The following is a 230,686-nucleotide window of genomic DNA, read 5'->3' on the forward strand; positions in this document are numbered from 1 at the left end:
GAAAAAAGCGGACATTCCGGTGATTCGCTTCATCTGGCTGACCCGCACGCTGTATCGCTCTACGCCGGAAGGCCATTACATTCCGCGCGAAACGCTTCAGGCGGTAGCACAGGTGTATCGCGTTCTGCGTCAGCTCGAAGACGAGCAAAAGCACGACATTATTGAGATGGAATAAAGGCGGATATTTAGCTTTCCGCAATCTGACTCAGGTAATACGCTTCTCCCTGACGCAGCTCCGCCATCATGAAATCAAGGAAAGCCTGTTGCTGCGGCGCGTGCGCTTTGCCTGCCAGCGTTTGGATTTGAAGCGAGCGCTGGTCAAGCTGCTTAATATTCAGCGGTTTCAGGCGCATCGGTTGCTGTAAGCACTTGTACATCACGGAATAGAAACTACAGGCGGTGACCGCCCCCGGCGTGCTCATCGCATAGTAATAAAGCGTGGTGAAGTTGTTGCAGCACAGCGTCGGTTCCAGAAAGGTGCCGTTCATGCGGCATGAGAGGTCAAACAGCTGCCGTAGCGTGGTCGAGGACTCCGGCAAGGCCAGCGGGAAAGGATGCAAATCCGCCAGTTGAATAGACTGCTGCGCCAGCGGGTGATCGTCAGACATCAGCAGCATCAGCGGCGCGGGCAGCGACAGTTCCACATTCACACCCTGCTCGGGCGCTAGCGCAAACTGGAGTGCGATATCCACTTCACCATTGCGGATCATCTGGGACACCTGCATCGCCGAGTCCACTTTCAGCGCAAAAGTGGTATCCGGGTCATGCTGGCGGAAACGTGCAAATAGCGTCGGCAGCAGATCAAACGCCATCCCTTCCGTGCAACCGATACGCAGCAGCGCCCGCCGACTGGCTTTCAGCCCCTGAATCTCCGCTACGGCAGCATCCATGTCCATCATGCTCTTACGCACATGGTTTTCCAGAATGCGTCCGGCATCGTTTAACACCATGCCGCGCGCGTGGCGTTCGAACAGCGGCACGCCGATGCGCTCTTCCAGCCGCTGGATTTGGCGACTGATCGCAGAAACGGCAACAAACAGGTGCTGACTGGCGGCGCTGAGCGAACCGGTGGTGGCAACCACCAGAAAATAACGAATCTCGGAGCTGTGCATGGCGGCGTTCCTTTCAGACATCGCGGGGGGATTCGCAGGTTTATATTAAAAGCAAAGCTTAATTGCAATTTTTATTATTGTTGCAAAGCTCGTTTTTTCTTTAAATATCGGTAACTTCGGCACATTATCCAGCAAGGAAAGGCATGACCAGCGCAGACCTTATTCGTATCGCCTGTGAACGTTTCGATCGCGGAGAATTTAAACAGACGCTGGCCCGGCGTATTGCCCACGCCAGCGAGAGCCAGAAAGCCGGTAACCATCCCGCGCTGAACCGCTATCTGACCGACGAAATCCAGCCCGCCTTGCAGGCGATGGGGTTCAGCGTAAGGCTGATTACCTCGCCAGATGAACGTCATCCCCCTTTTCTACTGGCCGAACGCATTGAAGATCCCAGCCTGCCGACCGTGCTGTCTTATGGCCACGGCGACGTGGTTTTTGGTGATGAAGAAAACTGGCGCGACGGACTCAAACCGTGGGAATTGGTGGAAGAAGACGACCACTGGTACGGACGCGGCAGTGCCGATAACAAAGGCCAGCACAGCATCAACCTGATGGCGCTGGAGCAGGTGTTTCAGGCTCGCGGACAGCGTTTAGGCTTCAACTGCAAACTGCTGTTCGAGATGGGGGAAGAAATTGGCTCACCGGGGCTGGCCGAGCTGTGCCAACAGCACAAGCAGGCGCTGGCGGCCGATATCTTTATCGCCTCCGACGGGCCCCGCCTCAGCGCAGAGCGCCCGACGCTGTTCCTCGGCTCTCGCGGCTGCATCAATTTCCGTTTGCGCATCCAGGCACGCGCTCAGGCCTATCACTCTGGCAACTGGGGCGGCCTGCTGAGCAATCCGGGCACCCAACTGGCAAACGCCGTAGCGAGTCTAGTTGATGGACAAGGACGGATGAAGATCGACGCTCTGCTGCCACCTCAGCTAACGCCGGCGCTGCGCGAAATCCTCAGCACGATTGACCCCGCTGGTGGCGAGGACGATCCGGCGATTGATGAAAACTGGGGCGAAGACGGTCTCACACCTGCCGAACGACTATTTGGCTGGAACACGCTGGAAGTGCTGTCGTTCATTACTGGCAACCCGAGCAAACCGGTGAACGCGATTCCCGCCGACGCCACGGCGATTTGCCAACTGCGCTTTGTGGTCGGCACCGACTGGCAGCATCTGGCGCAACATGTGCGTCAACACCTCGACCAACACAGCTTTACGCAGGTGGACGTTGAGGTGCTTAACACGTCTCCGGCGACGCGCTTTAACCCGGAAGATCCGCTGGTAAACTGGACGCTGGCACTGATGCAGCACATCAGTGGTAAACAGCCCGCGTTGTTACCGAATTTGGGCGGATCGCTGCCTAATGACGTTTTCGCCGATATCCTCGGTCTGCCGACGCTGTGGATCCCCCACTCCTATCCGGCATGTGGCCAGCACGCGGTCAACGAACACCTGCTGAAATCCGTCGCCCGCGAAGGGTTAGCGATCATGACCGGCCTGTTCTGGGAACTGGGGGAGCAAGGCAACCCTCTGTTGGTACGGCAACAGTAACACTCCCTGTCGTGACAAAATGACATGAAAAAGCCATCTCGATAGGAGATGGCTTTATCGTAAGACAGCCTTATATTCTATTAAATACAGACTTTAGCTTAGAGCGAGCAATAAACGCGGGCTTCTCTAGGTGTATAAATACCGAACGTTACCACCCCAAGCAGGCCATTAACAAAGGTCTGCTGTGTTTCGGTGCGAACAACTTTATCAGAACCGCCACATACCGCCGCAGCATCAATGGTTTTCTTCTGACCAATACCAGAAACGAAGAAGTGATGCGTGGTCACCTGTTTAGGTGTGGCAACAGACTCATTCTTTACTGTAAAGGTTTGTTGAGCACATCCCGTCAGTACCAGCGCCAATACGGCAGTAGAAAGTATTTTTTTCATCGAACCCTCGTTGTGTTATGTCAATAAATCTTACAAAGAATGGCATTTATACAAAAAATTACAATGTTTTAAATTCTCTTATCTTTGAATTAACACGGTATGTTGCCTGAGAGGGGATTTGCGGGTTAATACACGTTTGCAGCGGGGAAGCCAGTGACCTATTGCGCATAGGTCACTGGCAGCTTGAAAGGGGAATTACTTCTTCATCCACTCCGGCTTTTGGAACGCGTGGAACATGGAGTTTTTATCCTCAAAGAACGCGGCGAATTCCGGGGATTGAACGGCGGCTTTCAGATCCTGAGCGAACGGTTTGTCGGCATCTTCCGCACGCACAACGATCATGTTTTTCAGGTCTTCCGGCAGCACATCCAGTTGAATCGCGTCAGACAGATTCAGACCAGCAGAAATCGCGAAGTTGGCGTTAATCAGCGAGCCCGTTACGCCACCCAGTGCGCGTGGCAGTTGTGCAGCTTCCAGCGGTTTAAAGACCAGCCCTTTCGGGTTTTCAGTGATATCACGCAGTGAGGCTTTGGTCGGCGTAATGTCTGGATTGATCTTGATTAGGCCGTATTTTTGCAGGAAATCCAGCGAACGAGCCAAGTTTGATGGATCGTTTGGCAGCGTCACGATATCGCCCGCTTTCAGCTCATCCAACGAGCGCACTTTATTGGAGTAAAAGCCCATGCTGGCCGTCGGCACGGTGATCACTTCCGCCAGTTTCAACCCTTTATCCGCGCTGAAACGGTCAAGATAGCGGCGGTTTTGGAACAGGTTGGCGTCGATACTGTTGTTCGACAGCGCCAGATTCGGCTGGATGTAGTCGCTGAATTCACGCACTTTTACCTCGTAGCCTTTTTTCACCATTTCTGGCTTGATCGCTTTCGTGACCATGTCGCCATACGGCCCCGGCGAGACGCCGATGGTGATTTCTTTGCCTGAATCTGCTGCGTAAGCCTGAGAGATGCCCAATGCCAGCATGAGTGGAATGAGTTTTTTCAATCGCATCGTCGCGTTCCTGTCTGTCCGATTTAGTCAGTCTTCGCCGTTTTGCTAACGGCATTCTCGTTATGTTGGGCGTCTGTCGCCACGGTTAAGATCGAGATACCGGGAGCGACCACGGTGCGATGCATCCCTGCGGGAACCTCATCACCGTGTTTCTCCCTAAATCCATCCCCTTACGCGTGATGCAACATCGCTCATTATTTTTCTCTATTTTTATAACGTTATTCCCTGGTGTTGGATAACGCTTTACTGCTCACATGTTTTACTAAAAAAAGGTTACTAAAAAAGGCTTATTCAATAATCAGTTAAAACAAAAAGGTTTCCTGTCCGTAGCAATATTTCTCGTACAGTTCAGGGTTAATATCAAAGCCGATTCCCGGTTTATTTGGCACTGCGACGCAGCTGTCTTTGTCCAGTTCGACAAACGGCAGCATGAAGTCTTCATGCCAGTAACGGGAAGACGGTGGGATATCGTGCGCGTAGATAAAGTTCGGCAGTGTAGATACCGCGATGTTGTGTGCTTTACCGACCGCCGTATCCAGCATACCGCCACACCACACCGGAATATTGTGGGCCTGACAATAGTCATGAATCAGCTTGGTTTCGGTGATGCCGCCGACACGTGCGACTTTAATATTGATGATTTTGGCGCTGCCCAGCTCGATCGCCTTACGCGCATCCTCTACCGACGCAATGCTTTCATCCAGACAGATAGGCGTATTCACCGCCGCCTGAAGTTTGCGGTGGTCGATAATGTCGTCGTGCGCCAGCGGCTGTTCGATCATCAACAAATTGAATTGATCGATGCGCTTAAAGAAATCGATATCGTCCAGCGTGTAGGCAGAATTGGCATCCACCATCAGCGTGATATCACCAAATGCCTGACGCAGCGCCAGAATATAGTCGTAATCTTTTCCCGGCTTGATCTTTATTTTGATGCGCTTATAGCCTTCATTCAGGAAATTATCGACCACGCTGACTAATTTATCGGGCGTTTCCTGAATACCAATACTCACACCCGCTTCGACGTTATTCCGCACGCCGCCCAGTAATTGATGCAGCGGTACGCCTTTTATCTTCGCGTAAGCATCCCAAATAGCGCCTTCGATTGCCGCTTTAGCACAGTTATTACGCTTTACCGGGGCGAAAATATCGCGCACCTGCGAAGGATGCTCAATATCCCCAGCCTGCTTAATCATCGGGATCAGGAAGTCACGCATAATATGCCAGGCGGTAACGTTGGTTTCTTCGTTATAAAACGGCAGCGAAATTGCCGAGCAATCGCCATAACCAATGTGTCCGCCAGCGTGGACTTCCGCGATGGAGAAGTGTTTCTCCGTCTGCGTCGCAAAGCTGGTCGTAAATGGCGTTTTCAGCGCCATTTTCATTTTTCTTAATACAATTTTGTCTATTTTCATGACATCTCTCTGCTGCCCTGAATACCCTATTCTGTCGTGGTTTAGCGGCGTTCGCGCTTATTTGCCCGACGCGATAACATATCGCCCAGCGTTTGCACGACCTGCACCAACACCACCAGCGCAATCACGGTCACCACCATCACTTCGGTTTCATAACGGTAATAGCCGAAGCGGATCGCCAGATCGCCCACACCACCGCCGCCAACAATCCCGGCCATCGCCGAGTAGCCAATCAGACTGACCAGCGTGATCGTCAGGCCGCGTAATAATCCAGCCAGCGCTTCCGGCAACAGCACCGTCCCGATGATACGTGTCGGGCTGGCACCAAAGGCCTCTGCCGCTTCCACAATGCCCGGATCGACTTCACGCAGCGCGGAATCCACCAGACGCGCATAAAAGGCAATCGCCGCCACGGACATCGGCACCGCCGCCGCAACCGGCCCAATGGTGTTACCCAGCAGCAGCTGCGTTAATGGCAACAGCAGCACCAGCAGGATCACAAACGGGATCGAGCGGATGATATTCACCAGAATGGTCGAAACCAGATAGATAAAACGGTTCTGCCAGAATAAATGACGATCGGTCACATAAATCGCGATACCTAACGGCAGGCCGAATATCACTGCACAGAGCGTTGAAATACACACCATCGTGAAGGTTTCACCGAAGGCGAAGATTAATTCACCGAATAACTCAGTCATTGATGACCTCCACCCCAAAGGTATTCTGTCGAATATAAGCAATAGCAGCGGTTAAATTATCCGCTGTCGGATCGTCACGGTATGAAATCTGAGCGATAATATGCCCCAGCGCGCGATCGTTAATGTATTCAATATTGCCGTGCAGAATATTGACCGATACCTGAAACTGCTGCGCCACGTCGGATAATATCGGTTGTTCTACCGAATCATCGGCGAAGAGTATTTTCAGCAAGACGCCTTTATTATTCTGCTTAAAGCGTTCAGGTAATTCGACCGGGCTGGTATGGCTGACCAGCTGTTTGGTGTAGGCGTGCTGCGGCGCAGAGAAGATCGTAAAGACATCACCTTCTTCCACAATATTTCCGCCCGTCATCACCGCCATGCGCTGACAAATACTTTTAATCACGCTCATTTCGTGGGAAATCAGCACGATCGTGATACCCAACCGGACATTGATACTTTTCAATAGCGCCAGAATAGACGCCGACGTTTCTAGATCCAGCGCCGAGGTCGGTTCATCACACAACAGCACTTCGGGATGGTTGGCGATGGCGCGGGCAATGCCCACACGCTGTTTCTGCCCGCCGCTCAGCTGTGCCGGATAGGCTGTACCTTTGTCCTGCAACCCGACCAGCGCCAGAATTTCCGGCACGCGCGAGGCGATTTCTTCTTTACTCTTCCCCGCAGCACGCAGGCTGAACGCCACATTGTCATACACATTGCGGGTATGCATCAGGTTAAAATGCTGGAATATCATCCCGATACGCTGCCGATGCTGGCGCAGCTCGCGGCCAGACGCATCGCTAATCAGCGTATCGCCCAGAAACACGCGCCCTTCAGTTGGACGCTGCAATAAATTGATCGTCCGCAGCAGCGTACTTTTTCCTGCGCCGCTGGTGCCGACAATCCCAAAAACTTCACCCTGTTGAATGGTCAGGTTGACGTTGTTTACCGCCCTGGACTGTGCTGCTTTACCGGCGGGGAAATCAACGCTCACGTTTTCTAACCGAATCATTACCTGACTCACTCCTGCTGTTACAGACTATTTATCGACATACGCAAACGTATGCCTGTTTGATGTAGGGAAACCACTGTTCTTGGGAAAACCATTGTTCGTAGGTAAACATTGCTTGTAGGTAAACATTGGCTCGTGGGTAAAATCATTTCGCATTAGTTGACGTTGAACCTATCCCATAGGACTGTTTCACTTGCCATTTTTAACAGGGAGAGGCTCGCCATCGCCTTTTCGCGTTGAGGAATAACCGGGCTATTTATGTCTGCCATTTTTGTTATAATTAGATTAATTACTTATAAATCAATGGAATATTAAAAAATAATCGTCTGTTTAAAGTAGAGAGAAATGAGCTTTGCGTCAATGATAAAAAAAGCAAATCACCTTTCTGTTTTTTAGAACCTTTTTTATGTCTTTTTCTTCTATATAAGCAACCAGACAAGAAACTGTGCCCCCGGTTACCACGTGAGGTTCACGACGTCACCAAACATAACAAATCATGATAATGCGTTGATAAGCATCTCAAAATATATCCTGAAACATTACCATCACAATCAGCGCCTAGCCTGATCCCCGCACCGACAAACGTTTATCCTCCCAATTAAGGATGCCACTATGCGCTATCGCCCTATGCTGCGACCCGCGGCCACAGTTTTATCGGAAACCAATGTGTTATCGAAAGCTCATGTGTTATCGAAAACTCATGTGTTACCCGCGCTCAAGCTGCTACCTGTAGTCAGTCTTTTCCTGTTACCGTTTTCTGGGTTTGCAGCAGCGCCTGAGCCGGATAGCGCCAGTCTCCGCGCCATTGTGGACTCCACCACGCAGGCCAGTAGCAGCCCTCGCGTTGTTGAACTGGAACAATCCATTCAGGCTGCGCTGCGCAAGGCAATCCAGGGCGATGCACCGAAGCTGACCCGCGCGCAGCTAGAACAGGCGAAACAGACGTCACTGATGGCAGATACTGAATGGTTAAACGCCAGCGGTTATGACTTCGCCGTGAAGGCCAACCAGCAGGCCGGCATTGCTTTGCTGGATTCCTTCTCACACCTTTCTACCGCTGTGTTGCAGCAAAACATGGCTATCGTGACGCGCATTAATCGCGAAGCGGCCAAGGGGCAACGCGAACAGGCACTGGTGGATGCCGAAGGCCAGGGATATCTCTACTATCTGGCTGATGCATTGGGCCCAAAGCTCGGTCATGCATTTATCAGCGCTTATAATCGCGGTGAACTGCGCAAAGCCGCAGCCTTAATCAAGACTTCTGAAGTCAGTACGTCCGCCGCTAAACAGCATTTCGACTACCCTCGCCCTTTCCTACAGCCGAATAACACCATTCATCTGGTGCCGGATACCGCCGTGATTGGCGATAACAAACCCTACACCGCCTCCGGCGGCGCATTTCCAAGTGGGCATACCAACGCGGGTTACACTGATGCGCTGCTGTTAGCAGAAATGATCCCCGAGCGCTTCGTGCCGTTGATTGATCGCGGCGCACGCTATGGCTATTCGCGCATCGTGCTGGGCGTGCATTATCCCTTAGATGTGATCGGTTCGCGGATGATCGCCGAGCGCAATGTGGCGCACTACCTCAACGATCCACAGTATCGTCGGCTGTTTGAACAGGCGAAGACGGAGTTGCGCAGCGCGTTAGAGAAAGCCTGTGGCACAACGCTGAGCGCCTGTGCTCAGAATGCGCCACAGGACGATCCCTATGCCGCGCCGGAAATGAAGACGTTTTATCGCTACACGATGACGTACGGTCTGCCTGCGCAACCTGGCGCGGCGTCTCCGGTTAGCATTCCCGAAGGTGCAGAAGTCCTGCTCGACCCCGTGCTTCCGCATCTCTCCGTTACCGAGCGCAGAAGCCTGATGGTGAAAACCGCGCTGGCTGACGGATACCCGCTCTCCGGCGCACCGGGCGATAAAGGCCCGCAGAATTTCTGGCAGCGCCTCAATCTACATGACGCCGTGCAGTTAGCTCAGCATCGGTAACGGCTCTCCTCTTCCCCGTCTTTTCCTGCGCGGGGAAGAAGGACGTCACACGGGGATACTATTTAATAACGGGAAAGTTAATAACGGAAAGTTAATAACGGAAAATTAGTAACTGAAATTTACTATCCGAATGATTGCCCTCACCGTGGTTTTGTTTCATTTTTTTTAAAAATTAACGCCTCTGGTTTTTTAAAAATCGATAATTAGGGCGCTGCCTTAAATATTATCTTCGTCAGTTAGCTGTAACGGTAAGTTTCCGGGCAGGATAATATTTTAATGACTATTTCCCACGCAGCATAGAATGCCAATTGGTTTGTAAATCAATGTAAATCGGCGCTATCGCAAGTCCCCTGATACCATTTTTTAATTTTAGTTAGGTCCAACATAAATATTCTCTTTCTTCCGTCGATATAGGAATACCGCTCCTTATCTGGGAGTAATTTAGAGGTACTTATGAGCATTAAACTTAAATTAATTTCGGTTATGGTGTTAATGGCATTATTGCTTTTGGTGGTCTCTCTTATCGGGCTGTTTGGCATCAACAACACCAACCAATCGATGAAAACGCTGTACCAAGATCGGCTGATAGCACTGGGTTATCTGGACAACATCACCAGACAGGTGAACACCGTGATGTTTGAAGTCGCCAGCGTTGATCTCTCTCAGCCAAGCGATGTTAAGACCGGGCTGGAGCATATTGCAGAAGCACAAAAAATTTATGATGCACAGTGGGATTTATACAGCAAGACGTATTTAACGGGCGATGAGAAATTATTAGAAGAACAGTTTGCAATGTTATACAAGCAGTACAACGATAAAGTCGTTACCCCCGCCATTAATGCAATTAAGAAGAATGATAAAGACGCATTAGAATATATTATTAATCACACCTTAAAAAGCGAATACGCACCGCTGCAAAAGACTGCCGATCAGTTGATTAAATTACAATCTGATGTAGGCCAGGAACTCTATTCTGAATCACAAAGTAGTTTCAGTAATATATTATTTTCCGTAGTGATTACCCTTCTGGTCGGGATAGTTATCGTTGCCTTATCCGGCTGGCGCTTGATTATATCGATTGCCGTACCGATAAAAAACGCTGTGGATTTAGCCAGAAAAGTGGCAGATGGCGATCTGACGCATCGCATCGACATTACGTCGAACGATGAAATGGGACAGCTGCAAACCGCACTGCGGGAAATGGTGCTGAATCTGACCGATATCGTAGAGCGTGTACACGGTAACGCCGATATTATTGCGACCGCATCCAGCCAAATCAGCAGCGGCAATATCGATCTCTCCTCTCGTACCGAGCAGCAGGCCAGTTCACTGGAAGAAACGGCGGCATCAATGGAACAGATGACGTCCTCGGTCAAACAGAATGCCACCCATGCCGCTCACGCCAGCCAGTTGGCAACCACTGCCTCACAGCGCGCGGTTGACGGCGGCAAGATGATGGGCGATGTGACATCCGTGATGCAGCAGATGGTGTCATCCGCAGAGAAAATCACCAATATTATCAGCGTGATCGATGGGATCGCGTTCCAGACCAACATCCTCGCGCTGAACGCCGCCGTGGAAGCCGCCCGAGCGGGCGAACAGGGCCGAGGCTTTGCGGTAGTCGCGGGCGAAGTGCGCACGCTGGCACAGCGCAGTGCCAACGCGGCGAAAGAGATCAAAGAACTGATCGGGACGTCCGTCGAACAGGCAAACCATGGACACCATGCCGTCATCGACGCGGGCACCACGATACAAAGCGTGGTGGAAGACATCAAACGCGTGGCCTCGATCGTGACCGAAATCTCCACCGCCAGCAATGAACAAAGTCTGGGCATCGGGCAGATTAATACCGCGATTTCACAAATGGAAACGGTCACGCAGCAAAACGCCGCGCTGGTGAACGAAGCCGCCGCGGCCGCCAGTTCGCTGTCCGAACGTGCGGGTGAACTCAGCCATGCCGTTGCGGCGTTCCGCATTTAATCACCGGTTTCACGTCACCCGCACGATGGATTATTCCCACGTGCGGGTGTCGATGAGCGTTAACACGTCGCTCAACGTGGTTAAAAACACATCGGCGTGTTCTTCCTGAAACACCAGCGGCGGACGAATTTTCAGCACGTTTGCCGCTGGCCCCGTCGCGCTGATCAGCACACCGCGCTGACGCATGGCATTCACCACCTGCGATGCGGATTCAGTTGCCGGCGCTTTGCTTTCGCGATCGCTAACCAGATCTACGCCGATAAACAGACCGTAAGCCCGAATATCGCCAATCAGCGGAAAATCCTGCGCTAACTGCTGCAATCCTTGCCGCAGATAATCACCAACCCGCTGGGCATTCTGCTGCAACCGCTCTTTCCGAATCACTCGCAGCACCGCGTGCGCCGCCTGACAGGACACCGGATTGCCGCCGAACGTATTGAAATAGCGCACATCTCGCCCAAATGCATCGAACAGCGCGGAACGCCCAACCAATCCAGCAATCGGATGCCCGTTACCCATCGGTTTCCCTAAACTCACCAGATCCGGGACAACACCGTGACGCGCAAAGCCCCACATTGATTCCCCCGTGCGCCCAAAGCCCGGCTGCACTTCATCCGCAATAAACAGTCCACCCGCCTGACGAATCAGCGCCGCCGCCTGTGCCATCTCGCCTTCCGGTGCGCAGAACACGCCATCGCTGGAAAAAATCGTATCGATCAATAGCGCGGCAGGACGAATGCCTTCCTGCTGCATCTGCGCAAGCGCATCACGAATACTGCGAAGAAATGTGCCGGGCTGGCGATAGGTATCCGGCGGCTCGATCAGCTTCACGTGACTGCCGCGCGCCATGCCATCCCCCAGCGACGGCGACAGTTCTGCCAGCGCGCTGGTCACGCCGTGATACGCCCAGCGCGTCACCAACACACCCGTTCCCCCCGTCGTATGTCGGGCAATGCGCAATGCCAGATCGTTGGCTTCACTGCCGGTACAGGTCAGCATCACGTTGTTCAACTCGGCAGGAAATTCGCTCAGTAGATCCTCTGCAAAATCCACAATCGCAGGGTGCAGGTATCGCGTGTGGGTATTGAGCTGTGCGCTTTGTCGCGCCATTGCTTCTACCACCGCCGGATGACAGTGCCCGACCGAGGCCACATTGTTATAAACATCCAGATAGCGTTTCCCCTGATGATCGACCAGCCACACGCCCTCGCCGCGCACGACGTGCAGGGGTTCCTCATAAAACAGGCGGTAGCCGCTGCCTAGTACTTTCTGACGACGCGCCAGCAACGCCTCTGTCGTGGTCATTTCAGGCGTGATTTCTCTCTGATTCATCGCGAGTTCTCCGGGCAAACTTGCTGTAGGCGAGTCACAAACTGCGTATGGGAATAGGTCGCGATGCGCTGCAAACTGTGCCAGCAGCGCGGCACATTGCGCAGCAGATACGCCCGATTGTCGGGGTAACGTGATGCCCGCCACTGCGCGATGGTCAAAGTCAGCGCCATGCGGGTCGCAATCAAATCCGGTAACAGCGCGATCTCTGCCGGTGTCAGTGGTCTGTGCTGGTGATATGCGGCAATAAACGGCACCACCTGTTCCAGCAGATCCGCGCCATCGCCAATCTGATACGCCAGCGCCGTCGCCACTTCGCAGATTAACGGGGCAAATACGGCATCACCAAAATCGATAATGCCAGTGACCCGCGTAGGCGACGAACCGTCTACCAGCACGTTATGCGGGTTCAGATCGTTATGAATGACCTGACGGCGTAGCGTCGTCAATTCAGGCGCGACATGGCTGTCATAACGATCAAAAGTGCGCTGAAGATGTTGGTGCTGCTGTCGTTCAGGAACGAAATCGAGATAGGGACGCACCTGTTCTGCGCGGCTGATATCCCACAGCAGTGAACGGTTCGCTGCCGGATGCGTAAAGCCGTGAAGCGCATTGTCCAACTGCGCCAGCGTGCCTCCCAGTTGCGGCATCAGTGCCGTTGAAGGCGAAGCCAGATAGTGCGGCATCCCTGCAAGATAGCTCACCAGCCGCACGCGCAGCAGTACGCCATCAATTTCAACGCACGTTTCTGGCAGACCCGCATTTGTCGGTTTGATGCGCGGTACTGGCAGTTCGGGCGCTTGCTGAGCAAGATGCAACAACAACGCGGTCTGAAAGTCACTAACGTCGGCGGGCTCCGCCGCATTGATGACTTTCAGCATGTAGCGTTCATCGGGCGTGACCGTCAGGCAGAAATTCATATCGCGCTCGCCCTGAAGCAGCGCCATCTGCCCAGACAAGCCATATTCCTGCTGCGCGATAGCCAATGCCTGCTGACAGGAAACCTGCGGAGCGGCCTGCGTCATCAGCTCGTCGCCGTGCGCTGCAACGTCGGCAAAAACCGGCTGATTGGACGCCTCGGAGGGAAACGTGGGAAAACGTGCCGTGTGTTGTCCGTCAGACATGCTGCCCTCCGTTAACGTGGATTTCTGCGCCGTTGACATAAGAAGCCCCGGAGGTGCAGAGAAAATAGATCAGGCTTGCCACCTCTTCGGGCTTGCCTAAACGCTGCATTGGCACCTGCCTTTCAATGATGTCGTCCGTCCCAGGTGACAGAATCGAGGTTTCAATTTCCCCCGGCGCAATCGCATTCACACGAACGCCGTGTGGGCCAAAATCAAACGCCATTTCCCGCGTCAGCGCGGACAGCGCCGCTTTTGACGTGGCGTAAGCCACACCGGCAAAGGGATGAACGCGCGATCCGGCAATCGAGGTCACATTAATCACGCAGCCCTGTGACGCTTTTAGTTCGTCGAACAGGCCGTTTGCCAGCAGCGCGCAGGAAAACAGATTGACGTTGAAGACCCGCAGCCAGGTTGCATAGTCCGTGTCGCGCACGCCCAGCCGCTGCCCGTCGGCACCCTTTGGTGAAATTCCTGCGTTATCGACCAGCGCATCCAGCCGCCCGCCCAGCTTTTCCTTAATCAGCGGCAGCGTCTGTTGCAGGCTGTCGATATCTTCCAAATCGAGATGAATATGGTTAAGCAGCTTTTCCGCCCACGGGCACTCTTCCGCCCAGTCCTGGCGCGACGCGGTAAAGATCCGCCACCCCGCCGCGTGGAAATGCTTAACGGTGGCATGCCCGATTCCCCGGCTAGCGCCGGTCAATAAGAGTGTTTTTTGCACTGCCATACCGAATCTCCTGAGCCTTTGTACACAATCGTTTTACACAGCACACATCAAAATGGTGTTTGATGCATCATAAATTGAGTTTTAAAAAAAGCTGAAGAAATTTTCAGCAAAATCTAATCTTTTCTCTTGGCGAAATGCGCTCTTAAACACATTTTTATGCCAAATCAGATAGCGTTTCGTGCGCTACAATTCTGTTATTTCATGCTACCTCGTAGCACGCGCCCGACGCAGGGCGGCTCAATCGCCGTCGCCCTGCGAACCCTGGCTTTTCGGCGCTAATTATGTCGCTGCGCGATGCCTTCGTCGGTATCAGGCTTAACGGACCGCTTGCGACACGTTTACTCGCCCCATAAATGGGACTCGCCCTTCGGGCCAGCACAAGTGCTGTTCAAAAACGTCTCGACGTTTTTGTCCGACGTGGCGCAAGCTTTCGCGGCGTCCATGCCGCTCATCCTAAGCCTGCTATCTCCTCAGCATAATTTCTTACGCCGGATAGCAACTGCCCCCACTTGCGCATTACATTAATGGCGATAAAAAACGGCATGCAAATATCAACGCGCACGAAATATTCTCACTCTGGACACTTCTCGGTTCCCCACCTAACCCCCACTCCGTAGCCGCTCCGAGCGGCGGCGCAGAATCTCCATCACGATTAGCAGGACGAGTGCGGCACCGACCATCATGGTGGCGGCGGCGGCTATCGTCGGGTCGAGGTTTTCGCGGATGCCGGCAAACATCTGTAGCGGCAGTGTACGCTGGCGCGGGCTGGCGAGGAACAGCGTGACGATCACCTCATCAAACGAGGTCGCGAAAGCAAAGAGCGCCCCCGAGAACACACCGGGTGCAATCAGCGGGAACGTGACCTTGCGAAAAGCCAGCAGCGGCGAGGCACCCAGGCTGGCGGCGGCACGCGTCAGATTGTGATCGTAGTTCTTCAATACCGCGGTGACCGTGATCACCACGAACGGCACGCCCAGCATCGCATGTGCCAATACCAGTCCCAGATAGCTGTTCAACAGCGACAGTTTGGCGAAGAAGAAAAACATCCCTACCGCAACAATCACCACTGGCGCAATCATCGGCGAAATCAGCACGGCCATCACCAGCGACTTACCGCGAAATTCACCGCGTACTAGCCCAACCGATGCCAACACGCCAAGCACCGTCGCCAGCAGCGTGGCGAGCGGCGCAATCAGCAGGCTGTTGCCCAGCGCACCCAGCCACTCGCTGGAGTTGAAAAACTCGCGATACCAGCGCAGGGAAAATCCCGTCAGTGGATAGCTCAGAAACGAACCGGCATTAAATGAGAGCGGAACAATCACCAGCACGGGCACGATTAAAAACAACAGCATCGCCGCCCCGTAGAAATTAAAGAATGTGTTCCACAGACGGATCACCACTTCACCCTGCTGTCTCATGTGTTATCTCCCCAATTAAGGTGTGCTTAGTGCGCCGCGGCTTCCGCATTGGTACGCGTGACACGGATGTACACGACGTACAGCAGCGTCACGATAATCAGCAACTGCGTCCCCAGCGCGGCCGCCATTCCCCAGTTCATCGTGCTATTGGTGAAAAACGCGACAAAATAACTCAGCATCTGATCGCTCGGCCCGCCCAGCAGCGCTGGCGTAATGTAGTAGCCAATCGCCATCATAAAGACCAGCAACGCTCCTGCCGTCACGCCCGCGTAGGTTTGCGGTACGTAAACCCGCCAGAAGGCGATAAACGGATGCGCCCCCAGCGAAATCGCCGCACGGACATAGTTCGGGGAAATGCCTTTCATCACCGCGTACAGCGGCAAAATAAAGAACGGCAGCAGGATGTGGGTCATTGAGATGTAGACACCGATGCGGTTGAACACCAGTACCAGCGGCTCGTCGATAATGCCGATGTGCATCAGCGAACGGTTGATCAAGCCGCCGGACTGCAACAGTACAATCCAGCTCGCCGTCCGCACGATCAGCGATGTCCAGAACGGCAGCAGCACCAGAATCAGCAACAGATTGGCGCGGTTAGACGGTTGTTTCGCCAGCCAATAGGCCAGTGGATATCCCAGCCCTACGCACAGTAGCGTCACCACGCCCGCCATTAGCAGCGTACGCAACAGCACGTCGACATACAGCGCCTGATCGGCAGGCTGTGGGACAATCTGCTGCGTGGTGGCATCGACTTTGTGGTCAAACACCGCCAGCAGGTAATAGCTGGTGAAAGGCCGCGCTGCGCGATCGAACGTTTGCCAGGTCGCTAACTCGCCCCACATCGGCTGTTCGCGTATCAATTGAGCACGTATGTCGCTGCTGCCCTCGGCGGGCAGCTTACGCAGTGTGCGGGTAATCAGCGTACGGTATTCCGATCCTTCATACCCTAACCGTTTGGTAATCGTGCTCAGCTTACCGCTGCTGCGGGCATCGCGCAGATCGCCAACCAGCGCCCGAAAGACGGCTTCATCTGGTACATCGTTGCCAGACCAAAGCCGCATCGCGGCAATGGTCTGTGGCATATTGTCACGCAATTCCGGGTTGGAGACGCTTTTCCCCAAAATCGAGGTGATCGGGAAGAGAAAACTCACCACGATAAACAGAAACAGCGGCGCAATCAGCAGCAGAGAGCGTTTCTTATAGGCTTTCTGCGCGAGCCACAGTTGCTGTTTCAAGGTTGAATTTTCTTCGTTTCCGCCAGACGCTACAGCGGCGACGACATCGCTCTGGGACATAGGCTCTTTCTCCATCATCACGTACGGTCACTCACTGCGGCTTTACTGCGCGGCCCAGGCGTTAAAACGTTGCTCCAGCTCTTCGCCGTGATCGATCCAAAACTCTGTATCGACTTGCAAGGCCTGTGCCAGATTATCCGGTGCGGTCGGCAGATTAGCCGCGACGGCCGGTGCCAGTAGGCTGGTGGTTTTTACGTGCGTCGGGCCATACGGGATGTTTTCGGCGAATACCTTCTGGTTTTCCGGCTGGTTAGCAAACGCAATAAACTGCTCCGCCAATGCCTTGTGCTTGGAGCCTTTGACTATCGCCCAGCTATCCAGATCGTAAATGCTGTCGGCCCAGACAATCTTGAAGTCATGCCCTTCTTTCTGCGCCGCCGCGACACGGCCGTTATACGCAGAGGTCATCACCACATCGCCCGATACCAGCCATTGCAGCGGCTGTGCGCCGGATTCCCACCACTGGATATTCGATTTGATCTGATTCAGTTTCTTGAAGGCACGCTCGACACCTTCTGGCGTCGCCAACACCGTGTAGAGATCTTCACGCTTCACGCCATCGGCCAGCAGCGCGATTTCCAGCGTAAACTTGGCGCTTTTACGCAGCGCACGCTTGCCGGGATAATCCTTCACATTCCAGAAATCAGCCCAGCTTTTCGGTGCCTGTTTCAGCTTCTGCGCGTTATAGGTCAGTACGGTAGACCACAGGAAGATCCCCGCTCCGCACTCGCTGACGGCGCCTTTAACAAACTGGGATTGATCGCCCAATTTTGACCAGTCCAGCGGTTCAAACAGCCCTTCGTTACAGCCGCGCATCAGCTCTGGACCTTCGACTTCCACGACGTCCCAGCCTACCTGTCCGGTTTCCACCATCGCGCGGATACGCGCCATTTCACCGTTATACTCACCGGCTTCCACCGTGCCTTTGCCCGCTGCGGCGAACGGTTTGTAAAAGGCCTTATCCTGCGCATCCTTATTCAAACCGCCGAATGAGATCACTGTGACGGATTCTGCCTGCGCCTGACAGGCCATCGTCACCAGAAAAGCCGTGGCCGCTATTTTCTTCAGTACCGGACGGTTGAAGAGGCCTTTCGCTTTGGATGTGTTATTGAGTTTGGACATCTTTTCGCTCCTGGAGTGTTAGCCAACGTAATAAGGTCAAATACGAACCACAATTTTGTGTGCTGCATTTTTGATGCATCATGTATCATGATAATCACGCAAAAAAATATGAGCATAAATTGTGCCAATTCAAAAATTTTATTGATGTTTTACTACCGCGGCGGCGGGAACGGTGAGGAGAAGCATCAGGGATACACAACCACCCTTTACACCTGATGCCATTTCGCCATTTTTGCCATGTTGTGGTGCAAGCCAGCATTGCCTTGCACCACCCAGACACATTGCGCGTCTGGTGCGCGCATGCCGATAGAGGCTATCGACACGCGTTTCTGACCGACGATCTACCGTGAAAGATCGACGCAGAGATATTTCATTTCCAGATAGTCCTCGATACCGAAACGTGACCCTTCACGCCCCAGCCCAGACTGCTTCACGCCGCCAAACGGTGCGACTTCATTCGAGATCAACCCGGTATTGATGCCGACCATGCCGTAGTCCAACGCTTCCGGCACCGTCCACTGGCGCACGGCGTCACGCGTGTAGACATAGGCTGCCAGCCCAAACTCGGTATCATTCGCCATCTCAATCGCTTCGGCTTCATCACTGAAGCCGAACAGCGGTGCCACGGGCCCGAACGTCTCTTCGCGGGCAAAGCGCATCTCGCGCGTTACCCCGCCGACGATGGTTGGCGTGAAGAACGTGCCGCCCAGTTCGTGGCGTTTACCGCCCAGCAGCAATGTTGCCCCGTGCGATAGCGCATCAGCAATGTGCTGTTCAACCTTGCTAACCGCATCGGCATCAATCAGTGGTCCTTGCGTCACGCCCGGCTGCGTACCGTCGCCGACGTTCAACTTACGCACTTCCTCAACCAGCCGTTCGACCAGCGTCGGATAAATACCGTTCTGCACGTAGATCCGGTTGGCACAGACGCAGGTCTGCCCGCTGTTGCGGAACTTGGAGGCCAGAATGCCTTTTACCGCCTGATCCACATCAGCATCATCGAATACGATAAACGGCGCGTTGCCGCCCAGCTCCAGCGACAGCTTTTTCACCGTTGGCGCACTTTGCGCCATCAGAATACGACCCACTTCCGTCGAACCCGTGAAGCTCAGCTTACGCACCACCGGGCTATCGCACAGCACTTTACCAACCGACTGCGCATCGCCGAGGATGACCTGCAATACGCCGCGCGGAATACCGGCCTGCTGCGCCAGTTCCGCCAGCGCCAGTGCGGTAAACGGCGTCTGCTCGGCGGGTTTAACAATCATCGTGCAGCCGGCCGCCAGCGCGGGCCCGACCTTACGTGTGATCATTGCCGCGGGGAAATTCCACGGCGTAATCGCTGCACACACGCCAGTCGGCTGCTTGATGACCAGCAGACGCTGCTGTCCCTGCGGGGATTGCAGCACGCTGCCTTCAATGCGCTTGGCTTCTTCCGCAAACCAGTCGATAAAGCTGGTCGCGTAGGCGATTTCGCCCCGCGCTTCCGCAAGCGGTTTTCCCTGTTCCGCCGTCAGCAGCGCAGCCAGATCTTCCTGATTGTCCATAATCAGGCGTGCCCACGCCTGCAATAGCGCGGCACGTTCTTTTCCTGTCTTCTTGCGCCACTCAACCAGCGCCTGTTCAGCGGCGGTAATCGCTTGCTCAGTTTGTGACACCGTCACTAACGGTACACTCCCCAGTACCTCGCCCGTCGCCGGATTGGTGACGTTCAGACGCTCACCGTTTTGGCTGTCTTGCCACTCGCCGTCAATCAGGCACTGTTGACGGAATAAGGCTTGTTGTTTCAGTAACTGTTCCAGTTGCATAGCTTCTCTTCTATCGTGTTAATACGCGCGTCAGGATGCTCATCGCCTTGCTGAACTGATCGTCAGGCACCGTTAACGGATACAGGAAACGAATTACGTTGCCATGCACGCCGCAGGTCAGGAGCAGCAGACCGGCTTCCAACGCGCTTTTCTGAAATTGACGGGTAATCTCTGCCGAAGGTTTACCGGTCTGTGGATCGTTAAATTCGACCGCCACCATCGACCCTTGTGCACGGATCGCCACCAGTGCCGGACACTGCGCCTTGATCTTCTCCAGCGTTTCCACCAGTACGGCACCCAGACGCTGTGCTCGTTGGCACAATTTCTCTTCTTCAATCACATCCAATACCGCCAGCGCAGAGGCGACCGACAGCGGGTTACCCGCATAGGTGCCGCCCAGTCCGCCCGGCGAAGGGGCATCCATGACGTCAGCGCGACCAACGACGCCAGAGATCGGGAAGCCGCCGCCCAGGCTTTTCGCCATGGTGATCAGATCTGCTTTCTCCGCATAATACTCCATCGCAAACAGCTTACCGGTACGGGCAAAACCGGTCTGCACTTCGTCAGCAATCAGCAGGATGCCATGCTCATCGCACAGCTTACGCAGCCCGCTGATAAAGGCCGGCGGCGCAACGTGGAAACCGCCTTCGCCCTGTACCGGTTCCAGCAGAATGGCGGCAACCTGATCGGCGGCGATATCGGTATGCATCAGGCGTTCAACGCTTTCCAGCGCCTGCTCAACGGTGATACCTTGCTTCTCATTCGGATAAAGCGCGTGAAAAATGGAGCCGGGGAACGGCCCGAATCCTGTGGAGTACGGTGCCACTTTTCCCGTCAGCGTCATGGTCAGCAGCGTACGGCCGTGGAACGCCGCGTTGAAGGCGATCACGCCGGGGCGTTTGGTGTACGCACGGGCAATTTTCACTGCGTTTTCTACCGCTTCTGCGCCGGTGGTAAAGAACGTGGTTTTTGCCGCGCCCTCAATCGGCGCCAGTGCATTGATACGTTCGGCCAACGTGACATAGCTGCCGTAAGGCACAATCTGGTAAGCCGTATGGGTAAAGCGATCCAACTGCTCGCGCACCGCCGCGACAATCTTCGGATGGCGGTGACCCGTGTTCAGTACCGCAATCCCGGCGGCGAAATCGATAAATTCCCGCCCTTCCACATCCCACAGCGTGCTGTTTTCCGCACGCTCGGCATAGAAATCACACATGACGCCCACACCACGCGGCGTGGCAGCCAGACGGCGTTGATTCAGTTCGCTATTCTTCATGGTTTGCTCCGGTATCCCAAACACATCGGTTAGTCGTTGAACGATGGTGAGTCGAACGGTAACTGTTAGTGTAGTTGCAAGATGATGATGTCATTTAGACGCGAGATGGTTCTATAATCCAGTGCCAGTTTTGAATATTTGAAGGATCCACTTTTGCGCTCACTTCTGACCGACTTATTGCTTCAGCGTTTAGCCAACCAGCAAGACGGCGCACTGAACAAGCGTTTGTACGACAGCATTCGGCTGGCGATTCTTGATGGCGCGATTGCCGCTGGCGAGCGTCTGCCGTCGTCGCGCGATCTGGCGCAGCAGTTGTCGCTGTCGCGCAATACCGTGTTGACGGCTTACGAACAGCTACTGGCGGAAGGCTATATTGACGCGCGCAAAGGAAGCGGAACCTTCGTCACGGAACAGCTCCCCGATGGCAATATGCAGCCGGTAAGTAGCGACAATGCCGGGGAGATACGTGAGTCTAAGCATGAGCTGTCGCGGCGCGGTATGCATCTGCTGGGTTATGCCGGTGCCTCCGCCCGACAATGGGGCGCATTTATGCCGGGCATCCCGGATATCGCCAGCTTCCCTCACGATTTATGGCGACGGATTCAGACCCGCCTGACGCGGCGCGTTCGCCCTGAGCAGCTTTCCTATTCGCCGATTGGCGGCTGCCCCGAACTGCAATTGGCGCTGGTGGATTACCTGCGCGTCGCCCGTTCTGTAGAGTGTACGCCAGAGCAGATTCTGATTACCGAAGGCACCCATCAGGCGATGGATCTGCTGGCTAAAATGCTGTGCAACCCCGGCGATCTGGCCTGGATTGAAGATCCTTGCTATTGGGGAATTCGTAATGTCCTGACGATTAACGGCCTGCGCGTTGCCCCCGTCGATGTTGATGAACAGGGGCTGGTACCACCGGAAACGCTCTCGCCCGACGCCGCCCCACGTCTGATTTGCGTGACACCGTCACATCAATATCCGCTGGGCGCGGTGATGAGTCTGGCGCGGCGTCAACGCCTGCTGGCACTGGCGCAGGAGCACGGATGCTGGGTCGTTGAGGATGATTACGACAGCGAGTTTCGCTTTTCCGGCAGCCCGATCCCTGCGTTGCAAGGGCTACAGACGCAATCGCCAGTGATCTACATCGGCACATTCAGCAAAACGCTCTACCCCGGCCTGCGCGTTAGCTACATGGTGCTGCCCCCGCTTCTGGCGCAGTCGTTGAAGACGGCGCATTCCGAACTCTATCGCGGCGGGCACTGGCTCACGCAAGCGACGCTCGCGCAGTTTATCCGCGAAGGCCACTACGCCGCGCATATCCGCCGCATGCGTCTGCTGTATGCCAAGCGCCGCGCGCTATTGACGTCGTTAATTGAACAACATCTGGGTGCGGATTACGTCGGGGACAACAGCAACGCCGGGCTGCATATGCTGCTCAGTCTGCCTTCCCACATCGATGATGTTGTGCTGAGCGCCGCGATTTTGCGCCGCGGCGTGATGGTCAAACCGCTTTCCAGCTATTACCTGCAACCGACACCGCAGCGCGGTTTATTACTGGGCTATGCCAGCGTGGAAGAGAGCCACATGACGCAGGCGTTCTCCGTAATTGTGGCCTGTATTCAGGCGCTGAATCCCCCTCATTCTGACGCCTGACAGCTACCATTTTTATACGCGAACTTTCGCACCGTTAAGGTGCCATCCTCCAGCGGTGCGCCCTATTACGGCGCATTCGTTATGATGAACGGCGGCGTTATGACGCATGCAGCACGGTATTTTCTGCTCACTAAGCATCCGGCATGGTTTATGCATTCTTATGAATAACAGTGACTGCCGGAGAGTGAAAAATGAGAAATTATGTCAGTTTCAGGAATGTTCAGAAGACCTATGACGGCGATCGCCTGATCGTCAAAAACCTCAATCTGGATATCCGTGAAGGTGAATTTCTGACCCTGCTTGGGCCATCCGGCTCGGGAAAAACCACCAGTTTGATGATGCTCGCCGGGTTTGAAACCCCGACGCAGGGGGAAATTATGCTGCGCGACGCCCCGCTGCACCATCTCCCGCCGCACCAGCGCGACATCGGTATGGTGTTTCAGAATTACGCCCTGTTTCCCCACATGACCGTGGCGGAGAATCTGGCGTTTCCGCTCTCCATCCGCCGTCTGAACCGTGCCGATATCAAAGAGAAAGTGGATCGGGTATTGGATCGCGTGAAGCTCACCAGCCTAGCAGATCGCTACCCTGCCCAGATGTCCGGCGGCCAGCAGCAGCGTGTGGCGCTGGCTCGCGCGCTGGTTTTCGAGCCAAAGCTGGTGCTGATGGATGAACCGCTGGGCGCACTGGACAAGCAACTACGCGAGCATATGCAGCTAGAAATCAAAGAGCTACATCAGTCGCTGGAATTAACCGTGGTGTACGTGACTCACGACCAGAGTGAAGCGATGACCATGTCCAACCGCGTCGCCGTGTTTAACGATGGCGTGATTCAGCAGATGGACAGCCCCAGCGACATCTATGAAAAACCGGAAAACGCTTTTGTGGCGCAGTTTATCGGCGAAAACAATACGCTGCTCGCCACGCGTGCTGAGGCCGAAGGCGCATTCTATCGCGCAACGCTGGACGACGGCACTTCGCTACGCGCGCTGAAAGTCCGCCCCAGTTCACCGGGCCGAAAAATCACCCTCTGCATCCGTCCGGAACGTATTCACGTCAACGCAGCTCACGTCGATGACGGCATGCAGCACGTCAAAGCCCGCATTCAGCAGTTCATCTATCTGGGCGATCACGTCAGGATGATGACGGAAGTGGCAGGCCAGCCGCAGTTTATGGTGAAACTCCCCGCCAGCGAGATTCAGCCACACTGGAAAGCCGGCACCGAAGTTAATCTGTCCTGGCAGCCGGAACACCTACGCGCGCTGGATAGCATCATCACGCATTAAGCGTGGCGCGCTAACAGAGCTAAAAGACACAGAAAAACGAATGACAGAAAAATAGCATGTTGCCCCTGAAACAGGGGCGACAAATAAACCATTAACGCGACGGGAACAGATAAAGAAAAGGGAAAAATAATTAGCGTTATAGTGCATATAGCCTAAATAATTCGAGTTTCAGGAAGGCGGCAAGCGAGGGAATCCCGATGAGCTTACTTGAGTAAGTGATTCGGGTGAGTGAACGCAGCCAACGCACATGCAACTTGAAGTATAACGGGTATAAATTTTATTTAGGTAATTAATGCGTGATTAATCACAACTCAAAAATATCCTGTTTATTGGCAACAGAATATTGCTGGAATTTTTTCCTGATATCTATTTAAACTCAATTGCCGTTGCTCGCGTAATCCCTTTCTATTTCAAGTTTAAGAAACGTTATCGTTTATTCTGCAACTTGAATTATTGAGGGCACATTCTAATGGATAGAGATTTCAATATAAGGGAATCGGTATGGATACGCCGCACTTCTTTGATCTGTCTGGAAAAACCGCGCTCATCACCGGAGGATCGCGTGGATTAGGGCTACAAATTGCTGAAGCACTCGGGGCACAAGGGGCTCACATCATCCTCTCGGCGCGTCACGCCGATGAATTGCAGACAGCACAGTTACATCTCTCCTCACTGGGTATTCGTGCCGAATGGATTGCCGCCGACAATGCGCAGGATCGCGATATTGAGCGCCTCACCGAGGAAGCCATCGCCAAAACGGGCCAGATAGATATTCTCGTCAATAATGCCGGTACGGCATTCGGTTCCCCAGCGGAAGACCATGCGATTGCTGACTGGGATCGTGTCATGAACCTGAATATCCGCAGCCTGTTTTTATTAACGCAGAAAATCGGCAAATGCAGCATGATTCCCCGCCGCTATGGAAAAGTTATCAACGTGGCGTCGCTGGCTGGCTTACAGGGCAATCTACCCGGCTGGCTGGAAGGCATCGCTTACAGTACCAGCAAAGGTGCCGTAGTGAACTTTACCCGTGCACTGGCGGGCGAATGGGGAGAATTTAATATCACCGTCAATGCGCTCGCCCCCGGTTTTTTCCCTTCCGCCATGACACAGAACTTGTTAAATCGGCTTGGCGTTGATGCACTGGCGCAAAAATCCCCGCTGCGGCGTATTGGGGATGATCAAGACTTAAAAGGCGCGGCGATCCTATTTGCCTCCGACGCCAGTAAATATATTACGGGTCAAATACTTTCCATCGACGGAGGCATGAGCGCCATATAAATACCGCCCATATCATTATTAGCTATTTAATCATTCCAAATTAACGAGGCTCATGGAGGAGGCACGTAATATAGCCAATAGACATGCAACTTGAAGTATGACGGATATAAATTCATGTACGTTTTCAGTCGAGCTAATTACAGGAGTAATAGCGATGAAAAGTTGCTTTGATGGATGGTCACCACAAGTCATTGATAGTGAAGACAAGGCAGCAGTTATTGCGCATATCGAAAAATATCGGTTTGCTATCGTTACCAGCGAATGGAAATACGATGATTCTGACTTCCAAAAAATGTCGGCGCTTTATTCACTGGGCGACATTTATCAGTCCGCCTTTAATCGTCAGGAACACAAAGAGGGCGTATCCACATCTGGAGTGAATCAGATTGGCGGACTCTCACACGGCACGCATGTGGTTTTCAATAGTACCTCACACCTTTCTCTTCATACCGATGGTTCTTATATCCCGATCGGGAGCATAAAAACATCGATTCTGCTTTGTAAGCAGCATGCGAGCCAGGGCGGCGAAACCGTTCTGTTCGATAGCGTCTCCGCCTTTCAGCAACTTCAGGCCGAACACCCTGATTTAGCGGATATTCTGCTCGAAGAACAGATTTTCAGACGCCGCTCAACCGGTACCCAGTCCGGGAAACAGTACGCTCATATCGGCCCGGTGTTTCGTCCCGATCGAGACGGCGGCTTTATTGGCGGGTTTACGCTGGATGTGACCGCCGACTGGGACTATTCACGCAGTATCAATCCGCGCGTTGTCGAAGCCGTCGAGTACATGTCACAACTGGCCGCGGAAGGTAGCCGCTATCACCTGACATTCCCTCTGTATCGCGGGCAAGCCCTGCTCATGCGTAACGATAAAATCTCTCACGGACGCCACGCCTATACGGACGATCCCGCCAGCCCAAGAACGCTGCTGCGAGGCATGTTCACCAGCGCCCCCACCCTGATCGCATAATCAAGGAGAGATCATGACCGATCGTTCAATGACGGAATCCGCGTTAGCGGCACGTTGGGATGGCTGGCTGACGTGCCCGCAAGAGCACCTTCAGGCTCGAATGCGGAATGAGTTAATCGGGATGCCGATAAGCGAGGAAACGCTGGCGGCAATGTTAGCCTTCGTTCATGAGTACCGGCTCAACGGCGTCAACTGGCGTGCTCAGGGCATACGCGGAGACGAAGTTCAGGCGTCGCTACAGGATCTTCAACACGACGCGCCGCCCTACTTTGCGCTATTTTGCGAGAAAATCGCTCTTGCTGAAAAATACAAATGGGTCGGCGGCAGCGTGGATGCGGACGTTCTGGCCGCACAAACCCGCTATCAGAAGTTTGCCATCGTCTCCACGCCCAGAGCGGGCACCCACCTGCTCCGCACGCTGTTAGGTTCCCACCCGAATATTGAAATGCACGGTGAAGCCTTCAACCGCTTTGGTCAACATTTGCTGCCCTATTCCGTTAAAGACACCACGATAGAGACGATCCTGCATCGCCACCTGTTCAGACCCTATTTTGAATACGTCGAAGCGGTCGGTTTTGTGCTGTTTCGGGATCTTGATAGCCAGTGGGGGGATGCCTCCATCTGGCCCGCCTTACAGGCGATCCCCGACCTGAAACTGATCCTGTTGGAAAGACGAAGCCGGCTACAGCAATTTGTGTCGTTGAAGAAAAGCCTGCGCGATCGCATCTGGTACGTCGGCAAGCATGATAGCCGCCCAATTTCGCACGAAAAAATGGCGGTGCCGGTCGATGAACTAACGGCATTCATCGATAGCAATCTGGAAAATCAGGCCGCGTTTTATCAGGCTTTTCAGCACCATGACATCCTCACCCTTGATTACGAAGAGGTGATGTCCGCACCCGATATCGTTGCCAGCACGGTGCTGTCCTTTCTGGGAATTTCCGATTTCAGGCTCTGTGCCGGCACAGGAAAAAAAGAGACCCGAACGATTGATTCGATCGTGAGTAACGTTGACGACATCAGAACCACGCTGACAGGGACACAATATGAATCCTACCTCTAACCCATACTGGCCGCCTTACACCGCTCTCGCGGAGAAAGACGAACGTCCGCTGATTCAGCGTGGCGAAGGGGTTTATCTTTATGATGAACGTGGCCAACGCTACTTTGACGGCATGTCCGGCTGTTATAACCACTGTCTGGGGCACTCTCACCCTGAATTCATTTCCGCCCTGCAACAGCAATTATCCACGCTGATTCATGCCTGCAATATCTATTCAAACACCCAACTCCCCGGCGAGCTGGCCGAAAAACTCGCCGCTAAGCTACTCGGTACAGGCTTGAGCAAGACGTTCATCGTTGGGAGCGGCAGCGAAGGCGTTGAAAGCGCACTAAAAATGGCCTGGCAATATCAGGTCAACCGTTCTCGTCCAGCGCGAACGAAAATCGTGGCGATTAGCGGCGCCTACCACGGCTGTACGCTCGGTGCGATGATGGCAACAAGACGCCCCTTTATCAACGAGGGCATTTTACCGTCTCTGCTCGCCAGCAATACGATCACAATGCCCTCACCTGAACACCTCAGCGATATCAGTGCCTGGGAAACGCTGCTGGCAGAACAGGAATCGACTATCGCCGCAGTCATTATTGAACCGATTATGGCAATGGAAGGCACACGACTGCTGCCTGATGGCTTCCTGCAACAGCTCTCGCTGCTGACCAAAAAGCACGACATTCCGCTGATCTGTGACGAAGTTTACTGCGGCGTTGGCCGCGCAGGGACGTTCTGTGAATCGGTCTCACAAGGCGCACAGCCTGATATTGTCATTTTCAGCAAGTGTCTAGGGGGTGGCGTTCCCATTACCGCCGTGCTTGCCACTGAAGCCATTACCGACAGCTTCACAGGGCAAACGCCGCCGTTTTTCCGCCACGGCCACACGCAATCCGGCAACCTGCTGGGCTGCCGCGCGGCGCTGTTTGTCATGGATTATCTGGATGCACATCACCTCTACGATGCGGTCACGGCAAAAGGCAGGACGATCCTCCAGCTAACCAAACAACATCTTCCGCCAACCGAGGGGCTGATCAGCGTGCAAGGCAAAGGGCTGATGCTATCAATGACGTTTTCGTCCCTCGAACAGTGTGGCCGTGCGCAGGCGGCGATACGGCAGCATGGCGTCATCGTTGGTGCAGCAGGCCCGTACTTAAAACTGGCCCCGGCCTTCACGATTTCAGCCAATGAGACAGAGGAACTGATTCAACGCATGACTACGGCACTGGGAAGCCTCTGATGGGCGTTAACCGCCACTATCCGTCAGGTGTGATTAACCCCCCATCAGATGTCATTAACAACAGGGAGTGAAAATATGTCCGACTATTTTGATCTTGAACGCATCATCCACGGCAAGCGACATGAAACCCCTTTCCAGTGGGGAGAATTAACTCAGATATGGCGTAACCGTGATATCGCGTCAACGCTTGCGCACGAGTTCCCGACCGACGGGTTTAACTATCGTGAACGTAATGGCGGTTACTTTTATCGTCGCACCCTTATTCCTTTAGCCTCCGGCAAAGTAAGCGACACCACGACGCTGTCCGACGCCTGGCAGGGAATGTGCAACGAGTTGGTTTCTGACGACTTTACTGCCGCCCTGTCCGCCTTCTGCGGGGCCGATCTTTCCGAATTCAAAATGGAAGCGGTAGCCTTTCGCGGCGGCCGGGACACACACTACCTCCCCCATGTCGACGCGTCGCTGACACGCGGATTTCGCATGATTATCTATTTCAACGACGAATGGGAAGAAAGCTGGGGCGGTGCCTTTCAGATTCTCAACCCTGAGAATCATGCTGACGTCTGCCATTCCGTCCTCCCGCTCATGGGCAACGCCAGCGTTATCATCCGCAACGGGTATTATGAAACCTGGCATGCGGTCGTGCCGTTAACTGGCGTTTCCGTCAAAACACGCAATGCGCTGAATATCACCTATTACGAACCCAGCACGACGAGTACGGCGCAGTGAAGAAGCTTATTTTTCTCTACGGGCCGCCTGCGGTGGGGAAACTCACGATCGGTCGCCTGCTGGCGGAGAAAATGGGGGCAACGCTATTTCATAATCATCTGACGTATGATTTAGCGATGGCGGTGCTCCCGCCTGACAGTGCATTTAGCACACTCAGGCGCTTCGCCTGTGAGCTAAGACTCTATGCCATTTCGCTGCTTTTTGCAGAAGATGAGCGCGATCTGATCACGACCTTCTGCTATGAGGGAAGTAAAGACGACGGGTACATTGAGGCGATAAAGACACAATGCGCGGAACATGGCGTTACGCCATTTTTCGTTCAGCTCTGTAGCGACGAAGCACACCTGTTAAATCGGGTGGAAAACGCTGACCGACACCAGTTCGGTAAGGTAAATTCGCAGGATAAGCTCAAAGCCATTCTGAAGAATTACGACTACGCCGACACGATTGATGCAGCCCATCATCGTTCGCTACACACCTCTGCGCTGGCACCTTATGAAGCCGCAGAACAGCTCATCGACTGGTTTTATTCATAGTGAAGCAACAAAAAGCCCGTTGCCCCTGCTCAGGGGCAACGGATCTAGCACTAGTCTCGAATCTTGCGGTACACCCACAGCACGACAATCGCGCCGACAATCGCCACCACAAAGCTGCCGAAGTTAAAGCCATCGACCCGGCCGAATCCAAAGAAAACGCTGATATAACCACCCACGACCGCACCGACAATCCCGAGCAACACCGTCAGGATAAAACCGCCGCCGTCTTTACCGGGCATAATCCACTTAGCCAGAATCCCCGCAATCAAGCCAAAAATAATCCAGGACAGAATACCCATAACCACCTCACCTTTATTTCATCATACCCATATAAACGCCAATCCTTGACAGATAAGACGCGAATCCAAGTATAGACAAGGATTCTATCAACGTGCGCCAGACGGTGAATAAAAATGCTGGCACCTCATACCTATCTCATTCATCCAGCAAAATAATATCCACACCGTTACTGACAATGGGCTTGCATAAAATTTTGTAGCCATCGCTATCAAAATTTGCCGCAACGCGTTTTAGCGCTGCGACCTCTGATAATCGTGCAACCGTTCCCAAATAAAACCAGTTATGAATAATGTGATAATCCGTCTTTCCCTGACGACTTTCTTTGATAGCGATACGGCCTGGGTAAGGCCAGCAGCTCAACTTCATCGCTTCAAGCCGGATTGACAGCCGGCGTTGATGTTCCGAAATGGACTCTGTGCCACAGCAGGCACCGATGCATTTTTTCAATGCATGGCGAAAACAGGCTCTGCCCGCGGGCAGATGCTCAAAACCCAGAACCCCCAGGCACAGTTTTTCTTCATCAGCGATCGTTTTCAATGCATTCACCGCCGCAAGGCGGTGGCTGAACAACCCATAAAGGCAGGATGTCGTGGAGAAATCGACATTTTTGGCGTAGACCACCTCAATAAACCTTCCATCAAAATGGAACGAGCACAATTGACGTGAACGCCGTAGCCGCTTGTTAAAAAGCGGCACCTGCTGCTTAATCATCTGCGCTTCCAATAACAGCGCACCGATTTCCCCCGCCGTTTCAATAAATGTAATGCGGCGGGTCTGCCTCAGCAGCTTTGCTTCTTTACGTGTACGCATATGCGACAACACCCGAGCACGGATGTTGATACTTTTGCCGATATACAGCGGCAGCGTTTCGCTGTCACCGTGAAAAACATACACTCCCGGAGCCGTAGGCAGCCCATCCAATTCAGTACGCAGATGTTCTGGATATTGATAAATATCAGGTATTTTCTCAGGCAATATCATGATTTAACGACCTTCAAATCTTCCGCTCGCGTAGTATAAGCGGGCGAAAGCCGCTCTCGTTTCATTGACCAGTTGGGGTTAATTCCCTGACCCGCAAACCAAATTTTCCCCTTGCCAGACTGATTAATGCGATCGATAGCCGCCATTAAACTGGCGCTATTTGCATGGGGTTTACGCGCGTCAAACATATCCAGTTGTGCCACACCGTGCTGATAGAAATCGGACAACACTACTCCGGCTTTACAGTAACGGTATCCCTGTTTCCAGATGCAGTTCAGTGCTTCAATCGCTAGCGCAATAATGTCTCGCGTATCGTGAGTCGGGACGTGTGTCACGCGGGTAGCCTGCTCGCCATAATAGTCCCCCCGTGGGACATGGGGGCTGGTACGGATAAACACCGAAACCTGACAGCAATACTGCTTCTCATGGCGTAATTTCTCTGCCGCGCGCTCGGCATAACGGCACACAGCCTGATGCAGGTGAGCATACTCGGTAATCCGCGAGCTGAATGAACGGGAACACAGTATTTGCTGCTTGGCCGTCGAGGGTTCTTCCACTTCCAGACAGGATTGTCCGCGCAATTCGCGTACCGTTCTTTCTACAACAACGCTAAAATTTCGCCGAATATAGGCGAGATCGCTGCGAGCCAGCGCCAAGGCACTCTCGATGCCCATTGATTCCAGTCTGCGCGCCAGTCGCCGCCCGATCCCCCAAACATCACCAACGGGCGTAATTGCCAGCAGTTTCTCCTGACGGATCGGGCTGGACAAATCTACCACGCCCTGTGTTTTATGCCAGATTTTGGCCGCATGGTTAGCCAACTTGGCCAGCGTTTTGGTCGGCGCAATACCGACACCGACAGTCAAATGCGCTTCGCGCTTTATTCTTTCTTTGACCTGATGGCCAAAACACGCCAGCGACGTGCAGCGATCCACGCCGGACAAATTCAAAAATGCTTCATCAATACTGTAGATTTCCACCGCAGGTGCCATCTCTTCTAAAATACTCATGACCCGAGCCGACATGTCAGCGTACAGCGCGTAATTGGAGGAGAAAACGGCGATGTCGTGTTTTTGAATGAGCTCACCGAGCTGAAATAACGGAGCGGCCATCTTTACTCCCAGCCGTTTTGCTTCATGAGAGCGAGCAATGACACAGCCGTCATTGTTGCTAAGCACAATAACTGGCTTGTCTGCTAAATCAGGGCGAAAAATTTTTTCACAGCTAGCATAAAACGTGTTCACATCCACCAAGGCGTACATCAGCGTGTCGCATGTATGACATAAGTCACGACACCAAAAATATCAAGACTGTCGCACTCATTAATCGGAATCGGGGCATAGACAACATTCATAGGAACCAATGCGCGGGTCGGTGTCAGTTGCAATTGCTTGATAGTGAACTCGCCGTCGAGCGCAGCAATAATGATATCGCCATGACGCGCCTGTAATGCGCTATCAACCACCACCAGATCGCCATCATGAATCCCCCCATCCACCATGGACTGACCGGACACGCGAACGAAGTAGGTTGCTGAGGGATGGCGAACGCACAGCGTATTGAGGTCGATGCGCTGTTCAACATAATCATTCGCCGGACTGGGAAACCCGGCGGGCACCGTATCGGCATAAAGATTTAATTCCTGCTTATCGGGACAGGATTCGGGAAGATATCGTTTCATCGCTCAGCAAGGTAACTGTATTTTTATACAGTATAGAAAGCGACGTTTGACAATGCAATGCGCAACATTCCCTGACCGACCTGGATCGCCAGCCTTTCATCTTGGGTAAAAAAGCCGCCCCATATCACATCAGTGACTTACGCATTACACAAGGTGGCATAAAAATATTCCGTTACTCCTTGGCATACAAATACACCGACGCCCTTGATACGCCGAGGTGCTGGGCGATGGTTTCCATCGATTTTTTGACTTCCAGCAGGCCGTTGTCTTTCAGTTCCTGAAGCAGGATTTTTCTGTCCTGCGCTTTTAGCGCTCGTGGCGTAGTGGCAAGCCGGGCGGCGAAGTGATCGATGTGCTGTCTGATCGCCGCTGCGCCGTTTGGCTCCAGATGCTCCGTTACGGAGTCCGAAGCGAGTTGAGTGAACTGCGCCAGCGCATTTTGCATGCCGCGAAATAGCGTCATGTCAACGTTCAGGCACAGTGCGGCGACGTATTCGCCTTGCGCATTTTTGATGCCAACCGAGGTGCTTTTTACCGGGCGTCCGTCAGCAAACTGGTTGGCGTAGTTCGCTAAAATGTTAGGAAATTCGGGCGAGGCGATGCGGGCAAGGCCCAGTTCCGTCGCGGGTGCGCCCACCTCTCTGCCAGAGAGGTTATTGTGAATGGAAAGTATAGCGTGGTCCGGGTTTTTAAGATCGTGCACAACCACCTCACAGAATGGCGCGAACGTTTCGCTTAACCCTTTGGCTATCGCATCTAACTGCGTCAGCAGCAGACCTTCTCCAGATGCAGACATATTCCTCTCCCATTCCTCTACCCATGCTTGCGCAAGCGCGTTTTCTGGCGCTGAGTGTACTGTAAGTACACCTGATTTAGTATCACACGCGGTGTCGTCAGCGGTCGCTCCTGATTCCGTGATACGTACTCGTTCCGATGTTTTTCAGCGGCACGCGATGCACCTCACGTCGACCGAGAAGTTAAAGATAAATCACATTAGACAATTTATCTAATTTTATATATTTTGTTTATAAGGTATTCGACAGCATCGGACCAACGGTTCCGGTGTTCATAATCACTAACATCGGATTATCCAGCTATGAGCGACTTACGCTTCCCCACTTTCGACGATGTGGTAGCCGCAGCAGAACGTATTGATGGCTATGCCAATAAAACGCCGGTGATGACGTCGCGCACGGTCAATGACACGTTCGGCGCAGAGGTTTTCTTCAAGTGTGAAAACTTCCAGCGCATGGGCGCATTTAAGTTTCGCGGTGCCATGAATGCGCTGTTGCAGTTCTCTGACGAGCAGAAAGCCGCTGGCGTCGTCACCTTTTCTTCTGGCAACCATGCGCAGGCGATTGCCCTGTCTGCCAAATTACTCGGCATTCCGGCAACGATTATCATGCCGCACGATGCCCCGGCAGCAAAGGTCGCCGCAACGCGAGGCTACGGCGGGAACGTGGTGGAATACAACCGATATACCGAAGATCGTGAGCAAATCGGTAGAGATCTGGCGCAAAAGCATGGTCTGACGCTTATTCCCCCTTACGACCATCCGCACGTTATTGCCGGGCAAGGCACCGCCGCAAAAGAGTTGCTGGAAGAAACCGGTGAGTTGGATGCCCTGTTCGTCAGTCTGGGCGGCGGCGGGCTGCTAGCAGGGTCCGCACTTTCTGCCCGCCAGCTGTCCCCACACTGCAAAATTTATGGCGTCGAGCCTCTCGCGGGCAACGACGGGCAGCAATCCTTTCGCAGCGGCAACATTGTGCATATCGATACGCCCAAAACCATCGCCGATGGCGCACAGACCCAGCATCTGGGCAACTACACCTTCCCTCTGATTCGCCAGAACGTCGACGATATTCTGACCGTGACGGATGACGACCTGATTGAGGCAATGCGGTTTTACGCCGAACGCATGAAGATCGTCGTTGAGCCGACAGGGTGCCTCGGCTTTGCGGCGGCGCGTAATCTCAGGGAATCGCTACGCGGTAAACGCATCGGCATTATTATCAGCGGCGGGAACGTCGATATCAGCCGCTACGGCGCATTTCTGACCGGCAATGCCTAAGGAAAAACCATGATCTTTATTTCTGAAGCAGAATCCACGGCGCTCATCAGCCATGAGCTGGCTTATGATGCCATTCGTGAAGCCCTGCTCGCCGCCAGCGAACCGGAAGCACGTAGTTTCCCGGTGGTGCATGGGCAAGGTTCCGATCCGGTCAACACCTTCAGCATCAAGGCCTCGGCAACCCATGAACTCGCGGGACTAAAAGTCGGTTCGTTCTGGCCGGGAAACCCCGCTAACGGGCTGCCCCGCCATAATTCCCTCATTCTGCTGTTCGATCAGCAAATCGGGAAAATAGCGGTCGCGATTGAGGCCGGAAAGGTGAACGCCTTCCGTACCGCCGCCGCCAACGCCGTTGCAGCCGATTTACTGGCAAGACCCGATTCCTCGGTTCTCGCCGTGTTCGGAACCGGTCATCAGGCTCGCTATGAGTGCACCGCGCTGGCAAGAATACGGCCAATTCGTACTGTGCTGATTGTCGGACGCGATAGCAGCAAATCCGCGGAGATGGCGCAAGAATTCAAGGCAGCCGGACTGGATGCGCAAGTCAGCGATGCCGAAAGTGCGTGTCGCGCGGCGGATATCATCGTAACCGCAACGCCATCACGCGCGCCGCTTTTTAAGGCCGAGTGGGTTAACGCGGGAACACACGTTGTCAGCATGGGATCGGACGCCGTCGGCAAGCAGGAACTGCCGCCAGAGCTGTTTACCGCAGGCCGCCTGTTTTGCGATCTGCCTTCCCAGTCCCGAATGATCGGTGACTTCCAGCACGCGCCCGCCCATGTGACGCTGACCGCCATCGGCGATGTCATTAGCGCAAAAGCAGCAGGACGACAGACTCTGGATGATATCACCGTGTTTGACAGTTCCGGTTTATCCATTCAGGACTTATATATCGGCCAGCGCATTCTTGCCGCCTGGCAGCAGGCTAAACAAAGTGAAGGTGCACAATGAACAATATTGAATGGCTTAACGCGCTGGAAACGCCCTTTTTGCTGATTGATGAGTTCCGCTTTCAGCGCAATATCGACAGGCTTTATCAGCGTACGGAAAAACTGGGCAGCCGGGTTCGGCCGCATCTCAAAACGCTACGCTCGATTGAAGCCGGTCGCTATCTTCTCAAAGATGCTGCGTCACCCGCGACGGTTTCGACGCTGGCAGAAGCGGAAGCCTTTGCCGCCGCAGGTTATACCAACCTGCTCTACGCCGTGGGGATCGCCCCGCACAAGCTGCCGCGTATCGCCAACTTAATCCGTAAAGGCGTGAATATTCATATCCTGCTGGATAGTGCAGAACAGGCACGCGCGGTGACTGACTATGCACGCGCCAATGGCGTGACGTTTTCGGTCTTTATTGAGATCGACTGTGACGGGCATCGCGGCGGGATCCCACCGGAAAGCGACGCATTGCTTGAACTGGCGAAGCAGATCGACGGCAACGGCGCGACGCTCACTGGCCTGCTGGCGCACGCGGGAGAATCTTACGCCTGCCGCACGGACGAGGCGATCAGAGCGGCCGCACGCGCCGAGTGCAAAGCCATCAATACCGCCGGACAACGTGTACGAGCGCGGGGAATTGCCTGCCCTGTGCTCAGCGTCGGAGCTACGCCGACGGCGCACTTTGCCGAGGATTTAACCGGCATTACCGAAGTCAGAGCAGGCGTTTTCACCACGTTCGATCTGGTGATGAAAAACGTCGGGGTCTGTTCGCTGGATGATATCGCGCTGTCAGTCGTCAGCACTGTGATTGGGCACAACCGCGAGAAAGGCTGGGTGTTTATCGATGCGGGTTGGATGGCGCTCTCCCGCGATCGCGGCACCGCATCTCAGGCAAAAGATTACGGTTACGGGCTGGTGTGTGATCTCTATGGCAGCCCTTACAACGACCTCTGCGTGACGATCACCAATCAGGAACACGGCATTATCGCACTACCCGCCGACAGTGGACTTTCAGTCGACAATTTCCCCGTCGGCACACGGCTGCGGATACTACCTAACCACGCCTGCGCCACGGCTGCGATGCATCAACACTATCAGGTACTGAAATCGCACAGGAATGAGCAGGAAACCTGGCAACGTATTACCGGCTGGTGATGCTCGGCTGGCCGTAATCGGTCACACCGCCCGATCTGAACGCGTCGGGCGGTACTTTTCGCGTGACTCGCGATGATATCGGCGCGTCGTCACCCTATTCAGTTTAGCCTTTCGTTCCCAACGTCGGCTCGCAGTTCACCGGGAAATTCACCGAATGGGCGATATAGCAGGCATCATGCGCCAATTCGTGCAACGTGGCATATTCCTCGGAAGTAGGCTGTTTTTCGCCGCTGAATGTCACCTGTGGGCGCAACGTGACGTCCAGCATCGCCATTTTTCCTGCTGCATTCACGCCCATCGTTCCCACCGCCTGATCCTGATAGTCATCGACACAGAAGCGCTTTTTGGCCGCAATGGAAAGAAACCACAGCATATGACAGCTGGACAGCGAGGCCACCAGCGCCTCTTCAGGATCGACCGCATCTTCCAGCGAAAAAGGCAGCGGCACGACATGAGGTGATGACGAGGCACGCAGCGTAATACCACCGTCAAACTGCCACTGATGCAGTCGACTGTAGCGGTTATCAATAAAATCTTGCCCATTGCGCTGCCAGCAGATTGACGCACGGTATTCAGACATGCCCAGTTCCTTTTGTAATAACGTATTGAGGTTTCGTCCGGCGAATTACTTTGTCTCTAACGACTTCGTCTCTTTAGGCGCAGCGCGCCCGGCGTGATTCTCCAGCCCCCGCAATAGCGCTGCAAGGTTAGCATCAAGAGAAGCCAGCACCTCGGCAGGCAACACCGATAACACCTGACGTTCATTCTCGATGTGTGCCTCAACCGCGCGGTTAATCAGCTCAAGTCCCGTGCTGGTGAGTTGCACAAGCATGCTGCGCGCATCCTGTTCGTTCTGCACACGTTCGATAAATCCTCGGGTTTCAAGGCGCTTGAGTCGGTGAGTCATGGTGCCAGAGGTCACCATCAGCGCGGAAAACAGTTCCGTCGGGCTAAGGCAATGTGGCGCACCTGCACGCCGCAGCGTAGCCAGCATATCAAACTCCCAACTGCTCAGTTCAAATCGAGAGAAACAGGCTTCCAGACGCAGTTCGATGAACGCGGCACATCGTCTGAGGCGTCCAATCGGTCCCATGGGGCTGGCATCCAGATCGGGCCGCTCGCGCCGCCACTGTTCAAGGATGGCATCTACCGCATCATATTCGCGTTCGCTGGTTTGATTTTTCATTTATCTTGACTTCAAGGTAATTAATCAACACTATCATGATATCTTGAATTGAAGGTAAAGTCATGAACACTACATCCTCACCACACTATTGGCGTGACGTCATACTCACGGCGCTGGCTCCCGCGATTTGGGGGTCGACCTACATCGTGACATCAGAAATCCTGCCACCGGATCGCCCCTTCACGGCAGCGCTTATCCGCGTGCTGCCTGCAGGTCTGCTGCTGCTCTTATTCACGCGCCGCTTCCCCGCCCGGCGAGACTGGTGGCGCGTGCTCGTGCTCAGCGCCCTGAATATCGGGGTCTTTCAAGCGCTGCTGTTCGTCGCGGCTTATCGCTTGCCTGGCGGACTCGCAGCAGTCCTTGGCGCGATCCAACCGCTGCTGGTGATGGTGTTGGTTTGGGCAGTGGATCATCGCGCACCCAGACTGGCGACGCTGTGGTCGGCGATCATCGGTGTGGCGGGCATGGCTATTCTGCTGCTGTCGCCGCAGACGACATTTGAACCCGTGGGGATTGCCGCCGCGCTGCTGGGGGCGGTCTGTATGGCGACTGGCGTCTGGTTAACGCGTCGCTGGCAACTTGATTTGCCCGTGCTGCCGCTAACCGGCTGGCAGCTCTTCCTCGGCGGATTGATGTTGGCACCCGTTGCATGGATCGCTGATGCGCCGCTGCCTACTTTAACTCTGCCGCAGTGGGCCGCCTATTCCTATCTCTGTCTTGCGGGTGCCGTACTCGCTTATGGGCTTTGGTTTCGTGGCGTATCTCGCCTGCCGACGGTTGCCGTTGCCTCATTGGGGCTGTTGAGCCCGCTGACCGCCGTGGTGCTAGGCTGGGCGTTGCTTTCACAGTCTATGAGCGGTACAGCGTTTCTGGGTTTGGCCATCGTATTAGCCAGCGTCTTCGCCGTGCAATGGACGACGGCGCGAGGTAAGTAATCAACGAAGAACTGCTGATGACGAGCGTTGTTGGCGGGGAAAGATGAAAAGGAAGGCGTTAAAACGGCAGCGTTATGACAACGCTGCCGTTTTTATCATACTTAGCGACGGTTACGCACTAACTGGTAGCGACGCGTCAGGTACTCGACCGGTGCGCTCCAGATGTGAACCAGACGGCAGAACGGGAACAGAACAAACAGCGTCAGCCCCAACACAATATGCAGTTTGAAGATCAGCGCGACACCCGCCAAATGCTCAGACGCTCCGCCCTGGAAGAACGCCACGCTCTGCGCCCAACCGACCAGCTTCAGCATTTCACTACCGTCCATATGCTGTGCAGAGAATGGGATGGTCAGCAGCCCCAAACCAGCCTGAATCACCAGCAGAGACAGAATGAGAATGTCGCCAACGCTGGACGTAGCGCGAATACGCGGGTTTGTCAGACGGCGCTTTAACAGCAGCACGCCACCGACAAACGTCAGCAGACCTGCCGCACCACCGCCGAACATCGCCATTTTCTGTTTTACATCCATTGGCAGGAAGGCTTCGTACATCCAGTGCGGCGTCAGCATACCGAGGAAGTGCCCGGCAAAGACGCCCAGAATCCCCAGATGGAACAGGTTAGACGCCAGACGCATCCCTTTCTTATCCAGCATTTGGCTCGAACCGGCACGCCAGCTGTACTGGCCGTAGTCATAGCGCAACCAGCTGCCAATCAGGAAAATGGCCATCGCCAGATAGGGATAGATGTCAAAAAAGAACACATTAAAATAGTTCGTGATTGCACTCATTAGCGTTGCCCTCCCGCCGATGTCGCGTCAAGATTCAGATATTGCGGCACCACCGCGCCAGCGAAGCGGCGTTGGTGTTGCGTTTGTTGGGCCGATGCGCAGCCTTCTTCGCCGAGGAACTTAACCTGTTCCTCTTCCCATACAGCATCCAGCGCCTGCGGCGTGTCGTCGCGCGCTTCGTCAGCGACCTGATGTGTGACATCGTCACTTTTCAGGTCACTACCGGACAGCGCCAACAGCAGATCGAACAGCACGGCATAGCTGCTGTCACGCTGCTGCAAACGCGCGCCAATCAACGCCAGAATCGGCGCGATGTCGAGTAAACCCGCGCGACTCTGCGCGGGCTCCAGACGAGAAAGGTACTCAAGATACAGCGGCAGGTAGTCCGGCAGCTCACGGCAATCCAGCGCCAGACCGGCATCCTGATATTGCTGCATGAGATCGACCATCGCCTGACCACGGTCGCGAGACTCACCGTGAACGTGTTCGAACAGCAGCAGCGAGGTCGCCCGACCGCGGTCAAACAGGCCGCTATACTCCGCCTGTTTGTCCAACAGATCCTGCGCGCACAGCGTGTTGATGAACTGCATGAGCTGATGGCTCTCACGCAGCGGTAAAGCATCAGCCTGCTCTACCGCTTCGATCAGCTCAGCCCGGTTTTCCCACAGCTCGCTATCGGGATAGTCCAGCAGGCGGGCAATAATCCGCAGGCTAATCATGGTTCGTCTCCCGCATGACTTTGCTGTTCATATCACGCGTTTTGCTGCTGACATCAATCGCATCAATACGCTTGCTGTTGAACAGGTTGAATTTGGTATCGCTGCCGTGGCAACCATCGCCAAAGCTGAAACCGCAGCCTTTGCTTTCTGGGAAGGCTTCACGCGCCAGTTCACGATGGCTTGATGGAATCACGAAGCGATCTTCGTAGTTCGCAATCGCCAGATAGCGGTACATTTCCTGCGCCTGCGCTTCCGTCAGCCCAACCTGCTCCAGCGCGCTGGTATCGATTTTGCCTTCCACGGTTTCTGCACGTTTGTAGTGACGCATCGCCAGCATACGTTTCAGCGCCAGCAAGACCGGCTCGGTATCGCCTGCGGTCAGCAGGTTCGCCAGATATTGCACTGGAATACGCAGACTTTCGACGTCCGGCAGTACGCCGGTGTGCGCCAATTGGCCTGCATCCGCGGCAGACTGAATCGGTGACAATGGCGGCACGTACCATACCATCGGCAGCGTGCGGTATTCTGGATGCAACGGCAGCGCCAGCTTCCAATCCATCGCCATTTTGTATACCGGCGACTGCTGTGCCGCTTCAATGACGCTGTTTGGAATGCCGTCTTTCAGCGCTTGTTCAATGACTTTCGGATCGTGCGGGTCAAGGAACACATCCAGTTGGCTCTGGTACAGATCTTTCTCGTTTTCCACAGAAGCCGCTTGTTCGATGCGGTCAGCATCATAGAGCAGCACGCCCAGGTAGCGGATACGCCCGACGCAGGTTTCTGAGCAGAGCGTCGGTTGACCACTTTCGATACGCGGGTAGCAGAAAATACATTTTTCTGATTTGCCGCTCTTCCAGTTGAAGTAGATTTTCTTGTACGGGCAACCGGTCAAGCACATACGCCAGCCGCGGCATTTGTCCTGATCGATCAGGACGATACCGTCTTCGCCACGTTTGTAGATCGCGCCGCTCGGACAGGTCGCCACACACGCTGGGTTCAGGCAGTGTTCGCACAGACGCGGCAAATACATCATGAACGTGTTTTCGAACTGGCCGTACATCTCTTTCTGCATATGCTCAAAGTTTTTATCCTTAGAGCGCACGCTGAATTCACCACCCAGATCGTCTTCCCAGTTCGGGCCACTCTCGATTTTCTTCATCCGCTGACCGGTAATCAGCGAGCGCGGACGCGCGACAGGCTGATGCTTACCTTCCGGCGCTTTACGCAGGTTCTGATAGTCGTAGTCAAACGGCTCATAGTAGTCGTCGATTTCCGGCACATCCGGGTTAGCGAAGATCTTGGATAACACGCTGATGCGGTTACCCATACGCGGCTCGAGCTTGCCGCTGATTTTACGGATCCAGCCGCCCTTCCATTTTTCCTGATCCTCCCAGGCATGGGGATAGCCCACGCCCGGTTTGGTTTCGACGTTGTTGAACCAGGCGTATTCCATCCCTTCACGACTGGTCCAAACGTTTTTACAGCTGACGGAGCAGGTGTGACAGCCGATGCATTTGTCCAGATTCAGCACCATGCCCACTTGTGAACGAATTTTCATCAGGCTTTCTCCTGCTGTACCGCTTTTTGTACATAGTCCTGGCCTTCATCATCCAGCCAGTCGATGCGTTTCATTTTACGAACTACGACGAACTCATCGCGGTTTGACCCAACGGTGCCGTAGTAGTTAAAGCCATAAGCCAGTTGGGCATAGCCGCCGATCATATGGGTCGGTTTCGGCGTGATACGGGTTACCGAGTTGTGAATACCGCCGCGCTGCTGGGTAATTTCCGATCCCGGCAGGTTAATAATGCGTTCCTGCGCGTGGTACATCATGGTCATACCCGCTGGCACACGCTGGCTGACCACCGCACGCGCCGTCAGTGCACCGTTGGCGTTAAACGCTTCTACCCAGTCGTTATCCGCAATACCCAGATCGCGAGCATCGTCTTCGCTCAGCCAGATAATCGGGCCACCGCGACCCAGCGTCAGCATCAACAGGTTGTCGCTGTACGTGGAGTGAATGCCCCATTTTTGGTGCGGCGTCAGGAAGTTCAGCGGTTTTTCCGGGTTGCCGTTAGGCTTCTTATTCAGCACCGGCTCAGCCGCACGGGTGTCGACTGGCGGACGGTATACCAGCAGGCTTTCACCGAAGGCACGCATCCACTCATGGTCTTGATACAGCTGTTGGCGGCCGGACAGCGTACGCCACGGAATCAGCTCATGAACGTTGGTATAACAGGCGTTATAGGAAACGTGCTCGTCTTCCAAACCAGACCAGGTCGGGCTGGAGATAATCTTGCGCGGCTGCGCCTGAATATCGCGGAAGCGAATTTTCTCGTCTTCTTTATTCAGTGCCAGATGCGTGTGATCACGACCGGTGAATTTGCTCAGCGCTTCCCACGCCTTCACCGCCACCTGACCGTTGGTTTCCGGAGCCAGAGACAGAATCACTTCTGCCGCATCGATCGCCGTTTCAATCTTCGGACGACCCACCGCCGCACCGTCAGCTTTGGTGTAGTTCAGCTTTTTCAGGAAATCGACTTCGGTCTGCGTGTTCCAGCCGATGCCTTTACCACCGTTGCCCAGCTTGTCCATCAACGGACCGAGCGAGGTGAAACGTTCGTACAGGTTCGGGTAGTCGCGCTCCACCATCATCAGGTGCGGTGCAGTTTTGCCCGGAATCAGGTCGCATTCGCCTTTTTTCCAGTCATCCACGCCGAAAGGCTGCGCCATTTCTGCCGGGGAATCGTGTTGAATTGGCAAGGTAACCAGATCGGTTTCCTGACCCAGGTGTCCCTGACAGACGCGAGAGAAGGCTTTCGCGATGCCTTTGTAGATTTCCCAGTCGCTTTTGGAATCCCACGCCGGATCGACAGCCGCAGACAGCGGGTGAATAAACGGATGCATATCCGAGGTATTCATGTCGTCTTTTTCGTACCAGGTTGCCGTTGGCAGGACAATGTCGGAGTACAGGCAGGTGCTGGACATACGGAAATCAAGCGTCACCACCAGATCCAGTTTGCCTTCAACGCCTTGGTCGCGCCATTCCACTTCTTCTGGCTTCACGCTGCCCGCGGTACCCAGATCTTGCCCTTGAATACCGTGCTCCGTACCCAGCAGGTACTTCAGCATGTATTCGTGGCCTTTACCGGAAGAACCCAGCAGGTTAGAACGCCAGATGAACAGGTTGCGCGGGTAGTTTTGCGGACTATCCGGCTGTTCAGCAGCAAATTTGATGTCACCTGATTTCAACGCAGCAACGGTATATTCCTGCGGCGTGATACCAGCGGCACGCGCTTTTTCTGCGATATCCAGCGGGTTAACGTTCAGCTGTGGTGCAGACGGCAGCCAGCCCATACGCTCGGCGCGCACGTTGAAGTCAATCATGCTGCCGGTAAAGCGGGATTTATCTGCCAGTGGTGACAGCAGTTCCTGCGGCGCGACGGTTTCATAACGCCACTGGCTAGAGTGGTTATAGAAGAACGACGTACTGTTCATGTGACGAGGCGGACGCTGCCAGTCCAGACCAAACGCCAGCGGCGTCCAACCGGTTTGCGGACGCAGTTTTTCTTGTCCGACGTAGTGCGCCCAACCGCCACCGCTCTGACCGACACAGCCGCAGAAAATCAGCATGTTGATGATGCCGCGGTAGTTCATGTCCATGTGGTACCAGTGGTTGATACCAGCACCAACGATGATCATGGAACGACCGTGCGTTTTATCGGCGTTATCCGCGAATTCACGCGCAATGCGGATGATGTTCTGACGAGAAACGCCAGTAATCTCTTCGGCCCAGGCTGGGCTGTACGCTTTCACATCGTCGTAATCACGCGCGCAGTTGTCGTCGCCCAGACCGCGATCCAGGCCGTAGTTCGCCATCGTCAGGTCATACACGCAGGCAACCAGCGCTTCGCTACCATCAGCCAGCGTCAGACGCTTAACTGGCAGTTTGTGCAGCAGGATTTCTTCTAGCGCAACGTTGTTGAAATGTTCGCTGACCGCGCCGCCAAAATACGGGAAGCCGACATCAACCACATCGTCGTGCGACCCCAGCAGGCTCAAGCGCAGTTTCACTTCTTCGCCGCTCACGCCGTCGCGCTGTTCCAGGTTCCATTTGCCCTGATCGCCCCAACGGTAGCCGATCGACCCTTGTGGAGCCGTCAGATTGCCGCTTTCATCGTCAATCGCGATGGTTTTCCACTGCGGGTTGTTGTCCTGGCCGAGGTTGTCCACCAGATCGGAAGCACGCAGCATACGACCGGCCGCATAGTAACCGTCTTCACGTGGTTCCAGCAGCACCAGCATTGGTAAGTCCGTGTATTGACGAACGTACTCGCTGAAATACTGGCTCGGTTTGTCGAGGTGGAACTCTTTCAGAATAACGTGGCCCATTGCCAGCGCCATCGCGCTGTCGGTACCTTGTTTCGGGTTCAACCAGTGGTCGCACAGCTTGGCGATTTCAGCGTAGTCCGGTGTGACCGCAACGGTTTTAGTGCCTTTGTAGCGAACTTCCGTAAAGAAGTGGGCATCCGGCGTACGGGTTTGCGGAACGTTAGAGCCCCAGGCAATGATGTAAGAGGAGTTGTACCAGTCGGCAGACTCCGGTACGTCAGTCTGCTCACCCCAGGTCATAGGTGACGCTGGAGGTAAGTCACAGTACCAGTCGTAGAAACTCAGGCACACGCCGCCGAGCAGAGAAAGGTAACGGGCACCCGCAGCGTAGGACACCATCGACATCGCAGGAATCGGTGAGAAACCGATCACGCGGTCTGGACCGAAGGTCTTGGTGGTGTAAACGTTAGAGGCAGCGATCAGTTCGTTGACTTCATTCCAGTCAGAACGAACGAAACCACCACGGCCACGAATTTGTTTGTAGTATTTGGTCTTCTCGGGGTCGTTGACGATGGATGCCCAGGCATCAACCGGATCGCTGTGCGTCAGTTTCGCTTCACGCCACAGTTTCAGCAGGCGCTTACGCATCATCGGGTATTTCAGGCGGTTAGCGCTGTAGAGATACCAGGAATAGCTGGCACCACGCGGGCAGCCGCGAGGTTCATGGTTAGGCAGGTCCGGACGGGTACGCGGATAGTCAGTCTGCTGCGTTTCCCACGTCACCAGACCGTTTTTCACATAAATCTTCCAGCTACATGAACCGGTACAGTTTACCCCGTGGGTAGAACGTACGATTTTGTCATGCTGCCAGCGACTGCGATAGCCGTCTTCCCAGTCACGATTGGTATTGAGGGTCTGGCCATGACCATCAGAAAACGGTTCGGCCAGTTGTTTGAAGTAACGTAACCGGTCAAGGAATTTGCTCATCCGGACTCTCCTGCTGCGAAGCCTGCTGGCCCCTGTCGTTATGAAATGCTCGTAGCAGACATCTGTTTTTGCTTACGACACATCGCTCAAGTTGGCGCTAGGGTATCCAGCAACCGCGTTGCCAAACTTGATAACGATCAAGAGTGTCACCCTGTGAAAAACGGAGTATATCGCCAACTACCACTAAAGAATTATTACAGAAAAAACACATAATTAATTGATTTAAAAAGATAAAAATAAAACCATTCGTTTTGTGTTTATACTGAATTCATACACACGACTATTTAGAGGTAGTAGTCGGAAGGCGACGAAAAATCGTGCAGATTCAGTAAAGGGGGTAGCTGAATGCAGCACAAAAAAACGCCTCCCCGAAAAGTAGGAGGCGCTGAGAAAGGGACACCGATCTTTCTGACTGTTAGTCCCCGAACGTTATCGAGAGGAATCAGCTTTTCTTTCTGGCGAATCAGTTTTTCTTTCTGGCATAGAACAGCCAGGTCACCAATACGCAGACGACGTAGCACACTACGAACACCTTCATCGCTCCGGTGGGTGAACCGGTTAACTCAAGCGACATTCCGAAGGCCTGAGGAATGAAGAAGCCACCGATAGCGCCAATGGCTGAGATAAAGCCCAGCGCCGCTGCGGTGTCCGTGGCTGCCGCACGCTGTGCATCCGCATCGCTTCCACCTTGTGTTTTCACGCGATCTGCCGTTAATTTACGGAAAATCACGGCGATCATCTGGAATGTGGACCCACTACCCAGACCGGCCGTCAGGAACAGCATCATGAAAATGCCAAAGAACATCCCGAATGAGCCCGCAGAGTTCGCACTCGGTAGAGACAGGAACAACAGCACCGAGAAAATCGTCATCAGGATGAAGTTAATCAGCGTCACTTTTACACCGCCAAAGCGGTCAGACAGCATGCCACCAACCGGACGCGCCAGCGCGCCCAGCAGCGGCCCGAAGAACGCGTAGTAAAGAATCACAATGTCTGGGAACTGCGTTCTGGACAACATGCCGAAGCCTGCAGAGAAACCGATGAATGAGCCAAACGTGGACAGATACAGGAAGCTGAGTATCCACAGGTGCATTTGCTTCAAAACGGGCAGTTGCTTACGTATCGACGCATTAGCCATAGGCAGATCGTTCATGCCAAACCAGGCAGCGGTTGCGGCAATCACCAGCAACGGCACCCACATCCAGGCAGCATGGTGCAGCCAGATCTGTGTGCCGTCAGGTTGCACCACGCCGTTGTCAGAAAATCCCAGCATCGGCAGGAAAATCACCACCGGCACCAGCAGTTGCATCACACTCACGCCGAGGTTGCCCAATCCACCGTTAATGCCTAGCGCACTACCCTGACGTGATTTTGGGAAGAAGAAACTGATGTTCGCCATGCTGGACGCAAAGTTAGCACCAGCGAAGCCACACATCAGAGAAATCGTGACGAAAATGCTGTAAGGCGTCTGCGGGTTTTGTACGGCAAACCCAAGCCAGATACACGGGATAACCAGAATGATGGTACTTAACGTCGTCCAACGGCGACCGCCAACCATGGGGATAACGAAGGAGTAAGGAACTCGCAACAGCGCGCCGGAGACGGAAGGCAGCGCGGCAAGTAAAAATAACTGGTCTGTGCTAAAACTAAATCCAACCTTGTTTAGGTTAACGGCCACGGTGCTGAAAATCATCCAGACACAAAACGACAACAGCAGGCACGGTACAGAGATCCAAAGATTACGCTGTGCTATCCGTTGTCCGCCAGATTGCCAGAATTTTGTATCTTCAGGATTCCATTCCCTTATCAGCGTGCTTTGCGATACTTTCTCGGGTGATGAAGGCTGCGTCATAAAAACCTCAATAAATAAAAACGCGGTAGAATTAAGGCGCAACATTAGGGATTACACCGCAGGTAAAGTTGATGCAAATCAACGCGCTGTCAGGTAAAAAAACCGTGTAAAAATAACCACACTCCTTAATGAGTAATAAAAATAGAAAAATAAGCAACGATAATTCAAGCTGTTATATCTCTATTTTTTCGTACTGTCATATCCCCTTTCAAGGCGTGGATATTCAGTGGTACTCACTAGTAGGTATGGGGTTATCATGTAGGATCGGGAAAAATGCCAAAAGGGTTATCCTTCCCGGTACTGGTTTTCTACTCCTCCAGCAGAGGTCGCTTTATTATGTTGAAACGTTTCCTGCTGCCGCTGTCGCTCGTCAATCAGGTTGCCTTATTGATGCTGCTACTCGGTTTGCTGGGTATTGCAGGTATGTCGGTTTCCAGTTGGATGTCTCAAAGCATCCAAGGGAACGCGCACGCCATTAATAAAGCGGGCTCGCTGCGTATGCAGAGTTACCGCCTGCTCTCGATGGTGCCGCTCTCTGCCGAGAATGAAATTTACCTGCAAGAACTGGAAGAAGACGAAATCAGCAGCGACCTACAGCAGGCAGTACGTCGGGAAGGGCTTAGTGAACAATTCACTGCGCTGCGCGTTTTCTGGCTGGAAAACCTGCAACCGCATCTGCGGCAGGCAACAAATTCTGCGGATGCCTCGGCGGATGTCGCCCGCTTCGTGAAACAGCTCGACGATCTGGTTTCCGCCATCGATCATAAAACCGAACAGCGATTGAGGATGGTCACGTTGGTGCAGCGCATCTTCATCGGCATCATGTTTATTCTGCTGGTTACCACCTTCTTTTACCTGCGCCGTCGACTGCTGACGCCGTGGCGACGTCTGGTTGCGATGGGACAAGCTATCGGGCAAGGTGATTTCACCCAGCGCGTCGCCATCAACGGCCATGACGAAATGAGCACACTGGGACAGGTGCTGAACAGCATGTCGGATGAACTTTCCGCCATGTACCACAGTCTGGAACTGCGCGTCGCCGAGAAAACAGCCGACCTGCAACAGAAAAACGATCTGCTTTCTTTCCTCTATCGCGCCAGTCGACGCTTGCATACTGGTGCGCCGCTGTGTAGCCGCCTGATGCCGATCCTGAACGAACTACCGACGCTGACGCCGCTGCGCAATATTCAATTACGGCTGTATGAAGATAACAATCAGGAACAGTTTCACCAGTTTAGCGATTGCAGCCAGTCACAGCCGGACCACTGCCCGGATAACAGCTGTCAGAGTTGCGGGATGCAGGCAAAACGGGAGGAACTGCCGGGTGAGCCTCACTGCTGGGATCTGCACGACAAGCACGGACAATATGGCGTCGTGTTAGCCACGCTGCCGGGCAACACCGTTCTGAGCCGCGATCAAAATCAGTTACTGAATACCTTACTGGAACAGTTAACCAGCACGCTGGCGCTGGAGCGTCAATCGAACCATCAGCAGCAGTTGATGCTGATGGAGGAACGCGCCACGATTGCCCGTGAGCTGCACGACTCTATCGCCCAGTCCCTCTCCTGCCTGAAAATTCAGGTGAGCTGCCTGCAAATGCAGGGCGGCGATTTACCACCCGCGTCGCAGCAGCTGCTGACGGAAATGCGGGAAGAGTTAAACACTGCCTATCGCCAACTGCGTGAGCTGCTGACGACGTTCCGGCTGAAGCTGTCGGAATCCGGCTTACTTGCCGCGCTGCGCGCGTCGGTCGATGAATTCAGTAAGCGACTGGGCTATCCTATCGAATTACATTACCGCCTGCCGCCGCAGTCGGTTTCTGCGCATCAAGGTATTCACGTCCTGCAAATTGTGCGTGAAGCGCTGAGCAATATTTATAAACACGCGCAGGCCACACAGGTCGATATCACCCTGCAACTGCGTCAGGGTTACATCGAACTCAGCGTAGCCGACAATGGCATCGGTATTCCGGATGATGCCAGCCGCGCCAACCACTATGGACTTATTATCATGCGCGACCGTGCACGGGGTTTGCACGGCGAATGCATTGTTCGACGCCGGCCGTCGGGGGGCACTGAAGTCAATGTCAACTTCCTCTCCGAATACCGTCACCGGCTGCCATTAACAGGAGAAACTCATGATTAACGAAGATGCCGCCACCCTACTGCTGATTGATGACCATCCCATGTTGCGGAATGGCGTTAAGCAACTCATCAGCATGGACCCAGAATTGCAGGTGGCAGGTGAAGCCAGTCACGGCGAACAGGGTGTCGAGCTAGCGGAACAGCTGGACCCGGATTTGATTCTGCTCGATTTGAACATGCCCGGCATGAATGGTCTGGAAACGTTGAATCGTCTGCGGGAAAAATCGCTGTCTGGCCGCATTGTCGTCTTTAGCGTTTCCAACCATGAAGACGATGTTGTCAATGCCCTGAAAAATGGTGCCGATGGTTATCTGCTGAAAGATATGGAGCCGGAAGATTTACTGGCTGCGCTGCATCAGGCGGCGTCAGGAAAAATGGTACTGAGTGAAACGTTGACGCCGATTCTGGCCGCCAGCCTGCGCGAAAGCCGCCACAGCAGCGACCGGGACATTCAACAACTCACGCCGCGCGAACGCGATATTCTGAAGCTGCTGGCTCAGGGATTATCCAATAAAGTGATTGCCCGCAAGCTCACGATTACCGAAAGTACCGTTAAGGTTCACGTCAAACACCTGTTGAAAAAAATGAAACTAAAATCACGGGTCGAAGCAGCTGTTTGGGTATTACAAGAAAAAGTGATTTAATCAAATCGTCACAAAATACCGCTATTGTCAGCGGTACGGATAAGGCGCTCTGGCGCCCTTCCGTCCGAGATTATCCTCGCGTGAGCGAGGATGCCGCCGTAGTTCATGAAACAAAGTTGATGACAACAAGGTTGATGAAAATAATTGTTGGAAATACCATCAACGCCCCGCCCAATCTAAACGGTTGCTAAACGGCACCGGCATTTATAGCCATTATCCTAATTAATGTGACGTTGCTCTCGTCTAAACTAGTTAGTAATCGCATTTTTCGGCTTTTACTCCGAGTTTAACGTTGAGGAACAACATGAAAAAGGTCAGTAAGGAGCGGTTTATCGGCCTGGAATGGTTACGATTTTTGCTCGGCTGCTACGTCATGATTTATCACACGGTACACGTTTATCCCCAGCGTGAGCGCATTCCCTTCCTGAGCGAGCTCACCAGCATGGGATTCTTCGCGACCAGCACGTTCTTTGTCCTGTCTGGCTTCTTGCTAGCCCATGTCTATATAAAGGACGGACGTCTGCGCGAACCTGTTCGCCAGTTCTGGGCCAAACGCTTCTTTAATCTTTATCCCATCCATATCATTGCCCTGCTGTCTTCGATTGCCGTTGTCACGCTAATGCAGTGGCTGGCCGTGCCGCCGGAAGGACAAGTCGCCAGCGCGCGTTTCGTGATTTATGACACCAACGATCCCGCAGCCGACCCCGAAACGCTGCGCCATTACATGACGAATGCACAGCTGGCGTTCAACGGGTTATTGCAGGTACTGATGTTGCAGGCATGGAATCCTTACTTCCTGACCTTCAATGCCCCGTTATGGTCGCTTTCCACGCTGTTCTTTTTCTATCTGGCGTTTCCGCTGTTGGCACCGCGTTTGTTGAACAGCCGCCATCCGTGGCTGTGGATGGGGATCGTCTGCCTGCTGTATCTGCTGCCGCCGATTTGGGTAATTTGGCAACAGCAGTTCGGTATGCCGTATACCGGGCTGTTGCAGCGTGGGCCGATCTTCCGTCTGCCGGAATTCCTGGCCGGGATATTGGGCTATGCCCTGTTCCGCCATTATCGTCAGAAAGATCGCTTACCGTTGACCAAAGGCCAGCGCTACGCACTCGCCCTCTTCATCGGTGTGAATTTCCTTGTCGCTACCTGGCTGTTCACAAAAGGCGAAGCCTACTGGTACTTCTTGCTGCACAACGGCTTGCTCCTGCCGGCTCAGGTCGGTCTGGTTTGTCTCAGCGCGCTGGCGCGTGAACCTAACAGTGAATGGCTGCGGCACTGGTCGCCCCGACTGGGAGCTGCCTCGCTGTCTATCTTTGCGCTACACGTTCCGCTCTTTAATCTGTTCCGTACGCTGGAACAGCTGGTGCGCGGTAACCCGATGGCCTGCTTCAGCGATTGGGATCAATGCATTACCGCGGCAGGTCAGGTGCAGCTGTCCATGACGGGCTATATCATTTTCCTGCTCAGCACCGTGACGCTCTGTGTTCTCTTCCAGGAACGGATCGTGTTCCGCGTAAGGACGTTCCTGACCGCGCGTTTCCTGAGCAACAACAACACTTCCCGCACGCAGCGCACCGCATAGCGTCATCTATCGCACACGCTCTCTGACCTAAAACAAGCGGGGTCAGAGAGCATCATCCCCACACGACTCATCCCCTTTCCGCCAGCCAAAAATGTGACAGATATCGCGTTATAGCTGTTAATCATCAATAGCCACTTTTATAACTATTTACATTCTAATCAATTTTCGTTTTCGGGTAGAGCATCACTACGATTCCTGTTAATGTTTGCCGTTCCGGACTAAACCGGTTCGTTATCATCGGCTGTACGTCTTTGTCTTTGACGGACATCTCACTACCTGTCACCACTGTTTACTTGGCAATAATGACACTATCCAAACACGCACTCTCTTCCCTCAGCCTGGTTATCGCCCTCTCTGCTGGCATTACACAGAGCCGCGCTGACACCATTTGGCTGAACAACGGCGACAAGCTTACAGGGAAAATCACGCTGCTTGACGGCGGAAAACTCTTTATCAACACCGACTATGCTGGCTCTATTTCTGTAGCCTGGGATAAGGTGAAAACCTTTGAATCCGACCATGGCCTGGTGATTCAAGGCGAACGCTACGAGAAAGGCGTTCTGTATCCGACGATCAAAGCGAGCGAAAACCGCGCCATCGTCGCGAACCCGTCGCTGGCTAACGAAGCCGCCGGTCCGCAGACATTGCCACTTTCTGAAATCACGTCCATTGTCGCGCAGAAGCCGCTGGTGACCGATTTCGCCTGGAAAGGCAACATTGACGCTGGCATGTCGCACAAGAAAAGTTCGACAGAAACCGACAACTACGATGTGACGCTGAACACCAAAGCGCGTCACGATACGTGGCGACACAACCTTGATGCCAGCTACCATTTGGCAAAAGAGGATAAAGTCGAGAGCACCAAGAATGCGGCTGGCGAATATGCACTGGATAAGTTCGTGGATGAGAACTGGTTCTGGCAGGGTCGTTATCAGTACAAACGCGACTGGATTGAAAGCATTAAAATCAACCGCTCTTTCGGTCTCGGTCCCGGTTATCAGTTCTGGGATAACGATTTAGGCGCGTTCTCACTGACATCGCTGGTCAACTCCCAAACCTTCGTCTACCGCGATCAGGGCGATGATGACTTCTACTCCGGTGCGATTAAGTGGGCGTACAACCGCTACCTGTTCAGCAAATCGGTTGAAGCCTTCACCAACGGTGAATTGGGTCGTTCATTTGATGGCACTGCGCCAATCTATCTGAAAGCGGATGCAGGTCTGCGCTTCAAGCTGACCGACTGGTCTTCTATGAGCATGAAAGTGTCACGTACCCGTATCGAAAGTAATCAGGGGAATGTTGACGACACGCTGTACACCATGGGTGTTGGCGTCGGCTGGTAAGTCAGTCGCTTCACATTGTCTCAAGGTGAACGGCGAGCTCGTCGTTCACCTCAATGCTTCCACTCATCGCGGTTTCGTTATTAACCGTTCCCTGCTGCCGCAGAACACGACTGTTGCAGGATACGCACCCGCTGTGCCAATTCGCTCACGCTTTCGTCTTCCGTTCCGTGATGCTTCAACTCTTGTTCGAGTGCAAACAGATATTGCGCATTGGTGCCAAGCGGACCGCTCGCGCGCGCAATCAGCGGGGCAACGCTCTGAATGCAGGTATCATTTTCGTTGAGGGGATGCTCCGGCTCGGAGACAAATACCAGCGCCGTCAGCGGTGCGCCGTTCTTGCGATGCAGTTCGCACCAGAGCGGGCGATAGCAGCCCGTCAGCATTTCACGCTTCCACAGCAGCTCCAGGTCTTCACGCAATGAGGTTTCCGGCAGTCGGAAAGCCAACCCCGTCGTTTGCCCACCGGGTTTCAGCGCCAGCATCCGCCCCGGCTGCGTTACCGTGCCGCGACCGATGGTCAGGCGCAGACAAAAGGCTCGCTGCCACCCCGCCAACGTGGCCAGACAGGTTTCTTCGGCGTCAAAAACCGGATTCCACATAAGCGAACCATAGCCAAACACCCAGACAGGACAGCTATTTGGCCGGAGCGCCAGCGTCCTGTCCAACGAGTCAGCCCGCTGTTGCGGGGTGAGCAGTAAGGTTTCTTCAATACAACCAAAAGACGTTCTACAATCTGCTTTCTGCAAAAAATCGCGTGTTAACACTACTTACTACCCCCAACCTTACTCTTTTACTGCTCGTCAGATCGGCTCTCGCCCTGCGTGTAAAAACCTAACTGCTTCATCTGCTTAATTTTACAACACTATCTATATTGAGGTTATTCATTTATGGCTTTGCGATCAAGTTTGATACTGGTCACAAAGACTGAAAAAGTTCGTGATAATGTTTCACTCACGCAAGATTCCGATTTTGTACCCTAAATAATTCGAGTTTCAGGAAGGCGGCAAGAGAAGGCATCCCGATGAGCTTACTTAGGTAAGTGATTCGGGTGACTGAATGCAGCCAACGCACATGCAACTTGAAGTATGACGGGTATATCAACTAATCGGCAACTCACCGCCAGACTTGACGCATTCCTGATACAAACCTCATTTTTGTGACGTCAGGAGCCTGCCGTACGCTCGACGAGAAAGCACTCGACTCCAATAAAAAGTATCGGCGGCGACAAGAATAATAACGGGCAGACATCAAATGATAATAATTATCATCTCATGTTATTATCATCCTTAATTTGGAATCGACTATCCACGGAGACACTGAATGGCAACGCCGCGTCAGCCTGTTTTAGTTCAGGTTAAACACATCCACGATATTTCACCTCATTTACGCTGCATTACTTTCCATCACGACGCGCTGCGCGATTATCCGACCGAGCGATACGGTGCACACATCAAACTCTTTCTGCCTCAGGCTGGACAGCAAAAACCGGCTCTGCCCGCGATTGGCGAACGCGGCCCGATCTGGCCAGAGGGCGAAGCCCGCCCCATCGTTCGCACCTATAGCGTCCGTGCGGTGCGCCCGGAGGATGCGGAGCTGGATATGGTTTTCGCGTTGCATGAACACGCCGGGCCTGCCGTCACCTTTGCCCGTCAGGCCAAGCCCGGCGACTGGGTCGGCATTTCGCAACCCGGTGGCCCGCTCCCGATGTTGCCGCCAGCGGCCGCTTATTATCTGGCTGCTGATCCGTCATCGTTCCCCGCACTCATGGCGCTGCTGGAGAACCTGCCTGATGACGCAACGGGGCATGCGGTCATCCGTGTCGACAGCGAGGCGGATAAACTTGATATCGCTAAACCAGCACAACTTCAGCTGCATTGGATTATCGGCGGAACGGACGTGACTGATGCACTGTTGCAGCAGTTTCAGGCACTTCCGACGGCTGAAAATGCATTTTACTGGTTAGCGGGTGAAGATCGCATCGTGGTTCAGCTTCGTCGCCACGTGCGTCGTGAACGCGGGTGTGAACGAAATCAGATGTATGCCGTCCCTTATTGGCGAGAAGGGCTAAATGAAGAGGATTATCATCATAAACGTCACGATATTATGGACAATCCTGACGAATAACCACAAAAAATACATTTGATATTATCATGATAGGGAGAAGACACGCAGATTCTCCCTTTTCATTTGAATTTCATATCAAAGCGTAAAAATCCGTAAAACTTCCCGCATCAGCATGACAATCTGTTATCATATTGTTCGTTTTATTACGTTATAACTACTTTCTAGTAACCTTTTGCTGTTTATTGTTGTTCTACCCCCTTAATAAAGGGCTTACGACCTGAATAAAGGATTTTACGACCACAATAAATGGCTTTATGCCCTAAATAGTTTGAGCTGCCAGTATGCTGGCTTGAAATATAACGGGGATATTTTGCCGTATCATTCCTCTGGATAAGGAGAACTCCCGCAATGAAGTCTCATGCTGAGGTGGTCAAAACTCGCCATCATGAATACTCACTCATTTTTCCTGTTATTGCGCTGGCCGTGCTCTACATGTGGGGCACTTCACAAAATTTTGTCGCCATTCTCGGCATCAACGCCATCGCGCTAGCCGGGATACTGTTCAGCGCCTTCAGCGTGGTACGTCACGCCGACGTGCTCGCACACCGTCTGGGTGAACCCTACGGTTCATTGATCCTCAGCCTATCCGTCGTCATTCTTGAAGTCAGCCTGATTTCAGCACTGATGGCAACCGGTGACGCTGGCCCGGACCTGATGCGTGACACCCTCTATTCCATCATCGTCATTGTCACCGGTGGTCTGGTCGGTTTTGCCCTCTTACTCGGCGGCCGTAAATTCGCCACACAGTACGTCAACCTCAGCGGTATCAAGCAATACCTGATGGCGATTTTCCCATTAGCTGTGATCGTACTGGTTTTTCCCAGCGCCCTACCTGGTGGTAATTTCAGCGTAGCGCAATCGCTGATTATTGCCGCTATTTCTGCGGCGATGTACGGCGTTTTCCTGCTGATTCAAACGCGTACGCACCAAAGCCTATTTGTGTATGAGCATGAAGACGAAGGCGATGGCGACGATCCACACCATGGTAAACCGTCCGCGCACAGCTCACTGTGGCACACTGCCTGGCTGCTGGTTCACCTGATTGCCGTTATCGCGGTAACTAAAACAAACTCGATGCCACTGGAAACGCTGCTGACCGAAATGAACGCACCGACGCAGTTTACCGGCTTCCTGGTCGCATTGTTAATCCTCTCTCCTGAAGGGCTGGGAGCAATCCGCGCCGTCCTGAAAAATCAGGTACAGCGTGCCATGAACCTGTTTTTCGGTTCCGTGCTGGCAACCATTTCACTAACGGTCCCTACCGTTACGATCATCGCCATGCTGACCGGTCGCACGCTGAACTTCGGTCTGGATATGCCGCACATTGTCGTGATGCTGTCGGTACTGGTGCTGTGCCACATTACGTTCTCCACCGGTAGAACCAACGTGTTGAGCGGCAGCGCGCATCTGGCACTCTTTGCCGCCTATTTGATCACCATCACGCTGTAATTCCCCTGCCGACGCGGTTTTCGCCGCGTCGGCCTCGCCAAAAACCACTTCTCTTGATGTATATCTGGATCTTCTGAGTGCGTCCGGCGTATCGTAAGGCTGTCGTCGACGGACCGGCAGGCCCGCCATATTGATTTACCTCCTTACTTTGGTTTCTGCTTAGATGAAAACGCACGGAATTAACGGCGTCAGGCCGTTCAGCGCACTGATCGATGCGTGCTGGCGCGAAAAATATACGCTACAACGTTTTATCCACGACATTATCGCTGGCGTGACCGTCGGCATCATCGCTATACCGCTGGCGATGGCACTGGCGATTGCCAGCGGCGTCCCTCCACAGTACGGGCTATATACATCAGCCATTGCGGGGATTGTCATCGCCGTCAGCGGCGGTTCACGCTACAGCGTCTCTGGCCCGACGGCCGCCTTCGTCGTCATTTTGTATCCGGTGTCGCAACAGTTTGGGCTATCCGGCCTGCTGGTTGCCACCTTGCTATCCGGCGTATTTCTGCTGCTGATGGGGCTCTGCCGCTTTGGCCGTCTGATTGAATACATTCCGCTTTCCGTGACGCTGGGGTTCACCTCCGGGATCGCTATCACCATCGGTACCATGCAAATCAAGGATTTTTTCGGCTTGCAGATGGCGGTAGTCCCCGAGCATTACGTCGAAAAAGTAGCGGCGCTGGCACAATCGCTGCCGACCCTACATCTTGCTGATACGCTGATTGGCGCAACGACGCTGCTGGTTCTCATCGTCTGGCCCAGACTTGGTATTCGCTTGCCCGGTCATTTGCCTGCGCTGCTGGCAGGCGTCGCGGTGATGGGGATCATGTCACTGTTTGGTGAAAATGTGGCCACCATCGGTTCCCGATTCAGCTATATGCTAGCGGACGGTTCGCAGGGGCAAGGGATTCCACCTATCCTGCCGCAGCTCATTCTGCCGTGGGATATTCCGTCGCCGGATGGGAAAACGATGACGCTGGACTGGCAAAGTATTTCCGCGCTGCTGCCTGCGGCGTTCTCTATGGCGATGCTGGGGGCGATTGAGTCTCTGCTGTGTGCCGTTGTGCTGGACGGGATGACGGGCAAAAAACACAATTCTAATGCGGAGCTGATGGGTCAGGGTTTCGGTAACATCATCGCACCTTTCTTTGGCGGCATTACCGCAACCGCGGCGATTGCCCGCTCCGCCGCTAACGTGCGCGCGGGGGCAAACTCGCCGATCTCCGCCGTGATCCATGCGCTGCTGGTGTTACTGGCGCTGCTGATCCTTGCGCCGTGGCTGTCTTATCTGCCGCTGGCGGCAATGGCGTCGCTGCTGCTGATCGTCGCCTGGAACATGAGCGAAGCACACAAAGTGGTGGATTTGCTACGCCACGGGCCGAAAGACGACATTATCGTGATGCTGCTCTGTATGTCGCTGACCGTGCTGTTCGATATGGTGATCGCGATTACCGTCGGTATCGTACTGGCATCCCTGCTGTTCATGCGTCGCATCGCGCAGATGACCCGTCTGAGCGAACTACCGGACACTAAAATCCCGGATCATCTGGTACTGCGCGTTAACGGCCCGCTGTTCTTTGCTGCGGCGGAACGCATCTTCAACGATCTGACCGTGCGCAGCGAAGGCTATCAAAATATCATCTTACAGTGGGATGCGGTGCCGGTGCTGGATGCTGGCGGACTCAATGCGTTCCTGCGCTTTAGTGAAACGCTATCCGAAGGTAAACAGCTCATCATCACCGATATTCCCTTCCAGCCGTTAAAAACGCTGGCGCGGGCGAAAGTTCATCCGATTGAAGGGCGGCTCAGCTTCTACGGTTCACTCGCACAGGCGATTGAGGCGACGACGGTGCGCTCAGCGTAGCGGAAACAGAATAGAGATAGTGTGCGGGCCACGCCGTGCTAATGCTGCACGGCTGGCATCTTGAATCGGACGGACAGGCGTTCGTCCCGCAGCGTTAAATCGAGCGCCACGTCACATTCGCAGCTAATGGCGCTCAGTTGCTCGTTCGTCAGCGAATAAGGCAGTTGGATATCAAACGCGGTCAGACCTTGCTGGCGTGCCAGCGTAATCAGCCTGATGATGTTAGTTTCGTCACTCACCTGCGTAGAAAGCACCTGTAGTGCCAGTCCCTTCAGCCGCTCGGTTGGCACACTCTGCCGAGCCGGAGCCATCTTGGTTACCATGCCAAAAATCGGCATCACGCCGTACATCGCATCCACGAAACGCCAACGTTTCTTGCACAATGCTGCTAAATAATCCGTATAGTCCAGACAGAGTGGCTCACTGGAACTTGTAGACTCAGGGGACTTTTCCATATTCCCTTTTCTCCTCTTCGCCAGTGGTTTGCCGCACACTACCCTGATGGGTATAAAACCGTAAACAATATGGTGGTTAATTCAGGTATATTGTCACGCTTTGCCCCCTTTTGACTAGCGTGTTGAGGAGACCTAATTGTGACAACTTTTTCTTCTGCTCCCGTGTTAATTACCGGCGGCGCACGGCGTATTGGCCTGGCGCTGGCGCGTTCGTTTCTGGCCCAGTCGATTCCGGTCATCATCAGCTATCGCACGCCTTATCCTGAACTGGAGACGCTACAGCAAGATGGTGCCGTTTGTCTGACCGCCGATTTTTCCACCACGGAAAACATCTATGCGTTTGCAGGGCAAATCCAGGCGCTCACGCCGCAGCTGCGCGCCATTATTCACAATGCCAGCCGCTGGGAGCCTGAAAGCCCCACCACACCGCCAGAAAAAACGCTGGCCGATATGTTGCAAATTCATGTCTATACGCCCTATTTACTCAACCAGCTGTTGGAACCCTGCCTGCGTGGGCAAGGCATCGCGGGTGCAGATATCATTCATCTGACGGATTACGTGGTAGAAAAAGGCAGCGATAAGCACATTGCCTATGCCGCCAGCAAAGCGGCGCTGGATAACATGACGCGGTCGTTTGCCCGCAAGCTGGCACCCGAGGTGAAAGTCAACGCGATCGCCCCCGGTCTCATCCTGTTTAATGAAAAGGATGACGAATCCTATCGTCAGCAGGCACTGGAAAAGTCATTGATGAAAATTGCCCCCGGTGAAGAAGAAATTGTCCGGCTGGTGGATTACCTGCTCAGCAGCCGTTACGTCACCGGGAAAACGCTAGGCGTTGATGGTGGACGGGCTTTGCGTTAATTCCCTGAGTATCAATGTGAGGATAAGTCAATCACCACCAGCGACGTTCGCCAGCAGCTTACTGCTCATTTGACGCGCCTGTGGCGCTATGGACTGGTGCTGTCGCGCAACCATGAGGTGGCCGAAGAGCTCGTCCAGTCTACCTGCGTTCGTGCACTCGAAAAGAGCGGGCAATTTACACCGGGCACTCGAATCGACAGATGGCTGTTCTCCATTCTTCATTCGATATGGATTTCTGAACTGCGCGCTCGTCGCGTGCGTCTGGGGCAAGGGTTTGTCGAAAGCGAAGCCCTATTGGCCCCGGATACCCAAGAGCAGAATGATGATTGTCGGCATTACCAGAAAATCATGCAGCGCGTCAGCGCGCTTCCAGAAGCGCAGCGCAATACCGTCTTTTTAGTTTATGTCGAAGGATTTACCTATCAGGAGGCAGCGGACACGCTATCGGTACCCATCGGCACCATTATGAGCCGTCTGGCCACCGCACGAAGTACGCTGGCAAAACCAGCTGATGCTCTGCCTGCTGCAAAGGAGAAACGGTCTTGAAACCCATGTGTTTTACGCCCCCCTACAGTGATGAAGCCATCGTTGCCTGGTTGGATGGTGAGATGGATGACGACGATGCACAACAATTCGCGACACAGTTGGAAAAAGACGAACAACTTGCCGAGCGCACCGCCGAGCTGATGAAAAGCCATCTCGATCTTGAAGAGGCCTTCGCGCCGTTACTCAACAAAGCGCCTCAGGCGAAAATGCAGGCTCGGCTTGAGGAACTGCTGACGACGCATCCGGCGTCCGTAGAACCGCCATCGCATGTCGGTGTCAGTCGCCGCTCGCTCATTGCAGCCTCACTCAGTTTCTTGGTGATTGGCTCAGGGCTAGGCTACCTTGCCCGTCCTGTTTCGATTGTTCGCAACGACAGTGAGAAAATTCGCGATCTTGAAGCGCAGTACATGTCACTGTACAGCCCCGAAACCCTGCTTGATGCGGACAGTTCCTTACCCACCTTACAGCGCGGGCTGTCTCGTGCCACTCAAGAGATTGGGCTGCCACTCAATGAACGGCAGCTGACGCTTCAAGGCGCGGAGCTGAAAATAGTGCGTATGCTGCGCTACGACAGCACCGCCATTGCACAGATTGCCTGGATGCACGCCGAATATGGCCCAATGGCGTTGTGCATTTCTCCCGATCGGGGAGCAACTGCTTCTGCACTTAACAATGAACAACGCCATGATATGCATGTCGTCTGGTGGCACAATCGTGGCTATCAGTTCGTATTAATTGGCCGTAACCCTGTACCGCAACTGACTGAAAGCGCGCTCAGGCTGCAAACTTCTCTGGCCTAGTCATTGATGCTCCCGCCACTCGCTGATCCTCTTGAGTAGCGGGAAATGTTTATGCGGTGTGTCGTGCTTTCGCCTGGATATCAATACTGATTGCCACGCGATCATCAACTACCCCGGTAAAGCGATCCATATTAAAAGCCGATCGAGAAATCGCCGTGGTGGCATGGAGAGACAACGCGTCTTCGCCAGATGCGTTTCCGTCATGTTCTTCGAGCGTGGCATCCAGAATAACTGGGCGTTGAATATTTTTTACCGACAGTGAACCAAAAACCCGAAAATGGCCATGACCGAGTGCGACCACCCTGCTGCTGGTAAACGTGATATCGGGATAGTGCTCAGCATCAAAAAACAGGCTGCTTTTTAACTGGTAAGTCAGCAGGCTGTTGGAAGCCTGTAGCGTCGTGATGGGGATTTTCACATCAATACGGTCATTTATTTCCTTTTCCGCATCCAGTGTGATGTTGCCCGTCACGCCGTCGAGAGAAGCCTGTGAAAGATGACCAAATGCTTGCCATGAAAGCGCGATGGCGGTTTTATCCGTGGCAATGGTGTAGTTGAGAGGCATAGCGTGCAACAGTGGGCTGATGAGCAGCCCGGCGGCCAAAACGGGAACGATGCGCGTCATAACAGGGTTCTCCTAAAAGTAGACAACGTGTAAACGCACCAACGAACGAATTTATTCGGCCAATTTTCATTATTTTTCTCAATGCTGAGAAAACACCTAGCATTGATAGTGGGTAGGCTTTGCGTTAAAGCCCCGCTACAAAGACATGGCCGGATATTTCTCGCCATGTCTTCTCTTACATCTTGTGCGGCCGTTAAGTTAATGCTCTTAACGTGAGGAGGACAAACATAAAAATCAGGGACACACTACGTGATTTCCCCCCTGAGTGATTAACAGGTTTTCAATATTTTTTGCTGACAGTGAGCGATAAAAAAACCACCCCTGAATTAAGCAGTTTGCATCAATTTCTCTGGCAATCGCTAATTGCTCAGCATCTTCAACGCCTTCAAAAACAATGTCCTTCCCCATATCTTTAATGAGCGAGCAAATTGCATGCAATATCTTTTCTTTATTCTTGTTGTCCAGGTTTTTCATTAACGAACCGTCAAGCTTAACTTCATCAAATCTGAAACCGGTAAGCCATGCTAAGTTGGAATTCGCCACGCCAAAATCATCAATCGCCAGTTTGATGTTCATTTTTGCGACATGTTCAGCAAAAAGCTGGATTTCCTTTTGCGATAGCTGGCAGCGTTCTGATATTTCCAATTTTATTTGAGCAGACTCAACACCATGTGAAGCACATATCTCAATCAATCGGCTTATGAAAGTCGGTTCGTTAATTTCATGATCGGTTATATTTATAGACAGTGTCAGTTCTCTGTTTTCATTGAGAACAGCAGCCATTTCTTTCACTGAAGTTTTTATTACAAAATCAGATATCTTTGAGTAAAACCCGATTTTTTCCGAAACCTTTATAAAGACCTCAGGAGAAACAAAGCCATGTACGCTATCACGCCATCTGACTAGCGCCTCAAGACCCGCTATTTTCCCATCAATCGCGTTCACCATCGGTTGATATTCAAGAAAAACATCCCCTCTCTTGATGGATTTCTTCAAGCGGGATTTCAGCGATTGTCTTTTATCGACAATATTTAAACAGAAGAAAGTCAGAAACCCACCCAGCATCAATGCAGCCATCATAGCAAAAGACAGGAGGCCAGGTGTAAGCGACAGCAGCCCGCTGCGCGCATTTTGAGCCATCACGCAAAACAGCCATTGGGGACTACACAGGCTGGCGTTGGCGGTAAATATTTTACTCAGTAACGGATTGCCCGAAGCAACATATTCCTTCGAATTCGATTCAAAATACTTTTGCGACTTATCCACTGATGTCATAACGAAATATCCATCAGTGACCGTATTCAATATACCTTCATAAGTTCCCCGCGCGACAAATACCGCAGCATGACCTTGATAGAGGCCGATATTGTTATACAGCGTTTTGCTATTGTTTTTCACTTCAATTAATGCTGGTTTATTATTTTCCGTTTCATTTTTCACAGTAATATTCAGAGGAGGATTCACTTCCCCCCAAAAGGCACTGCAATAAATACGATTTCCTTTTAAAGAAGCAACATCTTCAATATTGAGATGACGCCATCTTATCATTCTTAATTGTTCAATATAGTTTGGCGAACAAATATCATCATCAATAGCGTTAATATCACCCAACGCAGACAGTGCCTGCTCCGCTAACATTTCAGCCTGAAAGCGTAACTTTTCAGAGCGCAGGGTTAATTTGCTTTCCTGATGCTTAACCAATAATTCATTTAATGAAAATAAAAAAGACGATGAGATAAAAGCCATCATAAAAATGGTTGTTGTTATCTTTTTAAATCCTGAAAAACGCATCGCAATCCAATGTCAGTTAATGCTCAAAAGAGCATTTAAATCCAGGCCAGCGATAGTAACCAGATGAAATTTTCGTGTCCAGTTCTTTCAAAAACACACAGTTAAAATTAGCACGTTTTTATAATTCTCTGCGGTTAATAAATTAGCTCCATTTTATTAAGCAATATCGATTAAAAAACCATGTGAGTAACTATTTGATTACATAAAGAAATAACCACCAGTGACACATTAATGTATTTTATATACATTAATAGCGATAATTATTGCACTACCGCAGCCCACTGGCATGCACGCGCCCGAAAGCACGTGCACCGAGATAGCAGGTATTATTTCGTCTCTTTTTTCTTCACTCGCGTCTTACGCTGGTACGCTTTATTGTCGGCGACATACGCCAGATAGGCCGCACGTGTCAGCCCGCCAGTACGCTGGGCAAAAGCATCGTAGGTTGTATCCGATGGAAAACCAAACTCGGCCAGTGCCTGCTCCCATGCTTCACGATGTTCCGGGTTGTGCAGCGTTTTGTCATAGCCAGGGAAGCCTTTATCAGCGAAACATTCGGCCGATACGCCGCTATAGGCTCCATTGTTCATATAGCTACGTCCGGCCTTAAAAGCGGTATCCTGACTGGCTTTATTGATCGAGCAAGGCCCCCACGACAGACGATAGTCGCTTTTCTGTGCACTGATGCTTGGGCCATAGCCAACCGGGAACAGGATGTCATCTTCCGACAACGTTTTCGATCCCACATACTCATAGTTACCGCGCAGAAACGAGTTATCCATAACAATCCAGCACTTCTCAGACAAGGACGATGCCACAATCTCTGACAGAGGGAGATTACGCTCGGTTGTGCGAAGAAGATAAGGTCGGACAAACAGCGGCATCGTCATCACATCATTCCAGATGCTGTGTTCCGCAAATAGCTCATCCTTTTGCATCTGACGCAGGTTACCAATAACCAAAACATACCCATCGGTATGTAAGTCTATTTCGACCCGAAAGATGTCGCCCGGAACCGTTTTATGCTGCTGATTTTTCATACTCATCAGCCGTTCCAGCTTGTGCGCATAATCAGACGGTAACCGTTCGCGATAAGTGTGTAGCCAGTCGACAATCTCTGCTTTGCTGGTCAAATGACGGCATTCCGGCAGCGGTAGTCCGATGGAATTGCGGTAATTGCTGGCGCTGATATAACCGTAGCTTCCCGCATTCAGCGTTCTGACACCCGCAGAAAACACAATGCCATCGGCCATCACGCTGGAAACGCTGGTGTACGTCAGTTTCTTTTCTTTACCGCGCGCGGTTCTCGGCAGAATAACGTCACGTCCGCGCGTGTGAATAATGACGTCTTCTTCCTGATAAGTTAACTCGGTGGCGGTAATGCGCTTACGGATCGTATCGCCATCGAAGCAGATAAAATAGCCGTCACGTACGGTTAAAATATCCCATTCAGACGAAAGCGGCCCCAGCCCGAAATAAGGGCGTAAGGCTTCCTGCATCCAGCTGTTTATCTGGTCAATCGGTTTCATCTTCAGCGCGGTTCCCAGTGGAATAATCGGTCATTATGTCGTGACTGCTCTCGGTAAACGCCGAGAGTCAGGTGCGGTATCGCCTAAAAAAAGCACGCCCGGCAGCTTATCTAATTTGGGCAAGTAAACAAACACTTAACACCCATTTACGCTTCATTTCTCGTTTATCGCCTATCATCAGGCTATGCTATCAACAGTGAGTTGGGGATAACGTAGATACCATGCATAAGATTGTTTTTATAGAAGATGATACCGAGGTGGGAAAATTGATCGCCGCTTACCTCGGCAAGCATGACATTGATGTTCAGGTTGAAGCGCGGGGCGATCAGGCATTGGCCTTTATTGAACAGCAGCAGCCCGACCTTGTGCTGCTGGACATCATGCTGCCCGGCAAAGACGGCATGACGATCTGTCGAGAATTGCGGCCACAGTACAGCGGCCCGATTGTGCTGCTGACCTCGCTGGACAGCGATATGAATCATATTCTGGCGCTGGAAATGGGTGCCGATGATTACATTCTGAAAACTACACCACCCGCCGTGTTGCTCGCCCGTCTGCGTCTGCATTTGCGGCAATACGCTGCGGCACCACAGGCCGTGACAGAAAACGCTGCGCCCGCCGCGTTACAGGTGCACAAATCCCTGCACTTCGGCCTGCTCTGTATCGATCCGGTCAATCGGGAAGTGACATTAGGGCAAGAGCACATCGTGTTATCCACCGCGGATTTCGATCTGCTCTGGCAATTGGCGACCCATGCAGGCCACATCATGGACCGGGATGCGTTGCTGAAAAATCTGCGCGGCGTGACCTACGACGGCATGGATCGCAGCATTGACGTCGCGATTTCCCGCCTGCGTAAGAAACTGTACGACAACCCGCTGGAGCCGTTCCGTATTAAAACGGTACGCAACAAAGGCTATCTGTTTGCCCCCAATACCTGGGAGAGCGTTACGCTATGAGAAAGCTGTTCGTCCAGTTTTTTCTATTGCTGTTCGCCTGCTTTGTCGTCATGACACTTCTGGTCGGGCTGGTTTATAAAGTCACGGCCGAACGCGCTGGACGTCAGTCCATGGATGACCTGATGAAAAGCTCGCTGTATCTCATTCGTAATGAGCTGCGCGCGATTCCGCCTCGCGACTGGCATAAAACCATCAGCCAGCTTGATTTAAACCTGTCATTCAAATTGCACATCGAACCGGTGAGCAAATATGCACTGAGCCCCAAAAATCGGCAGCGTCTGAATCAGGGAGAAATTATCGCGCTGGATGATGAATACACGTTTATCCAACGCATTCCCCGCAGCCACTACGTTCTTGCCGTCGGCCCTATTCCTTATTTGTTCTTCCTGCACGAAATGCGGCTGCTGGATTTACTGTTGGTGATGCTCATCGGGCTGTCGCTGGCGCTGCCGGTTTTCCTCTGGATGCGACCACATTGGCAGGCCATGCTAAAACTGGAGAATGCCGCACAGCGCCTCGGGGATGGTCATCTGGAGGAACGCATTCACTTCGATAGCACCTCAAGCCTGTACCGGCTTGGCGTCGCCTTCAACCGCATGGCGGATAACCTGAATCAGCTCATCAACAGCAAAAAGCAGCTGATTGACAATATTGCGCACGAACTGCGTACGCCGCTGGTCAGGCTGCGCTATCGGTTGGCCATGAGCGACAACCTGACAGAAGACGAACAGCAGGCGTTAAACCGGGATATTGGTCAACTCGAAGCGCTGATTGACGAGCTACTGACATATGCCAGACTCGACCGCCCGCAGGTGACGCTGCATCTTGCCGATATCGATATTCCTTCGTGGCTACAGGCAAAAGTTGACGATTTCCGCCTGATCCACCCTGACAAACACATCTCGCTGGACATGCCCCATTCGGCACGGATTGGCGCACTCGATCTACGCCTGATGGAACGGGTGCTGAATAACCTGATCGGCAATGGGCTGCGCTTCTGCCACAGCCGATTGCATATCAGCCTGACATCCGACGCCGAGCATATCGCGTGTCTGCAAGTCGAAGATGACGGCCCCGGTATTCCGCCCGATAGCCGGGAAAGCGTGTTTGAACCGTTTGTCCGTCTGGAAGCGGGTATCGAGAACAGCAGCGGCGGATGTGGGCTAGGGCTGGCGATTGTTCATGCTATCGCCCGAGCTTATGACGGCAGCATTACCGTGGATGACAGCCCGCTCGGCGGGGCCCGTTTCCGTTTTTGCTGGCCGGTAAAAACCGCAACAACGCAGGCCGCAATCGCCGTTCAGCACTAGCACCGAGACGGCGGTAACCCCGCCGTTTTCCCTACCTTTCCCACTTTTTCTGGCTTGTACATTAGGTTACACGCCGAAACCAATCACTCACTGAAGCCGCCCGCTGTTTCTCCTATTCTCTCTCTACCGGCCCAACTGAGGGCTACGAAACGTGAATGAGATAACGAGGAAATGAAGATGAATAAAGTATTAGTTATGATCGCAGGTGCGGCACTGGGTCTGTCCTCTGTAGCGTTTGCCGCGGATACCGTAACCAGCGCACCAGCTCAGCCTACAGCGACCACGTCTGCGCCGGCTAAAGCCGCTCACCATAAAAAACCGGTGAAGAAAGCTAAACCAGCCCCTGCGCAGAAAGCACAGGCCGCTAAGAAACACGTGAAGAAAGCTAAACCAGCCCCTGCTCAGAAAGCACAGGCTGCTAAGAAACACGTGAAGAAAGCAAAACCAGCCCCTGCTCAGAAAGCGCAAGCTGCCAAGAAACACGTGAAAAAAGCGAAAACGGCAAAACCAGCGACCACTACGCCAGCAGCGTAATCGGTAAGCACCCACGCCTTCCCCACGGGGAAGGCGTCACTTTCAGTTAGCCCTATTTGAATCCTATCTCTAAGGGCTTGCCGTAGAACAATCATCAAACACCCGGTTTACCGGGTGTTTATTTCATCGGGGGACAGGAAAATGATGCGTCGTTACTCATTTGAAATTATGTTATCCCTCGTTCTGCTCTGTGGCATTATCACCCTGAGTTTTTTTCTCTAATCCTCAGAATTCCTCTCTCGCCCGACTATCCCCGTATTTTCAATATCGAAACCATACGTAGAGAAAGCCTCACGCCGCTTTGATAACAAGTCTCATTAACAGTGTTATTTCTTGGTATAATTTAATAGTTTTCGTTCTCGCTTGACAGGTCAAACCAGACAAAACAACCATCCAAAACGAATAATATCAATACCTTACAAATACATACCTGACCTGCAATGACAAATAATCCAATAACAATTGAATTATCTAAATCTTAAACTACAATTTCGAAATCAATAATAATTAACATTGAATCTCAACTTAAATTTATTATTAAAAATAAAGCACACTAACTACAAGGTTTAATTCCCTAAGATATCATGACATAAAAAAACGCCGCATTGCGGTGTTGCCTGTCATTTCATGGTACTAATGAAACATTAACTACATAGCCATTTAAACTAATGAGGCCTTTATTGATAAAAAGACAATAATATATTTAGTCGAATATGGATTGACTTTCAAAACCGCACAATTAATTACATACCTTTAAGGAACTGACATTCATCATAAGACGAAATGGACGCGTTATAACTCCATCATGTACAGGTTTTAAATGAAAGAATTAAATACATCTATTTTTCGCATCACAAAAATACTTTCTCCACACAGCAATATCGCAATCCCAACCAAGGTTATTAAAGGGAAACGGCTCTATTTCTTTTATCCATCAGGGGAGCAAGTTATTTACTTCCTGGATGAAGGAACATTCTTAATGAAGCAATCCATCGATGATAAAGTTATTTCTGTTATCTTATCACCTGCTATCATTGGCTGGTCCATGGTGACACTTGATGGTGGCGAACTCTATCTGGAAAGGGTCGACTATGGGAAAATTCGTAGTATTCCTTTCAATACCGCCATGCGCATCATTACGGCTTATGAACGTTTCGATGATGTCTTAACGATCGTCAACACCGGCTTTCATGCACTGATCGACCACTGTATTGGGAATCATGGCGATTCACTTTCTATCGTGCATAAAATGCTACGTTCGCTGAATCAGCTTCCCCCCGATGTCAAACTCCGCTTTTCTGCGCTGTCCTATATTTCTCAACGGACATCACTATCAAAAAGCACGATAAAACGGGGGCTGAAACAACTGCAACAACAAGGTTTACTCACGTTGGAACGCGGTAAATTACGCCACCTCACAGAATATAATTAAATAATCACTTACGACGGGTCGCCTGACCCGTCACGTCTCTTCAATACCGTCTTCCAACGTTTACTGATAGGTTAAGGTAAATGTTGCATCCGCATTTGCAGAACCGACCGTGACGGGCGTACCAATCGCAACATACTGCCCATAAAACACTAGCGGCACGCGCGCAGCGTTTGCCGACAGCGCATAAACGGGTGTCGGTTGACCAAGCGCCAACCGCCGGCGTTCGCTATCCAGTATCGCCACGGCAACATTAGTCGCACTGCTACTGGCGTTAAGCGCAAGCAGCGTACTATCCCCCGCTGGCGCGCTGCCATAAAACGTGATCTCGACGCCAGATGCCGCGACGCCGCAGTTCTCCAGTACAATCTCGAAACGTGTAGGATTGGGGCTTTGCGAGCCTACCGCAAACTGCTTACTTGGCCAGGTACCGAGGTCAACCGTTTGTTCCTGCGTCCCTGTGCTGACGCTACAGCTGTTCGCCAACAACGTCGCGGTGAGCCGCATATTGGTCAGCCCGAGATCGGCACGGACTGGATGCACGGCACACGTTATAAAGAACAGAGAAACCCAGCCGAAATGCGCGGCCCATGTTACTCGCGTACGCACCGCGCCAGTCATCACCCCCTGAGATCGGTTCATCGATTCTCCCTTTTAGTAAAAATCGACGCGCAGATAGGCATTTGCTGTCGCGACGCCTTCCTGAGGCTTAGTTCCCGTCACGCTGACCGGATACGCAGTAATCGCCACATTAGCACTTGCAGCCTCATCCAGCGTAAAAGGAATCACGCTCGCAATATCATTGGGCGTCAATGGGTTACTTCCATTGTCCGTGACAATAAAGCCGACGTCAGGATTATCAGAAACCACCATATTGCCAGACGATTTATCAGCCTGAAGACGCATCGACATGCTCGCCTGCGCATCAATACCGTTGCAGGCGATACCAATCGTCCGCGTCACCGGTGAAACCCCTTCCGGTTTTTCACCCGCCGTTTTAAACAGCCCTGATGAAATCCCGCCAAAGTCAATGCTGATGATTTGACCCGCATTCAAAACACAACTTTGAGGAACCGTGACCGAACCGCTCATATAGCCAACCACCAGCGGTGACCCCACGCTTTGCCCGCTACCACCCTGATTGCCATAGAGATAAAAAATAGGTGTCATCGGGATGTTGGAAATCCCGACAAACTTGCGTTTGATGCGGAAATTGACCTGAACCCGACTGCCCGTTGTCGCATTCCCGCCGCACAGTCCTGCACAGTTGTTGTTCACATCGGTAAACGGCACATTATGAAAGATACCCGCCGAGGTTCGGTTATAAACAAAAATACGCGATGCCACCTGGAGATAATCATTGCCGGTAATATCAAACCAGTTCACGCCGCTTTCCGTTGACGCCAAAACCAACGATGGACCGGGTTGGGCGGAATAGTAGACCGTATCCCGGTTATTACATGGACCACTTATCGCGTAGGAACCGGCATCGTTTTTTTCATTCCACCCCGTAACATACCCGACATTGTTCTGACTGGAAGCTAGCGCGTAAGTGTAGTCATACATTAAAGGTGAACCGCTTGAGGTCGTGCATTGTATCGCACTGGCCTGGCTGGCAATCCCCAACAAACCCGCCACGCTAACGCCGCGCCACCACATAGCGCTTCGCGCTGCGCCACTGCTATTTTTCATTAATAATTTCATTGACATACCGCCTTCGCATAGGATATCGGTTGGTTTTCACTGCCGTCTGGAAGAGCGTAGCGAAGCGTGCATTGCTGCTGTGAACCACTTCCCCATGCAACCTTCAGCTCGCCTTCAGGGGTTAGCCCAGACAGAAAGACCTGCCCATCATCATCAACAATACCGGTGCTATCGCTGTCTACACGGGAGACAAGCGCACCAAAAGGAATCGGTCGGCCATTACGCTGCTGTAGCGAAATTAGCGCCCGCCCACCTTGATAGGCGGTAAAGCTGGCACGAACCATCGCCCCTCGCGTCGGTACAAGGTTGGCGACAGTATTGTTGATCTCAGTGTTTTGATTTAACGAGTTGACGTCGAGGGCGATGCGGTTATTGCGATAAACGCTGGCGTAAGGAATAACGGCATAGCCACGCCAGTCAGTCTGGATACCGGTGGTATTCTCCACTTTGATACGGCTGGTACCGGGAACTTTGATCAATACGTTGGTATCGCCCAACGGCTGACTAAACGTGACTCCATCGGCATGTGCCACCACACCGCCGCTCACCCCATAGTTAAGCTGACGGGTGTTGCGCGTATAGTTGTAGTTGGCGTTGCTGTTGCCATAGGTGCCCTGATAGCCAAGCCCCGCGTTCCCACTATTCCCAATACCGCGATTACCATACCCTTGGGAGACGTTGTAGTTGAGATTGCCATCCGATAGCATCGTGCCACTGAGCCCCACCTGCTGTAACGTGCGTCCCTGATTGTCCGACGTCATGTTGTAGGTGCCGTAAGCCATATTCTGTGAACGCCGCAGGTTAATTCCTTCACGATGTCCACTGAGCCACTGACTCAGTGGAACAGAGAGGTTAAAAGCAAACAGCTGGTTCCGTTCTTCCAGCCCTTGATTTTTGTTATAGCTGTAACTCAGGTTATAGCTCACACCGCGGTACACATTGCTGTAGCCGATTTGCAGCAGATCGTTCGTACCATCGGTATGCCGATAATCCTGCCGGCTTCCCGTTAAAAATAACGACCCCATTCCCTTTCCTAACTGTTGGGTGATATTCATCTGCATCCTGCTTTTTTTCGCGTTATTCAGGTTGTAGTAGTCGCGTACCACAGGTTGAACATCAGTAAAGTCGACCGTATAACCACTCATGTTTTTATAGCTGGCTTCATCCAGCGTAAAAAAACCTTTGGTTGAATAGCGATAACCCAGAATCTGAAAATTCGTCCCCAGATCGTTCAGCGATTTGGCATACAGGAAACGCAGTGACTGCCCTTTATGATTGCTACCATCCGACAACGTGCTATAAGCCTGCGTGAGATCGGCTGAAAATGCGCCCCAGTCGCCAAGATTCTTCCCCGAGCCTAACGTCAGCGCCTGATAATCTTCAGCCAGTTGTGTGCCGCCATACAACGTCACCCCGGCCGAACGCCCCCAAATCAACGTACCTTGACCAAATAAGGGCTGCTCTTGTTGCGGATTGTTGCTACGGTATTTACCGACCATCGCGGAATATTTCATCCGGTTCTCACGCTGGAGCAGCGGCACAGCGGAATACGGCACGACAAAGCTGTTCGTCGAGTTATCGCTCTCAGTGATGGTTACCTGTAAATCGCCGCTGGATGACGTTGGGTAAAGGTCGGTAATTTCGAACGCACCAGGCGCAACATAAGCCTGATAAATCACATAGCTATTCTGTCGGATGGTGACGCGGGCATTGCTTTTGGCAATCCCCCTGATCGTTGGTGCAAACCCTCTCAGGCTGTCCGGCAGCATTGCGTCATCGGACGCAATCTGTACGCCACGAAATCCCAAACTATCGAAAACCTCGCCGACTGTATTACTGTCGCCGAGAGTCAATTCGCTGCGCCAGGGAATAATGGCTCGCTGTAAATAGGTGCTGACGTGCTGGAATTCGTTATAACGCTGGTTTGCATAGCGGGAATAACGCCAGGTAGAGTAATCGCGCAGTCGCCAACCGTTCCAGTTCACTCCGCTATCAAGATTGAGAAAATAGCTGTCACTGCGAGCATCACCGTGCGTATTACTGCCCGTGAACTGGTAATTAAATAACGCTGACGTGATGCCCTCATCCCACTCCTCCGGCGAAATGTATCCCCGTCCGGCATTTTTCAGCGCGATTTGCGGCAAGCTGATATTCAATCTCTGGAGTTCAAAGTCAAAGCGCACGCTGGCATCGGGAATCGCCTGAGGCACGTTGATGCACGCGGAAGCGGGTTCATCACGTAAGGAAGAAAACGATTGCAGATTGACATTAAGCTGTTCCAGCAACGCTATCGTCAGGCAAGGCTCAAGACCCGTATCGTCACTGGCCGGTTTATCGGATGGCATGCGTAGTTGAAACGCAATATCACGAGAAACCGCATAGTCTGCATTAACATAAATCTCTACCCGATAGGTGCCCGGCGGTTGCCCTTCACCTTTATCAAAGCGAGAAAGATCGGCAATAGCTGAAGGATCGTCCGATAAAAATGTCGGATTAAAGAAGGTTTCAGCATCGCCAGCGAGTGGGAATGCCATGTACAGCATCACGGCCGGGCACCAGCGCAGGCATGGACGGACTGCGCGATAAGGGGCGGCGGAACGCTGCGGTTTCATCGGTTCTGAACGCATACAAAATTCCTCATCTATGATAGTGAAAAGCGCAGGCAATCGCTGTAATGCAGCTTGACGCCAGCCTGTACCTCACTGTTTCATAGCCCTTTACCTGTGACGCGCGGCGTCATGGCTCCGTAATCGTTAATGGTCTGGAAGCTCACTGCACCTGATGCTTGCCCAGACAGCGTCAGTGATGTCGAACCTTTTGGCGGCACCATCGTGTTGGGAAGTTTCTGGCTACCAGACTGGAGGTTGACCAACGTAATAAAATAGGGAGAGGGGTTGGTGATCGTGAGCACCGAGCCTGACTGCTGGAAGCGTAGCGTCGCGGGTGCGCTATCGGCCCCCGTTGGAAGATTCGCGGGTCTAACAAAAAGTTTAATGCGGGATAACACCGCCAATTGCAGCGCGTTCTTATCCTCCAGCGATCGTTTCTCAACCGCCGGAATCGCTTTGACATTGACCCAATAAACGGATTCGCGATCGGTAGGCAAAGGTGTGCCAACATGCATCAGTCGCAATGTGTTCTCACCTTTGGGTTTCACCACAAAAAGCGGAGGTGTCGCCAGAAAATCTTTGGTTTTATTCCCGTCTTTATCTTCTACCCAGGATTGAATCAAAAAGCGGTTATTTTCATCACTGTTAATAATAGAAAGTGAAGCCTGATTGGCCTCTGCGGGATAGATCACCCGCGTAGCGCCCAGCGCAATCCCCCCCGCCTGTGCCTGATGAACAATCAATAAAGCAAAAAGTACCAGACCAAAGGTGAAAGATTGAAATAAGAGAGATGAGTTCTGCACACGCAACCTCACAATAAAGTGTTGTTGAATTGGATCTAAAGACACAGCGAAAGCCAGTCCCTGGCTTTATTTCCTCCCTAAGGCATCTTTATTGATAATCGATGGTGAACGTGGCATCGGCATCTGCCGCGCCCGGCGTCGTGGTTGCCTGTGTCGCTTTATAGCGAGCATTAAACGCCAGTACGTTGCTGCCATCGTTCAGCGTTTGCGGGGCTGAATAAACAGCGCCATTTGGTGTCAGAACCGCCCCAGTACGATCGGAGATTTCAATACCCACGCCGCCTGCCGCACCGGATGCTCCGCCACCAATGTTACTGACGGCCAAAACGGTGTTGTCAGTCGTATCAGCGGTACCGGTAAAAGCGACAGCTGCCGTAGTAGAAACACTGGAATCACAATCTTCGAGGTTGATGGTAAACGGCACTTTGCCAGAGTAGGTTCCCACCCCCGTAAAACGCGCGGTACGGTATTGGCCCAAATTCACAATCTGATCGGCCGTATTGGTACTGACCGCACAAGCAGCGTTAACGATCTCACCTTTAAAATGAACCGTTCCACCCGCAACGGTGGCCGCAAAAACGGTCACACTGGATGACAATAATGAGGCGCCAATCAAGGTATTGAGTAGAGATTTATGCATAACTTATATTTCCTGATAACAGATAAAAGTTAACGACCGCATTAACAAAACAATCGTGGCTCTGTCGCTAAAGCGACATCTCGATCTTTTTCCTCAGTGCATCAGTCAGGGTCTCTTCTGACGTCCTTAGACGCAGAAAAATGCTTGGGCACGTTCCGTCGCGATGCGTTAATAAATATTTTTCATGATTATTAATTTGTAAAAGTTGGTTGCTGCCTGATAGAAAAAGTAAAAAAACAGAATTAAAAACCAACAAAACAAAAATATTGAAATTTAAAATCACAAAACAAAAACAATCAGGGATATACGTTTGTTTTTTATTCAGCAGTGAATCCTCGCATAAAAAATACGAGCGCATGAAATGGGCCAAATGAGCCCGTATGTTTATTTTTTATGATGTTTCATGGTTGATTTCACAACGTAAAGCGAACCACTGCGATAAAAACGCGAGGGCGTCATTGAGAGATAGAAAATAAAAAAGCGGATCACACAGGAGAAAGAAAAAACGATGGTATTGGGGGGTAAGTAGCTAATGGAGAAACGATAGACATTGCGCTGAAATACCCAATCAAGCGGGGCAAAAGCGCGCAGCCTTAGAGTGATGTAATTAACTGATTTAAAAAATGATTATTCAAACTGGACGAACATCACTCAACAAAGGTTTAGGTGTAATAAAGTTTTATCATTTGATGCCGTTTATACCATTACACACCAGGCAATACCGAGAGCACTATAATGAAAAAAATCCTGCAAAAAACAGCCATCTTGCTCTGCATTATGGCTGCAACACCGTATACCTTCGCCTCATCCTCTTCGTCGACAGGCATCATTCGCTTTGTCGGTGCCATCGTCGAGCCCGTTTGCGATATTACGACACAGTCAAGCAATGTGACTGTCAGTTGCGAACGGCAAGGGAGAGTACAAACGCTACAAATGAAAAACGGCTCACACTATGCGGCTTTACCACAAAACATCGGTTCTGTGAGCGCGAAAACCTTGAGTTCAAATGTACGTATCGTGACCGTCAGCTACGAATAAGGCTTATGGTACTGCGAGATGTCATTTACTAATGCGAAAACGCTACGCCACGTAAAACTGCGGCGTAGCGTTTAACATATGGGGACATGGTGAAACAGCCACAGAACGGTTTGTCGTAAATAATCGAGTATCTTAGAAAACCATTTTGACGATTGATAATCCCCCCAAACACAGCGCGGTGATGTCATGCGACACCTTTTACACTCGATAACATTTTAATTTCCCGCCCCTCACCAACAAATACATCTATAGTTAATTCAACGCGCTATATTTAGCACTTCAAGATGACTTTTCTCATAAGGTTTATTTACTGCATGCGCATATCAGCCTGGTTGTTATGTTCATTATCATTTATCGCCCCGCTCAGTTGGGCTGAATCCTCACCGACAGACACCGCCGCGCAGAAGCAGCAGCAAATCTTATTTTTTAACCATGACGATCGGGATATCGTTCCCGACACGGCAGTCTGGCCGTGGCAAGCCATTGGACAGTTGGAAACCGCCAGCGGCAACCTCTGTACCGCGACGTTGATTTCCCCGCATCTGGCGCTGACGGCCGGGCATTGCGTGGTTACGCCACCGAAAGGTGAGATAGATAAGCCCGTCGCGCTGCGCTTTCTGGCGACAGAAAATGGCTGGCGGTATGAAACAACGGAAATTGAAGCGCTGGCGAATAAAACGCTCGCTAAAAAACTGAAAGCCGACGGCGAAGGGTGGATCGTTCCTCCGTCAGCAGCACCACTGGATTATGCGCTGATTCGGCTAAAGCAAACGCCGCCTGACATTCGCCCGCTCCCGCTCTGGCAAGGCAGCCGCCAGGAATTGATGCAGGCCTTGAAGGACAACGGTCAGCGCGTCACGCAGGCTGGTTACCCAGAGGATCATCAGGAAACGCTTTATCGCCATCAAAACTGTTTGATCACCGGCTGGGTTCACACCGCCGTGATGTCGCACCAGTGCGACACGCTGCCTGGCGATAGCGGTTCCCCGCTGATGCTGAATTCAGCAGCAGGCTGGGTGCTCATGGGCATCCAAAGCTCCGCTCCCGATGCCAGTGAACGCGATAGAGCCGATAATCGCGCCGTTTCCGTTACCGCCATTCGTCAGCAGTTAGAAACGTTAGCAAAACTAAGTTTACCAAAACCAAGCTCACCCAAATAACGCTAACGCCCCGCAGCAACAGACCGTCAGGCGGAAATCGTTATTCAGGATACCGCCTGGCACCACCGTTTTCCGCCGATTTCATGGTATAAAAAAATATCTGTTCTATTCTTATCAGAGAGATAGGTTAATCATCCATATTGTCACCCCACAATGAGTATAACAATTATCAGGTTGCTATTTTTATCTTCTGGAAACGGTCATTTTTTATAATTAGACTGCTCTTTTATTTACAGAGCCTTTTCTCAGTCAGACCGTTTATCTCTACTTGTAACTTACGGGAAAATATCATAAATCCATACAACACACTGAAAATCGAAAACATGATTTAAGACAAAAAAGCGCCTGAACCTTAACGGAAAGATAAAGTCGATATAATAAGTTACCTCAATTTTTAGCCTCTATGTTATTGTGTCGCCGTTAAATTAAATTGATGTTGTCGCGATTATTATTGCGGAAAGGAAGAGTCTACATGTTAAAACATTTGAGCCATGACGAAAAAAAACGCATGCAGACTCTCGACGAATTACAAAAAACCGATATATCTCAAGACGATATCCTTCACAAACTCACGAAACTGGCCTGCCAACTCCTTAACACCCCGACGGCCCTCGTGACGCTAACCGGCTCCAAATCTCTTCATGTTAAAGCGAAAACCCATTTTCCTTTGGATGACATGGATAAAATCGGTTCCTTCGACCATTTTACCGTACAAACGGGCCAATCCTTTATCTGCCCCGATGCCACTCAGGACGACCGTTTTAAAGACAGCCCTTACGTAACCAGCGAACCTTTTATCCGTTTTTACGCCGGTGTACCGCTGAAAACCAAAGATGGCTATTCCATCGGTACGTTTAGCGTTATCGATTATATTCCACGCACCTTCAGCAAGTTCCAACTACGACTACTGCATGACTTAGCGACCATTGCGATGGTGTTAATGGAATACCGCAACGCGATTGGGCTGATTGATGCAGTCACACTGTTACCCAATCGGCAGCGTCTGATTGACGACATTAGTCACATTACCGACATTCACGAGCCCTACCTGCTTATTCTGATTGATACTATCGACATTTCTTACGCCTATGAAATGGGATGTGCGCTGGGTATGCCGACCGTAGAAGGCCTGCTGAAAGATATCGGGGTCTTTTTGCGTCTTAGCTTAAATTCATCAGACAATCTGTACTCTGCTGCCGTAGGCCGTTTCGCCCTGCTGGTGAAGGCCGATAAGAAAGAGCATGTTCTGGCGGAACTTGACGCCTGTGCTGAGCGGATCCATGAAAGTATCGCCAGCCATATTCCGCTCAAACTGGAACTTTTTGTTGGCTACACCGAATTCCAGATTCCGGCCAAAGACCCGCAGCAAATCTTGCGTGAATCGATGAGCGCACTGCGCGCCGCCATCACCAGAAATATCCGCCAGTTAGCTTATGACCCTGAGGCCGATCAGGCACAGCAAATCGCTTTTACCTTACTCAACGAGCTGGCCGATGTGCTGCAAAACAATAAGTCTGGTCTCTATTTAGTTTATCAGCCGAAATTAAGTATCAAGACCAACACCGTGATTGGTGCCGAAGCGCTGATTCGCTGGCGACACCCTGAGTTAGGTGAGATTTATCCCGATCAATTTATTCCGCTCGCGGAAGGCACAACGCTGATGCGTCCGTTAACGGACTGGGTTACCCGAGAAGCGGCATGCCAGGTGAAGCAGTGGCGTCAGGAGGGGCTAACGTTCCCCGTGTCGATTAACGTTTCTGCCCGAAATTTTTCCGAGAATGACTTTATCCCACGTCTCATCACCATTCTGGAGAACCACGGCCTCACCCCTCAGGACATTGACATCGAGTGTGTCGAGACGCAGAAAATCATCGAAAGTACGGAAACGCTTGCCACCATCCAAACGCTGCAACAGCTTGGATTTACTATCGCGCTTGATGATTTCGGTACGGGATATAGCAACTTAAGCTATCTGCGCAATATTCCCTCTACGGTGATAAAGCTGGATAAATCGCTGATTAAAGATATAAAAACTGACCGCAAAAGCCGCGTCATTGTGCAATCCATTATCAGCATGCTGCACAAACTGAATTACATTGTGCTGGCGGAAGGCGTAGAAAATAAGGAAACGCTCGAATACCTGGCTCATTTTGGATGTGATGAAGTACAGGGCTACTATTTTTCCCGGCCCATCCCTCCAGATGCGTTCACCACCTGGTTAACAACGCGCTCGTCACAAACGTCAGCATAACCCCCCGTCAGGCGGGCTATTCAACCAACGGTACGGAGAACGCCTATGACTCTTCTTACTCAACAGGATGCGCTCGCCATCAGACAGGCCATCGCGCTGCTGGAAGCCCCCTCTTTCACCATACAGGCGGCGAATCTGGTTGGAAAACCGATTGAATGGAGTTTGTCGAAGCTACCCGCCCTGGTGAGAAATAAAATACAGGATGTGGTTCATTCCGCACTCTACAAAGCGGTAGACGCCGCACTCTATACGTTAGACGATGCGCCTGATCGCGTGGCATCGCCAAAGACACACAAGCTGGTTGTTGCCGCTTCCGGTGCCGTCAGTGGTTTTTTTGGCGCGGCGGGTTTGCTGGTCGAACTGCCTATTAGCACCACGATCATGATGCGTTCCGTGGCGGATATTGCCCGCAGCGAAGGTTTCTCCCTCACTGATTTTTCCGTCAAAGCCGCCTGTGTGGAGGTTTTTGCGCTCGGCGGGACACAAGAAAGCGACGACGCTGCCGATTCTGCCTATTACACGTCACGCGCCGTTCTGGCCGATATCACCCGACATGCCAGCCGAGAATTAATCGGCATTGCTGGCAAGAAAAGCGCCGGGAAAGCATCTGCTAGAATGAGCACCTCACAGGCAGGGAAAACGCTGGCAAAATTGATTGATGCGGTCGCGACCAGACTGGGCGTAACCATGACGGAAAAAATGGCCGCGCAGATTGTCCCGGTGATTGGTGCCGCCAGCGGTGCCGCCATTAATACGCTGTTTATTCACCACTACCAAAACATGGCGAAAGGTCATTTCATCATAAAACGTCTGGAACAGCAGTATGGTGAAGAAGCGATCAGGTCGGCTTACCTTGAGATAAAAAAGCAGCCCTTGCCGACCTGATGTGATACCGAGAGAATTACCCTTCCACCTGCTCCATCGCCTGCAATACGCGCTTATCCGAGATCGGGAACGGCGTTCCTAGCTGCTGGGCAAAGTAGCTAACGCGCAGCTCTTCAAGCATCCAGCGCACCGCCTTCACATCGTCGTCGTCACGTCGCTCCGCAGGCAGCTTATTCCACCACTGCTGCCACGCCTGTTGAACATGCTCCACTTTCAGCATCTGCGCCCGGTCGCGGTGAACATCCTGCGCCAGTTTCTCCAGACGGCGCTCTATCGCTTGCAGATAACGCAGCACGTCCGGCAGACGCTGCCAGCCGTTTTCGGTCACAAAACCGCGGAACACCAGACCGGTCATCTGGCTCTTGATATCGCTTAACGCCAGCGCCATCGCCATATCGACACGCCCTTTCAGACGCTTGTTAATGGTGAAGACCGCCGTCAGGATTTGCTCAACCTGTTTGGCAATATCCACCACCGTATCGTTCAGTTCCGCACGCACTTTTTCATGCAGTTGCTGGAAGGCTTCTTCCTGCCAGACCGGACCACCGGATGATTCAATCAGCTTGTCCACCGCGCAGGCGATGCAGTCATCGATGAGATCCAACACTTTGCCGTACGGGTTGAAATAGAGGCCGAGTTTCGCCTTGTTCGGCAGCTTTTCATGCAGATATTTAATCGGCGACGGAATGTTCAGCAATAACAGACGGCGCAGCCCCTGCCGCATCACCTGCTGTTGCTGATGCGGCGTGTCGAACAGGCGAATCGCCACGCTATCCTTTTCATCCACCAACGCCGGATAGGCTTTAACCGAGTAGCCGCCACGCTTCTGCTCATAGCAGTCCGGCAACGAACCGAAGCTCCAGACGTGCAGACCGCGCTGCTCCAGCCCGTCATCCACTACGGATGACAGCGTTTGCTGCACTTTATCTTTGAGCTGATCTTTCAACGCATTCAGGTCTTTGCCTTCGCGCTGCGTTCGATTCTTCTCGTCGATGACGCGGAACGTGATTTTCAGATGATCGGGCACCTGATCCCACTGCCACGCCTCGCGTGGCACCGTGACGCCCGTCATCAGCCTCAATTCACGTTCCAGCGCATCCAAGAGTCCTTTCTCTAATGGCGTGGTACGGGCCAGAAACGCTTCGGCATAGTTCGGCGCGGGCACGAAGTTACGACGTAACGGCTTAGGCAATGACTTAATCAGCGCAATCGTCAGTTCGCGGCGCACGCCGGGAATCTGCCACTCAAAACCTTCTTCACGCACCTGATTGAGAATAGGCAAAGGAATATGTACCGTGACGCCATCCGCATCCGCGCCCGGTTCAAACTGATAAGACAAGCGTAATTTCAGGCTGCCCTGATGCCAGAAGTTCGGATAATCCAGCGCGCTCACCTTCTCCGCGCCGTCTTTTATCAACATGCTCTTTTCAAAATTAAGCAGGTCGGCATTATCCCGGCTGGCGGCTTTCCACCATGTATCAAAATGGCGTGACGACACCACATCGTGCGGCAACCGCTGGTCATAGAAAGCAAACAGCGTTTCGTCATCCACCAGAATGTCGCGGCGGCGCGATTTATGTTCGAGATCTTCCACTTCCGCCAGCAATTTGAGGTTGGCGCGGAAAAAGGCGTGGTGCGTTTGCCAGTCGCCTTCCACCAGCGCGTGGCGGATGAACATTTCACGCGCCAGCGTCGGATCGATTTGGCTGTAGTTCACCTTGCGCGCCGCGACAATCGGCAGCCCGAAGAGCGTCACCTTCTCCTGCGCCATCACCGTGCCCTGCGCTTTCTCCCAGTGAGGATCGCTGTAGCTCCGTTTAATCAGATGCTGGGCCAGCGGCTCGATCCACTCTGGTTCAATACGTGCGGCAATGCGCCCCCACAGGCGGCTGGTTTCTACCAGCTCAGCCACCATCGTCCACTTAGGCGGCTTTTTGAATAACCCGGAGCCAGGGAAAATCGCAAACCGCGCGTTACGCGCGCCGCTGAACTCCTGTTTCTCAATATCTTTCTGCCCGATATGCGACAACAAGCCGGTAAGCAGCGCGCAGTGAATACTCAGGTAATCGGCCGGTTCGCTATTGACCGGCAGGCCCAGTTCTTTCACGACCTGACGCAGCTGCGTATAAATATCCTGCCATTCGCGCACGCGCAGGTAGTTAAGGAAATCTGTGCGGCACTGGCGGCGGAACTGGCTGGAAGACAGCGCTTTTTGCTGGTCGCGCAGATAATCCCACAGATTGACGAAAGCCAGAAAATCGGAGTCTTTATCGGCGAAACGGCGGTGTTTCTCATCCGATGCCTGCTTCTTATCCATCGGCCTTTCGCGCGGATCCTGAATCGACAGCGCCGCGGTGATGATCATCACTTCACGCACACAGCCGGTTTTACGCGCTTCCAGCACCATTCGCGCCAAACGCGGATCGATCGGTAACTGCGCCAGCTGTTGCCCCTGCGGCGTCAGGCGGTAATGCCCGTTCTCCGCCAGATTAATCGCGCCTAATTCCTCCAGCAGCCGCACGCCGTCCTGAATATTGCGCTTATCCGGCGCTTCAACAAACGGAAACGCGGCGATATCGCCTAGCCCCAGCGATGTCATTTGCAGAATAACGGAAGCCAGATTGGTGCGAAGAATTTCGGGATCGGTAAACTCAGGCCGCGACAGGAAATCCTGCTCGGAATAGAGACGAATACACACCCCGGCGGCGACACGGCCACAGCGTCCTTTACGCTGATTCGCCGACGCCTGCGAGACAGGCTCAATCGGCAGGCGCTGTACCTTGGTGCGGAAGCTGTAGCGGCTGATGCGCGCAGTGCCCGGATCGATGACATAGCGAATCCCCGGCACGGTGAGCGAGGTTTCCGCCACGTTGGTCGCCAGCACGATGCGGCGGCCGTGATGTGACTGAAAGACGCGGTTCTGTTCCTGATTCGACAGGCGCGCGTACAGCGGGAGGATCTCGGTATGCGGCAAGTCCAGACGGGTCAGCGCCTCTGCCGTATCGCGAATTTCACGTTCGCCGCTCATGAAGACCAGAATATCCCCCGGCCCTTCACGCGTCAGTTCGTCGACCGCATCAAAAATCGCCTGTAGCTGATCGCGCTCGCTGTCATCGGCGTCTTCCACCACGGGACGATAGCGCACGTCCACCGGATAGGTTCGACCGGACACTTCAATGATTGGCGCATTATTAAAATGACGAGAGAAGCGCTGCGGATCGATGGTCGCCGACGTAATAATCACTTTTAAATCAGGGCGCTTTGGCAACAGTTGGCGCAAATAGCCCATGATGAAATCGATATTCAGGCTGCGTTCGTGCGCTTCATCGATGATCAGCGTGTCGTACTGCATCAACAGGCGATCCTGCTGAATTTCAGCCAGCAGAATACCGTCGGTCATCAGTTTGACCAGCGTATTGTCACCCACCTGATCGTTAAAACGAACTTTATAACCGACGCTCCCGCCCAGCGGCGTTTCCAGCTCAGCAGCAATGCGGTCGGCGACGGTTCTGGCAGCCAGACGACGCGGCTGCGTGTGGCCGATCAGGCCGTGCACCCCGCGCCCCAGTTCGAGACAAATTTTCGGCAGCTGCGTGGTTTTACCCGATCCCGTCTCACCCGCGACGATAATCACCTGATGGTGACGCAGCGCATCCAGTATCTCGTCTTTTTTCTGGCTAACGGGCAGCTGTTCGGGATAGTGAATCGCCGGACAACTTGCCCGCCGGTTCTCGACTTTCTGGCGCGCAGCAGCGATTTCCCCCTCAATTTCCTGAGCGATCGCCGCCTGAGCCTGCGGGCTGCTGACCTTCGCCGCGCCCTGTAAACGGCGGCGCAGACGTTGCCGATCGCGAAGCATTAGCTCACTTAACTGCGTAGATAATGCACTGAGAGGTGATTTCACGTTGCTCTTCCTTAATCGTTTTCTCTAATTCTTGTCTCTGCCGGGGCGATGCTCGCCGCCGAATCTGGCTCGGTGGAGCCTAATCTACTTTCAAGGCACGAAATTTTTAAGCCGTGGATAGTAGCACATTGTCATAAACGGCTCTAATAGCACCATTTTGTCTTATTCAAGAAAATCGAATAAAGACCTCGAATATTTGCACTTTTCTCTTTGCAGATCACCGCATAAGATGTGGCGCATCAAGGGGCGTTATGTTGTCGCCCACTTCTAATCAATAAAGGAATTGGCAATGAGCAAAGTATTGGTTCTGAAATCAAGCATTCTGGCAGGTTATTCTCAGTCAAACCAACTGGCCGATCACTTCACTGCCGAGTGGCAGTCTGCACATCCAAACGACAGTATCACCGTCCGCGACCTGGCAGCTCAACCGATTCCGGTTCTTGATGGCGAATTAGTCGGCGCACTGCGTCCTTCCGATGCTGCCCTGACCCCGCGTCAACAAGAAGCCCTGACACTGTCCGACGAGCTGATCGCGGAATTGCAGGCGCATGACATTATCGTGATCGCTGCACCAATGTATAACTTCAACATTCCGACTCAGTTGAAGAACTACTTCGACCTGGTTGCCCGTGCTGGTGTGACGTTCCGCTACACCGAGCAAGGTCCGGAAGGTCTGGTGAAAGGTAAACGCGCTATCGTATTAACCAGCCGTGGCGGCATCCATAAAGGCACACCAACCGATCTGCTGGAACCGTACCTGCGTGTCTTCCTGGGCTTCCTCGGCCTGACCGACCTTGAGTTTGTGTTCGCTGAAGGTTACGGCTACGGCCCGGATGTGGCACAGAAAGCCACCGACGCGGCAAAAACTCAGCTGTCTCAGCTGGTCACCGCATAAAGCATCCTTGTTCATACGAATAAGTGTTACCGACCTTGCCATTGGTTTACTTGGCTTGACTATTGCGCGCCTTCCGGCGCGCTTTTCTTTATCTCATCGCCAGCCGCATTGTCCGACCTTTGCAGCAGTTGCGTCGCCTCTTTATCCGCTTTGATGTGAATCTCATGTTCGATCTTCACGTTCATATTGATGGTGATCGGCTCTTTGGGCGCAGCCACTTCGATACGCGGCACACATCCCGTCAGAAAAGCGACCGTGCAACCTACCGCCAGCAATGTCTCGCACTTGTTCATTGTTCTACCTTGAATTTATTCATTGGCCTGCTGCTCCAGCGTATCCCGCAAGTTATCGCCAAAACGCAAGCTACGCCATAGCTGAAAGAGATTCTCCTGATGGCGATAGTTAAGAATCACCTGGCGTTTCGCGCTGAGCTGCGGGTTTTTCCCCTGCACCTGCGACGTTAATGTCAATTCTCCCTGATTAGTCAGGTCAAGCGTGGCATAGGAACGCCCAATCTCCAGATAGCGCAGCCAGCCAACCGCCGCCCCGCCGGCCAGATTTTTACTCGCTAGCTCATCAGCCAGTTGGTTATCCAGCCGCAGCGTTAGGAAGCCATCATTGGTAATACGCCCACCTTCAATCAGCGTGGTCGGGTGATTAAAATTCAGCGGAAGCGTGCCGCTCACGCGCCCGGACAGAGCAAACTGCTTTTGCTTCAGCACCGTTATTAGCTCGCTGAGATCCGCGCTCTTCACGGTGAACAACGCGGGTTCCCGCTGCGGCCAGCGCAGCGTGGACAGGCTGATATGCCCATCTAATACATCCATATCGGCCTGAGACATAACCAGCGGCTGTCGCTCACTGTACGGGTAAAATCCCTGGAGATCGACGCGGATATTACTCATCCGAAACAGGTTATCCAGCACGTCAATTCGCAGCGCGACAGGCTGTTTTACGCCCAATTGCCAACGCTGATCTTTCAGACGGTAAGGCAGAACAAAGTTGACGCCGCTAACTTCACCATCCTGTAGCCACAGCCCGCCATTTTTCACGACCCAGTGCCCGCCCGCGCTGAATCCTTCTTTACGTGCTGCAGAGAATGCCGCCTGCGCGTAAAACTGTCCGGCACGAATGTTCATTTTTAGCAACGGAGAAAGCAGGGGTTGGAACACCTTAAGCGGCTGTGTTGGCCACCACGCACCACCACGCAGTCGTTCCCCATCCCAGCGGCCACGCAGCCTGACCGGTCCGATATCTTCCGCCTGTAGCTGTCCCTGTAGCTGGAAATCATCTGGGCTACGCCCCTGCATAGCCAACGTTAGCAACGAAGGCGGCAAGTAGCCCCCATTGCTAAAATGCGTCCGCTCTGAGGCCAGTTGCAGCGCCCCCTGAAAGTGTTCGCCTGAACGGGCACGCTGCCACCGGATCGGCTCAGTGATCGTCAGGCGGGGCTGGTGTACCGTCACAATGCCATAACCCAACTGATCCAAGCCGCTCGACAGTTGGGTGACTTCAATCAGGGTATCCTGCCACTGGCCTCGGCCGGCCACGTCCCACTGACCTTTCAGAGGCGGTAGCTGACCATTGCCCCAATAACGCCATTGCCACTGCCCTTGATCCGGCCAGAAATCCTGTGCCTGACCGTCAAGGTGCAGGCTGAAACGCCCCCAGTATGCTTCCCGCGCCTTCACAATCGCCTGTAGTCGCCCATTCACGCCCGTCGCACTGACTCGGACGCCCGCCAGCGGCCAGCGTGCTTCTTCAAGATCAATGTGCGGCGCAGGCGTTCCCCAGGCACGCAGCAGCGCCCCAGGTAAAAGAGAAAGTTCGGGATTGAGAATCGAGCCCTGCAACACCCCCGGCAGCGTCGCCGTCAGGGAGAGTGTGGGTAAGTTTGCCTGCCCAGTAAGCTGAAAGCGCAATTCGCTGTTGAGCAGGCCGATATTGCCCGGCCCCAGCACCAACACGGCGTTCGCTTTGCCATTATGCCCTTGCGTCAGCATGTTCAACCGCGCGTTAATCGTGGTGGCATCCAGCCCTTGTCGCCAGTGCTGTAATGTTATGGCAACCTGCCCAGAGAGCGGCTGATCGGCATAAGGCCAGCGCCAGACGCCGTTAGTCACCTGAATCACCTCATCCGTCAACTGCCACGGCAGCGATATCAGCGGCGTCTCATCATTCGCCGCATTCAGTACCAGCTCACCGGATTGATGATGCCAGTCCAGCAGGAGCGAAAGCGGATCCGGCGTTTGTCCTGAATTCAGTTTTCCGGTGAGCCGCCCCTGCACCGGCGCGGCATCCAGCGTCTCGGCCAGTTCCATCTCACCACTGACTTGCAGGCGCACGAACCCCGCCGGCGTTGCGAGCATGCTCTCATGCAGGGTCAGGCGTTTCTCGTTCAGTTCTGCCTTAAACGCCAGTTGATCGCCCTGATAGTCCAGCGTTTGTCGCCGCTTGCCGTCGCTGCTGAGTCGCACCTGTCCGGCGTAATCCTGCCAGGGCTGTAGCGTAAACGTCTTCACCTGAATATCGGCAGCAGGCAACCGCTGCTGCCATTGCGCCAATTGCGCCGCTGGCTCGGTGCTGCTGCTTGCTGGCACAGACTGTAGGCAGTCGCTGTTTAACGTCACGGCATCAATATCGACATGCCATCGCCAACTCTGCCAGCGTAGCGTCATATTCCGTACGTCAACGAGCGTGCACTCCCCGGCCGTAAGACTGAACCCCGCGCTATGCAGCCCACTGCCCTGCCAGCCAGGCGTCCCATTCACGGTCAAAGACATCTCCGCCGGGAGCCAGATGTTGGCAAGGCGCGGCAGCCACTGCGGTAATGCTCGCCAGGAAAGAAACAGCAATACGACGAACAGGAAAGCAATTGAAAGTGCACGTTTTTTAATCATTAGCGTGAGTTAATCATCCTGTTCAATAGCGGCAAAAATTCGTCCTGTATGACTCTGCCGATTATTCATTCACAAATCGCTCTTTTTGTTAACAAACAATCCCATCCAACTCACATTTACTACTATTGTGCATACGTACTCATTACCCTTTCGTGGTAAAATGTTTAATTGAGGTTATATTTTGTAATGAATCAAGTTATCTCATCATGAACAAAGCGTTTACGGGTGGATATCAGGATTATCTCCTTCTGCCCGACCGCCTTAAAAAAAGCAATGAGCGACCTGAACCATTACCGCTATCCGCTGATTTATTGTTGTGGGTATGCCTCATGTTAAATCAGTATTCGGACACAGCATATCAAGGACTGCTTTATGCGTAATAACACCCCTGTAACCGACCGCCAACTCCCTCTTTCTGAAAAAACCAGACTCATGTCGGTCACCACGCCAGAAAGTCATATTACCTACGCGAACAAAGATTTTATTGATGTCAGCGGCTATACCACTGATGAGCTGATGGGGCAGCCCCATAATCTTATCCGACACCCGGATATGCCACCAGCCGCCTTCGCGGATATGTGGAAAACGCTGCGCGCAGGCAATATCTGGACGGGAATCGTGAAAAATCGGTGCAAAAATGGCGACCATTACTGGGTAAAATCCAGCACCACGCCGCTGAGAAAAGGCGGTGAAATTGCCGGTTATATGTCCGTGCGGACCGCCGCCTCACCCGAAGAGATTCACCAGGCTGAGGCGCTCTATGCCAGTGCAAACGAAGGTAAATTGAAATATCGCACCTTCCATCATGGCCTGCTTATTTATACTGGGCCATTGCGCATCCTGAGTCTTTTTAAAACCATGCCGTTACGCTGGCGTATCCGCAGCTATTTTCTGCTCTTTAGCCTGCTTCCGCTCATCGCTGCCTATTCCCTGCTGGCGGGAACCGCATTGGCTTCAGTCCTCTTCCCGCTGCTTATCGCCTGCTGTTTTGTCAGTGGTGAGCTTCTGGTGCACCATGTTGCCCGTCCTATCGAACAAATTCTGGCTCAGGCCATGCGTTCCGCCGCCGGACAGGCGGACAACCTGACGCAGCTTAATCGCGTGGATGAAATAGGCATGTTAATGCGGGCGGTAAACCAGTCCGGTATGAATTTCCGTACCTTCGTGGACGATGTGAACACCAATCTGAGCGAGCTGAAAAACGCCTGTAATGAAATCGCGCAAGGCAACCATACCTTGGCACAGTGCTGCGAGCAGACGGAAGAAAGTCTGCAACAAACCGCCGCCTCCGTGGAACAGCTGACTGCAACAATAAAAAGTAATGCGGAAGCCTCGCTTCAGGCCTCACTCTATACGCAGGATGTGAATCAGGCGGTGAACTCTGGTGAGCAGGCCGTCAGCCAGGTTTCCGATACGATGGAGACGATCACCCGTTCCAGCGAACGGATTACGGATATCGTCAGCGTGATGGATAATCTCGCGTTCCAGACCAATATTCTGGCCGTGAACGCCGCTGTTGAAGCTGCCCATGCCGGAGAACAGGGTAAGAGCTTTGCGGTGGTAGCCAGTGAAGTACGTTCGTTGGCGCAGCGCAGCGCCTCTTCTTCCAGCGATATCTCGACCATTATTGACGAAACGCTGAATAGTATTCGTACCGGCGAACAGCAAGTTTCACACACGCATAAATCCATGAGCAATATTCTGCTGCAGGTTCAGCACGTCACCAATTTGATGAATGAGATCAGCCTCGCAACACAGGAACAATCTCAGGGGCTAGATCAAATTAATGAAGCGGTAAACCGCATCGATGAACTCACGCATCAGAACACCGCGTTAGCCAGCCAGTCGCATTCAGCCACCGATCACCTGCAACAGCAGATATCAAGCATGGTGCAGGCCGCCTCTGTCTTCAGCCTTTCCCGCTAGCGAATCTCCTCTTCACGGGCGCCCCTAACAGGGCGTCCATCGCCCTGTTTCCTCATCATTCTTCCCTTTCTTCAACATCCGTTGCCCACAGTGCAAATTCGCAGAGTCATAATATACTTAACAAATGGATGTTTTTGATCATCGGCGCGTACTCTGGCAACGAGTTGGGTTAGGCAACTATTTTTCTCAAAAAAATAAAGATTTCCTAAAGAAAAAATAACGGACGAAACTAATCAGAATATATAAGTCTATTCGCTAAGTATTTCGTGAAGATTGCCGTTAATTAAATAGCACTCATCGCTTTCCGTTAGTTAATGGATCTAAAAACATTACGTTTATGCTTGCTTATACTAAAAGGATCAATAAATGCGTAAGAATTTTCCGGTCAGTGATATTCAGTATTTATTAGATGAAAAAGCCAAGCTGATGTCGGTTACCACCACCGATAGCCATATCACTTATGCCAATGACGATTTTATTGATGCCAGTGGTTACGACTTTGAGGAAATCCTCCACCAACCTCACAATATCGTGCGTCACCCAGACATGCCCCCACAGGCATTTGCCGACATGTGGGCGACGCTGAAGGCAGGTAAAATCTGGACGGCCGTCGTCAAGAACCGCCGCAAGAATGGTGATTATTACTGGGTAAAAGCCAGTACGACGCCACTAATGAAAGAAGGAAAAATAACAGGATATATGTCGGTGCGAACCCGAGTTTCACAGGAAGAAATTCGGCAAACTGAAGCGCTTTACCATCAAATGAATGAGAATAAATTAAAGAACCGCCGACTCTTTCAGGGACTACTGATATATAAAGGACCACTAAAATTTCTTAGCTTATTTAACGTTATTCCCGTACGTTGGCGGATAAGAAGCTACGTATTCCTTTTCATGCTATTCGCACTACTTTTCTTACTGGCTACTCTTCCACTCACCACACCGCTATTAATTTTTGTTTTGGCGCTACTCGCTGGCGCGGTAATAACCAGTGAATTATTAGTTCAACACCTGGCAAAACCACTGGAAAAGATCCTACGCCAAGCTATTAATTCCGCATCTGGGCAGGCGGATAACTCGTTTCAACTTAATCGCGTGGATGAAGTTGGCATGTTATTACGCGCCGTCAATCAATCCGGCATGAATTTCCGCACGTTTGTCGATGATGTCAACGGCAAGCTGGCCGAGCTGCGCCACGCCTGTGGTGAGATTGCCTCTGGCAATTACACGCTAAGCCAGCGCTGTGAAGATACCGCGCAAAGTTTGCAATCCACCGCGTCATCAATGGAAGAACTGACAGCGACGATCCAAAGTAACGCCTCGGCTTCGCAGTTGGCGACACGCTGTGCGAACGATGCCAATCAGGCCGTCGATGCGGGTGAGAAAGCGGTTAATCAGGTCACGGATACCATGGCAGTCATGACCCGTTCCAGCAAAGAGATCACCGACATCATCAGCGTGCTGGATAATCTGGCGTTCCAGACCAACATTCTGGCGCTCAATGCGGCAGTAGAAGCCGCTCACGCTGGAGAACAGGGCAAGAGTTTCGCCGTGGTTGCGGGAGAAGTCCGTATTCTGGCACAGCGTAGCGCCGCTGCCGCCAAAGACATCGCGGCGATTATCGACACCACAATCGCGAACATTCACACCAGCGATAAATTGGTCAACCACACCAGCCAGTCGATGCACAATATATTGACTCAGGTGCAACAGGTAACGCAGCTTGTGAATCAAATCAGTCTGGCAACACAAGAGCAATCGCAAGGGCTGGGGCAGATTAACTCGGCGGTGAACAACATTGATGAATTGACGCGCCAGAACACCATTTTGGCAACACATTCCAGTTCTGCTATTAACAGTCTGGAACAGCAGATCTCCACAATGTCCGAAGCCGTGTCAGTTTTCAGCACGTCTCGGTAAAATCGTTCTTACGCTATTATTGCCTCTCAATTTCAAACCGTTACTGTCAGTCAGGTAACGGTTTGTCACCGCCCGATTTTCTGATAGCTTAACCTAAGGATTTTTCGGAGAAACTATCAATGAAACTGGCAATTTACAGCACGAAGCAGTATGACCGTAAATATCTGGAGCAGGTCAATCAGCAGTTTGGCTATGAGCTGGAGTTTTTTGATTTCATGCTGACATCGCGCACCGCGAAAACCGCCGCGGGCTGTCAGGCCGTCTGTATCTTTGTGAACGATGACGGTGGGCGCGAAGTGTTAACCGAACTGGCTGCGTTGGGCATTAAAACGCTAGCGCTGCGCTGTGCGGGCTTTAACAATGTCGACTTGGAAGCCGCGAAGGAATTGGGTATCAACGTGGTACGCGTTCCTGCGTATTCCCCCGAAGCCGTCGCTGAACATGCCGTCGGCCTGATGCTGACACTTAACCGCCGCATTCACCGTGCCTATCAGCGTACTCGCGACGCGAACTTCTCTCTGGAAGGATTGATTGGCTTCAATATGCACAACCGGACGGCGGGCATTATTGGCACCGGAAAAATCGGCATCGCCACGATGCGCATCCTGAAAGGCTTTGGCATGCGACTGCTGGCCTTCGATCCCTACCCGAACCCGCAGGCCCTGGAATTAGGGGCGGAGTACGTCGATCTCAAAACGCTGTATGCCAATGCAGACGTCATCTCTCTGCACTGCCCGCTGACGCCAGAGAATCATCATCTGCTGAATCAGGCGGCCTTTGCGCAAATGAAAAACGGCGTCATGATCGTCAATACCAGCCGTGGCGGACTGATCGACTCACAGGCCGCTATCGACGCGTTGAAGCAACAGAAAATTGGCGCGCTGGGAATGGACGTTTATGAAAACGAGCGCGATCTCTTCTTTGCCGATAAATCCAACGATGTGATTCAGGACGATATTTTCCGCCGCTTATCCGCGTGCCACAACGTACTGTTTACCGGGCATCAGGCGTTCCTGACGGAAGAAGCGCTAATCAGCATTTCCCAAACCACGCTACAGAACTTGAAAGACATCAGCCAGAACGCGTCTTGCGCAAATCTGGTTACATATTAAGTTTTCCTGCGGCAGTGCTGACTGCCGCAATCCTCACCCTGCCGGGCAGCTTCCATTCATCAGCGACTGTTCGCTACAACGCTTACCATTAGCTAACTGACAGGCTCCCACACTCGCACCATCAAGCTGTCGGGAAATCGCCATCGTTCCACCAATCAACGTACAGTTAACGTCAATCGGCGAACTGCTTTTCAGCAACACCACGGTGCTTGTGTCATCATTTTGCGTGGTGTTTTGCTGGGTAGCGGCAGTGTTCTCACTATGATTACTGCATCCCGCCAGCAGAAGCACAGCGGCAGTACATAGCCATGGCAATAATTTCATGTTTTGGCCTCGGATCGGGGTGGAGCGAAGGTTCTGACACCACGTTTGGCATCAACACCCATCAAATAGACTTTTCAGACAAGGACTATATCTACCACACCTCGCGCCTACAACACAGGGCTCAATGCGGGTAAACGGGGAAAAGATCAAGGAAATGGTGGGTTATATGGGAAGTAGGACAGCGATAAAGCACAAACATTATGGTCTGTCCCCAAAAGTTGGACATCCGTTTTTGGGGCCGCGTTTATGGGAAAGTCGATATACATAATTTTTTGCAGCGTGCCGTTCTGGGGAACGCCACATGTTTTGATAATGTCCCCTTCTTTATGAAGGGAACATATTTTGCCATTTTAAAGATCCAAGCTTAAAAAAGCCGGAATCAGTTCCAATTCTGCCAGTCTTCAAAGAAGACTTTGTGCGCTTTTTCTTCATCGTACAGGAGCTCTTCTACCCCTGTTCGAATAATACAGTCACTTTGAGGATATGCTGAACAGGTTAATATAAATCTAACTTTCTGCTCATCATCTAAAAATGTACCATCCGATTGATCAACGAGACCGATAATCAGTAGCGCAGCACATGAAGAGCATGCTCCAGCACGACATGAATAAGGTGAATCAACACCAGCCTCTTCAAGTGAATCTAAAATACAAACATCATCAGGAGCCTGAATTTCAGCTCCTGTGGTTAAATCTCTAATTGTATAAGTATGTCCCATTACTTTTATCCTTTTATAAAAATTTAAATTTTTTACCGTGCACAGAAACACTTTTCACGATTACATCCAGGCCGTCTTTTATTTGAGTCATCGGTGCGATTCTCTTTATCAACGGCCTCCTCTTTTTTATTAATGTCTTCTGATGCATGTTCATTTTTCAAACGTTCATTGCTTTCTTTTTCCATTGTTCCCTCTTTATTAAATTGATTCGTGAGCATGGTGGGAATTTCCGCTCAGCCAATGACAGCTGTCACAGCGCGAGAGATATATTACGTTTAATGTCTATTCTATTATTTTAAAGCACTTTACTAATCAGGCAGTTTGTTGGTCAGCACTGAGTACGACTCGGTTTGCATTTCCAGGCGAGTAAGCGACAGCAGAAATGAACGACAGCCTTCGATGGCAATATCATGATGAGGGGGAAAAGAAACCGCGCTTAGAACGTAACGTGGTTATTCGATGGCTTGTTGCATAAGCTTTTTGATGTTTATATCAAAATATATAATTACACATATAATTATTTCAATGATTATAAATTTTATTTTTAAATGCATTACTCACTGGAAAATAAAATAAATATTATTATTTTATTTTTTGATATGGTTTCACATTATTCATATAAAGAGAATGGCGTTCCTTCTTGCTAAAGAAAATTAAATCACCCAGTCTCATTTCACTGCCCTGCGAATATATTAACAGGGCAATACAAAGATAGATTATCAATCAAATTAAATTAGGTGAAATAATGTCAGATCAACTTGCTGGTGGATGGACTGCTTTCCGTGATTTGAATGATGCTGATCAATCACTTTTTAAATCTACCGTACATTTACTGGGTGTGTCTTATACACCGCTATTTGTTGCAACACAGGTGGTTTCAGGCACGAACTACTCGTTCCTGACCAAGGGTACGGTAACATCACCAGAAGCACCACTAAGAATTGTCAAAATTCATATTTATAAGCCACTGAGCGGCGATGCGCACATTACTAAAATTGAAGAAGTCCTGCCGCAATAACGCAATAAATAACGCTACAGCTAGTGGATTTAATTCACTAGCCGTAGCGTGGTTGTATATCTCCTACTTCCCTGCTTTGCCAGAGCTGCCTCCTGCCTTACCTGAATTTCCACCTGAAGATGAAGGAGCATTACCTCTATTGCCACCCGATGGATTTCCGGTTGTGCTTGGCCAGTTCCCTCCCTGTTGGGGGTGACTTGACGATGCTCCTCTTGATGCACCTTTACTCATGATATCTTCCTCTTTTGGTTGAACACACCTCTATCAGGATAGTAATAAGCGACACCGTTGCCAAAAATGGTTTCATTTCGCGATCGATAAAACAAAGAGGATGACCGCAGTAAAAAGTGAGCAAAAGGCAGCCTGCTCCAGTGGCGATGTAGTGTGCTGCGTCTTTGAACCAACATCTGACGGTGAAGCAGGCAGTGATGACGAAGCTGTTGCTTTCGCCAGCAGATCTGCTGCTTTTTGTGCACGTTCCGCTTCCAGCACATCATAAGGAATAGTGTGTTTACCATCCCGGCTGAGAATACTTTTCACGGTGCTATTGCTGTCATCAGCATCAGTTGGCTGTTGAATCGTAGTCGTCTGTGGTTGTGCAATTACGCCCGGCATCAGCGTGGTGGTATCGCCCTTATTTTCCTGCTGCCCATGCGAATAAGCGCTCTAACAAAAACGCTTATCGGCACCAACAAAAAATCCACCCGAAGGTGGCCGATATTGATTTTATGGTATAAAAAAACCGGAGCAGCTTTTTAAGGCATACTCCGGTATCTTTCGCAAACTTAGCGCGTATTAATTAAGAATGCAAGTAATTAACTTTAGGTTAGAAACCGTATTTTTTATCAGTTACAAACTTTGGAGCCACCCAATTAGGCCCTTTTACAACTGTGCCATTTTTATCCTCAAGGATGCCCTTGTGGAAAAGCTCATTGTATTTAGCGGAAAGCTCGCCACTGGATATAACGTCGAAATTAGTATAAGTATAAAGTCTATCCAATTGTTTATAATCCGATGTTAATGCAAAAACGGTAAGCACATCTTCCAATGTTTCATTTTGGATAACTTCTTTCATATTAGCCATGTTTCCCTCCTAATGCGTCTTTGAGTTCCTGTTCGTAGGCTGCCTGCAAAGCAGCATCAGTGTACAACGATTGCTCTTTCTCATTAATTTTGTAGTCTTCAAGCGTCGCTGTGTGTGTGTCGTTCCAAACAGAGCTTTCTTCTTGAATGCTACTAGGCACTTGGCCGTCTTTGATGCCGAGATTTCTGTAGCGGTCTAACTCTCTTAATTCATGCGTATAGAATCGCTTGTCAGTATCCGTGGCTGTGATTTGACCATTCAGTATGTTTTCCAAACGTTCAATCATCACTTTGTTTTCAACCGACACTTTGAAACGCCCTGTGTGTAATTTAACATTGTCCACACCTGCTCGGTCAATCTTAACGTTTTTCCAATCCAGCGCCAAGATCGGACCGCCAGCCTTATCTGGATTATAATAACGTTTGCTATATTTTCCTTTTTCCGTCCCACCATACGGATTACTGTTAAACACGACATAAATGGGTTCCACGCCAGAACCAGACGCAGTTGGCAACCAGATTATATAGTCATCAATATCCACTGGATCAGCAACTGGCGTTATTGTCACCGTAATTTTATCGACAGGTTTAACATCAACACCGGTATTCAGTAATGCTTTATAGTCAGGTGCAGTATTACCCGTATTGCCGACATTTCCAATCGGAGGAAACGCGGGATTTTCCAGTACAAGACGAGATGGAACACCGTCAATTTCTGCACTAAAAATACCCGTATTTTTGTCATAACTGCCCGCTACACCTCTGACACTCGAAGGGACTCGCAGACTACCCGCTTTGAATGCCCGAAGAACCCTTTCTCCATTCTCATCAGAAAATGCCAGACGAATGGGAAGATCCAGGCTTCCATTTTTCTTAGCTAAATCGTCAAAGTTAGTAGGAGGCTTATATCCAGGAATGTCTTTTACTGGGATGGAAAATAAAATATCGACATCCTTCCCAACAATCTTACCGCTGCCAATCATCCCTTGTGGATTATATGAAAAAGAGGCTAATGCCCCCGAAGGAACACTTTGGGAAATAGATGCAGTAGATCCAGATGTAGCAGCATAAAATGCTGACAACAGTGTACTAAGTTGAGTTTGCACTGTGCCAAATGTTGATACATTAACCCTGTTGCGTTTTATCTCTTTTTCTTCGGCAAGCGTTCGCTCAGTTTCAACCTGAAGTCGATTATTCTCAGCAAGCAATTGCTCAGCCTTAGCCAGATCAGAACGAGCCAGGTTCAGAACATGACTCTCTTGTTCCAATGCATTATTTGCTCTGAAATAAGCCTGATGAAAGTTATTCATCGTTTGCCATAAAGCAAGATAAATAGGATATCCCGGCCCCCCAGTTATACTCGAACTTAACAGACCTCTATTTTGATTATAAAAATTGTCGCGATTTTTTGCAGCGGTATTCACCTGTTCTTGGTAAAGCGCAACAGTTTTAGTTTTTTCTGAAATGGTTGCGACAGAGCTTTCTTTTAGCTGTTGAGCAAAAGAGAGCACTTGGCGGATTTCAGTTAATTTTCGCTCCGCAGCTGTAATTGGATGACGCAACAACCACTCCTGCTCACGGCGCTTGGCCTCTTCAACCTGTTTTTTCTCTTCCTCTGCTGTCACGATTTTTGAAAGAGATACGTATACAGGTTCATGATCGCTGCCAAAATCAATAAATGCATGGTGAGTATCGGCCACCGGCGTGGAAAGGAAAGAAGAGACCTGGACATCATCTTTCACTTTCGGAGGATTTTTTGCCAAAGCAGGCTGGGTATTATCAACCTTGATTTGGAATGCAGGTTCACCAGCAATAATTTTCGCTGAATACACGCCAGGTACTGCCGTTTTTTCAGCCTTAACTACGGGAATATTCGCGACTGGTGCATTCGTCGTGGGCTGAGTAAGAGCCAACTGACGCTGGGAAAGTTCGGTATTAATCACACTTTGTGCCAGTAAACTGGCGGGAGCTGTTGGCAATGATTTGATTTCACTGACAGGCAAACTGCTGATGAAACCTGCAGGCATTGCTGTAACGTTATACCCTTTATTTAATACTCCCTGTTGAACAGCTAACTGGGCTAAAGCCTGCTGATGTGCTTGATTGTATATAGAATCGAGACTACTGGGAGCGGTACTAGAAGGCCACATTCCAGCGGCAGTAACACCAAATACCCGCCCAACGACCGGAAGTGATCTGCCAATCACTGCACTGAGTGTTGCAAGTTTAGTGTTAATTGCTGCTCTGACATTTGCGAGTTCAGTCTCAATTGCCGCCGTATTTATTGTGAACCCTAGCTTTCCATAAAGAGGGTAGACCGGCATCGGTATCGCGATTGCCAAATAGGGATTAACGATAGCCTGCTTTTCTGGATTTTTACTAAAATCAACGGCAGAACCACCTTTGCCATTGTCCCTGTCATTACCACCTTTGCGGTCATCGTTCACTGGTGAGTCCCAACCACCGCCACCATCCACGGTCATTGTATCTCCATCATTTGGAGCATATAAACGGTATTTAATCATTGAAGTTCTCCATCAAAAAATGCCAACACTGTATTTTTATACAGCCATGCAATGATAGAGATTTATCTGACCAAGCTAAAGCATTCGCCTAATTTCATAAACACAGTTAATAAACTGATTTTAAATATCTATTTAATCAATCTGTCCCTGAATACTCTGCATCATCTGTGCATTCAACACCTCAATTTCCCGCGTCGTGTGCTCCATATCTTTTCACAGCCTCCTTAGTTAGACCGGCACAGGAAGCGCTTCAATCTACAATGAAAATCACTGGGAACAAGCGCACGAACGAGATTGTCTATCATCAGAGAGAATATGGCCTTACTGAAACTCAGCGTTTACGCTTCGTTTTTCTACCGCGAGTACGAAACGGTGAGCAAAAAATCAGTTACGCATGCAGCACCATGGGATCATTGTGGTACACCGCTGTAAAACGATCTGGCATTCGTCGCCGTAATCCGTACCATACACGCCATGATCGTGCAGACCGTGTTAGCGTCTGCGCTGAACCGTTTTCCATCCGCAACGCCTTTTGCAACGAGCACAGATAAAAATGTCAGAAAATCAACAAATTAACCAGAAGCAACAATACAACCTCAACAAATTGCAAAAGCGCCTGCGGCGTAACGTCGGCGAAGCTATCGCTGATTTCAATATGATCGAAGAAGGCGACCGCATCATGGTGTGCCTGTCCGGCGGGAAAGATAGCTTCACCATGCTGGAAATTCTGCGCAATCTGCAACAGAGCGCACCGATTAACTTTTCTCTGGTTGCGGTGAATCTGGATCAGAAGCAGCCGGGGTTCCCGGAGCACGTTCTGCCGCAGTACCTTGATAGCATCGGTGTGGAATACAAGATCGTCGAAGAAAATACCTACGGGATTGTGAAAGACAAGATTCCAGAAGGGAAAACCACCTGCTCACTGTGTTCACGTCTGCGCCGCGGGATTTTGTATCGTACCGCGACGGAGCTCGGCGCAACAAAAATCGCCCTCGGTCACCACCGCGACGATATCCTGCAAACGCTATTCCTGAACATGTTCTACGGCGGGAAACTGAAAGGCATGCCGCCGAAGCTGATGAGCGACGACGGTAAGCATATCGTCATCCGCCCTCTCGCCTATTGCCGCGAAAAAGATATCGAGCGCTTTGCTGAAGCCCGCCAATATCCGATTATTCCGTGCAACCTGTGCGGGTCGCAGCCGAACCTGCAACGTCAGGTGATTAAAGACATGCTGCGCGACTGGGACAAACGCTATCCTGGCCGTATTGAGACCATGTTCAGCGCCATGCAGAACGTTGTGCCTTCTCATCTCGCCGATCATGCGCTGTTCGATTTTAAAGGCATTCGTCACGGTAGCGACGTGGTGGATGGTGGCGATCTGGCTTTTGACCGTGAAGAACTGCCGTTGCAGCCTGTTGGCTGGCAGCCGGAAGATGACGACGACGCGCCATCAGTGACCCGCCTTGATGTGCTGGAAATAAAATAAGCGCGACATTCCTGTGAGGGAATGGCATTACCATAAAGAATAGAGACACGGTGGCAAGAAGCAGCGGTTGCTGTTTCACCACCGTGTTTTTTATTTCACGATGACTTCAGCGCCGAATTTCGCTGAACTACACAGATTTTCTGGTTAGTACGTAGCGCCCAGAATTTAGTCAATAGTTGACAACAAACAAGACGACCTTGAAGTGAAAATGGCGCAAAATAGGTAATTCTCTGCATGATCGTCGTAGTCATTTACCAACATTAAAGCAACTGTAAGGCCACAAATATGACTCCCACCCTGCAAGGCTCTCTCGTTACGCTGCGCCCACTACTTCACATTGATGCTCAGTCACTTGTTGATGCTGCGGCGGATGGGGAACTTTGGTCGCTGCCATTCACCGTTGTACCTTCTGCTGATACTGTTGATGCCTACATCAACAAAGCCTTAGAGGGGCAAGCCGAAGGCACCGTCATGCCGTTTGCTATTACCCTCACCGCTGACCAAAGCGTCATTGGTTCGACGCGCTTCTGGAAAGTTGACCGACAGAATCACAAACTCGAAATCGGCCACACGTGGTATTCACAGAGTTGGCAAAGAACCGCCGCCAATACAGAAAGCAAGCTCCTACTGCTGCGATACGCCTTTGAGCAGCTTCAATGTGTTCGCGTTCAGTTCACTACTGACGTGCTGAACGAGCGTTCTCAAGCCGCAATTCTTCGTATTGGCGCGGTTCAGGAGGGCATCGTCCGAAATGAACGGATTATGCCCAATGGCAGAAAACGTAACTCCGTACGATACAGCATCATTGATGATGAATGGCCCGAGGTTCGCTCCAATCTGGAGCGTCGCATCTCTAGTCACGGAGAAGAAAAATGATTGCGGTGATTTTCGAGGTTTGGCCGGTGCAAGACAAAGCAAGTAGCTATTTCGATATCGCGGCTTCACTGCGACCCGAATTAGATCTAGTCGACGGTTTCATTTCCATTGAGCGATTTGAAAGTCTTACGACGAAAGGGAAGTATCTGTCACTGTCGTTCTGGCGCGATGAGGATGCTGTCCGTGCATGGCGAAATAAGGAAGAACATCGCCATGCTCAAAGCGAGGGGCGTCATGGAGTATTCGCTAACTACCGTTTGCGTGTCGGGTCAATCATGCGTGATTATGGCTTGAACGAACGAGACCAGGCCCCGAAAGACAGTCTCGTAGTTCATGATTAATAGTCGAGCCAGAAAGTAAAAAGCCCCTTTCGGAGCTTTTTTAGTGCCATTTTCTGCCGCGTAGCGCGCCGCTATCGATTTTGCGGTGGTTCAGTGACAGGTTCGTGTTCCGGCCCTGTCGGCGGCGGATCAGGAATGGGCGGTGGATCGGGAAGCGGACGAGGTGTCGGATCGTTCGGTATAATGGGAATCGGTTCAACCGGAACCGTGTCAGCTTGCAGATAATCCGTCGCATCTTGAGTGAGCATATTTTCCTCCTCGGTGTTGGATAATGTTAAGGCAAATCCAGCTACTGAAGCAGTACAGACATGCGTTACGGCTGGTCGGTTAGCGCCAACCCTTCCCTTTAAGCGTAGTAAGCTAATGAATAAAATGCCAAAGGCATTTTACAACGTCGCTTGCGACGGCCCGAAGGGGGGTGGCGCGATAGCCCACCATAATAAAATGCCAAAGGCATTTTACAACGTCGTTTGAAGGATGACGGAAAAGGTCAGGATCGAGGGGCAAAAAAAAGCCGACAAAACTGTCGGCATGGTGTGAATCAATTGTGCTATGCAGTAATTCAAAAAAGGAAGTAAGACAATATGGAGCGCAACGCCCATCGCTTGACGTTGCATTCACCTGCGGGAATGATAGTGCCGCACAACAGGGTAAAAAATGTTGATATTGCTCAATTTACGCGTGGTTTTTTAGCCATTCGCGACAGTTTGTGATTATCTGCGCACCCACTCGCCGCAAGTCGTTATAGCCATTTACTGCGTTTTAACCACCATGCAACGCCACCCACCAATATCACCAACATCAGGCAGAACGTGACAAAACCAAACGGTGCATCGCCGCCGGGAATTCCCCCTAAGTTGACGCCAAATAAGCCAGTTAAGAACGTCGTCGGCAGGAAAACCATCGCCAAAAGCGACATTGTATAGGTGCGGCGGTTCATTGCTTCGGTCATCAACGCAGTGATTTCATCCGACAGCACCGTGGTGCGCGCAATACTGGCATCCAGATCTTCCAGCCCACGCCCTAATCGATCGGCAATTTCCTGCATTCTGCGGCGATCGTCATCCTGCATCCAGGGCAGTTTCTCGCCAGAAATACGCGAGAACACATCGCGCTGTGGCGTCATATAACGGCGTAACACGATAAGCTGTTTGCGAATCAGCGCCAGCTCGCCGCGCGGCGGAATTTTTTGCTCCAGCAAATCCTCTTCCAGATCGATGATTTTCTCATGCAAATCATCAATAAACTCGCTGGTATGATCGGTCAACGATTCCGCAATAGAAACCAGCCAGCTTCCGCTGTCCGTCGGGCCATTGCCTTCCTTCAGATCGGTAAGAATCTCGTCGATAGCCAGAACTTTACGGCGTCGGGTAGAAATAATCAGCTTGTCAGTAATGAATACCCGAACGGCCACCAGTTGATCCGGCCGTGCATTGGCATTTAGGTTAATGCTGCGCAGCGTAATTAGTGTACCTTCACCCAAACGCGTGACTCTGGGACGAGCACTTTCCCCCGCCAGCGCATTGCGTACGCTATCCGGCACCAGTGTCGTTTTATTCAACCAGCGCACACTGGCAGGCAAGGTAGAATCCAGGTGTAGCCAGCAAGGTTTCTCGCTGTTAACCACATCCTGCTCGCCAATCGGAGTCACGCCCCCCTTTCCATCCAACTGATACGCATGAACCGCACCGCTGTGTTGCAACTCTTTTCCTGCCAGGGATTCCACGTCTTGCCTCCAACGGTTTTGCTATCAGCTTTTTGGCTATCAGTGTTGCGCTCTGCCAGCCGGAGCGGCCATCACGATCGCTCCGGCTTTATCGCCACATCATTCGATGCCTTAATACGGTACTTAATGCTTTTCGATGTAAAGCATGTGGCTGTAGGCCACGTCTTCAGGGTTAGTAATCGGGTAGCCCTTCACCCACGGTTTGATCAAGCGTCCGTTGGTGTATTGATAGATCGGCGCAATTGGTGCTTCATCCATCAAGATTTGTTCTGCTCGGTTGTAGTCCGCATTCAGCGCCTGCGGGTTAGTCTGATTCCCCGCTTCATCTAGAACGCGATCGTAATTCGCGTTTTTAAAGCGCGCGATATTCCCGCTGTGGTGCGAAGCCAGCAGTGAGAGAAATGTTGACGGCTCGTTGTAGTCACCGACCCAGGACGCTCGCACGACGTCAAAATTACCGCTATTACGGCTGTCGATATAGGTTTGCCACTCTTGATTGGACAAACGCACGTCTACGCCTAGCGTTTTCTTCCACATGGAGGCCACGGCAATCGCGATCTTCTGGTGGCTTTCCGACGTGTTATACAGCAGCGATAATTTCAGCGGGTTATTTGGACCATAGCCCGCCGCGGCCATCAGCGCTTTTGCCTGCGCATCCAGCTCATCCTGAGAATACTGCTGCAACAGGCTTTCCGTCGGTTTGAAGCCCGCGGTGACATCCGGCGTAAAGTGCCAGGCCGGCTTTTCCCCCGTGCCCAATACTTTTTCCGCAATCACTTTGCGATCGATAGCGTAAGACAGCGCTTTTCGCACTCGTACGTCATTGGTCGGCGCACGCTGCGTGTTAAACGCGTAATAATAGGTGCCAAGCTGATCCGGCGTATAAACCTGGCCGGGCAAGTCTTTCAGCAGCTTTTGGTACAGGTTTTTAGGAAACGACTCGGTGATATCAATATCCCCAGAGAGATAGCGCTTCGTCGCGTTCGATTCCTGATTGATCGGAACAAAGGTCACCTTTGTCAGGCGCGTGTTAGCGTTATCCCAATAATATGGATTCTGCGTGAGCACCAGCTTCTCATTAACCACGCGCTGATCCAGCTTAAACGCACCATTGCCAATCAGATTGCCCGGCTTCGTCCAGTCGTTCCCGAATTTTTCTATCGTGGCCTGATGCACTGGAAACAGGCTGAAATTCGCCGTCAGGCTGACAAAATAAGGTACGGGCTTGCTGAGCTGCACTTTCAGCGTGTGATCATTGACGGCCGTCACACCAAGCTGATCGACAGGCAGTTTGCCCGCGAGAATCTGCTCGGCGTTCTGGATCCCCGCCAGTCGAGCAAACCAGGCGAATGATGAGCTGTTTTCAGGAGTGACCAGACGACGCCAGCTGTAGACAAAATCCTTTGCCGTAACGGGTTCACCGTTAGACCAGCGGGCATTATCACGCAGGGTAAAAATAAACGTACGGTTATCGGTCGTCTGCCAACGCAGCGCTACGCCTGGGACGATGTTCCCCTGCGCATCCTGATTGACCAGCCCTTCAAACAGATCGCGTGCCACCTGAGCTTCCATCAGCCCCACCGCTTTGATTGGATCGAGGGAAGCCGGTTCATCTTTAATGTGGCGGACAATTTCTTGCTTCTCAGCCAGAACCGTTCCCGCCGGAACCTGCGCCGCGACGGCATTGCCCGTCATGGCCGCCATCAACGCGGCATAAAATGCAGAATATCCATAGTGCATGATGATTTGACCTGAAAGCGTAATGAATTGATTGAAGAATATAATAGTCAGAAATCAGCGCTATCATCCAGCGATACCCCCGCAATTTGTCAGCCCGCATCGCCGTTTGCGTCTCTGGGCCGATTTTTTTATGATGAAACGCATAGGTAACCACAGGGTGACAACATGGAAAACCCGATCATTCCTCTTCAGGCGCGCCAACAACGAGGCAATTTACCGTCGCTGGGCGAACCGTATGGGAAATCGCTGCTGGGCGCACCGCTGCTGTATTTCCCAGCCGAATTAGCTCCCTCAGAGAGTGGGCTGATTATTGCCGGAACACACGGCGATGAAACCGCCGCAGTCGTGGCGCTGTCTTGCGCGCTACGCACCCTCTTTTCAGGCCAGCGCCGCCATCACGTGATTCTTGCAGTGAACCCGGATGGCTGTCAGTTGGGCCTGCGTGCCAACGCTAACGGTGTCGATCTCAATCGCAATTTTCCGACCAGTAACTGGCAGCAGGGGAAGACGGTCTACCGCTGGAATAGCGCCGCAGATGAACGCGATGTCGAGCTATCCACGGGCGAAACGGCAGGTTCAGAGCCGGAAACAAAAGCCCTTTGCTCGCTGATTGAGAAACTTAATCCTCACTGGGTTGTCTCTTTTCATGAGCCACTCGCCTGTATTGAGGACCCACATCGTTCCGAACTGGGTCAATGGTTGGCGCAGCGGTGCGAACTGCCGTTAGTATCGAGTATCGGTTACGACACGCCTGGCTCTTTCGGAAGTTGGTGCGCCGATCGTTCGCTTCATTGCATTACCGCTGAGCTTCCGCCAATCTCGGCAGATGCCGCCAGCGAGTGCTATCTGAAAGCGATGGTCGCGCTGCTAAGCCAGCAATTTTAATCGTAATTTTTATACCAATGTTGCTAATGTTGCCCTAAACTGAGCAGCGTGTTAATCACCTGTAATTAAGGACGCAAACATGTCACAGAACGTACATTTTCAAGGCAATCCTGTGCCAGTAGCAGGGTCATTCCCAGCCAAAGGAAGCAAAGCCCCAGCATTTACTCTGGTGGCTAAAGATCTGTCTGATACCCCGCTGAGCAACTATGCTGGCAAGCGCAAAATCCTGAACATTTTCCCAAGCATCGATACCGGTGTTTGTGCCGCGTCCGTGCGCAAATTCAACCAACTGGGTTCTGAACTGGATAACACCGTTGTTCTGTGTATCTCTTCCGATCTGCCGTTCGCGCAGTCCCGTTTTTGCGGCGCGGAAGGTCTGAATAACGTTGTTGTGCTGTCTACTCTGCGTGGCGGTGAGTTCAAAGAGAACTATGGCGTTGCTATCGCCGATGGCGCGCTGAAAGGTCTGACTGCTCGTGCGGTTGTCGTACTGGATGAAAACGACAACGTGCTGCACAGCGAGCTGGTGAACGAAATCACCACTGAACCAGACTACGATGCAGCACTGGCTGTTCTGAAATAAGATAAGCTACGCTGAATTACATGAAAAACGGCTGCGCAAGCAGCCGTTTTGTTATTTACTCTTCATCGTCCCCTGCCGATTTGCGTTGGCTGAGTCCATATTCCCGCAGTTTGTTGGCTATCGCCGTGTGCGATACACCTAACCGCTTCGCCAGTTTACGTGTGCTTGGATAAGATTGATAAAGGCGGGTCAGCACGGAGCGCTCGAAACGTTTGTTGATATCGTCCAGAGAACCATCAAGCAGGGTTTCATCTTGCGGGGCATCAATCGAAAACGCAGGAAGGTCGATGTCCTGCATATGCAGTTCGTTACCTTCCAACTGCGTCAGTGCGCGATAAATGGTATTTCGTAGCTGCCTAACGTTGCCCGGCCAGCCGTACTGCGGCAGGAAATGCTCCACATCTGCGGCCAGTTTGGGGCGCGGAATCCCCTGTTCGTCGGCAAAGCGCGCCACGAACAGCTCGGCCAGCGGCATAATGTCTGCCGGACGTTCGCGCAGCGGCGGTAATATCAGCGTGAGTACATTAAGGCGATAATAAAGATCCTCCCGGAATTCACCGCGCTGCACCAGCTCCAACAGGTTTTTCTTGGTCGCGCAAATCACCCGCACATCGACATGGACTTCGTGATCTTCACCGACGCGGCGGAATGTCCCGTCATTCAGGAAACGCAGCAATTTAATCTGCATTTGTGCCGACATTTCACCGACTTCATCCAGCAGAACCGAACCGCCGTTCGCCTGTTCGAAGAAGCCTTTTTTGCCTTCCTGCGCATTGAGATACGCGCCGGGCGCATGGCCGAACAGTTCACTCTCCATCACATCATCGGGTAACGACGCGCAGTTCAGCGCCAGGAAAGGGTTCTTGCCGCGTGGTCCGCGCAGGTGGCAGGCTCGCGCCAGCATATCTTTGCCCGTTCCCGTATCACCGACGATCAGCAACGGTGCGTCCAACATCGCTAATTTGCGCGCCTGATCGACTACCTGACGCATTTTCGGGCTAACGGCCACGATATGATCGAACTCATGTTCATCATTCACGGCGAGATTCTGCAACTGGCGGCCCATGCGAGCAGCCGATTTCAGCATCACCAATGCGCCCGCCGTTGCCACTTTACCGGCATCATCTTCCAGACGGACAGGCGTCATTTCCAGCAGGAAATCCTGACCGCGAATCACCACACGCTCCGCCACGACAGCGCTACTCTTCTCCAGCCAGTTGGCGAAATTGAAACCGGGAATCATGCTGCCAATCGTCAAATCGCTGATGGTCTCTGCCGATTGTTCAAACAGCGCCAGCGCCGCGGGGTTAAACAGTTCCAGCTTTCCCTTCATATCCAGTGAGAATACCGGTTCAGGCATCGATTCCAACAGCGCATTCAACGCCCGATGCTCGCGCTCAGACGGCATGAACGCCACGGTACGCACATCGCTGACGCTTTCAATACGGCGGATTTCCGTCATCAGCAGACGGAAATCATCAAAATCGAGGGTGGCAAAATTGAGGTAGATACGACCAATAGACGCAATTTCAATGCCGCGTAAATCAATATTGCGTGACGCAAGTAGATCTAACAGTTCACGGACCATACCAATGCGGTCTTCACAAATCACTTCCAGATGCATCAACGGCTACCTTCTTCAAGAGACACGATATGGCTATTGCTACTGATAATACCCTTTCGTTTGCACCGGATGAAGTAAGGTGGCAGCAAAAGTTGACACATCTGTACGTTTTTTCCACGTCAGTGATGAAACGGGGTTAAGACAGCGGCGTCGTTGCCATCGCCACAATGGTTCGAATGCCTTCCAGATAGTTACCGAGGCGTAAATTCTCATCAAAACTATGCTGATTATTATCGGCATTCACCAGAGGAACGATGACGTAAGGCACTTTCAATACGCTGACCGCGCCGCTCATCGGCAGCGTCCCACCCATCATACGATTCTTCTCCGGTGCGATGCCACGCGGTGCGGTTGTAGTCGCAACCGCCCAGTGCCCCAGCGGGGAATCGATCTCGGTTCTGGCCGCATAGGCGCTGCTCGGATAGGCCGTCAGGCTAAGGGAAATCAGATGCGGATACTGCTCACGTTCGGCCTGCGTAGGCGCTTCACCAGCAATGATATGAAAGCCTTTGCTGGCGATATACTGGCGTAACAACGTATACATATCATCCGGCGGCGTCTCCGGCACGGTGCGAATATTCACGCTGGCCGTCGCGGTTGACGGAATCGCATTCGAGGCCTTTTTGCCCGTGTCGCCCGCTTTAATGCCGAGAATATCCAGCGAAGGATATTGCACCGCCTCTGCCGCATTGCTGGCGACCTTCTCTAACTGAGCAACACCAAAGCGTTTCTCCAGCGCACCTGCGGGCGGCGCGGTCTCTGAGACTTGTTTTTTATCGCTCTCGCTAAGCGTGACGCGGTCATAGTAACCGGGGATCGTGACCTTACCGTCCGCATCCTTCATACTGGCCAACAGCGTAGCCAGATTTTGCACTGGATTCGGAATGACATTGCCATAGCCGCCGCTGTGTGCCGCCGCGTTTGCACCGAAAACCGTCATATCGATTTGGATTGAGCCACGATTGCCAAAGTTGATGCCAGGACGATTGCTGGATGGCATCGCGCCGTCATAAATCACCATCCCATCGCTTTTCAGCAGCGTCAGATTGTCGACCATCACCGTCGTCAGGCCGGGCGAGCCTTTTTCCTCTTCAGAATCCAGCAGCACTTTGATGTTGACCGCAGGTTCAACGCCCTTATCTTTCATCGCGTCCATGGCGGCAAGAAACATCGCGATCGGCCCTTTATCATCGGCCGATGCCCGGGCAAAGAGGCGCCACTCTGGGTTGATATCCCCTTTCAGAAGACGTGACTCAGCCAGCGTCTGCCATTTGCCCGCAGCATCTTTTTCTTTCAGCACGGGCTGCCACGGCGGCGTTTGCCACTCGGACGGATTCACGGGCTGTCCGTCAAAATGCATGTAGAACAAAATGGTTTTACGATCGGCTTTTGGCGTGCCCAGCTCAGCATAAACCAGCGGTTTATCACCATTTGCCAACTGCTGTGTGGTGAAGCCACGTTTCTGAAAAGCCTTTTCCAGCCAGTCGGCATTACGCTGGATATCCGCAGGCACGGCAGCATCATTTGGCAACGTGAGTAATTCGAGATATTCAGGGAAGCTGTTTTGCGCGTAACGTTCCGCATCGGCAGGTGCCAGTACCAGCTGTGCGCTGGCAGGTGAGCAGAGAATAGCTGCCGACAGCGACAGTGCCGCCAGAGTCAATTTTTTACCGGGAATCATAAAAACGTCCTGTTATACAGAAATGAGGGTTTTTTATCCTACACACGATTTTGTAACAACGGTACTGTCTGCCAAAATAGCGCGCGGCTTATACTGCATTTCCTCGTTAAGCAACGATAAAACGACGATGGCACACTGCCTGCACCATCGTCTTCACCCCTACCGCCCTTTTTGCAGCGTTTCTTTCACCTGGCCAATCAGTTCGCGGCGGAAATCACCGAGACGCGGTTTGTCATCCAGCCACGGCAGCGGGCGGCACAGCTCCATCGCTTTGATGCCCAGACGCGCGGTCAGCAGCCCTGCGCCAATGCCCTGTGCAGCACGGGTTGATAGCCGCGCTGCAAGATCCTGCGACATCCAGTCCATGCCAATTTCCCGCACCAGCTCCGATGCACCAGCAAACGCGATATTGACCAGCACTAGCCGGAACAGGCGAATGCGGCTGAAATAGCCGAGTTCGATGCCGTACAGCGCGGCAATACGGTTAATCAGGCGCAGGTTGCGCCAGGCGATAAATGCCATGTCCACCAGCGCCAGTGGGCTGACGGCGATCATCAATGTGGATTCCGCAGCCGAGCGGCTGATTTCACGCCGCGCCTGCTTGTCCAGCACGGGCTGAACCAGACGTGCATACAGCTCCAGTACTTCGCGGTCGTTGTGGGTTTCATGGAGGGAAGCCTGCCAGCGCTGTATCGCCGGATGGCCGCTATCCAGCCCCGCCTGCCGTGCCAGCTTTTCGCAGAATTCACGCCCACGCCCCACGCCGTGGCTATGCAACAGATCGCGGGCCACGTCACGCTCTTCCGCGCGCTCGCGCAAGCGATAGAGGCGTCGCCACTCGACGGCCAACGAGCCGACGCCCGCCGCCACAATCAGGCTGCCTGCAGTAATGCCGCCCAGCGCGATCCAATCCTGCTGCACCCAGGCGTTATGCAGAGACTGCACGCCCTGCGCCAACGCGCTGACGCCAAACAGCCCGATTCCCGCCATCACCATACGTCGCCACAGGCTGCGCTTTGGTCGCAGCGCCGCGCTGATCGCCTCTTCCGCAGCACCTTCTTCCGGTACTTCTTCTTCGCGGCTGATCGGGGAAAACGGCGTGCCGCTCTGCTCGTCAAACGCCAACCCGGCACGCAGCTGCGGCTGTGGCTCTTGCGGTGAAACGTCATCGAACGTAACTCGTGGTTTCAGTGGTTCGCTCATCGCAATTTATCCTTTAACAGAAAGTCCATGACCGTATCCAACCGGATATGCGGCAACGGTGTGTCTACCGTCATTTCTCGCGGACGAAATTGATCGAAATGGAAGCCCTGCGTTTGCCAGAATGCCGCACCCGGTAAACGCGCGGGCACTTCACCGGGGTAGACCGTCAGCGGCTGACCGTCGCTGAGTCGATGCCCTTTCAGCGCAGGAATTTTCTGGCCCTGATGATCAACGACCCCGCTCTGCGTTGACTGGATCGACGCAATGCCTTCACAGCGCATATCGATGCCTTCAAACGCCGCGTTCTGCCACGCTTCCTGCACCAGTTGCTGAAGCAACGACACCAGATTGGCATGCTGGTCAGCGGTAATGTGATCCGCTTTACTCGCCGCAAACATCAGTTTGTCGATGCAAGGCGAGAACAAACGCCGGAACAGCGTGCGCTTCCCGTAATGAAAACTTTGCATCAGTTGGGTGAGCGCCAACCGCATATCGTTAAACGCATGAATGCCGCTATTGAGCGGTTGTAGGCAATCGACCAGCACAATCTGCCGGTCGAAGCGTACGAAGTGATCCTTATAAAATCCTTTGACGACCGACTGACAGTAATAATCAAAACGCTTGCGCAGCATGCCGATGTTGGTTTTCTCATCCGCCTGCGCTAGCTTAGCTTCACCGATCTGATTCACCTGCGGCCAGGGGAAGAATTGCAGCACCGGCGCGCCCGCCAGATCGCCCGGCAGCACAAACCGCCCCGGTTGAATAAAGTGCAGCCCTTCCTGTTTACAGCGATGTAGATAGTCGGTGTAAGCCTGCGCCACTTCGGCAAGCTGATTTTCATCCGCCGGGGCCAGTGGGTCGACTTTCTCACATAGCGCCAGCCAGGGTTTGGCCCACTCGGTGCGCCCCCCTTGCAGCAAGCCGCCCATCTGCTGCGACCAGCTCAAATAGGTCTGCTCCAGCAGCGGCAGATCCAGCAGCCATTCGCCGGGGTAATCGACAATTTCCAGATAGAGCGTCGAGGTATCTTTAAAGTGGCGCAGCAGCGAATCTTTTGAGCGATAGCGCAGCGCCAGACGAATCTCACTTACGCCACGTGTCGGCGTTGGCCAAGCTGGCGGGGAACCATACAGCGCGGCCATGCCCTCATCATAGGCGAAGCGTGGCACGCCCAAATCGCGCTGCGGCACGCGTTTCACCCCCAGCAAACGCTCTTCGCGCACGGGGGAAAACATCGGCAAATGGGCACCGCTGTGGGTGTTCAATAATTGATTGACGAACGCGGTGATAAATGCGGTTTTGCCGCTGCGGCTCAACCCAGTGACGGCAATCCGCAGGTGGCGATCTACGCCGCGATTGACCAGAGAGTTAATTTCGTTCTGTAGTCGACTCATCGAATGAACTATCACTCCTTTGGTTGGGAGATATACTGTTGAGAGCTATATGTAATTGAGAACTGTATGTAATTGAGAACCATATATCGCTGAGAGATATATCGTATCAATATAATAAAATCAGACAAACGCCTCACGCCGATATAAGTTCAACCGCGATCACCTACCTCATACCGTATTTTTACCGTCAAAATGTAAAGAAACGACAATTTTAAGACAACTCTTAGCAAGCAATAAGACAACTCTTAGCAAACAAATTGTTAACGTATATACCCTGAAATTGTACCAAGTAACAAATCTTGTCCCAATAACAATCAATAATTCAGGTTAATTAATTATGCTACGGAATGCGTCGTTCACTGACGGGTATCAACCTGCGCGTCTCAGCCAACTTGCGCTATTTATTTTATTGACCACCTCAGCAAGCAGCTGGGCGGCAGATAATAATCTGACGCCTCTTGCCGCACCGGACCGGGTGGATGAACAGCTGAATATCAACCAGCAGGATCGCCAGCGTGCGATGCAGCAGCAATTAGCGCCACAAACGCCCGATGTTCGTTTGCAGCCCCCCTCTTCATTCTTTACTAAGCTGCAATTTCCTCAGGAACAGCAGTGCTTTACGCTGTATCACATTATCCTGACTGGCAAAGAAGATTTTCCCTCCTGGCTGCGTATCCCGCTGCAACAGTTGGCCGATCAGGGCAAAGGTCAGTGCCTGGGCGCTCAGGGTGTCAACCTGCTGATGAGCGCACTGCAAAACCGTCTGATCGACCATGGCTACGTCACCGCGCGCGTGATGGCGCCGCCGCAAAACCTGAAAACCGGCACCCTGCATATCACCCTGATTCCAGGCAAAACGCGCCAAATCGAATTGACCAAAGAGAGCGATCGCTACGTGAGCCTCTGGAGCGCCATGCCAGCGCGTGAAGGCGAACTGCTGGATCTGCGTGATATCGAGCAGGGACTGGAAAACCTGCAGCGCGTGCCAACCGTACAGGCAGAAATGGCGATTGTTCCAGGCGAACAGCCAGGCGAAAGCGACATTAACGTGACCTGGAAACAGGAAAAAATGTGGCGTCTCGGCGCGACGCTCGATGACTCCGGCACCGAAACCACCGGTCGTTATCAAGGCGGCCTGACGCTGTATATCGATAATCCCTTCGCGCTCAGCGATCTATTCTACATTTCCGGCAACCATGACCTGGAATCCGGCAGCGAAAAAGGCAGCAAGAACTACATGCTGCACTACTCAGTGCCGTTCGGTTACTGGATGGCGGGTGTCACCGCCAGCGGCTACGACTACAACCAGAATGTGGCGGGCGCGTATGAAGACTACAACTACAGCGGCAACAGCAAAAACCTTAACTTCCAACTGAGCCGGGTGCTGTACCGCAGCGGCAGTCAGAAAACCTCGATGAGCTATGAAATTCTGACGCGCGAATCACAGAACTTCGTCAACGATACCGAAGTGGATGTGCAGCGGCGTAAAACCAGTGCCTGGCGTCTGGGCCTGCAGCACCGCCACTACTTCGGCGCCACCACACTTGATACCGCGGTGAGCTATCAGCGCGGCACTCGCTGGTTCGGCGCGATTCCGGCGCAGGAAGAGTATTTCGATGAAGGCACAGCACTGGCGAAAATTATCCAACTCAATGCCCAGTTGGATATGCCGTTTACAATAGGAAACCAGACCTTCCGGTATAACGTCCAGTATCTGCGCCAGATCAACCACACCAAACTAACACCTCAAGATCAACTGTCGATTGGTAACCGTTGGACCGTGCGCGGCTTCGACGGTGAACGCACCCTGACGGCCGACCGCGGCTGGTTCGTGCGCAACGATCTGGCCTGGCGCACGCCGCTGCCCAACCAGGAACTGTATCTCGGCGCTGACTACGGTGAAGTTGACGGCACGCGTGATTACCTCGTCGGAAAACATCTGGCAGGCGGCGTCCTTGGTCTGCGCGGCAACGCCTTTAACACGGGCTACGACCTGTTTGTCGGTGTGCCGTTCTCCAAACCGGAAGGCTTCCACACTAGCCCAGTCACCCTCGGCTTTAACCTCAGCTGGCAGTATTAAGGAGGCGCGTGATGAAAATACCTGTTAATGGCTATCAGTTAACCGCCCCGCTGCTCGGTGGCCAGTTCAGCGAAGCAGAAGCGCTTGGCGCGGCAGTCTGGCTGTGGATGCATTCGGCACAGCACCGCGATATTCCGCTCAGTGTTCTGCCGACGCTGCTGTTGCCCGCCATCAAACATCAACAGTTTGTGATCGCCAGCCGCGATGACAAGCCGATGTTTTTCCTCAGTTGGGCGTGGATGGATGAAGAAGCGGAACAGCGCTACCTCACCGGCCCCGGCATCCTCGTGCAGCCACAGGACTGGACCAGCGGTGACCGTCTGTGGTTCCGCGACTGGGTCGCCCCCTTCGGTGACCAGCAGACGTTTCGCCGCATCGTCGGCGGCACGCTGTTTCCCCACTTATGTGGCCGTGCGCTGTACCACAAAGGGGCGGAACGCGGACAACGGGTACTGCAGTTCCGTGGCGATGACGTCACCCAACAACAATTCAAACTCTGGCAGCAGAACACGCCGCTGGTTGCTTAACATCACTTTTAGCAGGGATAACTTTTCGTGAATAAGAACCTCTATCGCATCATTTTCAACAAGGCTCGCGGCCTGTTAATGGTGGTTTCCGAAATCAACCGTGGCCAGGGCAAAAATGGCGCAAACGGCGTCGGCCATACACTGAGCCAGCTGATTGGCCGGATGAAACCCACCGCCTTCCTGACCATGACCGCACTCGGTCTGGTCACGCTCGCGCCACAGGCGCTGGCGGCCGGGATTGTCGCCGACAAGAGTGCACCGGGCGGGCAGCAACCGAATGTGATGCAGAGCGCCAACGGCACGCCGCAGGTCAATATCCAGACGCCAAGCGCCGGTGGCGTATCGCACAACAAATACACCCAGTTCGACGTCGATAACAAAGGCGCGATTCTGAATAACTCCCACAAGCAGGTACAGACCCAACTGGGCGGCTGGGTGGCGAGTAACCCATGGCTGGCGAAAGGCGAAGCCAAAATTATTCTTAACGAAGTCAATTCGCGTGACCCAAGCAAGCTGAATGGCTACGTCGAAGTCGCAGGCCGTAAGGCGCAGGTGGTGATTGCCAACCCGGCAGGTATCAGCTGCGACGGCTGTGGCTTTATTAATGCCAACCGCGCCACCCTGACCACCGGCACACCGCAAATCACCAACGGTGAACTGCGCGGCTACCGCGTGGGCAGCGGTGAGATCGTGGTTGAAGGCGCTGGCATGGACAGCAGCCGGCAGGACTACACCGATCTGATTGCCCGCACCGTGAAAGTGAATGCCGGTATCTGGGCGAAAGATGTGACCGTCACCACCGGTAAAAACGAAGTGGCCGCCGATAACAATAAGGTTGTCGATAACAGCAGCGCCAGCAGCGCAGCGGAGAGCGACAGCAGCGACGTCAAACCGACACTGGCGATCGACGTCGCCCAACTGGGCGGCATGTATGCCGGTAAAATCCGTCTGGTGGCGACCGAGCAAGGGGTCGGCGTCAGCAACAAAGGCACACTCGGCACGCAGGCGGGTGATATCACCATTAACGCTAATGGCGATATCGTTAACAGCGGCACCGTCAATGCCGGGCAGGATCTGCTGCTGGGCGGTAAAAAAGTCGATAACAGCGGCACCCTGTTTGCCCAGCGCGACCACAGCACCACTGCCAGTGACGGGGTGACCAACAGCGGCCTGATCGCCGCCAAAGGCAACACCAGCGTGCGCGGCGCCACCATCCGCAACAGCAAAGGCGCGGCCATTGCCGCCGGGATGAAAACCGATGGCACGCTGGCCAACAGCGGCAATCTGACACTCGCCAGCGACGGCAAACTGACCAGCCAGGGTCAGGCGCTGGCCGGTGGCGATCTGAACGCCAGCGCCAGCCAGATTGATCTCAGCGGCAGCGATACCGCCGCGCATCACGCCACGCTGACCAGCAGCAGCGATATCATCACCGACGACGCACAGCTGCTGGCAAGTGGCGATTTGAAACTCTCAGCGGCCGGTAAACTCAGCAACGATCGCGGCGTGATTAACGCCAATGCGCTACAGGTCAGTACGCCGGTTATCAGCAACCGTGGCGGCCAGTTACTGCAGAGCGGCGACCGCGATCTGCAACTCAGCAGCGACAGCATTGATAACCAGAATGGCCGCATCGCCGCCAACGCCAAAAAACTCAGCGTGCAGAGCGCCAGCCTGAATAACCAGGGCGGCACCATCATGGCGGCCGGTTCCGGCTCGCTGGATGTTGCGGCCAGCAGTGAACTGAATAACCAGAACGGTACGCTTGCCGCCGCCAGCGACCTGGCAATCGCCACGCCGGTGCTGAACAACAACCTGGGGCAGATTTCCGCCAATAAACAGCTGACGCTCGATCAGCAAAACACCAGCGCCCTCTCCCGCGCCACAGCCATCAGCAGCGATCTGCGTATCAGCAATGAAGGGGGTCGTCTGGTGGCGGGTCAGCAGCTGACCTTCCGCGGTCGCGAGATTAACGGCAGCGGTGAAATTCTGTCGCTTGGCGATATGGATCTCAGCTTCGCGAACGGCTTCAGTAACAACAATAAAACGCTGGCAAATGGCGATCTGACGCTGAACGTCAACAACAGCTTGATTAACAATGCGCTGCTTGGCGCAGGCGGTAAGCTGAATGTGCAGGCCAGCAACATCGATAACCAAGTCACAGGCGAACTGAGCGCGCAGCAGACCACGCTGAACGCCAGCGATACGCTGAGCAACCGTGGCCTGATCGACGGCGTGCTGACCCGCATCAATGCCAGCACCGTCAACAATATCGGTACCGGTCGTATTTATGGTGACGGTCTGGCGATCAGCGCAGCGACACTGAATAACCTGGCGGAAAATAACAGCAGCGCCACTATTGCGGCGCGTCAGCGTCTCGATCTGGGCGTCGGCACGCTGAATAACCATACTCATTCACTGATCTACAGCGGTGGCGATCTGGCCATTGGTGGCAATCTCGATGAAAACGGTGTGGCCAGCGGCAAAGCGGGCGACCTTAACAACCACAGTGCCACAATAGAGTCTGTCGGCAATATGGCGCTCAGCTTCACCGCGCTGAACAATATCAACGACAATTTTGTAACCCGCTTCGTACAGCTGTCAGAGAAGCAGAAAAATGAGTATATGGTGGTCGACCTGAATAATGGCGTTCACTATAGCCCTGACGACTACAACATCAGTTTCTACAAAAATGAAGTGCGTCATATCTGTATTGAAGGTGTGGTGTGTGGTCGTGACCACTATTATCAGTACAGCTACACCGAAACGGTGCGCGAAGAACAGATCGCACAGAGCGATCCGGCGAAAATTATTGCGGGCGGCCAGATTTCACTCGCCGGCGATAAGCTGCTGAATGACAAGAGCCAGATTATTGCTGGCGGCAGTCTGCTGACCGCCGTCAAAGAACTGGTAAACACCGAAGTCACCGGTCAGAAACTGACGGAAAAAGTCGGCCAGGTGATTGAGTGGGATCGTATTCATAAGAAAGGCACCGACAGCCAGAAAGCCAGAGCGTCCGCCTATACCCCGCCAACGGAAATTCAGTCCATCAGCCTCAGCCCAAGCGTGATGAAGGAGAATACCCAGGCGACCAGCAACGCGCCATCGCTGGCGGATTATGCCGCGCAGCGCGTGGAAGTGGCCGGACAGAACACCGATGTCATTCGCTCGATGACACCGGACGCTTCTCTGCCAACCGGCAGCCTGTTCACCACCCTGCCGGATGCCACCAGCAGCTATCTGATCGAAACCGATCCGCGTTTCACCAATCAGAGAACCTGGCTGAGTTCCGACTATATGCTGAGCCAGTTGCGGACCGATCCGTCGATCACGCAAAAACGTCTCGGCGATGGTTTCTATGAACAGCGTCTGGTGCGCGAGCAGATCGTTGAGCTGGTTGGCCAGCGTTACCTGGCGGATTACACCAGCGATGAAGAACAGTACAAAGGTCTGATGGAAGCCGGCGTCAGCTTCGCGAAGAAATTCAACCTGGTACCGGGCGTGGCGCTGACCGCCGAGCAAATGAAGCAGATCACCCAGGATATGGTGTGGCTGGTGGCGCAGGATATGAAGATGCCAGATGGCACCACCCAGAACGTGCTGGTCCCGCAGGTGTATGCACAGGTGCAGCAAGGCGACATGGACGGCAGCGGCGCACTGCTGGCGGGTAAGAACGTCAGTATCGGCGTCAGCGGCGGCATGCTAAACAGCGGTCGCATCAGCGCCACCCAACTGGTCAGCATTTCCGGCGACGAGATCGTGAATGTCGGCGGAGTCATCGCCGGTAAATCCGTATCGCTACAGGCGACCAACGACATCACCAATACCGGCGGCACGGTACGTGCGACCGATACCCTGCTCGCGCAGGCCGGACGTGATATCACCGTCGCTAGCGAGACCAATCACGCCGAGAGCCAGAACGGCAGCAACAGTTTCAGCCGTGACAATATCGACCGCGTGGCGGGCATGTATGTCCAGGGAGACGATGGCAAACTGCTGCTACAGGCAGGCCGTGATGTCAATCTGCAGGCCGCGCAGTTGGTCAGTTCCGGTGAAAACAGCCAGACGCAGATCGCCGCTAACCGCGATATCAATATGACCACCATTACCACCGGCAGCAGCGACAAGGTGGTGTGGGATAAAGATAACCACGTCGCACAGACGCTGACTCAGGTACAAGGCAGTGACGTCACCAGCGACGGCAATATCACGCTGAACGCGGGCAATAATATTAACGCTCAGGCGGCGAAACTGAATGCCGATCGGCAGCTTGCGCTGACCGCCACCAATGATATCAACCTCGGCAGCGCCAGCAGCCAGGAATATCTCGATATGAACTCGAAGGTGAAAGGTTCCGGCTTCCTGTCGAAACGCACCACGACCACCCGCGCCGGCTATGATGCCACGCTGGCAAACGGCAGCAGCCTGGGCGGGGAAAATATCGCCGTCAGCGCGGGTAACAACCTGAATATCACCGGCAGCGATGTGGCGGCGGATCAGGGTCTGGCATTACGTGCCGGGAATGACCTCAACGTCACGGCAGCGGAAGAGAGCCGCGACAGCTGGTCGATGAAGAAAACCACCAAGTCGGGTCTGATGAGCAGCGGCGGCATTGGCTTCTTTGTCGGCTCGATCAAAGAGAGTTCGACCTCCGATACCGCGGCGCTGACCCACAACAACAGCACGCTGGGCAGCGTCGATGGCGATACTAGCCTGGTGGCGGGTAATAATATCGCCGTGCAGGGTTCTGATGTGATCGCCGGTAACGACATCAATATGGTGGCGAACAACATCACCATTGATGCCGCGAATAACCAGAGCACCACCGACACCACTTACGAACGCAAACAGACGGGGCTGACGTTGGCGCTGTCCGGCGCGATTGGCAGCGCGATCAACACCGCCTACACCAGCGCGAAAGCCGCCGATGAGCAGCAGGATGGCCGTATGGCATCGCTGCAGAAGCTGAAATCCGGTCTGGCAGGCGTGCAGGCTGCTCAGGCGGCGGTACTGGCGTCGCAGAACACCACCGACCAGAACGCCATTGGTGTCAGCCTGTCGCTGAGTACTTCGAAGTCGAAGAGCGAGAGCCACAGCGAAGCGGTCAACGCCTCCGGCAGCACCGTGCAGGCGGGCAACAATATCAACCTGGTGGCGACCGGTTCAGAGAATGGCAACGATGGCGATCTGACCATCGGCGGCAGTCAGCTGAAAGCGGGCAACGATGTGTTGCTGTCGGCAAACCGCGATATCAACCTGCTGTCAGCGCAGAATACTCAGCTGCAGACCGGCAAAAACAGCAACAGCGGTGGCGGCATCGGCGTCAGCATCGGTGCGGGCCAAGGCGGTGCAGGAATCAGTGTGTTTGCCAATGCCAGTAAAGGTTCCGGTAATGAGAATGGCGATGGCCTGACACATACAGAAACCACCGTCGACGCCGGTAATAAGCTGACGGTCAACAGCGGGCGTGACACTACCCTGCGCGGCGCACAGCTGAGTGCCGATCAGGTCGTCGCCAATGTCGGCCGTAACCTGACGCTGCAGAGTGAGCAGGACGTTAATAACTACGACTCGAAGCAAAAGAACAGCTCAGCAGGTGCCAGCTTTACCTTTGGCAGCATGACTGGCAGCGTCAGCGCCAGCGTGGCGAAGGACAAAATCCACAGCACCTATAACAGTGTGCAGGAACAAACCGGCATCTTCGCGGGTGACGGCGGCTTCGATATCACTGTCGGTAACCACACGCAGTTGGATGGTGCCGTGATTGGCAGCACCGCCAGTGAAGATAAAAACCGTCTCAGTACTGGCACGCTGGGCTTCAGCAATATCAACAACCGTGCAGAGTTTGAGGTGTCACACAGCAGCGTCGGCATCAGTACTGGCGGGCTGGGCGCGCAGGATTTGCTGAAAAATGCCGTGCAAAATCTGGCGGCCAATGGCCTGGGTGCGGGTGGCAGCGATGGGAATGCTTCCGGTACGACTTATGCTGCCGTTTCTCCAGGATCGCTGATTATCCGTGATCAGGCGAACCAGCAGCAGGATGTCAGCGAGCTGAGCCGCGATGTCGAGCACGCTAACCAAAGTATCAGCCCAATCTTCGATAAAGCGAAGGAACAGCAGCGTCTGAACCAACTGCGCCTGATTAGCGACGTTGTTAATCAGGGCGTGGATATCACCCTCAGTCAGGGCCAGATTATGGCGAACAACGCGGGAATTAAGGCGGCTGGTGAGTGGGATGAGACCAAAGAGACGCGTCAGGAGTACTGGGCACGTGTACAAAATACCGCCGCGTATAAGGACATCAACGATCAATATAAAGCGGGCGGAGAGCTTAATAAAGGCATTCGTGCCGCAGCGGCAGCCATCACTGCGCTGGCGGGTGGTGATCCACTGAAAGCGCTGGCACAGGGTGCTGCGCCTTATCTGTCCAGCACCGTGCGCGATTTGACTCTGCAGAATAGCGACAATCCCACTGCCGCGCAGATCGCAGCCAATGCCATCGGTCACGCTATCGTTGGCGGCGTGGTGGCTGAGCTTTCCGGTTCCAACGCCACTGCAGGAGCAGTTGGTGCAGCAGGTGGTGAGCTGGCCGCGCGAGCGATCGTCGACTATCTCTATCCAAACAGAACGGTTGAGTCACTGACTGATGATGAACGGGCGAAAGTCAGTAATCTGGCGTCTCTGGCTGCCACCATGGCAGCAGGTCTGGCGAGCGATTCTTCGGCAGGCGCTGTGGCAGGACATGACGCGGGTAAAAATGCCGTTGATTATAATCTGCTGTCAAATAAGTACGGCGTTGAAAAACTGAGTAAAGAAGGTCGCGCGCTGTATGAAAAACTAAAAGCCGCCGGTATCGGTGGTATGGATGAACTACAGGAACGCTTTGCTGCCTGTGGCTCTAATGGTAAATGCCAGACCGAGATCCGCAATGAGTACCGTAAACGGGAAAAAGAAGCGGGTGAAAAGCTGGTCGCGATGTATCAATCAGGGGCAATAACGGCTGATGAGTTCGGCTATCTCGTAACAGATTATGCCAGAACCATGATGAATGGTGCGCAACAGGGCCAGTTAAATTCTGATTACTCTGGATTCATCGGTGACATCTATACACAGACGGGCATTGACTGGACACCGATGGGCGTCGCTGGCAATCCTTATGTCGCCGCCATTAAGGGCAGTGAACAGCTTGCTGAATGGAAAGCACAGGGACTGAGCGATGAGAAAATCCGTGAGCTGGCACTGAAAAACGATATCATTACCTCAGCGATGACGCCTGTTGATATCAATGGGATCCTCAGCTTATACGATAATGGTGCATCGGCGCAGGAAGTTGTAAAATTTGCTGCTGGCATGGCGTTCAACAAAGTCATACAAAAAACGCAGTCAGGCAACAAAGGGACGTCGGGTACCATTGGTACTCCTGCAACGACAGCTAAAAATCCGCTAAGTCCCGTTCAGCAACGTGATGTTCATGGCAATGAAATTGTTTATCGGACGATGTCACCTGAGCAATTCAGGCAGTTTGAAAGAACAGGGGTGATGCCAGCGACCACTGAAACATCAGTTTCTCCAGTGCTATCATACTCTTCTAAGTACGATGGTATAACAGTGAAAATTACTGTTAAATCAGGCACTTTCTCCGAACTGGAAAAAATTGGTATTGCCGCAAACAGTGCTGCAGCGAAAGAATTGCCCAATATGTCCACCCAAACGGGTAAATGGATGGAAACCAATACTCGCTTCAAGGTTGAAGGAGGACAGATGACGACACAACTTGGACAAGGCAAAGGAATGGAGATTTTTAATAAAAACATCGTCCATTTTGAACAGGTTAAATAACAGGAAAGCATTATGCTGTTAAATCTTGAAAACTCGAAACACCCTATGAAAATTGTCTATCTTCTTTCAGAAGAACTCAGAGGGGACCCTGAGCAAGTGGCTTTAACGCAGGCTCTGACTCTCGATCCATCAAGACCAGCCATGGGCCTGAAGGGAGCCAATGGTCTTTTTGGCTCATCCGAGTGGTGGAGTAGCATTGAACAGGGAAAAATGCGTTTACTGCACAGATCTGGCACGATCACAAGAACCTATGTGGCAGGACAAGATCCCTCTCCGGTAGATAACTGTTTCAGTTTGCTGCTGGATGATGGCTCTGTCATTGAAGAAAGCATTTATAGCCATATCGATGATGAAGATAAGAAGCTGTTCCGCCCGGGAGCCAGGGTGGATATCGTTTATGCACTTGATGAACTTAAGAGAACATCAGCCAATGGCGATAAATGTTATTCTGATATCGTGCTGGAAATAGCGATTTCTTTACAACCCATTAAATGATAACGAAATACGCTAATTAAAATAATGACACCTTTATAATATTGCACTCCCCACCTCTGGTGGGGAGCTGTTAGTCTTAAAAACTGAGCGCAGCATTACTGTAAAATACCCATTACTTTTCAAACCCATTAGGAATGAAACAAGTGAAAAAATTACTGCGAAATAGTCTGGCAATAATAACACTCCTCTCTTCAGGCTGTTCTATTATGCCAAACAACTCTTTTTTCATTCCGCCCCATGAAACCAATGACTCCCCGTGGGTACGTATCGTAGATAACACAGAACAGACGAGTATTTACCAGACGTTAAATGGCAAACGCGCTGGCGGTCTTATTCGTTCCAGTGAATGGGTTTTACAGAACACCCAGGATCGCGGAATGCCAAAAGTATCTGGAGAGAAATACAATATTGACTACTACGAAACACCATTAGTGCCTGATGTTGAAACAGCGATTATCAACGTTTATGTTGAAAGCAAATACTCATGTCTTATTACCACCCGCTTTGTTCCGGAAAAAGGCAAAAAATATCAGTTCCAGTTGGAAGCCGATACGTTGCACTACCAGTGCCGCGTACAGGCCAGCGAGATGGTGAAGGACAGTGATGGTCAGTGGAAACTTGTCCCGCTCCAGAATGTTCGCTACAGCGCGAAAGAAGGAAATGGCTGGCATCCGATGCACAGTGGAATCGGATCATAGAGATTGCAGCGAAAAAGCAGCGCGACATTATCCACTCTCGACTCAAGTCGTACGGTGGATAATGTCAGCGAAAGAGTATAACCGATGACAAATTACAGGTGACGAAAGCGGTTCTGAACGCCAAACGTATCCGAGGTGACATAGCGTTCAATGCTACGCAGGCGCTGTTCGCTGGCCTGCAAGGTCGCATCCGCCTCATTCAGCAGTTGGCTGGGTGTCCGAGCCGTCTTTTCATCCTCAAACCCCATTCCCGCCGGAGCCGGATCGAGCATAAAGGTCAGAATGATGTACGCCACGATAGTGAAAAAGAACAGGCCGAAAAACATCGACAGCACCACGATTATCCGCAGGAGCTTCACCGGCACGTCAAAATAACGCGCTAAACCAGCACAAACCCCTTTCAGCATGCCCTCTTCCGGTATGCGATATAACGTTTTACCTGACCACGTATTTTTCATTACGATTTTCTCCAGTCCGGGTGTTCTGCATCCAGAATATCTTCCAGTGCCCTGATACGCTCACGCATACGGTTGGACTCTTCCGTTAAACGTGTCAGACGTTGCATATCGTTTTGTCCCAGTTGAGCACTGTTTTTACGCTGACTGTAATGTAGCCAAAGCCATATCGGTGCCACAAACAACATGAAAATGGTCAGCGGAATGGCAAGAAACAACGCACTCATTGTGTCTCCTTAGTTATTATTCACACGCCGGTGGCTGCCGTTTTCTAACGACAGCCCATCCGATGGCGTTACGCTCTTATTACTCTGCTGGCTTAACTTTAGCCTTAAGTGCCGCCAGCTGCGCGCTGATTTCATCGTCCGCTTTCAGTTCGGCAAACTGCTGATCCAGCGATTTTTGTTTCCCCAATCCGTGGCTTTCAGCTTCCGCTTCCATCGTATCAATACGGCGTTCGAACTGATCGAAACGCGCCATCGCTTCATCCAGCTTACCGCTGTCCAACTGGCGACGCACGTCACGCGACGATGCCGCAGCCTGATGGCGTAATGTCAGCGCCTGCTGGCGAGCGCGGGTTTCGCTCAATTTATTTTCCAGCTCGCCGATTTCACGCTTCATGCGCTCCAGCGTTTCATCCACGCTTTCGGCTTCATGCTGCAACACCGCGATCAGGTCGGTCAGCTTCTGCTTTTCAATCAGCGCCGCACGGGCCAGATCGTCTTTATCTTTACGCAGCGCCAGCTCGGCTTTTTCCTGCCACTGCTCCTGCTGACCGTGCGCTTGTTCAATACGACGGGCAATCTGTTTCTTTTCTGCCAGCGCCCGCGCCGAGGTTGAACGTACTTCAACCAGCGTATCTTCCATTTCCTGAATCATCAGCCGCACCAATTTCTGCGGATCTTCAGCTTTATCCAGCAATGAATTGATATTGGCGTTCACGATGTCGGCAAAACGAGAAAAAATACCCATAATTACATCCTCTTCATGATTTCCAGCGTCTGATTACGCCTGATTTATCACCGTGACCAGCCGAGCCAGTCGCGATCTCCCTATAGGTATATCAATAAGCATGCCAACTTTTAATTAATCTTAACTATCTGAAAAATAAAGAATAGATAATTTTGACTATTTCCCCCATTCCGTTAAATTAGTCAAATGCACTAACAGTTAGTAAAAATAACACGGTGAAACATCATGCTTCAGGAAAAAGAGAACCTGCTGGGCGAAGCCAACAGCTTTCTGGAGGTACTGGAACAGGTGTCGCAGTTGGCACAGTTGAATAAACCCGTGCTGGTGATTGGCGAACGCGGTACCGGTAAAGAGCTGATCGCCAGCCGCCTGCATTACCTTTCCCCGCGTTGGCAAGGGCCGTTCGTTTCTCTCAACTGTGCGGCGCTCAACGAGAATCTGCTCGACTCCGAGCTATTTGGTCATGAAGCCGGGGCTTTTACCGGGGCGCAAAAACGCCATCTGGGACGCTTCGAACGCGCCGACGGCGGAACGCTGTTTTTGGATGAGCTGGCCACCGCGCCGATGCTGGTGCAAGAGAAATTACTGCGGGTGATCGAATACGGCATGCTGGAGCGCGTCGGCGGCAGAGATCAGCTACAGGTTGATGTACGTCTGGTGTGTGCGACTAACGACGATCTGCCTGCGCTTGCTGCTAGCGGTAAATTCCGTGCGGACCTGCTCGACCGCCTGGCCTTTGACGTTGTGCAACTCCCGCCGCTGCGTGAACGGCAACAGGACATCATGCTGCTGGCGGATAACTTTGCGATTCAGATGTGCCGCGAGTTGCATCTGCCGCTGTTTCCCGGTTTTACGCCCGCCGCGCGCGAAACGCTGCTGAATTACGACTGGCCGGGCAATATTCGTGAGCTGAAAAACGTAGTTGAACGTTCGGTGTACCGCCACGGCGACAGCGAACAGCCTCTTGATGCCATCATTCTGAATCCCTTCCGCCGCACTCCCACTGTTCAGGAAACGCCGCTACGTGCAGCAATCAATCAGCCGGATTTACCGCTGGAGATGAAACCGTGGCTGCTGGAACAGGAGAAAGGCTTGATCGATCGGGCATTGAATCAGGCAAAGTTTAACCAGCGCAAAGCCGCTGAGCTGCTGGGATTAACCTATCACCAACTGCGTGGATTGCTGAAGAAACACGATATTGCGGTAAATGAGTGACGGTCTGGAAAGAAAATGCGGGCGAATTAACGCCCGCAGAGTAAATGGATTAATGGGTTAACAGCACGCGATTACGGCTCCACACCCCATACCAACGTGCCTTTATCGTGCACGGTGATTTTATCCCAGTTGGCGTAGCTCGTGACATTAGCACCGTATGAATAGTCATTCGTTTCATTCACGTTGCTCCAGTCACCGGCGTGGATACGCACCTGCACTTCACCGGTTTCTGCACCTGGCTGGAGGGTACCAGCGCCGCTGCTGAAGGTCACCAGAACGTAGCGGTTGGCTTTATCGGTGCTGGCGGCTGGCGTTCCTGTGCTGGTCACGATGTTGTTAGGGCCAACGTTCGCCCAGTCAACAAAGAGGTTCGCGCCGGGTTTGCCATCATCGTGGAAGTAGTAACGCACTTGCAGATCGCTCAGTTTGATCGGCGTACTTCCGGTATTTTTGATGTTGACGGCCATACGAATCGCATCATCGGAAGGGTTGTTATCCACATTACGATATTGCAGCACGACGTCACCCGTTGTTCCGTTACCTGGGTTGGTCGGTTCCGTTGGCGGAGTTGGCGTATCGCCACCGCTCAGATCTGCACCTGCGCGAATCTGTTCTCTGACAAATTTGCCTGACGTCGACAGATTCTGCTCTGTCCAACCACCTGATTTGCTCGCTCCCGGTGCCAGCGCAGCGGATGCCTCGGCTTTGTCGGTAAGCGACCAGTTCACCCAGCTTACGCCGCGGTTATTCAGGAAATCGATCCAGGTCTGCGATTCTGGCAGGAACGGTCCACCGTTGCCGGACGCATCGCTGGTGCCCCACTCGCTGACGAAAATCGCCGCGCCACGGCTTTGTGCATAGTCAATGCGGTCGCGCAGGAACTGCCCGTGCGTACCCGCATAGAAATGCAGCGCGTACATCGTATTCGGATCGGGCAGCTGATTATCCGCTGCGTCGTGGATATCCTGACTCCAGGTGCCCGTACCGACGATAATCAGATTATCGGGATCTTTGCTACGGATGGTGTCAGTCACTTCCAGCGCATAAGGTCGAATCTGCCCGTTCCATGTCACGCCACCGTTTGGCTCGTTGGCGATTTCATAAATCACGTTCGGTGAGCTGCCATACAGCCCAGCCATTTCAGCAAAGAAGGTTTTTGCCTGTGCTTTATAAATATTAGGATCGTTATCCGACAAAATATGCCAGTCGATGATGATGTAAACGCCGAGGCTTTGCGCCGCCGCAACGGCCTCTTTTACCTTATTGGCGAGGGAGGGATTAGAAATATAGCCATCTGCTGCCGTGTACATGGCGACGCGGAATACGTTAATTCCCCAGTCATCACGCAGCCACTTCATCGAGTCTTTGTTGACATAGTCGCCAAACCACTGCAAACCGTGTGAACTGACCCCTCTCAACTGCACCCTTTTCCCCTGTTCATCCACCAGTCGTCCATTTTCGATGGACAGCTGACCATGTGTTTCTACCGGCGTGGCGGATAATGCTGAAAAGCTGAGTGACATCCCCAGTGCCGCTGTTACCACCCCTAACGTCAATTTCCTGACGATTTTATTCCTTCTCATCCACATATTCCTTATCTCCATTGTGAGCACCCATGATCTTGGGTACACGCATGATAAGGGAGATTTTTGTTCCCGCAAACAATTTAGGAAATATCCCAACCATATTGATTTTATTAATTATTTATAGAGAAATAGTAAGCAAGTAATGTTGTTGCAGTTGCCAAAGAGTCGGAGCCCGTTTTCATCCTCCTCCGTGGCCTCATATCCGAACCTGAATGCAGAACGCGCGGCCTTGAGCTCGCGCGTCCAGAAAGATAACGTGCTTACCATCCTGATTCAGTCACGTGGCCTTAGCGCGTTTTATCTCCCAGCGATATCCCCGACCGCCGGAAATCTAGCTGCGGCGCTCAGTACCGCCAGTACCGAAGCCGTGACGATGTTCGGATGTCGCCCAACACCGAAACGCGATCCCGGGACACCGGGCCATGCGGCTTCCACAATGGCTAACGCAACGGCATCCGCCCCAGCGCCCAGACTGCGCTCCTCATAGCTGTCGATACGCAGCGGTAACCCCAGCGCATCCACAGCAGCGGAGATCGGGCCATTCCCCTTTCCGCGGTAGTTTTGTGGCAAGCCATTGACATCAGTGAGTTCCAAATCAATGGCCTGCCCCTCGGGGTGGTCTGACAGATGATGAGCACGGTAGATAAAACCCGGTTGCTCAAGAACCGGAGAGAGGTAAGTCTGTTGGAAAATGTCCCAGATTTTCTCGCTGCTCAGTTCGGTTTCACTGGTTTCCGCCAGTGCCTGAACGATAGCGCTGAACTCCACTTGCATACGACGTGGCATGACAATGCCATGATCGCGTTGCAGCAGAAAAGCGATACCGCCCTTACCAGACTGGCTGTTAACACGCACGATACTGTCATAGGTGCGACCCAGATCCTGAGGATCGATAGGCAAGTAGGGTACGCGCCACGGCGCGTCTGAATGCTGTGCGGCAAACCCCTTGGCGATAGCGTCCTGATGCGAGCCGGAAAATGCCGTGAAAACAAGGTCACCGACATAGGGATGACGCGGATGGATAGGCAGCGCGGTACAATCTTCAGCCACGCGAGCCACAGCAGCGATATCAGAGAAATCCAGACCGGGTGAGATGCCCTGAGTGTACAAATTTAACGCCATCGTCACGACATCAAGATTTCCGCTGCGCTCGCCATTTGCAAACAGGCAACCTTCGACCCGCTGAGCACCGGCCAGCAAAGCCAGTTCCGCACAGGCGATGCCGGTGCCGCGGTCATTGTGCGGATGAACGGAGAGCACGATGTGCTCGCGCCGCTCCAGACGCTGGTGCATCCATTCGATCTGATCCGCGAAAACATTGGGCGTCGAGACTTCTACCGTTGTTGGCAGGTTGATGATCATCGGACGCTGCGGTCCCGCATCCCAGGCTCTGATGGCCGCGTTGCAGACCAGAAGGGAAACATCCAGTTCGGCCATGCAAAACGTTTCGGGTGAATACTGGAGAACCCATTCTGTTTGGGGATGCTCTGCCGTTAACTGTTTCAGCAACGCAATATGGTGCTCGACCATCTCGACGATCTGCGCCACGCTCATACCGAACACAATCTCACGCCAGGCGGGTGCGATGGCATTGTAAAAATGAACAATCACTCGTCGCGCGCCAGCCACACTGCGTACCGTTTCTTTCACCAGATCATCACGCAACTGCGTAATGACCATCGGGGTGACATCCTCGGGAATCAGGTCGGCATCAATTAAGTGGCGCACGATTTCAAAATCGGTGCGCGATGCAGAGGGAAATCCAACTTCAATCTCCTTAAAGCCGATGCGAACCAATTCCTGGAACAGATGCAGCTTACGTTCACGGTTCATGGGTTCGAAAAGCGCCTGATTGCCATCACGCAGATCCGTAGAAAGCCAGACAGGGGCGCACGTCAAAGTCCGCGATGGCCATTGGCGGTCGGCTAACTCAACAGAGGGAAAGGGGCGATATTTTTGAGACGGATCGGTCAACATAACAATCTCCAGGGAATCAATAGAACCTGATCCCCTGACTCAAGAAAAGCTGACAGTCGTCGGGATCAGGAAGAAGCAGGATGGTGCATGATGCAAACGCATGCATACCGACCCCGACCGAGAGACCATCGTCGTAACGAACATGAATAATGGCTGGACGGCAGCATGTACGAGAGGCTCAAGGTTGTCATTACGCGTCCATATTAGGTTTGCACAATTCGTCCATCTACATGAAAATAGACATTCAATTGTTTGTTTTGGACAAAGTGAATCGATATGGGTTTTTCTTCCCCTGGAGACGGTGGACACGCGCTTGACTTAAACGCAGCCGAAGCCTCAGAGCAACCTGTCACGGGTGTCGCCATTCATTACCCGCAGGGGCATGTGGTTCCTATGCACCACCATCGCAGAGGCCATCTTATTTATGCAGACAGTGGACTTGTGCAGGTGGAAGCGCCAACCGGACAATGGCTGGTCCCGCCGACATCTGCAGTATGGTTGCGTCCAGGCGTTCCCCATCGCCTGATTATTCCAGTCGCTTCACAGGCAAATGGCATCTTCGTACGCGAAGATATGTGCACGAAATTGCCCACCGCAGACTGTGTCGTGCGCGTGTCTGGGTTGGCAAGAGAATTGATATCCAGACTCACCGATGCCGACAGCCACGACAGCACGCCGCGCTATACGCAGTTGCTAGGGGAATTATTAATTGAGGAACTGCGCACAACGCCGCATCTCCCTTTTCATCTGCCCTGGCCGCAGGACATGCAGATACAGACGGTTTGCCAGACACTCATGCGCGACCCAGGTGATATCGCGACAGCAGACGACTGGGCTGGAAAGTTGGCGATTAGCGGAAAAACCTTTCATCGCCGCTTTCTGAAAAGCACAGGGATGACGTTCGGCAAGTGGCGTCAACAGCTGCGCCTGATGTCATCATTAACCCTGCTGGTGCAAGGTGCCCCCATCACACAGGTCGCGCTGAGCAGCGGTTACGACAGTCACAGTGCCTATACGACGGCATTCAGAAAACAGTTCGGGCAGTCACCCTCGGCATTTATGGGTGACAGACGGCGAAACACATAACGCCGTCGCAGGAAGGATTGGGAACAAAAAAAAAGCCAGCGCGTCGGCTGGCTAAAATAATACTGGAAGCAATGTGAGCAATGTCGTGCTCTCCTTCAGTGCCTGCGAGAAGCCACCGTCGAAGTGCGAAAATGATGATAATAGTTATCAGTATCATCTGTAAAGCACTTTGTTGAGAATTTTTCTCATTACCATACTGACTATAGGGTTCCTGCCGGCCCATCGCCGTCGATTACAGGCTTAGTGCCCTATCGGGTTAAACAGTCGATGACTGTAGAAATCCGGGATCGCCTCAATCAGGCGTAGCTGGCTTAACGCGGGATGTAGCGGATTAATCAATGCATTACGCATGCTGCCAAATGGTTTAACCGCGCTGGTCGGTACCCAAATTACCAGCGACTGCCCAGCGTTCAGGCAGCGCGATCCCAGTGCCTGCACGTCCGGCATAAAGGGATAGCGATGCCAGTCTTCAGGCAGCATGTCTAACGTGATGGATTCTTGCGGGACATCGTCTGGCAGTTCATACACGCCCAAACGATAGCTGGCGGGCAGCAACTGCGGCGAAGGAAGATAATTCCCCATTTCCAACATCGCGACGGCGGGCGTTTCACTGAAATATAGCACCGGCGTATTGGGCTGATTGAAACGCGCACCGTGCTGGAAACTTACGCCCGTTTGACCTGAAAACGCCTCCAGCCAGACCGCTTTAGTAATGCGGTAAAGCCTCATATAAATTCGCCGTATTCAATACGATTCAAGGCGTTATCAACCAGCTGACGCCCTTTGTGCGTATCCAGCATTTCCGCCGGCGTTTTCCCGCCAAAGGCTGGAATGCCGCTCTCCATCCACAGCTGCGCCTTCGCTTCATCTTCAAACGTCGTCATGGCTTTCAGCCACAGGCGAAACGTCTCCAGCGCGGCCTCCCCCTGCTCCAGCGTTAAATGCTTACGGCGGAATAAACGGGAGATATTAGACGGGTCGACGGACAGCGCCGAACCAATCAGCTTGCGGCTTAGCCCACTGGCATCCGCCCCGCGTTTCAACATCGCGCCGGAAATCCCACCGCGCACGACATTAACGAACATTAACGGGTCATGGAAAACACCATCAGGCAACTCGGCTTCACGAGCAAAGTTTTCAACTTTAAGACTGATTTCTGCATTCATAGTTATTTCCTCGTCATTATGACTTAACTATAGCATTCATTATGACGTTTTCAATCATTCGTCTGGTGGCTCAAACGGTTGGAAAGTCGCCAGACGCACATAACAAGAGTGGGGAGGATGCCAAGAGTGCGATACACTCTGTATATAACCGTCTTGACTGAAAAATCCCGTATGTTCGGAAAAACCTGTTTCGCACTGGCACTCACCTGGCTGGCTTTGCCTGCACTGGCCGCACCACCGTCCGTGCTAACGCCGCCTGCTCCGCTGGAAAATATTCGCCAGAGCGGCTTTGTCTATTGCGTCAATGATGTCCTGAACACGTTTAACCCGCAGATGGCGCGCAGCGGCGTCACGATTGATACGCTGGCGGCGCAGCTTTACGATCGCCTGCTGGATGTCGATCCTTACACCTATCGTCTGATGCCAGAGCTGGCTCAGCGCTGGGAAGTCTTGGACAACGGTTCGACATACCGTTTCTACCTGCGCCGCGATGTGCCATTTCAGCACACCGCCTGGTTCAACCCAACCCGCAATATGAACGCCGACGACGTGATATTCAGCTTCCAGCGCATGCTGGACGAAAAACATCCGTATCATGATGTCAACGGCGGTGAATATCCCTATTTCGACAGCCTGCAATTCGCCGATTCGGTGCAAAGCATCCGCAAGCTAGGCGAATACAGCATTGAGATCCGGCTCAACAGCCCAGACGCCTCTTTTCTCTGGCATCTGGCCACGCACTACGCGCCGATTCTGTCCGCGGAATACGCACAGCGTCTGGCGAAAGAGGACAAAAAGGAGCTGCTGGATCGCGAACCGGTCGGCACCGGCCCTTATCTGCTCGATGAATACCGCAACGGGCAATATATCCGACTGACGCGCAACGGCGATTATTGGCGCGGCCTGCCACGCATGCGGCAGGTGGTTGTCGATCTCGGCTCCGGCGGGACGGGTCGCTTATCCAAGCTGCTGACCGGTGAATGTGATGTCCTCGCCTATCCAGCAGCCAGCCAGTTGACGATTCTGCGTAACGATCCGCGTCTGCGTCTCTCACTGCGTCCCGGCATGAACGTCGCCTATCTGGCATTCAACGTGCGTAAACCGCCGTTGGACGACCGCCGCGTACGGGAAGCCATCGCGCTGGCGATCAATAACGACAGGCTGATGCAGTCGATCTATTACGGCACAGCAGAAACGGCGGCGTCTATTCTGCCCCGCGCGTCGTGGGCGTACGACAATGAATCGCAGATTACGGAATATAACCCGCAGAAAGCGCGACAAATCTTGCAGGAACTGGAGCTGACGAACCTGAACCTGCGCCTGTGGGTGCCCAGCGCCTCACAGTCCTACAACCCCAGCCCGTTGAAAACGGCAGAGCTGATACAGGCCGATCTGGCGCAAATTGGCGTCACCGTGACCATCGTTCCGGTGGAAGGCCGTTTTCAGGAAGCGCGACTGATGGAGCTCAGCCACGATTTAACGCTGGCAGGCTGGGCAACGGACAGTAACGACCCGGACAGCTTTTTTCGACCGCTGTTAAGCTGCGCGGCAATTCGCTCCCAGAGTAACTACGCGCACTGGTGCGATCCCACTTTTGATGAAGTGCTGCAAAACGCGCTCTCGTCACAGCAGCTTTCTAAGCGGATTGACTATTATCAGCAGGCACAGCGCATTCTGGCGGAACAGTTACCCGTTCTGCCGCTGGCGTCGTCATTACGACTGCTGGCCTACCGCTATGACATGAAAGGGCTGGTATTGAGTCCCTTCGGCAATGCCTCATTCGCGGGCGTCTTCCGCGAGGATCAACAGGCGCAGCAGAAGCCTTCTGCACCGGACACCGTGGAGGAAGCACAGCCGTGATTATCTTTACCTTGCGACGTCTGGTGTTACTGATAGTGACCTTGTCACTGCTGACGCTGGTTGGCTTTAGCCTCAGTTACTACACGCCCAACGCCCCGCTCAATGGCGCAGCGCTGTTTGATGCCTACCACTTTTACCTCACCAGCCTGCTTCAGGGAGATTTCGGACGCTCCAGCATTAACGGACAGGCCATCAGCGAGCTGCTGAAAGAAGTGTTCCCGGCCACGATCGAGCTCTGTCTCTTGGCATTTGCGCTTTCGCTGCTGGTCGGTATTCCACTGGGGATTACCGCTGGCGTAATGCAGAATCGCGGCGCGGACATTGTGATCAGCACGCTGGCGCTTATCGGTTTTTCCTTGCCAGTGTTTTGGCTGGCGCTACTGCTGACGCTCTTCTTCTCGCTGCACCTCGGCTGGCTGCCGGTTTCAGGCCGCTTCGACCTGCTCTATCAGGTGAAAACCGTCACCGGATTTGCACTGATTGATGCGTGGCTGTCAGATTCACCCCATCGCGGTGAAATGATCGTCAGCGCTATCCGCCATCTGATTCTGCCGATTACCGTGCTGGCCGTCGGGCCGACCACCGAAGTGATCCGCCTGATGCGCGTCAGCACCACGGAAATTATCAGCAAAAACTACATAAAAGCGGCAGCGACTCGCGGACTGTCGCGTTTTACGATCATTCGCCGCCACCTGATTCACAACGCACTGCCGCCGATTATTCCCAAACTGGGATTACAATTTTCCACGATGCTGACGCTGACGATGATTACCGAAGTGGTCTTTAACTGGCCGGGTATCGGTCGCTGGCTGGTGAATGCCATTCGTCAGCAGGACTTCGCTGCCATTTCTGCGGGCGTGATGGTGGTCGGCGCAATGGTCATCACGGTCAACATCCTGTCCGATATTTGGGGCGCCATGGCAAATCCGTTGAAACACAAGGAATGGTATGCCCTACGATAACGTTTATAGCGAAAAGCGGCTGCCTAGCCGACTAGGCGATACCTGGCGGGCATTCCATCAGGACATGCTGGCGATGATCGGGCTATACGGCTTTCTGATCTTGATCGGCCTGTGCCTGTTCGGCAAATTTCTCGCACCTTATGAAGTTGACCAGCAATTTTTAGGCTACCAACTGCTGCCCCCTTCCTGGTCGCACTACGGTGAAGTCTCGTTCTTTCTCGGCACCGACGATTTAGGCCGCGACCAGCTAAGCCGCTTGCTGAGCGGTGCAGCGCCGACCGTCGGCGCGTCGCTCATCGTCACCTACGCGGCAGCGCTGTGCGGCATCGTACTGGGCGTCTTTGCGGGCGTTACCCGCGGGCTGCGCTCGGCGATGCTCAACCATATTCTGGATACGCTGCTGTCCATTCCGTCGCTGCTGCTGGCGATTGTGGTCATCGCCTTTATCGGTCCCAAGCTCGAACACGCGATGCTCGCTGTTTGGCTGGCGCTGCTGCCACGCATGGTGCGTACTATCTACAACGCCGTACACGATGAAATGGATAAAGAGTACGTGATCGCCGCTCGTCTCGACGGCGCTTCCACGTTTTATCTGGTGTGGTACGTCGTGCTGCCAAATATCGCTGCGCTGCTGGTCTCCGAATTTACCCGCGCGCTGTCGATTGCCATTCTGGATATCGCCGCGCTGGGCTTTCTCGATTTGGGCGCGCAGTTGCCGACGACCGAATGGGGCGCCCTGCTTGGCAACTCGCTGGAGCTGGTTTATGCCGCACCGTGGACCGTGATGCTGCCCGGTGCGGCTATCGCGCTGAGCGTGTTAATCGTCAACCTGCTGGGCGACGGCATCCGCCGTGCGCTCGTCGCGGAAACGGAATAAGAGGCGACGACTCCCTATGCCATTACTTGATATCCGTAACCTGACGATTGAATTTCTGACCGCCGACGGCGCGGTAAAAGCCGTCGACCGCGTCAGTATGACGCTGAGCGAAGGTGAGATTCGCGGGCTGGTGGGCGAATCCGGCTCAGGTAAAAGCCTGATCGCCAAAGCCATCTGCGGGATCACCAAAGAGAACTGGCGCGTGACCGCCGATCGCTTCCGCTTCGATGACATCGACCTGCTGCAACTGTCGTCGCGCGAGCGGCGTAAGCTGGTCGGCCATAACGTCTCCATGATTTTTCAGGAGCCGCAATCCTGTCTCGATCCCTCCGAAAGTGTGGGCCGTCAACTGGTACAAGCGATTCCCGGCTGGACGTATAAAGGCCGCTGGTGGCAGCGGTTTAACTGGCGCAAACGTCGCGCGATCGAACTGCTGCACCGCGTCGGGATTAAAGATCATAAAGACATCATGGGCAGCTATCCCTATGAGCTGAGCGACGGCGAGTGTCAGAAGGTGATGATTGCCATCGCGCTGGCGAACCAACCGCGCCTGCTAATTGCCGACGAGCCGACCAACGCGATGGAATCCACCACGCAGGCACAGATTTTCCGCCTGCTGTCGCGCCTGAACCAAAACAATAACACCACGATTCTGCTCATCAGCCATGACCTGCAAACCATGAGCAAATGGGCCGACCGAATCAACGTGCTCTATTGCGGGCAAACGGTGGAGAGCGCCACCTGTGAAGATTTGATCACCGCGCCGCACCATCCTTATACGCAGGCACTGATTCGCGCAATGCCCGATTTCGGTCGTTCTCTGCCGCACAAAAGCCGACTGAACACTCTGAACGGGGCGATTCCGTCGTTAGAGCACCTGCCGATTGGCTGCCGGCTCGGCCCACGCTGCCCGTATTCACAAAAACAGTGTATGCAAACGCCGCCGCTGCTCTCCGTTAAGAACCACTTATATGCCTGCCACTTCCCGCTCAACATGGAGGAACCGTGATGGTTGAGATGCTGCTTGAAGCCCGCAACCTGACCAAGACGTTCCGCTATCGGACCGGGCTGTTCCGTCGTCAGCATGTTGAGGCGGTGAAATCCGTCAGCTTTACGCTGCGTGAACGGCAAACGCTCGCCATCATCGGCGAGAACGGATCGGGGAAATCAACGCTGGCTAAAATGCTGTCGGGCATGATCGCGCCGACGTCCGGCGAGCTGGTTATCGACGATCATCCACTGCACTACGGCGATTACCGCTACCGCAGCCAGCGCATCCGCATGATCTTTCAGGATGCGAGCAATGCGCTCAATCCACGCCAGCGCATCGGGCAACTGCTGGATGTCCCGCTGCGGCTGAATACCGATCTCAGCGCCGAAGCACGCGAGAGAGCGATTAATCAGGCGCTGCATCAGGTTGGGCTACGTCCCGATCACGCCTATTACTATCCGCATGCGCTCGCGCCGGGGCAAAAACAGCGCGTCGGTCTGGCACGGGCGCTAATCCTGCAACCGAAAGTGATTGTCGCCGATGAGGCGTTGGCGTCACTGGATATGTCTATGCGGTCACAGATTATCAATCTGATGCTGGAGTTACAGGAAAAGCACGGTATCTCTTATATTTACGTGACGCAGCATCTGGGCATGATGAAGCACATCAGCGACCAGATTCTGGTGATGCAGGCTGGCGAAGTGGTCGAACGCGGCAGTACCGCCGATGTGTTGTCCGCCCCGCTCCATGACCTGACGAAACGTTTGATTGCCAGCCACTTCGGCGAAGCGCTCAGTGCCGACGCCTGGCGACGCGACGGCGCACAACGTTAATCTCCGCGCACTGCGGCAGCATCCCCGCGACAGCCACAGGGCTGTGGAAAAAGGCGGATACTGCTCGGAGTACCCCTACCGTCCCCAACATGGTAGAATTGCGCGGTTTATTCATCTCGGTCGCCACTTGCCACGTATGTTTACGGGTACAGAGGTGGCGATCGCAGCAACAATGATCACAAGGATTACTGCTATGGGTTTTCTTACCGGTAAGCGCATTCTGGTAACAGGTGTTGCCAGCAACCGTTCTATTGCCTACGGTATTGCACAAGCAATGCAGCGCGAAGGTGCCGAACTGGCCTTCACGTATCAGAACGACAAATTGAAAGCACGCGTTGAAGGCTTTGCCAGCGAACTGGGTTCCAGCATCGTTCTGCCGTGTGATGTCGCTGAAGATGCCAGCATCGAAGCACTGTTTACCGAACTGGCTAACGTATGGCCGAACTTTGATGGCTTCGTGCACTCCATTGCTTACGCACCAGGCGACCAACTGGACGGTGACTACGTTGATGCCGTTACCCGTGAAGGCTTCAGCATTTCTCACGATATCAGCTCTTACAGCTTCGTCGCGATGGCGAAAGCCTGCCGTAAGATGCTGAACCCGAACTCTGCGCTGGTTACCCTGTCCTACCTGGGTGCTGAGCGTGCCATCCCTAACTACAACGTTATGGGTCTGGCAAAAGCGTCTCTGGAAGCAAACGTACGTTACATGGCGAACGCCATGGGTGCTCAGGGCGTGCGCGTCAACGCCATCTCTGCGGGCCCGATTCGTACACTGGCTGCATCCGGCATCAAAGACTTCAAGAAAATGCTGTCGCATTGCGAAGCCGTTACGCCAATCCGCCGTGTCGTTACCATTGAAGACGTGGGCAACTCTGCTGCGTTCCTGTGTTCCGATCTGGCAGCCGGTATCTCCGGTGAAGTCCTGCACGTTGACGGCGGTTTCAGCATCGCTGCAATGAACGAGCTGGAACTGAAGTAAGTCATCAAAAGTAGCCTATCTCGGATAGGCTACTTCTCACCTACAACGTACATAATTCCCCTCTTATCTTCCTGAATTGCTGTTCAAGAAAAATCTCCTGTCACTCAAGCTATTGATGGCAAGCTCAATTTCATCAGTTACATTTAATATAATCATTTCAATTGAAATGATTGAATAATAAATCAAGAAATTTAAAACTATTCATTTAATAATTTATTTCATTGCTAGTTAATTATTTTCAATAATAAAATTAACTCGCACTTGTAAAAACAAAGTAAAATAAATATTATAAAAACTGAGTGAATTTAGTTCCTTCCTCAACCAAATTAAATCGCCTGCTAAGCAATTCCCATTGCGTATATTATTAAAATAAGGACGTTCCATGAGTAATAGTAATGAGTTGAATTCAACCAATAATGTCATTAACGTTATTGTTATTATCGACACAGACCGTGTTATGAGCGACGTTTCATTCAGTGCTGCCAGCAAGGATCAAGCCCACCCAACGCCAATTGGTCATCAATATTCCTATATGGTTGCCCCTAACCAGTCTGTCGTATCAGGGGAAGGAACTGGCGATCTCAACATTAAAGCAAATCGTGATGATGTTATTCGCTGGACAGGCCTTTCAGAATCTGCCAATTCAGACTCAAGCGTATTGATTTATGGGCTACCGCGATATGCGGGAGACACGGTTTTTACTGGCGTTGAATTTGTTAATAGCGGACGTTTAGAAGCAGAACCTCGGGAAACAAATAATACCTCACCGCTTCCTGTTACGTTCACTGAACAAAAACACTGGTATGCTCAGGCAACAATAAGTCAGTTAGGGACAGAGCATTATCAGGTACAATTCGCCTTGTACTATCGTCCACACGGCGGAAATCAAGAACTCTACGGTTATTTCCAATGGGATCCAACCATCACTGTTAAAAATTAAAAACACATCGACATTAGTAACATTATAAAAATGGATGACTGATTTTCATTGGTCATCCATTTATTTATTCTTTGAATGATAATGACTACAACATCGTCACCGAATAATCCTCATCCAGCAATTCAAACCTATAATGCCGCTGCGAAGAAAAAACAATCTCTTTAGTTTTTGTCACAAAGATGGCTTCGATATCCGGCTGGTTTTGTAGAAAGTGAATGCCGGCGCTGACGCCCATACCATAGAGCAGCGTGGTGTAGATATCGCCGTCGAGAGAGTCGTTCGAGATAACCGTCACGCTGTGCAGTTCATTATCCAGCGGATACCCCGTCCGGGGATCGATAATATGATGATAAATACGGTCGTCCACGGTAAAAAAGCGTTCATAGACGCCGGATGTCACCACGGATTTGTTCTTCACTTTAATAATGCCCAGCAGGCTATCGCGATCCGCGAAAGGCTTCTGCAACCCGACGCTCCATAGCCCTTGTTCATCCGTCAGCGCGCTGCCGATAGCCAGCACGTTTCCTCCCAGATTGATCAGCGCATCCTGAATCGCATGTTGATGCAGAACGTCCCGGACGATATCGGCGATATAGCCTTTCGCAATCGCGCCCAGATCGATCTCCATTCCCGCGCTTTCTAGCATCACGGCGCAGTCCTGCTCTCTGAGAATAATGCGCTCGGGATGCGTTAATGCCAGCGCCCGCTGTATCGATTCCTGGTCAGGCACCGTGCTGCCGCTAAAACCGATTTTCCATCGTTTCACGACAGGACCAATCGCGACGTTAAAGCCGCTGTTTTCAATCAGGCTCACCGCTTTGGCGCGCTTAATCAGCTCAAAAACAACCGGGCTGACCGAAACGTATTCTTTCCCTGCCGCATGGTTGATGCCCATCACTTCCGACTGTGCCCGATTGACAGTTAGCAGGTCTTCGAGCTGCTTGATGCGCTGGAAAACTTGCCTGACAGCGATTTCATCATGGACAAACAGTTTGAGCAGAATGGGGCTGCCCATCAGGTGAACGGAATAGACGTAAGCGTTATCGACAGAAGGCATACGGTGACTCCCATGATCGAATGGCGGTACGGAAAGGAAACGGTCGGAAAAATCGCGAGCGCCTTTTCAGACGCACGCCATTAGCACTACGGTTCTATCACTTACTCGGCTACCAGAATCGGTTGATTTTCAGCCGTTTTCGCCGTGGTTTTTGACGTAGTTCTCGCAAACTTTGCCTTGCGCGCTTTCGTCGGAAAAGCATCAGAACGACGCGGTGCCCGCGCATAGGCCGCTGCCTGAATCCCCGCCTGAATCCCGAAGATAATGATATCCGCTACGGCGTTGCCGCCAATGCGGTTTGCGCCGTGAATACCGCCAACCACCTCCCCGGCGGCATAAGCCCCGGAGATCGTCTCTTTATAGCGGTTCAGCACTTCCGCTTTCTCGTTGATGGTGACGCCACCCATCGTGTGGTGTACGCCCGGTGCCACCTTAATCGCGTAGTACGGTGCCTGATTCAGCGGATCGCGCATCCCCGTGGTACGGCCAAAGTCTTCATCGTGTTTGTCGGCGATAAAGGCATTGTAACGTTCGAGCGTAGCGTGCAGCGCCGCTGGCGGCATATCGAGCTTGTCGGCCAGTTCCGCGACGCTGTCCGCGCTGACGGTCAGCCCTTGTGCGACATATTCTTCGACCGCCCGATTGCGGTTTCTGACCTGCTCGTCGAACAGGATGTACGCGTACTCTTCCGGCAGGTTGACGATGGCGGACGAGACGTTATCCCGCGTCTCCATTTCGTTAAAGAAGCGTTCTCCACGCGGCGACACCAGAATAGCCCCGCCGCCGCGAATAGATTCGGAGATCAGATAAGAGGTTGTCTGCTCAACCGTCGGATGGGTTTGAATTTCCCCCATGTCCACCGTATCCGCGCCGATCTGTTCCAGCAGGCGAATGCCACCACCCGTTGCACCTTTGTGGTTGGTGGTGACGAAGCCTTTCAGGTCTGGGCGGTATGACTCCACCATCGCCTGATTGGCACTAAAACCGCCCGTGGCAACAATCACCGCTTTTGTCGCAATCAGGCTCTCTTCCTGATCATCATTGATGACTCTGACGGCACTAACTTTGCCCTTCTCCTGCACAATTTCAGTTACCGACGTTTCCAGCAGCACCTCAATATTGTATTTATTGAGGTTCTTAATCAGCCCGCTGACCAGATAGCCGCCCACCGCCGCACCGTTGGCAGGGCGATGCGTTCTGTCAACACTCATGCCGCCCGTCGTGGTGATGTCGCTCAGTTCAATATCGTGCTGCGCCAGCCAGTTAATCGCGTCAGACGCATGATCGACGAAGTATTGTACCAGCGCAGGATTGTTCTTCTGTTTGCCGCTTTTCAGCGTTTCGTCATAGAACAGCGCCTGACTATCTTCGATACCTTTATTTTGCTGGAAGACGGTTCCCGCCGCGTTCATACCGGCAGAGGCCTTGATGGTATTGCCGCCGATGACTGGCATCTTTTCAATGACGATGACGCGTGCGCCCTCTTCGCTGGCCTGAATCGCCGCCGCCAGACCCGCGCCGCCGCTGCCAATCACCACCACATGCGCTTCGCGACGCGCGTCTGGGTTACCGCCATCGGCAATAATGGCGTCTTTGCTCGATTTCACCATCGCCTTGGTGACGGCCTTTTTAATCGCTTCACTCTGCGCCGTTGCGCCCGTTACGGCATCAACGTGGGGACTATTGGTATCCAGAATGCGCTCACGGATAATCTCAAAACTGATTTTCAGTGAATCATCAATCTCGCTATTCTCCAGCGCGATATCAGCGACCCGATTCTGCTCAAAATGAACATGAATTCGCAGTTCGCCACATTCATCCTGAATGCGTTCCTGATAAACCCCGGATTTAAATTTTTTACCGGTTAAATTCACGTCCCGGATCATGGCTTCAACTAATGAAAAGCGCCACAGCGGTTCAGGAATCGTTAATGCTTCACGCTTATCGCTGGCAATATAAAGATCGAGTTTTTCCTGCTCGGCAATGCGATCTGTCCAGTCTGGATAAGCAATACAGGCTCTGCCGACGGCAATCAGGTCATAACCATTTTCCAGCGCCGCATCGGCGTCTGCCTGATTGACAATATCTCCTACGCCAATAACCGGAACTGCGGCTAATGCTGCGGAACGGCGGGCAACATATTTTTTAATCAGCGGCGTCGGATCGTTTGTTTCGATAATGGACGAGCGCAGAATATTTCCCATAGAGAAATGAACATAATCCAGCCCGCGTGCCGCTAATTTTTCCAGCAGATAGAGAGAATCATCAAAATGAATGCCCGGCTCTTCGATCTCTTCCGGCGAGAAACGATAGCCGATGATGAACGAAGGATCGGCGTATTTATCTGCGACCTCGTGGGTGATATCCAACACCGCCAGCGGAAATGCCGCGCGTTTGTCACGGCTGCCGCCCCATTTATCTGAGCGCTGATTAGAGTGAGGAGAATAGAACTGTTGGATCAGGTAGGTATTCGCGCCATGAATTTCCACGCCATCGAAACCCGCCTGAATGGCGCGATGAACGGCATCGCCAAACTTGCCGATCATCGCGTCAACCTCGTCGCCCGACAGCGCGACCGGAACGATAGCACCCGCGCGCGGCGCGGCAATAGCACTCGGGGCAACGGGCGTCTCGCCACCGATAAAACGCGGTTCGACCATCCGGCCACCGTGATAAATTTGCAGGATCGCCGTCGAGCCTTTCTCTTTAATCGCCGTCGCAATTTTAGCCAATCCGTCAATTTTCTCGTCGTTGTCGATTCCTATCGCACCGGGAAAAGCCAACCCTTTGTCATCAATAAAACAGCACTCTACAATCACGGTGCCGATGCTGCCTGCCCTGGCCTGATAATATTCCACCAGCTCCTTGGTCACGCTCCCATCATAAAACCCACTACAGGTGGTCATGGGTGCCATCAGTACTCGATTTTTCAGCGTTGCGCCGTTGGGGAGTGTAAAAGCGGCAAATAGATCATGGTGATTATTCTTCATAGCGAATACTCCACTTAAAATAAAAATCTTGTTCGAAAAGGCCATGTTTGTTTTTAATCGTTAATTCTTCTGGCTGATAATTTGCGAACTTATTACTTACCAAGTATCTATTTTTTTTGATGTTATAAAATGTTTTCTTACTATTTAAACTATTTTGTAGATCCGCTTTTATTAAGGGTATTCGCACAACTCTTTTTTATATTTAATATTCCATTCACTTTATTAACATCTCCTTATCCTGAAGATAACCAATCGGATATTATTTATATTCTGCATAACAAAAAAAACGCCCCGGTAAACAATAATACCGAGGCGCAATATACGCGTCATACTTCAAGCCGCAGGTGCGTTGGCTGCATTCGCTCACCCGAATCACTTACCTGAGTAAGCTCATCGGGATTCCCTCTTTTGGCCGCCTTCCTGCAACTCGAATTATTTAGCGTATAGAGAAATGGAGATGATTATTGGTGTTGATAGGTATTCGTGTGAACGCCGTTAATGTAGAGCTGACGCTGCTCGCCCGCTGGCAGGCATAGCGTCGCATGCTGCCAGGCGGGCTGGTATCGCCCTTCTGACGTAAACGTCACGTCAATCCGTTGGCTATCCGCGCGAATTTCCCAGCGCAGCCACAGCGCGTTACCTTCACGCCATTGCCACGTTTCGCCGTCGTCTTCAAACAGCAGCCCGCTGTCCGTGCCGCCAGCGACAGGCGGGAAGAGCAGGAATTCGCGCTGATTATCTTCCTGCGAGCTGACGTGTGCCGTTCGTCCCGACAGCGGAATCATCGCGCCCGCGCGGACCAGCAGCGGGAGGCGTTCCAACGGCGCATCCAGCACAATCGTCTGTCCGCCGCTGAACCATTGGCCGGAATGAAAATCGTACCAGCCTGACGTATTCGCCGGCAGGTAGACTGTCCGCTGGCGCTGCCCCGCTTCCACCACGCTGGCAACCAGAATGTCTCGTCCCAGCATGAAATCGTCGGTTTCTTCCAGCGTTCTGTTGTCATGCTCGTGGTCGAGGAACATCGGGCGCAACATCGGCTCATCGTCCGCGCTGGCCTGCCACAGCAAGGTGTAAAAATACGGCAACAGGCGATAGCGCAGTTCGATAGCGCTGCGAATCGCAGGCGTTACCGCGGGATACATCCACGGTTCGTTTACCGTATGGTCGTCATTCCAGGAATGAATGGTGAAACGCGGGTGCATCACGCCGTTTTGTACCCAGCGCACAAACAGCTCGGCGTCCGGCTTATCGCCCGAAAACCCGCCGACGTCGTGCCCGACATTAAACAGGCCGGACAGGCTCATCCCGATTCCCATCCGCGTGTTGTAACGCAGCGTCTGCCAGTTGGTACGGTTATCGCCGCTCCAGGTCTGCACATAGCGCTGCATGCCCGCACAGCCGGAACGCGAGATCAGATAAGGGCGCAGCGTCGGAGCAAAGCGCTGCTGTGCTTCCAGCGAGGCGCGCATCATCAACAACGGCATCAGTGGGCGAATATGTTTGATCGCCATCGTTTCGCCGAATCCGTGACAGCGGGCTTCACCATCCCAGACTTCATATTCGTTATTGTCATTCCACGTCGAATCAATCCCTTTCTCCAGCAGCTGTCGGGTGACGTTCTCCTGCCACCACGCCACCGTTGCCGGGTTGGTGAAATCAAGGTGCGAACCTTCGTCATCCCAAAAGCTGGAGCGCTCTGGCAAATCGGATTCGGAATCGCGGATAAACAGCCCCTGCGCCGACACCTCGTCGTATTTCGGGTGATCTTGCAGTAAACAGGGTTTGATATTGGCAGCCAGCTTGAGGCCCGCATCGTGGAAGGCCTGCGACATCACCTCCGGCTGGGGGACTTTGTCGTAGTTCCAGTTAAACACATAGCGCTTATTGTTGATCGACGTGTAGCCCGATGAGAGTTGGAACGAATCACACGGGATATGATGTTCCCGGCACAGCGCGATAAATTTCATCAGCTGCTGCTGCGCATCCGGCGCGTCGGTGTAATGCATGGTGGAACCGCTGTAGCCGAGGCTCCACTTTGGCCCAAAGAGCGTTTTCCCCGTCAGGCGCACAAATGCTTTCGTGACATCCAACACGCGCGGCCCGATAAACAGGTAATAGTCGAGATCGCCCGCCTCCGCCTGATAGCGCCGATAAGCCAGATGATAGTTATCGATCTCATTGCCGAGATCGAGCCAGGTCGTGCTCAGGTTATCGTAAAACAGGCCGAAGCTGACATCGTCACGTCGGGTAATGGTAAACGGAACATGCTTATACAGCGGATCGGTGCTCGCCGCGTTGTAGCCCATCGCGTCCAGATTGCGGAACTCAAACCGGCGTCCAGTGCGCTCAAGATCGCCCGCTTTTTCACCCAAGCCGTAATAGCGCTCCGTCGGGAAACGGCGCTGATAGTGCGCCACGCCGTCACCGTGTGAGTTAAGCAGATAGGCGCTGGTGGGTCGATCGGCGGCAAACGGCTGCCATTCTCCCTGTTCATCACGGTACTCCCACGCCAGCCACAGCGGCTGATGAATCGTAATTCGCATCCGTGCGGTGCTGATACGCAGCGCATCGTCCAGCTGTTCCAGCGAGAATCCCGGCAGGCTGAAACCGTCGCTGCTCTCACGACTGCGCCCCTGCCAGGGGACATCCTGCTGCGGCGCGATGCTCCAGGTGCGGTTCAGCTTCAGCTCGTCATTCTGCTTAACCAGCACGCGGGCCAGCATCGGTTCCAGCACGTACAGGCAAAACACATGTTTGTCGTCAACCAGCAGTTCAACATGGTCGGCGCTCTGATGACGGAACACCCAATTTTTCAACGTTTTCATACAGCATCCTTTTCAGGAAAAAATAAATGAGCCGTTATGCCTGCGACCGCGTTTTCCCACGACGTTCAGCAATAAATGCGATCAGGAAGATGGCACCGATCAGATCGAAGAATCCCATCGCGACAAACAGCGGGTTAAACCCAATTTTGTCGGCGGTGACGCCAATCAGCAGCGAGAACAGGAAGCTGGCAATCCAGGCAAATGAACCGCGCATCCCGTTCACCGTTGCCATCTGCCCTTTATCGAACGATTCCACCACCAGTGCGCTCAACATGCAGGAAATCACCTGATGGCCAAACCCACCGATGGAAATCAGCAGAATCGCCACCCACGGATCTTTACTGACGGCGACCAGCGCCAGCGACAGCATCAGAAACGCGCCCGTAACCGAGCTCGCGACGATTGAGTTAACGCGCGAGCAGCCGAACCAGCGAACGTAAAGCCGGGTGAGGTAGCCGCTGGCGACGCTGCCGAGATCGGCGGCAAGAAACGGCAGCCACGCGAACATCGCAATTTGTTTCAGATCCATACCGCGTTCATTCGCCAGATAGAGCGGCACCCAAAAGCTGAGCACAGCCCACGCGGGTTCCGCCATAAATGCGGGAATCGCAATACCGTAAAAGCGTTTGTTTTTTGAGACGGTTTTCAGTGCGGTGAAGAAAGGCAGTTTGACCGGAGGTGCCTCATTGTCCTGACGGATGAAATCCAGCTCCTCGCGGCTTAAATTCGGGTGATCTTCGGGGTTGTGGTAGAACAGCCACCACAGCGCCACCCACAGCAGCGCCAACCCACCGGTGAACATAAACGCACCCTGCCAACCCAGATAGGCATGCGCCACAACGATAATCGGCGGTGCCAGCATCGCACCGATGGAGAAACCGACACCGGCCCAGCCTGCCGCAATCGGCCGTTCCTTTTTAGGGAACCACTCGCCCAGCGTTTTGGCATTCGCCGGTGTCGCTGCCGCTTCGGACGCGCCCATAAAGAAACGCAAGATCGCCAGATGCAACCAACTTCCCGCACCCGCGTGGAAGATGCACATCAGCGCCCAGATCACCGCGCAGATCATAAAGCCCATTTTCAGACCGATGACATCGATCAGCCAACCGCAAATCGGTTGGAAAATGGTATACGCCAGCTGGAATGCACCAACAATCCAGGAATATTGCTCGGTGGTGATGCCCATACTGGTTTTCAGTTCTGGTGCCAGAATACCCAGCGAATTGCGGGTGATGTAATTCACGGTAACGCCGAGCAGGAACAGACTCAGCACCCACCAACGCAGGTTTCTGAATGTCCGTTTACCTTTGGTAGCGATGGAGGACGAATTGATGTCGAGACTCATGGTGACTCCTTTACAGGAAAGTAGGGTTACATTGGTCTGATATCTCGACGGCATTCTTGTATTTATAGCCTATCGAACAATCAAACCATTTTCATATCATTGTATTTATTGAATTAAATCCTGTTTTACTGCCTCTAACCACTGAAATTGGTTTACCAAATCGAGAGTAGAACAATTGAAAATCGTGAAACACTCACTTTTTTGAAAACATTTTCATGCTATGGTCAAAATGCAGACAAAAACCTGCTTATAGCGCCTGAAAACAGGTAACAGATAGCAATGAAAACTTTGTCATTTCCGAAGGTGAACGGGATCACAAAATGAAAGGAAACCTGAAAATACGCGAAATTGCGCAGCGGACGGGCTACTCGATCAGCACGGTCTCACGCGTGCTATCTGGTCAGTCCAATACCAGCGAGCAGGCAAAAACGGACATTCTCAACTGCGCCCGCCAGTGCGGCGTACTGGCCGATCTCGCCAACGGCCGCCTGCTGTTGAACGGACTCACTATCTTCGCCCCACCGCGCGCTTTTGATATTCGGTCCGACATCTTCTATCACAAGGTGGTACAGAGCATCATTGATGCCCTGAAGCCGCATGATGTGCGAGTGCGCTACTGTGGGTTGGAGGAAAACGACAGCGATGCGACGCTCTTTTTAGACAAAATGCGCGATCCGGCCACGGAGGCGGCGTTGCTGATCGGCATCGACGATCCCTATATTCACGCGCTGGCGGCGGACAGCGGTAAGCCCTGCATCTTGATTAACTGCATTGACCGTAAGATGCGATTGCCGGGTGTGGCACCCGCACATCGTTTGATAGGCGAATTCTCCGCCCACTATCTCTTTGAACAAGGGCACCATAACGTGTTGACGCTGCTTTGCCTGCGTCGCTACACGATGGAGCTGCGTCTGGACGGCATCCGGGATGCCTATCAGCACCATAATCTGCCGTTTTCCTCTGAGGATAATTTGCTGGCGTTAGATAATTTCAGCACGACGGATGCCGAACAGGCGATGACGGCCTTCTTAGCCCGCTGCCCGCAGGATAAACGACCTACAGCGATCTTGGCCGGCGGTGATTTCATCGCGGTTGGGGTGGTCAATGCATTGACCAAAGCAGGACTGCGCGTGCCGCAAGATGTCTCGGTGATGAGCATGGATGGATTCAATTTGTCGGCCATTCACGACGTGCCGCTCACATCGGTACATGTGCCGCGTGAGGCGCTGGGCGAAGAGGCCGTCAGGCTGTTGCAATATCGCCTAATCCGCCCCGAAGCCCCCCTAGGCAATCTGCTACTCAATGGTACGCTGGTGGTTCGCCAGTCCGTCAGACGGCTGCGCGCCAGCAAATCCGTTGCGCCGATACAGGATGAAAGCCTTTACGACTGAGCCTGCAACCACACCTGCGCCGCGTCAAAGAAGTTCTGCGCCAGCGGCGTCGCTCGGCCAGCCTGGGCGACGACGACAGCCGCACGACGACGCATCGGCGGAAATTGCAGCGGCCGGAGCGTTAACGCAGGCGTCATTTCCGGAATCAGGCTGCCGTGGGGCACAATGCCGCACCCGAGCCCGACATAGACACTTTGGATCAGTTGCAGGACGGAAGAGCTTTCCACCTTAACCCACGGCGAAACGCCCATTTCGCGGAAATGGCTATCCAGATAACGACGGAAGTAGCGGCTGGCCTCCGCCAGACAGAGCGGCACCTCAGAAAGCGCAGCGAGAGGCAGCGGCGTCTCCCCCACCAGCTGCGGGAAATAGTGCGGGTGGAACAGCAGATCAATGCCCTGCTCCGTCAACGGCGACGCCTGAAAGTGCAGCTCCTGTAGCGTCGAAAACTCAAAAAAGCCGATGCCGACATCCACCGAATGCGCATTCAGCGCTTCCAGCAGTTGATCCGCACTGAATAGCGAGATCTGAAAATCCAGCTGCGGGTAAACCTTGTTCACCGCTGCCAGCAGGCTAGACAGCGCGATACTGCTTTGCGGCACCGCGCCGATGCGCAATACGCCACTCACACCACGTTTCAGCGATGCGACTTCCAGCTTTAACCCCTGATAAACCGAGACGATTTCCCGCGCCCAGGCCAGCACGCGTTCACCTTCAGCGGTAAAGCCTTCAAAATTGTTACCCCGATTGATTAGCGCCAGATCCAGCTCTCGCTCCAGATTTTTCAATCGGATGGAGAGCGTTGGCTGACTGACAAAACTGGCTTCCGCTGCCCGGCCAAAATGGCGCTCTTTCTCCAGATTGCACAGGTATTGCAGTTGCTTAATATCCATCGTCAGGCTCTATAGTGGGTAAGCGACAAGTATACCCTAAATAATTCGAGTTTCAGGAAGGCGGCAAGTGAGGGAGTCCCGATGAGCTTACTCAAGTAAGTGATTCGGGTGAGTGAGCGCAGCCAACGCACATGCAACTTGAAGTATGACGGGTATACCATCGATAAACCGCCTCTATCCCACCATAGCCGCATTTGATTAGACGCGATCGCCGACGGCACCTAAACTTTCCTCAAGAGCAAATATTTAAAATTTTGTTCACATAAAAAAAACATTATCACCTGCGGATTAGAACATGAAATTCAAACCATCCATCAAGCCATACCGCAATGCGGCTGGCGGCTGGGGCTCGTTGGAAGCCACCACGCGTTTTGTTCTCGACAGCAAGCAAGCGCTGAAAAATATCCGAAACTTGTTGCGGGTCAATAAATCGAAAGGATTTGACTGCCCCGGCTGTGCCTGGGGTGATGACAACAGCAGCACGTTCAGTTTCTGTGAAAACGGCGCGAAAGCGGTCAGTTGGGAAGCAACGCGCAAAGCGGTCGATCTGGATTTTTTCGCCGCCCATAGCGTCACGACGCTACGCCAGCAAAGTAACTATTTCCTTGAGTATCAGGGCCGTTTAACCCACCCGATGCGCTATGACCGTGCCAGCGACCGCTATGTTCCTATCAGTTGGGACGCGGCGTTTGCGCTGATCGCTCGCCACATCGGTAACATGGCACACCCTAACCAGGTAGAGCTGTATACGTCTGGCCGTGCCAGCAATGAAGCGTCTTATCTGTATCAGCTTTTTGGCCGCATGCTGGGCACCAACAATTTCCCTGACTGCTCGAATATGTGCCATGAGGCCAGCGGAATCGGTCTGAAACAGAGTATCGGCGTCGGTAAAGGCACGATCCGGCTGGATGATTTCGAACACGCTGACGCTATTTTCGTCTTCGGGCAGAACCCTGGCACCAATCATCCACGCATGCTGCACAGCCTGCGCCACGCCGCCGATCGCGGTGCGCACGTTGTCTCATTTAATACGCTACGCGAGCGCGGTCTGGAACGTTTTGCCAATCCGCAGAACCCGCTGGAGCTGCTCACGCCGCTGTCCGGTACCATTAGCGAAACCTACCTGCAACCCAATCTGGGCGGCGATATGGCTGCCGTGCGCGGCATGGTAAAAGCGCTGCTGGAAACACATCGCCAGCGTCTGTCCGACGGACAAACGGGCTTATTCGATCAGGATTTCTTGTCTACGCACACCCAGCAGGTAGATGAGTATCTGGCCGTTGTCGACGCGACAAGCTGGCAGAAAATCGAACAGCAGTCTGGCCTGAGCGAAGCGCAGTTGCGCTATGTGGCGGCGATTTATCAGCAGTCGCCGCGCGTGATTTGCACCTGGGCGATGGGGATTACCCAGCACAAACACTCCGTCGCCACCGTGCGGGAGATCGTGAACCTGCAACTGCTGTTCGGGCAGTTGGGGAAACCGGGTGCGGGGCTGTGTCCGGTACGCGGCCATAGTAATGTGCAGGGCAACCGCACCATGGGGATCGATGAGAAACCAACGGCCGCGTTTCTCGATCGTCTGGCCGCACATTATGACTTCACACCGCCTTACGCCGCAGGCCACAACACGGTAGAAGCGCTGGAAGCGATGCTGCGCGATGAGATAAAAGTGCTGATCGCGCTAGGCGGTAACCTCGCCGCCGCCGCACCGGATTCAGCCCGTACCGAAGAAGCGCTCAGCCGCTGCGATCTCACCGTGCACATCAGCACCAAGCTCAACCGCAGCCATCTGGTGACGGGCAAGGTCGATGCATTGATTCTGCCGACGCTCGGCCGTACCGACCTCGATATGCAGGCCAGCGGCGCACAGTTTATTACCGTCGAAGACTCTTTCAGCATGGTGCACGCGTCGCAGGGCGTCGGACAGCCGCTTTCACCGTTGCAGCGTTCGGAAACGGCGATTGTTGCCGGGATTGCCAATTCGGTGCTCGGTCATGAAAAACTCGACTGGCTGGCGCTGGCGGACGATTACTCACGTATCCGTGACCATATCGCCGCGACTATACCCAGCTTTACCGATTTCAATGCCAACTGCGACCTGCCGGGCGGATTCTATCTCGGTAACGCCGCTGCTGACCTGCACTTCAATACCCTCAACGGGAAAGCGCAATTCAGCCATGCCGAACTGCCCGATACGCTGTTTCCGCAGCTACAAGGAAACGATGTGCCCTTTACGCTGCAAACCCTGCGCTCACACGATCAGTACAACACCACGATTTATGGTCTGGATGACCGCTATCGCGGCGTGTACGGGCAGCGGGAAGTGCTCTTCATGCACCCGGATGACATCAGCGCGCTGGGGCTGGAAGATGGCGATCTGGTCGATATCGAAACGCTGTGGAATGACGGCATTACCCGTATCGTCAACGGCTTCAAGCTGGTGAGCTACGCGATTCCGCGCGGCAATCTGGCGGCCTATTACCCGGAAACCAACCCGCTGGTGCCGCTGTCCAGCTTTGGGGATGAAACGCACACGCCGACCTCTAAGTCTGTGCCGGTTGTCGTTCGTCGTAGTATGCAAGCGGAATCTCTGTTGCGTATCGCCTAAGAACCTGCTCAGTAGGCTATTTTATTTGCCATTTTGAACCTGGGAAGTGCTCAAAATCCTCACGTACTACGTGTACGCTCCGGTTTTTCCGCGCTGTCCGAGTCCAAACTGGCTGCACCAATAACGCCTACTGAGATAGGTTCTACATCATAACTCGCATTGCAAAACCAATGGCGTGCACGGCAGGTGGATACGCTCAGATCAGCGTTGACTTTACTCAGGTTTATCCGCGCTTCTGCTACCGTTCTGCGTCCACGTTACCCCCGATTATTCTTGCCGCCAGCACCCGATTCGAGTAAAACTGTGAATTGCTAATTGAGCTACTCACAACCGTATTTCTGGACGCTATGTTTCAAGATAATCCGCTGCTTGCACAGCTAAAACAGCAACTTCACTCTCAGACACCGCGTGTTGAAGGTGTCGTCAAAGGCACCGATAAAGGATTTGGCTTTCTTGAAGCTGACGGACAAAAAAGCTATTTCATTCCCCCTCCGCACATGAAAAAAGTGATGCACGGTGACCGGATTACCGCCACCCTGCATACGGAAAAAGAGCGGGAAATTGTCGAGCCAGAAACGCTGATCGAACCTTTCCTGACCCGATTTGTGGGGCGCATCCATAAAAAAGACGACCGCTTATCCATTACACCTGACCACCCGCTACTGAAAGATGCCATTCCTTGCCGCGCCGCGCGCGATGTCACGCACGATTTTCAGGAAGGCGATTGGGCCGTCGCCGAAATGCGCCGCCACCCGTTGAAGGGCGACCGTGGATTTCATGCTGAACTGACGCAGTACATCACCACGGGCGATGACCCGCTGGTGCCGTGGTGGGTGACATTGTCACGTCATAATCTGGAGCGCACGGCTCCAGAGGTTGAAGCGACTGAGCGCCATGATGGCGAACTCGTCCGTGAAGATCTCACCGCGCTGAGCTTTGTCACTATCGACAGCGCCAGCACGGAAGATATGGACGATGCGCTATACGTCCACGACAACGGCGATGGTTCGCTGCAATTAACCATCGCGATTGCCGATCCGACCGCGTATGTCGCGGCGGGTAGCGAGCTGGACAACATTGCCCGCCAGCGCGCCTTCACCAACTATCTGCCCGGCTTCAACATCCCGATGCTGCCGCGCCCGCTGTCGGACGATATCTGTTCCCTGCGCCCGGACGAGCGTCGCCCTGTCCTTGCCTGCCGCGTGACGATTGCCGTCGACGGCGCGCTGGGTGACGACATTCACTTCTTTGCCGCCTGGATCGAATCCAAAGCCAAGTTAGCGTATGACAACGTCTCTGACTGGCTGGAAAATCAAGGCGAATGGCAGCCGCAAAACGACGCGGTTGCTGAACAAATTCGTTTGCTGCACCGCCTCTGTCTGGCTCGCAGCGAATGGCGCACCACCCACGCGCTGGTGTTTAAAGATCGCCCGGATTACCGCTTCCTGCTGGGTGAGAAAGGCGACGTGTTGGACATCGTGGTTGAACATCGCCGCATCGCCAACCGTATCGTTGAAGAATCCATGATTACGGCCAACGTCTGTGCGGCCATTGTGCTGCGCGATAAGCTGGGCTTCGGCATCTATAACGTCCATAACGGCTTCGATCCTGCCTCGATCGAACAGGCAGTTGCCGTATTGGATACCCACGGCGTTCAAGCTGACGCGCAAGCGCTGTTGACGCTGGAGGGCTTCTGTACGCTGCGCCGCGAGCTGGATGCCCAGCCGACGCAGTTCCTGGACAGCCGCATTCGCCGCTTCCAGTCTTTCGCGGAAGTGAGCACCACGCCGGGGCCGCACTTTGGTCTGGGGCTGGAAGCCTACGCCACCTGGACATCGCCGATCCGTAAATACGGCGATATGGTGAACCACCGTTTGCTGAAAGCGGTTATCACCGGACAGGCCGCGGAAAAACCGCAGGACGATGTCACGGTGCAACTGGCCGAACGTCGCCGCCTTAATCGTATGGCTGAGCGTGATGTTGGCGACTGGCTGTACGCCCGCTACCTCAAAGATAAAGCCGGTACGGATAGTCGCTTCAATGCGGAAATCATTGACGTTACACGCGGTGGCCTGCGCGTTCGTCTGCTGGATAACGGCGCAGTAGCCTTTATCCCGTCCTCCTTTATCCACGCCGTGCGCGATGAGCTGGTGTGCAGTCAGGAAATGGGCACCCTCTCAGTGAAAGACGAAGTCGTCTATCGCCAGGGGGATACGCTGGACGTGGTCATCGCGGAAGTTCGTCTGGAAACCCGCAGCATCGTGGCAAAACCTGCTGCCTAAGTGCCATGCCGCCGAGCTATCTCGGCGGACATGCAACCCTCATCACAGGAGTGTTCCCGATGAAGAAAATGACAATCGGTACATCCGCGATACAGGCTTCCAACATTGCGTTGGGCTGTATGCGAATGGCGAAGAAAAGCACGAATGAAGCGGCTGATATCCTCAATGCTTCCGTCGAAGCAGGCATCGATTTCTTCGATCACGCCGATATCTATGGCTCAGGTTTGTCGGAAGAGATTTTCGCCGCCGGTTTACAGAAGACCGCCATCCGCCGGGACGCCATTTTTCTGCAATCCAAATGCGGTATTCGTCAGGGCTTTTTTGACTTTTCTAAGGCGCACATCATCGCCTCCGTCGAAGGTAGCCTGAAACGTTTAAAAACGGACTATCTTGATACGCTCCTGCTGCACCGCCCGGACACGCTGTTCGAACCCGATGAAGTCGCGGCCGCCTTCGATGAGCTGGAAAGCAGCGGAAAAGTGCGCCATTTCGGCGTCAGTAATCAGAATCCGTTGCAGATTGAACTGCTGAAAAAATCCGTACGCCAACCGCTGATAGCCAACCAGTTGCAGTTCAGCATCATGCACACGGGCATGATTGATGCGGGCTTTAACGTGAATATGACGAACCCGGCATCGGTGAATCACGATGGCGCAATTCTGGAATACAGCCGTCTGAATACCATGACGATTCAGGCCTGGTCGCCCTTCCAGTACGGATTTTTTGAAGGCGTTTTCCTCGATAACGAGAAATTCCCTAAGCTGAACGCCACCCTCGATCGCATCGCCGAGCAACATCGCGTCACCAATACCGCGATTGCCACCGCGTGGATCTTGCGCCACCCTGCCGCGATGCAGGTGATTATCGGCACCATGAGCCCGGAACGTATCCGCGACATCGCGGCGGCGTCTACCCTGTCGCTCAGCCGCGAAGAATGGTACGAAATTTACCGCGCCGCCGGGAACGTTCTGCCTTAAGACCCGTGTTGCACAGCCCTTGCGTCCCTGACAACAAACAGGGACGCGTTACAAACTGGGGTCAGGACCGCGTTCAACGAAGGTCGACAGAACGATATAACTACGCGTCCCGTCGACACCTTCCACTTCCTGTAGCTTACCTAACAGTTCCTCTAGCCCTTCCGTGTCACGAGCTCGGACCTTGAGCATGACGCCACAATCTCCGGCAACGGTATGAAATTCCTCAATCTCAGGCAAGTTACTCAGTGCCAGTAAACGTTTGGTGCTCACGACATTCTTTGTGTTTACCAGCACAAAGGTTAATAAGGTTCGACCGACCTTACAGCCATCAATCTTTGCAACGGTGCCCTTGATGACTCCGTCCTTTTTTAGCCGCTTCACTCTTTCATGCACGGACGGCGCGGAAAGGTGCAGCGCTTCCCCTAAATCGGCATAGCTCCGGCTGCTGTCGGCTGCAAGAAGGGCTAATATTTTTCGGTCCACGTCATCCAGTTTTGCGGGGATATGCTTTTCTTGCCTAAGCACATTCGTTTTTCCTGTTTCATTAGTCATTTTGTTTTTTTTCCCTAATAGCATTAGGCATAATTTAGCACATGAAAAAATTGTTAGACATAGGGGATATCATGCCTATTGCTTTATGGGCTCTGGTTATTGGTGCCTTTGGAATTGGAACAACGGAATTCATCATTGCAGGTCTCTTGCCTGCCATCGCGACGGATTATGGGGTGACGATCCCCGTGGCGGCGTATATGGCAACAAGCTATGCGCTTGGGGTTTTTGTCGGCGCACCGGTACTCATTATTCTGGGCTCCCGATTACCCAAAAAAACCATGTTGGTTTTCCTTGCTGGGCTCTTTGTTCTGGGGAATCTGGTCACCGCTCTCGCGCCGTCTATAGGGGTCGCTATCGTCGGACGCATTATCACCTCGCTGACACACGGTGCCTTTTTCGGCATTGGCTCTGTACTCGCCGCTGAAATGGTACCGAAAGAGAAACGCGTCAGTGCCATCGCCTTTATGTTCTCCGGCCTTACGGTGGCTAACCTTATCGGCGTCCCAGTGGGAACCTGGATTAGCCATCAGTTCTCTTGGCAAGCCACGTTCTACGCCATCACGGTGATTGGGGTCGCCACGGCGATCGGTGTACTGGTGCTTATTCCTTCCACCGCCAAACCCAAAGCACAGCATATCGGGCATGAGTTTGCCGCATTCGGCAACTCAAAAGTCCTGCTATCCATGGGCATCACCATCCTTGGACCCGCGGCCTTTTTTACCTCCATTACGTATATCGCGCCCATGATGACGGAAGTAGCCCACTTCTCAGAAGGATCGATTACCTGGCTGTTGATGGTATTTGGTTTGGGCTTGTTCGTTGGAAACTGGCTGGGCGGGCGTTTCGCTGACAAAGCACTCATGCCGATGCTGTATATCACGCTGTTTGGGCAGGCTGCCATTTTGTTCATCTTCCATTTGACGGCCAGCAGCCAGATTGCCTCGGTATTGTGCATCTTCCTGATGGCAGCGTTTGGCTTTGCAACCGTCTCTCCCATTCAGAAACTGGTGATGGACAAAGCAAGGGCCGCAGGCGCGCCCACGCTAGCCTCAGCGGTCAATATTGGGCTCTTTAATCTTGGTAATGCCCTCGGTGCCTGGGTGGGTGGGAGCGTTATCGCCAGCGGCTTCGGTTTCACGGCGCCAAACTGGGCGGGCGGAATTCTGTCGCTCAGTGCGCTGGTTCTTGCTATCGCGGTCGGTGTGGTCGATAAACGCAGCAGCCCGCTGACAGAATCTTTAGAATGCCATTGATCAAATAGACGTAGCACTCAGAAATGCGCGGGTTACATCGCCGCGCATTTCGTTAGCCCTTGTTTACCCTTTAAGTTTCTTTACAAAAATTCACCTTCGCTCACATTTTCTCATCCATTCCCTTCTCTTCGCCATTAAACCCACTATTGTTAAATTGCATTAACACCCGCGCCATATACCTCAAATAATTCGAGTTGCAGGAAGGCGGCAACCGCATGAATCCCCAGGAGCTTACACAAGTAAGTGACTGGGGTGAGTAAGGGAAGCCAACGCACATGCAGCTTGAAGTATTACGGTATACCTTTTCTGAATAACGAAGGAGCCGTTGTTATGAGTAACGTAAAGAGCATTGTGATCTGGCTGCTAGTCGGCCTGGCGGGCGCCTTTTCGTTCGCCACGCTGGCGCTAAGCCGCGGTGAACACGTCAATGCCGTGTGGTTGGTTATCGCGGCGGTATCGTGTTACAGCATCGCCTATCGGTTTTACAGCCTGTTTATCGCCAAAAAAGTGTTTGAGCTCGACGATCGCCGACTGACACCGGCGGAGCGTCATAACGACGGTCTGGATTACGTTCCCACCAATAAATGGGTTCTGTTCGGCCACCACTTCGCCGCCATCGCCGGGGCCGGGCCGCTGGTCGGGCCGATTCTCGCCGCACAGATGGGCTTCCTCCCCGGTACGATCTGGATCTTGGTCGGCGTCATGCTGGCGGGTGCGGTGCAGGATTTTCTGGTGCTGTTTATCTCAACCCGCCGGGACGGTCGTTCTCTGGGTGAGATGGCAAAACAGGAGCTGGGCACGTTCGCGGGTATTATCACGATGCTCGGCGCACTGGGCGTGATGATCATCATTCTCTCGGCGCTGGCGCTGGTCGTCGTTAAAGCGCTGGCAGAAAGTCCGTGGGGATTGTTCACCATTGCCGCCACCATCCCTATCGCGCTCTTCATGGGCGTTTACATGCGCTTTTTACGTCCGGGCAAAATCGCTGAAGTCTCTATCATCGGCTTTGTGCTGATGATGCTGGCGATTGTCTACGGCGGTAACATCGCGGCACACCCTTACTGGGGGCCGTTCTTCACATTGAAAGGGACGTCGCTCACCTGGATTCTGGTCATTTACGGCTTCGTGGCCTCAGTCCTGCCCGTCTGGCTGCTGCTGGCACCGCGTGATTATCTCTCTACGTTCCTGAAAATCGGGGTCATTGTCGGGTTAGCCTTCGGTATTGTGTTCGCCATGCCGGAAATGAAAATGCCCGCAGTTTCTCGTTTTATTGACGGCACCGGCCCAGTCTTCTCCGGTACGCTGTTCCCCTTCTTGTTTATTACCATCGCCTGTGGCGCAATTTCCGGCTTCCATGCGCTGGTTTCCAGCGGCACCACGCCGAAACTGGTTGAACGTGAAAGCCATATCCGCTTCATCGGCTATGGTGCAATGTTGATGGAATCCTTCGTGGCGATTATGGCGTTGATTTGTGCCTCGGTTATCGAACCGGGCATCTACTTCGCTATGAACTCACCCGCTGCTTTGATCGGTACCACGGTTGAGAGCGCCTCGTTAGCCATCAATAACTGGGGATTTGTGATTACCCCGCAGGAATTGAGTGCCATCGCCAATGACGTTGGCGAAGCCTCTATCCTCTCCCGCGCCGGCGGTGCGCCGACCTTCGCGGTGGGCATGGCCTACATCATCACCGAGATCTTTAACAGCCGGGCGATGATGGCCTTCTGGTATCACTTCGCGATTCTGTTTGAAGCCCTGTTCATCCTGACCGCGGTTGACGCCGGAACGCGCGCCTGTCGTTTCATGGTGCAGGATCTGGTCGGTATTGCGATTCCCAGATTAGCGAACAGCCACTCCTGGCTGGGGAATCTGGCAGGTACCACCGTTGCCGTTTCCGGTTGGGGATTCTTCGTCTATCAGGGCGTGATCGATCCGCTGGGCGGCATCAACACGCTCTGGCCGCTGTTCGGTATCGGTAACCAGATGTTGGCCTCGATGGCGTTGATTCTCGGCACCGTGGTGTTGTTTAAGATGAAGAAACAGCGCTATGCGTGGGTGACTATCGTGCCTACCGTTTGGCTGTTTATTACGTCGATGACGGCGGGTTGGCAGAAAATTTTCCATGAAAAACCGAGCATCGGCTTTCTGGCTCAGGCAAAACGCTTCGCCGCAGGTATTGAACAGAACACGCTGATCGCACCAGCCAAATCGATTAAAGACATGGAAACTATCGTCTTCAGTAATCAGATCAACGCCGCGCTGTGCGGGTTCTTCATGTTGGTGGCGGTGACAATGCTGATCTCCGCCTTCTTCGTCATTCGTCGTGCGATGAATAGCGATGTCCCAACGGCAAAAGAGAGCCCGTTTGTCTTACGAGACGGCGCTCAGCCTTAAACACCATCGACGTATCCCCTTAAATCCCTCCCTCGCGGAGGGATTTTTTATGGCGTGCTATCCCTGGCCGCCACCCAAGCCCCAAAAATAACAATAGCGCCGTATTTGCGGCGCTATGTGGTTTACAGGGCATGAGGAAGGAATCGCTGCGGTTTATTGTCCGTAATACGCGTTCTTGCCGTGCTTGCGTAAGTAGTGTTTATCCAACAGCGTTTGCTGCATCTCGCCCAATTGAGGCGTTAACTGGCGTGAGAAAATCCCCATGTAGGCAAGCTCTTCCAGAACAACGGCGTTGTGCACCGCGTTGTCGGCATCTTTACCCCACGCAAAGGGGCCGTGCGAGTTAACCAAGACGGCAGGAACATCTACCGGAGAAATGCCACGCTGACGGAAAGTTTCGACGATCACCCTTCCCGTTTCCCACTCATAGCGCCCGTTGATTTCCGCATCCGACATCAGGCGCGTGCAGGGAATCGGACCATAGAAGTAGTCCGCGTGCGTCGTTCCCCAGGCGGGGATATCTTTACCGGCTTGCGCCCAGATCGTGGCATGGCGGGAATGGGTATGCACAATACCGCCGATATCGGCAAATTCCAGATACAGCACGCGGTGGGTATCGGTATCCGACGACGGTTTCTTCGTCCCCTCCACCACCTTGCCGCTTTCCAGCTCAACGACAACCATATCCTCCAGCGTCATGGCCGAATACTCCACGCCGGAAGGTTTGATCACCATCAGGCCGCGCTGCCGATCGACTGCGCTGACATTTCCCCAGGTAAACGTCACCAGATTGTGCTGCGGCAAGGCCAGATTGGCTTCCAACACCTGTTTTTTTAGCGTTTCTAACATAATCAGCCTCCCCTCGGCGCGATGACACCATTCTCGCGGCCTGACGAGATCGTCGCTATGGGCTAAATCGCTAAAGACCTAGCGGTGTTCTGCTATGGGAAAAAGAAAGAGACACCCCACAGAATTGGGCAAAAAACAGCCAATTTTATCAATTATTGCTATCGTTAACATAACGCAGGGGAATTAAGATTTTTTACCTGTTGCAGTTTTTTCCGATGATTATACTTGTCATCAAGCAGTAAAAGGCCTGTTTCTTTATTTAATACCGCAAAAAGTACGTTGTTCGATATTTTCCTCACAAGAAACGTGAGGCCAAGAGCAGAAAGGGGAATAAAATGAAATTAAACAAACGTTTTGCGACAGCCGCGCTGGCAATTACGCTTGCTGTAACGCTCGCGGGCTGTTCAAACATGTCCAAACGTGATCGTAATACCGCGATTGGTGCCGGTGCGGGTGCAGTCGGTGGGGCTATCTTAACGGATGGCGGAACATTAGGAACACTGGGCGGTGCAGCTATCGGCGGGCTGATTGGCCGTCAGGTCGATAAATAACGAATTTTGGGCAGCAGGTTCACGGGAGTAAACCTGCTGCTTTTTATACTCGTCATGCCTTCTTAGCCGCCAGCCAGCTTAACCTTCATGCCTTTTGCTTCCAGAAGCTGTTTTAGCAGATCGCGTTTATCTCCCTGGATTTCGATCACGCCGTCTTTTACTGACCCGCCGCAGCCGCATTTCTTCTTCAATTCAGCCGCCAGCTTATCCAGCGCAGCATCATCAAGATCGAGACCGCTAATCAGGCATACGCCTTTTCCTTTGCGCCCGCTGGTCTGACGCTGGATGCGCACAATGCCGTCACCTTTTGGCCGAGCGACTTGTTCTTCTTCTGGCTTAATACGTCCGGTTTCCGTGGAGTAAACCAGTTGGCTATTTTCGTCACGACGCATGTTCATGATGTCGCACCGTTTAACAATGAAGCGCGAATCTCACGCAGCGTCTGTGCCGGATCCGCTGATTGGGTGATCGGACGTCCAATCACCATATAATCGACGCCAGCCTGCTGCGCCTGAACCGGCGTCATGATGCGGCGCTGATCGCCAACATCGCTGCCAGCGGGACGAATTCCCGGTGTGACCAGCTTAAATGCCTGTCCGCATACCTGCTTCAACCGCTGCGCTTCATGCGCGGAACACACCACGCCATCTAACCCGCTGTTATGCGTTAACACTGCCAGCCTTTCGGCCTGCTCCGCCGGGCTGACGGTAATGCCGAGCCCACGCAGATCGTCTTCGTCCATGCTGGTTAACACAGTCACGGCAATCAGCAGCGGCGCATCGTTACCAAACGGCACCAGCGCTTCTTTCGCCGCCGCCATCATGCGCGAACCACCGCTGGCGTGGACATTCACCATCCACACGCCAAGATCGGCGGCGGCCGCAACGGCGTGGGCGACGGTGTTTGGAATATCGTGGAATTTCAGATCGAGAAACACATCAAAGCCGCGCTGTTGTAGCGTCTGCACGAACTGTGGGCCGAATAAGGTAAACATCTCTTTGCCTACCTTCAAACGGCAATCCTGCGGATCGATACGGTCAACAAACGACAGCGCTGCCTGCTGATTGGCATAGTCCAGCGCGACCACAATCGGGGATGATACCGTTTGATTCTTTTGCTGTAGATTCTCGTTTTTCATTCGTCACCCAGTCTCTTGCGAAGCCAAAATTCCCGCCGCATTCTACATGCCCCGCCCCTGAAATCCCAGCCGCCTGAAGACCAATGCGATTAAAGAAGCTAGCTGGAACCGAAATTACATGCAGTTATTAGTATGTTGTAACTAAATTGCGGTAAACAACACCAGCTCGATATCGTGAAATGTTACTGGCCGTCGAGCCCACGGATCGGCTTGATGCTAGCCCAGGTGCGGCAGGAAGGACATTGCCAATAGAGCGATTGCGACGTGAAGCCACATTTGCGGCAGCTATAGCGGGGTTTGGTGCGAATTTGTTCGCCGACCATGTCGCGCAATCCCTGGAGATTTTCTTTTGTTCGTCCGTCTTCCGCTTCATGCAGGTGAAAATCCATCAGGCGATGGAACACGCGCATCGTAGGGTGACGTTGAAGCTGCCGGTTAATATAAGCCTGTGCAACCTCGGCCCCCTCTTCTCTTTCGAGAATGTCGGCCAGCATCAATTCCGCCGTCGCACCGGTATTTTCTTCTACGCAGCGTTTGATGAAATTCATCCAATCCAAAGGCTTATCTAAATGCTGATAGCACTCTTGCAGCATCGGCAGCGTTTCGCTAACCAGCTCTTTATCCTGATCGAGAACCTGTCGTAAGGCTTCCACGGCGCGTGAATAATCCTGCTGCGCCATGTAGATGCGTCCCATCATGATAGACGCACGGGCGCATTGACTGTCCGCCGTCGCCCCTTTCTTCAGGAGCGTGAGCGCCTTATCCAGATCGTCGCTGCCCATCGCCAACAGCGCCAATTCACAGTAAAAATGCGCGATGTCCACGCGAAGCTGGTCTTTTCCCATCTTGACCAGTTTTTCCGCCACATCGATTGCCGTCGGCCAATCGCTGGTCGCCTGATGGATCTGCAAGAGCTGCTGCAAGGCGCTGCGGCGAAAATCTTCTTCATCCACCAACTGGTTGAAACTTTCTTCGGCGCGGTCATACAGCCCAGCGGCCATGTAGTCACGACCCAGCTGTTGCACCGCCAGCAGACGCTGTTCAAAGGTTAACGATGCGCTTTCGGTCAGCGCCTGATGGATGCGAATCGCACGGTCAACTTCGCCGCGCGAACGGAACAGGTTACCGAGAGTGAGGTGGGCTTCAAAAGTGTTGCTGTCATCCTTGAGCATGTCGAGGAACAGCTCAACCGCCTTATCCTGCTGATTGGACAACAGGAAGTTAACCCCAGTGACATACTCACGGGACAGGCGGTTGGATTCCTGCTCTTTGTCCTGCTGCGCACTTCTGCGACCCATGTACCAGCCGTACGCGGCGGCCACGGGCAGCAACAGAAACAGCAGTTCTAACATAGAGAGAATTCCTTAGTGGGTGACCGTCTGCACTGGCGCCACGTTCTCCTCGGTGGAGGTAGAAAGCTGTTGTTCCAGACGCTTGATTTTACGTTGTGCACGGCCAAGCGCAATGCGCTGACGCAGATAAAACAGACCACAGATAACCCAGCCAAGGGAAAAACCCAGGGCAAACAGCGTGGCAAGCAGTGTGGAGATACGATACTCCCCCTGTGCCAGCAGGTAGTTAAATGTCACAACCTGATCGTTGTGCGCACCCAGTGTGACAGAAATGATGAATATCGCCAGCACGAGTAAAAAAATCAGCAAATATTTCACATTGTCCTTCCTGTGATATCCATTAACCGGATGAATTATGCCAAATTTTGGCGACAAACCCCATTAAATTACCATGTCCGGCGCGGACAGGGAAATCAAGAGTCGTGCTCCGCTGCCGTCTGCGCTTGTTATTTATTCTGTGCTGAATAAAAATGACAGCAGCAAGCCAGCAAGGGGAAAAGTCATGTCAAAGCAGGACGAACAGCGATTATTGGTCAAGATCGCTACGCTCTATTATAGCGAAGGGATGAAACAAGCAGAAATTGCTGCCTCACTCCATCTGTCACAGTCTTTTGTCTCCCGCGCTATCACGCGCTGTGTTAAAGAAGGTGTGGTCAAAATCAGCGTAATTCAACCCCCGAACATGTTCATGGGGCTGGAAGCGGCGATTCAGAAGCGCTACGGCATCGATCAGGCTATCGTGGTAGATGTCGCCGATAACGCCACGCTGACACAAATCAAGCAGGCAATTGGCTCTGCGGCCGCACACTATGTCCAAACCAGTATCCGCCCTGACGATCTGGTTGGTATCTCGTCGTGGAGCAGCACGCTGCGGGCGATGGTGGACAGCCTGCATCCACAAAGCGTCAAGGCGCAGGGGGTCATCCAGCTGTTGGGCGGCGTGGGGCCGAACGGCAATGTGCAGGCGACGATCCTGACGCAAACCTTAGCCAATCAGCTCAGTTGCCCCGCTTACCTTTTGCCCGCGCAGAGCATCGAACGCTCGGTGGAAGATCGCGCCCGTTTGGTGACCAGCGATGAGGTTTCCAGCGTAGTTGATAAATTCAGCGAAGTGAGTCTGGCGCTTGTCGGTATTGGCGTGCTGGAGCCATCGCAACTGCTGAAAAATTCCGGTAACTACTATCACGAAGCGATGTTGCAACAGCTGGCCGAACGCGGTGCCGTGGGCGATTTGTGCCTGCATTACTACAACGCGGAAGGCGAGCCGGTGTTGCAGGATGATGAAGATCCGGTGATTGGTATGGCGCTACCGCAGTTGCGTCAGTGTCCACGCGTGGTGGCATTAGCGGGCGGTGTCGAGAAAAGTGCCGCGATTCGCGGCGCGTTGACAGGTCATTACGTTGATGTGTTGATTACCGATCGATTAACCGCCGAGACGCTGATCTAACGAACTTATCGCTCCTGATGAGCAAAACGGTAACGTCAGGCGCAGGATGATTTTCCCCTGCTCCACGCCTGACGCACCGTGACGAAATTACTCGTTAACGTTGATGGATGACAGCAGCGCATCCTGCACAATCCGCTGCGCCTGTAACGGATTTTGCGCTTCCTGCGCCGCCTGAAGCGCCGGGATATCCAGCTTATCCAGCGCGCGATAGATGTGTTTCAGGAAACGAATGGACAACTGCGCCGCCTCAACGTGGTTCTCACGGAACGGGAACTGATCGAGCTGCCAGACGCCCTGCCAGTTGTTGATTTTCAGCACGTAGAAGAATTCGAAGATCTCGGTCATATGCACCGTGCCGACCACCAGATCGTCATCCCAGCCGCGCAGGTTATCGTTTACATCCATGCCGAACAACCGACCGCGATCGATAATCAACTGGGCAGAATCGGCCGGTGATTCGCCGCCATACAGCGCATGCCCGAAGTCCAGCAGCACACCGACGTTATCCAGCCCGATATCTTCAATCCCCAGCAGCGTTCGCGCAGCAGAATCCCAGGTCATTTTCACACGCGGCTCACGCGGTTTGTACTCGATGGCGAATTTCACATCGGGGTTAGCCCCCGCCAGATCGCGCATGCCGTCCACCGCCAGCTTCCACAGATTTTTATGGCTGACCTGGAACGGATAATCCCAGCCATCCTGACCCGGCCAGACTTTGACGTAATTCGCGCCGAGTTCACGCACAATGCCCGCAGATTCGTGCATTAATTCAAACGCCGCCGCTCGAGCCGCCGGATCGGGGTTGGTAAAGGCACCGCGCGACCACTTTTGCAGATAAATTTCCGGCGTGATGCCAATTGCCTTCAGCCCTGCATCTTTCAGCGCATCTTTCACTTCGCTGAGCGTCACGCCCGGCGTGAAGGGATAAGGCAAGTCGACATAGGAAAGTTCGCCGACCTCTTTCGCCGCTTTGATCTGATCGATCGTGCTCAATGCCGGGCCGTAGCCATCTACGGCATAACGGTCGATATAATTCGCAAAATGCCACAAACCGGCACCAAATTCAGGGTAGTTATACGTTGCCATAAAAGTCACCTCATTGATTTCTGATGATATTGAGCTGCTTATCTTTTCTTTCGTATCGGATAGGGTCTTACTGCTAACATTTCTTACTGCTAAAAATGTCTTACGGTTAAAAATGGTTATGGCTCGGGCCGCAGACGCGCACGTGCCACCGCCGTACGCCACTGTTGATAGCTCTCCAAAACCCCGTGATTAGTCGTCGACGGTTCGATAACCTCGACTTCTCTTGGTAGTGCGGCAATCTGTTCGCTGTGTTCCCACCACCCCAGCATTTTTCCGCCCAGATAAGCCGCTCCCAGCGCCGACACTTCCGCGTTATGGTTACGAATCAACGGACGCTGCAAGAGGTCGGCCTGAAACTGCATCAGCCAGCGATTTTGTGTTGCGCCGCCGTCAACGCGCAAAGCGGGTAACGCGGCCTGCGATGCCTGCTCCATCGCGAAAAAGACGTCGGCGATTTGATAAGCAATGGCTTCAATTCCCGCGCGGGCGATGATGGCGGGCGTGGTGGCATCGCATAAACCGCACAGCAATCCACGCGCTTGCACATCCCAATAGGGCGCGCCCAGCCCGGATAAAGCCGGAACAAAGAAGACGCCCTGATTAGCTTCGGCGCTGAGCGCCAGCTCGGTAAGTTGTGTAACGGAAGGAATGCCCAGCATCTGACCAATCCAGGCAAATCCTGAACCAGTGTGGGTAATGTTGCCTTCCAGCGCGTAGCGCAGTTCGCCATCGTGCCAGGCAATTGTGGTGCTAAGCCCTGGGGCCTGTTGATGTGGCGTGTTGATGGTGGTCATCAGCGACGAACCGGTGCCGTACGTCGCCTTGATTTCACCGCTTTGGGTAATGCCCTGACCGTACAGCGCTGCATGAGAGTCACCAATCAGCGCCACAATCGGTACGCCAGCGGCCAGCCCGCTGATAGCTGTCACTCCAGTGTGACCGTGTAACGCCGAGGACGGCGTGACGGCCGGCAGGCACACACTGGGAATCCCGAACAGCGCTAGCAGATCCTCATCCCAGCAGCCACGGTGGATATTAAACAGTTGGGTTCTCGCCGCGTTGGAATAGTCGGTGGAATACGCCCGTCCACCGCTAAACTGCCAGTTAAGCCAGCAGTCCACCGTTCCGATGCACAGCTCCCCCTGCATCGCCCGAGCGACACCGTCCGGCAGTTCCGCCAGCATGGCGTGCAGTTTAGCGGCAGGGAAAAGCGGATCGACCTGTAGCCCGGTACGGGATTCGATCAGACGTGCTTCCTCACTGCCCTGCAAGGCCTGACAGAATTTCTCGGCGCGGCGATCCTGCCAACTGACCAGCGGCGTCAGCGGCTTTCCGGTTCGCCTGTCCCAAATCAGCACCGACTCACGCTGATTGCTGATCGCCACGCCCACCACCTGAGCCCGATATAATGACGACAGACAGGCTTCTGCCGCCTGACAAACCGCATGCCAGATCGCCATCGCGTCCTGCTCGGCTCTGCCCGGCTGCGGGTGCGTTACCTGCAAAGCGACCGCCGCTTTAGCCAGAATGCGCCCCCGCTCATCGACGGCAATCGCCTTGGCGTTCGTCGTCCCTTCATCAATGGCCAAAATAACCGGCGTAAACATCATCAGCCTCCCGGGCAAAGACGCAGTGCTGCGTTGACAATGCCCGTCGCGTCCAGCCCGTGATGCGCCCGCATCGCGCTCCGATCGGCGGCAATCGCGTATTGACCATCGGGAATCCCCAACCGCACAAGAGGAATTCCGCGGCCCGCTTCCGCCAGCACTTCCGCTACCAGACTGCCTGCACCGCCGTTGACGTTATGTTCCTCAACTGTGATGACTCGAGGTGTTTCACTCAGAATTTCAAGCAATTGCTGAGTATTGCACGGGCGGATAGAGGAAAGATTAACCACCGTTGCAGAGAGTCCTTTTTCTGCTAATAATTCAGCCGCCGTCACAATTTCATGCACGGTCGACCCCAACCCGACCAGCGTGATATCGCGACCTTTGCGCAGCACATCGATCTGCCCTGGCACAAAGCAATACTGCTCATCGTGCAAGGCAGGCAGCGGTTTCCCATCGAGGCGGATATAGACCGGCCCCTGATGTTCAAACGCATAATCGATAATCTGGCGGCACTCTTCCGGGCTGGACGGCGCGTAGATCTCAATATTGCCAAACCCTCTCAGCACCGCGATGTCGTCAATACTGTGGTGCGTGCTGGCGAGCGGGCCGTAGCTACAGCCCGCATTCAACCCGAACAGCTTGACGTTGCTGTTGTTGTAACAGACGTCGACTTTGAGCTGCTCATTCGCACGGGAGATCAAAAACGGAGCCGCGTTACAGGTCACCGCAATCTTGCCGCCGATGGACAGTCCTACCGCCGTCCCCACCATGGTTTGCTCTGCGATCCCCACGTTGACGATGCGCTCGGGGAAACGCTGTATGAAAGGTGAAATTTTCGCCGTAGAGGTCGAATCCGCCAACACCGGAACGACATCAATCCCCTGTTCGACGGCCTTGATGAACTGCTCGACCATGACGGTTGCCAGATGCTCTGCGTTACTCATCTTTTAATTCCTCCAGCGCCAGTGCAATTTCCTCGCCTTTCGGCACGCGGTGATGCCACTCAGCCCGCCCCTGAATAAACGACACGCCCGCACCTTTCTCCGTATTCGCAATCACCACATTCGGCTTGCCGTTGCGTGGCAGATTCTCCAGCGTTTCCACCACCGAGCGCATGTCATTCCCCGCGCATTCCGTGACCTGAAGGCCAAAAGCCTGCCACTTTTCCGCCAGCGGATCGGTCTTCATAATGGAACAGGTCGTTCCCGCCAGTTGCAGCTTGTTCTTGTCGTTGATGATGATCAGGTTATCCAGTTGGTAATGTGCCGCCGCCAGCGCCGCCTCCCAGTTGCTGCCTTCCGCCAGCTCACCATCTCCCGTGAGGACAAACACCCGACGCGGGCTGTTATCGCGCTTCGCTGCCAGCGCAATGCCGACGGCAACTGGCAGCCCGTGCCCGAGCGCGCCGGTGTTCAGTTCAATCCCCGGCGTTTTGTGCTTGACCGGATGCCCCGGCAAATGCGAATCAGGGTGCTGGTAAGTTGCCAGCCACGCTTCTGGGAAATAGCCTGCTTCCGCCAGACAGCAGTAATAGCCGCCGACCGCATGACCTTTTGACTGGATGTAAATATCCCGTTGCGGATCCTGAAGGCGATCTGGTGCACAGTTCAGAATGCGAAAATACAGCGCCGTCAGAATCTCGACCTGTGACAGGTCGGCGCCCGTGTGCCCGCCAGCCGGGCTATTGGCATTCAGATGAATAATGCGGCGACGAATGGCGCGGGCTTTTTTCGTCAGCGCCTCCACCGACAATGCGTACGGATTCATACCTCACCTCGCTTGAATTTTTACTCAAAAACGAATATTTATTCATATCAAATCAAAAAAAATTGCGTTCAAATCGGGCATCGGTATGCCTACCGACATCGTTCTCGCCACAACTCAACGCCCCGTGCTAGTTACGCTTAACGTACGATTTATGCTTAATGTGTCTCTACGCTTAACTATGTCCCTTCCGCCGCAGCCTTCTGTGACACAATTGCGGCCTTGTGCTGCATACGGTTTTGCATCTGGTCGATAATCACCGCCACAATGATGACGATGCCTTTAATCACCATCTGCCAGAATTCACTTACGCCCATCATCACCAGCCCGTCGGCAAGAATCCCGATAACAAACGCGCCAATCAGCGTGCCCAAAATCGTACCGCGCCCGCCTGCCAGCGACGTTCCGCCAAGCACCACGGCAGCAATCGCGTTCATTTCAAAGGCAGTACCAGTTGCCGGATGGCTGGCGACCAACTGAGACGACACCACGATGCCCGCGATAGCCGCGCAGAAGCCGGAAATGGTGTAGACCCAGACTTTAACCTGACGCACTTTGACGCCAGAAAGTTCAGCGGCACGTTCGTTGTCACCAATCGCATAAACATGGCGGCCGAACGGCAGGCGGCGCGCTACGTAGGCAATCACCACAGCCAGCACCAACATCAGCCAGATAGCCAGCGGTAATCCTAGGATCGTGGCGGAGCCAATCAGCTCAAAACCGGTGTTGCCCAGTTGCGGATTACCGCCCAAGCCGGGGAACGTTTCCCCACCGGAAATCAGCATCGATGCACCACGCACGATGTACATCGTTCCGAGCGTGCAGATAAAGGGCGCGACGTTATACCGTGTGATAATCCAGCCGTTAATGGCCCCAATAAGCGCGCCAATCAGCAGCACGACAGGCACGATGACCCACACGCTGGGAAAAATCGCGACGCCGAACATGGGCAGCACAATTCCCTGAGTAATCATGTAGCCCGCCACCATGCCGCACAGCCCTAGCGTGGCACCGATTGACAGGTCAATCCCGGCGGTGATGATGACAAACGTGATCCCCAGCGCCAAAAACGCATTGATGGCAATGTGCTTCACCATGATGATCAGGCTGCCGGTGGCCAAAAATCCGGGCACCGTGAAAGCAAAGAACCCCAGAATCAGGAATAGCGCGATAAACGTGCGCAGCCTGAGAATCAACAGCAGGATGCTCTCTCGTGAGCGTACAAACTTACCCGGTGATAGCGCGCCTGACGCTGCCGGAAGGTGAGTCGTTTTCATGTCAGAACCCTTGTGCACTTGCCGAAACCAATGCCGACTCGCTGGCCAACTGACGTACGATATTCGCCGTCAGCTTGCCATTCGACATCACCAAAATACGGTCCGATACCGCCATAATTTCTTTCAGATCCGAAGTGGAGAACAGCACGCCGATGCCCTGTTCGGACAGCCCGACCATCATTTCAAAGACGTCGGCTTTGGCACCCACATCGATGCCCCGCGTTGGCTCGTCCAGCAGCAGCACCTTGGGGCTGGTCAGCAACGAGCGACCAATCACCACTTTTTGCTGATTGCCGCCGCTGAGCGCCTGAATTTCCACCTCGGGCGAAGAGACTTTGATCGCCAACTGCCCAATCGTGCTGGCAACCACCTCCTGCTCCTGCCGCTGGAAGATCGCCATGCCGTATTTCAGCCGCCGCCACAGGCTGGCGATGGTGAGATTGGAGGCCACCGACGAGAGCGGAAAGATGCCGGTTTTCTTGCGATCTTCCGGCACCAGACTCATGCCCATACGAATGCGCTGCGCGGTAGCAAGCCGCAGATTCACCGGTTTGCTATCGAGATAAATCTTGCCCAGATAATCATTCTGAATACCCAGCAAACACTCGAAGAGTTCGGTGCGACCCGCTCCCATCAGCCCGTAAATACCGACGATTTCCCCTTCACGCACCATCAGCGACACATCATTAACCACCTGATGCCCCGCATCATTGAGGGAGGTAAGGTGTTCCGCTTCCAACACAGGCGCACCAAACGTTCTGCCCGGATGCAGGAAGCTGGTGACAGGGTCACCGCCGAGCATTTCCCGCACGATCCACGGCACGTCGATGTCGCTAACGGCCGCTTCTGCCTGAAAACACCCGTCGCGCAGGATAGTGATGTAGTCACCAATCGCCATCAGCTCTTCCAGCCGGTGTGAAATGTAGATAATCGACACATTCTGGCGGGTCAGCTCGCGGATCACGCGGAACAGAATCTCCACCTCGGTTTTGCTCAGCGCGGAAGTTGGCTCATCCAGAATCAGAATGTCGGCCTGGTCCGCCAGCGCTTTGGCGATTTCCACCAGTTGCTGCTGACCAACTTTCAGGCTGGCAACCTCGGTACGCGGCGAAATATCCTGATCGAGACGCGCCATCAGCTCCGCCGCAATCCGCTCCTGTGTCAGATAATCGATAGGCGCAACACCCTTTTGCAGCTCCCGCCCCAGAAAGATGTTCTCCGCCACGCTCAGGTTCTCGGACAGGTTGAGTTCCTGATGCACCATGCCAATGCCTTTTGCCGCCGCATCACGCGTATCCGCGATGCGCACCGCTTCGCCATTCAACAGAATCTGACCGGACGTCGGCTGCTGCACGCCGGCCAGAATCTTCATCAGCGTCGATTTACCCGCCCCGTTCTCGCCGATAATCACGTTGACCTTGCCGCGATAAACGTTGTAGTCGACGTTATCCAGCGCCTTGGTGCCGGGAAACAGCATGGTGATGCCGCGAGTCGCCATGACGATATCGGGTCGATTCACCGCGTTTGATTGCAGAGAAGCGTCTGGTTTTTCCATCACTGCGTCCCTCCGCCGCTCGTTTCAGTCAGGTTTAGCGTCATCGGCACCGCTTCGCTGATGCCCTGTTTCGTTATCACCAGCGCCGCCAGTACGTTGACAGGTTTACCCTGCACGCCCGCATTCAGCTCCGGCAACGACGCGAGCGCTTTGTTATTCAGCGCGCGGGCCAACTGGGCAAACTGCACCTGATTTTTGAAGTCATCAAAGCGAATAAACCCAGCCGCATCGCGAATGGCATTACCTTTGACGATCGGCCCAAGTTGAAGCGTGACGGCGTCACCTTGCACATCAAGCATCAATTTTCCTTCGCGACTTTCCCGGTCAATCCCGCTGACCGTACCCTGAAGCCGTGCGTAGACCGCTTTACGTCCTGAACCCTCCAGCGTTGCCTGCGTTTTCTTCACGTCATTCCAGGACAGCGCCTGCTGCTGCGCAGTTGGGAGCAACTTCGGCTGCCACAGCGCTGTCGCGATGTTCTCTGGCGTCATGGTGCTATAGCCCGGTACAGAAGCCGGATCGACCGGAATGATCGGCTTACCGTTTTCATCCAGCTCGACCACCGTACAGGCCGACAGCAGCAAGGCGCAGAGCCCAATCCAACTGGCGCGGTATCGTTCATCGAACAGCATAACGACTCCTTTATCAGCAGGAGCTGACGCTCCTGTCGCCTTAATTACGGTTTCAACGCAAAGGTGTTGAGTTTGGTCGCGTTAGAGTCGTCGATCAGAATGCAGTCCATCAGCTGTTTTTCTTCGTGCTGTGCCTTACCGTTCTTCAGGTAGTAATCCGCCTGTTCGACCGCCATCTGCGCCTGTTGCCAGCCGGGTTGCAGCACCGTGGCCTTGATATTGCCTTTATTGATGATGGAATCGCGCACGTAGTCGCTGCCGTCAAAGCCCACCACAATCACGTCGTGACGCCCCGCCGCTTTCAGCGCGGCTTCGGCACCTAACGCCATGGTGTCGTTGCCAGAAATCACGCCGGTGATATCTGGGTTTGCCTGCAAGATGGCTTCCATTCGGGTAAAGGCTTCCGTCTGGCTCCAGTTCGCCGTTTGTCTGGCGACTCGCTTCATGTCGCTATACTGGTCGATCACATCGTGGTAGCCCTGCGACCGGACGTGCGCATTGGTGTCTGACTCGCGGCCAATCAGCTCGACGTATTTTCCTTTCTGCCCCATCAGCTCGACGAATTTCTCCGCACCGAGCTGCGCGCCCTGATAGTTATTGGAAACGATCTGCGCCACGGCCACGCCGGTTTCATTGATTTCACGATCGATCAGGAAAGCGGGAATACCGGCAGCCTTCGCTTTTTTCAACGGGCCAATGGTCGCATCGGCCCCGGCATTATCCAGAATGATGGCTTTCGCCTTGCGGGCAATCGCGGTTTCAATCAGCTGATTTTGCTTGCTGACGTCATCGTCATGAGACGCCACCAGCGTGGTGTAGCCCAGTTCGATGGCTTTGGTTCTGGCACCTTCGGCTTCGGCTTTAAAGAATGGGTTGTCGTGTGAAGGGGTAATTATGGCGATCAACCCGTTATCTGCGGCAAACGCACCGGCAGAGAAGGAAAACATGATAGCCAGCAGGGAGGATTTCAGACGGTAAGGTTTCATTGTTATTCTCCTGTTTGAATATATATTCAATATTGAATTAACATTCAAATGAAGTTTTACAACCAACCGAAAAATTGTCCAACAGCAAAAACAGGAATAGCGAAGCAGCTCACAAATTGTTTACATTTTGCGCGAGGCGATAGCGGTAAGAGTCGGGAAGAAACAGAGACGGGAGCGATTTTTAATGTTACGTCAGCAACGGTCCGCAGGGTGATGGACAAGGCGGCGTCATAAAAAATGCGGATGACGAATGCCATCCGCAGATTACGTGCTACTGGGGATTAACTCTGGAGTACAACCTAAAACAGGAACGACAACTCAAGGGCTACGAGGATTTATTTTCGGCGGCATCCTCCTCCGCCTGTTCTTTGATTTCTTCATACTGGAGCGAGAGCGGACCGCACCAGCGCTGCGCCAGCCAACTGGCGACCACCACCAGCAGCCAGCTAATTAACGTCGCCACCACCAAATCCTGCGGCCAATGCATGCCGAGAACCAGACGACTGCCCATCACGCCGCTAGCCCATAGCATCAGGATCACCACCGTTTTATAATGGCGACGCGCCCACAGCAGCCCGACGCCCAGCAGCGCCCAGGTTGCGGCAAACATGGTGTGCCCAGAGGGGAAAGCAAAGCCAGTTTCAAACTGCCAGTGGCTGCGCAGCCATTGTGGGATCTGCGTTTGGTCCTGCAACTGTGTTTTCACCAGTTCCGAACGCTCATTGCGCGGCAGCGAATAGAAATAGCTGTCATCCACCTGATGATTTTTTTCCAGCCAGACTACATAGGGCCGTGATTCCTGCACCCACTCTTTAATCGCCGACTTGATTCCCTGCCCAATCAGCACCGTAATCGCCATGATAACCAACAGGCCGAGTGCAGGTTTCAGGCGAAAACGCAGGCACCAGAGAAACCAGATGCTTAGCACGATACTGGTCAGAATGCCCCACGGCGAGGTCACCGTTTCGGTAATCCAGAAGAGTACACGTAACCAGAGTCCGTCGTACTCCGGTTGCCACTGCCAACCGCTCATCCAGATAATCATTGGCATAATCAGTAATAGCGCTGCGCCAATGGTTGTTCGTTTGGCAATTTCGTACATAGTCTCTTCCCGTAATGCAGATAGTTTCTTCCAATAATTCAGCATGATGCCTTGCAACAAAACTTTCACAATTCTATCAGAAAATCCGACACGAACTGTAAGTATGGCGTAAAATAGCGCTCAGTTCTGTCAACGAACCTGAAACCAGACGATGGTCAGGCCACGTTGTAATTCAATTTTTGTGATGTTCTTAAACAGGCTTTTTTGCTGGTCAAGCGCGATGGGTCGCAGTAGGATTCGCCTCAGCATTCTTGTTTGTGAACACAGCGTTTTTGGACACGGCTTTTTGGATACAGATTTTTTGGAGAAAAGTATGCAGCTAAAACGGGTGGCGGAAGCCAAGTTGCCCACCCCGTGGGGCGATTTCCTGATGGTCGGTTTCGAAGAGATCGCCACAGGCCACGATCACCTCGCTCTGGTTTATGGTGATATTTCCGGTTCAGTTCCCGTACTTGCCCGCGTGCACTCCGAGTGTCTGACGGGGGATGCCCTGTTTAGTCTGCGCTGCGACTGCGGTTTCCAGCTTGAAGCAGCACTGAGCCACATCGCCGAAGAAGGTCGCGGCGTGCTGCTATACCACCGTCAGGAAGGCCGTAATATTGGGCTGCTCAATAAAATCCGCGCGTATGCGTTGCAGGATCTAGGGGCTGATACGGTAGAAGCGAATCATCAGCTTGGGTTCGCCGCCGATGAGCGCGATTTCACGCTGTGCGCCGATATGTTCAAGCTGCTCGACGTTGATGAAGTTCGCTTGCTGACCAACAACCCGCAGAAAGTGAAAATACTCAACGAAGCAGGCATCAATATCGTTGAGCGCGTGCCATTAATCGTCGGGCGCAACCCGAAGAATGAGAACTATCTGGCGACCAAGGCTGCCAAAATGGGGCACCTGCTCGATATGAAGTAACGATCCCGTTCGCGTCAGGATCGTTTCTTTCAATGCTAACAGCCGGTTTTTTAACCGGCTGTTTTATTGGGATCAGTGCTTGAGGATGTACATGTCTTGCGTGTAATAATCACCACGCACGTTGGGAGAAAAACCACCGATGTAGGTCTTAACCATCTGCGGCTGGACATAGTAGTAGATGGGCAACAAAGGGATGTTGCTATCTAAAATATCCGAGGCTTGTTGATAAATCGCCTCTTTCTCCTGCTTATCCTTCGCCGTCAGCGCCTTTTTCAACAACGCGTCATATTGTGCATTACTGAATTTACCGTTGTTGTTGCTGTCATTCGTTTCCAGAGTATTCAAGAACGTACTGGCTTCGTTGTAATCCCCGGTCCAGGACTGTCTGACCACCTCAAAGTTACCGGTACGTACGGTATCCAGCATCGTTTTCCATTCCTGATTTTGCAACGTCACTTCTGACCCAAGATTTTTCTTCCACATTGAACTGGCTGCAATTGCCACGCGTAAATGCGACTCAGAGGTGTTGTAAAGCAGGTTGAATTTCAGTGGATGCTTGTCATCAAACCCAGCCTCTTTCAACAGTTTCTTCGCCTCGTCATTACGCTGCTGCTGCGTCCAGTTTGCCCACTCGGGATCCTTACGCTGGAATCCCCCTATATTTTTGGGAATCAAGCTGTAAGCAGGCGTCTGCCCCATACCTAGCACATTGTTTGCGATGATATTTTTATCCAAACTGAGATCCAGTGCGCGACGGACGCGGGGATCGTCAAAAGGCGCTTTTTGCGTATTGAAGCGATAAAAATAGGTTCCGATCTGTGGTGATACCTTCACCTCCTGCGGATACTCTTTTTTCAGCGATGCAAATTGAACGGGCGACAAAATGCCCGTGACATCAATTTCGCCGGATTTATAGCGATTCAGCTCCGCCGCCTGCGAGCTGATCGGCAGGTACGTCACTTTGTTAATGACGGTATGCGCGTTATCCCAATACTGGCTATTGCGCTTGCCGACGATACGTTCGTTAACCACCCATTCGCTCAGCGTATAGGGGCCGCTGCTGACGAAATTCCCGACCTGCGTCCAGTTATCAGGGTGTTTTTCGAGAACCGCTTTCGGCAGCGGTACCAGAACATGATACGCCGACATTTCCAGGAAATACGACAGCGGGTGTTCCAGCGTGACTTCAACCGTGTGGCTATCCAGCGCTTTCACGCCTAGCGAATCCGGCGCTTTCTTGCCCGCCAGAATATCCGCCGCGTTCTTCACATACATGCTGGCGACGTAGGTGCCGTAAGGTGACAGCGTTTTAGGGTCGCTAAGGCGTCGCCAGCTGTATACCACATCATCCGCAGTAATCGGTGAACCATCGGACCATTTGGCATCAGGCCGCAGGTGGAACGTCCACACCGTGTTGTCTTTATTATCCCAGCGTTCGGCCAGTCGCGGCTGAATGGTGCCGTCATCGCCCACGCGAACCAGATTATCAAAGAAGTCGTTAATAATGTGGCCTTCCACATCGCTTTCCACCTTATGCGGATCCAACGACGCAGGCTCTGAACCATTACCTCGCACCAGCTCTTGTTTATCCGCCAGTTCCACACCCGCGGGAACCTGAGCAGCAAAGGCTGATGTCATCGCGCCTGTTGCACACAGCGTGAGAAACAGCAGCGAGTGTTTAAAGCATTTTTTGATCAACTGATTCATATAACCTCCTGTTATATCCCCGTCATTCTCAAGCGACATTGACGCTGTATCCGGGGCGTGGCTGGGCGATAGTTTTTACTTATTCCCCATGTAGTTAGCATCACGACAACATAACCACAATTCATCTGAGGATTCGAGTATTTAATGTGAAGAAACGTGTGCTGGTGCGTTAGGGTTAATATATCTTTCTTAACCGCCAAGAATGAACGTTATACAGTGAGCCATGTCTGGCAGCGTGAGCGAGGTATGAATGTCATATTTAGAGGCTTAGTGAGCTGGGCTGTCAGCTATCGCTACAAACTTGGTCGTCACGCATTAAGATGCTACCCAATGGAGCAGCAGGCGCAAATAATCGCTGATTATTTCGTTTTAAAAACATACGGCTATCAAGCGTGGAAAATGCTGAGGGCGCGGGGAGATGTGACCCTTGATGGCGATATTTCTGAGGCAGAAATACGACAACAATATCAAAAAACCATGCAGTTCTTTCCCTGGAATTAACGATGACATTTACCGCAAAATTGCCGGCATTTCTGCTTATAGCGACAAGTTTTCTTCTTGTCGGTTGTCCCGGTTCAGGCGATCGATTACAGCCAGACGAATTGACGTCAGTCAGACAAGCGGAAAACGATCTCTGTTTTTTAGTTAGCGATGCGCAGGATTATCAACCTACTCTGATCGCTATTAGCACACGAACCGGTCAGCCACAGGAATGGACGCTGTATGAAAATCCCAGCATCGTCGTTACACAGGGCGAACTGTGCATTCCTCCTTCTTTTTACCGCTTTTCAGACGACAGGACATACGTCGTCAGGTATATCCTGCAATCGAAAAAAGACAGCGATTCACGAAGAAGCGTCGTCTCTGCGATAGCATTTACGAACGGCAGCGTTCGAAACATACCGCTAAGGAAGGATGAAGCCGCGTACTATTAATGTACTCGTTCTTCGAGTTGAGCGAATCCACCGAGAGCCGGATTTCAGCCCTCGGTGGCGAGACATAAAATTACAGCATATTGCGGATAACGTAGTGCAGGATGCCGTCGTTCTGGTAGTAGGTCAGTTCGTTACGGGTGTCGATACGGCAGCGGGTGCTGATGGTCTGCGTGTTACCGCTGGCATCCGTGATGTTGACCTCAACCGTCGCCCCCGGCGTCAGCTGATTTAGCCCCGTAATCGAAATTTGCTCGTCGCCGGTTAATTGCAGCGTTTTACGCGTCACACCGTCAGGAAACTCCAGCGGCAAAATCCCCATCCCGATCAGGTTAGAACGGTGAATGCGCTCGAACGATTCGGCAATAACTACGCGAACGCCCAGCAAGCGCGGGCCTTTCGCGGCCCAGTCACGGCTGGAGCCGGAGCCGTACTCTTTCCCAGCAAACAGCGCCAGTGGGACACTTTCGTCCTTGTAACGCATCGCCGCATCATAGATCGTCATCTCATTCTGCGACGGGATGTGGCGGGTATAGCCGCCCTCTTTACCGGGCACCATTTCATTACGGATACGAATGTTGGCAAACGTCCCGCGCATCATCACTTCGTGGTTACCGCGTCGTGAACCGTAAGAGTTGAACTCCGCAGTTTCGACACCGCGCTCCAGCAAGTATTTCCCTGCCGGGCTATCGCGCTTGATGTTGCCTGCCGGTGAGATATGGTCAGTTGTCACCGAATCGCCCAACATCGCCAGAATGCGCGCGTTGTGGATATCCTGAACCGGCTCAGGCTCTTTCCCCATATCCAGGAAGAAAGGCGTCTGACGGATATAGGTCGATTCTTCCGGCCATTGATAAGTAGGATTGTTGTCGACTTCGATGTCTTGCCACTCCTGCGTGCCTTCAAACACCGCAGCATACTGTTTGTGGAACATGCCCGCGCTGACGTTCAATACCGCATCCGCCACCGCTTTCGTCGACGGCCAGATGTCTTTCAGATAAACGGCTTTTCCGTCACGATCTTCACCCAGCGGTTCTTGCGTCAGATCGACGTTCATATTCCCCGCCAACGCATACGCGACCACCAGCGGCGGCGATGCCAGCCAGTTCGTCTTCACCAGCGGATGGATGCGGCCTTCAAAGTTACGGTTGCCTGACAGTACCGCGCCAACTGTCAGATCCCCTGCTTTTATCGCCGCTTCAATCGCATCCGGCAGCGGGCCGGAGTTACCGATACAGGTGGTGCAGCCGTAGCCCACCAGATTGAATCCCAGCTCGTCGAGGAACGGCGTCAATCCCGCTTTAGCATAGTAATCCGTTACAACCCGCGAACCGGGTGCCAGCGAAGTCTTAACCCACGGCTTGGTTTTCAGACCGCGCTCTACGGCATTTTTTGCCAGCAGCCCGGCCGTCATCAGCACGCTCGGGTTAGAGGTGTTTGTGCAGGAAGTAATCGCGGCGATCACGACGGCCCCCTGCTGTAAACGGTGCGTTTCGCCTTCCAGCGTGAATTCTTCATAGTCAGAACGGTTCTTCACCGTGCTGACTTCCAGCTCCCGGCTGGCTTGAAAAGCCTCCGGCACGCCCGCTAACGGCACACGATCCTGCGGGCGTTTCGGCCCTGCCAGACTGGTTTCTACCGTCGACAAATCCAGTGCGAGCTGGCTCGTAAAGACCGGTTCATCACCCGCATTACGCCACAGCCCCTGCTGCTTACTGTAGGCTTCCACCAGCGCGATCTGCTCTTCCGCACGGTTGGTCAACCGCATGTAATCGAGCGTAATTTGGTCGATGGGGAAAAAGCCACAAGTCGCACCATACTCCGGTGCCATGTTGGCGATGGTCGCGCGATCCGCCAATGGCAGTGAATCCAGGCCATCACCGTAAAATTCCACAAACTTACCGACTACGCCGTGTTTACGCAGCATCTGCGTGACCGTCAGGACCAGATCGGTTGCCGTGATCCCTTCGCGCATCTTGCCGCTTAGCTTGACGCCGACCACGTCAGGGATCAGCATCGAAACAGGCTGCCCCAGCATCGCAGCCTCGGCCTCTATCCCGCCGACGCCCCAACCGAGCACGCCCAAACCGTTAATCATCGTGGTATGCGAATCGGTTCCCACCAACGTATCGGGATAGGCAAACTGTTTGTCGCCCTGCTTTTCGTACCAGATGGCCTTGGCGAGATACTCCAGATTCACCTGGTGGCAAATTCCGGTTCCCGGTGGCACGACGCTGAAGTAACTAAAGGCATTTTGCCCCCAGCGCAAAAACTCATAACGCTCGCGGTTACGCGTCATTTCCAACTGCGTGTTATCCACGAGTGCCTGACGATCGCCGAAGTGGTCAACCGTCACCGAGTGGTCGATAATCAGATCGACCGGCGACAGCGGGTTAACTTTATTTACATCACCGCCTAGCCGTTTCACCGCCGCTCGCATTGCCGCCAAATCGACCACGGCGGGCACGCCAGTAAAATCCTGCATCAGAACGCGCGCGGGACGATAGGCAATTTCCCGATCAACGTGGCCCGTTTTCAGCCAGTCTACGACCGCCTGAAGGTCGGCCTGCCCTACCGTGTCACCGTCCTGATGGCGCAATAAATTCTCCAACAGCACTTTGAGCGACTTCGGTAATTTATCGATGTTACCGAGCGTTTTCGCCGCCGTCGGCAGGCTGTAGTAATGGTAAATCTGCTTCTGTACCGTCAGTGTGTCCAGACAAGTGTCGCGAAGGTGTGATGACATGCTTCCTCCCAAATGAACTTGCTATTCGTTATTCTGCATCGGGCGATTAATCAATAACCAGCCTGAGCTTGCGGTCTTATTTAAAGATAACACAAACAAAAAATAACGTTTTTGCAACAATGCGATATGAACGCAGCGATAGCCGTTAGCTATTGAAAAGAAGCAAACCAGAATAAACGCCAATGGGAACGTGAAGGGGATGGCAAACAGTCACGGCCGCGTACGGAAGAGAGCGAAGAGAAAAGAGAAAAACGGCCCGAAGGCCGCCTGTCTCAGTGTATTAACCTGACGCTAATTTAGATATTCCCGGTAGCCATCACGGGTGCCTCTTCGTCGGAATGCTCATGGTCTTGTTCTTCCAGATCATGGTTTCGCTCCAGTTTGGCAACAACCGCAGTCGCCATGCCGTTACCAATCACATTGGTCGCCGTGCGGCCCATGTCCAGGAACTGATCGATACCAATAATCAGCAAAATGCCCGCTTCCGGTAGGCTGAACATCGGCAAGGTGGCAGCGACTACCACGACCGCAGCACGTGCCACGCCAGCCATACCTTTACTGGTGATCATCAGCGTCAGCAGAATCAGGGTCTGCTCCGTCAAGCTTAAGTGGATATTGTAAGCCTGTGCGATAAACAGAATGGCAAAAGCCTGATAGATCATGGAACCGACAAGGTTAAAGGAATACCCCAGCGGGAGTACAAAGCTGGTGATTTTTTTAGGAACGCCGAATTCGCTCAGCGCTTCCATCGTTTTTGGATAGGCCGCTTCGCTACTGGCGGTGGCAAACGCCAGCATACTGGGTTCACGCAGCAGTTTGATCAGGCCCCAGGTTGCTTTCTTACCGAGGAACAGCGCGCCAGCCCCGAACATGAGCCCCCATAGCAGCACCAGACCAAGGTAGAACTCACCAATGACTTTGCCAAAGTCGAGGAGAAGCCCCAGCCCTTCAGTCGTAATAGACGACGCCAGCGAGGAAAATACGGCCAGAGGCGCTAACCGCATGACATAGTCTGTCACCCGGAACATCACTTTCGCCAGTTCCTCTATCATCGATTCCATCGTGACAGCATGTTTATTCTGGCCTTTCACAAAAGCCAGTGCGGAACCGAAGAACATGGAGAACACCAGAATCTGCAATATTTCGTTATTCGCCATCGCTTCGACGATGCTGCGTGGAAATATATGGGCAATGAAGCTTTTCAGTGTAAATCCACCGGTATTCACGCCGGTATCTACCGCTATTGGCGTACTTGGAATAGCGAGATTCATTCCAACGCCTGGCTCGAAGATGTTTGCTAACATCATGCCAATAAAAAGAGAAACCACGGAAGAACAAATAAACCACACCATCGCCTTCAGCCCTATTCGGCCAACGGAAGAAGAACTCCCCATGCTAGCAAGACCAGAAACCAAGGTGGCGAATACCAATGGCGCAATAATCATTTTTATCAGGCGCAGAAAAACATCGGTCACTAAATTAAAGTAGGATACGACCTCTTTGGCCTCCTGCTCCGTTAATAAAGAATGACAGGCACCGCCGACAACAATCCCGAGAAGAATAGCCAAGGCTATAAAAAATAATAACCTGTTCTTTTTCATAGTAACCTCATGATAATGAATCGAATCAGACAATACGCACTATTAGCCAACATGAGCCGCCTAACGCCTAGGCGTAAGCAGCCTACGGCTTATCCGATTTTTATCGACGTATTCTCTGTGTCTTGATGTGGTGATAATAGTTACTCGGGAAGCGTATTTATTTTTCCATCACTGATAGAAAAAATGTCGACGAGATGTAACGTATAATTGGAAACGTCGCTGCTAATTAATATTGCACGCGCGTTACGAAAACCGTTGAACATAACTACCCCTCATTTATTACATGCGATAAATAAAGGGGTAGTTTAATCAACTTCACTTTGCAATAGTTCCCCTTCATACCTTTTCCTATTGTTATTTTTAAATATCCATTAGACGCTCACCATGGGGAAATAACTTAAATCGACGGTATCATGAAAAATACGAAACCTGTCACTAATGAAATTTTTCTTATCAACAGATTTAGCAATGATTAATTAACCGCTATAAGTCATGCGCCGAAAAACGCCTCCCAGACCTATCCTTTCACCCCTCTGCCTCTCGCGATCTTGCCGACCCAGAAATCGCCTTCACAATCCGTACTGTTGCGGTTTCTGCCCCAGCCAAAAGCGGCATCTGTCATACGCTATATGGCTTTACCGATCGCCGCTGTTAGAACCCAAAAGATCGCCCAGGAATAACGTATGAAAATTTGATTGTGTGCCGCCAAAATCGCCCAAATTTCACGCAAAAATCCTACATAAGGAGTATTTTGCAAGAGGCCTCACACTCTCCCGTTACGTTTTGTTGTAAAAAAACGACATGTCGTTATTCAACAATCATCAGCGCATGTGTTGATGGAAAAATAATAATAGGAAGGGGTTTCCATGAAACTGTTTTACAAAGCTGAAAGCAGTTCTCTTTTTACACACATTGTTTTGATCGAATCCAAATTGGAATTCAAGTTGGAGAAGGTCAATCTGCGCACGAAAAAGACAGAGCGTGGAACCGACTATACGTTCATCAACCCGAAAGGGATGGTGCCAGCGTTAGAGCTGGATGATGGGTCTATTCTGACTGAAGGTGTCGCTATTGCCGAGTACATTGCCGATCTGGTTCCGCACTGTAACCTTATCGCTCCGACTGGCAGCATGGCGCGCTACCATACGCTCGAATGGCTGAACTACATCTCTGCTGAGCTGCACAAAACGTTTACGCCGCTCTTCCGTCCTGGCACACCGGAAACGTATAAAGAGCTGCTGATGGAGTATTTGCAGGTCAAATTCCGCTATATCAATCTGGTGTTGAGTGAACAGAACTATCTGGTCGCCAACCGCTTTAGTATCGCCGATGCGTATCTGTTTACTGTGATGCGCTGGGCGCAGTCGCTAAAACTGGATATGTTCCGCTACCCTGCGCTGGCGGCTTACCTCGACCATATTGCCGAGCGCCCTTCCGTCGTTACCGCGCTTAAGGTTGAAAGGTTGAAAGGTTGAAAGGTTAACATGCTATAACGCCCCGGTAGTCGGGGCGTTATACGTTTTACGACAGGCGAATCGCCTGGAAGTGATGACGCGGATTGGCAATCCCATCCTGAGCCGCAACCAGCTGTAGCTCATACTCATTCATCTCTTTCGTCACCAGCATGACTTCATAGACCGCCGCCGTCGTGTGCTCCAGCGCTTTATCCAACGCCACGCCCTTCAGCAAGTTCACCAGCAGTAATCCACTGGTCAAATCGCCCACGCCGACAGGTTGACGTTCAAACTCTACCAGCGGGCGGCTAATGTGCCAGGCATCCGTCGGTGTCACCAGCAGCATTTCAAAGCTGTCTTCACGCGTGGCGGCACGACTCAGGTGTTTTACCAGAACGATTTTGGGCCCTTTTTCACACAGGGCACGCGCGGTCTCTACGGCTTCCGCCACGTTATGCACGGTACGGCCACCCAGCAGCTCCAGTTCAGGCAGATTCGGCGCGATAATGTCGGCTGCGAGCAACGACTGCTGACAGTGGAAATCAGACACACCGGGCGCGACGATACAGCCTTTCTCCGGCGTACCCATCACCGGATCGCAGAAGTACAGCGCATCAGGATTAGCCGCTTTCACCTGACGAACAATACCCAGAATATGTTCCCCTTGCTCGGCGGAGCCGATATAGCCGCTCAACACCGCATTACAGGTCTTCAGTTTGTCGATGTTCGCAATTCCCTGCACTACCTCGGTCAGGTGGCTGGCGGGCATCACACATCCCGTCCAGTGACCATATTGGGTATGATTAGAGAACTGCACCGTATTCAACGGCCAAACGTTTGCGCCCATCCGACGCATCGGAAACTCTGCCGCGCTGTTACCGGCATGACCAAAAACGACATGTGATTGGATGGAAAGTATATTTTTCATTAGCTATGACTCAGATCCTTGCCAGCGCCTGTGCGCCTCAACTTACAAGAAGAAAGGGAGCTGACGCTCCCTTATCGGTAATGCTTATGCTTTCCAGCAGATCAGGCAGTAGTGCTTTTTGCCGCGACGCAGCAAGGTGTAGCGATCAAACAGACGGTCGGCATCGCTGAAAGTGTATTCAGGGTCAGCTTGTTTTTCGCCGTTAATGGTGACCGCATTCGAAGAGATCATCGTACGGGCCTGACCGCGTGACGGCACTAACTCAGCGCTGACCAACGCCTGTTGCAAATCCGCACCGTTTTCCAGTTCGATAATCGGCATACCATCTTGCGCCAACTGCGCAAAGTCGTCCTGCGTCATATCCTGCAATGCGCCAGAGAACAGGCTTTGTGTAATACGACGAGCTGCTTCCAGACCTGCTTCGCCGTGAACCATACGGGTCACTTCTTCCGCCAGCACGTACTGCGCGCGTGGAGCCTTGCCGCTATTTTTATCTTCTTCTTCCAGCGCATCGATATCTTCGAGGCTCATGAACGTGAAGAATTTCAGGAAGCGGTACACATCGGCATCCGCCGTGTTGATCCAGAACTGGTAGAATTTGTAAGGGCTGGTCTTGCTAGCATCCAGCCAGATTGCGCCGCCTTCCGTTTTGCCGAATTTCGTCCCATCAGATTTGGTGATCAGCGGCACAGTCAAACCGTAAACCTGTTTCTGGTTCATGCGGCGCGTCAAGTCGATACCGGACGTGATGTTACCCCATTGGTCGGAACCACCGATTTGCAGCTCGACATCATGCTGCTTGTTCAGCGAGGCAAAGTCGTATCCCTGCAGCAGGTTGTAGGAAAACTCGGTGAACGAAATGCCGACGTCATCACGGTTTAAACGCTGTTTGACGGCTTCTTTGCTAATCATCTGATTAACGGAGAAGTGTTTGCCGATATCACGCAGGAAATCCAGCACGTTCATACTGCCGAACCAATCGTAGTTATTGGCTGCGATCGCGCTGTTTTTGCCGCAGTCAAAATCCAGGAATGGAGACACCTGACGGCGAATTTTTTCTACCCATTCACCCACAGTTTCAGCTGTGTTCAGCTTACGTTCTGTGGCTTTAAAGCTTGGGTCACCGATCAGCCCCGTGGCACCACCAACCAGCGCAACGGGCTTGTGGCCAGACAGTTGGAAGCGTTTCAGGCAGAGCAGCGGCACCAGATGCCCCAAATGCAAGCTGTCGGCGGTGGGATCAAAGCCGCAATACAGTGCAATTGGCCCTTGCGCCAGCCGCTCTGCTAACGCTTCCTCATCCGTCACCTGGGCAATCAAGCCCCGCTCTTGCAATTGTTTAATCAGGTTACTACTCGCCATCGATAACTCCATTTTTATAAAAATAGGCCGTTACGTTCCCGTTGGGTTTACGCACAACGCCGTGAGAGATGCGCAGCATACCTGTCTGCTGTCGCATGATGATTTCGCTGCTGCATGACTTTTACGCAACAGGCCATGAACGCCATATCGCCGCGCAATGCCCAGTCAACGCGAAACTTCATAGGATAAAGTGCTGATGATAGGAGCGCCAGCGTTTAACACGGATATTTCGCGATTAAGGCGCTAAACGATCGATCTGCCAGCCCTCGTCCTGCCGCTGGTAGAAAAATCGGTCATGCAGACGGTGTTCGCCGCCCTGCCAAAACTCGACAGAATCGATCACGACGCGGAAGCCACCCCAGAAGCTCGGCAAAGGCACCTCGCCATTCTGGAATTTTTGCTTCAATTCCAAAAATTTGCTTTCCAGCACGCCGCGCGCTGAAATCCGGCTGGACTGCTTTGATACCCACGCGCCAATCTGGCTGTCTTTCGGGCGGCTGTGGAAATATTTCAGCACCTCAAGCGCCGGCAGCTTCTCTACGCGTCCCAGCACCATGACCTGCCGCTCCAGCATATGCCAAGGGAACAGCAGGCTGATTCGTGGATTGTTTTCCAGATGATGGGCTTTGCGGCTGCCCATATTGGTATAAAACACCATGCCTTTCTCATCAAAGTGTTTCAGCAGAACGATACGCTGGTAAGGCTGCCCGTGCTCATCCACGGTCGCAACGGACATCGCGGTGGGATCGGCCAGCTGTGCGTCACAGGCCTGCTTGAGCCAGCGTTCAAATAAATCCAGCGGGTTCGCGGGAAGATCGCTACGGCGAAGCCCGCCACGCGTGTATTCACGGCGGATGTCAGCAATATCGGCGGGTTGAATAAGAGGAGAACTGTCAGAAGGGGAGCGTTCCTGAGTCATAATATCCTGCTGTCGCAATGTCGGGCCAGAAGCGGGCGAAAATCCCATTTTGCTCCCGTACCCGAAAAATCGCAATCAGCAGCGACATCACTAGCGTGCGGCGTCAGTTACATCGGTGCCAACACGCAGTCGTCTACGATAACCCGTTCACCCCGTTGGATAAATGCACGATCGCCTTTGCTCCAGAATGTGTAGGTGTCATTGCTGTATCTGACGCCAGACGCGGACACCACTTGCGGGAGCGTGAGACGTTCACCGTCCAGCAGAAAACTCACCTGCGGAGTCGCTTCACCGCCCTGCTGTAGCGTCACGGTTAGCGGCATTGTTCCGCATTGATAATGCAGCGTTTCCACCGTCTGTTTATGACCAAAATAGCTGCATCCGCTCAGCAGAATCAGCGCTGTCCCCGTCAGCAATCGTTTCATTCTTTTCTCCTGTCATTCTTGTCGATGGCGGCAACTGACGCTGCCGCTCACTTAAGTTTAACAAGAGGATAACGATGAACCTCTCGGCAAAATCTGATTAATCCGCGTTGACCGGATAAATCGCGCCTAACACCGTTTCCTGGCTCGCTCCCGTGACGGACGGCAGATTGCCCGGCAGCCCTGATAGCGTGCGTGACGCCAGCCAGGCAAATGCCAGCGCTTCCATATCATCGCCGCTCACGCCACACTCATCCGTCGTGCTGACTTCGATACCCGGCAGCAGTGCCGAGAGACGCGCCATAATGAGCGGATTACGTGCGCCACCACCACAAACCAATAAGCGTTCGCATCCACCGACCAACAACACCTGTTCAGCGATGCTCACGGCCGTTAACTCAACCAGCGTCGCCTGAACATCCTGCGGCGCTATCGGCGGCAGGCCCGCCAGCATTCTTTCCAGCCAGCCCAGATTGAAATACTCACGCCCGGTGCTTTTGGGCGCTCGCAGCGCAAAATAAGGATCGGTCAACATTCGGCGTAGCAATAGCGGATTCACCTGACCACTCATCGCCCACGCGGCGTCTTTATCATACGGCTGCGCGCAGTACCGCCAGATCCAGGCATCCAACAGCATATTTCCGGGACCGGTGTCGTAGCCACGCACGGGCGCACCCGGCACCAACAACGACAAATTGGCGATGCCCCCAACGTTGAGCACAATACGTCGTTCGACAGGATGCAACAGCAACGCATGGTGGAATGATGGCACTAGCGGAGCGCCCTGCCCGCCATAAGCCAAATCGCGGCGGCGAAAATCCCCCACGGTCGTGATGCCAGTCAAGGCGGCAACGCGGTTATTATCGCCGATCTGCAACGTGCAAGGCGCATCGCCCGTAGGCTCATGCCAGACCGTCTGGCCGTGGCAGCCAATCGCAGTAATATCCTGCGCTCCCAGCTCCGTCTCTTTAAGCAGCGTCAGCACCGCTTCGGCAAACAAGATGCCCAGACGGGTATCCAGCTGTCCCAGCGCCGACAGCGTCACCGCCTGCCCCTGACACATCCCCAGGATAGCCATCTTGATATCCTGCGGTATCGGGTGACAGTAGCTGGCCTGCTGAGCAACCGTATGTTCGTCAATCGCGGCTAGCACAACATCCACACCATCAAGGCTGGTGCCGGACATTACGCCAATATATCTGCCTGATCTCATTATATAGCCTTTGCCCCTGTGGGATAAAAAGAGAACACCGATAACAACCGTTACGTTGAGAATAAAAGTAGCACGTTAACACGCTGAATTATTAAATTTTTTACGTTTTTGCCACACGGGTTAGGTTTTAACCAATTATCGATTTTTGATAATATTTGCTACAAAAAAAGCCCTTTCTCGTACTATTTACTTCTCTGTTTATACGCAATTTAAGCGCACTATCATATTCTGAAAAAAAGAGTAAAAAGAGTGGCATGCTACACTGAGCCAGACCATAATTTATTGGTATAACACTGCGTCGGCCGAGGCTGAGCCAGCCCGACATATTCGCTATTAAGGAGTTTGTATTATGATGAAGCGTTTGCTTGTGGTTACCCTTGCTGGTATCACGCTGGCTGGTTGTGCTAATACCAGTACGCTTTCAGGTGATGTTTACAGCGCATCCGAAGCGAAACAAGTGCAGACCGTGACCTACGGTACGATTGTTTCTATGCGTCCGGTTCAAATTCAGGCGGGAGAAGATTCTAACGTGATCGGTGCGCTCGGCGGTGCTGTGCTGGGTGGTTTCCTGGGCAACACGATCGGTGGCGGTTCCGGTCGTAGCCTGGCGACAGCAGCTGGCGCAGTAGCCGGTGGTATTGCGGGTCAAAGCGCTACGGGTGCGCTGAACCGCACACAGGGCGTAGAATTGGAAATTCGTCGTGATGATGGCAGTACCATCATGGTGGTACAGAAACAAGGCGATACGAAATTCAGCGCAGGTCAACGCGTTGCCATGGCCAACAATGGCCGCAGTATTACCGTTTCCCCACGCTAATGCTGTGTGACGATCGCCACTTTCTGCGGCGATCGTCACAACGAATAATCAACTCCCGGAATAAATAACCAATAATCGATACTGGTAATATTGCCGGGATTTAATTCTCCCTCTGCGTAACCCAAATTTAGCTACGCTTGATTCTCATGTAATGCCAATATATTTTTCTCAAGACGCGAAACCAACAGCGCTAATTCATCAACCTGCTCCGGCGTAATACCAAATAAGACTTCACTACGTGTATGGCTAATTACACCATTGACTGCCTGTATGATTGGCTCTGCTGATTCGGTCAGCATAATACGTTTTGCCCGACGATCGTGCGCACAGACGTGGCGAGTGATTAACCCTTTTTCCTCAAGCTGATCCAGTGTTCGGACTAATGAGGGTTGCTCAATACCTATCGCTTTGGCGAGTTGAATCTGCGACTGCCCAGGGGGTAGATGGTATATGTTATGCAACGTGACCCAATGCGTCTGAGTCAGTTCAAGTGGTTTTAATCGATGATCGACCAGCGCACGCCATACGCGCACCAGACGGGCTAAATCAGATCCTAATGGCAATTCCATCACCTCTCCTTATTGTTAGCACGCTAAGTTATATCCCTGGATTGCAATCAACTCTGATTTATAAGAATAAAAAATGACTTTATTGTTGTAAAAATAGCTCCATCATGAAATGGATTCTATCAAATAAAAGTCTTTTAAAAATGATCTCAGGCTTATTTTATTCAATCGAACGCTCCTGCGTTGCTTAAACAAAATTTCACGTAAATAGATCATCTAAAGCAAGATAACTTAGAACAACGATGGCTGACGGGACTCTGCTGGTGTATCGGATTTCTCTGAACGCTGTGAGCGTTTCATTCTCTGCCGACACAAACGCAGCACATCCTGTTTCTGCGCATCACTCATTTGGCCCCAACTAAAGCGCTCATTACGACTGCGAAAGCAACCGCGACAATATCCGCCTTCATCCATCTGACAAATACCACAGCATGGATTAGGGACAACAAAGAGTTCAAGTTGCTCTGGCACAACACCTCCTGCTACAACTCTATTTATTGAAGCCCTGTTCTTTACCGCTGGCAAGCCCAAACGGACAGTCACAATGAAAATAATTAGGTAACCATTGTAATAACTGACGATTTTTTTACACGTCAGGCAGACTAAAATTGCCCCAACGCGCTATTTACCCCTCCTGAGAGTACGTTTTAACACAAACCTCACTATAGTGTCGCATTTTTAGCATCATCCCAACAGCTTGGACTCGGTAGAGCCACAACGCTATACTTCCCCCTTTGTTGCACTTTTTAACGAGGACACTATGCGTTTACTTCACACCATGCTGCGTGTTGGCGATTTACAACGTTCTATCGATTTCTATACCCAAATCCTGGGCATGCGCGTGCTGCGCACCAGCGAGAATACCGAATATAAATATACATTGGCTTTCGTCGGCTATACCGAAGAGAGCGAAGGTGCGGTTATCGAACTGACTTACAACTGGGGCGTCGACAGCTATGATGTGGGCAACGCCTATGGTCATATCGCGCTGGGCGTTGACGATGTTGCCGCAACCTGTGAGCGTATCCGCAAAGCGGGTGGCAATGTAACGCGCGAAGCGGGCCCGGTCAAAGGCGGTACAACCGTAATTGCGTTCATCGAAGATCCAGACGGTTATAAAATCGAATTGATCGAGAACGCCCACGCTGGCAACGGCATCGGTCACTAATCCCCCGCATTCCACAGGTGCCGCATCGGCACCTGTTCTCCCTCCTTCTTCTGCTATCTCCGCCGTTTGAAACCGCAACGGGCATGCTGCATCTCCAGTCAAAATTTGCAATAATGCGCGCTGCGTTTTGCTAACAATTAAGAGAAAAATGGCTGATAAAAGTGATCTGAACGCCCTGAGCGGCCGTTTTCGTGGGTTTTACCCGGTAGTGATAGATGTTGAAACCGCCGGATTTAATGCGAAAACCGATGCCTTGCTGGAAGTTGCGGCGGTAACATTAAAAATGGATCAAGACGGTTGGTTACAGCCAGATGAAACGCTACATTTTCACGTCGAGCCTTTTGAGGGCGCGATTCTGGAGCCCGCCGCACTGGCGTTTAACGGTATTGACCCCACCAATCCGCTGCGTGGCGCGGTGAGCGAATATGATGCGCTGCATGAAATTTTTAAAGTCGTGCGTAAAGGCATTAAAGATCAGGGCTGCAACCGCGCGATTATCGTGGCGCATAATGCCACCTTCGATCATAGCTTTATGGCCGCGGCGGCCGAGCGCTGTAGCCTAAAACGTAATCCCTTCCACCCTTTTGCCACTTTCGATACTGCAGCACTTAGCGGGCTGGTGTTAGGCCAAACGGTTCTTGCTAAAGCCTGTATTACCGCCGGTATAGCGTTTGATTCAAGCCAGGCGCACTCCGCGCTGTATGACACCAACCAGACGGCATTGCTGTTCTGTGAGTTGGTTAACCGCTGGAAACGTCTGGGCGGATGGCCGATTGCACTGGAAGAGAATTCGCTGGAAGACGCGTCAGCCGAAGACTGAAAAGGCTGAGATCAAAAAACGGGTGCCATAAAGGCACCCGTTGGAAGGATTTACGCTCGCCTCGTAACAACATTTGACATCGTCATTACGCCAGACGAAAGCATTACTCTTGATCGGCCTGCTGCGCTTTGTATTTGTCTGCAGTCTCTTTGATCAGCGGTTGCAGTTCACCGCGCTGAAACATTTCAACCACGATATCACAGCCGCCAATCAGCTCACCGTCAACCCACAGCTGTGGGAATGTCGGCCAGTTCGCGTATTTCGGCAGCTCAGCACGAATGTCTGGGTTCTGCAAAATATCAACATACGCAAAACGTTCGCCACAGGCAGACAACGCCTGAACCGTCTGTGCGGAAAAGCCGCAGCTTGGCAATTTCGGGGAGCCTTTCATGTACAGCAGAATCGGGTTTTCAGCAATTTGGCGCTGAATTTTTTCAATTGTCGGTGTCGTCATCTTCTTGCTTCCTTAATTCTATAGGATGGCTAACGTCCAAAACGCTAGCCATGAGCCGCCGTCAGAGATGCTACGACAGCGACATTGACTCAGTGATATTGTACCGATGCCACTAGCCACAAAAAAACGCCATTTTTTGTAGGGTTATTTTTTCCTGAAGGCATTCATCATTGATGAAATCAACGCCAGAAAACGCTGATAAATCAATCGAAAAAATAACTATTAACGTTTTTTCACTATTCTGTATGAATAAAGCGACCGTGCCCACTTTTTTATGACGCCGTTTTCAGGAATACTGTGAGGATTGAGCGAGTTAAGGATTATGTTCGGTCACTGTTATTATGCGCTTATTTATTACTCTTTTTATATTATTTTTCAGTAATCTATCCCTGAACATCGTTCAGGCTGCGCCGCATACCCCGAATTCTGCGCCAAAGAAAAGCGCCGTGGTAGAAACGAATAAGAAAAGCCGCCAAACAAAGGGTAATGCTAAATCACCGACGCCGATCAAAAGCAAAAAACCAGAACCTACCACCGTCAGCAATAAAACCAAATCCCGCACCGCGAGCAAAGTGACAGAAAAAAAGCCGTCACGGACGCAAAGCAGCACGCCCGCGCTAGTGAAAAAAAATCTTAAAAAGCTGAAGCCTGAAGAAGAGAAACAAACCACCGCACAAGCCAGAGTCAAAACCGGTCTGAAGAAGACCGCGCTCAAGGGAAAAGCGGATAAAAATCCAGCGCCGACAGAAAAAGGAATGGCGCTAAGCGCAGCACATAAAAAACGCTATCAGCATGCCAAAACGACCGCAATGAATAAGTTGATGAGCCAGATTGGTAAACCTTACCACTGGGGCGGCTCCTCTCCCTTTACCGGATTCGACTGTAGCGGACTGGTCTATTACGCCTACAAAGATGTCGTTAAGATCCAAATTCCACGCACCGCAAACGAAATGTATCACCTGCGTGACGCCGCTCCGATTAAAAAGAGCGAGCTGGAAAGTGGCGATCTGGTCTTCTTCCGCATCAATAATCGTGGCGCAGCCGATCACGTCGGGGTTTATCTGGGGGAAGGGAAATTTATCCAGTCGCCGCGTACAGGCTCAGATATTCGTATCAGCAAGCTGAGTGAAGATTATTGGCAGGAGCACTATGTTGGCGCACGTCGCGTGGTGACGCCGCAGACGATTCGTTAAGAGATAGGTTGTACGTAGTAAAGAAAGGCGATGTGAAGAGAAGCTATTCAGACACGTTTTATATAGCATCAACGTGTCTGAATACCTAACCCGCCCAGAGGCACCGTTTGGTTAGTTCAGCACCGCAATAAAACTAAATGCGATGATCACAGCCAACGAACCAACCGTTGTCAGCAAAGACATCTTCAGATCTGTATCCATAAATTACTCCTTTTAACGAACAAATTTTATCTGAAAGCTTCATCTGAAAAGACACCATCCTTCACAGCCGAACCCGTTTAGGTAGTTAAAGCCACAAATAATAGGGTTATTACGATTCTTTCATAATTGTAGCGAAAAATCTCGGACGAATGCATCACTAATAGTATAAATTAGCCCTTTCACTTTCATGATAAATCGGACACAATCCGCTGTTTATGAAAGCGCTGCGTATCAGTCGAAAAACGTCAACCCAGATCCCTTCGGTATAACATTCGGCATTCTCCTTCTGAAATCCTGTTTTTTAGCTTAGAAGAAGAACATTAAACGTAGGCAAACGATTAACAATATACTTACGTCTGTAACAGGTAAGTTCAGGAGTCATTTTTAGATGGCAACGATTAAAGATGTGGCAAAACGTGCTGGCGTTTCCACCACAACCGTATCGCACGTGATCAATAAAACACGTTTCGTCGCCGAAGAGACTAAGGCAGCCGTCAGGGCGGCAATCAAAGAATTGCACTATTCGCCCAGCGCCGTCGCGCGCAGCCTCAAAGTTAATCACACCAAATCTATCGGTTTGCTGGCCACATCCAGCGAAGCCCCCTATTTCGCCGAGATCATTGAAGCCGTTGAAAACAGCTGCTATGCCAAAGGCTACACGCTGGTGCTGTGTAATTCGCATAACGACATCGGCAAACAGCGCGCCTATCTTTCCATGCTGGCGCAAAAACGCGTCGACGGCCTGTTGGTGATGTGCGCTGAATACCCACCAGAGCTGTTATCAATGTTGGAAGATTATCGCAGCATTCCGATGGTCGTGATGGACTGGGGACAGATGCACAGCGATTTTACCGATACGATTATCGATAACGCCTTTGAAGGCGGTTATATGGCAGGTCGCTACCTGATTGAACGCGGCCATCGGGATATCGGTGCCATCCCCGGCACTCAAGAACGCAACACCGGCAGCGGACGCTACCTCGGCTTTTTGAAAGCGTTGAAGGAAGCCGACATCACCGTACGCGACGAATGGGTGGTTCGGGGCGATTTCGAACCGGAATCCGGCTATAAAGCCATGCATCAGATCCTCGCACAGAAACAGCGTCCCACGGCCGTATTCTGCGGCGGTGATATCATGGCGATGGGGGCTATCTGTGCGGCTGACGAACTGGGTTTGCGCGTGCCACAGGATATTTCGGTGATCGGTTATGACAACGTGCGCCACGCGCGTTTCTTTACGCCTGCGCTGACCACCATCCACCAGCCAAAAGAGCGTCTGGGACAGTCCGCTTTCGCGATGCTGCTGGATCGTATTACCAGTAAACGGGAAGATGCGCACGTCATTGAAGTGCACCCAACGTTGATTGAACGCCGCTCGGTTGCAGACGGCCCCTACCTCGACTATCGCCGCTAGCCGCAGCCATTCTGTACAGACGATTTTCTTATTCCTGCTGCTTCCCTTCTCTGCTTCAGCCAATTCTCTTGTATGCTGGCTGAAGCAGTTAAAAATTTAATACCGTGTTTCATTTTCTCTGGTGACAGCCGATACCTCGGCTGCGATAAGTGTTGTCCTGGTGTGTTTTACGATACTTTTACATAAAGTTAAGGAGACATGATGGGTTTACCTTATACAGAAGAATGGGATCCTAATACCGCGCCTTGGTTCCACATCGTGCAGGACATGCTGGCCACCGCGGATATCACCATCAACGGCACTCGCCCTTTTGACATCCGCGTGACCAACCCTAATTTCTTTAAGCGTATCCTGTGTGAGGGATCGCTGGGGCTGGGAGAAAGCTACATGGATGAATGGTGGGAGTGTGAACGGCTGGACATGTTTTCCCATCGCGTCCTGCGGGCTGGGCTGGAGGCTAAGTTACCCCGTCGCCTGCACGACCTGACGCGCATCGCGCTCTCCCGCGTCACGAATTTACAATCCCGTCGACGCGCTCAGGTTGTCGGTAAAGCGCATTACGATTTAGGTAACGACCTCTTTACCCTGATGCTGGATCCCTACATGCAATATTCCTGCGCCTATTGGAAACAGGCACAGACGCTGGAACAGGCGCAGGAAGACAAACTCGCCATGATCTGCGAAAAACTCCAGCTAACATCAGGGATGACGCTGCTGGATATCGGCTGCGGCTGGGGCGGACTTGCCGAGTTCGCGGCACGCCACTACGGCGTTTCAGTTTACGGCATCACCATTTCCAGAGAGCAGCAGGTGCTGGCACAGCGACGTTGTCAGGATCTGAACGTCACCATTGAATTACAGGATTATCGCGATCTCGATCGGCAATTCGATCGCGTGGTGTCGGTAGGCATGTTTGAACACGTCGGGCCACGCAACTATGACAACTACTTCCGCGTCGTACGGCGTAATCTAAAACCCGATGGACTGTTTCTGCTACATACCATCGGGGCCAATAAGACCGACCCGCACATCGATCCCTGGATTCATAAATATATATTCCCCAACGGCTGTATTCCCTCCATACAGCATATTGCGCAGGCGAGTGAATCTTACATGGTAATGGAGGACTGGCACAATTTCGGAGCTGATTACGATCGTACATTAATGGCCTGGCACGCTCGCTTTCAGCAGAACTGGCCACGGCTTTCTACACGCTACACGGCCCGCTTCCGCCGGATGTTCAGCTACTATCTTAATTCTTGTGCGGGGGCTTTCAGAGCAAGAGACCTTCAGCTCTGGCAGATCTTGTTCAGTACGGATGGGATCGAAGGTGGATTGCGTGTTGCGCGCTGACAGCCTTGTGTGTTGACAGAAAGTCGTGTGCTGACAGAAAAGAGAAGCCGGACGGTAGAAACGCCGTCCGGTTTACCAGAATGTGTAACGTAGGAATTACTCTTCCTTGCCGAGCTCGCTCGCCTGCTTGCTAGCCAACACGCGCTCGACTGTATCAACCACGGCCTGTGTCTGCGGGTCGATTTCGATATTAATGCGATTTCCCAGACGTTTCTGTCCCAGCGTAGTGCGGTTCAGCGTTTCTGGAATTAAATGCACGCAGAAACGTCCACGGGTCACTTCGCCCACCGTCAGGCTGATACCGTCAATCCCAACGAAACCTTTATGCAGCACGTATTTCATCAGCGCTTCATCTGCCAGACGGAACCAAATCTGATGGTTATTCTCTGAAACCTGAATCTTAACCACTTCTGCGGTACACATGATGTGGCCCGACATGACGTGTCCACCGATCTCATCACCGAATTTCGCGGCTCGTTCAATATTGACGACATCGCCTTCATGAATATCGCCCAGATTCGTTAACCGCAGCGTTTCCTTCATGAGATCAAAACTGACACGATCGCCGTCAATAGCGGTTACCGTCAGGCAGCAGCCATTGTGTGCCACCGATGCACCGGGCACGAGCCCTGGCAGCAACTCGGGCGGGAGCTGGACAATGTGCGTGCGAAAGTTGGATTTTTCTTCAATCGACACCACCGGCGCGGTGCCCTGAACAATACCGGTAAACATGCGGTTTGCCTCTTAAAAACAAAGAAATGACGCTGTGCAGTGTGCCCGATATTTCTCGGAAAACCAAACCGGAATGCCGTATACCGCACAGCTATCGAAACCGTAGCGTAACAAAAAGAATATATTCTTTTCCATGCTGGTTTACTTTCGTTAAGTCGTTACAATAAAGCTCGCTTTATCCCGATCTGTTTTTTCATATCTGAATTATTCATTCCGCAGTCAAGTCATTCAAGGAAGGTATCCGTGCAACAGTATCTGACAGAAGCGCGTAAATTATCGGCGCTTGCTGTTCCTGTCATTATTGCGCAAGTGTCTCAAACGTCGATGGGTGTGGTTGACACCATCATGGCCGGTGCTTATAGCGCCACCGATATGGCCGCTGTCGCCGTGGGAACCTCTATCTGGCTACCCGCCATTCTTTTTGGTCATGGCCTGCTGTTAGCACTGACGCCCGTTGTCGCACAGCTCAACGGTTCCGGTCGACGCGATCGTATTTCTCATCAGGTACGACAGTCCTTTTTCCTTGCTGCCATTATTTCTGTGCTTACGATGCTGGTGCTGTATCAGGGGGAATACGCCATTAACCTGATGAGCGACGGTTCACCTGAGCTGGCTGCGAAAGCCATCGGCTATCTGCATGCGCTGCTGTGGGGCGTTCCTGGCTATCTGTTCTATCAGGTTTTACGTTGCCAGTGTGAAGGGCTGTCCAAAACCTACCCCGGCATGATGATTGGATTCATCGGACTGTTAATCAACATCCCGATCAACTACATCTTTATCCACGGTAAATTTGGCATGCCCGAACTGGGCGGCGTCGGCTGCGGCGTGGCTACCGCCTCGGTTTACTGGATCATGATGCTACTGATGATGCTTTATACCCGACGCGCCTCCTGGCTACGCGATATCCGTCTGCACCGTCCCGCGTTCCGCCCGGACGTTGCCGTGCTGAAGCGCCTCTTTGGCCTCGGTTTACCTATCGCGCTGGCATTACTTTTTGAAGTGACACTGTTTGCCGTGGTGGCACTGTTGGTGTTGCCGCTGGGCGTCGTCGATGTGGCGGGTCACCAGATTGCCCTGAACTTCAGTTCGCTGATGTTCGTCCTTCCGCTCTCGGTTGGTGTCGCCACGACCATTCGCGTCGGGCATCGCTTAGGAGAAGGCTCGGTTGAGAACGCTCGCATTGCCGCGCACACGGGTATCATGGCGGGCGTGGCATTAGCCTGCTGCACGGCCATTTTCACCACGCTGCTGCGTGAGCCTATCGCCCTGCTCTACAATCAGGATCCGCTGGTTGTGGCGATGGCTTCTCAGCTCATGCTGCTGGCCGCTGTTTATCAAATTTCCGATGCCGTTCAGGTGATCGGCACTGGCGTTTTGCGCGGCTATAAAGATACCCGTTCAATTTTCTATATTACCTTTGTCGCTTATTGGGTATTGGGGTTACCGAGCGGTTACCTGCTGGCGTTGACGGATAGCATCGTGCCGCGCATGGGACCTGCGGGCTTCTGGTGTGGTTTCATCATTGGCCTGACGGCAGCGGCAGTGATGATGGTCACGCGAATTCGTTTTCTTCAGCGCCAACCCGCCGCACGGATTTTAGCGCGCGCCGCCCGCTAGATAACGTTTCATCCAGTTTTATACCCTAAATAATTCGAGTTGCGTGAAGGCGGCAACCGAGCGAATCTCCAGGAGCTTACTCAAGTAAGTGACTGGGGTGAGCAAGGGCAGCCAACGCACAAGCGGCTTGAAGTATGACGGGTATCGTCGAAAAAAACGACATAATGGATACAACCCCAGCAATCGCACTGGCAAGAGCACAAAATTGCATTTTTCCTCTTGCCAGTTTTCCCCTCGCTCGCTACTATTCGCCTCGCTGTCAGACAGGCAGCACGGTATCTTAATGCGTTCATAGCTCAGTTGGTTAGAGCACCACCTTGACATGGTGGGGGTCGTTGGTTCGAGTCCAATTGAACGCACCATACCTTGTTTTCAAAATACTTTATTCCCCACTCTTTTCTACTGAAAAGTAATCGACTCAATCCTTTGTTGAATCTGCATTGATTATCTTCCCGTAATATCAATTTCACTCCGTCTATTTGATCTGACTCAAAGCAACACCCTGAACTTCCACAGGTTTGTATAGGCACCTCGGCGGTTATGATAGAATTCTTCCGCGAAAATAATATCTAAAGAGTTAATTGCAATGGATTGGTTAAAAGATTACATACCACTACTCCTCATTGGCGGTGGAATATGGGAAATTTTTCACGCCTATAACGGACTCAAATCTGGCGTGTTAGTCGAGAGAATTAATAGAAAAGATGTGACGTTTCATCGTGGCGAATTTTGGTTTAGTTTTTGGATCGGTTTTCATATTATTTTTTCAATAGGAACGTTCGTCGTTAGCGTCTTCCTTATCAAAAAATATTTGCTCCTCCCTGACTGGCTACACGTGTATTTATCTCATTTTTATTCACTCTGACAATCATTAGCGTCAACAACATCGCCATGTGACGTTGCATGGTGTTCAAGCTTGCCATAGGTCATGTCACGCCAGAGCGTTACTCTGGCGTAAAAGCATGCGCGCCGCCGTTATTCCTGCGACTCGATCACCACCACGCACTGCCCGGCGCGCACGGATGCGCCGGGCTGACAGCGGACCTCCCGCACCGTGCCGCGCTGCGGCGAGACAATCGGGATTTCCATTTTCATCGATTCGAGAATCATCAGCGTTTCCCCCTCTGCTACCATTTTTCCGATCTCCGTCGTCACCTGCCAGAGATTGCCGGAAATCGGGCTCTCTACGCCGAGTTGTCCCGGCAGGATCGGCGCTTCGCTCGCTTCTTCAATCACCACGTCCACGCAATCCGTCACCGATTGACCGGCAATACGCCAGCGCTCACGCTCTGCCTCAAACGCGGCTCGCTGACGCACGCGAAATGTTTCGATCTCTTCAGCTTCCCGCGACAGGAAATCCTGATAGGCGTTTAACGCCAGTTCGCTTTGCTCGATCCTTAGCGGGTAGCGTCCCAGCGGGAAATCCCGTCGGATCGATAACAATTCGTCGGCCGACACCGGATAGAAGCGAATTTGATCAAAAAAGCGCAGCAGCCACGGCTTACCGTCAAACGCGCCAACGCCGCGATAGCGATCCCACATTTGCAGCGTGCGTCCGACAAACTGGTAGCCGCCCGGCCCTTCCATGCCGTAAACGCACAGGTACGCGCCGCCGATGCCTACCGAGTTTTCCGCCGTCCAGGTGCGCGCCGGATTATATTTGGTGGTGACCAAACGGTGGCGGGGATCCAGCGGCGTTGCCACCGGTGCACCGAGGTAAACGTCACCCAGTCCCATCACCAGATAGCTGGCCTCAAAGACCGTACGGTAAACCTCATCGAGATTATCCAGTTCATTAATGCGACGGATAAATTCAAGGTTACTCGGGCACCAGGGCGCATCGCTACGTACCGTGGTCATGTATTTTTGAATCGCCAGTTGGCAAGCGGGATCGTCCCAGGACAACGGCAGATAAACCACCCGTGATGGCACGGTCAGATTCTGCTGGGTGCAAACGTCCTGCCACAGCGTAGAAAGCACATCCAACAGGTGCTGTAACGAAAGCACTTCGGGGCGATAGTGCACCTGCAACGAGCGAATGCCCGGCGTCACGTCAATGATGCCATCGAGTGCCTGTTGCTCCAGCGCCAGCATCAGCGCATGGACGCGGAAACGCAGCGCCACATCCAGCTCCGCCGCGCCCACTTCCAGCAGCAAATGGGTATCGCCGGACAGCCGCGCAACCAGTCGTTTATCCGCTTCACCCGTATCCAACACCACCGGAGAAATGAGCGCAGCAGGCGACCAGTCGACAGCGATCGGGGCAAGCTGTTCCACCTCCGCATGACGTGCCAGCGCCAGCGTGCGCGCCGTCGGGAGATCCACAGGAATAAAGCGTACACGGTCACCCGCATTAAGCTGCCCCAGCGCCCACAGGTCGGCTTCGATTATCGTCACCGGACAGACAAATCCGCCCAAGCTCGGGCCATCTGGCCCCAGAATAACCGGCATATCGCCAGTAAAATCCACCGCGCCGATGGCATACGGGTTGTCGTGAATATTCGAAGGATGCAGCCCGGCCTCTCCGCCGCTGTCGCGAACCCACTCCGGTTTCGGCCCAATCAGGCGCACGCCCGTGCGGCTGGAGTTAAAATGCACTTCCCACTCGGTGGTGAGGAACGTTTCCATATAGGCAGGCGTGAAATAGTCCGGTGCCGCATGCGGGCCGTAAATCACGCGCAGTTCACGCACCGTAGACAACGTGGTGCGCAACGCGTCCGGCAGACAATCGCTGATACGTCGGTCCGTCAGCGGCGCAAGGTGCAAGACGTCCCCCGCCCGCAGCGCCCTGCCTGCGTGGCCGCCAAATTGCCCCAGCGTGAAGGTGCTTTTACTGCCGAGATAATCCGGCACATCGAACCCGCCACGCAGGCAGAGATAGCTGCGAACCCCTTGCGCATTCGTCGCGCCTAACCGCAGCGTGCCACCCGCCGGTATCGCAAATACGCGATCCATCGGCACCGATTGACCGTCCAGCTCGATAGCGATAGCCGCACCGGTGACTGCCGCTACGGCGTCCGTATTAAAACGCAGAGTCGGCCCGTTCATCGTGATTTCCAGCGCAGCCATCCCCGCCGGATTCCCCACCAGACGGTTGCCTAAACGCAGCGCGCGATCGTCCATCGGCCCCGACGGCGGCACGCCAACCGCCCAGTAGCCGAGGCGGCCAGGATAATCCTGTACGGTGGTCTGCGTACCGGCGCTCACCACTTCACAGGTTGTCGCTTGGTAGACTAATGTATCCAGACAGCGCGTCCACGGCTGGCCGCAGGCAAATGGATCTGCCGCCAGAATCTGACGCAGATAGTCACGGTTGTGTTCCACGCCGTAGAGTCGCGTGTCCGCCAGCGCCCGATCCAGCCCAGCCATCGCCTGCTCGCGGGTGGGCGCACTGGCGATGATCTTAGCCAGCATCGGATCGAAAAACGGGGGAATTTCGCACCCCGCCGTCACCCAGGTATCGATGCGCAGGCTCTGTCCTTCTGCGGCGGGAAACGCAACCTCCGTCAACAATCCCGGCGACGGCTGGAACTGTTTACCCGGATCTTCCGCGTACAGACGCGCCTGAATCGCATGCCCCTGCGGATTCAGTCCGGCGGCCAGCTCACGCAGCGGTGGTAAATCCCCTGCGGCCAGTTCGATCATCCAGCGCACTAGATCCACGCCCCACACCTGTTCCGTTACGCCGTGCTCGACCTGTAAGCGCGTATTGACTTCAAGAAAATAAAAACGATCCGTCGCGCTGTCATAAACGAATTCCACCGTTCCAGCGCTGCGGTAATTTACCGCCTGCGCCAGGCTGATGGCCGCCACGCACAGCGCATCGGCGACCCCATCCGGCAGATTGGGCGCGGGCGTTTCTTCAATCACTTTCTGGTTACGACGCTGCACCGAGCAGTCCCGTACCCCCAGCGCCAGCACGTCGCCCTGCCCGTCGCCAAAAATCTGTACCTCAAGATGTCGGGCGCGTTCGATATACTTTTCGATGAACACGCCCGCATCGCTGAAGTTGTTCTGGCCTAGACGCTTTACCGTTTCAAACGCATCGGACAGTTCCGTGGCGCTGTAGCAGACGCGCATCCCGATCCCGCCGCCTCCGGCCGTGCTTTTAAGCATGACCGGATAGCCGATCGCCGCCGCCGCACCGAGGGCCGCATCAATATTTTCCAGCAGCTCGGTGCCTTCCAGCAGCGGCACGTTGTGCTGCTTCGCCAGCGCTCGCGCCGTATGCTTTAAACCAAATACCCGTAGCTGCTGCGGCGTCGGCCCGACAAAGGCAATCTGCGCCGCTTCGCAGGCTTCGGCAAACGCCGCATTCTCAGACAGAAAACCATAGCCGGGGTGAATCGCCCGCGCACCGCTACGCCGAGCCGCAGAGAGAATTTTGTCTACATCCAGATAGGTGTGAGCCGCCGCGCCTTCGCCCAGGCTAATGGCTTCATCGGCGTCCTGAATATGCAGGCTACTGATATCGGCATCGGAATAGACCGCGACGCCACGGACATTCATCTCGCGCAGCGAACGCAGAATACGGCACGCAATCGCGCCACGGTTGGCAATCAGAAGTTTGTCGAACATACGCTAGACTCATGCAAGGGCGGGTCGTCCCGCCAAAATGCGATCCGCATGATGGTCGTCCATCGCGGTAACGGTCAGGTGCAGCTGAAAGAGCAGGTAAAGCGGGTGGTGCCGAAACGGACTATCGCGCAGGAATCACGGTGTGTTGTCCGTTCGCGTATTAGCTGGCGGCAGATAATACCGGTTTGCCCTTGCCTCCAGCGCGCTCACCAGCCATGCTTTCACCCGCTGCCAGCGCGTGCGTTTTTCATCACCGCGATCCGACATCAGTTCCATATCAGCACCTCCGCTGGCGTTGGGTTCCAGCCGTTGCACGGGTTATTCAACTGCGGACAGTTAGAAATCAGCACGATGACGTCCGTTTCGGCGCGCAGCTCCACGTATTTCCCCGGTGCAGAAATGCCGTCCTCAAAGGTCAGCCCGCCTTCCGCCGTCACCGGCACGTTCATGAAGAAGTTGATGTTCGCGCCGATGTCCTTTTTGTTCAGGCGGCCATCGTGCAGGCAGGCGCAGAGAAAGTTGTCGCGGCAGCTATGCATGTAGCGTCGGTCGAGCGCATAACGCACGGTATTGCTCTCCTGCGCACAGGCTCCCCCCAGCGTGTCATGGCGCCCGCAGGTGTCGGCGACAATCGTCAGCAGCGGGTTGCCAAGGTTGGAATACAGCACGCTGCCCGTTGTCAGGTAGACGCTATTCTGACGGCGCAGCGTACGTTGCGGATCGTAGCGTTCACGCGGGTCATCGACGCGATAGAACAGCGTATCTACCGCCTGATTGCCTTCTAGATCCAGCAGCCGCAGCGTCTGCCCTTGCTTGACCTCAAACAGATAGGGTTCTCCGGCAGGAATCACATGGCGGAATACCGCGTCCTCGGCCGTTTTATTGCTGGCAACTAACGTCATGTCCGGCCTCCTTACAGGCAAAAGCGTTCGGTATTGTGAAACGCGCGTGCATTTTCCTCACGGAACGCACGGCAGTACGCGGCGACATCCTCGCCTTCCGCCCGGCTCCAGGTGAGCGCGATCGGCTGCGGCGCATACGTCGGGTTAGGATCCATCGGGTGTTGCAAGGCGGTCAGCACCACCAGCGTATCCATTAGCGCATACAGCTCGATGTAGTCCCCCGGCTGAGAATGATTGGCGTGAAAGTGAAATTGCCCCTGCGCATTTACCGTGACTTTGCTGAACAGGTTAATCGTCATCAGCAAATCTTGCAGATTGAGGTTCCATTTCCCCATCTCGACCAGCAGGTTATCCATGCCATTACGGAAAAAGCCGTTGCGCCGTTCCTGATAGCGCCCCTGCCCGTATTTCTCCTGCACCTCCTGCGCATTGAGCACGCCGCCAAAGCTGTCGTGCCAGCCGCACGTGTCGGCAATGATGGCTGCCAGTACGCGTCCCATGTCGGAATAGAGACAGTGCCCAACCGTCAGTCTGGCGGTATGCTGCCCTTTCAGGGTATCCGGCAGGTTCAAACGTTCGCTGGTCTGGTGCGCGTTAAACAGCAGCAGGCCGACATTGCCGCCGCCCTCCACATCTTCGATATGCAGAATCTGTCCGCGCTTGAGAATGAAGGAGGTATGTCCCCCGCCCGGCACGATTTCTTCATCAAATGTTGTTCGGCCTGTCGATGTGTTTGTCGATGTCTGTATCGCTGTCATAACCGAAAGCTCCTTAAATAGGGGATGTCGCCACGCTGACTACAGGAGGCGCCAGCGTAAGCGCACGCTGGCGCGTGGCGAGACGCTCCTGATTTAGCGGGATGTCATAGGTAATGCGTGCGCCATAGGCTTCCGGCGCATGCGGGTCGACGCGCACTTTGTCGAACACCAGCAAACGCGTGCCGAGGTGGAAACCTTCCGGCAAATCGTGGGTAACCATAAAGACCGTTAAGCGGGTTTCCCGCCACAGCTCCAGCAGTAGCGTGTGCATATCGCCGCGAATACCGGGATCCAGAGCCCCGAAGGGTTCATCGAGCAGCAGGATGCGCGGCTGGACAATAAACGCCTGAGCAATCGCGAGCCGTTGCTGCATGCCGCCGGAAAGCTGGTTGGGGTATTTGTGCATGGCATGCCCCAGCCCGACGCGTTCCAGCATCCGCGCGGCATCGTCTCGCGCCGCCTGCTTGCGCTGCCCAAACAGCCTGCCGAGCCAAGGGGAACGCGGTATTTCCAGCCCAATCACCACGTTTTCCAGCACGGTTAAATGTGGGAAAACCGAATAGCGTTGAAACACCACGCCGCGGCTGGCATCCGGTTCCGCGGACAGCCGCTTCCCTTCGAGCCGCACTTCGCCTCGGCTGGGCGTTTCCTGCCCCAGCAGCAGACGCAGAAAGGTGGATTTACCGCAGCCGGATGCCCCGACCATCGTGCAGAACTCCCCTTCCTCAACGCTCAGGTTGAGCCGTTCCAGCACGACGTGGTCGCTGTATTCCTGCCAGATGTTATCGATCTCGATAAAACTCATGCTTTGCTTTCCTCTGACCACGGGAACCAACGGCGATGCAGCCAACGCAGCGCCATATCCATGAGCCATGCCAACAGCGTGATCCACACGACGTAAGGCAGAATCACATCCATCGCCAGATAGCGGCGTACCAGAAAGATGCGGTAACCGAGTCCTGCCGTTGCTGAAATCGCTTCGGCAGAAATCAGGAACAGCCACGCCGCACCCAACAACAGCCGCAGTGAAATCAGCAGCCGCGACAGCAACTGTGGCAGAATGACGCGCAGCACCACGACCCAGCTGTTCGCCCCCAATGTCTGGGCTTTAATCAGCGTTTCCTGCGGTATATTGCGAGCGCGCTGTTCAAGATCGCGCGCCAGCATCGGCGTAACACCAATCACGATCAGCATCACTTTCGAAAGTTCATCCAGCCCGAAAACGATGAAGAGAATGGGCAAAATCGCCAGCGGCGGGATCATCGACAGCACGGTCATCAGCGGCGAGAGCGACGCACGGAACAACGGAAAAGCCCCGGCCGCAATTCCGAACAGCAGGCTCAACAGGCTGGCGATCCCCAGCCCCAGCACGAGACGCACCAAACTGGCCTGCGTATCCAGCCAGAACAGATAATCACCGCTGCGTTTATCCTCGGTGAATGCCATACGCTGAATCGCCTCGGCCATTTGCCCAAGACTCGGCAGGAGTTTGTCATTGGGGTTAGCCTCCAGCCGCAGCGCCGACCCGATGAGGTACAGCACCAGCAGCACGACAAACGGCAGCAGGACCAGCAACAGCCGTCCGCCCCGACTGGGGTAGCGATTGATCAAGCGCACGATAGTCTCTCCAGTTTGCAGGTCAGAGTTTGTTCTCTGCGGCCAGACGCACGAAGGTGTCGTCAAAGCGCAGTTTCACATTGGCGCTGTCACCCTGTGTAATCTGTCCAGGGAACGTCATGCCGATAAAATCTGCGCTCTGTGCGCCAGTGCCGAGTAGCCCTTTGTCGAAGGAGAAATCGGCCACTCGCTTCATGGTGTTAGGGAGATCCGGGCTGGCCAGAAACGTCAGATTGTCCTGCGCGGAATAAAACAGATGGGTGGTTTTTAACTGCGCCTGATAGCCGGCTAAATCGGTACCGGAAGCCGCCGCCATTGATTCCAGCGCTGGTTTGTCACCCGCTGTCATCAGCGCCATCATTTCAAACCAGGCACCGGCCAGCGCTTTGCCCAACGCCGGATTGTCCTGTAGCGTTTGCGTGTTCACGACCATCATGTCGATCAGCTCACCGGGAATCTGACCGGACTGAAAGACTTCCGTGGTGTCTGGCTGGCTTTTGATTGCTGAAAGTTGGGGATTCCAGGCGACGGCGGCCTGCACGCTGCGGGTGGCGAAGGCGGCGACAATATCGGCATCTGAGGTGTTGACGACGGTGACATCCCGCTCCCGCAGTCCGGCCGTTTCCAGACCGCGCACCAGCAGGTAATGCGAAACAGAGAGTTCAGGCAGGTTAACCTTCATCCCGCGCAAATCGCTCAGCGTTTTCCCTTTACCTTTGAGTACGATGCCATCGTTGCCTGCGGAGAAACTGCCGAGCAGCAGCGCCGTGGTATCCACACCGCCTGCAGCCGGAATCGTCAGGGCATCCATGTTGGTCATCGTGCAGCCGTCAAATTGACCGGCGGTATATTGATTGATCGACTCGACGTAGTCGTTAAGCTGGGTGACCTTAATCTTGATGCCGTACTTGTCGGCCCATTTATCGATAATGCCCTGCGTGCCGATGAAGCCCCACGGCATCCATCCGGCATAGATCGTCCAGCACACGTTGAATTGCGTTTTAGGCGCAGCCTGGGAAGGGAAACTCAGCAGCGCTGAGAGACTGAGGACGCAAACGCCCAGTAAACGAGATAGGTTCATGCCAGACCTCCGGTTGAGTAGGAAAAAGCGGGAACAGCGCGACACCATGGGTGTTGCTGTCTCCCGGGCTTTTGTCCCGCCGTGTAACCTCAACTGGAGGTCGCCAGCTCTCGGACCAGACATCCATATGGTATGGATCGGAACCCTAGCCAGCTATTCAGGTTGTTCAGCGCCATGCGTGGTGCTGTCCCGAATAGAGAAAAGCAAAATGCGTGCCAGCACCGAAAGTGCCGGTACGGCTGTGGTTTATAAGGGGAATGATGCGGGGAAGCACGCCGCTATCGCGCTATCGCGGTGCAGTAGCACAACGAGCACGCTTCACGGCAGTGCAGATAGGGTTAGCGGATTCGAGGCCTAGTGTGCAGAACGGCTGGCCGCTATCTTTTCCAGCAGCGCACTAAACGTGGCTCGTTCTTCAGGGGACAGCGACTGCAGCATTTGCGCCTCAATCTGCTTTTCCTGATGCAGAAAAACCTGTGTAAACGCGATGCCCTTATCGGACAAACTGAGCCACACGCTGCGGCCGTCATCTGGGTTATCGATCTTGCGGACATAATCGCGTTTGACCAGCTCCGCTACCATGCGGGTGATCTGCGCCTTATCCCGACAGACCCTTTCCGCCAGCGACTGAGGCGTAATGCGTCCTTCCATCGCGATGATCTTACATAAGCGGACATGCACCACATCCAGACTAATGTCATGCGCCTTCATCTGTTCCTGCATCTGTGCCTTATAGCTTTCTAATAAGGCAAAAAGGGGTTTCATCATACTTTATTGACTCAGTCAACCAATGATCATATAGTTGATTTTATCAACTATCCGTCACGAGTTCAATTTACCGAGGCCACAATGGGAAACGTCTATCAGATTACGGTGGAAGAAAAAGCCGACCAGCCGCGCACGCTGTCGTTTGAATGCTCAATTCACGATGATGTGTTCAAGATTCTGGAAAAAGTCGATGGCAAGATGGACATGACGCCGGAACAGACTCAGGCCTTTATTGTGGGTTTGAAGCTATTTAGCGAAGTGATGATGCAGAATAGAAAGCACCCGCTGTTTAAGGAATTCGCCGCTCCATTCAGAGAATTCATGCTTAATCTTAAGAAACAGTGAGATACAAGATTACGCAGAAAAAAATGAGGCTCCCCACGCCGTGAAAACACCAGCGTGGGGAGCGTCACGTCTTACTCTGCCAGATCGAAGCGATCCGCATTCATCACTTTCACCCAGGCAGCAACAAAGTCATTCACAAACTTCTCTTTGCTGTCGTCCTGTGCGTAAACCTCGGCGTAGGCGCGCAGAATGGAATTGGAGCCAAAGACCAGATCCAGACGCGTCGCGGTCCATTTGACTTCACCCGTTTTACGATCGCGGATTTCATACAGGTCTTTACGGTATGGCTTCCACGTGTATTTCATATCGGTCAGGTTGACGAAGAAATCATTCGTCAGCGCCCCTTCACGATTCGTAAATACGCCGTGTTTGGTGCCGCCGTAGTTGGTCCCCAGCACACGCAGGCCGCCAACCAGCACCGTCATCTCTTTCGCCGTCAGCCCCATCAGTTGGGTGCGATCGAGCATCAGCTCTTCCACGCTCACGGCATAGTCTTTCTTCAGCCAGTTACGGTAGCCATCGTGGATAGGTTCAAGAACGTCAAAAGACTCTGCGTCGGTCAGGGCATCGGTGGTGTCGCCACGTCCCGGTGCAAAAGGCACGGTGACTTGCACGCCAGCCGCTTTCGCCGCTTTCTCAATTCCCACATTACCCGCCAGCACAATGGTATCGGCCACGCTGGCCCCCGTTGCGGCGGCAATACTTTCCAGCACGACTAACACACGCGCCAGACGTTCAGGTTCGTTCCCTACCCAGTCTTTCTGCGGGGCGAGGCGAATACGCGCGCCGTTGGCACCGCCGCGCATATCGGAACCACGGAATGTACGGGCGCTGTCCCAGGCGGTTGCGACCAGCTCACTGATGGAAAGGCTACTTTCTGCAATGCGTGCTTTGACCACATCAACATCATAGTCGGTACGGCCAGCCGGAACCGGATCCTGCCACAGCAAATCTTCCTGCGGCACATCTGGACCCACGTAGCGCGCTTTCGGCCCCATATCGCGGTGCGTCAGTTTGAACCATGCTCGGGCAAACACTTCGGAGAAGTACGCCTGATCCTGATAGAAACGCTCGGATATTTTGCGATATTCCGGGTCAACTTTCAGCGCCATGTCGGCATCGGTCATCATCGGGTTGTAGCGGATAGACGGATCTTCAACATCAACCGGTTTGTCTTCTTCTTTAATACTGACAGGCTCCCACTGCGATGCACCGGCCGGGCTCTTTCTCAGTTCCCATTCGTGGTTCAACAGCATGTGGAAGAAGCCGTTATCCCATTGCGTCGGATGCGTTGTCCAGGCCCCTTCCAGCCCGCTGGTGACGGTATAGCGCCCTTTGCCCGATCCCGTCGGGTTATGCCAGCCGAGACCTTGTTCCTCAACATCTGCACTTTCTGGTGCCGCACCCAGCAGGCTGGCATCGCCATTACCGTGAGTTTTACCCACCGTGTGCCCACCCGCCGTCAGGGCAACGGTTTCTTCATCATTCATCGCCATACGGGAGAACGTCACGCGCATATCCTGTGCGGTACGCAGCGGATCGGGATTGCCATCAACGCCTTCTGGGTTAACGTAAATCAGCCCCATTTGTACGGCCGCCAGCGGGTTTTCCAGCGAGGTACGATCCTCGCTGCCATAGCGCCCGGTGCTCTTCGCCAGCCACTCTTTTTCCGAGCCCCAGTAGGTGTCTTTTTCCGGGTGCCAGATGTCTTCACGACCAAAGGCGAAGCCAAATGTTTTCAGCCCCATGGATTCATACGCGATATTGCCCGCCAGAATAATCAGGTCCGCCCAGCTGAGTTTATTGCCGTATTTTCTTTTGATGGGCCACAGTAAGCGGCGCGCTTTATCGAGACTGACGTTATCTGGCCAGGAGTTAAGCGGTGCAAAGCGCTGGTTACCGGTTCCGCCGCCGCCGCGACCGTCGGTTGTACGGTAGGAGCCCGCCGAGTGCCAGGCCATACGAATCATCAGGCCACCGTAGTGACCCCAGTCCGCTGGCCACCACTCCTGGCTGTCGGTCATCAGTGCATGCAGATCTTTTTTGAGGGCATCGACATCGAGGGTTTTGAGGGCATCGCGGTAGTTGAAATCGCTGCCTAACGGGTTGGTCTTGGTATCGTGCTGATGAAGAATGTCGAGATTGAGGGCATTTGGCCACCAGTCGGTGTTTGATGAGCCAGTAGATGTGTTTCCGCCGTGCATAACCGGACATTTGCCGGCTGTTTTCGTTTTATTCTCGTCCATCGTTATCTCCCAGTATGTTGCATTGCCTTAATCGCTGCGCAGAAGGTGGGTCGTTCTCCGATAGCCTTGCCTTATGGCAACAGAGCGCTTCACCGATTCCTTCTTCTTGATACAAGACAGTGCCAGAGTCTCCCTATAATTTATAATTGTATATGCTAACTTCTGCGATAGCTTAACTTGATGAAAAGTAGCTCAATCGCACATTTTTCCTATCTATACCCGTCATACTTCAAGTTGCATGTGCGTTGGCTGCGTTTAGTCACCCGAATCACTTACTTGAGTAAGCTCATCGGGACTCCCTCACTTGCCGCCTGCCTGAAACTCGAATTATTTAGGGTATATATTAATAATCTCGCCGATAGAACCACTTGTGATAATGAGCCCGCTTGTCATCGCGGCCTCTTTTAAGAGGCTGCGAATTCTTCTGCTACCCCAAAACTACAGCGACGGCGAACGGAGTATGAACTGAGTAATCTCGGCACGTTTCCCTAAGCGGATCGGAAAGCCGTTCCACAGGCCCGCGCCATTGCTCACGTACAGATGCATGCCATCCACGTCATAGCTACCGGACACATAGCCTTCATTCGCCAATTGCGTCACCCAATGCATGCCCAGCACCTGACCGCCGTGCGTATGGCCGGAGAGCTGTAAGTCCGCTCCGGCACGCGCATTCTCTTTCGCTCCCGTTGGCCGATGGCTAAGCAGAACGACCGCGGTATCCGGCGCTATCCCATTGAGCGCCGCGCCCGTATCCGGCAGCTGTTGTTGAAAATCAGCGGCGGTGCGATCGGTGATCCCTGCCAGCACAAACGCAGCATTATCGCGACCAACCGACACATTTTCATTAAGTAACATGCGTAAGCCCAGCGCATTCAGTCGCTGCACCCATTGCGTATATTCCACGTAATATTCATGGTTGCCCACAATGGCAAACACCCCGTGTGGCGCGGTCAGATTACGCAGCGGTTCCATGTCATCATGACGGGCATTCACAGTGCCGTCGGCCAGATCGCCGGTAATCACCGTCAGATCGGGTTTAAGCGCGTTGGTTTTTGCCACTACGGCTTCCATCCAGGGGCGTTGTAACAGACGGCTGGCATGTAAATCGGTGAGCTGCACCAGCCGGAAACCATCCAGCGCAGGCGGTAGCTGCTTCAACTCGACTTCTACCGTACGCACTTCAGGAATGCGCACCGCCTCCCAGACGCCAATCGCCGCCAGCCCCATCGCTACCACGGCAATTCCGCCACGCAGCGCCATATTGTTCAGCAGAACCAGCCCAACCGAGCGGGATAACAGACGCCCCACGACGCCGATCAGATCGACGGCCAATAGCAGGAATGCAGATATCAGCAACGCGCCAAACGCCCACCCCAGAAACATCAGGACAAACGCGGGCACTTCCGGCGACGCCATCGTGCCAAAAAAGGTGCGCGTAATCAGATGATGCTGCGAAGCCAGCAGCACTAACACCGCCAGCATGCGCTTTACAGGCACACCGACACGCAAGCGCCAGACCAGACGCCAGATAACATAGAGGGCGATAAGCCCGGTAATGACATGAAACACGGCTGTTTTTCTCTCTTTATCGGTGATGTCGGTATATTGACGCGTAAATTTTACACTATGACTCACGCATTGCAGATCAACGCGGTAGAGGTGTTGTGTTGCCAGAAGGTGAAGATTAACATGGCGCAATTCCATGCTGTACACATCATTGACCACAATGAAGCCTGCTCGCTGGCGGCAGGTTGTGCATCATTTTGATTAACCAAGGACATGTATGTTCGATTACACCGACTTTCCCGAGCAACGGCAATCCAAAATCAGGCAGATCCTCAGCGAGGAAGGCAAAGTTGTCTGCGCCCAGCTCTCACGTGAATTGAACGTCTCCGAGCACACCATACGGCGTGACCTGAAAGAACTGGCGCAATCCGGTGCCTGCAAACGCGTCTACGGCGGTGCGGTCAGTATGCCGCCAGAGGTGATTGATTTTGCCAGCCGAGCCACCATCGATGCCGCCCAGAAAGATCGTATCGCTCAGGCCGTCATCCCGCTGATAAAGCCCAACAGCTGCGTATTCTTTGACACCGGTACCACCAATCTGGCTGTGGCGAAACAGATCCCGGCAGGGCTGAAGTTTACCGCCGTGTGTAATTCGCCCATTATCGCGGCAGAGCTGATGCAGTATCCGGATGTGGAAGTGATTTTTCTTGGCGGAAGGATCCAAAAAGAGGTCGGCGGCGCGATTGGTATCGATACGCTCAGGCAGCTAGAGAAGATGTATTTCGATCAATGCCTGCTAGGAGGCTGTGCCTTTGATGCCAATGAAGGCCTGACCGTTTTTGAATATGACGATGCCGAATTCAAAAAGTGTCTGGTGACCCGCAGCAGCGAAGTGATCGTGGCTCTGACCGCCAATAAGATCACCGCCCTCACGCGCTATCGTGTGGCGACATGTGATGAAATCACCACGCTGGTGACCGATGATGAAATCTCACCTGCCTGCCAGAGCGCATTAAGCGAAAAAAATCTGGAGCTGATTATTGCCCGATAATGCGACGGTAGCCCCAGCAGCAGCCGGCTCACTTCATGCAGTTCACTTCATGAAAGCAGCAGTTTTATCGTTTTCAGTACCCCGTCGTCGTCATTGCTACGGGCTATAAAATTCGCCGCAGCTTTGGTTTCCTCAAACGCATTGCGCATCGCAAAGCTGTAAGCCCCGCGGCTCATTAGCTCAATATCATTGTAGCCGTCGCCAAACACCATCGTTTCCTCTGGCGTAATCGCCAATTTCTCCTGAAGGATGTCTACGGTGTGCCCTTTGTGTACGCCGACATCAGCAATGTCGATCCAGGCCGCTTCAGAGACCACGATATAGACATGATCGTGAAACGCATCAAGGTACTTCGCCGTCTCATGGCAGTGCCCTTCTGGGTCATAAACCGTGATTTTCACAAAGTCATCGGTTACGGCAGCAAAGCTGGAGATCAACGTCACATTGGTGTACGACTTTTTCACCTTTTCCAGTAAAGCAGGATCGATCGTTTCCTTCACCATCGCACCGTGCGGGGTACAACCGATGACGACGTGCCGATCGTCTACGCTTTCCAGCACGCCAATCAGGCTCAAGGCAAGGCGGTTTTTGATGAGTGACTGGTAAACGTATTCTCCCTGATACTTGATACGCGTCGCGCTGTCTCCCAGAATCCAGATGTCTTTCGCATCATCGCCAAAAAGCGCTTCGACCCGCTCGCACTGCTTGCCTGTGCAGACAGCAAAGCGCACGTCCTTCTCTTTCATTAATGCATAAACATCGGCAAACAAGGCTCTGTTGTAATCGCCATCGCTGTGAAGAAACGTGCCGTCCAGATCGGTAATTACCAACTTGATCATTCCACTCCCCTTGCAGATTGTACGTACACAGATAGCCGCGAGTCAGGCCGTAACCTGCCTGAACCAAGAGATATCGATTTTGTGCGGTGTGTTAGATGACTGATGTGATGATTAATCGCCAATGCTCGATTTAGCTCGAAAAAGCAATAAACACACTAAAAAGAGCATGCAGCGCGCAATTACAATCACTTTACGCCAAATTCATTGAGATATTACGCAGGAATCAGCATAGCACTTATTGATAACAAGCAACAAGAAGCAAAACCAATCAATAGTGAGCATAAGAGGGGAGTGAAAAAAGTGGCAGAACCGCATGAAAATGGCCCTGCCACACGCCAGATGTTCATATAAAGATAAACCTGACGTTCAGACGAAATGTGTTACTCAGAAAGTAGATGCTATGAGGACAGCTTCATCAGAATCAGGCCGCTGACGATCAACAGCGCAGCAATAATCCTCATCGCACTGGCAGGTTCATTGAGGAAGACCAATCCCACCACGAACGCCCCTACCGCACCAATTCCCGTCCAGATGGTGTAAGCCGTGCCCAGAGGAAGAGATTTCATCGCCATGGATAACAGCGCAAAGCTGATAATCATGGCGACAATCGTGACAACCGATGCGCCTACTTTCGTGAAGCCATCAGACAGCTTCATGCTGTAAGACCAGACAATTTCAAACAAACCGGCAAGCGCTAATAGAAACCAGGCCATACCCTGTTCTCCTTAAACATCGAATAGGGGTCGTCCCGTGAATCCTTTTCGCGTCAGGGGTCGTCCCCTGTCAGGATGCTATGCCGCGATACAATAGCGTTGCGCTATCAGGGAGTAAAGTCTTTGCGCAAACGATCTACCAAGCGGCGAAATCGCCTAAAAAACTTCCGGGAGAAATCTTTAACGTTGCGTCAGCAACGGCTTTATCCGACGAATTCGGCTAAACATTCAACACTTGAAAGAGGATGATAAACAAAGCGCTTGCCACCGACGTCGGAGCCGTCCATAATAGCGCCCATTCCAAACGCTGGAATGAAGAAAAGCATTCTAATCAAAACGTTACTGATTAAGATGTTATCTACTGTACGACCGTAGCTCAGTTGGTTAGAGCACCACCTTGACATGGTGGGGGTCGGTGGTTCGAGTCCACTCGGTCGTACCAATTCATGTTCTATAGACGTATGCTAATGTCTATAACATCTTGAAAAGAAGAAAATTTTTATCTTCTCTTGTTCCAGTAAAATCTATCGAAATCTACTCATATCCAATGGTTTTAAGTACATTTTTAAGTCCATTTGAATACGGGTAATCTCACTTCCAGATTGTTACTGTTAAACAACACTGCCGAGAACCAAAATCCAGCTCTGATGCTAATCAGGAGCGACGATCATGGTACTTTCTGCTATAGCTGTTCGCCATGCAAAAGCAATTGGCAAAGCCTATACAATCCCAGATGATAATGGCCTTTCTCTTTCCGTCTCACCAAACGGTGGGAAATCGTGGCATTTCCGCTATTACTGGCTAGGTAAACAAAAACGCCTATCTCTTGGCACCTACCCCAAAGTGTCACTGCAAGAAGCTAGAAATCTGCGAGATGAAACGAAAGCTTTGTTAGATGCGGGAATAAACCCTCAGGCAGCTCGTAAGCAAAAACGCTATGCTATCCAGCTAGCTGTCGAAAATGATTTTGAATCCGTGTTCAAAAAATGGGCTGAATATAGATCTTTAGAACTCAAAGAGGATAAAAAAGGAACCCTTTCCCAAATTCAGCGCACATTTAATAATGACATCTTACCCCAAATTGGCAAGATGCCTATTTATGACATCCGTCGTATAGATTTATTAAAAATCTTATCCAAGATTGAACAGCGAAGAGCATTTACAACAGCAGAAAAAGCGCGCAGTTGGCTTGGGCAATTATTTCGCTATGCTGTGGTAAAAATAGATGGTCTTGATGTTAACCCTGCTATGGATCTGAAAGAAGTTGCGCTACCAAAACCGCCAGAAATTCACAATCCATTCTTACACATGTCAGAGTTACCGTCATTTTTAAGTAAATTGCGTAAATACTCAGGTAATGAAACTACACAACTTGGTATTCGCTTACTTTTTCTTACCGGGGTTCGCACTGGCGAATTACGTCTCGCTACACCAGAACAGTTCGATTTAGAGCGTGGTCTTTGGCTTATTCCTCCCGAAGAGGTGAAGCAACTACAAAAAAGCATGCGAAAAAATAGAAAACGGCCACAGGATATCCCTCCTTATATTGTTCCTTTATCTGCACAGGCAATTGAAATAATCAGGTACTTGATAGATAAAGTTAAACCAGCCCAGCACTATTTATTGCCACATTACTATAACTTACAAGAGCGTATAAGTGAAAACACTCTCAATAATGCTCTGAAACGTATGGGATATAAAGATAAACTCACAGGCCATGGTATACGTGGCACAATTTCAACAGCACTGAACGAAATTGGTTACCCTAAAGTTTGGGTAGATGCGCAACTTTCTCACGCTGATCCAAATAAAGTTAGCTCTGCATATAACCATGCTAGCTATGTAGAGCCACGTAGACGTATGATACAAGATTGGGCTGACAGGCTCGATTTATTAGAGCAAGGATTTGTTGAATCAGCAATGAAGCATTTGACTATCTATATCGCTGGAATTCCCACAATGTTGGATACAGATAGTAATTTACCTATACCACCAGTAACAACAACTCCTCCAGCAGCCACTTCGACTTCTATAGTTGCAACAAATGATGAAAATAACAACGACCAAAAATTCCAACGACTTTCACCTCTACCACCAAAATATAGTGGGAAAGACGCATCCGAAAAAATCATCACAGAAATACAAAAAAAACGCATAGACATGCTTAACATATATGAAGAACCGCATAATCTATCAGTATCCCAATTTGCTAAACTGGCTGGTAAATCTCGAGACCAAATTAACCGGGAGATAAAAGCGAATAAATTACTAACAATAAACATCGGCAATCGTGGGCAACGAATTCCAGATTGGCAACTCGATCCTATAAAGAAAAAATTGATTCAGGCGGTACTTAAATCATCAGATAAAGCAGACTCATGGACAGTTTATCAAGCTTTATCTAATAGAAATAAAATATTAGATAACCAATCTCCTATTGATGTAGTTAATTCCAAAAATCTAGACATGATAGTTACAATAATTAATAAAGTTACAAGCACTCACCTCTTTTAGAGGTGATGTATCATAGAATTAACTGAGTTAAACATTTCATTAAAACCCGCAATGGCATGCGGATTTTAATATTTCTGAAGAAATTCATCAGCGTGATTTATCATAAATCTATATTGCACGGCACTCGCACTATTGAAATTAACATCAGCAGTTCCGCAGGAAATTTATTAGAAAAAAGATCAACATCACACCCCCTATAATTGACGGTATCTTTACTTTTTCCTTCGCGTAATATTCACCTGAAATCTCATTGAGTTGCATCAGTGAAACCATCACAGAACAGGGAATGGATCATTAACATCAGATAACCAAAACAAGTTAGTCCTTCTGTTGTTTCAGAAACCCAAAGTTACTTGTAAAAAGGAGCAATAAAACATGAGGATCCGTCACTTACATTATTTTTTGGTTGTTGCAGAAGAACAAAGCTTCGCAAGAGCCGCCGCCAGAGTCCATATAGAACCATCACCACTATCCCGTGCGATTAAGGAACTGGAACAACAGCTTGGCGTTCAATTGCTGCACCGTAACAAAGGCCGTATTCGGCTGACATGGCCTGGGGAGGTATTCCGCGAGGAAGCTCAGCGTATTGTTAATTTTATCGAAAACGCCAAAACACGTGTACATGCTGCAGCGAAAGGTTACAGAGGCAGGCTCCGTATAGGCCTATGCGACAGCCTGGCTCAACCCCGACTGACACAATTACTTGCCCGATGCCGAGAAGAAGAACCACGTACAGAAATACGTATCACCGAGATGTCCGTCAACGAAATGCTTCAGGCTCTGGCTCACGACCAAATAGATGCTGGGTTCACTATTGACGATATCAGCCTCTCTGGCTACACCAAACAACCAGTCTGGAGTGAACGTCCTGCTGTCGCCATTCCACGTAATCATCCCCTCCTTTCTCTAGAGTTTATTTCTGTCGCCGAAGCATTTCGCTATCCTCTAGTCCTCTGCCATCCAGAACGATGCGCTGGAGGATATAACGTTATCCGAGGATGGTTTAACGACGCCTCCTTACCACAGCCTAATATTGCTGAGTACATTTCCGGCCACGAACCGATGCTCATGCTGGTAGCTGCAGGATACGGTATCGGCATAGGTCTTGAGTCACAACTCTCATTATATAACCATCCGAATGTAATTATACGGGCAACCTCTTACGATATCCCAGATTCATCGACCAACATCATCACGACGGAAAAATATTATTCACCAGAGCTAGAACGCTTTATCAACCGTGCGCTTGAAATTGGCGAATTGCAGTCTGCTCACATGTCGACAGTCCCTACAGAACTACATTCAGATGGGTAAGTTGCACCAGTTGATGTCTTACTTTATTTGTCTGCCGCATGACAGGCACAGTTAGTGTCTGTTACCTCCATTACCCCCTCAATTTTCTGATGCTCTCCATTCAATATCAACCAATCAAGCGAATAATAAGCAATCATATAATTTACTTGAGCCTGACATTTTCAGTCTGGTGAACGACACAACAGGGCCCATTGAACTGGGTTCTATTTCATGCGTAAAAACACCGACAACAGAAACACTGTACCGCCATTTATTCTTCATAAACATTGCCGGACGAAGAGCCGGATAAGCGCTGACGAATATACCCAGTAGTCTCTGTCTTTCAGTCAGCTAAAAAACCGTAACCAGCACATCCCTATTGTTTGATGAAACGGAATGATGAGGTCTTTTTAATAGTCATCACACCTCATGAACGCTACCAAACACCAAGGAGTGACAGTAATGAACGCTGAGAACACGACACCACTACCAGAGCGCCGTATTTTGCGTCGCCCCGAAGTTGAGGCTAAAACCGGGTTCAAACGCGCCCATATCTATAACCTAATGAAAGAAGGTCGCTTTCCTAAGCCAATACGCCTCGGTGTACGAGCAGTAGGCTGGGATTCGGTCGAAATTGATCGGTGGATCACTGACCGTCTCAAAGAACGCATCTGACTGCTCTAGTCATACGATAAGGAGCAACTCATGCAAATATCAACAAAAGGTGGTATCAGCAAAGCCACCGTCCACTGTACCGGTTTAGCTGTCGCACTACCTACATTTAGAATCATCTGGATGATGAGCAGTAATTTATGGCATCCCGAATTCTACTACATTACCGGAAAAAACCATGGAGGGGCCTATCATGTCTCACCTCCATGAATTAGCTCGGGGCCACAAGCAACTACTGCCGCTGATCGAATACGCACTGCAAGAAGGCTGGGAGGTTGTGCGTACCTCTGGTGGGCATTTGAAGTTCACCAAGCCCGGTATGCCACCGATCTTCACCAGTTCGACAGCTAGCGACTATCGTGCTGGGCGTAATGCGCGCGCCTTACTACGTCGAACACAACACCAGTTTGCTACTGATGAATCCTCTCCTGACAAGGGAGGCCACCATGCCTGATATTTCCGTACAAGACCTTGCCGGCAAACTTCTGAGCGAAGGCTTCACGAGCAAAGCACCCATTGCAGAGGTGTTGAGCGCACCTGTTGCAGAAACTGCAATGGTTATCACGCTCGATGAGCTATCACCATATGAGCTTGATCCACGACTAACGCGCAACCCGCTCTACGACGAGATCAAAGCCTCAATACGCGAGCGCGGACTCGACTCACCGCCCTCCATCACTCAGCGCCCAGGGGCAAAGGGCTATATCATTCGCAACGGAGGCAATACCAGACTCTCGATCCTACGCGAACTCTGGACTGAGACCAGGGATGAACGCTTTTTCCGCATTCCATGCCTGTTCCGCCCATGGCCGGAACGCGGTGAAATCATCGCATTAACGGGGCATCTGGCTGAGAACGAGCTGCACGGTGGCCTGTCATTTATTGAACGTGCCCTGGGCGTCAATAAAGCACGGGAGCTTTATGAAGAAGAGACCGGGAAATCACTGTCACAGTCAGAGCTGGCCCGCCGACTCAAGGCCGATGGCTACCCTGTCCCCCAGCCCCATATCAGTCGCATGCAAGAGGCCATTCAATACTTGCTTCCGGCCATCCCTACTGTGCTTTATGCCGGGCTGGGAAGGCATCAGGTAGAGCAGTTGACCAGCCTGCGGCGTGCTGCTGAACGGGCCTGGTCCGCTCGCAGCACCAACACACACCACCACATCGACTTCACCACCTTGTTTCAGGATGTGTTGGTGATGTTCGACAGCACACCGGGCAATTTCAGTGTCCAGCGCGTACAGGATGAGTTGATTGGACAAATGGCCGATCTGCTAGAGATGGAATACGACACGCTGGCATTCGAGATCACCGACACCGATCGGCGTTGGCAGTTACTCAGCAATGAAGCACCATCGGCTGAGCCTGGGGCATCGACGCTGCAAGAGAAAACGCCATTACCCGCAACGCCGCCCGGCGTTACATCGGAATCTATGTCGCCCAGGAACATCGAGCCATCAACGACCAGCAAGGCGTCTGCACAACCGGCATCGCCCCCGTCTGAACCTGTTGGCCGCACCTCACAAGACAAATCTGCGACAGGAAACGACGAGCATGCCACGCTACTGCAACAGCATGTTGTTTCTCCCGCGGGCACAACCGAACGGCTGCAGTCGATTCAGCGGCTGGTCGCCGGCCATACTGGCGAGACCCTGCCGGACTTCGAACGCAATGTCTTGCAATCCATCCCTATCCAGGCCGATAGCCTGTATCCGATCACCGATATCTGGCACATTGAGGCATCACTGGATGAACCTTCTCGACTACGCACCCATATTGCGCAGTTTGCCGCAGAAATCGCCCATGAAGTCGGTGCGCAAGATGCTATTGAGCCATACGAAAATGGCATCGGATTCAGTTGCAAATGCGCCGATGACCGTGTCAACACAGATACGTCAGCATCCATGGTGCTGGCGCTGCTGCACGCTCTGAGCGCCCCCTATCTGCCCGCCACACATCCGTTTTCAGATACCGCGTCTTCGATCCGGTTTGGGCTACTCGGGCATTTGTTGCAGGGGATACTGGACGCGAGCAATGACGCCAACGATGCACCACAGCGGCTCAATGACAGCGCACTGGTGAAGCTGTTCCGATTGCTACGGCTGACCCGCAGGCTGATCGACATTGAGAACGGCACACAGGATGACGGCGACGTCATTCCCGGATCATGAGGAGCACAGCCATGACCGGTCCACACCCTCTCAATCAGGCTGTCATCGCACAGGCACTGCATGATCTGCGCAATGGCCAATTGCGCAGAGCCAAGTCCATGGGATTCGATGACACAGACCTTGACGCACTGAAACATCCTGCCATGGCAAGCGTACTGGCCAACGCTAACGTGTCCTGGTGCTCCGTCGTGGTCAATCGAGATGTGCTGCGTCGACTTCTGCATCAGGTCGATGGTGTAACCGAAGAGATCGTCAAAATCGACAGGCTACTGCGCCTGGGTGCCAGCACCGAACTTATCAGCAAGTTCTTCGGACTCACCCATCAGGAAATCGCGTTGCGCCGCAGTGTGATCGGATTGCCAAAAAGGAAAGGTCGCTATCCGGTTCTGACCGAAGAACAGGATACCAATCTGTGGCACCGCTGGTCTGCTGCAGTCAAGTCACAAAAAGTGGCACTCAATGACGATATGGATATGCTGGATATCGCAGCGGAGCTTGCCGAAGCCACGGATCTGCCGCTGTCCGTTATCTGGAGTGCCATACGAGTATGGATTGATGAAGGGCAGACCAGATGACTGGTGACCAGCCACGCACAAACGGCCCCATCCGGCTGAATGAGTTGTTCGACCAGGCTTTCTCCCGTCTGCAAACGCAATCCACGAAGCCGGTTCAATCCACCTCATCGCCTGCGGCAACGGATGGTTTCCTCTTTAGCGGCAACCACCACGACAGTGTGCCACGGGCACTACTGATGGACGGGCGACTCACCCCGCTTGAACGCAACGGCTGGCAAGTTTTCCGGTTGATGCTCGCAGAAGATGGTGTCACCGCGATGCCAACGTACGATCAGCTCGCACCCTGGCTCGCTTCCATGCCGTGCGCGGCCAAAGCGTCTCACGAAACAGTCGCACGCACCCTGACGATGCTGCGCCTGACCCGATGGATCAGCCTAGTCAGGCGCAGACGTGACCCACGCACAGGCCGCATTCTAGGCAACCTCTATGTCCTGCACGATGATCCACTCACTCCCTATGAGGCAATCCAGCTTGACGCCGACTACCTGGCGTTAGTCAGCCAGTCTCTGGTCCATGCCAGCAAGTCTGTCCAGCGTGTCGGTGTGTATACGTTACAGGAGATGTCCCAGGATTCGATGCTCAGCGGCCAGGTACTGCCAACCCGATTGCAGGTGCTGACACAGCGTCTGGCCGCACAGGGCTGGCGCATGGATTCACGTTACCCACAGGATATGAACGATCACGATTCCGAAGAAGGAACAACGCCCTCTCTTCGGAATGATAGCGGCCTGACTTCGGATTCCAAATCAGGCCTGAGCGCCAGAAAAATCAACCCACTTCGGAATCCGAAGAGCATAAGTACAGTACATATAAAAGAAAATAATAAAAAAATACTTACAGTACCGCGTGCGCAAGAACTTGGAATGCTGAGTTTCCCGGAGCGTTTTATGGCACTCAAGGCTGAGCAGCAATCCGGTGCACTGGCCGCATTACAGTCGGTTGAACCCAGTTTGCACCAATCCGTCCTTGACGAATGGGATGCACGGTGCACGACAACCAGCATTCGAAATCCTGCGGGCTATCTGTTTGGCATCATCCAGAAAGCCCTGCGTGGTGATTTCCGAGCCTGGGCTGGGCAGAAGGACAACACACAACCAACGCCTGCTACCAAACCACGTGAAGCGCCTCCTCCACCGCAGCCGCCTGCGGCAAACAGAGATGTTGCACTGGCCCATCTGGCACGGCTGCGCAAATTGCTGGATGCCCCCTGAATTCGGTATGTCCACAGTCATCCATAGTTGTCTATACCCTGGGTATAGCTGCATACATAGCCTTCCAGACGAGATACACACAACTCATGCAGAAATAGCCATGCATCGTCCACTGACGTCCACCGTCGCCTATACCCCGGGTGTAGCTGTACACACACCCTTCCAGCACGAGGCATCCGTTGCTTCGCAAAACAGGCTGACCAGCAGTGCGGTTTCATGACTGACGGCCTTCCCATTGCAGCCGAAGCTGACGATTCGTTTCACTACGGAGAGTCATCATCATGGCCAACGAAAACAATGCCACTGAATCCTTGCAATTGAACCTGGGGTCATTGCGCAGTGCGATGTCACTGACCCTGCACACTCACCACGCATCGCGTATCTGGCACGGACGCGCAGCCGCAGAAGGCAAACCCGGCATCGTCGGCTTGAACGGATTTGTCTCCATCATGAACAAGCTCAAGCGCGGAGCCGAGCAGGACGATCCCTACTCTGACTGGTGGATGTTGCGCATCGAAGACAAGCTGGCGCTCACCAAAGAACAGCTCCAGAGCTTGCGCCAACAAGTGGATCAGGCACTGGCAGACGTACCGCCCGCGCTAAGCCTTGGGGAAAACATGAATGTGCAACCCGTCAAGCTGCCACTGTTCGTCTCCTCGCAACTGGGCTTTATGGCGGTCTATTTACTGGCAGACTACGACGATCTTGCCCGCCGCCTGATCCTGGCCCACCACACCGCATTGATCGACCGATCAACTCTCGAACGTTGGCTTAACGACGGTGCCCATGCCCTGCGCAGTCTCTTCAGTCTGGCACAGCAATACCGCTACTCCGGCACCCAGCGTGACGATTTTGCCGCCAACAATGCCGCAGCCCGTGCCGCAGTGGAAAAGTTCGGAGAACTGCCGCAGGACGTACTCGAAGGCGCGCGCCGTTCACGCTTCGCACCACCTTTGACCCGGCGTGGACAAACGCATATGGCGCACTCAGGCACCACGAATCAAACACCCTCACACGAGGACGAGCCTGCGGATGCCCCAGCCAGCGTCAGTGAAAACCCAACCGAAGGTGCACAAAATAGCGAGGATGACCACGCATGAGCGCATCGACACGTTTCACCATGCTGGAACAGACCGCCTTCCAGCAGTTGGAACATGCAGGTTACCTAAAAGGCCTTTTAAAACCTTTTAAAGGTAAAGGGGCACTCGAAGTCTGGGCCAGCCAATGCGAGGCACTGCGCGACGACCTGATCGTGCTGGCGCAGCGGCAGGTTCTGGCGCAGGCACGCAGCCATCCCTTCAACCTGCTACCGACGCAACTGGCCCAGCAAACCACTGGCGCAGGCACCACTTTTCTGCGCTGGCGCAACCTCGACCGCAGCAGCATGGGCGTGGCCCTGTGGCAAGAGATGATGGTCAACCCGGCCACGCCACCCGGACTCATCAGCGATTTACATGCAATAGAAGTCCAGCGAGCCGTGCTGAACATGCAGATTAGCCTGTTGCACACACTCACACGTCAGGCCAGGGACTGCGCCAGCAAACTGGTTCATGCCGACGAAGTTTATCTGCGCCGGACAGGCCATCAGGCAGATCTGAGCCAGCCACATCCAGGTGAAGACCGCATGAAATATCCGGCATCGGCACAACGCCGTTGACGGTTTCCGCCTGCATTGTCTTTCCAGTGCGGGCCTTTCACATCAAGCAGGAGTTATCAATATGAGTACACATTTCAGCGGCGAGGGAAATATCGGCTCTGCGCCAGAGTTCCACGAATATCCCAACGGTAACGAAGAACCACGTCGGGTGCTGCGCCTGAACGTCTACTTCGACAACCCCGTCCCCGGCAAGAGCGGTGCATTTGAAGATCGCGGCGGCTTCTGGCGGCCGGTTGACTGGTGGCATCGTGACGCGGAACAATTCGTTGAGTTGTTCCAGAAAGGCATGCGAGTCGTGGTCAGCGGACGTGTAGAGCGAGATGACTGGACCGATGAGAACAACAATCCGCGTACAACTTATCGAGTCAATGCCCGCAGTGTTGGTATCCTCCCTTACCGGATCGAGGCTATCATCCTGAGCCCCAAGCCGGGGGCCGCAGATCCAGTGTCTCAGGCCGAGTAACACATTGCACTTCAGGACGACCCCAGACAGTGGTCGTCCCCTATTCCACTGATATCTATTGCGTTTCGCGCGCTCCAGCACAAGAAGTTGACTGCGTAGGCGAGCAGTGCCCAATATAGACCTTTCTCGACACCGAAGCCGCCGCAGGCGCACTCTTGATACACCTTCAGCCTGGATGCGAATGGTGTGCCATTCACCGATGATTGGCATCAAACTCGAAAATCAAATACGTTGGCTCGCAATCCGCATTCTTTATCATTTTAAACTCTCCAGCCGGGAATACTCGACAGCATGATCCACGTGCCGAGAGAATTCTATGAGGCTATTTCTGTGCGAGAAGCCCTCTCAGGGCAAAGATATCGGACGTGTACTGGGGGCCACCCAAAGAGGCAATGGCTGCCTCGCAGGTTCAGGTATCACCGTAACCTGGTGCATTGGTCATCTCGTTGAGGCCGCCCCCCCAGAAACCTATGGCGAGCAGCACAAACGCTGGTCTATCGAGCAGTTGCCCATTATCCCTGAGCGCTGGCGTGTCGAAGTCAAATCAAAGACCGCTTCGCAATTCAACGTCGTCAAAGACCTTCTGAGCAAGGCCACTGAGCTAGTCATCGCGACGGATGCTGACCGGGAGGGCGAGTTGATCGCACGCGAGATCATCGAACTGTGCGGTTATCGCGGCCCTATCCAGAGGCTCTGGTTATCGGCACTCAATGACGCGTCGATCCGCAAAGCACTGGCAACGCTCAGGCCATCAAGCGAAACCCTGCCGATGTACTTCTCGGCTCTGGCCCGTTCCCGCGCAGACTGGCTGATCGGCATGAACCTCAGTCGCCTGTTCACCGTCATGGGGCGACAGGCCGGTTACGACGGCGTACTCTCCGTTGGCCGGGTACAAACCCCAACGCTGAAACTGGTTGTCGATCGCGACCGCGAGATCGCTCGCTTTGTCTCAGTGCCGTTCTGGACAGTCGAGACCGTGCTATCAAGCGCAGGTCAATCTTTCACTGCAGGCTGGCTGGCACCAGATACAGCAACAGACGATGCGGGCCGTTGTCTGCAGGAGCCCATAGCCCGACAAGCGGCCGAACGCATACGTATTGCTGGCAGCGCACAGGTCACGTCTGTCGAGACTGAACGCCTGCGTGAAGGCCCACCGTTACCCTTCGATCTGGGCACTCTGCAGGAAATCTGTTCCAAACAACTGGGCCTGGATGTGCAGGAAACCCTGGAAATCGCCCAGGCACTGTACGAGACTCACAAAGCCACGACGTACCCGCGCTCAGATTCCGGCTACCTGCCTGAAAGCATGTTCGCCGAGGTGCCGGTGGTACTCGACAGTCTTCTCAAAACCGATCCAGGCCTGAGGCCGATCGTTGACCAGCTAGACCGCAATCAGCGATCGCGTGCCTGGAACGACAGCAAAGTCACGGCGCACCACGGCATCATCCCCACACTCGAACCCGCTAATCTCACGGCGATGAGCGACAAAGAGCAGGCAGTCTATAAACTGATCCGTGCCCACTATCTGGCGCAGTTTCTGCCGCAACATGAATTCGACCATACCACCGCGCGCCTGTCATGCACGGGCGAAACACTGCAAGCGGTCGGCAAGCAGATCGTCGTCATCGGGTGGCGACAGGTGCTCACTGAACCCAGGCCAGATGAGGATGGCGAGACCACACTACGCAGCCAGGTTCTGCCAGCGCTGCATGAAGGATTGTCCTGCCAGATAACTGGCATCGACTGTAAAGCACTCAAGACATCGCCGCCACGTCCTTATACCCAGGGCGAACTGGTCAAGGCGATGAAGGGGGTAGCCAAACTGGTCTCAGATCCGCGCCTCAAACAAAAGCTGAAGGACACCACGGGTATCGGTACTGAGGCGACTCGCGCCAATATCATCAAAGGGTTACTTGACCGTGGCTACCTGCTGAAGAAAAGCCGTTCAGTACGCGCCTCCGATGCGGCCTTTACACTCATCGACGCCGTTCCCGGTGCCATTGCCGACCCAGGCATGACTGCTATCTGGGAACAGGCGCTGGACATGATCGAAGCCGGTCAACTCACACTCGATGTCTTTATCGACAAGCAGTCAGCCTGGATCACGCAATTGGTGCAGCAGTATCGAGGGGCATCTCTGTCTCTCAAGGTGCCACAGGGACCCGCATGCCCCGAATGCGGCACCGCTATGCGTCAGCGTACTGGCAAAAGCGGGCCATTCTGGTCTTGCCCTCGCTATCCTGACTGCAAAGGTTCTCAGCCTATCGACAACGGCAAACACAAACGTGCTATGCCGCGCAAACGTAACAGCAGCACACGGGCATCCTGAACCGCCCTGAACCCAAAAGCCATGCCACATCTTCAGTGATGACATGGCTCCCCCCCCGCGCCCATGCGGAAATCCCCGCGCACCAAGCCTTCTACTAAACAGTGCGCACTTCGCTATGCTCCGGCAGCGAGGCAGAGGGCAACTCGTCCACGGATCGCACCAGACGCTTTCCCTCTTCTCCGGTACTTCCGCCTTCCTTGAAGGGTTTCCTGATGCTTTGTTTGAGAGGCCAGACATCAGGAAACCCTTCGGGGATGACGGTATTCGTTGCCGCGCCCAACGGCGAAAAACTGGGCTCCCTTTGTGTGTGGATACATGCCAGAGGATTCCGGCCACAACCACGATAACGGCCGGGTGCGATTGCTGCGACAGTGAATGGTTTTGACGACGACCACATCCTGAACCAGCCCACAGGTGGTTTATTCCTACCAAGTCGGAGGCCAGCAGGTCCCCGACACTTTTTCTCCTGATTTACGACACACACGGTTGGGCCTGTGGCCCTGAACCAAAAAACAGGAGCCCCCATGAACATGCAACCTACACCC

196 protein-coding genes, 2 tRNA genes and 1 riboswitch (1 of these 199 cut by a window edge) are annotated in these 230,686 nt (G+C 52.9%); of the genes, 94 read left to right on the forward strand and 104 right to left on the reverse strand.

The features are described from left to right. Nucleotides 1-175, forward strand: partial view of a type III secretion system export apparatus subunit SctU gene (sctU, locus tag NXT09_RS04295; protein ID WP_268578994.1) — the final stretch only. 905 nt of this gene lie to the left of the window's left edge; the window shows 175 of its 1,080 coding nt (coding positions 906-1,080); its start codon lies off the left edge, out of view; the stop codon is at nucleotides 173-175. 10 nt (nucleotides 176-185) lie between these two features. Here sctU and NXT09_RS04300 read toward each other — a convergent pair whose 3' ends face one another. Continuing rightward, entirely contained in the window at nucleotides 186-1,112 is a 927-nt protein-coding gene (locus NXT09_RS04300; RefSeq protein WP_205555028.1) for a LysR family transcriptional regulator, read from the reverse strand. A gap of 143 nt (nucleotides 1,113-1,255) precedes the next feature. On the opposite strand from NXT09_RS04300, the gene NXT09_RS04305 reads away from it, so the two are divergent. Next, entirely contained in the window at nucleotides 1,256-2,656 is a 1,401-nt protein-coding gene (locus NXT09_RS04305) for a M20 family metallopeptidase (RefSeq protein ID WP_268578995.1), read from the forward strand. 98 nt (nucleotides 2,657-2,754) lie between these two features. Here the strand turns inward: NXT09_RS04305 and NXT09_RS04310 are convergent, their stop codons facing one another. From NXT09_RS04310 to NXT09_RS04330, 5 genes are all read right to left on the reverse strand, one after another. Continuing rightward, a complete protein-coding gene (locus NXT09_RS04310; RefSeq protein WP_095994688.1) occupies nucleotides 2,755-3,045 on the reverse strand; it encodes a Bor/Iss family lipoprotein in 291 nt (96 codons plus the stop codon). Between the two features lie 195 nt (nucleotides 3,046-3,240). Beyond that, a complete protein-coding gene (locus NXT09_RS04315) occupies nucleotides 3,241-4,050 on the reverse strand; it encodes a MetQ/NlpA family ABC transporter substrate-binding protein (protein ID WP_052900838.1) in 810 nt (269 codons plus the stop codon). Nucleotides 4,051-4,352: 302 nt separating this feature from the next. Further along, complete coding sequence (gene menC, locus NXT09_RS04320; protein WP_268578996.1) at nucleotides 4,353-5,465, reverse strand: o-succinylbenzoate synthase; 1,113 nt, start codon at nucleotides 5,463-5,465, stop codon at nucleotides 4,353-4,355. A 41-nt stretch (nucleotides 5,466-5,506) separates the two neighbouring features. After that, entirely contained in the window at nucleotides 5,507-6,166 is a 660-nt protein-coding gene (locus NXT09_RS04325; RefSeq protein ID WP_039288793.1) for a methionine ABC transporter permease, read from the reverse strand. After that, entirely contained in the window at nucleotides 6,159-7,181 is a 1,023-nt protein-coding gene (locus tag NXT09_RS04330) for a methionine ABC transporter ATP-binding protein (protein WP_268578997.1), read from the reverse strand. The genes NXT09_RS04325 and NXT09_RS04330 overlap by 8 nt, the downstream gene beginning before the upstream one ends. Before the next feature lie 612 nt (nucleotides 7,182-7,793). Here NXT09_RS04330 and NXT09_RS04335 point away from each other — a divergent pair. Continuing rightward, nucleotides 7,794-9,173, forward strand: a complete 1,380-nt coding sequence (locus NXT09_RS04335; protein ID WP_268578998.1) for an acid phosphatase — start codon at nucleotides 7,794-7,796, stop codon at nucleotides 9,171-9,173. A 492-nt stretch (nucleotides 9,174-9,665) separates the two neighbouring features. Then, on the forward strand, nucleotides 9,666-11,153 hold the full coding sequence (locus NXT09_RS04340; protein WP_240585461.1) for a methyl-accepting chemotaxis protein: 1,488 nt from the start codon (nucleotides 9,666-9,668) through the stop codon (nucleotides 11,151-11,153). Nucleotides 11,154-11,183: 30 nt separating this feature from the next. Here the strand turns inward: NXT09_RS04340 and NXT09_RS04345 are convergent, their stop codons facing one another. The 8 genes from NXT09_RS04345 to NXT09_RS04380 form a co-directional block, all read right to left on the reverse strand. Further along, on the reverse strand, nucleotides 11,184-12,485 hold the full coding sequence (locus NXT09_RS04345; RefSeq protein ID WP_268578999.1) for an aspartate aminotransferase family protein: 1,302 nt from the start codon (nucleotides 12,483-12,485) through the stop codon (nucleotides 11,184-11,186). Continuing rightward, a complete protein-coding gene (locus NXT09_RS04350; RefSeq protein ID WP_268579000.1) occupies nucleotides 12,482-13,606 on the reverse strand; it encodes a phosphotransferase in 1,125 nt (374 codons plus the stop codon). Before NXT09_RS04350 ends, NXT09_RS04345 begins: the two co-directional genes overlap by 4 nt. Continuing rightward, complete coding sequence (locus tag NXT09_RS04355; RefSeq protein WP_268579001.1) at nucleotides 13,599-14,333, reverse strand: SDR family NAD(P)-dependent oxidoreductase; 735 nt, start codon at nucleotides 14,331-14,333, stop codon at nucleotides 13,599-13,601. Before NXT09_RS04355 ends, NXT09_RS04350 begins: the two co-directional genes overlap by 8 nt. A gap of 599 nt (nucleotides 14,334-14,932) precedes the next feature. Continuing rightward, a complete protein-coding gene (locus NXT09_RS04360; protein ID WP_039509570.1) occupies nucleotides 14,933-15,751 on the reverse strand; it encodes an ABC transporter permease in 819 nt (272 codons plus the stop codon). 26 nt (nucleotides 15,752-15,777) lie between these two features. Beyond that, complete coding sequence (locus tag NXT09_RS04365; RefSeq protein WP_205555037.1) at nucleotides 15,778-17,046, reverse strand: ABC transporter permease; 1,269 nt, start codon at nucleotides 17,044-17,046, stop codon at nucleotides 15,778-15,780. A gap of 42 nt (nucleotides 17,047-17,088) precedes the next feature. Beyond that, nucleotides 17,089-18,168: an ABC transporter substrate-binding protein gene (locus NXT09_RS04370; RefSeq protein ID WP_039288812.1), complete on the reverse strand. Its 1,080-nt coding sequence runs from the start codon at nucleotides 18,166-18,168 to the stop codon at nucleotides 17,089-17,091. A gap of 341 nt (nucleotides 18,169-18,509) precedes the next feature. After that, entirely contained in the window at nucleotides 18,510-19,976 is a 1,467-nt protein-coding gene (locus NXT09_RS04375) for an NAD-dependent succinate-semialdehyde dehydrogenase (protein ID WP_268579002.1), read from the reverse strand. 10 nt (nucleotides 19,977-19,986) lie between these two features. Next, on the reverse strand, nucleotides 19,987-21,252 hold the full coding sequence (locus NXT09_RS04380; RefSeq protein WP_268579003.1) for a 4-aminobutyrate--2-oxoglutarate transaminase: 1,266 nt from the start codon (nucleotides 21,250-21,252) through the stop codon (nucleotides 19,987-19,989). 153 nt (nucleotides 21,253-21,405) lie between these two features. On the opposite strand from NXT09_RS04380, the gene pdxR reads away from it, so the two are divergent. From pdxR to NXT09_RS04420, 8 genes are all read left to right on the forward strand, one after another. Beyond that, the gene (pdxR, locus tag NXT09_RS04385) at nucleotides 21,406-22,899 is read left to right on the forward strand and encodes a MocR-like pyridoxine biosynthesis transcription factor PdxR (RefSeq protein ID WP_268579004.1); all 1,494 of its coding nucleotides are present in this window, start codon (nucleotides 21,406-21,408) and stop codon (nucleotides 22,897-22,899) included. A gap of 191 nt (nucleotides 22,900-23,090) precedes the next feature. After that, on the forward strand, nucleotides 23,091-24,185 hold the full coding sequence (locus tag NXT09_RS04390; RefSeq protein WP_010276935.1) for an ABC transporter ATP-binding protein: 1,095 nt from the start codon (nucleotides 23,091-23,093) through the stop codon (nucleotides 24,183-24,185). A gap of 501 nt (nucleotides 24,186-24,686) precedes the next feature. Next, complete coding sequence (locus tag NXT09_RS04395; protein WP_268579005.1) at nucleotides 24,687-25,466, forward strand: SDR family oxidoreductase; 780 nt, start codon at nucleotides 24,687-24,689, stop codon at nucleotides 25,464-25,466. 154 nt (nucleotides 25,467-25,620) lie between these two features. Next, nucleotides 25,621-26,436: a TauD/TfdA family dioxygenase gene (locus tag NXT09_RS04400; protein WP_268579006.1), complete on the forward strand. Its 816-nt coding sequence runs from the start codon at nucleotides 25,621-25,623 to the stop codon at nucleotides 26,434-26,436. 13 nt (nucleotides 26,437-26,449) lie between these two features. After that, complete coding sequence (locus NXT09_RS04405; protein ID WP_268579007.1) at nucleotides 26,450-27,499, forward strand: sulfotransferase family protein; 1,050 nt, start codon at nucleotides 26,450-26,452, stop codon at nucleotides 27,497-27,499. Beyond that, nucleotides 27,483-28,727 carry an aminotransferase family protein gene (locus NXT09_RS04410; RefSeq protein WP_268579008.1) on the forward strand — a complete coding sequence of 415 codons (1,245 nt, stop codon included), beginning with the start codon at nucleotides 27,483-27,485 and terminating at the stop codon, nucleotides 28,725-28,727. The genes NXT09_RS04405 and NXT09_RS04410 overlap by 17 nt, the downstream gene beginning before the upstream one ends. A 75-nt stretch (nucleotides 28,728-28,802) precedes the next feature. After that, nucleotides 28,803-29,456: a 2OG-Fe(II) oxygenase gene (locus NXT09_RS04415; protein ID WP_268579009.1), complete on the forward strand. Its 654-nt coding sequence runs from the start codon at nucleotides 28,803-28,805 to the stop codon at nucleotides 29,454-29,456. Continuing rightward, nucleotides 29,453-29,992, forward strand: coding sequence for an ATP-binding protein (locus NXT09_RS04420; protein ID WP_268579010.1), 540 nt, complete (start codon nucleotides 29,453-29,455; stop codon nucleotides 29,990-29,992). The genes NXT09_RS04415 and NXT09_RS04420 overlap by 4 nt, the downstream gene beginning before the upstream one ends. Before the next feature lie 50 nt (nucleotides 29,993-30,042). On the opposite strand, the gene NXT09_RS04425 is transcribed toward NXT09_RS04420, so the two are convergent. The 5 genes from NXT09_RS04425 to NXT09_RS04445 form a co-directional block, all read right to left on the reverse strand. Next, a complete protein-coding gene (locus NXT09_RS04425) occupies nucleotides 30,043-30,291 on the reverse strand; it encodes a GlsB/YeaQ/YmgE family stress response membrane protein (RefSeq protein ID WP_005972245.1) in 249 nt (82 codons plus the stop codon). 136 nt (nucleotides 30,292-30,427) lie between these two features. After that, nucleotides 30,428-31,273: an excinuclease Cho gene (gene cho, locus NXT09_RS04430; RefSeq protein WP_268579011.1), complete on the reverse strand. Its 846-nt coding sequence runs from the start codon at nucleotides 31,271-31,273 to the stop codon at nucleotides 30,428-30,430. Continuing rightward, nucleotides 31,270-32,535: a translesion error-prone DNA polymerase V subunit UmuC gene (umuC, locus tag NXT09_RS04435; protein ID WP_240585475.1), complete on the reverse strand. Its 1,266-nt coding sequence runs from the start codon at nucleotides 32,533-32,535 to the stop codon at nucleotides 31,270-31,272. The genes cho and umuC overlap by 4 nt, the downstream gene beginning before the upstream one ends. Then, nucleotides 32,535-32,954, reverse strand: coding sequence for a translesion error-prone DNA polymerase V autoproteolytic subunit (umuD, locus tag NXT09_RS04440; RefSeq protein ID WP_205555051.1), 420 nt, complete (start codon nucleotides 32,952-32,954; stop codon nucleotides 32,535-32,537). The genes umuC and umuD overlap by 1 nt, the downstream gene beginning before the upstream one ends. A gap of 172 nt (nucleotides 32,955-33,126) precedes the next feature. Beyond that, nucleotides 33,127-33,750: a helix-turn-helix transcriptional regulator gene (locus NXT09_RS04445; protein WP_240585477.1), complete on the reverse strand. Its 624-nt coding sequence runs from the start codon at nucleotides 33,748-33,750 to the stop codon at nucleotides 33,127-33,129. A 300-nt stretch (nucleotides 33,751-34,050) separates the two neighbouring features. Between NXT09_RS04445 and NXT09_RS04450 the strand changes: the two genes are divergently transcribed. The 3 genes from NXT09_RS04450 to NXT09_RS04460 are packed head-to-tail and all read left to right on the forward strand — an operon-like array spanning nucleotide 34,051 to nucleotide 37,115. Further along, a complete protein-coding gene (locus NXT09_RS04450) occupies nucleotides 34,051-35,025 on the forward strand; it encodes a threo-3-hydroxy-L-aspartate ammonia-lyase (protein ID WP_268579012.1) in 975 nt (324 codons plus the stop codon). Between the two features lie 9 nt (nucleotides 35,026-35,034). Further along, nucleotides 35,035-35,976 (forward strand): ornithine cyclodeaminase family protein, encoded by a 942-nt coding sequence (locus tag NXT09_RS04455; RefSeq protein WP_268579013.1) that lies wholly within the window; start codon nucleotides 35,035-35,037, stop codon nucleotides 35,974-35,976. Beyond that, complete coding sequence (locus NXT09_RS04460; protein WP_268579014.1) at nucleotides 35,973-37,115, forward strand: DSD1 family PLP-dependent enzyme; 1,143 nt, start codon at nucleotides 35,973-35,975, stop codon at nucleotides 37,113-37,115. The genes NXT09_RS04455 and NXT09_RS04460 overlap by 4 nt, the downstream gene beginning before the upstream one ends. Before the next feature lie 103 nt (nucleotides 37,116-37,218). Here the strand turns inward: NXT09_RS04460 and NXT09_RS04465 are convergent, their stop codons facing one another. Next, the gene (locus tag NXT09_RS04465) at nucleotides 37,219-37,695 is read right to left on the reverse strand and encodes an OsmC family protein (protein WP_268579015.1); all 477 of its coding nucleotides are present in this window, start codon (nucleotides 37,693-37,695) and stop codon (nucleotides 37,219-37,221) included. A 45-nt stretch (nucleotides 37,696-37,740) separates the two neighbouring features. Next, a complete protein-coding gene (locus NXT09_RS04470; RefSeq protein ID WP_205555055.1) occupies nucleotides 37,741-38,301 on the reverse strand; it encodes a MarR family winged helix-turn-helix transcriptional regulator in 561 nt (186 codons plus the stop codon). 62 nt (nucleotides 38,302-38,363) lie between these two features. On the opposite strand from NXT09_RS04470, the gene NXT09_RS04475 reads away from it, so the two are divergent. Continuing rightward, a complete protein-coding gene (locus NXT09_RS04475) occupies nucleotides 38,364-39,236 on the forward strand; it encodes an EamA family transporter (RefSeq protein WP_268579016.1) in 873 nt (290 codons plus the stop codon). A gap of 101 nt (nucleotides 39,237-39,337) precedes the next feature. On the opposite strand, the gene narI is transcribed toward NXT09_RS04475, so the two are convergent. The 5 genes from narI to NXT09_RS04500 all read right to left on the reverse strand — a co-directional run bounded on the left by narI (nucleotide 39,338) and on the right by NXT09_RS04500 (nucleotide 47,917). Further along, a complete protein-coding gene (gene narI / locus NXT09_RS04480) occupies nucleotides 39,338-40,027 on the reverse strand; it encodes a respiratory nitrate reductase subunit gamma (protein WP_010276906.1) in 690 nt (229 codons plus the stop codon). Next, nucleotides 40,027-40,746: a nitrate reductase molybdenum cofactor assembly chaperone gene (gene narJ / locus NXT09_RS04485; protein WP_103199152.1), complete on the reverse strand. Its 720-nt coding sequence runs from the start codon at nucleotides 40,744-40,746 to the stop codon at nucleotides 40,027-40,029. The genes narI and narJ overlap by 1 nt, the downstream gene beginning before the upstream one ends. Continuing rightward, nucleotides 40,739-42,304 carry a nitrate reductase subunit beta gene (gene narH, locus NXT09_RS04490; RefSeq protein ID WP_268579017.1) on the reverse strand — a complete coding sequence of 522 codons (1,566 nt, stop codon included), beginning with the start codon at nucleotides 42,302-42,304 and terminating at the stop codon, nucleotides 40,739-40,741. Before narH ends, narJ begins: the two co-directional genes overlap by 8 nt. Then, the gene (locus tag NXT09_RS04495; RefSeq protein ID WP_268579018.1) at nucleotides 42,304-46,065 is read right to left on the reverse strand and encodes a nitrate reductase subunit alpha; all 3,762 of its coding nucleotides are present in this window, start codon (nucleotides 46,063-46,065) and stop codon (nucleotides 42,304-42,306) included. Before NXT09_RS04495 ends, narH begins: the two co-directional genes overlap by 1 nt. A 463-nt stretch (nucleotides 46,066-46,528) precedes the next feature. Next, complete coding sequence (locus NXT09_RS04500; protein WP_205555060.1) at nucleotides 46,529-47,917, reverse strand: NarK family nitrate/nitrite MFS transporter; 1,389 nt, start codon at nucleotides 47,915-47,917, stop codon at nucleotides 46,529-46,531. A 336-nt stretch (nucleotides 47,918-48,253) separates the two neighbouring features. Between NXT09_RS04500 and narX the strand changes: the two genes are divergently transcribed. The 4 genes from narX to NXT09_RS04520 all read left to right on the forward strand — a co-directional run bounded on the left by narX (nucleotide 48,254) and on the right by NXT09_RS04520 (nucleotide 53,630). After that, nucleotides 48,254-50,062, forward strand: a complete 1,809-nt coding sequence (gene narX, locus NXT09_RS04505) for a nitrate/nitrite two-component system sensor histidine kinase NarX (protein WP_268579188.1) — start codon at nucleotides 48,254-48,256, stop codon at nucleotides 50,060-50,062. Further along, complete coding sequence (gene narL, locus NXT09_RS04510) at nucleotides 50,055-50,705, forward strand: two-component system response regulator NarL (RefSeq protein WP_010276892.1); 651 nt, start codon at nucleotides 50,055-50,057, stop codon at nucleotides 50,703-50,705. The genes narX and narL overlap by 8 nt, the downstream gene beginning before the upstream one ends. 304 nt (nucleotides 50,706-51,009) lie before the next feature. Continuing rightward, nucleotides 51,010-52,287 carry an acyltransferase family protein gene (locus NXT09_RS04515; protein WP_205555061.1) on the forward strand — a complete coding sequence of 426 codons (1,278 nt, stop codon included), beginning with the start codon at nucleotides 51,010-51,012 and terminating at the stop codon, nucleotides 52,285-52,287. Nucleotides 52,288-52,589: 302 nt separating this feature from the next. After that, nucleotides 52,590-53,630: a DUF481 domain-containing protein gene (locus NXT09_RS04520; protein ID WP_205555062.1), complete on the forward strand. Its 1,041-nt coding sequence runs from the start codon at nucleotides 52,590-52,592 to the stop codon at nucleotides 53,628-53,630. Nucleotides 53,631-53,710: 80 nt separating this feature from the next. Here NXT09_RS04520 and NXT09_RS04525 read toward each other — a convergent pair whose 3' ends face one another. Then, nucleotides 53,711-54,394 carry a gamma-glutamylcyclotransferase gene (locus NXT09_RS04525; RefSeq protein ID WP_205555063.1) on the reverse strand — a complete coding sequence of 228 codons (684 nt, stop codon included), beginning with the start codon at nucleotides 54,392-54,394 and terminating at the stop codon, nucleotides 53,711-53,713. A 556-nt stretch (nucleotides 54,395-54,950) separates the two neighbouring features. Between NXT09_RS04525 and NXT09_RS04530 the strand changes: the two genes are divergently transcribed. From NXT09_RS04530 to dauA, 3 genes are all read left to right on the forward strand, one after another. Continuing rightward, nucleotides 54,951-55,754 carry a siderophore-interacting protein gene (locus NXT09_RS04530; RefSeq protein ID WP_205555064.1) on the forward strand — a complete coding sequence of 268 codons (804 nt, stop codon included), beginning with the start codon at nucleotides 54,951-54,953 and terminating at the stop codon, nucleotides 55,752-55,754. A gap of 348 nt (nucleotides 55,755-56,102) precedes the next feature. Then, nucleotides 56,103-57,203 carry a sodium-potassium/proton antiporter ChaA gene (gene chaA, locus NXT09_RS04535; RefSeq protein ID WP_014915604.1) on the forward strand — a complete coding sequence of 367 codons (1,101 nt, stop codon included), beginning with the start codon at nucleotides 56,103-56,105 and terminating at the stop codon, nucleotides 57,201-57,203. Nucleotides 57,204-57,366: 163 nt separating this feature from the next. After that, on the forward strand, nucleotides 57,367-59,070 hold the full coding sequence (gene dauA / locus NXT09_RS04540; protein WP_268579019.1) for a C4-dicarboxylic acid transporter DauA: 1,704 nt from the start codon (nucleotides 57,367-57,369) through the stop codon (nucleotides 59,068-59,070). A 38-nt stretch (nucleotides 59,071-59,108) separates the two neighbouring features. Here dauA and NXT09_RS04545 read toward each other — a convergent pair whose 3' ends face one another. Continuing rightward, nucleotides 59,109-59,525 carry a hypothetical protein gene (locus tag NXT09_RS04545; RefSeq protein WP_268579020.1) on the reverse strand — a complete coding sequence of 139 codons (417 nt, stop codon included), beginning with the start codon at nucleotides 59,523-59,525 and terminating at the stop codon, nucleotides 59,109-59,111. 138 nt (nucleotides 59,526-59,663) lie between these two features. On the opposite strand from NXT09_RS04545, the gene folM reads away from it, so the two are divergent. The 3 genes from folM (at nucleotide 59,664) to NXT09_RS04560 (ending at nucleotide 61,732) form a co-directional block, all read left to right on the forward strand. Next, on the forward strand, nucleotides 59,664-60,386 hold the full coding sequence (gene folM, locus NXT09_RS04550) for a dihydromonapterin reductase (RefSeq protein ID WP_127156756.1): 723 nt from the start codon (nucleotides 59,664-59,666) through the stop codon (nucleotides 60,384-60,386). Between the two features lie 69 nt (nucleotides 60,387-60,455). Beyond that, a complete protein-coding gene (locus tag NXT09_RS04555) occupies nucleotides 60,456-60,932 on the forward strand; it encodes a sigma-70 family RNA polymerase sigma factor (protein WP_370690894.1) in 477 nt (158 codons plus the stop codon). Then, on the forward strand, nucleotides 60,929-61,732 hold the full coding sequence (locus NXT09_RS04560; protein ID WP_268579021.1) for an anti-sigma factor family protein: 804 nt from the start codon (nucleotides 60,929-60,931) through the stop codon (nucleotides 61,730-61,732). Before NXT09_RS04555 ends, NXT09_RS04560 begins: the two co-directional genes overlap by 4 nt. A gap of 49 nt (nucleotides 61,733-61,781) precedes the next feature. Here NXT09_RS04560 and NXT09_RS04565 read toward each other — a convergent pair whose 3' ends face one another. The 3 genes from NXT09_RS04565 to NXT09_RS04575 form a co-directional block, all read right to left on the reverse strand. Further along, on the reverse strand, nucleotides 61,782-62,357 hold the full coding sequence (locus NXT09_RS04565; RefSeq protein ID WP_268579022.1) for a YceI family protein: 576 nt from the start codon (nucleotides 62,355-62,357) through the stop codon (nucleotides 61,782-61,784). Between the two features lie 234 nt (nucleotides 62,358-62,591). Further along, nucleotides 62,592-64,148, reverse strand: coding sequence for an EAL domain-containing protein (locus NXT09_RS04570; RefSeq protein ID WP_268579023.1), 1,557 nt, complete (start codon nucleotides 64,146-64,148; stop codon nucleotides 62,592-62,594). A gap of 326 nt (nucleotides 64,149-64,474) precedes the next feature. Next, nucleotides 64,475-65,677, reverse strand: coding sequence for an immunity 26/phosphotriesterase HocA family protein (locus tag NXT09_RS04575; protein ID WP_268579024.1), 1,203 nt, complete (start codon nucleotides 65,675-65,677; stop codon nucleotides 64,475-64,477). Between the two features lie 221 nt (nucleotides 65,678-65,898). Between NXT09_RS04575 and rstA the strand changes: the two genes are divergently transcribed. From rstA to NXT09_RS04595, 5 genes are all read left to right on the forward strand, one after another. Next, nucleotides 65,899-66,636: a two-component system response regulator RstA gene (gene rstA / locus NXT09_RS04580; protein WP_010276861.1), complete on the forward strand. Its 738-nt coding sequence runs from the start codon at nucleotides 65,899-65,901 to the stop codon at nucleotides 66,634-66,636. Further along, entirely contained in the window at nucleotides 66,633-67,946 is a 1,314-nt protein-coding gene (gene rstB / locus NXT09_RS04585; protein ID WP_226300707.1) for a two-component system sensor histidine kinase RstB, read from the forward strand. The genes rstA and rstB overlap by 4 nt, the downstream gene beginning before the upstream one ends. A 177-nt stretch (nucleotides 67,947-68,123) precedes the next feature. Continuing rightward, the gene (gene asr, locus NXT09_RS04590) at nucleotides 68,124-68,480 is read left to right on the forward strand and encodes an acid resistance repetitive basic protein Asr (protein ID WP_268579025.1); all 357 of its coding nucleotides are present in this window, start codon (nucleotides 68,124-68,126) and stop codon (nucleotides 68,478-68,480) included. A 144-nt stretch (nucleotides 68,481-68,624) separates the two neighbouring features. Beyond that, nucleotides 68,625-68,702 (forward strand): hypothetical protein, encoded by a 78-nt coding sequence (locus tag NXT09_RS22665; protein WP_490307390.1) that lies wholly within the window; start codon nucleotides 68,625-68,627, stop codon nucleotides 68,700-68,702. Between the two features lie 598 nt (nucleotides 68,703-69,300). Then, complete coding sequence (locus tag NXT09_RS04595) at nucleotides 69,301-69,912, forward strand: helix-turn-helix domain-containing protein (RefSeq protein WP_268579026.1); 612 nt, start codon at nucleotides 69,301-69,303, stop codon at nucleotides 69,910-69,912. Between the two features lie 60 nt (nucleotides 69,913-69,972). On the opposite strand, the gene NXT09_RS04600 is transcribed toward NXT09_RS04595, so the two are convergent. The 5 genes from NXT09_RS04600 to fimA form a co-directional block, all read right to left on the reverse strand. Continuing rightward, nucleotides 69,973-70,551 (reverse strand): fimbrial protein, encoded by a 579-nt coding sequence (locus NXT09_RS04600; RefSeq protein WP_205555076.1) that lies wholly within the window; start codon nucleotides 70,549-70,551, stop codon nucleotides 69,973-69,975. A gap of 12 nt (nucleotides 70,552-70,563) precedes the next feature. Further along, nucleotides 70,564-71,601: a fimbrial protein gene (locus NXT09_RS04605; protein ID WP_268579027.1), complete on the reverse strand. Its 1,038-nt coding sequence runs from the start codon at nucleotides 71,599-71,601 to the stop codon at nucleotides 70,564-70,566. An 8-nt stretch (nucleotides 71,602-71,609) separates the two neighbouring features. Further along, nucleotides 71,610-74,240: a fimbrial biogenesis usher protein gene (locus NXT09_RS04610; protein WP_268579028.1), complete on the reverse strand. Its 2,631-nt coding sequence runs from the start codon at nucleotides 74,238-74,240 to the stop codon at nucleotides 71,610-71,612. An 80-nt stretch (nucleotides 74,241-74,320) separates the two neighbouring features. Continuing rightward, nucleotides 74,321-75,025, reverse strand: coding sequence for a fimbria/pilus periplasmic chaperone (locus NXT09_RS04615; protein ID WP_370690895.1), 705 nt, complete (start codon nucleotides 75,023-75,025; stop codon nucleotides 74,321-74,323). Between the two features lie 88 nt (nucleotides 75,026-75,113). Further along, nucleotides 75,114-75,665, reverse strand: coding sequence for a type 1 fimbrial major subunit FimA (fimA, locus tag NXT09_RS04620; RefSeq protein ID WP_205555080.1), 552 nt, complete (start codon nucleotides 75,663-75,665; stop codon nucleotides 75,114-75,116). Nucleotides 75,666-76,400: 735 nt separating this feature from the next. Between fimA and NXT09_RS04625 the strand changes: the two genes are divergently transcribed. The 4 genes from NXT09_RS04625 (at nucleotide 76,401) to NXT09_RS04640 (ending at nucleotide 80,999) form a co-directional block, all read left to right on the forward strand. Next, nucleotides 76,401-76,703, forward strand: a complete 303-nt coding sequence (locus NXT09_RS04625) for a YmdA family protein (protein ID WP_268579029.1) — start codon at nucleotides 76,401-76,403, stop codon at nucleotides 76,701-76,703. Between the two features lie 314 nt (nucleotides 76,704-77,017). Then, complete coding sequence (locus NXT09_RS04630) at nucleotides 77,018-77,863, forward strand: trypsin-like serine peptidase (protein WP_268579030.1); 846 nt, start codon at nucleotides 77,018-77,020, stop codon at nucleotides 77,861-77,863. 472 nt (nucleotides 77,864-78,335) lie between these two features. After that, a complete protein-coding gene (locus NXT09_RS04635; protein WP_268579031.1) occupies nucleotides 78,336-80,114 on the forward strand; it encodes a sensor domain-containing phosphodiesterase in 1,779 nt (592 codons plus the stop codon). 45 nt (nucleotides 80,115-80,159) lie between these two features. Then, the gene (locus NXT09_RS04640) at nucleotides 80,160-80,999 is read left to right on the forward strand and encodes an EcsC family protein (protein ID WP_205555084.1); all 840 of its coding nucleotides are present in this window, start codon (nucleotides 80,160-80,162) and stop codon (nucleotides 80,997-80,999) included. Nucleotides 81,000-81,015: 16 nt separating this feature from the next. Here the strand turns inward: NXT09_RS04640 and hrpA are convergent, their stop codons facing one another. Continuing rightward, complete coding sequence (gene hrpA / locus NXT09_RS04645) at nucleotides 81,016-84,903, reverse strand: ATP-dependent RNA helicase HrpA (protein WP_268579032.1); 3,888 nt, start codon at nucleotides 84,901-84,903, stop codon at nucleotides 81,016-81,018. Between the two features lie 289 nt (nucleotides 84,904-85,192). On the opposite strand from hrpA, the gene NXT09_RS04650 reads away from it, so the two are divergent. Further along, nucleotides 85,193-85,798 (forward strand): FMN-dependent NADH-azoreductase, encoded by a 606-nt coding sequence (locus NXT09_RS04650; protein ID WP_205555086.1) that lies wholly within the window; start codon nucleotides 85,193-85,195, stop codon nucleotides 85,796-85,798. 59 nt (nucleotides 85,799-85,857) lie between these two features. Here the strand turns inward: NXT09_RS04650 and NXT09_RS04655 are convergent, their stop codons facing one another. Both NXT09_RS04655 and NXT09_RS04660 read right to left on the reverse strand, forming a co-directional pair. Further along, nucleotides 85,858-86,091, reverse strand: a complete 234-nt coding sequence (locus NXT09_RS04655; RefSeq protein ID WP_095994728.1) for a YnbE family lipoprotein — start codon at nucleotides 86,089-86,091, stop codon at nucleotides 85,858-85,860. A 15-nt stretch (nucleotides 86,092-86,106) separates the two neighbouring features. Further along, nucleotides 86,107-88,698: a YdbH family protein gene (locus tag NXT09_RS04660; protein ID WP_268579033.1), complete on the reverse strand. Its 2,592-nt coding sequence runs from the start codon at nucleotides 88,696-88,698 to the stop codon at nucleotides 86,107-86,109. Nucleotides 88,699-89,070: 372 nt separating this feature from the next. On the opposite strand from NXT09_RS04660, the gene NXT09_RS04665 reads away from it, so the two are divergent. The 3 genes from NXT09_RS04665 to NXT09_RS04675 all read left to right on the forward strand — a co-directional run bounded on the left by NXT09_RS04665 (nucleotide 89,071) and on the right by NXT09_RS04675 (nucleotide 93,656). Further along, nucleotides 89,071-90,624, forward strand: coding sequence for a methyl-accepting chemotaxis protein (locus tag NXT09_RS04665; protein ID WP_240585505.1), 1,554 nt, complete (start codon nucleotides 89,071-89,073; stop codon nucleotides 90,622-90,624). Nucleotides 90,625-90,990: 366 nt separating this feature from the next. After that, the gene (locus NXT09_RS04670; protein WP_268579034.1) at nucleotides 90,991-92,544 is read left to right on the forward strand and encodes a methyl-accepting chemotaxis protein; all 1,554 of its coding nucleotides are present in this window, start codon (nucleotides 90,991-90,993) and stop codon (nucleotides 92,542-92,544) included. Between the two features lie 119 nt (nucleotides 92,545-92,663). After that, nucleotides 92,664-93,656 carry a 2-hydroxyacid dehydrogenase gene (locus tag NXT09_RS04675; protein ID WP_268579035.1) on the forward strand — a complete coding sequence of 331 codons (993 nt, stop codon included), beginning with the start codon at nucleotides 92,664-92,666 and terminating at the stop codon, nucleotides 93,654-93,656. A 33-nt stretch (nucleotides 93,657-93,689) separates the two neighbouring features. Here NXT09_RS04675 and NXT09_RS04680 read toward each other — a convergent pair whose 3' ends face one another. The 3 genes from NXT09_RS04680 to NXT09_RS04690 form a co-directional block, all read right to left on the reverse strand. Further along, a complete protein-coding gene (locus NXT09_RS04680) occupies nucleotides 93,690-93,980 on the reverse strand; it encodes a putative hemolysin (protein WP_268579036.1) in 291 nt (96 codons plus the stop codon). A gap of 379 nt (nucleotides 93,981-94,359) precedes the next feature. Next, entirely contained in the window at nucleotides 94,360-94,698 is a 339-nt protein-coding gene (locus tag NXT09_RS04685; protein ID WP_268579037.1) for a 2Fe-2S iron-sulfur cluster-binding protein, read from the reverse strand. A gap of 32 nt (nucleotides 94,699-94,730) precedes the next feature. Continuing rightward, nucleotides 94,731-94,916: a hypothetical protein gene (locus NXT09_RS04690; RefSeq protein WP_268579038.1), complete on the reverse strand. Its 186-nt coding sequence runs from the start codon at nucleotides 94,914-94,916 to the stop codon at nucleotides 94,731-94,733. A gap of 527 nt (nucleotides 94,917-95,443) precedes the next feature. On the opposite strand from NXT09_RS04690, the gene NXT09_RS04695 reads away from it, so the two are divergent. Next, complete coding sequence (locus tag NXT09_RS04695; RefSeq protein ID WP_268579039.1) at nucleotides 95,444-95,716, forward strand: hypothetical protein; 273 nt, start codon at nucleotides 95,444-95,446, stop codon at nucleotides 95,714-95,716. Nucleotides 95,717-96,019: 303 nt separating this feature from the next. Here the strand turns inward: NXT09_RS04695 and NXT09_RS04700 are convergent, their stop codons facing one another. The 3 genes from NXT09_RS04700 to NXT09_RS04710 all read right to left on the reverse strand — a co-directional run bounded on the left by NXT09_RS04700 (nucleotide 96,020) and on the right by NXT09_RS04710 (nucleotide 99,324). Beyond that, nucleotides 96,020-96,331, reverse strand: a complete 312-nt coding sequence (locus tag NXT09_RS04700; RefSeq protein ID WP_268579040.1) for a hypothetical protein — start codon at nucleotides 96,329-96,331, stop codon at nucleotides 96,020-96,022. 211 nt (nucleotides 96,332-96,542) lie between these two features. Beyond that, nucleotides 96,543-96,800 (reverse strand): immunity protein, encoded by a 258-nt coding sequence (locus NXT09_RS04705; RefSeq protein ID WP_268579041.1) that lies wholly within the window; start codon nucleotides 96,798-96,800, stop codon nucleotides 96,543-96,545. Then, nucleotides 96,793-99,324 carry a colicin-like bacteriocin tRNase domain-containing protein gene (locus NXT09_RS04710; protein WP_268579042.1) on the reverse strand — a complete coding sequence of 844 codons (2,532 nt, stop codon included), beginning with the start codon at nucleotides 99,322-99,324 and terminating at the stop codon, nucleotides 96,793-96,795. The genes NXT09_RS04705 and NXT09_RS04710 overlap by 8 nt, the downstream gene beginning before the upstream one ends. Before the next feature lie 553 nt (nucleotides 99,325-99,877). Between NXT09_RS04710 and ttcA the strand changes: the two genes are divergently transcribed. The 3 genes from ttcA (at nucleotide 99,878) to NXT09_RS04725 (ending at nucleotide 102,030) form a co-directional block, all read left to right on the forward strand. Continuing rightward, nucleotides 99,878-100,813 (forward strand): tRNA 2-thiocytidine(32) synthetase TtcA, encoded by a 936-nt coding sequence (gene ttcA, locus NXT09_RS04715; protein WP_039550666.1) that lies wholly within the window; start codon nucleotides 99,878-99,880, stop codon nucleotides 100,811-100,813. 285 nt (nucleotides 100,814-101,098) lie between these two features. Further along, nucleotides 101,099-101,689, forward strand: a complete 591-nt coding sequence (locus tag NXT09_RS04720; RefSeq protein ID WP_268579043.1) for a GNAT family N-acetyltransferase — start codon at nucleotides 101,099-101,101, stop codon at nucleotides 101,687-101,689. Beyond that, entirely contained in the window at nucleotides 101,686-102,030 is a 345-nt protein-coding gene (locus tag NXT09_RS04725; RefSeq protein ID WP_240585510.1) for an antibiotic biosynthesis monooxygenase family protein, read from the forward strand. The genes NXT09_RS04720 and NXT09_RS04725 overlap by 4 nt, the downstream gene beginning before the upstream one ends. Nucleotides 102,031-102,101: 71 nt before the next feature. On the opposite strand, the gene NXT09_RS04730 is transcribed toward NXT09_RS04725, so the two are convergent. After that, on the reverse strand, nucleotides 102,102-102,278 hold the full coding sequence (locus NXT09_RS04730) for a hypothetical protein (protein ID WP_205555096.1): 177 nt from the start codon (nucleotides 102,276-102,278) through the stop codon (nucleotides 102,102-102,104). A 336-nt stretch (nucleotides 102,279-102,614) separates the two neighbouring features. Between NXT09_RS04730 and NXT09_RS04735 the strand changes: the two genes are divergently transcribed. Next, the gene (locus NXT09_RS04735) at nucleotides 102,615-102,743 is read left to right on the forward strand and encodes a hypothetical protein (protein WP_268579044.1); all 129 of its coding nucleotides are present in this window, start codon (nucleotides 102,615-102,617) and stop codon (nucleotides 102,741-102,743) included. A 29-nt stretch (nucleotides 102,744-102,772) separates the two neighbouring features. Here NXT09_RS04735 and zntB read toward each other — a convergent pair whose 3' ends face one another. Together zntB and NXT09_RS04745 are read right to left on the reverse strand one after the other, a co-directional pair. Continuing rightward, nucleotides 102,773-103,756, reverse strand: a complete 984-nt coding sequence (gene zntB, locus NXT09_RS04740; protein ID WP_240585511.1) for a zinc transporter ZntB — start codon at nucleotides 103,754-103,756, stop codon at nucleotides 102,773-102,775. A 123-nt stretch (nucleotides 103,757-103,879) separates the two neighbouring features. Beyond that, nucleotides 103,880-105,496, reverse strand: a complete 1,617-nt coding sequence (locus NXT09_RS04745; RefSeq protein ID WP_306417447.1) for a peptide ABC transporter substrate-binding protein — start codon at nucleotides 105,494-105,496, stop codon at nucleotides 103,880-103,882. A gap of 165 nt (nucleotides 105,497-105,661) precedes the next feature. Here NXT09_RS04745 and mpaA point away from each other — a divergent pair, with 165 nt between their 5' ends. Then, on the forward strand, nucleotides 105,662-106,381 hold the full coding sequence (mpaA, locus tag NXT09_RS04750; protein WP_268579045.1) for a murein tripeptide amidase MpaA: 720 nt from the start codon (nucleotides 105,662-105,664) through the stop codon (nucleotides 106,379-106,381). Between the two features lie 79 nt (nucleotides 106,382-106,460). Next, the gene (gene tpx, locus NXT09_RS04755; RefSeq protein WP_039288920.1) at nucleotides 106,461-106,964 is read left to right on the forward strand and encodes a thiol peroxidase; all 504 of its coding nucleotides are present in this window, start codon (nucleotides 106,461-106,463) and stop codon (nucleotides 106,962-106,964) included. Between the two features lie 55 nt (nucleotides 106,965-107,019). On the opposite strand, the gene tyrR is transcribed toward tpx, so the two are convergent. The 4 genes from tyrR to NXT09_RS04775 form a co-directional block, all read right to left on the reverse strand. Then, nucleotides 107,020-108,588 (reverse strand): transcriptional regulator TyrR, encoded by a 1,569-nt coding sequence (gene tyrR, locus NXT09_RS04760; RefSeq protein ID WP_268579046.1) that lies wholly within the window; start codon nucleotides 108,586-108,588, stop codon nucleotides 107,020-107,022. 136 nt (nucleotides 108,589-108,724) lie between these two features. Further along, complete coding sequence (locus tag NXT09_RS04765) at nucleotides 108,725-110,269, reverse strand: M20/M25/M40 family metallo-hydrolase (RefSeq protein ID WP_268579047.1); 1,545 nt, start codon at nucleotides 110,267-110,269, stop codon at nucleotides 108,725-108,727. A 159-nt stretch (nucleotides 110,270-110,428) separates the two neighbouring features. After that, nucleotides 110,429-111,472: a YcjF family protein gene (locus tag NXT09_RS04770; RefSeq protein WP_268579048.1), complete on the reverse strand. Its 1,044-nt coding sequence runs from the start codon at nucleotides 111,470-111,472 to the stop codon at nucleotides 110,429-110,431. After that, nucleotides 111,469-112,866 (reverse strand): YcjX family GTP-binding protein, encoded by a 1,398-nt coding sequence (locus NXT09_RS04775; protein ID WP_014915688.1) that lies wholly within the window; start codon nucleotides 112,864-112,866, stop codon nucleotides 111,469-111,471. Before NXT09_RS04775 ends, NXT09_RS04770 begins: the two co-directional genes overlap by 4 nt. A gap of 337 nt (nucleotides 112,867-113,203) precedes the next feature. Here NXT09_RS04775 and NXT09_RS04780 point away from each other — a divergent pair, with 337 nt between their 5' ends. From NXT09_RS04780 to NXT09_RS04800, 5 genes are all read left to right on the forward strand, one after another. Next, nucleotides 113,204-114,946 (forward strand): ShlB/FhaC/HecB family hemolysin secretion/activation protein, encoded by a 1,743-nt coding sequence (locus tag NXT09_RS04780; RefSeq protein ID WP_268579049.1) that lies wholly within the window; start codon nucleotides 113,204-113,206, stop codon nucleotides 114,944-114,946. 11 nt (nucleotides 114,947-114,957) lie between these two features. Beyond that, nucleotides 114,958-115,473 carry a toxin-activating lysine-acyltransferase gene (locus tag NXT09_RS04785; protein ID WP_268579050.1) on the forward strand — a complete coding sequence of 172 codons (516 nt, stop codon included), beginning with the start codon at nucleotides 114,958-114,960 and terminating at the stop codon, nucleotides 115,471-115,473. Between the two features lie 27 nt (nucleotides 115,474-115,500). Further along, nucleotides 115,501-123,312, forward strand: coding sequence for a hemagglutinin repeat-containing protein (locus NXT09_RS04790; protein ID WP_268579051.1), 7,812 nt, complete (start codon nucleotides 115,501-115,503; stop codon nucleotides 123,310-123,312). Nucleotides 123,313-123,324: 12 nt separating this feature from the next. Beyond that, nucleotides 123,325-123,807: an immunity protein RhsI2 family protein gene (locus tag NXT09_RS04795; RefSeq protein WP_174877840.1), complete on the forward strand. Its 483-nt coding sequence runs from the start codon at nucleotides 123,325-123,327 to the stop codon at nucleotides 123,805-123,807. A gap of 143 nt (nucleotides 123,808-123,950) precedes the next feature. After that, nucleotides 123,951-124,505, forward strand: a complete 555-nt coding sequence (locus NXT09_RS04800) for a hypothetical protein (RefSeq protein WP_268579052.1) — start codon at nucleotides 123,951-123,953, stop codon at nucleotides 124,503-124,505. Between the two features lie 92 nt (nucleotides 124,506-124,597). On the opposite strand, the gene pspC is transcribed toward NXT09_RS04800, so the two are convergent. The 3 genes from pspC to pspA all read right to left on the reverse strand — a co-directional run bounded on the left by pspC (nucleotide 124,598) and on the right by pspA (nucleotide 125,932). Beyond that, entirely contained in the window at nucleotides 124,598-124,963 is a 366-nt protein-coding gene (gene pspC / locus NXT09_RS04805; RefSeq protein ID WP_015840550.1) for an envelope stress response membrane protein PspC, read from the reverse strand. Next, a complete protein-coding gene (pspB, locus tag NXT09_RS04810; RefSeq protein ID WP_010276759.1) occupies nucleotides 124,963-125,187 on the reverse strand; it encodes an envelope stress response membrane protein PspB in 225 nt (74 codons plus the stop codon). The genes pspC and pspB overlap by 1 nt, the downstream gene beginning before the upstream one ends. A gap of 79 nt (nucleotides 125,188-125,266) precedes the next feature. Further along, a complete protein-coding gene (gene pspA / locus NXT09_RS04815; protein WP_010295838.1) occupies nucleotides 125,267-125,932 on the reverse strand; it encodes a phage shock protein PspA in 666 nt (221 codons plus the stop codon). A gap of 225 nt (nucleotides 125,933-126,157) precedes the next feature. On the opposite strand from pspA, the gene pspF reads away from it, so the two are divergent. Then, a complete protein-coding gene (gene pspF, locus NXT09_RS04820; RefSeq protein ID WP_268579053.1) occupies nucleotides 126,158-127,147 on the forward strand; it encodes a phage shock protein operon transcriptional activator in 990 nt (329 codons plus the stop codon). A gap of 71 nt (nucleotides 127,148-127,218) precedes the next feature. On the opposite strand, the gene NXT09_RS04825 is transcribed toward pspF, so the two are convergent. Further along, a complete protein-coding gene (locus NXT09_RS04825) occupies nucleotides 127,219-128,736 on the reverse strand; it encodes a cellulase family glycosylhydrolase (protein ID WP_268579054.1) in 1,518 nt (505 codons plus the stop codon). A 294-nt stretch (nucleotides 128,737-129,030) separates the two neighbouring features. After that, nucleotides 129,031-130,710, reverse strand: coding sequence for a 2-isopropylmalate synthase (locus NXT09_RS04830; RefSeq protein WP_268579055.1), 1,680 nt, complete (start codon nucleotides 130,708-130,710; stop codon nucleotides 129,031-129,033). Between the two features lie 276 nt (nucleotides 130,711-130,986). Between NXT09_RS04830 and NXT09_RS04835 the strand changes: the two genes are divergently transcribed. Next, a complete protein-coding gene (locus NXT09_RS04835) occupies nucleotides 130,987-131,796 on the forward strand; it encodes an AraC family transcriptional regulator (RefSeq protein WP_240585522.1) in 810 nt (269 codons plus the stop codon). Nucleotides 131,797-132,036: 240 nt separating this feature from the next. Here NXT09_RS04835 and NXT09_RS04840 read toward each other — a convergent pair whose 3' ends face one another. Next, nucleotides 132,037-132,525, reverse strand: a complete 489-nt coding sequence (locus NXT09_RS04840; RefSeq protein ID WP_095994746.1) for an RES family NAD+ phosphorylase — start codon at nucleotides 132,523-132,525, stop codon at nucleotides 132,037-132,039. Beyond that, nucleotides 132,522-132,962 carry an Xre family toxin-antitoxin system antitoxin gene (locus NXT09_RS04845; protein ID WP_010276743.1) on the reverse strand — a complete coding sequence of 147 codons (441 nt, stop codon included), beginning with the start codon at nucleotides 132,960-132,962 and terminating at the stop codon, nucleotides 132,522-132,524. Before NXT09_RS04845 ends, NXT09_RS04840 begins: the two co-directional genes overlap by 4 nt. Before the next feature lie 171 nt (nucleotides 132,963-133,133). On the opposite strand from NXT09_RS04845, the gene sapA reads away from it, so the two are divergent. The 7 genes from sapA (at nucleotide 133,134) to NXT09_RS04880 (ending at nucleotide 140,407) form a co-directional block, all read left to right on the forward strand. Then, nucleotides 133,134-134,822 (forward strand): ABC transporter substrate-binding protein SapA, encoded by a 1,689-nt coding sequence (sapA, locus tag NXT09_RS04850; RefSeq protein ID WP_268579056.1) that lies wholly within the window; start codon nucleotides 133,134-133,136, stop codon nucleotides 134,820-134,822. Continuing rightward, a complete protein-coding gene (gene sapB, locus NXT09_RS04855; RefSeq protein ID WP_014915699.1) occupies nucleotides 134,819-135,784 on the forward strand; it encodes a putrescine export ABC transporter permease SapB in 966 nt (321 codons plus the stop codon). Before sapA ends, sapB begins: the two co-directional genes overlap by 4 nt. Then, nucleotides 135,771-136,661: a putrescine export ABC transporter permease SapC gene (gene sapC, locus NXT09_RS04860; RefSeq protein ID WP_040043321.1), complete on the forward strand. Its 891-nt coding sequence runs from the start codon at nucleotides 135,771-135,773 to the stop codon at nucleotides 136,659-136,661. Before sapB ends, sapC begins: the two co-directional genes overlap by 14 nt. Before the next feature lie 16 nt (nucleotides 136,662-136,677). Then, nucleotides 136,678-137,670 carry a putrescine export ABC transporter ATP-binding protein SapD gene (gene sapD / locus NXT09_RS04865; protein WP_095994748.1) on the forward strand — a complete coding sequence of 331 codons (993 nt, stop codon included), beginning with the start codon at nucleotides 136,678-136,680 and terminating at the stop codon, nucleotides 137,668-137,670. Continuing rightward, complete coding sequence (gene sapF / locus NXT09_RS04870; RefSeq protein WP_010276730.1) at nucleotides 137,670-138,485, forward strand: putrescine export ABC transporter ATP-binding protein SapF; 816 nt, start codon at nucleotides 137,670-137,672, stop codon at nucleotides 138,483-138,485. Before sapD ends, sapF begins: the two co-directional genes overlap by 1 nt. Before the next feature lie 193 nt (nucleotides 138,486-138,678). Continuing rightward, entirely contained in the window at nucleotides 138,679-139,467 is a 789-nt protein-coding gene (gene fabI, locus NXT09_RS04875; RefSeq protein ID WP_010276729.1) for an enoyl-ACP reductase FabI, read from the forward strand. Nucleotides 139,468-139,849: 382 nt separating this feature from the next. After that, complete coding sequence (locus NXT09_RS04880; protein ID WP_268579057.1) at nucleotides 139,850-140,407, forward strand: inclusion body family protein; 558 nt, start codon at nucleotides 139,850-139,852, stop codon at nucleotides 140,405-140,407. Nucleotides 140,408-140,492: 85 nt separating this feature from the next. On the opposite strand, the gene NXT09_RS04885 is transcribed toward NXT09_RS04880, so the two are convergent. From NXT09_RS04885 to NXT09_RS04900, 4 genes are all read right to left on the reverse strand, one after another. Then, nucleotides 140,493-141,464: an FAD:protein FMN transferase gene (locus NXT09_RS04885; protein WP_268579058.1), complete on the reverse strand. Its 972-nt coding sequence runs from the start codon at nucleotides 141,462-141,464 to the stop codon at nucleotides 140,493-140,495. 101 nt (nucleotides 141,465-141,565) lie between these two features. Next, nucleotides 141,566-144,454, reverse strand: coding sequence for a flavocytochrome c (locus NXT09_RS04890; protein WP_268579059.1), 2,889 nt, complete (start codon nucleotides 144,452-144,454; stop codon nucleotides 141,566-141,568). A 461-nt stretch (nucleotides 144,455-144,915) separates the two neighbouring features. After that, nucleotides 144,916-147,282 carry a glycoside hydrolase family 31 protein gene (locus tag NXT09_RS04895; protein ID WP_268579060.1) on the reverse strand — a complete coding sequence of 789 codons (2,367 nt, stop codon included), beginning with the start codon at nucleotides 147,280-147,282 and terminating at the stop codon, nucleotides 144,916-144,918. 34 nt (nucleotides 147,283-147,316) lie between these two features. Further along, entirely contained in the window at nucleotides 147,317-148,627 is a 1,311-nt protein-coding gene (locus tag NXT09_RS04900; RefSeq protein ID WP_014915704.1) for an MFS transporter, read from the reverse strand. 320 nt (nucleotides 148,628-148,947) lie between these two features. Between NXT09_RS04900 and NXT09_RS04905 the strand changes: the two genes are divergently transcribed. After that, a complete protein-coding gene (locus NXT09_RS04905; RefSeq protein ID WP_268579061.1) occupies nucleotides 148,948-150,018 on the forward strand; it encodes a LacI family DNA-binding transcriptional regulator in 1,071 nt (356 codons plus the stop codon). Here NXT09_RS04905 and NXT09_RS04910 read toward each other — a convergent pair. After that, a complete protein-coding gene (locus NXT09_RS04910; RefSeq protein WP_268579062.1) occupies nucleotides 150,009-150,911 on the reverse strand; it encodes a LysR family transcriptional regulator in 903 nt (300 codons plus the stop codon). The two genes, NXT09_RS04905 and NXT09_RS04910, sit on opposite strands and share 10 nt — an antisense overlap. A gap of 295 nt (nucleotides 150,912-151,206) precedes the next feature. Here NXT09_RS04910 and NXT09_RS04915 point away from each other — a divergent pair, with 295 nt between their 5' ends. The 3 genes from NXT09_RS04915 to NXT09_RS04925 all read left to right on the forward strand — a co-directional run bounded on the left by NXT09_RS04915 (nucleotide 151,207) and on the right by NXT09_RS04925 (nucleotide 156,778). Beyond that, nucleotides 151,207-153,519, forward strand: coding sequence for an FdhF/YdeP family oxidoreductase (locus tag NXT09_RS04915; protein ID WP_268579063.1), 2,313 nt, complete (start codon nucleotides 151,207-151,209; stop codon nucleotides 153,517-153,519). Between the two features lie 347 nt (nucleotides 153,520-153,866). After that, nucleotides 153,867-155,801 (forward strand): exoribonuclease II, encoded by a 1,935-nt coding sequence (locus tag NXT09_RS04920; RefSeq protein WP_268579064.1) that lies wholly within the window; start codon nucleotides 153,867-153,869, stop codon nucleotides 155,799-155,801. 59 nt (nucleotides 155,802-155,860) lie between these two features. Further along, the gene (locus NXT09_RS04925) at nucleotides 155,861-156,778 is read left to right on the forward strand and encodes an aldo/keto reductase (RefSeq protein WP_205555118.1); all 918 of its coding nucleotides are present in this window, start codon (nucleotides 155,861-155,863) and stop codon (nucleotides 156,776-156,778) included. A 48-nt stretch (nucleotides 156,779-156,826) separates the two neighbouring features. Here the strand turns inward: NXT09_RS04925 and NXT09_RS04930 are convergent, their stop codons facing one another. Continuing rightward, the gene (locus NXT09_RS04930; RefSeq protein ID WP_240585536.1) at nucleotides 156,827-157,330 is read right to left on the reverse strand and encodes an Lrp/AsnC family transcriptional regulator; all 504 of its coding nucleotides are present in this window, start codon (nucleotides 157,328-157,330) and stop codon (nucleotides 156,827-156,829) included. A gap of 71 nt (nucleotides 157,331-157,401) precedes the next feature. Between NXT09_RS04930 and NXT09_RS04935 the strand changes: the two genes are divergently transcribed. Both NXT09_RS04935 and NXT09_RS04940 read left to right on the forward strand, forming a co-directional pair. Further along, entirely contained in the window at nucleotides 157,402-158,583 is a 1,182-nt protein-coding gene (locus tag NXT09_RS04935; RefSeq protein WP_268579065.1) for an MFS transporter, read from the forward strand. Nucleotides 158,584-158,913: 330 nt separating this feature from the next. Further along, entirely contained in the window at nucleotides 158,914-160,977 is a 2,064-nt protein-coding gene (locus NXT09_RS04940) for a carbon starvation CstA family protein (protein ID WP_268579066.1), read from the forward strand. Between the two features lie 153 nt (nucleotides 160,978-161,130). Here NXT09_RS04940 and araD read toward each other — a convergent pair whose 3' ends face one another. Then, entirely contained in the window at nucleotides 161,131-161,826 is a 696-nt protein-coding gene (araD, locus tag NXT09_RS04945) for an L-ribulose-5-phosphate 4-epimerase (RefSeq protein ID WP_111778482.1), read from the reverse strand. Between the two features lie 335 nt (nucleotides 161,827-162,161). On the opposite strand from araD, the gene osmB reads away from it, so the two are divergent. Further along, nucleotides 162,162-162,377, forward strand: coding sequence for an osmotically-inducible lipoprotein OsmB (gene osmB / locus NXT09_RS04950; RefSeq protein WP_010276685.1), 216 nt, complete (start codon nucleotides 162,162-162,164; stop codon nucleotides 162,375-162,377). Between the two features lie 62 nt (nucleotides 162,378-162,439). Here the strand turns inward: osmB and yciH are convergent, their stop codons facing one another. The 4 genes from yciH to NXT09_RS04970 form a co-directional block, all read right to left on the reverse strand. Beyond that, nucleotides 162,440-162,775 (reverse strand): stress response translation initiation inhibitor YciH, encoded by a 336-nt coding sequence (yciH, locus tag NXT09_RS04955; protein WP_010306267.1) that lies wholly within the window; start codon nucleotides 162,773-162,775, stop codon nucleotides 162,440-162,442. Continuing rightward, nucleotides 162,772-163,515: an orotidine-5'-phosphate decarboxylase gene (pyrF, locus tag NXT09_RS04960; RefSeq protein ID WP_268579067.1), complete on the reverse strand. Its 744-nt coding sequence runs from the start codon at nucleotides 163,513-163,515 to the stop codon at nucleotides 162,772-162,774. Before pyrF ends, yciH begins: the two co-directional genes overlap by 4 nt. Before the next feature lie 182 nt (nucleotides 163,516-163,697). Further along, nucleotides 163,698-164,867: a lipopolysaccharide assembly protein LapB gene (gene lapB / locus NXT09_RS04965; protein WP_240585539.1), complete on the reverse strand. Its 1,170-nt coding sequence runs from the start codon at nucleotides 164,865-164,867 to the stop codon at nucleotides 163,698-163,700. Nucleotides 164,868-164,879: 12 nt separating this feature from the next. Beyond that, complete coding sequence (locus tag NXT09_RS04970; RefSeq protein ID WP_205555914.1) at nucleotides 164,880-165,185, reverse strand: LapA family protein; 306 nt, start codon at nucleotides 165,183-165,185, stop codon at nucleotides 164,880-164,882. Between the two features lie 184 nt (nucleotides 165,186-165,369). On the opposite strand from NXT09_RS04970, the gene NXT09_RS04975 reads away from it, so the two are divergent. Further along, nucleotides 165,370-166,314: a sugar-binding transcriptional regulator gene (locus NXT09_RS04975; protein ID WP_268579068.1), complete on the forward strand. Its 945-nt coding sequence runs from the start codon at nucleotides 165,370-165,372 to the stop codon at nucleotides 166,312-166,314. 87 nt (nucleotides 166,315-166,401) lie between these two features. On the opposite strand, the gene NXT09_RS04980 is transcribed toward NXT09_RS04975, so the two are convergent. The 9 genes from NXT09_RS04980 to pgpB all read right to left on the reverse strand — a co-directional run bounded on the left by NXT09_RS04980 (nucleotide 166,402) and on the right by pgpB (nucleotide 176,326). Then, nucleotides 166,402-167,400 (reverse strand): sugar phosphate isomerase/epimerase family protein, encoded by a 999-nt coding sequence (locus NXT09_RS04980; protein WP_039314505.1) that lies wholly within the window; start codon nucleotides 167,398-167,400, stop codon nucleotides 166,402-166,404. A gap of 116 nt (nucleotides 167,401-167,516) precedes the next feature. Next, the gene (locus NXT09_RS04985) at nucleotides 167,517-169,007 is read right to left on the reverse strand and encodes an FGGY-family carbohydrate kinase (protein ID WP_268579192.1); all 1,491 of its coding nucleotides are present in this window, start codon (nucleotides 169,005-169,007) and stop codon (nucleotides 167,517-167,519) included. A gap of 2 nt (nucleotides 169,008-169,009) precedes the next feature. Next, nucleotides 169,010-169,954 carry a transketolase family protein gene (locus tag NXT09_RS04990; protein ID WP_268579069.1) on the reverse strand — a complete coding sequence of 315 codons (945 nt, stop codon included), beginning with the start codon at nucleotides 169,952-169,954 and terminating at the stop codon, nucleotides 169,010-169,012. After that, nucleotides 169,947-170,777: a transketolase gene (locus NXT09_RS04995; protein ID WP_268579070.1), complete on the reverse strand. Its 831-nt coding sequence runs from the start codon at nucleotides 170,775-170,777 to the stop codon at nucleotides 169,947-169,949. The genes NXT09_RS04990 and NXT09_RS04995 overlap by 8 nt, the downstream gene beginning before the upstream one ends. Nucleotides 170,778-170,953: 176 nt before the next feature. Then, on the reverse strand, nucleotides 170,954-172,051 hold the full coding sequence (locus tag NXT09_RS05000) for an ABC transporter permease (RefSeq protein WP_039481026.1): 1,098 nt from the start codon (nucleotides 172,049-172,051) through the stop codon (nucleotides 170,954-170,956). A 1-nt stretch (nucleotide 172,052) separates the two neighbouring features. Further along, nucleotides 172,053-173,606: a sugar ABC transporter ATP-binding protein gene (locus NXT09_RS05005; protein ID WP_268579071.1), complete on the reverse strand. Its 1,554-nt coding sequence runs from the start codon at nucleotides 173,604-173,606 to the stop codon at nucleotides 172,053-172,055. After that, nucleotides 173,606-174,238 carry a DUF2291 family protein gene (locus NXT09_RS05010; protein ID WP_268579072.1) on the reverse strand — a complete coding sequence of 211 codons (633 nt, stop codon included), beginning with the start codon at nucleotides 174,236-174,238 and terminating at the stop codon, nucleotides 173,606-173,608. The genes NXT09_RS05005 and NXT09_RS05010 overlap by 1 nt, the downstream gene beginning before the upstream one ends. Nucleotides 174,239-174,282: 44 nt before the next feature. After that, nucleotides 174,283-175,224, reverse strand: a complete 942-nt coding sequence (locus NXT09_RS05015; RefSeq protein ID WP_268579073.1) for a D-ribose ABC transporter substrate-binding protein — start codon at nucleotides 175,222-175,224, stop codon at nucleotides 174,283-174,285. Between the two features lie 325 nt (nucleotides 175,225-175,549). Further along, nucleotides 175,550-176,326: a phosphatidylglycerophosphatase B gene (pgpB, locus tag NXT09_RS05020; protein ID WP_205566142.1), complete on the reverse strand. Its 777-nt coding sequence runs from the start codon at nucleotides 176,324-176,326 to the stop codon at nucleotides 175,550-175,552. Between the two features lie 313 nt (nucleotides 176,327-176,639). Between pgpB and ribA the strand changes: the two genes are divergently transcribed. Continuing rightward, on the forward strand, nucleotides 176,640-177,233 hold the full coding sequence (gene ribA, locus NXT09_RS05025) for a GTP cyclohydrolase II (RefSeq protein ID WP_010276651.1): 594 nt from the start codon (nucleotides 176,640-176,642) through the stop codon (nucleotides 177,231-177,233). Nucleotides 177,234-177,305: 72 nt separating this feature from the next. Here ribA and NXT09_RS05030 read toward each other — a convergent pair whose 3' ends face one another. Then, entirely contained in the window at nucleotides 177,306-178,940 is a 1,635-nt protein-coding gene (locus NXT09_RS05030) for an ABC transporter substrate-binding protein (RefSeq protein ID WP_268579074.1), read from the reverse strand. A 246-nt stretch (nucleotides 178,941-179,186) separates the two neighbouring features. Between NXT09_RS05030 and NXT09_RS05035 the strand changes: the two genes are divergently transcribed. Both NXT09_RS05035 and NXT09_RS05040 read left to right on the forward strand, forming a co-directional pair. Further along, nucleotides 179,187-179,441 (forward strand): hypothetical protein, encoded by a 255-nt coding sequence (locus NXT09_RS05035; protein ID WP_306417448.1) that lies wholly within the window; start codon nucleotides 179,187-179,189, stop codon nucleotides 179,439-179,441. Between the two features lie 2 nt (nucleotides 179,442-179,443). Continuing rightward, on the forward strand, nucleotides 179,444-179,875 hold the full coding sequence (locus NXT09_RS05040; RefSeq protein WP_268579075.1) for a putative T6SS immunity periplasmic lipoprotein: 432 nt from the start codon (nucleotides 179,444-179,446) through the stop codon (nucleotides 179,873-179,875). Between the two features lie 70 nt (nucleotides 179,876-179,945). Here NXT09_RS05040 and acnA read toward each other — a convergent pair whose 3' ends face one another. Beyond that, entirely contained in the window at nucleotides 179,946-182,618 is a 2,673-nt protein-coding gene (acnA, locus tag NXT09_RS05045) for an aconitate hydratase AcnA (RefSeq protein WP_268579076.1), read from the reverse strand. 296 nt (nucleotides 182,619-182,914) lie between these two features. Beyond that, on the reverse strand, nucleotides 182,915-184,219 hold the full coding sequence (locus NXT09_RS05050) for a dicarboxylate/amino acid:cation symporter (RefSeq protein ID WP_268579077.1): 1,305 nt from the start codon (nucleotides 184,217-184,219) through the stop codon (nucleotides 182,915-182,917). 866 nt (nucleotides 184,220-185,085) lie between these two features. On the opposite strand from NXT09_RS05050, the gene gstA reads away from it, so the two are divergent. Then, complete coding sequence (gene gstA, locus NXT09_RS05055) at nucleotides 185,086-185,694, forward strand: glutathione transferase GstA (protein ID WP_039525649.1); 609 nt, start codon at nucleotides 185,086-185,088, stop codon at nucleotides 185,692-185,694. Nucleotides 185,695-185,740: 46 nt separating this feature from the next. On the opposite strand, the gene pdxY is transcribed toward gstA, so the two are convergent. From pdxY to anmK, 5 genes are all read right to left on the reverse strand, one after another. Beyond that, nucleotides 185,741-186,601 carry a pyridoxal kinase PdxY gene (gene pdxY, locus NXT09_RS05060; RefSeq protein ID WP_109411202.1) on the reverse strand — a complete coding sequence of 287 codons (861 nt, stop codon included), beginning with the start codon at nucleotides 186,599-186,601 and terminating at the stop codon, nucleotides 185,741-185,743. A gap of 84 nt (nucleotides 186,602-186,685) precedes the next feature. Beyond that, nucleotides 186,686-187,963 (reverse strand): tyrosine--tRNA ligase, encoded by a 1,278-nt coding sequence (gene tyrS / locus NXT09_RS05065; RefSeq protein ID WP_014915732.1) that lies wholly within the window; start codon nucleotides 187,961-187,963, stop codon nucleotides 186,686-186,688. A gap of 235 nt (nucleotides 187,964-188,198) precedes the next feature. Further along, nucleotides 188,199-188,882 carry a pyridoxamine 5'-phosphate oxidase gene (gene pdxH / locus NXT09_RS05070; protein WP_268579193.1) on the reverse strand — a complete coding sequence of 228 codons (684 nt, stop codon included), beginning with the start codon at nucleotides 188,880-188,882 and terminating at the stop codon, nucleotides 188,199-188,201. A 107-nt stretch (nucleotides 188,883-188,989) separates the two neighbouring features. Further along, a complete protein-coding gene (locus tag NXT09_RS05075) occupies nucleotides 188,990-189,307 on the reverse strand; it encodes an MliC family protein (RefSeq protein ID WP_039359311.1) in 318 nt (105 codons plus the stop codon). 97 nt (nucleotides 189,308-189,404) lie between these two features. Further along, the gene (gene anmK / locus NXT09_RS05080) at nucleotides 189,405-190,517 is read right to left on the reverse strand and encodes an anhydro-N-acetylmuramic acid kinase (protein WP_268579078.1); all 1,113 of its coding nucleotides are present in this window, start codon (nucleotides 190,515-190,517) and stop codon (nucleotides 189,405-189,407) included. 349 nt (nucleotides 190,518-190,866) lie between these two features. On the opposite strand from anmK, the gene NXT09_RS05085 reads away from it, so the two are divergent. Further along, the gene (locus NXT09_RS05085; RefSeq protein WP_268579079.1) at nucleotides 190,867-191,334 is read left to right on the forward strand and encodes an outer membrane lipoprotein; all 468 of its coding nucleotides are present in this window, start codon (nucleotides 190,867-190,869) and stop codon (nucleotides 191,332-191,334) included. A 131-nt stretch (nucleotides 191,335-191,465) separates the two neighbouring features. Here the strand turns inward: NXT09_RS05085 and slyA are convergent, their stop codons facing one another. Together slyA and NXT09_RS05095 are read right to left on the reverse strand one after the other, a co-directional pair. Beyond that, entirely contained in the window at nucleotides 191,466-191,903 is a 438-nt protein-coding gene (gene slyA, locus NXT09_RS05090; RefSeq protein WP_010276609.1) for a transcriptional regulator SlyA, read from the reverse strand. Between the two features lie 228 nt (nucleotides 191,904-192,131). Further along, nucleotides 192,132-192,371 carry a DUF1289 domain-containing protein gene (locus tag NXT09_RS05095; protein WP_268579080.1) on the reverse strand — a complete coding sequence of 80 codons (240 nt, stop codon included), beginning with the start codon at nucleotides 192,369-192,371 and terminating at the stop codon, nucleotides 192,132-192,134. Between the two features lie 289 nt (nucleotides 192,372-192,660). Here NXT09_RS05095 and gloA point away from each other — a divergent pair, with 289 nt between their 5' ends. Then, on the forward strand, nucleotides 192,661-193,068 hold the full coding sequence (gene gloA / locus NXT09_RS05100; RefSeq protein WP_268579081.1) for a lactoylglutathione lyase: 408 nt from the start codon (nucleotides 192,661-192,663) through the stop codon (nucleotides 193,066-193,068). A 148-nt stretch (nucleotides 193,069-193,216) separates the two neighbouring features. After that, nucleotides 193,217-193,888, forward strand: a complete 672-nt coding sequence (rnt, locus tag NXT09_RS05105) for a ribonuclease T (RefSeq protein ID WP_039279581.1) — start codon at nucleotides 193,217-193,219, stop codon at nucleotides 193,886-193,888. A 103-nt stretch (nucleotides 193,889-193,991) separates the two neighbouring features. On the opposite strand, the gene NXT09_RS05110 is transcribed toward rnt, so the two are convergent. Beyond that, nucleotides 193,992-194,342: a Grx4 family monothiol glutaredoxin gene (locus NXT09_RS05110; RefSeq protein WP_010276591.1), complete on the reverse strand. Its 351-nt coding sequence runs from the start codon at nucleotides 194,340-194,342 to the stop codon at nucleotides 193,992-193,994. 341 nt (nucleotides 194,343-194,683) lie between these two features. Here NXT09_RS05110 and NXT09_RS05115 point away from each other — a divergent pair, with 341 nt between their 5' ends. Continuing rightward, nucleotides 194,684-195,535, forward strand: a complete 852-nt coding sequence (locus tag NXT09_RS05115) for a C40 family peptidase (RefSeq protein WP_268579082.1) — start codon at nucleotides 194,684-194,686, stop codon at nucleotides 195,533-195,535. A gap of 111 nt (nucleotides 195,536-195,646) precedes the next feature. Here the strand turns inward: NXT09_RS05115 and cydH are convergent, their stop codons facing one another. Then, nucleotides 195,647-195,736: a cytochrome bd-I oxidase subunit CydH gene (gene cydH / locus NXT09_RS05120; RefSeq protein WP_014915740.1), complete on the reverse strand. Its 90-nt coding sequence runs from the start codon at nucleotides 195,734-195,736 to the stop codon at nucleotides 195,647-195,649. 388 nt (nucleotides 195,737-196,124) lie between these two features. On the opposite strand from cydH, the gene purR reads away from it, so the two are divergent. Then, entirely contained in the window at nucleotides 196,125-197,150 is a 1,026-nt protein-coding gene (gene purR / locus NXT09_RS05125) for an HTH-type transcriptional repressor PurR (RefSeq protein WP_010276588.1), read from the forward strand. A 201-nt stretch (nucleotides 197,151-197,351) separates the two neighbouring features. Beyond that, nucleotides 197,352-198,503: a cyclopropane fatty acyl phospholipid synthase gene (gene cfa, locus NXT09_RS05130; RefSeq protein ID WP_268579194.1), complete on the forward strand. Its 1,152-nt coding sequence runs from the start codon at nucleotides 197,352-197,354 to the stop codon at nucleotides 198,501-198,503. Nucleotides 198,504-198,599: 96 nt separating this feature from the next. On the opposite strand, the gene NXT09_RS05135 is transcribed toward cfa, so the two are convergent. Beyond that, nucleotides 198,600-199,235, reverse strand: a complete 636-nt coding sequence (locus NXT09_RS05135) for a riboflavin synthase (RefSeq protein WP_010276583.1) — start codon at nucleotides 199,233-199,235, stop codon at nucleotides 198,600-198,602. 243 nt (nucleotides 199,236-199,478) lie between these two features. On the opposite strand from NXT09_RS05135, the gene NXT09_RS05140 reads away from it, so the two are divergent. Together NXT09_RS05140 and NXT09_RS05145 are read left to right on the forward strand one after the other, a co-directional pair. After that, nucleotides 199,479-200,852: an MATE family efflux transporter gene (locus NXT09_RS05140; protein WP_205555140.1), complete on the forward strand. Its 1,374-nt coding sequence runs from the start codon at nucleotides 199,479-199,481 to the stop codon at nucleotides 200,850-200,852. Nucleotides 200,853-201,137: 285 nt separating this feature from the next. Further along, nucleotides 201,138-201,214: transfer RNA gene (locus NXT09_RS05145), tRNA-Val, on the forward strand. Nucleotides 201,215-201,827: 613 nt separating this feature from the next. Here NXT09_RS05145 and uca read toward each other — a convergent pair. The 8 genes from uca to NXT09_RS05185 form a co-directional block, all read right to left on the reverse strand. Continuing rightward, complete coding sequence (uca, locus tag NXT09_RS05150) at nucleotides 201,828-205,430, reverse strand: urea carboxylase (protein WP_268579083.1); 3,603 nt, start codon at nucleotides 205,428-205,430, stop codon at nucleotides 201,828-201,830. Between the two features lie 135 nt (nucleotides 205,431-205,565). Then, nucleotides 205,566-205,706: a hypothetical protein gene (locus NXT09_RS05155; protein WP_268579084.1), complete on the reverse strand. Its 141-nt coding sequence runs from the start codon at nucleotides 205,704-205,706 to the stop codon at nucleotides 205,566-205,568. Further along, nucleotides 205,697-206,332 carry an urea amidolyase associated protein UAAP2 gene (locus tag NXT09_RS05160; protein ID WP_268579085.1) on the reverse strand — a complete coding sequence of 212 codons (636 nt, stop codon included), beginning with the start codon at nucleotides 206,330-206,332 and terminating at the stop codon, nucleotides 205,697-205,699. The genes NXT09_RS05155 and NXT09_RS05160 overlap by 10 nt, the downstream gene beginning before the upstream one ends. Before the next feature lie 11 nt (nucleotides 206,333-206,343). Then, on the reverse strand, nucleotides 206,344-207,090 hold the full coding sequence (locus tag NXT09_RS05165; RefSeq protein WP_268579086.1) for an urea amidolyase associated protein UAAP1: 747 nt from the start codon (nucleotides 207,088-207,090) through the stop codon (nucleotides 206,344-206,346). 13 nt (nucleotides 207,091-207,103) lie between these two features. Next, complete coding sequence (locus NXT09_RS05170) at nucleotides 207,104-207,895, reverse strand: ABC transporter ATP-binding protein (RefSeq protein ID WP_268579087.1); 792 nt, start codon at nucleotides 207,893-207,895, stop codon at nucleotides 207,104-207,106. Next, a complete protein-coding gene (locus tag NXT09_RS05175; protein WP_268579088.1) occupies nucleotides 207,892-208,707 on the reverse strand; it encodes an ABC transporter permease in 816 nt (271 codons plus the stop codon). The genes NXT09_RS05170 and NXT09_RS05175 overlap by 4 nt, the downstream gene beginning before the upstream one ends. Nucleotides 208,708-208,729: 22 nt before the next feature. Further along, on the reverse strand, nucleotides 208,730-209,788 hold the full coding sequence (locus tag NXT09_RS05180; protein WP_268579089.1) for a putative urea ABC transporter substrate-binding protein: 1,059 nt from the start codon (nucleotides 209,786-209,788) through the stop codon (nucleotides 208,730-208,732). Nucleotides 209,789-209,846: 58 nt separating this feature from the next. Beyond that, a riboswitch (guanidine-I (ykkC/yxkD leader) is annotated at nucleotides 209,847-209,948 on the reverse strand. A 194-nt stretch (nucleotides 209,949-210,142) separates the two neighbouring features. Continuing rightward, entirely contained in the window at nucleotides 210,143-210,556 is a 414-nt protein-coding gene (locus NXT09_RS05185) for a MarR family winged helix-turn-helix transcriptional regulator (RefSeq protein ID WP_268579090.1), read from the reverse strand. Between the two features lie 81 nt (nucleotides 210,557-210,637). Between NXT09_RS05185 and NXT09_RS05190 the strand changes: the two genes are divergently transcribed. After that, nucleotides 210,638-210,901 carry a DUF3861 domain-containing protein gene (locus NXT09_RS05190; RefSeq protein WP_268579091.1) on the forward strand — a complete coding sequence of 88 codons (264 nt, stop codon included), beginning with the start codon at nucleotides 210,638-210,640 and terminating at the stop codon, nucleotides 210,899-210,901. Nucleotides 210,902-210,972: 71 nt separating this feature from the next. Here NXT09_RS05190 and katG read toward each other — a convergent pair whose 3' ends face one another. Both katG and NXT09_RS05200 read right to left on the reverse strand, forming a co-directional pair. Then, complete coding sequence (gene katG / locus NXT09_RS05195; RefSeq protein WP_268579092.1) at nucleotides 210,973-213,147, reverse strand: catalase/peroxidase HPI; 2,175 nt, start codon at nucleotides 213,145-213,147, stop codon at nucleotides 210,973-210,975. Nucleotides 213,148-213,585: 438 nt separating this feature from the next. Then, nucleotides 213,586-214,851, reverse strand: a complete 1,266-nt coding sequence (locus NXT09_RS05200; protein WP_268579093.1) for a metallophosphoesterase — start codon at nucleotides 214,849-214,851, stop codon at nucleotides 213,586-213,588. Nucleotides 214,852-214,930: 79 nt separating this feature from the next. Here NXT09_RS05200 and NXT09_RS05205 point away from each other — a divergent pair, with 79 nt between their 5' ends. After that, nucleotides 214,931-215,704, forward strand: a complete 774-nt coding sequence (locus tag NXT09_RS05205; RefSeq protein ID WP_268579094.1) for a DeoR/GlpR family DNA-binding transcription regulator — start codon at nucleotides 214,931-214,933, stop codon at nucleotides 215,702-215,704. Nucleotides 215,705-215,751: 47 nt separating this feature from the next. On the opposite strand, the gene NXT09_RS05210 is transcribed toward NXT09_RS05205, so the two are convergent. Both NXT09_RS05210 and NXT09_RS05215 read right to left on the reverse strand, forming a co-directional pair. Beyond that, complete coding sequence (locus tag NXT09_RS05210) at nucleotides 215,752-216,543, reverse strand: HAD-IIB family hydrolase (RefSeq protein WP_109411220.1); 792 nt, start codon at nucleotides 216,541-216,543, stop codon at nucleotides 215,752-215,754. Nucleotides 216,544-216,941: 398 nt separating this feature from the next. Further along, nucleotides 216,942-217,256 (reverse strand): DMT family transporter, encoded by a 315-nt coding sequence (locus NXT09_RS05215; protein WP_268579095.1) that lies wholly within the window; start codon nucleotides 217,254-217,256, stop codon nucleotides 216,942-216,944. Nucleotides 217,257-217,621: 365 nt separating this feature from the next. On the opposite strand from NXT09_RS05215, the gene NXT09_RS05220 reads away from it, so the two are divergent. From NXT09_RS05220 to NXT09_RS05275, 12 genes are all read left to right on the forward strand, one after another. Then, nucleotides 217,622-217,698 (forward strand) — tRNA-Val (locus tag NXT09_RS05220). Between the two features lie 227 nt (nucleotides 217,699-217,925). Beyond that, nucleotides 217,926-219,770, forward strand: coding sequence for a tyrosine-type recombinase/integrase (locus NXT09_RS05225; protein WP_052234616.1), 1,845 nt, complete (start codon nucleotides 217,926-217,928; stop codon nucleotides 219,768-219,770). 375 nt (nucleotides 219,771-220,145) lie between these two features. Further along, the gene (locus tag NXT09_RS05230) at nucleotides 220,146-221,084 is read left to right on the forward strand and encodes a LysR family transcriptional regulator (protein WP_039498860.1); all 939 of its coding nucleotides are present in this window, start codon (nucleotides 220,146-220,148) and stop codon (nucleotides 221,082-221,084) included. Nucleotides 221,085-221,525: 441 nt separating this feature from the next. Further along, on the forward strand, nucleotides 221,526-221,738 hold the full coding sequence (locus NXT09_RS05235) for an AlpA family transcriptional regulator (RefSeq protein ID WP_039498861.1): 213 nt from the start codon (nucleotides 221,526-221,528) through the stop codon (nucleotides 221,736-221,738). 190 nt (nucleotides 221,739-221,928) lie between these two features. Continuing rightward, nucleotides 221,929-222,189: a type II toxin-antitoxin system HicA family toxin gene (locus NXT09_RS05240; protein ID WP_005966921.1), complete on the forward strand. Its 261-nt coding sequence runs from the start codon at nucleotides 221,929-221,931 to the stop codon at nucleotides 222,187-222,189. After that, entirely contained in the window at nucleotides 222,182-223,906 is a 1,725-nt protein-coding gene (locus NXT09_RS05245; protein ID WP_039503336.1) for a ParB family protein, read from the forward strand. The genes NXT09_RS05240 and NXT09_RS05245 overlap by 8 nt, the downstream gene beginning before the upstream one ends. 11 nt (nucleotides 223,907-223,917) lie before the next feature. Next, nucleotides 223,918-224,481: a DUF2857 domain-containing protein gene (locus NXT09_RS05250; RefSeq protein WP_039498864.1), complete on the forward strand. Its 564-nt coding sequence runs from the start codon at nucleotides 223,918-223,920 to the stop codon at nucleotides 224,479-224,481. Continuing rightward, on the forward strand, nucleotides 224,478-225,692 hold the full coding sequence (locus NXT09_RS05255; RefSeq protein ID WP_039498865.1) for an STY4528 family pathogenicity island replication protein: 1,215 nt from the start codon (nucleotides 224,478-224,480) through the stop codon (nucleotides 225,690-225,692). The genes NXT09_RS05250 and NXT09_RS05255 overlap by 4 nt, the downstream gene beginning before the upstream one ends. A gap of 317 nt (nucleotides 225,693-226,009) precedes the next feature. Then, nucleotides 226,010-226,792 (forward strand): PFL_4669 family integrating conjugative element protein, encoded by a 783-nt coding sequence (locus NXT09_RS05260; protein ID WP_436971777.1) that lies wholly within the window; start codon nucleotides 226,010-226,012, stop codon nucleotides 226,790-226,792. Beyond that, nucleotides 226,789-227,349: a DUF3158 family protein gene (locus NXT09_RS05265; protein ID WP_039503340.1), complete on the forward strand. Its 561-nt coding sequence runs from the start codon at nucleotides 226,789-226,791 to the stop codon at nucleotides 227,347-227,349. The genes NXT09_RS05260 and NXT09_RS05265 overlap by 4 nt, the downstream gene beginning before the upstream one ends. Nucleotides 227,350-227,410: 61 nt before the next feature. Next, nucleotides 227,411-227,812: a single-stranded DNA-binding protein gene (locus tag NXT09_RS05270; protein WP_039503342.1), complete on the forward strand. Its 402-nt coding sequence runs from the start codon at nucleotides 227,411-227,413 to the stop codon at nucleotides 227,810-227,812. Nucleotides 227,813-228,128: 316 nt separating this feature from the next. Next, nucleotides 228,129-230,141 carry a DNA topoisomerase III gene (locus tag NXT09_RS05275; protein ID WP_039503344.1) on the forward strand — a complete coding sequence of 671 codons (2,013 nt, stop codon included), beginning with the start codon at nucleotides 228,129-228,131 and terminating at the stop codon, nucleotides 230,139-230,141. Nucleotides 230,142-230,686: the final 545 nt, after the last annotated feature.

Origin of the sequence: Pectobacterium jejuense (genome assembly GCF_026800125.1) — a bacterium.
Lineage (GTDB): Bacteria > Pseudomonadota > Gammaproteobacteria > Enterobacterales > Enterobacteriaceae > Pectobacterium > Pectobacterium jejuense.

Coding starts and splice junctions, on each gene's coding strand:
- NXT09_RS04300 (WP_205555028.1), bottom strand. CDS start 1,112: ATGCACAGCTCCGAGATTCGTTATTTTCTGGTGGTTGCCACCACCGGT.
- NXT09_RS04305 (WP_268578995.1), top strand. CDS start 1,256: ATGACCAGCGCAGACCTTATTCGTATCGCCTGTGAACGTTTCGATCGC.
- NXT09_RS04310 (WP_095994688.1), bottom strand. CDS start 3,045: ATGAAAAAAATACTTTCTACTGCCGTATTGGCGCTGGTACTGACGGGA.
- NXT09_RS04315 (WP_052900838.1), bottom strand. CDS start 4,050: ATGCGATTGAAAAAACTCATTCCACTCATGCTGGCATTGGGCATCTCT.
- menC (WP_268578996.1), bottom strand. CDS start 5,465: ATGAAAATAGACAAAATTGTATTAAGAAAAATGAAAATGGCGCTGAAA.
- NXT09_RS04325 (WP_039288793.1), bottom strand. CDS start 6,166: ATGACTGAGTTATTCGGTGAATTAATCTTCGCCTTCGGTGAAACCTTC.
- NXT09_RS04330 (WP_268578997.1), bottom strand. CDS start 7,181: ATGATTCGGTTAGAAAACGTGAGCGTTGATTTCCCCGCCGGTAAAGCA.
- NXT09_RS04335 (WP_268578998.1), top strand. CDS start 7,794: ATGCGCTATCGCCCTATGCTGCGACCCGCGGCCACAGTTTTATCGGAA.
- NXT09_RS04340 (WP_240585461.1), top strand. CDS start 9,666: ATGGCATTATTGCTTTTGGTGGTCTCTCTTATCGGGCTGTTTGGCATC.
- NXT09_RS04345 (WP_268578999.1), bottom strand. CDS start 12,485: ATGAATCAGAGAGAAATCACGCCTGAAATGACCACGACAGAGGCGTTG.
- NXT09_RS04350 (WP_268579000.1), bottom strand. CDS start 13,606: ATGTCTGACGGACAACACACGGCACGTTTTCCCACGTTTCCCTCCGAG.
- NXT09_RS04355 (WP_268579001.1), bottom strand. CDS start 14,333: ATGGCAGTGCAAAAAACACTCTTATTGACCGGCGCTAGCCGGGGAATC.
- NXT09_RS04360 (WP_039509570.1), bottom strand. CDS start 15,751: ATGAGACAGCAGGGTGAAGTGGTGATCCGTCTGTGGAACACATTCTTT.
- NXT09_RS04365 (WP_205555037.1), bottom strand. CDS start 17,046: ATGTCCCAGAGCGATGTCGTCGCCGCTGTAGCGTCTGGCGGAAACGAA.
- NXT09_RS04370 (WP_039288812.1), bottom strand. CDS start 18,168: ATGTCCAAACTCAATAACACATCCAAAGCGAAAGGCCTCTTCAACCGT.
- NXT09_RS04375 (WP_268579002.1), bottom strand. CDS start 19,976: ATGCAACTGGAACAGTTACTGAAACAACAAGCCTTATTCCGTCAACAG.
- NXT09_RS04380 (WP_268579003.1), bottom strand. CDS start 21,252: ATGAAGAATAGCGAACTGAATCAACGCCGTCTGGCTGCCACGCCGCGT.
- NXT09_RS04390 (WP_010276935.1), top strand. CDS start 23,091: ATGAGAAATTATGTCAGTTTCAGGAATGTTCAGAAGACCTATGACGGC.
- NXT09_RS04395 (WP_268579005.1), top strand. CDS start 24,687: ATGGATACGCCGCACTTCTTTGATCTGTCTGGAAAAACCGCGCTCATC.
- NXT09_RS04400 (WP_268579006.1), top strand. CDS start 25,621: ATGAAAAGTTGCTTTGATGGATGGTCACCACAAGTCATTGATAGTGAA.
- NXT09_RS04405 (WP_268579007.1), top strand. CDS start 26,450: ATGACCGATCGTTCAATGACGGAATCCGCGTTAGCGGCACGTTGGGAT.
- NXT09_RS04410 (WP_268579008.1), top strand. CDS start 27,483: ATGAATCCTACCTCTAACCCATACTGGCCGCCTTACACCGCTCTCGCG.
- NXT09_RS04415 (WP_268579009.1), top strand. CDS start 28,803: ATGTCCGACTATTTTGATCTTGAACGCATCATCCACGGCAAGCGACAT.
- NXT09_RS04425 (WP_005972245.1), bottom strand. CDS start 30,291: ATGGGTATTCTGTCCTGGATTATTTTTGGCTTGATTGCGGGGATTCTG.
- cho (WP_268579011.1), bottom strand. CDS start 31,273: ATGATATTGCCTGAGAAAATACCTGATATTTATCAATATCCAGAACAT.
- umuC (WP_240585475.1), bottom strand. CDS start 32,535: ATGTACGCCTTGGTGGATGTGAACACGTTTTATGCTAGCTGTGAAAAA.
- umuD (WP_205555051.1), bottom strand. CDS start 32,954: ATGAAACGATATCTTCCCGAATCCTGTCCCGATAAGCAGGAATTAAAT.
- NXT09_RS04445 (WP_240585477.1), bottom strand. CDS start 33,750: ATGTCTGCATCTGGAGAAGGTCTGCTGCTGACGCAGTTAGATGCGATA.
- NXT09_RS04450 (WP_268579012.1), top strand. CDS start 34,051: ATGAGCGACTTACGCTTCCCCACTTTCGACGATGTGGTAGCCGCAGCA.
- NXT09_RS04455 (WP_268579013.1), top strand. CDS start 35,035: ATGATCTTTATTTCTGAAGCAGAATCCACGGCGCTCATCAGCCATGAG.
- NXT09_RS04460 (WP_268579014.1), top strand. CDS start 35,973: ATGAACAATATTGAATGGCTTAACGCGCTGGAAACGCCCTTTTTGCTG.
- NXT09_RS04465 (WP_268579015.1), bottom strand. CDS start 37,695: ATGTCTGAATACCGTGCGTCAATCTGCTGGCAGCGCAATGGGCAAGAT.
- NXT09_RS04470 (WP_205555055.1), bottom strand. CDS start 38,301: ATGAAAAATCAAACCAGCGAACGCGAATATGATGCGGTAGATGCCATC.
- NXT09_RS04475 (WP_268579016.1), top strand. CDS start 38,364: ATGAACACTACATCCTCACCACACTATTGGCGTGACGTCATACTCACG.
- narI (WP_010276906.1), bottom strand. CDS start 40,027: ATGAGTGCAATCACGAACTATTTTAATGTGTTCTTTTTTGACATCTAT.
- narJ (WP_103199152.1), bottom strand. CDS start 40,746: ATGATTAGCCTGCGGATTATTGCCCGCCTGCTGGACTATCCCGATAGC.
- narH (WP_268579017.1), bottom strand. CDS start 42,304: ATGAAAATTCGTTCACAAGTGGGCATGGTGCTGAATCTGGACAAATGC.
- NXT09_RS04495 (WP_268579018.1), bottom strand. CDS start 46,065: ATGAGCAAATTCCTTGACCGGTTACGTTACTTCAAACAACTGGCCGAA.
- NXT09_RS04500 (WP_205555060.1), bottom strand. CDS start 47,917: ATGACGCAGCCTTCATCACCCGAGAAAGTATCGCAAAGCACGCTGATA.
- narX (WP_268579188.1), top strand. CDS start 48,254: ATGTTGAAACGTTTCCTGCTGCCGCTGTCGCTCGTCAATCAGGTTGCC.
- narL (WP_010276892.1), top strand. CDS start 50,055: ATGATTAACGAAGATGCCGCCACCCTACTGCTGATTGATGACCATCCC.
- NXT09_RS04515 (WP_205555061.1), top strand. CDS start 51,010: ATGAAAAAGGTCAGTAAGGAGCGGTTTATCGGCCTGGAATGGTTACGA.
- NXT09_RS04520 (WP_205555062.1), top strand. CDS start 52,590: ATGACACTATCCAAACACGCACTCTCTTCCCTCAGCCTGGTTATCGCC.
- NXT09_RS04530 (WP_205555064.1), top strand. CDS start 54,951: ATGGCAACGCCGCGTCAGCCTGTTTTAGTTCAGGTTAAACACATCCAC.
- chaA (WP_014915604.1), top strand. CDS start 56,103: ATGAAGTCTCATGCTGAGGTGGTCAAAACTCGCCATCATGAATACTCA.
- dauA (WP_268579019.1), top strand. CDS start 57,367: ATGAAAACGCACGGAATTAACGGCGTCAGGCCGTTCAGCGCACTGATC.
- NXT09_RS04545 (WP_268579020.1), bottom strand. CDS start 59,525: ATGGAAAAGTCCCCTGAGTCTACAAGTTCCAGTGAGCCACTCTGTCTG.
- NXT09_RS04565 (WP_268579022.1), bottom strand. CDS start 62,357: ATGACGCGCATCGTTCCCGTTTTGGCCGCCGGGCTGCTCATCAGCCCA.
- NXT09_RS04570 (WP_268579023.1), bottom strand. CDS start 64,148: ATGCGTTTTTCAGGATTTAAAAAGATAACAACAACCATTTTTATGATG.
- NXT09_RS04575 (WP_268579024.1), bottom strand. CDS start 65,677: ATGAAACCGATTGACCAGATAAACAGCTGGATGCAGGAAGCCTTACGC.
- rstA (WP_010276861.1), top strand. CDS start 65,899: ATGCATAAGATTGTTTTTATAGAAGATGATACCGAGGTGGGAAAATTG.
- rstB (WP_226300707.1), top strand. CDS start 66,633: ATGAGAAAGCTGTTCGTCCAGTTTTTTCTATTGCTGTTCGCCTGCTTT.
- asr (WP_268579025.1), top strand. CDS start 68,124: ATGAATAAAGTATTAGTTATGATCGCAGGTGCGGCACTGGGTCTGTCC.
- NXT09_RS22665 (WP_490307390.1), top strand. CDS start 68,625: ATGCGTCGTTACTCATTTGAAATTATGTTATCCCTCGTTCTGCTCTGT.
- NXT09_RS04595 (WP_268579026.1), top strand. CDS start 69,301: ATGAAAGAATTAAATACATCTATTTTTCGCATCACAAAAATACTTTCT.
- NXT09_RS04600 (WP_205555076.1), bottom strand. CDS start 70,551: ATGAACCGATCTCAGGGGGTGATGACTGGCGCGGTGCGTACGCGAGTA.
- NXT09_RS04605 (WP_268579027.1), bottom strand. CDS start 71,601: ATGAAAAATAGCAGTGGCGCAGCGCGAAGCGCTATGTGGTGGCGCGGC.
- NXT09_RS04610 (WP_268579028.1), bottom strand. CDS start 74,240: ATGCGTTCAGAACCGATGAAACCGCAGCGTTCCGCCGCCCCTTATCGC.
- fimA (WP_205555080.1), bottom strand. CDS start 75,665: ATGCATAAATCTCTACTCAATACCTTGATTGGCGCCTCATTATTGTCA.
- NXT09_RS04625 (WP_268579029.1), top strand. CDS start 76,401: ATGAAAAAAATCCTGCAAAAAACAGCCATCTTGCTCTGCATTATGGCT.
- NXT09_RS04630 (WP_268579030.1), top strand. CDS start 77,018: ATGCGCATATCAGCCTGGTTGTTATGTTCATTATCATTTATCGCCCCG.
- NXT09_RS04635 (WP_268579031.1), top strand. CDS start 78,336: ATGTTAAAACATTTGAGCCATGACGAAAAAAAACGCATGCAGACTCTC.
- NXT09_RS04640 (WP_205555084.1), top strand. CDS start 80,160: ATGACTCTTCTTACTCAACAGGATGCGCTCGCCATCAGACAGGCCATC.
- NXT09_RS04650 (WP_205555086.1), top strand. CDS start 85,193: ATGAGCAAAGTATTGGTTCTGAAATCAAGCATTCTGGCAGGTTATTCT.
- NXT09_RS04655 (WP_095994728.1), bottom strand. CDS start 86,091: ATGAACAAGTGCGAGACATTGCTGGCGGTAGGTTGCACGGTCGCTTTT.
- NXT09_RS04660 (WP_268579033.1), bottom strand. CDS start 88,698: ATGATTAAAAAACGTGCACTTTCAATTGCTTTCCTGTTCGTCGTATTG.
- NXT09_RS04665 (WP_240585505.1), top strand. CDS start 89,071: ATGCGTAATAACACCCCTGTAACCGACCGCCAACTCCCTCTTTCTGAA.
- NXT09_RS04670 (WP_268579034.1), top strand. CDS start 90,991: ATGCGTAAGAATTTTCCGGTCAGTGATATTCAGTATTTATTAGATGAA.
- NXT09_RS04675 (WP_268579035.1), top strand. CDS start 92,664: ATGAAACTGGCAATTTACAGCACGAAGCAGTATGACCGTAAATATCTG.
- NXT09_RS04680 (WP_268579036.1), bottom strand. CDS start 93,980: ATGAAATTATTGCCATGGCTATGTACTGCCGCTGTGCTTCTGCTGGCG.
- NXT09_RS04685 (WP_268579037.1), bottom strand. CDS start 94,698: ATGGGACATACTTATACAATTAGAGATTTAACCACAGGAGCTGAAATT.
- NXT09_RS04690 (WP_268579038.1), bottom strand. CDS start 94,916: ATGCTCACGAATCAATTTAATAAAGAGGGAACAATGGAAAAAGAAAGC.
- NXT09_RS04695 (WP_268579039.1), top strand. CDS start 95,444: ATGTCAGATCAACTTGCTGGTGGATGGACTGCTTTCCGTGATTTGAAT.
- NXT09_RS04700 (WP_268579040.1), bottom strand. CDS start 96,331: ATGCCGGGCGTAATTGCACAACCACAGACGACTACGATTCAACAGCCA.
- NXT09_RS04705 (WP_268579041.1), bottom strand. CDS start 96,800: ATGGCTAATATGAAAGAAGTTATCCAAAATGAAACATTGGAAGATGTG.
- NXT09_RS04710 (WP_268579042.1), bottom strand. CDS start 99,324: ATGATTAAATACCGTTTATATGCTCCAAATGATGGAGATACAATGACC.
- ttcA (WP_039550666.1), top strand. CDS start 99,878: ATGTCAGAAAATCAACAAATTAACCAGAAGCAACAATACAACCTCAAC.
- NXT09_RS04720 (WP_268579043.1), top strand. CDS start 101,099: ATGACTCCCACCCTGCAAGGCTCTCTCGTTACGCTGCGCCCACTACTT.
- NXT09_RS04725 (WP_240585510.1), top strand. CDS start 101,686: ATGATTGCGGTGATTTTCGAGGTTTGGCCGGTGCAAGACAAAGCAAGT.
- NXT09_RS04730 (WP_205555096.1), bottom strand. CDS start 102,278: ATGCTCACTCAAGATGCGACGGATTATCTGCAAGCTGACACGGTTCCG.
- NXT09_RS04735 (WP_268579044.1), top strand. CDS start 102,615: ATGGAGCGCAACGCCCATCGCTTGACGTTGCATTCACCTGCGGGAATG.
- NXT09_RS04745 (WP_306417447.1), bottom strand. CDS start 105,496: ATGCACTATGGATATTCTGCATTTTATGCCGCGTTGATGGCGGCCATG.
- mpaA (WP_268579045.1), top strand. CDS start 105,662: ATGGAAAACCCGATCATTCCTCTTCAGGCGCGCCAACAACGAGGCAAT.
- tpx (WP_039288920.1), top strand. CDS start 106,461: ATGTCACAGAACGTACATTTTCAAGGCAATCCTGTGCCAGTAGCAGGG.
- tyrR (WP_268579046.1), bottom strand. CDS start 108,588: ATGCATCTGGAAGTGATTTGTGAAGACCGCATTGGTATGGTCCGTGAA.
- NXT09_RS04765 (WP_268579047.1), bottom strand. CDS start 110,269: ATGATTCCCGGTAAAAAATTGACTCTGGCGGCACTGTCGCTGTCGGCA.
- NXT09_RS04770 (WP_268579048.1), bottom strand. CDS start 111,472: ATGAGCGAACCACTGAAACCACGAGTTACGTTCGATGACGTTTCACCG.
- NXT09_RS04775 (WP_014915688.1), bottom strand. CDS start 112,866: ATGAGTCGACTACAGAACGAAATTAACTCTCTGGTCAATCGCGGCGTA.
- NXT09_RS04780 (WP_268579049.1), top strand. CDS start 113,204: ATGCTACGGAATGCGTCGTTCACTGACGGGTATCAACCTGCGCGTCTC.
- NXT09_RS04785 (WP_268579050.1), top strand. CDS start 114,958: ATGAAAATACCTGTTAATGGCTATCAGTTAACCGCCCCGCTGCTCGGT.
- NXT09_RS04795 (WP_174877840.1), top strand. CDS start 123,325: ATGCTGTTAAATCTTGAAAACTCGAAACACCCTATGAAAATTGTCTAT.
- pspC (WP_015840550.1), bottom strand. CDS start 124,963: ATGAAAAATACGTGGTCAGGTAAAACGTTATATCGCATACCGGAAGAG.
- pspB (WP_010276759.1), bottom strand. CDS start 125,187: ATGAGTGCGTTGTTTCTTGCCATTCCGCTGACCATTTTCATGTTGTTT.
- pspA (WP_010295838.1), bottom strand. CDS start 125,932: ATGGGTATTTTTTCTCGTTTTGCCGACATCGTGAACGCCAATATCAAT.
- pspF (WP_268579053.1), top strand. CDS start 126,158: ATGCTTCAGGAAAAAGAGAACCTGCTGGGCGAAGCCAACAGCTTTCTG.
- NXT09_RS04825 (WP_268579054.1), bottom strand. CDS start 128,736: ATGTGGATGAGAAGGAATAAAATCGTCAGGAAATTGACGTTAGGGGTG.
- NXT09_RS04830 (WP_268579055.1), bottom strand. CDS start 130,710: ATGTTGACCGATCCGTCTCAAAAATATCGCCCCTTTCCCTCTGTTGAG.
- NXT09_RS04835 (WP_240585522.1), top strand. CDS start 130,987: ATGGGTTTTTCTTCCCCTGGAGACGGTGGACACGCGCTTGACTTAAAC.
- NXT09_RS04840 (WP_095994746.1), bottom strand. CDS start 132,525: ATGAGGCTTTACCGCATTACTAAAGCGGTCTGGCTGGAGGCGTTTTCA.
- NXT09_RS04845 (WP_010276743.1), bottom strand. CDS start 132,962: ATGAATGCAGAAATCAGTCTTAAAGTTGAAAACTTTGCTCGTGAAGCC.
- sapA (WP_268579056.1), top strand. CDS start 133,134: ATGTTCGGAAAAACCTGTTTCGCACTGGCACTCACCTGGCTGGCTTTG.
- sapC (WP_040043321.1), top strand. CDS start 135,771: ATGCCCTACGATAACGTTTATAGCGAAAAGCGGCTGCCTAGCCGACTA.
- sapD (WP_095994748.1), top strand. CDS start 136,678: ATGCCATTACTTGATATCCGTAACCTGACGATTGAATTTCTGACCGCC.
- sapF (WP_010276730.1), top strand. CDS start 137,670: ATGGTTGAGATGCTGCTTGAAGCCCGCAACCTGACCAAGACGTTCCGC.
- fabI (WP_010276729.1), top strand. CDS start 138,679: ATGGGTTTTCTTACCGGTAAGCGCATTCTGGTAACAGGTGTTGCCAGC.
- NXT09_RS04880 (WP_268579057.1), top strand. CDS start 139,850: ATGAGTAATAGTAATGAGTTGAATTCAACCAATAATGTCATTAACGTT.
- NXT09_RS04885 (WP_268579058.1), bottom strand. CDS start 141,464: ATGCCTTCTGTCGATAACGCTTACGTCTATTCCGTTCACCTGATGGGC.
- NXT09_RS04890 (WP_268579059.1), bottom strand. CDS start 144,454: ATGAAGAATAATCACCATGATCTATTTGCCGCTTTTACACTCCCCAAC.
- NXT09_RS04895 (WP_268579060.1), bottom strand. CDS start 147,282: ATGAAAACGTTGAAAAATTGGGTGTTCCGTCATCAGAGCGCCGACCAT.
- NXT09_RS04900 (WP_014915704.1), bottom strand. CDS start 148,627: ATGAGTCTCGACATCAATTCGTCCTCCATCGCTACCAAAGGTAAACGG.
- NXT09_RS04905 (WP_268579061.1), top strand. CDS start 148,948: ATGAAAGGAAACCTGAAAATACGCGAAATTGCGCAGCGGACGGGCTAC.
- NXT09_RS04910 (WP_268579062.1), bottom strand. CDS start 150,911: ATGGATATTAAGCAACTGCAATACCTGTGCAATCTGGAGAAAGAGCGC.
- NXT09_RS04915 (WP_268579063.1), top strand. CDS start 151,207: ATGAAATTCAAACCATCCATCAAGCCATACCGCAATGCGGCTGGCGGC.
- NXT09_RS04920 (WP_268579064.1), top strand. CDS start 153,867: ATGTTTCAAGATAATCCGCTGCTTGCACAGCTAAAACAGCAACTTCAC.
- NXT09_RS04925 (WP_205555118.1), top strand. CDS start 155,861: ATGAAGAAAATGACAATCGGTACATCCGCGATACAGGCTTCCAACATT.
- NXT09_RS04930 (WP_240585536.1), bottom strand. CDS start 157,330: ATGACTAATGAAACAGGAAAAACGAATGTGCTTAGGCAAGAAAAGCAT.
- NXT09_RS04935 (WP_268579065.1), top strand. CDS start 157,402: ATGCCTATTGCTTTATGGGCTCTGGTTATTGGTGCCTTTGGAATTGGA.
- NXT09_RS04940 (WP_268579066.1), top strand. CDS start 158,914: ATGAGTAACGTAAAGAGCATTGTGATCTGGCTGCTAGTCGGCCTGGCG.
- araD (WP_111778482.1), bottom strand. CDS start 161,826: ATGTTAGAAACGCTAAAAAAACAGGTGTTGGAAGCCAATCTGGCCTTG.
- osmB (WP_010276685.1), top strand. CDS start 162,162: ATGAAATTAAACAAACGTTTTGCGACAGCCGCGCTGGCAATTACGCTT.
- yciH (WP_010306267.1), bottom strand. CDS start 162,775: ATGAACATGCGTCGTGACGAAAATAGCCAACTGGTTTACTCCACGGAA.
- pyrF (WP_268579067.1), bottom strand. CDS start 163,515: ATGAAAAACGAGAATCTACAGCAAAAGAATCAAACGGTATCATCCCCG.
- lapB (WP_240585539.1), bottom strand. CDS start 164,867: ATGTTAGAACTGCTGTTTCTGTTGCTGCCCGTGGCCGCCGCGTACGGC.
- NXT09_RS04975 (WP_268579068.1), top strand. CDS start 165,370: ATGTCAAAGCAGGACGAACAGCGATTATTGGTCAAGATCGCTACGCTC.
- NXT09_RS04980 (WP_039314505.1), bottom strand. CDS start 167,400: ATGGCAACGTATAACTACCCTGAATTTGGTGCCGGTTTGTGGCATTTT.
- NXT09_RS04985 (WP_268579192.1), bottom strand. CDS start 169,007: ATGTTTACGCCGGTTATTTTGGCCATTGATGAAGGGACGACGAACGCC.
- NXT09_RS04990 (WP_268579069.1), bottom strand. CDS start 169,954: ATGAGTAACGCAGAGCATCTGGCAACCGTCATGGTCGAGCAGTTCATC.
- NXT09_RS04995 (WP_268579070.1), bottom strand. CDS start 170,777: ATGAATCCGTACGCATTGTCGGTGGAGGCGCTGACGAAAAAAGCCCGC.
- NXT09_RS05000 (WP_039481026.1), bottom strand. CDS start 172,051: ATGAAAACGACTCACCTTCCGGCAGCGTCAGGCGCGCTATCACCGGGT.
- NXT09_RS05005 (WP_268579071.1), bottom strand. CDS start 173,606: ATGGAAAAACCAGACGCTTCTCTGCAATCAAACGCGGTGAATCGACCC.
- NXT09_RS05010 (WP_268579072.1), bottom strand. CDS start 174,238: ATGCTGTTCGATGAACGATACCGCGCCAGTTGGATTGGGCTCTGCGCC.
- NXT09_RS05015 (WP_268579073.1), bottom strand. CDS start 175,224: ATGAAACCTTACCGTCTGAAATCCTCCCTGCTGGCTATCATGTTTTCC.
- pgpB (WP_205566142.1), bottom strand. CDS start 176,326: ATGTACGAAATTGCCAAACGAACAACCATTGGCGCAGCGCTATTACTG.
- ribA (WP_010276651.1), top strand. CDS start 176,640: ATGCAGCTAAAACGGGTGGCGGAAGCCAAGTTGCCCACCCCGTGGGGC.
- NXT09_RS05030 (WP_268579074.1), bottom strand. CDS start 178,940: ATGAATCAGTTGATCAAAAAATGCTTTAAACACTCGCTGCTGTTTCTC.
- NXT09_RS05035 (WP_306417448.1), top strand. CDS start 179,187: ATGAATGTCATATTTAGAGGCTTAGTGAGCTGGGCTGTCAGCTATCGC.
- NXT09_RS05040 (WP_268579075.1), top strand. CDS start 179,444: ATGACATTTACCGCAAAATTGCCGGCATTTCTGCTTATAGCGACAAGT.
- acnA (WP_268579076.1), bottom strand. CDS start 182,618: ATGTCATCACACCTTCGCGACACTTGTCTGGACACACTGACGGTACAG.
- NXT09_RS05050 (WP_268579077.1), bottom strand. CDS start 184,219: ATGAAAAAGAACAGGTTATTATTTTTTATAGCCTTGGCTATTCTTCTC.
- gstA (WP_039525649.1), top strand. CDS start 185,086: ATGAAACTGTTTTACAAAGCTGAAAGCAGTTCTCTTTTTACACACATT.
- pdxY (WP_109411202.1), bottom strand. CDS start 186,601: ATGAAAAATATACTTTCCATCCAATCACATGTCGTTTTTGGTCATGCC.
- tyrS (WP_014915732.1), bottom strand. CDS start 187,963: ATGGCGAGTAGTAACCTGATTAAACAATTGCAAGAGCGGGGCTTGATT.
- pdxH (WP_268579193.1), bottom strand. CDS start 188,882: ATGACTCAGGAACGCTCCCCTTCTGACAGTTCTCCTCTTATTCAACCC.
- NXT09_RS05075 (WP_039359311.1), bottom strand. CDS start 189,307: ATGAAACGATTGCTGACGGGGACAGCGCTGATTCTGCTGAGCGGATGC.
- anmK (WP_268579078.1), bottom strand. CDS start 190,517: ATGAGATCAGGCAGATATATTGGCGTAATGTCCGGCACCAGCCTTGAT.
- NXT09_RS05085 (WP_268579079.1), top strand. CDS start 190,867: ATGATGAAGCGTTTGCTTGTGGTTACCCTTGCTGGTATCACGCTGGCT.
- slyA (WP_010276609.1), bottom strand. CDS start 191,903: ATGGAATTGCCATTAGGATCTGATTTAGCCCGTCTGGTGCGCGTATGG.
- gloA (WP_268579081.1), top strand. CDS start 192,661: ATGCGTTTACTTCACACCATGCTGCGTGTTGGCGATTTACAACGTTCT.
- rnt (WP_039279581.1), top strand. CDS start 193,217: ATGGCTGATAAAAGTGATCTGAACGCCCTGAGCGGCCGTTTTCGTGGG.
- NXT09_RS05110 (WP_010276591.1), bottom strand. CDS start 194,342: ATGACGACACCGACAATTGAAAAAATTCAGCGCCAAATTGCTGAAAAC.
- NXT09_RS05115 (WP_268579082.1), top strand. CDS start 194,684: ATGCGCTTATTTATTACTCTTTTTATATTATTTTTCAGTAATCTATCC.
- cydH (WP_014915740.1), bottom strand. CDS start 195,736: ATGGATACAGATCTGAAGATGTCTTTGCTGACAACGGTTGGTTCGTTG.
- purR (WP_010276588.1), top strand. CDS start 196,125: ATGGCAACGATTAAAGATGTGGCAAAACGTGCTGGCGTTTCCACCACA.
- cfa (WP_268579194.1), top strand. CDS start 197,352: ATGGGTTTACCTTATACAGAAGAATGGGATCCTAATACCGCGCCTTGG.
- NXT09_RS05135 (WP_010276583.1), bottom strand. CDS start 199,235: ATGTTTACCGGTATTGTTCAGGGCACCGCGCCGGTGGTGTCGATTGAA.
- uca (WP_268579083.1), bottom strand. CDS start 205,430: ATGTTCGACAAACTTCTGATTGCCAACCGTGGCGCGATTGCGTGCCGT.
- NXT09_RS05155 (WP_268579084.1), bottom strand. CDS start 205,706: ATGGAACTGATGTCGGATCGCGGTGATGAAAAACGCACGCGCTGGCAG.
- NXT09_RS05160 (WP_268579085.1), bottom strand. CDS start 206,332: ATGACGTTAGTTGCCAGCAATAAAACGGCCGAGGACGCGGTATTCCGC.
- NXT09_RS05165 (WP_268579086.1), bottom strand. CDS start 207,090: ATGACAGCGATACAGACATCGACAAACACATCGACAGGCCGAACAACA.
- NXT09_RS05170 (WP_268579087.1), bottom strand. CDS start 207,895: ATGAGTTTTATCGAGATCGATAACATCTGGCAGGAATACAGCGACCAC.
- NXT09_RS05180 (WP_268579089.1), bottom strand. CDS start 209,788: ATGAACCTATCTCGTTTACTGGGCGTTTGCGTCCTCAGTCTCTCAGCG.
- NXT09_RS05185 (WP_268579090.1), bottom strand. CDS start 210,556: ATGATGAAACCCCTTTTTGCCTTATTAGAAAGCTATAAGGCACAGATG.
- NXT09_RS05190 (WP_268579091.1), top strand. CDS start 210,638: ATGGGAAACGTCTATCAGATTACGGTGGAAGAAAAAGCCGACCAGCCG.
- katG (WP_268579092.1), bottom strand. CDS start 213,147: ATGGACGAGAATAAAACGAAAACAGCCGGCAAATGTCCGGTTATGCAC.
- NXT09_RS05200 (WP_268579093.1), bottom strand. CDS start 214,851: ATGGAATTGCGCCATGTTAATCTTCACCTTCTGGCAACACAACACCTC.
- NXT09_RS05205 (WP_268579094.1), top strand. CDS start 214,931: ATGTTCGATTACACCGACTTTCCCGAGCAACGGCAATCCAAAATCAGG.
- NXT09_RS05210 (WP_109411220.1), bottom strand. CDS start 216,543: ATGATCAAGTTGGTAATTACCGATCTGGACGGCACGTTTCTTCACAGC.
- NXT09_RS05215 (WP_268579095.1), bottom strand. CDS start 217,256: ATGGCCTGGTTTCTATTAGCGCTTGCCGGTTTGTTTGAAATTGTCTGG.
- NXT09_RS05225 (WP_052234616.1), top strand. CDS start 217,926: ATGGTACTTTCTGCTATAGCTGTTCGCCATGCAAAAGCAATTGGCAAA.
- NXT09_RS05230 (WP_039498860.1), top strand. CDS start 220,146: ATGAGGATCCGTCACTTACATTATTTTTTGGTTGTTGCAGAAGAACAA.
- NXT09_RS05235 (WP_039498861.1), top strand. CDS start 221,526: ATGAACGCTGAGAACACGACACCACTACCAGAGCGCCGTATTTTGCGT.
- NXT09_RS05240 (WP_005966921.1), top strand. CDS start 221,929: ATGTCTCACCTCCATGAATTAGCTCGGGGCCACAAGCAACTACTGCCG.
- NXT09_RS05245 (WP_039503336.1), top strand. CDS start 222,182: ATGCCTGATATTTCCGTACAAGACCTTGCCGGCAAACTTCTGAGCGAA.
- NXT09_RS05250 (WP_039498864.1), top strand. CDS start 223,918: ATGACCGGTCCACACCCTCTCAATCAGGCTGTCATCGCACAGGCACTG.
- NXT09_RS05255 (WP_039498865.1), top strand. CDS start 224,478: ATGACTGGTGACCAGCCACGCACAAACGGCCCCATCCGGCTGAATGAG.
- NXT09_RS05265 (WP_039503340.1), top strand. CDS start 226,789: ATGAGCGCATCGACACGTTTCACCATGCTGGAACAGACCGCCTTCCAG.
- NXT09_RS05270 (WP_039503342.1), top strand. CDS start 227,411: ATGAGTACACATTTCAGCGGCGAGGGAAATATCGGCTCTGCGCCAGAG.
- NXT09_RS05275 (WP_039503344.1), top strand. CDS start 228,129: ATGAGGCTATTTCTGTGCGAGAAGCCCTCTCAGGGCAAAGATATCGGA.